General features: G+C 63.5%; 211 protein-coding genes, 2 tRNA genes and 2 pseudogenes (1 of these 215 only partly in view). 88 read left to right on the top strand and 127 right to left on the bottom strand.

Going from position 1 to position 218,443, the window contains the following annotated elements:
- Positions 1-96: 96 nt before the first annotated feature.
- A pseudogene (locus BUA54_RS20550) lies at positions 97-437 on the top strand (transposase); the annotation flags it as partial.
- A 460-nt stretch (positions 438-897) separates the two neighbouring features.
- Complete coding sequence (locus BUA54_RS09660) at positions 898-1,617, top strand: M48 family metallopeptidase (protein ID WP_072857022.1); 720 nt, start codon at positions 898-900, stop codon at positions 1,615-1,617.
- A gap of 96 nt (positions 1,618-1,713) precedes the next feature.
- Here BUA54_RS09660 and gyrB read toward each other — a convergent pair whose 3' ends face one another.
- The 9 genes from gyrB to mutM form a co-directional block, all read right to left on the bottom strand.
- Positions 1,714-4,131 (bottom strand): DNA topoisomerase (ATP-hydrolyzing) subunit B, encoded by a 2,418-nt coding sequence (gyrB, locus tag BUA54_RS09655; protein WP_072857021.1) that lies wholly within the window; start codon positions 4,129-4,131, stop codon positions 1,714-1,716.
- A gap of 99 nt (positions 4,132-4,230) precedes the next feature.
- Positions 4,231-5,004 (bottom strand): pentapeptide repeat-containing protein, encoded by a 774-nt coding sequence (locus tag BUA54_RS09650; RefSeq protein ID WP_072857020.1) that lies wholly within the window; start codon positions 5,002-5,004, stop codon positions 4,231-4,233.
- Between the two features lie 77 nt (positions 5,005-5,081).
- On the bottom strand, positions 5,082-5,702 hold the full coding sequence (locus tag BUA54_RS09645; RefSeq protein ID WP_072857019.1) for a LysE family translocator: 621 nt from the start codon (positions 5,700-5,702) through the stop codon (positions 5,082-5,084).
- An 82-nt stretch (positions 5,703-5,784) separates the two neighbouring features.
- The gene (gene recF, locus BUA54_RS09640; RefSeq protein WP_072857018.1) at positions 5,785-6,894 is read right to left on the bottom strand and encodes a DNA replication/repair protein RecF; all 1,110 of its coding nucleotides are present in this window, start codon (positions 6,892-6,894) and stop codon (positions 5,785-5,787) included.
- Between the two features lie 69 nt (positions 6,895-6,963).
- Positions 6,964-8,082, bottom strand: a complete 1,119-nt coding sequence (dnaN, locus tag BUA54_RS09635) for a DNA polymerase III subunit beta (RefSeq protein ID WP_072857017.1) — start codon at positions 8,080-8,082, stop codon at positions 6,964-6,966.
- 104 nt (positions 8,083-8,186) lie between these two features.
- Positions 8,187-9,551, bottom strand: a complete 1,365-nt coding sequence (dnaA, locus tag BUA54_RS09630) for a chromosomal replication initiator protein DnaA (RefSeq protein WP_072857016.1) — start codon at positions 9,549-9,551, stop codon at positions 8,187-8,189.
- Between the two features lie 600 nt (positions 9,552-10,151).
- Positions 10,152-10,415: a 30S ribosomal protein S20 gene (gene rpsT / locus BUA54_RS09625; RefSeq protein ID WP_072857015.1), complete on the bottom strand. Its 264-nt coding sequence runs from the start codon at positions 10,413-10,415 to the stop codon at positions 10,152-10,154.
- A 150-nt stretch (positions 10,416-10,565) separates the two neighbouring features.
- On the bottom strand, positions 10,566-11,342 hold the full coding sequence (locus tag BUA54_RS09620; protein WP_072857014.1) for an enoyl-CoA hydratase-related protein: 777 nt from the start codon (positions 11,340-11,342) through the stop codon (positions 10,566-10,568).
- Between the two features lie 61 nt (positions 11,343-11,403).
- Positions 11,404-12,255: a bifunctional DNA-formamidopyrimidine glycosylase/DNA-(apurinic or apyrimidinic site) lyase gene (gene mutM, locus BUA54_RS09615; RefSeq protein ID WP_072857013.1), complete on the bottom strand. Its 852-nt coding sequence runs from the start codon at positions 12,253-12,255 to the stop codon at positions 11,404-11,406.
- Positions 12,256-12,337: 82 nt separating this feature from the next.
- Between mutM and ubiE the strand changes: the two genes are divergently transcribed.
- Both ubiE and ubiB read left to right on the top strand, forming a co-directional pair.
- Positions 12,338-13,087, top strand: coding sequence for a bifunctional demethylmenaquinone methyltransferase/2-methoxy-6-polyprenyl-1,4-benzoquinol methylase UbiE (ubiE, locus tag BUA54_RS09610; protein WP_072857012.1), 750 nt, complete (start codon positions 12,338-12,340; stop codon positions 13,085-13,087).
- A complete protein-coding gene (gene ubiB / locus BUA54_RS09605; RefSeq protein ID WP_072857011.1) occupies positions 13,088-14,617 on the top strand; it encodes a 2-polyprenylphenol 6-hydroxylase in 1,530 nt (509 codons plus the stop codon).
- Here the strand turns inward: ubiB and BUA54_RS09600 are convergent.
- Both BUA54_RS09600 and BUA54_RS20545 read right to left on the bottom strand, forming a co-directional pair.
- Entirely contained in the window at positions 14,614-15,288 is a 675-nt protein-coding gene (locus tag BUA54_RS09600; protein ID WP_072857010.1) for a flagellar hook capping FlgD N-terminal domain-containing protein, read from the bottom strand. The genes ubiB and BUA54_RS09600 overlap by 4 nt on opposite strands.
- Before the next feature lie 12 nt (positions 15,289-15,300).
- Positions 15,301-16,689: a flagellar hook-length control protein FliK gene (locus BUA54_RS20545; protein WP_178352734.1), complete on the bottom strand. Its 1,389-nt coding sequence runs from the start codon at positions 16,687-16,689 to the stop codon at positions 15,301-15,303.
- Between the two features lie 210 nt (positions 16,690-16,899).
- On the opposite strand from BUA54_RS20545, the gene BUA54_RS09590 reads away from it, so the two are divergent.
- Together BUA54_RS09590 and BUA54_RS09585 are read left to right on the top strand one after the other, a co-directional pair.
- Positions 16,900-17,193, top strand: coding sequence for a rod-binding protein (locus tag BUA54_RS09590; protein WP_072857008.1), 294 nt, complete (start codon positions 16,900-16,902; stop codon positions 17,191-17,193).
- Positions 17,186-17,527, top strand: a complete 342-nt coding sequence (locus tag BUA54_RS09585) for a hypothetical protein (RefSeq protein ID WP_072857007.1) — start codon at positions 17,186-17,188, stop codon at positions 17,525-17,527. Before BUA54_RS09590 ends, BUA54_RS09585 begins: the two co-directional genes overlap by 8 nt.
- Positions 17,528-17,737: 210 nt before the next feature.
- Here the strand turns inward: BUA54_RS09585 and BUA54_RS20810 are convergent.
- From BUA54_RS20810 to BUA54_RS09550, 8 genes and pseudogenes are all read right to left on the bottom strand, one after another.
- Positions 17,738-17,827 (bottom strand): annotated as a pseudogene (locus tag BUA54_RS20810) (chemotaxis protein MotB); the annotation flags it as partial.
- A gap of 87 nt (positions 17,828-17,914) precedes the next feature.
- On the bottom strand, positions 17,915-18,688 hold the full coding sequence (locus tag BUA54_RS09580; protein ID WP_245810606.1) for an FkbM family methyltransferase: 774 nt from the start codon (positions 18,686-18,688) through the stop codon (positions 17,915-17,917).
- Positions 18,685-19,086, bottom strand: coding sequence for a DUF6165 family protein (locus BUA54_RS09575; RefSeq protein WP_218588275.1), 402 nt, complete (start codon positions 19,084-19,086; stop codon positions 18,685-18,687). Before BUA54_RS09575 ends, BUA54_RS09580 begins: the two co-directional genes overlap by 4 nt.
- Positions 19,083-20,438, bottom strand: coding sequence for a tetratricopeptide repeat protein (locus tag BUA54_RS09570; RefSeq protein ID WP_072857006.1), 1,356 nt, complete (start codon positions 20,436-20,438; stop codon positions 19,083-19,085). The genes BUA54_RS09575 and BUA54_RS09570 overlap by 4 nt, the downstream gene beginning before the upstream one ends.
- Before the next feature lie 5 nt (positions 20,439-20,443).
- Positions 20,444-21,229 (bottom strand): hypothetical protein, encoded by a 786-nt coding sequence (locus BUA54_RS09565; RefSeq protein ID WP_072857005.1) that lies wholly within the window; start codon positions 21,227-21,229, stop codon positions 20,444-20,446.
- 78 nt (positions 21,230-21,307) lie between these two features.
- The gene (locus BUA54_RS09560; protein ID WP_143155389.1) at positions 21,308-22,972 is read right to left on the bottom strand and encodes a glycosyltransferase family 4 protein; all 1,665 of its coding nucleotides are present in this window, start codon (positions 22,970-22,972) and stop codon (positions 21,308-21,310) included.
- 8 nt (positions 22,973-22,980) lie between these two features.
- Complete coding sequence (locus BUA54_RS09555; RefSeq protein WP_245810605.1) at positions 22,981-24,054, bottom strand: Gfo/Idh/MocA family protein; 1,074 nt, start codon at positions 24,052-24,054, stop codon at positions 22,981-22,983.
- Positions 24,051-24,836, bottom strand: a complete 786-nt coding sequence (locus BUA54_RS09550; RefSeq protein WP_072857003.1) for a ThuA domain-containing protein — start codon at positions 24,834-24,836, stop codon at positions 24,051-24,053. Before BUA54_RS09550 ends, BUA54_RS09555 begins: the two co-directional genes overlap by 4 nt.
- A gap of 143 nt (positions 24,837-24,979) precedes the next feature.
- On the opposite strand from BUA54_RS09550, the gene chlG reads away from it, so the two are divergent.
- From chlG to BUA54_RS09525, 5 genes are all read left to right on the top strand, one after another.
- Positions 24,980-25,882, top strand: coding sequence for a chlorophyll synthase ChlG (gene chlG, locus BUA54_RS09545; protein ID WP_072857002.1), 903 nt, complete (start codon positions 24,980-24,982; stop codon positions 25,880-25,882).
- A gap of 1 nt (position 25,883) precedes the next feature.
- Positions 25,884-27,167 (top strand): BCD family MFS transporter, encoded by a 1,284-nt coding sequence (locus BUA54_RS09540; protein ID WP_072857001.1) that lies wholly within the window; start codon positions 25,884-25,886, stop codon positions 27,165-27,167.
- Positions 27,168-27,169: 2 nt separating this feature from the next.
- A complete protein-coding gene (locus tag BUA54_RS09535) occupies positions 27,170-28,351 on the top strand; it encodes a geranylgeranyl diphosphate reductase (protein ID WP_072857000.1) in 1,182 nt (393 codons plus the stop codon).
- A complete protein-coding gene (idi, locus tag BUA54_RS09530) occupies positions 28,348-28,878 on the top strand; it encodes an isopentenyl-diphosphate Delta-isomerase (protein ID WP_072856999.1) in 531 nt (176 codons plus the stop codon). Before BUA54_RS09535 ends, idi begins: the two co-directional genes overlap by 4 nt.
- A 145-nt stretch (positions 28,879-29,023) precedes the next feature.
- Positions 29,024-30,025, top strand: coding sequence for a sensor histidine kinase (locus BUA54_RS09525; protein ID WP_072856998.1), 1,002 nt, complete (start codon positions 29,024-29,026; stop codon positions 30,023-30,025).
- 76 nt (positions 30,026-30,101) lie between these two features.
- On the opposite strand, the gene BUA54_RS09520 is transcribed toward BUA54_RS09525, so the two are convergent.
- From BUA54_RS09520 to BUA54_RS09510, 3 genes are read right to left on the bottom strand one after another with little or no spacing between them, the layout of a single operon-like run.
- A complete protein-coding gene (locus BUA54_RS09520) occupies positions 30,102-31,214 on the bottom strand; it encodes a CaiB/BaiF CoA transferase family protein (RefSeq protein ID WP_143155388.1) in 1,113 nt (370 codons plus the stop codon).
- On the bottom strand, positions 31,211-31,876 hold the full coding sequence (locus BUA54_RS09515; RefSeq protein ID WP_072856996.1) for a DsbA family protein: 666 nt from the start codon (positions 31,874-31,876) through the stop codon (positions 31,211-31,213). The genes BUA54_RS09520 and BUA54_RS09515 overlap by 4 nt, the downstream gene beginning before the upstream one ends.
- A 1-nt stretch (position 31,877) precedes the next feature.
- Positions 31,878-32,402 (bottom strand): DUF721 domain-containing protein, encoded by a 525-nt coding sequence (locus tag BUA54_RS09510; RefSeq protein ID WP_072856995.1) that lies wholly within the window; start codon positions 32,400-32,402, stop codon positions 31,878-31,880.
- A gap of 58 nt (positions 32,403-32,460) precedes the next feature.
- On the opposite strand from BUA54_RS09510, the gene mutY reads away from it, so the two are divergent.
- Together mutY and BUA54_RS09500 are read left to right on the top strand one after the other, a co-directional pair.
- Positions 32,461-33,513 carry an A/G-specific adenine glycosylase gene (gene mutY, locus BUA54_RS09505; protein WP_072856994.1) on the top strand — a complete coding sequence of 351 codons (1,053 nt, stop codon included), beginning with the start codon at positions 32,461-32,463 and terminating at the stop codon, positions 33,511-33,513.
- 45 nt (positions 33,514-33,558) lie between these two features.
- Positions 33,559-34,701: an alkane 1-monooxygenase gene (locus BUA54_RS09500; protein ID WP_072856993.1), complete on the top strand. Its 1,143-nt coding sequence runs from the start codon at positions 33,559-33,561 to the stop codon at positions 34,699-34,701.
- A 1-nt stretch (position 34,702) separates the two neighbouring features.
- Here the strand turns inward: BUA54_RS09500 and BUA54_RS09495 are convergent, their stop codons facing one another.
- The 4 genes from BUA54_RS09495 to BUA54_RS09480 all read right to left on the bottom strand — a co-directional run bounded on the left by BUA54_RS09495 (position 34,703) and on the right by BUA54_RS09480 (position 38,311).
- Positions 34,703-35,734, bottom strand: a complete 1,032-nt coding sequence (locus BUA54_RS09495) for an NADP-dependent oxidoreductase (protein ID WP_072856992.1) — start codon at positions 35,732-35,734, stop codon at positions 34,703-34,705.
- Between the two features lie 184 nt (positions 35,735-35,918).
- Positions 35,919-37,031: a site-specific DNA-methyltransferase gene (locus BUA54_RS09490; protein WP_143155387.1), complete on the bottom strand. Its 1,113-nt coding sequence runs from the start codon at positions 37,029-37,031 to the stop codon at positions 35,919-35,921.
- Between the two features lie 89 nt (positions 37,032-37,120).
- On the bottom strand, positions 37,121-37,759 hold the full coding sequence (locus BUA54_RS09485) for a ribonuclease HII (RefSeq protein ID WP_072857060.1): 639 nt from the start codon (positions 37,757-37,759) through the stop codon (positions 37,121-37,123).
- A gap of 108 nt (positions 37,760-37,867) precedes the next feature.
- Complete coding sequence (locus BUA54_RS09480) at positions 37,868-38,311, bottom strand: hypothetical protein (RefSeq protein ID WP_072856991.1); 444 nt, start codon at positions 38,309-38,311, stop codon at positions 37,868-37,870.
- Positions 38,312-38,475: 164 nt separating this feature from the next.
- Here BUA54_RS09480 and BUA54_RS09475 point away from each other — a divergent pair, with 164 nt between their 5' ends.
- Together BUA54_RS09475 and BUA54_RS09470 are read left to right on the top strand one after the other, a co-directional pair.
- Positions 38,476-38,760 (top strand): hypothetical protein, encoded by a 285-nt coding sequence (locus tag BUA54_RS09475; RefSeq protein ID WP_072856990.1) that lies wholly within the window; start codon positions 38,476-38,478, stop codon positions 38,758-38,760.
- The gene (locus BUA54_RS09470; protein ID WP_178352733.1) at positions 38,702-39,436 is read left to right on the top strand and encodes a winged helix-turn-helix domain-containing protein; all 735 of its coding nucleotides are present in this window, start codon (positions 38,702-38,704) and stop codon (positions 39,434-39,436) included. The genes BUA54_RS09475 and BUA54_RS09470 overlap by 59 nt, the downstream gene beginning before the upstream one ends.
- Positions 39,437-39,444: 8 nt before the next feature.
- Here the strand turns inward: BUA54_RS09470 and lpxK are convergent, their stop codons facing one another.
- The 6 genes from lpxK to BUA54_RS09440 form a co-directional block, all read right to left on the bottom strand.
- Entirely contained in the window at positions 39,445-40,422 is a 978-nt protein-coding gene (lpxK, locus tag BUA54_RS09465; protein ID WP_072856989.1) for a tetraacyldisaccharide 4'-kinase, read from the bottom strand.
- Positions 40,423-41,499, bottom strand: coding sequence for a 3-deoxy-D-manno-octulosonic acid transferase (locus BUA54_RS09460; RefSeq protein ID WP_072856988.1), 1,077 nt, complete (start codon positions 41,497-41,499; stop codon positions 40,423-40,425). It abuts the gene before it with no gap.
- 12 nt (positions 41,500-41,511) lie between these two features.
- On the bottom strand, positions 41,512-41,757 hold the full coding sequence (locus BUA54_RS09455; RefSeq protein WP_072856987.1) for a DUF4170 domain-containing protein: 246 nt from the start codon (positions 41,755-41,757) through the stop codon (positions 41,512-41,514).
- A gap of 101 nt (positions 41,758-41,858) precedes the next feature.
- Positions 41,859-42,632: an inositol monophosphatase family protein gene (locus BUA54_RS09450; protein ID WP_072856986.1), complete on the bottom strand. Its 774-nt coding sequence runs from the start codon at positions 42,630-42,632 to the stop codon at positions 41,859-41,861.
- The gene (locus BUA54_RS09445; protein WP_072856985.1) at positions 42,619-43,962 is read right to left on the bottom strand and encodes a TldD/PmbA family protein; all 1,344 of its coding nucleotides are present in this window, start codon (positions 43,960-43,962) and stop codon (positions 42,619-42,621) included. The genes BUA54_RS09450 and BUA54_RS09445 overlap by 14 nt, the downstream gene beginning before the upstream one ends.
- Positions 43,963-44,037: 75 nt before the next feature.
- Positions 44,038-45,528 (bottom strand): DUF2125 domain-containing protein, encoded by a 1,491-nt coding sequence (locus BUA54_RS09440; protein WP_072856984.1) that lies wholly within the window; start codon positions 45,526-45,528, stop codon positions 44,038-44,040.
- 118 nt (positions 45,529-45,646) lie between these two features.
- Between BUA54_RS09440 and BUA54_RS09435 the strand changes: the two genes are divergently transcribed.
- Positions 45,647-46,405: an SDR family oxidoreductase gene (locus BUA54_RS09435; protein WP_072856983.1), complete on the top strand. Its 759-nt coding sequence runs from the start codon at positions 45,647-45,649 to the stop codon at positions 46,403-46,405.
- Complete coding sequence (locus BUA54_RS09430) at positions 46,402-47,007, top strand: enoyl-CoA hydratase/isomerase family protein (protein WP_072856982.1); 606 nt, start codon at positions 46,402-46,404, stop codon at positions 47,005-47,007. Before BUA54_RS09435 ends, BUA54_RS09430 begins: the two co-directional genes overlap by 4 nt.
- On the opposite strand, the gene BUA54_RS09425 is transcribed toward BUA54_RS09430, so the two are convergent.
- Both BUA54_RS09425 and BUA54_RS09420 read right to left on the bottom strand, forming a co-directional pair.
- The gene (locus BUA54_RS09425; protein ID WP_072856981.1) at positions 46,998-47,312 is read right to left on the bottom strand and encodes a DnaJ family domain-containing protein; all 315 of its coding nucleotides are present in this window, start codon (positions 47,310-47,312) and stop codon (positions 46,998-47,000) included. The two genes, BUA54_RS09430 and BUA54_RS09425, sit on opposite strands and share 10 nt — an antisense overlap.
- A gap of 78 nt (positions 47,313-47,390) precedes the next feature.
- Entirely contained in the window at positions 47,391-47,696 is a 306-nt protein-coding gene (locus BUA54_RS09420) for an HNH endonuclease (RefSeq protein ID WP_072856980.1), read from the bottom strand.
- 61 nt (positions 47,697-47,757) lie between these two features.
- Here BUA54_RS09420 and BUA54_RS09415 point away from each other — a divergent pair, with 61 nt between their 5' ends.
- A complete protein-coding gene (locus tag BUA54_RS09415; protein WP_072856979.1) occupies positions 47,758-48,936 on the top strand; it encodes a TIGR03862 family flavoprotein in 1,179 nt (392 codons plus the stop codon).
- Positions 48,937-49,291: 355 nt separating this feature from the next.
- Positions 49,292-49,510 carry a hypothetical protein gene (locus BUA54_RS09410; RefSeq protein ID WP_245810604.1) on the top strand — a complete coding sequence of 73 codons (219 nt, stop codon included), beginning with the start codon at positions 49,292-49,294 and terminating at the stop codon, positions 49,508-49,510.
- A gap of 113 nt (positions 49,511-49,623) precedes the next feature.
- On the opposite strand, the gene holA is transcribed toward BUA54_RS09410, so the two are convergent.
- From holA to BUA54_RS09390, 4 genes are all read right to left on the bottom strand, one after another.
- Entirely contained in the window at positions 49,624-50,646 is a 1,023-nt protein-coding gene (gene holA, locus BUA54_RS09405) for a DNA polymerase III subunit delta (protein ID WP_072856977.1), read from the bottom strand.
- Between the two features lie 10 nt (positions 50,647-50,656).
- Positions 50,657-51,142, bottom strand: coding sequence for a hypothetical protein (locus BUA54_RS09400; RefSeq protein ID WP_072856976.1), 486 nt, complete (start codon positions 51,140-51,142; stop codon positions 50,657-50,659).
- The gene (leuS, locus tag BUA54_RS09395; protein ID WP_072856975.1) at positions 51,132-53,693 is read right to left on the bottom strand and encodes a leucine--tRNA ligase; all 2,562 of its coding nucleotides are present in this window, start codon (positions 53,691-53,693) and stop codon (positions 51,132-51,134) included. Before leuS ends, BUA54_RS09400 begins: the two co-directional genes overlap by 11 nt.
- Positions 53,694-53,766: 73 nt before the next feature.
- Positions 53,767-54,255: a DUF3576 domain-containing protein gene (locus BUA54_RS09390; protein WP_072857058.1), complete on the bottom strand. Its 489-nt coding sequence runs from the start codon at positions 54,253-54,255 to the stop codon at positions 53,767-53,769.
- A gap of 389 nt (positions 54,256-54,644) precedes the next feature.
- Between BUA54_RS09390 and BUA54_RS09385 the strand changes: the two genes are divergently transcribed.
- From BUA54_RS09385 to BUA54_RS09375, 3 genes are all read left to right on the top strand, one after another.
- Positions 54,645-55,658, top strand: a complete 1,014-nt coding sequence (locus BUA54_RS09385) for a porin (RefSeq protein ID WP_072856974.1) — start codon at positions 54,645-54,647, stop codon at positions 55,656-55,658.
- 101 nt (positions 55,659-55,759) lie between these two features.
- Positions 55,760-56,416, top strand: coding sequence for a YggS family pyridoxal phosphate-dependent enzyme (locus BUA54_RS09380; protein ID WP_072856973.1), 657 nt, complete (start codon positions 55,760-55,762; stop codon positions 56,414-56,416).
- Positions 56,413-57,069, top strand: a complete 657-nt coding sequence (locus BUA54_RS09375; RefSeq protein ID WP_072856972.1) for a pseudouridine synthase — start codon at positions 56,413-56,415, stop codon at positions 57,067-57,069. Before BUA54_RS09380 ends, BUA54_RS09375 begins: the two co-directional genes overlap by 4 nt.
- 84 nt (positions 57,070-57,153) lie before the next feature.
- Here BUA54_RS09375 and BUA54_RS09370 read toward each other — a convergent pair whose 3' ends face one another.
- Entirely contained in the window at positions 57,154-58,593 is a 1,440-nt protein-coding gene (locus BUA54_RS09370) for an aldehyde dehydrogenase family protein (protein ID WP_072856971.1), read from the bottom strand.
- A gap of 123 nt (positions 58,594-58,716) precedes the next feature.
- Between BUA54_RS09370 and BUA54_RS09365 the strand changes: the two genes are divergently transcribed.
- Together BUA54_RS09365 and BUA54_RS09360 are read left to right on the top strand one after the other, a co-directional pair.
- The gene (locus tag BUA54_RS09365) at positions 58,717-59,367 is read left to right on the top strand and encodes a peroxiredoxin (protein ID WP_072856970.1); all 651 of its coding nucleotides are present in this window, start codon (positions 58,717-58,719) and stop codon (positions 59,365-59,367) included.
- Positions 59,364-60,578, top strand: a complete 1,215-nt coding sequence (locus BUA54_RS09360; protein WP_072856969.1) for a capsular polysaccharide export protein, LipB/KpsS family — start codon at positions 59,364-59,366, stop codon at positions 60,576-60,578. The genes BUA54_RS09365 and BUA54_RS09360 overlap by 4 nt, the downstream gene beginning before the upstream one ends.
- Here the strand turns inward: BUA54_RS09360 and BUA54_RS09355 are convergent.
- From BUA54_RS09355 to pncA, 4 genes are all read right to left on the bottom strand, one after another.
- On the bottom strand, positions 60,575-61,153 hold the full coding sequence (locus BUA54_RS09355; RefSeq protein ID WP_072856968.1) for a L,D-transpeptidase: 579 nt from the start codon (positions 61,151-61,153) through the stop codon (positions 60,575-60,577). The two genes, BUA54_RS09360 and BUA54_RS09355, sit on opposite strands and share 4 nt — an antisense overlap.
- Before the next feature lie 146 nt (positions 61,154-61,299).
- Positions 61,300-62,133, bottom strand: coding sequence for an NAD-dependent epimerase/dehydratase family protein (locus tag BUA54_RS09350; RefSeq protein ID WP_072857057.1), 834 nt, complete (start codon positions 62,131-62,133; stop codon positions 61,300-61,302).
- A 15-nt stretch (positions 62,134-62,148) separates the two neighbouring features.
- Complete coding sequence (locus tag BUA54_RS09345) at positions 62,149-63,330, bottom strand: NAD(P)/FAD-dependent oxidoreductase (protein WP_072856967.1); 1,182 nt, start codon at positions 63,328-63,330, stop codon at positions 62,149-62,151.
- On the bottom strand, positions 63,327-63,923 hold the full coding sequence (gene pncA / locus BUA54_RS09340; RefSeq protein ID WP_072857056.1) for a bifunctional nicotinamidase/pyrazinamidase: 597 nt from the start codon (positions 63,921-63,923) through the stop codon (positions 63,327-63,329). The genes BUA54_RS09345 and pncA overlap by 4 nt, the downstream gene beginning before the upstream one ends.
- A 133-nt stretch (positions 63,924-64,056) precedes the next feature.
- Here pncA and BUA54_RS09335 point away from each other — a divergent pair, with 133 nt between their 5' ends.
- The 5 genes from BUA54_RS09335 to pncB all read left to right on the top strand — a co-directional run bounded on the left by BUA54_RS09335 (position 64,057) and on the right by pncB (position 69,198).
- Entirely contained in the window at positions 64,057-65,283 is a 1,227-nt protein-coding gene (locus BUA54_RS09335; protein ID WP_072856966.1) for an Hsp70 family protein, read from the top strand.
- Between the two features lie 32 nt (positions 65,284-65,315).
- Complete coding sequence (gene trhO, locus BUA54_RS09330) at positions 65,316-66,221, top strand: oxygen-dependent tRNA uridine(34) hydroxylase TrhO (protein WP_072857054.1); 906 nt, start codon at positions 65,316-65,318, stop codon at positions 66,219-66,221.
- Positions 66,218-67,264 (top strand): AbrB family transcriptional regulator, encoded by a 1,047-nt coding sequence (locus BUA54_RS09325; RefSeq protein ID WP_245810603.1) that lies wholly within the window; start codon positions 66,218-66,220, stop codon positions 67,262-67,264. Before trhO ends, BUA54_RS09325 begins: the two co-directional genes overlap by 4 nt.
- Positions 67,265-67,374: 110 nt before the next feature.
- A complete protein-coding gene (locus BUA54_RS09320) occupies positions 67,375-67,827 on the top strand; it encodes a tellurite resistance TerB family protein (RefSeq protein ID WP_072856965.1) in 453 nt (150 codons plus the stop codon).
- A gap of 78 nt (positions 67,828-67,905) precedes the next feature.
- Positions 67,906-69,198 (top strand): nicotinate phosphoribosyltransferase, encoded by a 1,293-nt coding sequence (gene pncB / locus BUA54_RS09315; protein ID WP_072856964.1) that lies wholly within the window; start codon positions 67,906-67,908, stop codon positions 69,196-69,198.
- Between the two features lie 194 nt (positions 69,199-69,392).
- On the opposite strand, the gene BUA54_RS20805 is transcribed toward pncB, so the two are convergent.
- The 6 genes from BUA54_RS20805 to BUA54_RS09290 all read right to left on the bottom strand — a co-directional run bounded on the left by BUA54_RS20805 (position 69,393) and on the right by BUA54_RS09290 (position 75,044).
- Positions 69,393-70,142, bottom strand: a complete 750-nt coding sequence (locus BUA54_RS20805) for a hypothetical protein (protein WP_143155386.1) — start codon at positions 70,140-70,142, stop codon at positions 69,393-69,395.
- A gap of 196 nt (positions 70,143-70,338) precedes the next feature.
- Positions 70,339-70,764, bottom strand: a complete 426-nt coding sequence (gene arfB / locus BUA54_RS09310) for an alternative ribosome rescue aminoacyl-tRNA hydrolase ArfB (RefSeq protein WP_072856963.1) — start codon at positions 70,762-70,764, stop codon at positions 70,339-70,341.
- Positions 70,765-71,149: 385 nt separating this feature from the next.
- A complete protein-coding gene (locus BUA54_RS09305) occupies positions 71,150-71,779 on the bottom strand; it encodes a queuosine precursor transporter (protein WP_072856962.1) in 630 nt (209 codons plus the stop codon).
- 102 nt (positions 71,780-71,881) lie between these two features.
- On the bottom strand, positions 71,882-72,697 hold the full coding sequence (locus tag BUA54_RS09300) for an esterase-like activity of phytase family protein (protein WP_245810602.1): 816 nt from the start codon (positions 72,695-72,697) through the stop codon (positions 71,882-71,884).
- Positions 72,698-72,747: 50 nt separating this feature from the next.
- Positions 72,748-73,680: a penicillin-insensitive murein endopeptidase gene (mepA, locus tag BUA54_RS09295; protein WP_072856961.1), complete on the bottom strand. Its 933-nt coding sequence runs from the start codon at positions 73,678-73,680 to the stop codon at positions 72,748-72,750.
- A complete protein-coding gene (locus tag BUA54_RS09290; protein WP_245810601.1) occupies positions 73,677-75,044 on the bottom strand; it encodes an MFS transporter in 1,368 nt (455 codons plus the stop codon). The genes mepA and BUA54_RS09290 overlap by 4 nt, the downstream gene beginning before the upstream one ends.
- Before the next feature lie 193 nt (positions 75,045-75,237).
- Here BUA54_RS09290 and BUA54_RS09285 point away from each other — a divergent pair, with 193 nt between their 5' ends.
- Positions 75,238-75,525: a YggT family protein gene (locus BUA54_RS09285; protein ID WP_072856960.1), complete on the top strand. Its 288-nt coding sequence runs from the start codon at positions 75,238-75,240 to the stop codon at positions 75,523-75,525.
- Between the two features lie 88 nt (positions 75,526-75,613).
- Here BUA54_RS09285 and BUA54_RS09280 read toward each other — a convergent pair whose 3' ends face one another.
- Positions 75,614-76,792, bottom strand: a complete 1,179-nt coding sequence (locus BUA54_RS09280) for an acetyl-CoA C-acyltransferase family protein (protein ID WP_072856959.1) — start codon at positions 76,790-76,792, stop codon at positions 75,614-75,616.
- A 145-nt stretch (positions 76,793-76,937) separates the two neighbouring features.
- Between BUA54_RS09280 and BUA54_RS09275 the strand changes: the two genes are divergently transcribed.
- The 5 genes from BUA54_RS09275 to selD are packed head-to-tail and all read left to right on the top strand — an operon-like array spanning position 76,938 to position 83,708.
- Complete coding sequence (locus tag BUA54_RS09275) at positions 76,938-77,594, top strand: ABC transporter ATP-binding protein (protein ID WP_072856958.1); 657 nt, start codon at positions 76,938-76,940, stop codon at positions 77,592-77,594.
- Positions 77,591-79,978, top strand: a complete 2,388-nt coding sequence (locus BUA54_RS09270) for an ABC transporter permease (protein WP_072856957.1) — start codon at positions 77,591-77,593, stop codon at positions 79,976-79,978. Before BUA54_RS09275 ends, BUA54_RS09270 begins: the two co-directional genes overlap by 4 nt.
- Positions 79,968-80,999: a lipocalin-like domain-containing protein gene (locus BUA54_RS09265; RefSeq protein WP_072856956.1), complete on the top strand. Its 1,032-nt coding sequence runs from the start codon at positions 79,968-79,970 to the stop codon at positions 80,997-80,999. Before BUA54_RS09270 ends, BUA54_RS09265 begins: the two co-directional genes overlap by 11 nt.
- The gene (locus tag BUA54_RS09260) at positions 80,992-81,549 is read left to right on the top strand and encodes a pyridoxamine 5'-phosphate oxidase family protein (RefSeq protein ID WP_072856955.1); all 558 of its coding nucleotides are present in this window, start codon (positions 80,992-80,994) and stop codon (positions 81,547-81,549) included. The genes BUA54_RS09265 and BUA54_RS09260 overlap by 8 nt, the downstream gene beginning before the upstream one ends.
- Positions 81,546-83,708, top strand: a complete 2,163-nt coding sequence (gene selD / locus BUA54_RS09255) for a selenide, water dikinase SelD (protein ID WP_072856954.1) — start codon at positions 81,546-81,548, stop codon at positions 83,706-83,708. Before BUA54_RS09260 ends, selD begins: the two co-directional genes overlap by 4 nt.
- Here selD and mnmH read toward each other — a convergent pair.
- The 4 genes from mnmH to BUA54_RS09235 form a co-directional block, all read right to left on the bottom strand.
- Positions 83,705-84,757, bottom strand: coding sequence for a tRNA 2-selenouridine(34) synthase MnmH (gene mnmH / locus BUA54_RS09250; protein WP_072856953.1), 1,053 nt, complete (start codon positions 84,755-84,757; stop codon positions 83,705-83,707). The genes selD and mnmH overlap by 4 nt on opposite strands.
- A gap of 3 nt (positions 84,758-84,760) precedes the next feature.
- Positions 84,761-85,552 carry a metallophosphoesterase gene (locus tag BUA54_RS09245; RefSeq protein ID WP_072856952.1) on the bottom strand — a complete coding sequence of 264 codons (792 nt, stop codon included), beginning with the start codon at positions 85,550-85,552 and terminating at the stop codon, positions 84,761-84,763.
- Positions 85,553-85,687: 135 nt separating this feature from the next.
- Positions 85,688-87,280, bottom strand: coding sequence for a phosphoglycerate dehydrogenase (serA, locus tag BUA54_RS09240; RefSeq protein WP_072856951.1), 1,593 nt, complete (start codon positions 87,278-87,280; stop codon positions 85,688-85,690).
- Between the two features lie 60 nt (positions 87,281-87,340).
- Complete coding sequence (locus tag BUA54_RS09235) at positions 87,341-88,480, bottom strand: phosphoserine transaminase (protein ID WP_072856950.1); 1,140 nt, start codon at positions 88,478-88,480, stop codon at positions 87,341-87,343.
- A 252-nt stretch (positions 88,481-88,732) separates the two neighbouring features.
- Between BUA54_RS09235 and BUA54_RS09230 the strand changes: the two genes are divergently transcribed.
- The 3 genes from BUA54_RS09230 (at position 88,733) to BUA54_RS09220 (ending at position 90,982) form a co-directional block, all read left to right on the top strand.
- Complete coding sequence (locus tag BUA54_RS09230; RefSeq protein WP_072856949.1) at positions 88,733-89,218, top strand: DUF1810 domain-containing protein; 486 nt, start codon at positions 88,733-88,735, stop codon at positions 89,216-89,218.
- Between the two features lie 12 nt (positions 89,219-89,230).
- Entirely contained in the window at positions 89,231-90,085 is an 855-nt protein-coding gene (locus tag BUA54_RS09225; protein WP_072856948.1) for an SDR family oxidoreductase, read from the top strand.
- Positions 90,086-90,178: 93 nt separating this feature from the next.
- Entirely contained in the window at positions 90,179-90,982 is an 804-nt protein-coding gene (locus BUA54_RS09220; protein WP_072856947.1) for an ion transporter, read from the top strand.
- Here the strand turns inward: BUA54_RS09220 and dxs are convergent.
- From dxs to BUA54_RS09190, 6 genes are all read right to left on the bottom strand, one after another.
- Positions 90,979-92,892, bottom strand: coding sequence for a 1-deoxy-D-xylulose-5-phosphate synthase (gene dxs / locus BUA54_RS09215; RefSeq protein WP_072856946.1), 1,914 nt, complete (start codon positions 92,890-92,892; stop codon positions 90,979-90,981). The genes BUA54_RS09220 and dxs overlap by 4 nt on opposite strands.
- Before the next feature lie 9 nt (positions 92,893-92,901).
- Positions 92,902-93,768, bottom strand: coding sequence for a polyprenyl synthetase family protein (locus tag BUA54_RS09210; protein WP_072856945.1), 867 nt, complete (start codon positions 93,766-93,768; stop codon positions 92,902-92,904).
- Positions 93,765-94,004, bottom strand: coding sequence for an exodeoxyribonuclease VII small subunit (locus BUA54_RS09205; protein ID WP_072856944.1), 240 nt, complete (start codon positions 94,002-94,004; stop codon positions 93,765-93,767). Before BUA54_RS09205 ends, BUA54_RS09210 begins: the two co-directional genes overlap by 4 nt.
- Positions 93,985-94,926, bottom strand: coding sequence for a histone deacetylase family protein (locus tag BUA54_RS09200; RefSeq protein ID WP_072857051.1), 942 nt, complete (start codon positions 94,924-94,926; stop codon positions 93,985-93,987). Before BUA54_RS09200 ends, BUA54_RS09205 begins: the two co-directional genes overlap by 20 nt.
- A 111-nt stretch (positions 94,927-95,037) precedes the next feature.
- Entirely contained in the window at positions 95,038-95,745 is a 708-nt protein-coding gene (locus BUA54_RS09195; protein WP_072856943.1) for a response regulator, read from the bottom strand.
- Positions 95,735-96,247 carry a MarR family winged helix-turn-helix transcriptional regulator gene (locus tag BUA54_RS09190; protein WP_143155385.1) on the bottom strand — a complete coding sequence of 171 codons (513 nt, stop codon included), beginning with the start codon at positions 96,245-96,247 and terminating at the stop codon, positions 95,735-95,737. Before BUA54_RS09190 ends, BUA54_RS09195 begins: the two co-directional genes overlap by 11 nt.
- Before the next feature lie 150 nt (positions 96,248-96,397).
- On the opposite strand from BUA54_RS09190, the gene BUA54_RS09185 reads away from it, so the two are divergent.
- Positions 96,398-97,267, top strand: coding sequence for a branched-chain amino acid aminotransferase (locus BUA54_RS09185; protein WP_072856942.1), 870 nt, complete (start codon positions 96,398-96,400; stop codon positions 97,265-97,267).
- Here the strand turns inward: BUA54_RS09185 and BUA54_RS09180 are convergent, their stop codons facing one another.
- Positions 97,268-97,459 (bottom strand): hypothetical protein, encoded by a 192-nt coding sequence (locus BUA54_RS09180; protein ID WP_143155384.1) that lies wholly within the window; start codon positions 97,457-97,459, stop codon positions 97,268-97,270.
- A gap of 142 nt (positions 97,460-97,601) precedes the next feature.
- Between BUA54_RS09180 and BUA54_RS09175 the strand changes: the two genes are divergently transcribed.
- Complete coding sequence (locus BUA54_RS09175) at positions 97,602-98,534, top strand: formate/nitrite transporter family protein (RefSeq protein WP_084114263.1); 933 nt, start codon at positions 97,602-97,604, stop codon at positions 98,532-98,534.
- Here the strand turns inward: BUA54_RS09175 and BUA54_RS09170 are convergent.
- From BUA54_RS09170 to BUA54_RS09120, 11 genes are all read right to left on the bottom strand, one after another.
- The gene (locus tag BUA54_RS09170) at positions 98,531-99,454 is read right to left on the bottom strand and encodes a DMT family transporter (RefSeq protein ID WP_072856940.1); all 924 of its coding nucleotides are present in this window, start codon (positions 99,452-99,454) and stop codon (positions 98,531-98,533) included. The two genes, BUA54_RS09175 and BUA54_RS09170, sit on opposite strands and share 4 nt — an antisense overlap.
- Positions 99,455-99,498: 44 nt before the next feature.
- Positions 99,499-100,467 carry a phosphatase domain-containing protein gene (locus tag BUA54_RS09165; RefSeq protein ID WP_178352732.1) on the bottom strand — a complete coding sequence of 323 codons (969 nt, stop codon included), beginning with the start codon at positions 100,465-100,467 and terminating at the stop codon, positions 99,499-99,501.
- A gap of 20 nt (positions 100,468-100,487) precedes the next feature.
- Positions 100,488-101,645, bottom strand: a complete 1,158-nt coding sequence (locus BUA54_RS09160; RefSeq protein WP_072856938.1) for a PQQ-dependent sugar dehydrogenase — start codon at positions 101,643-101,645, stop codon at positions 100,488-100,490.
- On the bottom strand, positions 101,618-102,682 hold the full coding sequence (gene queG, locus BUA54_RS09155; RefSeq protein ID WP_072856937.1) for a tRNA epoxyqueuosine(34) reductase QueG: 1,065 nt from the start codon (positions 102,680-102,682) through the stop codon (positions 101,618-101,620). The genes BUA54_RS09160 and queG overlap by 28 nt, the downstream gene beginning before the upstream one ends.
- A gap of 81 nt (positions 102,683-102,763) precedes the next feature.
- Positions 102,764-103,429: an FtsZ-binding protein FzlA gene (fzlA, locus tag BUA54_RS09150; RefSeq protein WP_072856936.1), complete on the bottom strand. Its 666-nt coding sequence runs from the start codon at positions 103,427-103,429 to the stop codon at positions 102,764-102,766.
- A 53-nt stretch (positions 103,430-103,482) separates the two neighbouring features.
- On the bottom strand, positions 103,483-104,202 hold the full coding sequence (gene mtgA, locus BUA54_RS09145; RefSeq protein ID WP_072856935.1) for a monofunctional biosynthetic peptidoglycan transglycosylase: 720 nt from the start codon (positions 104,200-104,202) through the stop codon (positions 103,483-103,485).
- Between the two features lie 103 nt (positions 104,203-104,305).
- Positions 104,306-108,838 carry a glutamate synthase large subunit gene (gene gltB, locus BUA54_RS09140; protein WP_072856934.1) on the bottom strand — a complete coding sequence of 1,511 codons (4,533 nt, stop codon included), beginning with the start codon at positions 108,836-108,838 and terminating at the stop codon, positions 104,306-104,308.
- Positions 108,825-109,538 (bottom strand): hypothetical protein, encoded by a 714-nt coding sequence (locus BUA54_RS09135; RefSeq protein WP_245810600.1) that lies wholly within the window; start codon positions 109,536-109,538, stop codon positions 108,825-108,827. Before BUA54_RS09135 ends, gltB begins: the two co-directional genes overlap by 14 nt.
- The gene (locus BUA54_RS09130; RefSeq protein ID WP_072857048.1) at positions 109,535-111,004 is read right to left on the bottom strand and encodes an NAD(P)-dependent oxidoreductase; all 1,470 of its coding nucleotides are present in this window, start codon (positions 111,002-111,004) and stop codon (positions 109,535-109,537) included. The genes BUA54_RS09135 and BUA54_RS09130 overlap by 4 nt, the downstream gene beginning before the upstream one ends.
- A gap of 152 nt (positions 111,005-111,156) precedes the next feature.
- Entirely contained in the window at positions 111,157-111,963 is an 807-nt protein-coding gene (locus BUA54_RS09125; protein WP_072856932.1) for an undecaprenyl-diphosphate phosphatase, read from the bottom strand.
- Between the two features lie 3 nt (positions 111,964-111,966).
- Entirely contained in the window at positions 111,967-112,950 is a 984-nt protein-coding gene (locus BUA54_RS09120; protein WP_072856931.1) for a complex I NDUFA9 subunit family protein, read from the bottom strand.
- 156 nt (positions 112,951-113,106) lie between these two features.
- On the opposite strand from BUA54_RS09120, the gene BUA54_RS09115 reads away from it, so the two are divergent.
- From BUA54_RS09115 to preA, 4 genes are all read left to right on the top strand, one after another.
- A tRNA-Leu gene (locus BUA54_RS09115) sits at positions 113,107-113,192 on the top strand.
- Positions 113,193-113,409: 217 nt separating this feature from the next.
- A complete protein-coding gene (locus BUA54_RS09110; RefSeq protein ID WP_072856930.1) occupies positions 113,410-114,729 on the top strand; it encodes an NAD(P)-dependent oxidoreductase in 1,320 nt (439 codons plus the stop codon).
- A 1-nt stretch (position 114,730) separates the two neighbouring features.
- Positions 114,731-115,510 carry an Fpg/Nei family DNA glycosylase gene (locus BUA54_RS09105; RefSeq protein ID WP_218588274.1) on the top strand — a complete coding sequence of 260 codons (780 nt, stop codon included), beginning with the start codon at positions 114,731-114,733 and terminating at the stop codon, positions 115,508-115,510.
- Between the two features lie 22 nt (positions 115,511-115,532).
- Positions 115,533-116,837 (top strand): NAD-dependent dihydropyrimidine dehydrogenase subunit PreA, encoded by a 1,305-nt coding sequence (gene preA / locus BUA54_RS09100; RefSeq protein ID WP_072856928.1) that lies wholly within the window; start codon positions 115,533-115,535, stop codon positions 116,835-116,837.
- A gap of 38 nt (positions 116,838-116,875) precedes the next feature.
- Here preA and BUA54_RS09095 read toward each other — a convergent pair whose 3' ends face one another.
- A complete protein-coding gene (locus tag BUA54_RS09095; RefSeq protein WP_072856927.1) occupies positions 116,876-117,166 on the bottom strand; it encodes a DUF1244 domain-containing protein in 291 nt (96 codons plus the stop codon).
- A gap of 12 nt (positions 117,167-117,178) precedes the next feature.
- Positions 117,179-117,916, bottom strand: coding sequence for an N-formylglutamate amidohydrolase (locus tag BUA54_RS09090; RefSeq protein ID WP_072856926.1), 738 nt, complete (start codon positions 117,914-117,916; stop codon positions 117,179-117,181).
- Between the two features lie 128 nt (positions 117,917-118,044).
- Between BUA54_RS09090 and pyk the strand changes: the two genes are divergently transcribed.
- From pyk to BUA54_RS09055, 7 genes are all read left to right on the top strand, one after another.
- Complete coding sequence (gene pyk / locus BUA54_RS09085; protein ID WP_072856925.1) at positions 118,045-119,490, top strand: pyruvate kinase; 1,446 nt, start codon at positions 118,045-118,047, stop codon at positions 119,488-119,490.
- Between the two features lie 32 nt (positions 119,491-119,522).
- A complete protein-coding gene (locus BUA54_RS09080) occupies positions 119,523-119,747 on the top strand; it encodes a hypothetical protein (RefSeq protein WP_072856924.1) in 225 nt (74 codons plus the stop codon).
- 108 nt (positions 119,748-119,855) lie between these two features.
- Positions 119,856-120,056, top strand: coding sequence for a 50S ribosomal protein L35 (gene rpmI / locus BUA54_RS09075; RefSeq protein WP_072856923.1), 201 nt, complete (start codon positions 119,856-119,858; stop codon positions 120,054-120,056).
- A 12-nt stretch (positions 120,057-120,068) separates the two neighbouring features.
- A complete protein-coding gene (gene rplT / locus BUA54_RS09070) occupies positions 120,069-120,431 on the top strand; it encodes a 50S ribosomal protein L20 (protein WP_072856922.1) in 363 nt (120 codons plus the stop codon).
- Between the two features lie 133 nt (positions 120,432-120,564).
- Positions 120,565-121,635 carry a phenylalanine--tRNA ligase subunit alpha gene (gene pheS / locus BUA54_RS09065; protein WP_072856921.1) on the top strand — a complete coding sequence of 357 codons (1,071 nt, stop codon included), beginning with the start codon at positions 120,565-120,567 and terminating at the stop codon, positions 121,633-121,635.
- Positions 121,635-121,916, top strand: a complete 282-nt coding sequence (locus BUA54_RS09060) for a YrhK family protein (protein WP_072856920.1) — start codon at positions 121,635-121,637, stop codon at positions 121,914-121,916. Before pheS ends, BUA54_RS09060 begins: the two co-directional genes overlap by 1 nt.
- 3 nt (positions 121,917-121,919) lie before the next feature.
- On the top strand, positions 121,920-122,366 hold the full coding sequence (locus tag BUA54_RS09055) for an ASCH domain-containing protein (protein WP_072856919.1): 447 nt from the start codon (positions 121,920-121,922) through the stop codon (positions 122,364-122,366).
- A gap of 7 nt (positions 122,367-122,373) precedes the next feature.
- Here the strand turns inward: BUA54_RS09055 and BUA54_RS09050 are convergent, their stop codons facing one another.
- From BUA54_RS09050 to BUA54_RS09015, 9 genes are all read right to left on the bottom strand, one after another.
- Positions 122,374-123,021, bottom strand: a complete 648-nt coding sequence (locus tag BUA54_RS09050) for a hypothetical protein (RefSeq protein WP_143155383.1) — start codon at positions 123,019-123,021, stop codon at positions 122,374-122,376.
- A 151-nt stretch (positions 123,022-123,172) separates the two neighbouring features.
- Positions 123,173-125,368, bottom strand: a complete 2,196-nt coding sequence (locus BUA54_RS09045) for a xanthine dehydrogenase family protein molybdopterin-binding subunit (protein ID WP_072856917.1) — start codon at positions 125,366-125,368, stop codon at positions 123,173-123,175.
- Entirely contained in the window at positions 125,365-126,348 is a 984-nt protein-coding gene (locus BUA54_RS09040) for an FAD binding domain-containing protein (RefSeq protein WP_072856916.1), read from the bottom strand. The genes BUA54_RS09045 and BUA54_RS09040 overlap by 4 nt, the downstream gene beginning before the upstream one ends.
- Positions 126,345-126,854, bottom strand: coding sequence for a 2Fe-2S iron-sulfur cluster-binding protein (locus BUA54_RS09035; RefSeq protein WP_072856915.1), 510 nt, complete (start codon positions 126,852-126,854; stop codon positions 126,345-126,347). The genes BUA54_RS09040 and BUA54_RS09035 overlap by 4 nt, the downstream gene beginning before the upstream one ends.
- 107 nt (positions 126,855-126,961) lie before the next feature.
- Positions 126,962-127,105 carry a hypothetical protein gene (locus BUA54_RS21215; RefSeq protein ID WP_178352731.1) on the bottom strand — a complete coding sequence of 48 codons (144 nt, stop codon included), beginning with the start codon at positions 127,103-127,105 and terminating at the stop codon, positions 126,962-126,964.
- Positions 127,102-128,340 (bottom strand): formate dehydrogenase subunit gamma, encoded by a 1,239-nt coding sequence (locus BUA54_RS09030; protein ID WP_072856914.1) that lies wholly within the window; start codon positions 128,338-128,340, stop codon positions 127,102-127,104. Before BUA54_RS09030 ends, BUA54_RS21215 begins: the two co-directional genes overlap by 4 nt.
- Positions 128,337-128,933, bottom strand: a complete 597-nt coding sequence (gene fdh3B / locus BUA54_RS09025) for a formate dehydrogenase FDH3 subunit beta (RefSeq protein WP_072856913.1) — start codon at positions 128,931-128,933, stop codon at positions 128,337-128,339. Before fdh3B ends, BUA54_RS09030 begins: the two co-directional genes overlap by 4 nt.
- Complete coding sequence (locus BUA54_RS09020) at positions 128,933-132,001, bottom strand: formate dehydrogenase subunit alpha (RefSeq protein WP_072856912.1); 3,069 nt, start codon at positions 131,999-132,001, stop codon at positions 128,933-128,935. The genes fdh3B and BUA54_RS09020 overlap by 1 nt, the downstream gene beginning before the upstream one ends.
- A 22-nt stretch (positions 132,002-132,023) precedes the next feature.
- Positions 132,024-132,212, bottom strand: coding sequence for a hypothetical protein (locus BUA54_RS09015; protein WP_072856911.1), 189 nt, complete (start codon positions 132,210-132,212; stop codon positions 132,024-132,026).
- A gap of 370 nt (positions 132,213-132,582) precedes the next feature.
- Between BUA54_RS09015 and BUA54_RS09010 the strand changes: the two genes are divergently transcribed.
- Genes BUA54_RS09010 through BUA54_RS09000 form a run of 3 tightly spaced genes read left to right on the top strand, consistent with a single transcriptional unit; the run spans position 132,583 to position 136,673 of the window.
- The gene (locus tag BUA54_RS09010) at positions 132,583-135,291 is read left to right on the top strand and encodes an ABC transporter transmembrane domain-containing protein (RefSeq protein ID WP_072856910.1); all 2,709 of its coding nucleotides are present in this window, start codon (positions 132,583-132,585) and stop codon (positions 135,289-135,291) included.
- A gap of 41 nt (positions 135,292-135,332) precedes the next feature.
- On the top strand, positions 135,333-135,809 hold the full coding sequence (locus BUA54_RS09005; protein WP_072856909.1) for a Crp/Fnr family transcriptional regulator: 477 nt from the start codon (positions 135,333-135,335) through the stop codon (positions 135,807-135,809).
- Between the two features lie 39 nt (positions 135,810-135,848).
- Positions 135,849-136,673, top strand: coding sequence for an MBL fold metallo-hydrolase (locus BUA54_RS09000; protein ID WP_072856908.1), 825 nt, complete (start codon positions 135,849-135,851; stop codon positions 136,671-136,673).
- Here BUA54_RS09000 and BUA54_RS08995 read toward each other — a convergent pair.
- The 9 genes from BUA54_RS08995 to BUA54_RS08955 all read right to left on the bottom strand — a co-directional run bounded on the left by BUA54_RS08995 (position 136,670) and on the right by BUA54_RS08955 (position 148,167).
- Positions 136,670-137,812 carry a glycosyltransferase family protein gene (locus tag BUA54_RS08995; protein WP_072856907.1) on the bottom strand — a complete coding sequence of 381 codons (1,143 nt, stop codon included), beginning with the start codon at positions 137,810-137,812 and terminating at the stop codon, positions 136,670-136,672. The genes BUA54_RS09000 and BUA54_RS08995 overlap by 4 nt on opposite strands.
- On the bottom strand, positions 137,809-139,050 hold the full coding sequence (locus tag BUA54_RS08990) for a glycosyltransferase family 4 protein (protein WP_072856906.1): 1,242 nt from the start codon (positions 139,048-139,050) through the stop codon (positions 137,809-137,811). The genes BUA54_RS08995 and BUA54_RS08990 overlap by 4 nt, the downstream gene beginning before the upstream one ends.
- Positions 139,047-140,222, bottom strand: coding sequence for a glycosyltransferase family protein (locus BUA54_RS08985; protein ID WP_072856905.1), 1,176 nt, complete (start codon positions 140,220-140,222; stop codon positions 139,047-139,049). The genes BUA54_RS08990 and BUA54_RS08985 overlap by 4 nt, the downstream gene beginning before the upstream one ends.
- Positions 140,223-140,256: 34 nt before the next feature.
- Positions 140,257-141,438 (bottom strand): ABC transporter permease, encoded by a 1,182-nt coding sequence (locus BUA54_RS08980; RefSeq protein WP_072856904.1) that lies wholly within the window; start codon positions 141,436-141,438, stop codon positions 140,257-140,259.
- Complete coding sequence (locus BUA54_RS08975) at positions 141,435-142,433, bottom strand: ABC transporter permease (protein WP_072856903.1); 999 nt, start codon at positions 142,431-142,433, stop codon at positions 141,435-141,437. The genes BUA54_RS08980 and BUA54_RS08975 overlap by 4 nt, the downstream gene beginning before the upstream one ends.
- A gap of 3 nt (positions 142,434-142,436) precedes the next feature.
- A complete protein-coding gene (locus tag BUA54_RS08970; RefSeq protein WP_072856902.1) occupies positions 142,437-144,320 on the bottom strand; it encodes an ABC transporter substrate-binding protein in 1,884 nt (627 codons plus the stop codon).
- Positions 144,317-146,212: a dipeptide ABC transporter ATP-binding protein gene (locus BUA54_RS08965; protein WP_072856901.1), complete on the bottom strand. Its 1,896-nt coding sequence runs from the start codon at positions 146,210-146,212 to the stop codon at positions 144,317-144,319. Before BUA54_RS08965 ends, BUA54_RS08970 begins: the two co-directional genes overlap by 4 nt.
- 120 nt (positions 146,213-146,332) lie before the next feature.
- A complete protein-coding gene (locus BUA54_RS08960; RefSeq protein WP_072856900.1) occupies positions 146,333-147,058 on the bottom strand; it encodes a polysaccharide deacetylase family protein in 726 nt (241 codons plus the stop codon).
- Positions 147,055-148,167 carry a glycosyltransferase family 4 protein gene (locus tag BUA54_RS08955; RefSeq protein WP_072856899.1) on the bottom strand — a complete coding sequence of 371 codons (1,113 nt, stop codon included), beginning with the start codon at positions 148,165-148,167 and terminating at the stop codon, positions 147,055-147,057. Before BUA54_RS08955 ends, BUA54_RS08960 begins: the two co-directional genes overlap by 4 nt.
- A 102-nt stretch (positions 148,168-148,269) precedes the next feature.
- Between BUA54_RS08955 and BUA54_RS08950 the strand changes: the two genes are divergently transcribed.
- Both BUA54_RS08950 and BUA54_RS08945 read left to right on the top strand, forming a co-directional pair.
- On the top strand, positions 148,270-149,619 hold the full coding sequence (locus BUA54_RS08950; RefSeq protein WP_281250638.1) for a nucleotide sugar dehydrogenase: 1,350 nt from the start codon (positions 148,270-148,272) through the stop codon (positions 149,617-149,619).
- A 1-nt stretch (position 149,620) separates the two neighbouring features.
- Complete coding sequence (locus BUA54_RS08945) at positions 149,621-151,183, top strand: metallophosphoesterase family protein (RefSeq protein ID WP_072856898.1); 1,563 nt, start codon at positions 149,621-149,623, stop codon at positions 151,181-151,183.
- Here BUA54_RS08945 and BUA54_RS08940 read toward each other — a convergent pair.
- From BUA54_RS08940 to BUA54_RS08925, 4 genes are all read right to left on the bottom strand, one after another.
- A complete protein-coding gene (locus BUA54_RS08940) occupies positions 151,180-152,850 on the bottom strand; it encodes an adenylate/guanylate cyclase domain-containing protein (protein ID WP_178352730.1) in 1,671 nt (556 codons plus the stop codon). The genes BUA54_RS08945 and BUA54_RS08940 overlap by 4 nt on opposite strands.
- 217 nt (positions 152,851-153,067) lie before the next feature.
- On the bottom strand, positions 153,068-154,006 hold the full coding sequence (locus BUA54_RS08935; RefSeq protein ID WP_072856896.1) for a 2-hydroxyacid dehydrogenase: 939 nt from the start codon (positions 154,004-154,006) through the stop codon (positions 153,068-153,070).
- Between the two features lie 30 nt (positions 154,007-154,036).
- On the bottom strand, positions 154,037-154,885 hold the full coding sequence (locus BUA54_RS08930) for a fumarylacetoacetate hydrolase family protein (protein ID WP_072856895.1): 849 nt from the start codon (positions 154,883-154,885) through the stop codon (positions 154,037-154,039).
- 88 nt (positions 154,886-154,973) lie between these two features.
- Positions 154,974-156,755, bottom strand: coding sequence for a feruloyl-CoA synthase (locus tag BUA54_RS08925; protein ID WP_072856894.1), 1,782 nt, complete (start codon positions 156,753-156,755; stop codon positions 154,974-154,976).
- On the opposite strand from BUA54_RS08925, the gene BUA54_RS08920 reads away from it, so the two are divergent.
- The 4 genes from BUA54_RS08920 to BUA54_RS08905 all read left to right on the top strand — a co-directional run bounded on the left by BUA54_RS08920 (position 156,666) and on the right by BUA54_RS08905 (position 160,242).
- The gene (locus BUA54_RS08920) at positions 156,666-157,670 is read left to right on the top strand and encodes a crotonase/enoyl-CoA hydratase family protein (protein ID WP_342742704.1); all 1,005 of its coding nucleotides are present in this window, start codon (positions 156,666-156,668) and stop codon (positions 157,668-157,670) included. The genes BUA54_RS08925 and BUA54_RS08920 overlap by 90 nt on opposite strands.
- Entirely contained in the window at positions 157,667-158,116 is a 450-nt protein-coding gene (locus BUA54_RS08915) for a MarR family winged helix-turn-helix transcriptional regulator (protein ID WP_072856893.1), read from the top strand. Before BUA54_RS08920 ends, BUA54_RS08915 begins: the two co-directional genes overlap by 4 nt.
- A 2-nt stretch (positions 158,117-158,118) precedes the next feature.
- Positions 158,119-158,997, top strand: coding sequence for an amidohydrolase family protein (locus BUA54_RS08910; protein WP_072856892.1), 879 nt, complete (start codon positions 158,119-158,121; stop codon positions 158,995-158,997).
- A 66-nt stretch (positions 158,998-159,063) separates the two neighbouring features.
- Complete coding sequence (locus BUA54_RS08905; protein WP_072856891.1) at positions 159,064-160,242, top strand: cytochrome P450; 1,179 nt, start codon at positions 159,064-159,066, stop codon at positions 160,240-160,242.
- Here BUA54_RS08905 and BUA54_RS08900 read toward each other — a convergent pair.
- The gene (locus BUA54_RS08900; protein ID WP_072856890.1) at positions 160,214-160,900 is read right to left on the bottom strand and encodes a GntR family transcriptional regulator; all 687 of its coding nucleotides are present in this window, start codon (positions 160,898-160,900) and stop codon (positions 160,214-160,216) included. The genes BUA54_RS08905 and BUA54_RS08900 overlap by 29 nt on opposite strands.
- A gap of 112 nt (positions 160,901-161,012) precedes the next feature.
- Here BUA54_RS08900 and BUA54_RS08895 point away from each other — a divergent pair, with 112 nt between their 5' ends.
- Entirely contained in the window at positions 161,013-162,368 is a 1,356-nt protein-coding gene (locus BUA54_RS08895) for a glutamine synthetase family protein (protein WP_072856889.1), read from the top strand.
- The gene (locus BUA54_RS08890) at positions 162,368-163,669 is read left to right on the top strand and encodes an NAD(P)/FAD-dependent oxidoreductase (protein WP_072856888.1); all 1,302 of its coding nucleotides are present in this window, start codon (positions 162,368-162,370) and stop codon (positions 163,667-163,669) included. The genes BUA54_RS08895 and BUA54_RS08890 overlap by 1 nt, the downstream gene beginning before the upstream one ends.
- 106 nt (positions 163,670-163,775) lie before the next feature.
- Here BUA54_RS08890 and BUA54_RS08885 read toward each other — a convergent pair whose 3' ends face one another.
- Complete coding sequence (locus BUA54_RS08885) at positions 163,776-164,693, bottom strand: LysR family transcriptional regulator (RefSeq protein WP_072856887.1); 918 nt, start codon at positions 164,691-164,693, stop codon at positions 163,776-163,778.
- Positions 164,694-164,916: 223 nt separating this feature from the next.
- On the opposite strand from BUA54_RS08885, the gene BUA54_RS08880 reads away from it, so the two are divergent.
- The 6 genes from BUA54_RS08880 to BUA54_RS08855 are packed head-to-tail and all read left to right on the top strand — an operon-like array spanning position 164,917 to position 171,113.
- On the top strand, positions 164,917-166,122 hold the full coding sequence (locus tag BUA54_RS08880) for an ABC transporter substrate-binding protein (RefSeq protein ID WP_072856886.1): 1,206 nt from the start codon (positions 164,917-164,919) through the stop codon (positions 166,120-166,122).
- A gap of 15 nt (positions 166,123-166,137) precedes the next feature.
- Positions 166,138-166,917, top strand: coding sequence for an ABC transporter ATP-binding protein (locus BUA54_RS08875; RefSeq protein ID WP_072856885.1), 780 nt, complete (start codon positions 166,138-166,140; stop codon positions 166,915-166,917).
- The gene (locus tag BUA54_RS08870; protein WP_072856884.1) at positions 166,918-167,619 is read left to right on the top strand and encodes an ABC transporter ATP-binding protein; all 702 of its coding nucleotides are present in this window, start codon (positions 166,918-166,920) and stop codon (positions 167,617-167,619) included.
- A 2-nt stretch (positions 167,620-167,621) separates the two neighbouring features.
- Positions 167,622-168,509, top strand: a complete 888-nt coding sequence (locus BUA54_RS08865) for a branched-chain amino acid ABC transporter permease (RefSeq protein WP_072856883.1) — start codon at positions 167,622-167,624, stop codon at positions 168,507-168,509.
- A 1-nt stretch (position 168,510) separates the two neighbouring features.
- Positions 168,511-169,497, top strand: a complete 987-nt coding sequence (locus tag BUA54_RS08860) for a branched-chain amino acid ABC transporter permease (protein WP_072856882.1) — start codon at positions 168,511-168,513, stop codon at positions 169,495-169,497.
- An 8-nt stretch (positions 169,498-169,505) separates the two neighbouring features.
- The gene (locus BUA54_RS08855; protein WP_072856881.1) at positions 169,506-171,113 is read left to right on the top strand and encodes a GMC family oxidoreductase; all 1,608 of its coding nucleotides are present in this window, start codon (positions 169,506-169,508) and stop codon (positions 171,111-171,113) included.
- A gap of 45 nt (positions 171,114-171,158) precedes the next feature.
- On the opposite strand, the gene BUA54_RS08850 is transcribed toward BUA54_RS08855, so the two are convergent.
- The gene (locus tag BUA54_RS08850; RefSeq protein ID WP_072856880.1) at positions 171,159-171,713 is read right to left on the bottom strand and encodes a nucleotide exchange factor GrpE; all 555 of its coding nucleotides are present in this window, start codon (positions 171,711-171,713) and stop codon (positions 171,159-171,161) included.
- Between the two features lie 12 nt (positions 171,714-171,725).
- A complete protein-coding gene (gene hrcA, locus BUA54_RS08845) occupies positions 171,726-172,790 on the bottom strand; it encodes a heat-inducible transcriptional repressor HrcA (RefSeq protein ID WP_072856879.1) in 1,065 nt (354 codons plus the stop codon).
- 118 nt (positions 172,791-172,908) lie between these two features.
- On the opposite strand from hrcA, the gene rph reads away from it, so the two are divergent.
- Genes rph through hemW form a run of 3 tightly spaced genes read left to right on the top strand, consistent with a single transcriptional unit; the run spans position 172,909 to position 175,398 of the window.
- On the top strand, positions 172,909-173,616 hold the full coding sequence (gene rph / locus BUA54_RS08840) for a ribonuclease PH (RefSeq protein ID WP_072856878.1): 708 nt from the start codon (positions 172,909-172,911) through the stop codon (positions 173,614-173,616).
- Positions 173,613-174,221: a non-canonical purine NTP pyrophosphatase gene (locus BUA54_RS08835; protein ID WP_072856877.1), complete on the top strand. Its 609-nt coding sequence runs from the start codon at positions 173,613-173,615 to the stop codon at positions 174,219-174,221. The genes rph and BUA54_RS08835 overlap by 4 nt, the downstream gene beginning before the upstream one ends.
- Positions 174,184-175,398: a radical SAM family heme chaperone HemW gene (gene hemW / locus BUA54_RS08830; protein ID WP_072856876.1), complete on the top strand. Its 1,215-nt coding sequence runs from the start codon at positions 174,184-174,186 to the stop codon at positions 175,396-175,398. Before BUA54_RS08835 ends, hemW begins: the two co-directional genes overlap by 38 nt.
- Here the strand turns inward: hemW and BUA54_RS08825 are convergent.
- The 7 genes from BUA54_RS08825 to hemJ form a co-directional block, all read right to left on the bottom strand.
- Positions 175,380-176,270 carry a ParB/RepB/Spo0J family partition protein gene (locus BUA54_RS08825; RefSeq protein ID WP_072856875.1) on the bottom strand — a complete coding sequence of 297 codons (891 nt, stop codon included), beginning with the start codon at positions 176,268-176,270 and terminating at the stop codon, positions 175,380-175,382. The genes hemW and BUA54_RS08825 overlap by 19 nt on opposite strands.
- The gene (locus BUA54_RS08820) at positions 176,270-177,052 is read right to left on the bottom strand and encodes a ParA family protein (protein WP_143155392.1); all 783 of its coding nucleotides are present in this window, start codon (positions 177,050-177,052) and stop codon (positions 176,270-176,272) included. Before BUA54_RS08820 ends, BUA54_RS08825 begins: the two co-directional genes overlap by 1 nt.
- 25 nt (positions 177,053-177,077) lie before the next feature.
- Positions 177,078-177,698: a 16S rRNA (guanine(527)-N(7))-methyltransferase RsmG gene (rsmG, locus tag BUA54_RS08815; RefSeq protein WP_072856873.1), complete on the bottom strand. Its 621-nt coding sequence runs from the start codon at positions 177,696-177,698 to the stop codon at positions 177,078-177,080.
- Positions 177,695-179,566, bottom strand: a complete 1,872-nt coding sequence (mnmG, locus tag BUA54_RS08810) for a tRNA uridine-5-carboxymethylaminomethyl(34) synthesis enzyme MnmG (RefSeq protein ID WP_072856872.1) — start codon at positions 179,564-179,566, stop codon at positions 177,695-177,697. The genes rsmG and mnmG overlap by 4 nt, the downstream gene beginning before the upstream one ends.
- Before the next feature lie 2 nt (positions 179,567-179,568).
- The gene (gene mnmE / locus BUA54_RS08805) at positions 179,569-180,834 is read right to left on the bottom strand and encodes a tRNA uridine-5-carboxymethylaminomethyl(34) synthesis GTPase MnmE (protein WP_072857045.1); all 1,266 of its coding nucleotides are present in this window, start codon (positions 180,832-180,834) and stop codon (positions 179,569-179,571) included.
- A gap of 19 nt (positions 180,835-180,853) precedes the next feature.
- Entirely contained in the window at positions 180,854-182,128 is a 1,275-nt protein-coding gene (rho, locus tag BUA54_RS08800) for a transcription termination factor Rho (protein ID WP_072856871.1), read from the bottom strand.
- A 121-nt stretch (positions 182,129-182,249) separates the two neighbouring features.
- Positions 182,250-182,699: a protoporphyrinogen oxidase HemJ gene (hemJ, locus tag BUA54_RS08795; RefSeq protein WP_072856870.1), complete on the bottom strand. Its 450-nt coding sequence runs from the start codon at positions 182,697-182,699 to the stop codon at positions 182,250-182,252.
- Between the two features lie 402 nt (positions 182,700-183,101).
- Here hemJ and BUA54_RS08790 point away from each other — a divergent pair, with 402 nt between their 5' ends.
- Genes BUA54_RS08790 through dnaQ form a run of 4 tightly spaced genes read left to right on the top strand, consistent with a single transcriptional unit; the run spans position 183,102 to position 185,806 of the window.
- Positions 183,102-183,701 (top strand): Maf family nucleotide pyrophosphatase, encoded by a 600-nt coding sequence (locus BUA54_RS08790; protein ID WP_072856869.1) that lies wholly within the window; start codon positions 183,102-183,104, stop codon positions 183,699-183,701.
- A complete protein-coding gene (locus tag BUA54_RS08785) occupies positions 183,698-184,531 on the top strand; it encodes a shikimate dehydrogenase (RefSeq protein WP_072856868.1) in 834 nt (277 codons plus the stop codon). The genes BUA54_RS08790 and BUA54_RS08785 overlap by 4 nt, the downstream gene beginning before the upstream one ends.
- Positions 184,528-185,118 carry a dephospho-CoA kinase gene (gene coaE / locus BUA54_RS08780; protein ID WP_072856867.1) on the top strand — a complete coding sequence of 197 codons (591 nt, stop codon included), beginning with the start codon at positions 184,528-184,530 and terminating at the stop codon, positions 185,116-185,118. The genes BUA54_RS08785 and coaE overlap by 4 nt, the downstream gene beginning before the upstream one ends.
- Positions 185,111-185,806, top strand: coding sequence for a DNA polymerase III subunit epsilon (gene dnaQ, locus BUA54_RS08775; RefSeq protein WP_072856866.1), 696 nt, complete (start codon positions 185,111-185,113; stop codon positions 185,804-185,806). The genes coaE and dnaQ overlap by 8 nt, the downstream gene beginning before the upstream one ends.
- Here the strand turns inward: dnaQ and secB are convergent.
- Positions 185,803-186,324: a protein-export chaperone SecB gene (gene secB / locus BUA54_RS08770; protein ID WP_072856865.1), complete on the bottom strand. Its 522-nt coding sequence runs from the start codon at positions 186,322-186,324 to the stop codon at positions 185,803-185,805. The genes dnaQ and secB overlap by 4 nt on opposite strands.
- Positions 186,325-186,379: 55 nt before the next feature.
- Complete coding sequence (locus BUA54_RS08765; RefSeq protein WP_072856864.1) at positions 186,380-186,871, bottom strand: FxsA family protein; 492 nt, start codon at positions 186,869-186,871, stop codon at positions 186,380-186,382.
- Positions 186,872-186,979: 108 nt separating this feature from the next.
- Here BUA54_RS08765 and BUA54_RS08760 point away from each other — a divergent pair, with 108 nt between their 5' ends.
- From BUA54_RS08760 to BUA54_RS08750, 3 genes are read left to right on the top strand one after another with little or no spacing between them, the layout of a single operon-like run.
- On the top strand, positions 186,980-187,645 hold the full coding sequence (locus BUA54_RS08760) for a Tim44/TimA family putative adaptor protein (protein WP_072856863.1): 666 nt from the start codon (positions 186,980-186,982) through the stop codon (positions 187,643-187,645).
- Positions 187,645-188,676, top strand: coding sequence for a murein transglycosylase A (gene mltA / locus BUA54_RS08755; RefSeq protein WP_072856862.1), 1,032 nt, complete (start codon positions 187,645-187,647; stop codon positions 188,674-188,676). The genes BUA54_RS08760 and mltA overlap by 1 nt, the downstream gene beginning before the upstream one ends.
- A complete protein-coding gene (locus BUA54_RS08750; protein WP_072856861.1) occupies positions 188,676-189,254 on the top strand; it encodes a Smr/MutS family protein in 579 nt (192 codons plus the stop codon). Before mltA ends, BUA54_RS08750 begins: the two co-directional genes overlap by 1 nt.
- Here the strand turns inward: BUA54_RS08750 and BUA54_RS08745 are convergent.
- From BUA54_RS08745 to hslV, 4 genes are all read right to left on the bottom strand, one after another.
- Positions 189,237-190,472 (bottom strand): MFS transporter, encoded by a 1,236-nt coding sequence (locus BUA54_RS08745; RefSeq protein WP_072856860.1) that lies wholly within the window; start codon positions 190,470-190,472, stop codon positions 189,237-189,239. The two genes, BUA54_RS08750 and BUA54_RS08745, sit on opposite strands and share 18 nt — an antisense overlap.
- A gap of 105 nt (positions 190,473-190,577) precedes the next feature.
- Positions 190,578-191,876, bottom strand: coding sequence for an ATP-dependent protease ATPase subunit HslU (hslU, locus tag BUA54_RS08740; protein ID WP_072856859.1), 1,299 nt, complete (start codon positions 191,874-191,876; stop codon positions 190,578-190,580).
- 2 nt (positions 191,877-191,878) lie between these two features.
- Positions 191,879-192,943 (bottom strand): hypothetical protein, encoded by a 1,065-nt coding sequence (locus tag BUA54_RS08735; protein WP_072856858.1) that lies wholly within the window; start codon positions 192,941-192,943, stop codon positions 191,879-191,881.
- The gene (gene hslV, locus BUA54_RS08730; protein ID WP_072856857.1) at positions 192,940-193,497 is read right to left on the bottom strand and encodes an ATP-dependent protease subunit HslV; all 558 of its coding nucleotides are present in this window, start codon (positions 193,495-193,497) and stop codon (positions 192,940-192,942) included. Before hslV ends, BUA54_RS08735 begins: the two co-directional genes overlap by 4 nt.
- Before the next feature lie 101 nt (positions 193,498-193,598).
- Between hslV and BUA54_RS08725 the strand changes: the two genes are divergently transcribed.
- The gene (locus BUA54_RS08725) at positions 193,599-194,519 is read left to right on the top strand and encodes a hypothetical protein (protein ID WP_072856856.1); all 921 of its coding nucleotides are present in this window, start codon (positions 193,599-193,601) and stop codon (positions 194,517-194,519) included.
- A gap of 56 nt (positions 194,520-194,575) precedes the next feature.
- Here the strand turns inward: BUA54_RS08725 and trxA are convergent, their stop codons facing one another.
- The 8 genes from trxA to regB all read right to left on the bottom strand — a co-directional run bounded on the left by trxA (position 194,576) and on the right by regB (position 206,443).
- Positions 194,576-194,896 (bottom strand): thioredoxin, encoded by a 321-nt coding sequence (gene trxA / locus BUA54_RS08720; protein ID WP_072856855.1) that lies wholly within the window; start codon positions 194,894-194,896, stop codon positions 194,576-194,578.
- A gap of 38 nt (positions 194,897-194,934) precedes the next feature.
- Positions 194,935-198,321, bottom strand: coding sequence for a double-strand break repair helicase AddA (addA, locus tag BUA54_RS08715; RefSeq protein ID WP_072856854.1), 3,387 nt, complete (start codon positions 198,319-198,321; stop codon positions 194,935-194,937).
- On the bottom strand, positions 198,318-201,251 hold the full coding sequence (gene addB, locus BUA54_RS08710; protein WP_072856853.1) for a double-strand break repair protein AddB: 2,934 nt from the start codon (positions 201,249-201,251) through the stop codon (positions 198,318-198,320). Before addB ends, addA begins: the two co-directional genes overlap by 4 nt.
- The gene (locus BUA54_RS08705) at positions 201,244-201,927 is read right to left on the bottom strand and encodes a nucleotidyltransferase family protein (RefSeq protein WP_072856852.1); all 684 of its coding nucleotides are present in this window, start codon (positions 201,925-201,927) and stop codon (positions 201,244-201,246) included. Before BUA54_RS08705 ends, addB begins: the two co-directional genes overlap by 8 nt.
- On the bottom strand, positions 201,924-202,874 hold the full coding sequence (locus BUA54_RS08700) for an aminoglycoside phosphotransferase family protein (protein ID WP_072856851.1): 951 nt from the start codon (positions 202,872-202,874) through the stop codon (positions 201,924-201,926). The genes BUA54_RS08705 and BUA54_RS08700 overlap by 4 nt, the downstream gene beginning before the upstream one ends.
- Entirely contained in the window at positions 202,867-203,331 is a 465-nt protein-coding gene (gene tsaE / locus BUA54_RS08695; RefSeq protein ID WP_072856850.1) for a tRNA (adenosine(37)-N6)-threonylcarbamoyltransferase complex ATPase subunit type 1 TsaE, read from the bottom strand. Before tsaE ends, BUA54_RS08700 begins: the two co-directional genes overlap by 8 nt.
- 40 nt (positions 203,332-203,371) lie before the next feature.
- Positions 203,372-204,979 (bottom strand): PAS-domain containing protein, encoded by a 1,608-nt coding sequence (locus BUA54_RS08690; protein ID WP_084114257.1) that lies wholly within the window; start codon positions 204,977-204,979, stop codon positions 203,372-203,374.
- A gap of 72 nt (positions 204,980-205,051) precedes the next feature.
- Positions 205,052-206,443: a sensor histidine kinase RegB gene (gene regB, locus BUA54_RS08685; RefSeq protein ID WP_072856848.1), complete on the bottom strand. Its 1,392-nt coding sequence runs from the start codon at positions 206,441-206,443 to the stop codon at positions 205,052-205,054.
- 96 nt (positions 206,444-206,539) lie between these two features.
- On the opposite strand from regB, the gene BUA54_RS08680 reads away from it, so the two are divergent.
- Together BUA54_RS08680 and BUA54_RS08675 are read left to right on the top strand one after the other, a co-directional pair.
- On the top strand, positions 206,540-207,145 hold the full coding sequence (locus tag BUA54_RS08680; protein ID WP_072856847.1) for an SCO family protein: 606 nt from the start codon (positions 206,540-206,542) through the stop codon (positions 207,143-207,145).
- Positions 207,146-207,195: 50 nt separating this feature from the next.
- A complete protein-coding gene (locus BUA54_RS08675; protein ID WP_072856846.1) occupies positions 207,196-207,747 on the top strand; it encodes an ActR/PrrA/RegA family redox response regulator transcription factor in 552 nt (183 codons plus the stop codon).
- On the opposite strand, the gene BUA54_RS08670 is transcribed toward BUA54_RS08675, so the two are convergent.
- Both BUA54_RS08670 and BUA54_RS08665 read right to left on the bottom strand, forming a co-directional pair.
- Complete coding sequence (locus tag BUA54_RS08670; protein ID WP_072856845.1) at positions 207,748-208,218, bottom strand: GNAT family N-acetyltransferase; 471 nt, start codon at positions 208,216-208,218, stop codon at positions 207,748-207,750. It abuts the gene before it with no gap.
- Positions 208,218-208,808: an HD domain-containing protein gene (locus tag BUA54_RS08665; protein WP_072856844.1), complete on the bottom strand. Its 591-nt coding sequence runs from the start codon at positions 208,806-208,808 to the stop codon at positions 208,218-208,220. The genes BUA54_RS08670 and BUA54_RS08665 overlap by 1 nt, the downstream gene beginning before the upstream one ends.
- 93 nt (positions 208,809-208,901) lie before the next feature.
- Between BUA54_RS08665 and ahcY the strand changes: the two genes are divergently transcribed.
- The 3 genes from ahcY (at position 208,902) to BUA54_RS08650 (ending at position 211,830) form a co-directional block, all read left to right on the top strand.
- Positions 208,902-210,290: an adenosylhomocysteinase gene (ahcY, locus tag BUA54_RS08660; RefSeq protein WP_072856843.1), complete on the top strand. Its 1,389-nt coding sequence runs from the start codon at positions 208,902-208,904 to the stop codon at positions 210,288-210,290.
- Between the two features lie 127 nt (positions 210,291-210,417).
- Positions 210,418-210,759: a DUF2853 family protein gene (locus BUA54_RS08655; protein ID WP_072857044.1), complete on the top strand. Its 342-nt coding sequence runs from the start codon at positions 210,418-210,420 to the stop codon at positions 210,757-210,759.
- 90 nt (positions 210,760-210,849) lie between these two features.
- On the top strand, positions 210,850-211,830 hold the full coding sequence (locus tag BUA54_RS08650) for an FUSC family protein (RefSeq protein ID WP_072856842.1): 981 nt from the start codon (positions 210,850-210,852) through the stop codon (positions 211,828-211,830).
- Here BUA54_RS08650 and BUA54_RS08645 read toward each other — a convergent pair.
- Genes BUA54_RS08645 through tsaD form a run of 3 tightly spaced genes read right to left on the bottom strand, consistent with a single transcriptional unit; the run spans position 211,821 to position 214,271 of the window.
- Positions 211,821-212,234: an EVE domain-containing protein gene (locus BUA54_RS08645; RefSeq protein WP_072856841.1), complete on the bottom strand. Its 414-nt coding sequence runs from the start codon at positions 212,232-212,234 to the stop codon at positions 211,821-211,823. The genes BUA54_RS08650 and BUA54_RS08645 overlap by 10 nt on opposite strands.
- 1 nt (position 212,235) lies before the next feature.
- Positions 212,236-213,174: an NAD(P)H-dependent glycerol-3-phosphate dehydrogenase gene (locus BUA54_RS08640; RefSeq protein ID WP_072857043.1), complete on the bottom strand. Its 939-nt coding sequence runs from the start codon at positions 213,172-213,174 to the stop codon at positions 212,236-212,238.
- Between the two features lie 8 nt (positions 213,175-213,182).
- The gene (gene tsaD, locus BUA54_RS08635) at positions 213,183-214,271 is read right to left on the bottom strand and encodes a tRNA (adenosine(37)-N6)-threonylcarbamoyltransferase complex transferase subunit TsaD (protein ID WP_072856840.1); all 1,089 of its coding nucleotides are present in this window, start codon (positions 214,269-214,271) and stop codon (positions 213,183-213,185) included.
- A gap of 69 nt (positions 214,272-214,340) precedes the next feature.
- On the opposite strand from tsaD, the gene BUA54_RS08630 reads away from it, so the two are divergent.
- The 4 genes from BUA54_RS08630 (at position 214,341) to BUA54_RS08615 (ending at position 217,987) form a co-directional block, all read left to right on the top strand.
- Positions 214,341-215,042: a uroporphyrinogen-III synthase gene (locus tag BUA54_RS08630; protein ID WP_072856839.1), complete on the top strand. Its 702-nt coding sequence runs from the start codon at positions 214,341-214,343 to the stop codon at positions 215,040-215,042.
- Positions 215,043-215,195: 153 nt separating this feature from the next.
- Complete coding sequence (locus tag BUA54_RS08625; protein ID WP_143155381.1) at positions 215,196-216,401, top strand: mitofilin family membrane protein; 1,206 nt, start codon at positions 215,196-215,198, stop codon at positions 216,399-216,401.
- An 11-nt stretch (positions 216,402-216,412) separates the two neighbouring features.
- Entirely contained in the window at positions 216,413-217,867 is a 1,455-nt protein-coding gene (locus BUA54_RS08620; RefSeq protein ID WP_072856838.1) for a heme biosynthesis protein HemY, read from the top strand.
- A gap of 44 nt (positions 217,868-217,911) precedes the next feature.
- Positions 217,912-217,987: transfer RNA gene (locus BUA54_RS08615), tRNA-Thr, on the top strand.
- 148 nt (positions 217,988-218,135) lie between these two features.
- Here the strand turns inward: BUA54_RS08615 and BUA54_RS08610 are convergent.
- Positions 218,136-218,443, bottom strand: partial view of an EAL domain-containing protein gene (locus BUA54_RS08610; protein ID WP_084114251.1) — the final stretch only. The gene runs 481 nt beyond the window's last position; the window shows 308 of its 789 coding nt (coding positions 482-789); the start codon falls outside the window, past its right edge; the stop codon is at positions 218,136-218,138.

The raw sequence follows: 218,443 nt of genomic DNA, 5'->3' as shown, positions 1-218,443 counted from the left end.
TCTATTCCAAGGAATGCGACTGTCATTTCCCTCTCCATTCTGCTGCGTCACACCCGCAACGTTGCTGATGGCGGGAGAGACATCCATCCCATTAAATGGCGGGCCAAGTTCGGCGGCATGACGGTGCCGGAGGCCAAGCGGCTGAAGACACTCGAGGACGAGAACGCCAGGCTAAAGAAGCTTTTGGCCGAACAGATGCTGGATCTGGCGGCGATGAAGGATCTGGTTTCAAAAAAGTGGCAGGGCCCGCCGGGAAGCGCGAAGCCGTTGCGTATCTTCGGGCCGAGCATGGCCTGTCGGAACGGCGGGCCTGCCACATCGTCGGCGCAGATCGCACGATGATCCGCTATCGCTCTCGGCGTCCCCCGGACACGGTCCTGCGCGGTCGGTTGCGCGATCTGGCCAACGCGCGTCGGCGGTTCGGTGACCAACGCCTGGAGGATGACCTTCCGGAAGCGTCAAAGCGCAAGCGCGAAAACATCGCGGAAGCGATCGAGAACAATGTGCGAAAGCTCATCATCAAGGAAACGCCGGTTAACCCTCGATTCTACGAGAAAATGTCCGATCTGCTTTCTGACCTCGTTCTACAAAGGCGAAACGACGCGATCGAATACGCCGAGTATCTTGAGCGCATCAAAGAGATGGTAACGCAGGCGAAAGCGGGCCATGGCAATGTGTATCCGGAGAGCATGACGACTGCGGGGAAGAAGGCCCTCTTTGATAACCTCGATGGTGATGAGGATTTGGCCATGAAGGTCGATCAGGCTGTCCGAGACACGGCACCCTTCGGGTGGCGCGGCAATGCCATGAAGGAACGAAAGATTCGCCGCAGTCTGGAGCCCTTCTTTGATGACCCCGTCAAAATGGAGCGGATCTTCGAGATCCTGAAGAACCAGAATGAATATTGAGGTTGCGGAGATCGGCGGTGTCGATGTCGAAATAGTTCGCAAAAACATTAAGAACCTTCACATAGGATGCTACCCTCCCGCAGGCAGAGTTCGGGTCGCCGCCCCGGAGAGGGTAAGTGGCGAGGCCATTCGTGTCGCCGTGCTCACAAGAATGTCGTGGATTAGAAGGAAGCAGGCCCAGTTCCTGAGCCAGCCTCGTCAGCCTGTTCGGAAGTATGTCTCAGGGGAGACGCACTTCTATTTCGGTCGTCCCCTCCGGCTCGAAGTTGAAGAGTGGGACAAGCAGGTCCATCGTATCGTGCGATCCGGAGCCGATCGCTTGATCCTCAAAGTTCCATCCGGGGCTGATACCGGTCAACGGGAGCGCTGGATGGCATCCTGGATGAAAAACCGGCTTCGTGACTGGGCGCTGCCAAGGTTCGATACTTGGACCACACGGCTTGGTGTGCATCCCGATTGGTGGGGCATCCGTCCCATGAAAACGAAATGGGGCAGCTGCAACACCGACAAACGGATCATCTGGTTGAACTCTTCGCTCGTAAAGAAGCCAGAGAGTATGATCGACTATGTGATCTTGCACGAACTCGCCCACCTGATCTCGCCTCGGCACGATCAGAGATTCACTGCCGTTCTCGACCGGGAAATGCCGCGGTGGCGGAGTGTGCGCAATGAACTGAACGCCCTACCGCTGGAAGCGTGGATCGACTGAAGTCAGAAACGCTCGGCGCTGATAACGCGCAAACCTTCGCGCAAATCGCGCAAACTTATGGGGATCGCGCACGATTATGCGCGATCCTACACTTGATCAGAAATCGAGATTTTCGACGTTGAGCGCGTTGTCTTGGATGAAAGCGCGGCGGGGTTCGACGACGTCACCCATCAGTTTGGTGAACAGGTCGTCCGCCTCGGCCACGTCGTCCACCTTGACTTGCAAAAGCGTCCGCGCGTCGGGGTCGAGGGTCGTTTCCCACAGTTGCTCTGGGTTCATCTCTCCCAAACCCTTGTAGCGTTGCAGCGACAAACCTCGCTCGCCTTCTTCCAGGATCGCGGCCAGCAAATCGAGCGGCCCGTGAATCAATTGGCTGCGATCCTTCCGCACCAGCGTCGCGGGCAGATCGTAGACATCCTGCAGCGCCTGCGTGAAAGTGCCGGTCTTGCGCGCCTCGCCGGACCGCAGCAAGCCGCCGTCGAGGGTGCGGACCTCCTCCACCCCGCGCAGGATCCGCGCAAGGCGGATGCCGTGGTCCTGCGTGATCCGGCCCTGCCACCCACGCTCCCATTCCAGCGCGATGAGGTTCAGACGCTGCGCCACCTTGTCTGCAACGCCCTGCAGGTTTTCGGCCACCGCGCCGGGCGCGAAGGCGCCGGCGATCGCCGCCTGCTCGAGGATGTGACGTGGATAATGCGTCGGGAAGGCGTCGAGCACGCGGCGCAGCTGGCGTGCATCCTCGACCACGCGTCGCAGATCGGCGCCCGTGATCTCCTCGCCGTTGCCCTGCCGCAGCATGGCCCCCTCGATCCCCTGCTCGATCAGGAACTCGTCCATTGCCGCCTGATCCTTGAGATAGACCTCGGACTTGCCCCGCGACACTTTGTAAAGCGGTGGCTGGGCGATGTAGAGGTAGCCGCCCTCGATCAGTTCCGGCATCTGGCGGAAGAAGAAGGTCAGAAGCAGGGTGCGGATATGCGCCCCGTCCACGTCGGCGTCGGTCATGATGATGACCTTGTGATAGCGCAGCTTGGCGATGTTGAACTCGTCACGCCCGATGCCGGTGCCGAGCGCCATGACGAGGTTGCCGATCTCCTGGCTGCCCAGCATCCGGTCGAAGCGGGCGCGCTCCACGTTCAGGATCTTGCCCTTCAGCGGCAGGATCGCCTGCGTGCCCCGGTCGCGCCCCGTCTGGGCCGATCCGCCAGCAGAGTCACCCTCAACCAGAAAGACTTCGGTTTTAGACGGGTCCTTTTCGGAGCAATCCTTCAGCTTGCCGGCAAGGAAGTTCACGTCCATCGCCGTCTTGCGCCGGGTCAGATCACGGGCCTTGCGGGCCGCCTCTCGGGCGAGCGCCGCCTCCACGATCTTGCCGACGACGATCTTTGCGATGGACGGATTTTCCTCGAACCATTCGGCCAGCTTCTCGCCCACCAGGTTCTCGACTGCCGGGCGCACCTCGGACGACACCAGCTTGTCCTTGGTCTGGCTGGAAAATTTCGGATCGGGCACCTTCACCGACAGCACGCAGGTGAGCCCCTCGCGCGCGTCGTCGCCGGTGAAGCTGACCTTCTCCTTCTTGGCGATGCCGCTGGTCTGGGCGTAGTTGTTGATCGTCCGGGTCAGGGCGGCGCGGAAACCGGCCATGTGGGTGCCGCCGTCGCGCTGCGGGATGTTGTTGGTAAACGGCAGCACCATCTCGTTGTAGCTGTCGTTCCACCACATCGCGACTTCGATGCCGATGTCGTCACGCTCGCCGCGGACATAGATTGGCTCCGGCAGGATCGAGGATTTCGACCGGTCGAGGTATTTGACGAATTCCTTCACGCCGCCTTCGTAGAACAGTTCCGTGCGCAGCGGCTCGGCCGGGCGCTCGTCCTCGAGGATGATGCGGACGCCGGAGTTCAGGAACGCCAGTTCGCGCAGACGCTTTTCCAGCGTATGAAAGTCGTAGTCGCGGTTGCTGAAGGTCGCCATGCTGGCGAGAAACCGCACCTCCGTCCCCTTGCGACCGTTCGCGTCGCCGACGACCCGTAGGGATTCGGTCGTATAGCCGCCCTCGAACCGGGCGTAGTGTTCCTTGCCATTGCGCCAGATCCGCAACTCCAGATAGTCGGACAGGGCGTTCACGACGGACACGCCGACACCGTGCAGACCGCCGGATACCTTGTAGGAGTTGCTGTCGAACTTCCCGCCTGCATGAAGTTGGGTCATGATGACCTCGGCGGCCGACACGCCCTCTTCCTTGTGCATATCGACGGGAATGCCGCGTCCGTTGTCGCCGACGGAAACGCTGCCATCGGCATGAATCTTCACGCTGACATGGTCCGCGTGACCGGCCAGCGCTTCGTCGATGCCATTGTCAACGACCTCGTAGACCATGTGGTGCAGACCGGACCCGTCGTCGGTGTCACCGATATACATGCCGGGCCGCTTGCGAACTGCCTCCAACCCCTTCAGAACCTTGATGGAATCGGCGCCGTAAGCGGCATTTTCGGCGGTGTCGTCGGACATGCGGGAATTTCCTGTCTATTACCCGCAAAATATATGCTTTTTGTCAGGCTATGTCACGCCTAACGCACCATATTTTGTGTTCCACCGCGCCACTGCCCGTCAATCATGAAAGGCCCGCTTCAGGTTCAGCGCCGGGCGCAGCACGGCAGGGTCCGTCTCGACCAGCGCTGACAGCCGGGCAGAGGTTACATCGGCCTCCGTCAGGTCGGCTCCGGTCAGCCGCGCGCCGGTCAGGTCGGCCCCCGCAAGATTGGCCGTCGACAGGTCGGCACCGCTGAAATCCGTATCCGTCAGCGTCGCGAAGCTCAGCACCGTCCGCACGAGGCGGGCACCGGTAAAGTCCGCGCCCCGCGCGTTCGCCCCGGTCAGGTCGCCCCGCATCAGCCCCATCGATTGGTTGCCCAATTCGGCCCCGAGGTCGGCACCCACGAAGATCGCGCCGGTCAGATCGGCCTTGTTGAAGTTCCCGGCGGCGCGGGCATCCGTGAAATCCGCGCTCTTCAGCGACGCGCCGATCAACTGCGCCTGAAACAGGCTGGCCCCGCGGAGGGATGCGCCATCCATCCGCGCCTTCAGCAGCCACGCCTGATCGAGATTGGCGCCATCCAGCAATGCACCAGTCAGATCAGCGCCGTTCAACCGGGCCAGACGCAGGTTAACACCCTTGAAATTGACCCCCGACAGGTCGAGCCCGTTCAACCGGGCGCCACTCAGATCGGCATGGGGGGCGGCAAGGGCGGCGATCACCTCGTCCCGCGTCATCGTGGCCTCTGTCATTGCGGGCGAGGTCAGATCGACGCCGGCCATGATGGACTGGGCCGAGATCGGTGCGCCAATCAGCGACAGCAGTATGGCGGCAGATGTCAGTCGCATGGATCGTTCCCTTGGCACATGGGAAAGCCTAGCAAGGGATCAATCGTCATAGCCAGTCATCAGAATGGCGGACCAACTTAGACGAAGGGGATAACGCATCCGACGGCGATCAGCAGCCCGCCCGCAATTCTGTTGGTCCGCCGCACGGCAGAGGGCGATGTCAAAAGCGCCCGCGCACGTCCGAAAAAGAAGGCGAGGATCAGGTTTCCCGTCAGGGGCACGATCAGTGACAGAAAGCAGATCGCAGCGATGTCCGGCGCGGTCAGCCGCGTCAGGTCAAAGAAGCCGGGCAACACGCCCATGTAGAACAGGATCGCCTTGGGATTGCCGAGGATGACCGCCACCCCCGCAAGGAAGCCGGCCCACATGCCGGGACGCGTCAGACGGCTGTCGGATCCTATGGACCGGCCTGCGTTGCGGATGATCAGCACCCCCATGACGACAAAGGTCACGCTGGCCACCCAGCGCAGCACGACCATGAAATCGGCGTAGACCGACACGATCCACGTCACGCCGAGGATCGCCAGCAACGGCCAAAGCACGTCACCCACGACAACCCCCAGCGCCAGCGGCCAGGCCGCGTTGAACCCGCCGGACAGGGTGCGCGCGATCAGCGCCACCCAGACCGGGCCGGGCGTAAGGAACAGCGCAAAGAGTGCCGCCGCATAAAGCGCCATGTCCCCCAGTGTGATCGTCATCTCAGCCCTAACCCCGCCATTCTGACGGGATATGCAAGCGCGGACGCGTGCGATTCAGCATGCGGTTTCGGATGGCTCCCTGTCATTGCACCTCGCCTTCCGACACGACGGACCCATCCGGACCTTCGATCACAGCCAGATACTGGGCCCGTCCGCCAAGGGCTTCGAACAGCTGGATCTCCGTCCCGGTCATCCACGCCTGCGCACCCAGCGCGCAGACCTCGTCATAAAGCGCTGCGCGCCGCGCGGTGTCCAGATGGGCCGCAACCTCGTCCAGCAGCAGGACGGGCGGCTGTCCCGTCCCGGCTTTCAGCGCACGGGCATTCGCCAGGATAAGGCTGATCAACAGCGCCTTTTGCTCTCCGGTGGAACAGTCGCGCGCCGGCACGTCCTTGTCCGCATAAACGGCATCCAGATCGCTGCGATGCGGCCCCGAAAGTGTGCGCCCCGCCGCCAGATCACGCGCGCGGCCAGCGGCGAAAGCCTCGCGCAACGCGTCCTCGCCCTGCGCATCTTCGCCACCTTCGATCAGGGTCAGGGTGGCGGCAGGGAAGGCGGTCAGCGCATCCTCTTGCGCTGCCATCAGGGCCGTGATGGCCGTCCGGCGGTTCGCCTGCACCGCCGCGCCCGCCTCGGCCATGCTCGCCTCCAGCGCGGCATACCAATGCGCATCGCGGACCATGTCCTTCAGCAGACGGTTACGCTCGCGCATGGCTTTCTCATAGCGCAATGTCGCTTCCGCATGGGACGGTACGAAACTCAGGGTCGCGCGATCGAGGAACCGCCGCCGTCCCTCTGCCCCCTCGATCCACAGCCGGTCCATCGCCGGGACGAGCCAGAGCACACGGAGGATGGCGGCCAGCGCCGTTTGTGTTGTGGCCTTGCCGTCGACCTGGACGCTGCGCGACTGGCCTGCCTCGGCCCCGGTGACGATCTCGAACGCCTGCCGGTCCGCGACCACATCGGCAAAGACCTTCCAGCCCAGCGCCTCTGGCCGGCGCACGAGGTCGTCCGCTCCCGCCCGTCGCAGCCCGCGCCCCGGCGACAACAGCGATACCGCCTCCAGCAGATTGGTCTTGCCAGCACCGTTGGGTCCATGGATCGCCACGGGGCGACCGTCGGTCACAACCTCCGCCCGCCTGTGCGAGCGGAAATGCGACATCTGCAATCGCGCGACCCGTACCCCCGTCATCGCGGGTCCGCCCTTCTTCTCGTCAAAAATACCTCCGCCGGAGGCTCGGTTCTGTCAAGAACCGAAATCCTAGACCCGCATCGGCATGACGACATAGACGGCAGACATGTCGTTGCCTTCGCGCATCAGGGTCGGGTCGGCGGAACCGTTGAACATGAAGACCGCATTCTCGCGGTCCACCTGACTCGCGATTTCCAGCAGGTATTTCGCGTTGAAGCCGATCTCCAGTCGTTCGTCCGTATAGGCCACGGCCAGCTCTTCCTCTGCAGCTCCCGAATCCGGCGCGTTTACAGACAGGATCAGGCGATCCTCGTCCAGCTGCAGCTTGACCGCCCGACTGCGTTCGCTGCTGACGGTGGCGACGCGGTCCACGGCGCGGGCGAATTCGGCGGCATCGACCTCCATCCGGCGGGTGTTGCCCTGCGGAATGACCCGCGTGTAGTCCGGAAATGTGCCATCGATGACCTTGGAGGTCAGCGTGATGTCTGGCGTGGCAAAGCGCACCTTGGTCTCGGACACGCTCACCGCCACCTGCAGATCGTCGTCGTCCAAGAGCTTGCGCAACTCGCCCACCGTCTTGCGCGGAACGATGATGCCGGCCATGCCGGCGGCGCCTTCAGGCAGGGACGCATCGATGCGGGCCAGACGGTGGCCGTCGGTCGCCACGCAACGCAGCACCTGCCCATCCTCGCCGTCGGCCACGTGCATGTAGACACCATTCAGGTAATACCGCGTCTCCTCGGTCGAGATCGCGAATTTCGCTTTGTCGAACAGCCGGCGCAATACTGGCGCCGGGGCGCTGAAATTGGTGGTATAGTCGGACGTGGCCATGACCGGGAAATCCTCGCGCGGCAACGTCGCGAGAGAGAAGTTCGACCGGCCCGCCTGAATTGTGAGCCGTCCGCTGGCGCCATCCTCGGTCAGGGTGACAAGGGAACCGTCAGGCAACTTGCGTACGATCTCGTTCAGGGTGACGGCGGCGACGGTGGTCGCCCCTGCGCGGTCCACCTTGGCGGGGGCGCGGTCCACGACCTCGATATCAAGATCGGTCGCCCGGAACTGAACCGTGTCGCCCTCCGCCTCGATCAGCACATTGGCGAGGATCGGGATGGTGTTGCGGCGTTCCACGACCGATTGCGCCTGTGCCACGGCCTTGAGCAGGCTCGCCCGTTCGATGGAAAATTTCATAGGTCTCGCTCCGCCGTTGCTCCCGAGGTCCGGGACCGCGACGCTACCGCTTTTTGCGTGATGCTCAAGATGTTTCGGGTGATTTTGCGACGACTGTGGCGTGCTTACTGTTCCAGTGCGCGCCGCAGGATGTCGAGGTCGTCCGCGATCTGGCTGTCGGTCTGGCGCAACTCTTCGATTCGCTTCACGCCGTGCATCACCGTGGTGTGGTCACGCTTGCCGAACCGGCGGCCGATGTCGGGCAGGGACCGGCTGGTCAACGTCTTTGACAGGAACATCGCGACCTGCCGGGGCCGGGCGAAATTGCGCACCCGCTTCGGCCCGACCATGTCGGACAGGCGGATGTTGTAGTATTCGCTGACCTTGCGCTGGATCTCCTCGACGCTGACCTTGCGGTCGTTGGCCCGCAGGATGTCGGACAGGCAGTCCTGCGCCTGTTCCAGGTCGATGTCGCGCCCCACGAGGCTTGCATGGGCGAACAGGCGGACCAGCGCACCTTCGAGCACGCGCACATTGCTGGTGATCTTGTGGGCAAGGTATTCCAGCACGCCGGGTGCGATCTTCAGTCCCGGATAGATCTCCTGCTGACGCGCCACCTTGGACTGAAGCACACCAAGTCGCAGTTCAAAGTCCGTCGGATGCAGGTCCACGACCAGCCCGCACTGCAGGCGGGACCGCATGCGATCCTCCATCTCCTTGATCTCGCCCGGTGCGCGGTCGCCGGAAATGATGACCTGCTTGCGTGCGTCGACGAGTGCGTTGAACGTGTGAAAGAACTCCTCCTGCGTGGAATCCTTGCCGCCCATGAACTGCACGTCATCGACCATCAGGATGTCGACGGACCGCAACGCATGCTTGAATTCCATCATCTTGCGTTCGCGCAACGCCGTGATGAAGCGGTACATGAACCGCTCGGCCGACATGTAAAGCACGCGCAGTTCCGGCTGGCGCCGGGCCAGTTCGTTGGCAATGGCGTGCATCAGGTGGGTCTTGCCGAGGCCGACGCCGGAATAGAGGAAAAGGGGATTGAACGTCACAGGCCCCCCTTCCGCCACACGGCGGGCGGCGGCGTGGGCCAGTTCGTTGGGCTTGCCCACGACGAAGGTGTCAAAGGTCTGCTGGGGATCGATCGGCAGGCCCAGTGGGTCCTGGTCATCGCCAAAGGCAGAGGTCGCGACCTTGGCCGCCGTCGCCGCGACGGGGCGCGGCATGGCCGGATCGCGCCGGGTCGCGGAGACTTCGAAGCGCAGACGTTCGACAGCCTTTCCCGCACGGTTGAAGCCATAGACGATCTGATCGCTGAAATGCTGATCGACATAGTTGCCGATGAAAGTGGTCGGAACCTCGAAACAGGCAGTCCGGTTCTCGATTCCCGAGAAGCTCAGGGATGCGATCCAGCTCTGGAACTTAGCCTTGCTCATCTCCTTTTCCAGATCCGCCAGTACATGCCCCCACACGTCGTCGCTCATCTTTTTCTTCTTCCAATACAAAAACCTGCCCACGGACCCGTTCAGCCCGTCACGTCCACATGCCGCCCCGCGTCCGCCCAAGTCGCGCCCGCCGCAGCAGCGGGACGGGACGGGGCGGACCACATGCAGTGCCGCCGCGCTGCAACATCGCTCCGACCGGCGGAACGTGCGCATCGCGGCCACACGCAGAAGGATCACGGACACGACGACAGGCCACGGCAAAAGCCGCGTCTTCGGTCGGTAGGCCGACCGATGAAACCATGATCGCGTCATGGCCTGACAGTCTGGCAGCATGGATCACGGCGGCTGAAACGGCAGTGACTGTCAGGTCAGTTCCACGACCCTGTCACGTTTGGCCTGCGCCGCGATCCCCCATGTCCCCCCCGGAACGATGTGAATCGCACGGTCAATCTAGCAAGGGGTGCGCGGCACCCACAACCGAACAACGCGCTTGACTCATATCCAGAGGATTAAGAATCTCGGACGTCTTTGAAACGTCACAAAACTTTTCGTACGGGCCCGCAGGACAAAAAAAACGCACCCCGAAGGGTGCGTCTGGAACACGTGCAAACCGGCCACAGCGGGCCGGCGGAGGCTGCGTCACGCCAATGCTTTGACGCGGCTGGACAGGCGCGACATCTTGCGCGCGGCGGTGTTCTTGTGAACGACACCCTTGCTGACGCCACGCATCAGTTCGGGCTGTGCAGCCTTCAGCGCTGCGGCTGCGGCATCCTGATCACCAGAGGCAATCGCCTCCTCGACAGAGCGGAGGAACGTGCGGATACGCGAGCGGCGCATCTTGTTGACGGCAAAGCGAGCTTCGTTCTGCTTCGCGCGCTTCTTGGACTGTGGAGTGTTTGCCATGGGTCTGGGCCTTTTCAGATGTGAGGTCGCTACAAAATTCTTCGCAAGCGCCGAGAGGCCCACCGGGTTCATTACCGGAATGATCTGCCAGAGCGGGCATCACGCGCATGTCGCGGGGCGGATAGACCGCCGCCGCGCAGAATGCAAGCGCTACTTGTCGCGAAACTGCGCTTCGCGCTTTTCCGCAAAGGCAGCCATGCCTTCCTTCTGGTCCTGAGTCGCAAAAAGACCGTAGAAGCAGCGACGCTCGTAATTCAGGCCCTCTGCCAGCGTCGTCTCGAAGGCGCGGTTGACGGTATCCTTGGCCGTCATGGCTGCCAGCAGGGACTTCGCCGCGATCTTCTGCGCGGCCCCGCGCGCTTCGTCCATCAGCTTCTTGGCTGGCACGACCCGACTGACAAGGCCGGATGTCAGCGCCTCTTCGGCGTCCATGAAACGACCGGTCAGGTTCATGTCCATTGCCTTCGACTTGCCGACATACCGCGCCAGACGTTGGGTGCCGCCCATCCCGGCGATGACGCCAAGGTTGATCTCGGGCTGGCCGAACTTCGCTGTATCCGACGCGATGATGAAGTCGCACATCATCGCAAGCTCGCAACCGCCGCCCAGCGCGTATCCCGACACGGCGGCGATGATCGGCTTGCGGATCGCCTCGATCCGGCGTGACGGTTCCTGAAAGATTGCCTGCGACGTCATCTCGACAAAGGTCTTGTCTGCCATCTCGGTGATATCGGCACCGGCGGCAAAGGCCTTTTCCGATCCCGTGACGATGATGCAGCGCACCTTGTCGGATCCGTCTGCCTCTTCCAGCGCCATGCAAAGCTCGCCCAGCAGCTTCTGGTTCAGGGCGTTCAGGGCGTCGGGCCGGTTCAGCCGGATCACGGCAATATCGTCGGAGGTGTCGACGATGATGGTCTCGTAGGCCATGCGGCACTCCGTTTGACAGGTCAGACCCCATGTGATGCGCAAAAGTGCGGTGGCGTTCAAGCTATCTTTGACATCGCGGGCAAAAGAAGGACGATCGTCCCGATTGCACGATACGCGCGACAGTGCCGCCGCATCCGGGCGTGACGCAGGGTTCGCCCATCCGTCCGTAGACGGCGAAACCATGCTGAAAATAGCCCAACTCGCCATCCGCCTGCCGGTAATCGCGCAGGGAAGACCCGCCTGCGGCAATCGCCTCCTCCAACACCTGACGGATTAGGGGGACAAGCCCGGCTACCCGCGCGGCGGCGATCCGCCCGGCCTTGCGCGCGGGGTGGATGCCTGCGCGGTACAGCACCTCGCAGACATAGATGTTGCCCAGCCCCGCGACGATTCCCTGATCCAGCAAGGCGGACTTGACCGGCGTGTTACGGCCCTTCAGCCGGCCGACAAGGTAGTCCTCGTTGAAATCGTTGGCAAAGGGCTCTGGGCCCAGACCGCGCATCAGCCAGTGATCCTCGGCCTGATGCGTGCCCATCAGGTCCATCGCCCCGAAGCGGCGGGCGTCGTTGAACGTGATCCGCGCCCCCTGCCCCATATGCAGCACGACATGGTCATGCTTGGCCGGCGCCGGGTGATCGTAGTGGAACACGCCCGGGATCGCGCCGGAAATCAGCATCCGCCCCGACATGCCAAGGTGGATCAGCAGCGTCTCTCCGGTATCGAGGTCGGCGAGGATGTATTTCGACCGCCGTCGCAGCCGATTGATCGCGGCCCCCGTCAGCCGGTCTGCCATCCGGTCGGGGAAGGGCCAGCGCAGGTCCGGACGGTTCACCTCGGCCCGCGCGATGTGCTGCCCTTCCATCACGGGGACCAGCCCGCGACGCACTGTCTCGACCTCCGGCAATTCGGGCATGGGGTGTTCCTTAGGCAGGGGCGACGTTGTAGGACCGTCGCGGCACCCTACATCTGGGGCGACACAGACAGGACCGCAAGCCATGACCGACAGCGACAAGACCACCCACTTCGGCTTCGAAACCGTGCGCGAAGAGGACAAGGCGGGGCGGGTCCGTGGTGTCTTTTCCTCTGTCGCGAGCAAGTACGACATCATGAACGACGTGATGTCCGGTGGGGTCCACCGGCTCTGGAAGGACGCCATGATGGACTGGCTGGCGCCTCGCCCGGGCCAACGGCTGCTGGACGTGGCGGGCGGTACCGGCGACATCGCCTTTCGCTTCCTGAAGCGTGCTGGATCGGGCCATGCCACCGTGCTCGACCTGACAGAACCGATGCTGATCGCCGGCCGCCAGCGGGCCGAGGCCGAAAGCATGCATGACCAGCTGGACTGGGTCGTCGGCGACGCCATGGCGCTGCCGTTCGAGGACAACAGCTTCGACGTCTATACCATCAGCTTCGGCATCCGGAACGTCACCCGCCCGCAGGAGGCGCTGAACGAGGCCTACCGCGTGCTGCGCCCCGGCGGCCGCCTCATGGTGCTGGAATTCAGCCAGTTGCCCAACCCCCTGATGCAAAAGGCTTACGACGCCTACTCCTTCAACGTGATCCCGCGCATGGGGCAATTAATCGCGAACGACCGCGACAGCTATCAGTACCTCGTCGAATCGATCCGGAAGTTCGCCGATCAGGACACCTTTCTTGGCATGGTGCGCGCCGCGGGCTTCGACAACGCTAAATACCGCAACCTGACGATGGGCGTGGCCGCGCTGCACTCCGGCTGGAAGCTCTAGGTGCGCGGACCTCACAACATCATCCGCCTGATCCGGACCGGCGCGACCCTCGAACGTACGGGCGCGATGGCCGTCATCATGGACGCCTACGAGGCAGGCCCCCTGCTGCGGGCCGTGGTGCGCGGGGTCGTCTGGCCGTTCCAGTGGCTGGGCTACGCCGGCGATCCCGCCGTCCCGCCCGCGCCCCGCGCGCTGACCGCCCTCGGCCCCGCCTACATCAAGTTTGGCCAGGTCCTTTCCACCCGTCCCGACGTGGTGGGCGACGAGTTGGCCGTCCAACTGCGCGTCCTGCAGGACAAGCTTCCCCCCTTCTCGATCGAGGAGGCCAAGGCGGAAGTACAGCGCGAGCTGGGCGTGCCGGTTGATCAGGTCTTCTCCAGCTTCTCCGAACCGGTCGCCGCCGCCTCTCTGGCACAGGTGCACAAGGCGCATCTGGCCGACACGGGAGAGGCGGTTGCCGTCAAGATCCTGCGCCCCGGCATCGAACGCGCCTTCCGCCGCGACATCGATGCATTCTATTTCGCGGCCAAGGTGATCGAGGTGCTCTCGCCCTCGTCCCGCCGCCTGCGCCCGATGGAGGTCATCACCCACTTCGAAGGTGTGGTGATGGGCGAACTCGATCTGCGGCTCGAAAGCTCGGCCGCCGCCGAATTCGCCGCAAACACTGAAAAGGACGAAGGATTTCACGTCCCCTCGATCCGCTGGCACCTCTCGGGCCGCCGCGTGATGACACTGGATTGGGTCGAGGGAATAAGCGCCGGCGACAACGCGGCCATTGATGCCGCGGGGCTCGACCGTCGGGTACTGGCAGCGCGGGTGCTGCAACTGTTCCTGTCCCATGCCCTGCGCGACGGCTATTTTCACGGCGACATGCACCAGGGCAACCTGAAGATCGGGGCGAACGGTGACATCATCGCCTATGACTTCGGCATCATGGGGCGGATCGACGAATATACCCGCCGTGTCTATGCCGAGATCCTTTTCGGCTTTATCCGCAAGGACTATCAGCGCGTTGCTGAGGTCCACTTCGAGGCCGGTTACGTCCCATCCCACAAAGACGTCGACGAATTTGCCCGTGCGCTTCGCGCTGTCGGAGAGCCGATCTTCGGCATGGATGCCAGCCGCATTTCCATGGCGCGTCTGCTGTCCTATCTCTTCGAGGTGACGGAACGGTTCGGCATGGAAACACGGACCGAACTGATCCTCCTTCAACGGACGATGGTCGTGGTAGAGGGCGTGGCTCGCTCGATGGATCCGCACATGAACATCTGGCAGGCCGCACAACCGATCGTGACGGATTACGTCAGCAAATCGATCGGCCCCCGCGCGCTGTTGAACGACTTGCGCAAGGCCGCATTGGTCTTGTCGCGGTTCGGCCCGCAATTGCCGCGCCTCGCAGAGGAAGCGCTGATTCGCCTGAACAATCCGCCTCCGCCCCCGAAACCGCAGCGTCGTCGCGCCAGACTGGCATGGATGGCTTTGGGCGGCGCGATCATCGGCACCGCCTGGTTCGTGCAGGCCTTGGTCTAGGAAGGCTCCCGCACGGCGGTAACCTGCGACGCCGGGACGCTTCGCCCCCCGGCCAGTACCAATGTATTGACCCCGCCCGCGACCTGAACCTCGGTCACGCGGGCATAGATTTCCGACGGCTCCTCGGCCACGACCTTGCCTGCAGCGATGCTGACGGTGGCAAAGCTGTAGGATCCACGCGGCAGCGGTCCACCGTCCGTCGTCACTCCTGCCCAGGTGACAGGCGTGTTGTCCGTCGGAATCGGCAGTCGCTGTATTTCGTTGCCATCGCCGTCCCGCACGACGAGCTGCGCTGCATCGGCCCCACGTTGCACGTTCGGTACTACCGTCACCGGTGCGCCGTCGAAGAATGCAGGCACCGCTGCCCGCGCATCCATACCGACCCACCCCGCCAGTTGCGCAAGGCCGCCTGTATTCATCTGACCGGTCAGCGCGCGCAGAAGATCGTTGGTCTGCACCTGCTGTTCGACGCCCGAGAATGTCGCAAGCTGCGTCGCATAATCGGACGAATCAACCGGGTTGAGCGGATCCTGATTCTGCATCTGAACGGTCAGCATTTTCAGAAACGTCTCGAAGTCGGCACTGATATTGCTACCGGCCCCAGCCATGGCTGTCGCATTCGCCGCCGTGACCATCGCGGGCGGCGTCTGTACCTGTGTGACTGTCGTCATGCGAAATCCTTCCTAAAGTCGTAAATCAAGACTGCCATCGACGGTCAGCCGGGGAGGCGGCCTCACAGGAACCGCGGAAACAGCCTCGTCGCTGCTTGTCCCTTCGAGCAGCCCGCCCTCCGGCACAGCACGCCCGCCAGACCCCGCGGCCGACCTGTCCTGCCCGCTCCCGAATGCGAGTGTGACAGAAGTATAGCCAAGGCCCTTGAACTCCTGCTGCAGCACATCGACGTGTCTCCGCATCAGATCGGCCGTCTCTGGACGGTCCGCCACCACCACCATCGTGACGGTTTGGTCAAGGACCGTCACTCTCATCCGGACGCGACCCAGCTCCACCGGATCAAGCGCAACCTCTGTCGTTCCCTCCCCTTGCCGATGCAAGGACACCGACATCTGCCGTGCGACATGCTGTGCCAGCAACGGAGTCTGCGGTCGATTTGGTCCGGTATCGGCCGGTGCCACGTTAAGTGACCTCTCAGCACCTCCAGAGGTCGGTAGCAATTCCATCGCCTCCACGTCCGACAAGTTGGCTGACAAGTCCGTCAGCACGACTGCTGCCCCCCGCAGGACCGGTGCCGCCCGTACGACGGGCCCCGAATGCGCGATGTCTTTGCCAGCCATCGAACCATCGCGCCATTCCAATGGGCGGGCTCCATCGCGTCCACCATCCCCGATCGACTCCGCTGATTGGTGTTGTCCTTTACGCGCACCGCCCCTCAGTCGCAGCTGATCCACGAATGCCTTTTGGTCCAATACTGCTGACTGATTTCCGAGAGGCTTCGATTCTGCTTCAGCCGGTACGCGTGACAGCCAGACATCGTCACCCGTAAGTCCAGTATGTATCGCTTCGCTTGCAAGCTGTGTCGGTTCAACGTCTGGACCCACCGGACCCGCAGCAGACAGCGGGCCGCCGGCGCGCGCTGCCTGGACGCTCGGAACGACAGCTGCAGCGGCCTTCGGATCGGCCGTTTGCACCGCCGCCCCCCCTGGGACCGGCTCGTCGCCAGATACAAAACGTATCGAGGCGCTTGCCTTGAGCGACGTTTGCGAGAGGTCAACTCCATTACCTCTCGACCATCCCGCAACGCTTTGCGAATCATTCGGCAGAATTTTCAAGTCAGCTTTCAGTTCAGGTCCGTTTATGACCGTACTCTTAGGCAAAAAAGCTACGCCGGATCGACGCGCCATCGGCAAGGCGATCAAAGTAGAGATGGCACCGTCGGTCGTCCTGCCATCGAGACCCAAACAACTCGCTCCATCAACAGGCCGTTCAAAAGGAGCCGGTTCGTCAGTGCAGCGTCCTTCCGCCTCATCAGACTCGTCTTTGGTGTCGGACTCCTCCGCCGCACGTTCGGCATTGCCGGGATCGAATTCGCAGGTCCTTGCCTGAAGCATCGCCATGACCCCTCCGAAATCATTCCCGAGATCCCCTGTCGGCAATGTCGCGTCCGTCACCTGTCCCCGAACCGGGCCAGGGGCGGTCGATAAGACCAAGGGAATCTGCATCGCGTGACTTTCCTGTCGTGAACGCATCCCTTTTGGCTCAATAAGGTTACGAAAATTTTTACTGCTCTCGGGCACAACGGAAAAAATGCGATATCAGAGGTTCCGATGACACCGATCCCCGTTATGCCCGCCGCCGTGCCGCCCAAGACGGCCGCGTCGCCCCTGACCGATGATGCCCGTCTCCTCGCCGCGGCCAAAAAGCTGGAAGCGACCTTTTTGTCTGAAATGTTGAAATCTGCCGGTTTAGATGCCACTCGCGGGGCATTCGGCGGTGGTGAGGGCGAAGAAGGGTTCGCGTCATTCTTGCGTGACGCGCAGGCCGAGAACATGGTCGCGGCCGGCGGCATCGGATTGGCCGAATCGCTGTTCAACGCGATGAAGGCGCATGCCCATGCGTAAGCCGACCGAAGACGCGCTGTTGGCCCTGCTGCAAGAGGAACGAGCAGCCCTGCGCACAGGTGATCTGACCGCGCTGCCTACATTTGCTGCGCAAAAACTTGTCTTGGTCGAGGATATTCGGGTCCACCCGCGGAACCCTCAGCTGATCGACCGAATCACCCGCGACCTCAATCGCAACGCGGGCCTACTGGCAGCCGCAATGGACGGCATCACGGCAGCCCAACAAAGGCTTGGCGCCCTGCGGGCGGTGCGGAACGGGCTAAGCGTTTATACCGCTGGCGGCGACCGTCAAACGGTCGCGCAACGTCCGGACACGCTCGAACGCAAGGCCTGAACGGTTTCGTTCAAATTGTGCCGAACTTTCGTAGCGCCATTAACGCGCTGTTGAGAGTGGAACGGGCAACAAGATCACATCCAAAACGGATGATCTCGCCGCCGAAGATGCGGAAACCAGCGTCAGAATGACGTGTCCCTGCCCCGACAACTGGGGTGATTTCCCCACATGGCGATCAGCAAAATGCTGTCGCGAAAGGATTTAAAACATGGCCACCTTCCAGGCCCCGCCGTGGTGACCACCGCCTTTCACGACCTTCTTGCGCTTGATGATGATCGGTTGATTGCCGTGGGCTGCCATGGGTCTGATCCTCGTGTTGACGCGGCACGAGGGATGCGTTCAGGCGCCTGAACGCGGTGTTAATCGCGCAATCCGATGCAACCCGGTTTACAGATCCTTGCGGACATAGATGTCGTCCACGCCGCAGAATTCCGCCAGATTGTAGCCTTTGTTGCGCATCAGCGCGGACAGGTCGGAACTGCCGGTGTTGTTCTCGATCGCCCAGACGTCGACCCGGTGCGCGACATGATCGAAGGCGGCCAGTGCGGCCATCTCGCCACCCTCGATATCGAGCGAGACGAAATCCACGGAAGACAGCCCGCATTCGCGGAAGATCGCGTTCAGCGTCCGCGTGGGCACGGTGATGCGGTCCTCCTCGTGTCGCGGATCGGCGCGCACGCGCGACAGCATCGTGTCGTCGTATTGCGCGGCAAGACCGCTCATCTGGGTATAGCCGCGGGTCACGGCGATGAAGCTGGCGGTGCCGTCCGCATCGGCCACCGCATAGGGCAGGCAAGGGCTGCTGCGCCACATTTCTGCCGTTTCGCGGTGCTGTTTCACCGGCTCGACCAGCACGCCGGTCCAACCCAGAACGCGCTCGAAATACAGCGAATTTGAACCAGTAATTCCGTCGTAGGCCCCGATATCGAGGAATGTGCCGCCCCGCTTGCCACCCAGAAGACGCTCGACCACCCGGTCCTGCCCCGCCTGTGACGCATAGGCATAGCCCGGGGTCAGCATCCCCTCGACCTCGTGCAGCATCCGCATCAGGGGACCGCGGCGCCGCGTCCGCTCGGTCTGCAGGGCCGCGTCAAGTTCGGCGCGCACCGCCTGCAGGTCGCGCCGCGCCGCGGCGATACGGTCCGGCAGCGCTGACGTCACCCCTCCGTCCCCGGCGTGGAATAGGACTTCTCCTCGACGATCTCCGACTCCAGCAGCAGGTTGATCCGCTTCTTGATCGCCGCACGCTCATCGTTGGTGATGTAGACCGCCCGCGCCAGCGCAACGAAGGCGGGTCCGAAATCCTGCCGCGCCTCGCAGGCGCGGATGTCGTCCTCGATCGCCCAAAGATCGCCATTGATCTCCAGCAGCGCATCCCACAGCTCGCCCAGTGCGGCGCTGCGCGGCAGGACATCGTCGGCGATCTCGGTCAGGACGCGCTGTTCGTGTCGCACATGCGTCAGCTTGCCCGCATCGGTCATCTTTTCGGCCTTCAGGGCAAGGATCGTCAGCTTGTCGATCAGCTCGCCCGGCGAGGTGGGGACCATGATGCCGGTCACGCCGCGGCCCCGCGTTCCTGCAACGCCTGACCCACGTCGGCCATGACCCCGCCCCAGTCCAGCGGCCAGTGCTGCCGGAACAGTCGCATCTGTGGATACCATGGTGTGCTGTCTCCTGTGTGGGTGTAGATCCAGAACGCGTCCCAGTGCAGGACGCACCAGACCGGCACGCCCAGCGATCCCGCGATATGGGCGGTGGCCGTGTCCGACGTGATCACCAGATCGCAGGCCCGCATCATCGCCGCCGTATCGGCAAAGTCGCGTTCCGTGCTGCCGGTGTCGATGATGAAGGCATCGCTGCCGTCCGCTTGATAGGCCGCCAGCTCGGGCCCCTTGTAAAGAGAGAAGAGCTGCACCCCCGGAATGTCAGTCAACGGCATCACGTCACGGTGGCTGAAGGACCGAAAGGCATTGCCCCGATAGGTCACCGACCCGGTCCAGACCACGCCGACCTTCAGCCGGCCGGCGTGCGGTGCGACCAGCGCCTGCGCCCGTTCCACGCTGTCATCCGGCACGTGCAGGGTCGCCGGCGGCGGTATCCGGCTGTCTTCGGCGAAATGCAGCGCCGCAAGGTCCATCATGTTGACCCAGTAATCGACCGGCATGTCGGGCGGCAGCGCCCCGACGATCAGGTGGACCCCGGCGACGTCCTGCAGCAGGCGCAGCAGCGGCGGCTTCACCGCCATCACCACCCGGCAGCCCCGCCCGGCCAGCACCGGCAGGAACCGCGCGAACAGCACCGCGTCGCCGAACCCCTGCTCCGGCAGCACGACCACGGTCCGCCCCTCCAGCGGCTCGCCGCGCCATTCGGGAAACGGCAGGCTGCGCGGCTGCAGCTCGCCCGCCTCCCAGCGCGCGGTATAGCTCTGCAGTCCCGCCGCATAGTCGCCGGCCCCCAGCTGGGCAAAGGCCAGTTGCATCCGTAACTCCGGATCGCCCGGCAGGCGTTTCAGCGCATCCTTGGCCCAGGCGATGGCCTCGGCATAGGCGCCCTTGCCGCGCAGGCAGCGGGTGACCATCGCCAGATGCACCCGGTCGTCGGGATCGCGCGCCAGAAGCCGGCGCCGCAGCGCGATGCTCTCGTCATACATGCCGATGTCCGACATCACGTTCGACGCGTTGTTCATCGTCCCCGTCCCCTCCGGGTCCAGCGCCAGCGCGCGGGTATGCGCCCGCAGCGCCGTCAGGTGGCGCCCCGCCCGGCGGTGCAACACGCCAAGGTTCGACCACATCCCCGCATCCCCCGGAGCCACCGCCAGATAGCGGGCATAGGCGGTCACCGCCTCGGCGATCCGGCCCTCCCGGTGCGCGTCGGATGCGGCCTTTCGCAATGTGGCAAGATCCTCCGCCATCGGCCTCAGTCGGTCCTGTTGCGCTTGATCGGCTGCACCAGCTTGGCCGGGCGTCGCGCCTCTGCCGCCTCGAACAGCGAGAACGTCTGGTTGACGTAGTTCACCGCGCCGGAAATCAGGTCCATGTAGTCCGTCAGCTCCTCCGTCACCTCGACCTCGGACACGACGACGGACCGGTCCTGCGGCACCACCTCGAAGGTGCAATAGAACAGCGGATCGCCCCGGTTCACCTTCAGCGGCTTCTCGATGTCGGCCCATTCGAAGGCCCACATCAGCGGTCGCGGCCAGACGTTGATCGGGAACCGCCCGCCGAATATCGTGCCCGGCAGCGGCGTCTTGCTGTAGTGCAGGAACGGTGCGACCTGACTCATGTAGACCGGCTCGTCCGCAATGAAGACATAGGGCAGTTCCAGCTGGATCGTCGGCACCCCCGGATAGCGCCATTCGTGTTCCGCAGTGATGTGCAGCTTCTCGCGCAGCTTGTTGCCGCGAATCCCCGACATGTCGCCGTTCAGGTTGCGCACCGCCGGCTTGCCGTCCTTGTCACGCGTGAAACCAAGGTTCAGATCGAACGGACAGCGCACCATGAAGTAGCGACTTTCCATGTTGATGACAGCCGGGCAGCGGCTGGCGCTTTTCGCATGGGTCCTGTTCATGTCGGCGGACCGCACCCGCTCGGGGGGAAAATACACGATCCCGGCCTTGCGCTGGTTCAGGAACCAGCCGACCTGTACCGGCCCGCGCCCCGGGTCCGTCCCTTGGGTATTTTCGAAATTGACCGATAGCCGCATTGCCGATGCCCCTTGCCGCCCACGTTGAAACCGTGTCGGCGCACTGTCCGGATTGAACCGTCCGTGGTCAATATGCGGTTAATTGGGGCTCGAATTTGTTCCGGGCGGCGCAATTGAAAGGTAATCGTACTTTGCCAGGAACAGCGCCGCACCGATCGCCAGATCGACCCGCAGGCCGATGTGCCCGGCCGCCTCTGTCACCGACAGCGGGCCGTGGTCCGCGATCGCTTGCGCCAGCGCCACGATCCGCGCCGCCGGCAGAAGCGACCGCCGGTAAAGCGCGCGCCCGTTCAGTGCATCCAGCGTGGCCAGCCCCGCCTCGTCCAGCGGTCGGCGGCTGGCAAGGATCCAGTCGCCGTCCGGCCGGTCCGTGGGATAGCGGCCGTAAAGGTCGAACGGGTCGATCTGCATCGGCGACAGCGGCGGCCGCAGCGTGACGCCCCGGCGCCGCGCTGCCAGTTCGGCCCCCAGCTCCAGATATCGCGGGATGACCGCCGACCAGTCCAGTGTCGCCGCGACATGGGCCTGCCCCGCCCGCCCCATCCGTGCCCGCAGCGCGGGGTCCACGAGGGCCTTGATCGCCGCGACATAGGCCGGGATGTCGATCTGCGTCTGCTGCTGCATCAGCGTAAGATGCTGCAGGTATCCATCCGTGCCATCCGCGAAGCGCGCCGCAATATCGCGCCCGATCCGGTGCCCGCCCCCGGTCATCCGCGTCGGGATCAGAAAACCGGTCTGACCGTGACGTACCGTATCGCGAAAGCCGTCCCAATCCGGCATCACCACCGGCAGCCCCGCCGCCATCGCCTCGACGGGCACCAGGCCGAAGGTCTCCTGTATGTTGTCCACCGGCAGCGTAAAGATATCGGCCCCAGCCCAGATGTGCCGCCGCACGTCCGCCTCGCGTCCGTCGATGACCTGGACCGCGACAGAGGGGCACAGCGCCGCCGCCCCGTCCCGGTGCAGCGCCTCCTCCTCGGGCCGCGTGGCATAGCCCACCATCCACAGATGCACCGGCCGCCCGACCTGCGCCGCCACTTGGCTCAACGCGATGAACAGCGGTGCCGGGTTCGCCTTCTCGACACTCGTCAGGCGCCCCATCGTCATCACGACCAGCGCGTCCTCGGGTGCATTGAACCGCGCACGCATCCTGTCCCGCGCGCCGGGCACCGGCGCGAAATCCGCCGCATGCACCCCCAGCGGGATCACCGGCAGCTGCGGTAGCGGCACGCGCGTCGCACCGAACCGGTCGCGGATGAAATCCGCCTCCGCCTCCAGCTGGCGCGCCACGACGCCCTGCACAGCGCGAGAGGTGCAGATGATCGCGTCCCAGTCCTCGACCGGGGTCAGCATCAGGTTGTGCAGCCCCTCGATCACCCGCCGGGTCGACACCGTATGGGTGATCCCCACCAGACTGCAGCGATCCGCCCCGAACCGCTGCCGCTGCCACGCCGCCGTCAGATAGCCGGGGCCGGGAAAGAACACCGTGCCGGCCCGCGTGAAATCCGCCTCGCCCCGCAGCGGCCAGGTCTGCACGGGCCGGCTCTCGCCCAGCGCCGCGACGGTCTCGGCAAAGGCGTCGCCGGCTGCCTTGGTCTCGACCACGGCATTCACCGTCGCCCCCGGAACATGGGTCAGGAACCCGCGCAGGAACGACTGACCGGCGGACCGGCGCCCCACCAGATCCCTGCCCTCGCCCTCGATCGCATCAGCGTGAAAGAAGATCGCGGGCGCGTCGTCCACCGGCGCTGTCACCCGACGGCCACGTCCCGGCAGGCGTCCATGTCCGACTCCACCGCCGCGTCAAGCGCCTGCTGCAACACCGCGCCACGCGCGAAATCCGGCCGCACGTCCTGCCCCGCCCGCACCGCCTTGATGAACCGGACGTAGTTCGTCTCGACCGGCGGCACCGGCATGTCCTGCCACGCTGCCGACGTCAGGTCCGCCCCAAGGCAGGCGCGCAGGATCGACTGATTGTTCTCCCACCTCACGTCAAGGCCGCCCTTGGTGCCGAAGATCCGCAACCGCAGGTCGTTCAGGTGCCCGCTCGCCATGCGGGACGCATGGATCACGCCGACGGCCCCACCCGCCAGCTGGACTTGCAACGTGGCAGAGTCGTTGGCATCGAGATCATATTCCCCGATCCGCCCGCCCGGCGCCTTGTCGAAGGTCCGCAACCGGCAGGACATCTGTGCCGTATCCGCCCCGGCCACGAATGTCGCGAAGTCGAGGATATGCACCCCCACGTCCCCCAGCACGCCAAGGCTGCCGTGCTTGCGGCTCAGCCGCCACAGCCATTGCGCCTCTTCGTTCCACCGGCCCCATGCGGGCTGGGTCAGCCAGCTTTGCAGGTAGGACGCCTCGAAATGGCGCACCGCGCCGATGGCGCCGCTTTCGACCAGCCGCGCGGCCTCCATCACGGCGGGCACGTTGCGATAGGTCAGGTTGATCATGTTGACGACGCCCGCCCGCCGCGCCGCATCCGCCATCTGCGCGGCCTCGGCATAGTTCACCGCCAACGGCTTTTCGCACAGGACATGCTTGCCCGCCGACAGCAGCGGCATCGTGGTCGGGAAATGCACCGCGTCGGGCGTGACGTTCGACACCGCGTCGAACGCGCCCCACTGCAGCGCGTCGATCACCGAATCGAAGGCATGGGTGATCCCGTGCCGCGCATTGAAGCTGTGCAGGTTCTCGGGGTTGCGGTCCACGCCGCCGACCAGCTCCACCCCCTCCATCGCGGCATAGGCCTCGGCATGGGCGTTTGCCATGCCGCCGGTGCCGACGATCAGGACCCGGACCGTTTCAGGGGGGGGCGGCGTCAACGAAAGCCCTCTTCACCCGCCGCGTGCAGCTTCTGGCCCCGCTGCTCCAGCGGCTCCAGCGCCGACTCGATCGGCACGTTCGGTGCCGCCGTCACGTCCTGCACCCGCGCCGCCGGGTTGTGTGCCCATTTTACCGCGTTGCGCAGCACCCGCGTCACGTTCGCATCGAAATAGGTGGGATAGGTCTCGTGCCCTGGACGGAAGTAGAACACGTTCCCCGCCCCCCGCCGGTAGGTCAGACCGGACCGGAAAACCTCTCCGCCCTGAAACCAGCTGATGAAGACGGTTTCCAGCGGCTCGGGCACGCCGAAGGGCTCGCCGTACATCTCCTCGTTCTCCAACTCGAAGAAATCGCCCAGCCCCGCGGCGATCGGATGATTGCGCGCCGTGACCCAGACCCGCTCGCGCTCGCCCGCCTCGCGCCATGTCAGGTTGCAGGGCGTTCCCATCAGCCGCTTGAAGATCTTCGAAAAATGCGCCGAGTGCAGCAGGATCAGGCCCATGCCGGACCAGACCGCCTCGGCCACCCGCTCGACCACTGCATCGTCCACGTCGCCGTGCGCCGCGTGACCCCACCACAGCAGCACGTCCGTCTCTGCCAGCCGCGCGGCGGTCAGGCCATGGTCCGGCTCCTGCAGGGTCGCGGTGGTCGCCGTGATTCCCCCGCCCGCGTTCAGCGCCGCAGCGATCGCCCCGTGAATGCCGTCGGGATACAGCTTCCCGACGACCGCGTTGTGGGTTTCGTGGACATTCTCGTTCCAGACAACCGCGCGTATCGTCATGTCAGACGCCTTTTTTCAAATCGTTACGCGGGCACACTGCAACGCACCCGAGGGGCATGCAATGCCGTCCTGATCTGTGTCAGGATGTGTCAGACAAAGTTTACACTTGATGAAAATTGGAATGTCTAATTAGACTGACAGTCATGAGCATCACGGTCATCACACCCGCTGCGTCGCGCCGCTTTCCGGCGCCCGGGGCGGTGCTGCGCCTGCTGAAGCCCTGGACGTGGTTTCCGCCGATGTGGGCCTATCTTTGCGGCGCGGTCTCGGTCGCGGCCCACGCCGACTGGTCGCTCGTCGGTCTGGGCGTGCTGCTCGCCGGTCCGATCACCTGCGGGATGAGCCAGGCCGCCAACGACTGGTGCGACCGCCATGTCGACGCCATCAACGAACCGCGCCGCCCGATCCCTTCGGGCCGCGTGCCCGGACGCTGGGGGCTGTGGATCGCACAGGGCATGACCGTCCTGTCCCTCGCCGTCGGCTGGCAGCTCGGCCCCTTCGTCTTCGGCGCCACGGTGCTCGCCTGCCTCGCCGCCTGGGCCTATTCGGTGGAACCCGTGCGCGCGAAACGCTCCGGCCTCTGGGGTCCGCTCCTCTGCGGCCTCGCGTACGAGACGCTGCCCTGGGTCACCGGCGCCGCCGTCCTCGCCGCGGGCACGCCAGCTCCGCAGGTCATCGCCGTCGCCGTGCTTTACGGCCTTGGCGCCTATGGCATCATGGTGCTGAACGACTTCAAGGCGATCCGCGGCGACCGCGAGACCGGCCTGCGGTCCCTGCCCGTCACGGTCGGCCCCGCCCGCGCCGCGCGCATCGCCTGCACCGCCATGGTTGCGCCGCAGGTCATCGTGACGGTGCTGCTGACCCTTTGGGACAAGCCCGTGCATGCGCTGGCCATCGCCGTCCTGACCGGGATCCAGATCGCCACCATGCGCACCCTGCTGCGCGACCCCGAAGGGCGGGCGCAGTGGTATCAGGGGATGGGCATCCTCTTCTACATCGGCGGCATGATGATCGCCGCCCTCGCCCTGCGCAGCATCGGAGGCTGACATGACTCTCTCATGGTTCCAGATCGTTCGCCTCGGCCTTGTGCAGATGTGTCTGGGGTCGATCGTGGTACTGACGACATCGACCCTGAACCGCCTGATGGTCGTAGAGCTTTCCCTGGCCGCCGTCGTGCCGGGGATGCTGGTCGCTCTGCACTACGGCATCCAGCTGTCGCGTCCGACGTGGGGCTTTGCATCCGACGCTGGCGGGCAGCGGACGCGGTGGATCGTCGGCGGCATGGTCGCGCTGGCCTTGGGCGCGCTGATCGCGACCGGTGCAATCCTGATCTTTCCGCACAGCTTCTCGCTCGGCCTTGCGGCATCGCTCGGCGCATATGCCCTGATCGGCCTCGGCGTCGGCGCCTCCGGCACCTCGCTGCTGGCGCTGATCGCCACCACCACCGCACCGCAGCGGCGCGCCGGGGCGGCGACCGTCACGTGGCTGATGATGATCTTCGGCATCGCCGTCACCGCCGGCACCGTCGGCACATTGCTGAACCCCTACACCCCCGCGCTGCTGCTGAAGGTCGTCTTTACCGTCACCTGCGCCGCGGTCCTGCTGACGATCCTTGCCGTCTGGGGGATCGAGGGGCGCCTGACCGCCCGTGCCGAGCCTGACGCGACACCGTTCCGTGAGGGCCTGCGAGAGGTCTGGTCAGAGCGTCGCGCCCGCAACTTCACCCTCTTCGTCTTCCTGTCGATGACTGCTTACTTCATGCAGGAACTGATTCTGGAGCCTTACGCCGGCCTCGTCTTCGACTTCACACCAGGGCAGAGCACGCAGCTTTCAGGCGCGCAGAACGGCGGCACCTTCCTCGGCATGCTCTGCGTCGGCATCCTCGCCACCGGGTTCAAGGTTGGCGGGCTGCGCGGCTGGGTCATTGCGGGCTGCATCGGGTCGGCACTGTCGCTCGCCGCCCTCGCGCTGATCGGCCCGATGGGACCAGGGGCGCCGCTGGTGCCTGTCACCGTGGCCCTTGGCTTCTTCAACGGCGTCTTCGCCGTCGCCGCCATCGGGTCGATGATGGCCCTCGCGGGGCAGGGCCGCGAGCGTCGCGAAGGCACGCGGATGGGTCTGTGGGGTGCCGCGCAGGCGGTGGCCGCGGGCTTCGGCGGGCTGACCGGGGCGGCGCTGGTCGACGTCCTGCGCCTGACGACGCAGGACACCGCCGCCTTCGGCAGCGTCTTCCTGTTCGAGGCCGCCCTCTTCCTTGCCGCCGCCGCCATGGCGGCCCGCATCATGGACCGCAAGCCGGTCGTTCCAGCCAACCTCGTTCCGGGAGAATAGCCATGCAGTATGATGTCGTCGTCGTGGGCGGTGGCCCCTCCGGTGCGACCGCCGCGGACGATCTGGTCCGCTCCGGCCACCGGGTCGCGCTGCTGGACCGGCTGGGCCGGATCAAGCCCTGCGGCGGCGCGATCCCGCCCCGGCTGATCGCAGATTTCTTCATCCCCGACGCCCAGTTGGTGGCCAAGATCACGACCGCCCGCATGGTCTCTCCCTCTGGCCGTCACGTCGACATCCCGATCGAGGACGGCTTCGTCGGCATGGTGGACCGGGAACACTTCGACGCCTTCCTGCGCGACCGCGCGGTGGCCGCCGGGGCCGACCTGATCGCCGGCACCTTCGTGCGAATCGACCGCGATGCGGACGGCACCCATGTCGTCTATCGCGACAAGGCGGACGGCACCGAACGGACCCTGTCCGCCAGGCTGGTCATCGGCGCCGACGGCGCCCGGTCCAAGGTCGCGGCCCAATGCGTCCCCGGCGGCGACAGGATCCCCTACGTCATCGCCTACCACGAGATCGTGGAGGCGCCGCAGGCCACGGCCACCTACGACCCGACCCGCTGCGACGTGATCTACGACGGCAGGATTTCCCCCGATTTCTACGGCTGGATCTTCCCCCATGGCGGTCAGGCCAGCATCGGCATGGGATCGCTGGTGAAATCCGTCGACGTGAAGCAGGCCACCGCCGACCTGCGCGCGGCCCACGGGCTGACCGACTGCAAGACGATCCGCCGCGAAGGCGCGCCGATCCCGCTCAAACCGCTGGACCGCTGGGACAATGGCCGCGACGTCGTGCTGGCAGGCGATGCGGCGGGTGTCGTGGCACCATCCTCGGGCGAGGGGATCTATTACGCCATGGTCGGCGGCCGGGTCGCCGCGACGGCGGCCGCTGCGAAACTGCGCACCGGGCGGATCAAGGACCTGCAACTGGCCCGCCGCCTTTTCATGAAGGAACACAAGCAGGTCTTTCGCGTGCTGGGCGCGATGCAGAATGCCTATTACCGGTCGGACGAGCGGCGCGAACGGTTCGTGTCGCTCTGTCACGACGTGGATGTTCAAAAGCTGACGTTCGAGGCCTATATGAACAAATCTCTGGTAAAGGCACGACCCATGGCGCACCTGAAGATCGGCATCAAGAACCTGGCCCACCTGTCCGGGCTGGTGGCCGTCACCCGCACATGACGGTGATGATTCCCGCATGGATCGACGGCACCCTGACGCCGGTCGAGAAGCTGGAGGCGCACGTCAAGGGCCTGCGGCACAAGGCGATCAGCGTCTTCGTCGTGCGGGGCGACCGCGTGCTGATCCAGCAGCGCGCCCTGTCGAAATACCATACGCCGGGGCTGTGGGCGAACACCTGTTGCACCCACCCCGCGTGGGCCGAGGACCCCGCCGCCTGCGCCGCACGGCGACTGGACGAGGAGCTGGGCATCACCGGCCTGACCCTGCGCCACCGCGACCGGATCGAATACCGCGCCGACGTGGGCGACGGCCTGATCGAACATGAGGTGGTCGAGGTCTATCTGGCCGAGGCCCCCGCCCGCCTGTCCATCGACCTGAACCCCGACGAAGTCATGGCGACCCGGTGGGTGTCCCTGTCCGACCTGCGGCGGGAGGTCGATGCGACACCGTCGGTCTTTACACCGTGGCTGCGCATATACCTTGCCGAACATGCCGCCGCGATTTTCGGAGCGTCCCTCGCGACTTGACGCCACGCCCCCGCGAGCGGCCTTGCGGTCTTGGCGTTTCGATGGGACACAGTGAAGCATGTTCAGGCACTTCGGCGCGCTGCCGGGGCAGACTGCCGGCGCCACTCCGACCGCCTGGTCGGGCAGCAGGAGAGACGAGACCGCGATGCCTGATACCTTGATGGAATGGGACGCGCTGTTCAGCCAGTTGCCAGCGCCCTGTCTGGTGCTGGACAGGCAGATGAACATCGTGACCGCGACCTCTCAGTATCTGGCGACGGTGAACATGCGGCTGGAGGACATCAAGGGGAAATACGCCTTCGATGCCTTTCCCGAGGATGACGCGCGCCTTACCATGTTCAAGGATTCCGTGCAGCGCGCCCTCGACGGCGAGGCGAACACACTTGTTGCGGTGCCTTATTCCATTCCCGTCATGTCGCCCGACGGCGAACCGACGGGCGAGACGCGAGAGATATTCTGGACCTGCCATCATAACCCGATCGTCTCTGCCGACGGAGAGATCCGGTTCATGGTGCAGAATGCACAGGACGTCACCCAGCAGGTGATGACGGAGCAGTTGAAGGATACCGTCGCCAACGAATTGCAGCATCGGGTGCGCAACATCTTTTCCCTGATCGGAGCCACGGTGAAGCGGACGGCAGCGCATTCCGAAGATCTCGCCGATTTCGAGGCCAAGTTCGAAGGCAGGCTGATGGCCCTGTCGCGGACCCATTCCTATCTGACCGGAAAGCACTGGGACGGCATCACCATCGACCAGATCGTCGCGCGCGAACTTGCGGAATATCATGATGTCAGCAGCGACCAGATCAGTGTCACGGGCGGGCCTCTCGTCATGAATGCGACCGAGGCGCAGATCTTCACCCTCGCGGTGCACGAACTGACGACGAACTCGGTGAAATACGGTGCGCTCAATTCGCCCACCGGGCGGCTGGACGTCGTCTGGACCGCCGACACCGCCGGCGGCTACGCCTTCGAGTGGCGGGAGCACGGCATCCGGATCGAGCGCCAACCGGACCGCAAGGGTTTCGGGTCGTTCATCCTTGACAGCGTGGTGCCGGCACAGTTGAAGGCCAAGGCGCGGCGGGACTTTCAGCCGGAAGCCTTTACCTATCAGCTGTCCGTGTCCGAACGGACGATGTCTCGCTAGACGGCGCCCGAAAAATACATTTCAAAAACCAAATGTTTCGCATGCGATACATATTATGTAAAACGAGGGTATTTTATTAACCATCTTTGCCCTGTCGCGGGGCGGGACCGCGGGGTGATGTATCGCCGTCGGACAAGCGGATCGGCGTCCGCATCCCGGGCACACCGTCCAGATCCACCTGCATGCCGCGATGGACGATCTGCGGATCGGCAAAGACCTGCGCCATGTCGTTGATCGGACCGGCGGGAATGCCATGCGCCTCGCAGGCCGCCAGCAGATCGTCGCGGGTCCGCAGGATGGTGGCGGCGGTCAGCAGTTCCGTGAGCCGGTCGCGGTTTGCGACGCGATCGGGGTTGCTGACGAAATCGGGATGATCCGCCAGGTCCGGCACCCCCAGCACTGTGCAAAGTCTGCGATACTGGGAATCGTTGCCGGTGGCGATGATGATGTGGCCGTCGGCGCAGTCGAAGACCTGATAGGGTGTCAGGTTCGGGTGCGTGTTGCCGGTCCGCGTCGGCGGCGTGCCGGTCGTCAGGTAGTTCATCGCCTGATTGGCCATGACCGCGACCGCGCAGTCGAACAGCGCCATGTCGATGTGTTGCCCCCGGCTCGTCGTCTGCCGCTGGTGCACGGCGGCAAGGATCGCGGTGCTGGCATACATGCCGGTGAACAGGTCCGCCACGGCGACGCCGGCGCGCTGCGGCTGGCCGCCCACCTCTCCGGTGATCGACATCAGGCCCGACATGCCCTGGATGATATAGTCGTAGCCCGCCCGATGGGCATAGGGGCCGTCCTGCCCGAAGCCGGTGATCGAGCAGTAGATCAGCCGCGGATTCACCTGTGACAGGCTGGCGTAGTCGAGGCCGTATTTCGCAAGGCCGCCGACCTTGAAGTTCTCGATCACGATATCGGCGTCGGCGACGAGGTCGCGGACGCGTTGCTGCCCCTCTTCCGTGCGGAAATCGGCAATGACGGAGGTCTTGCCGCGGTTCGTGCCGTGGAAATAGGCGGCCGTGCGTTCGCCGTCGTGATCGACCCAGGGCGGGCCCCAGCGGCGGGTATCGTCGCCTTCGGGGCTTTCGACCTTGATGACCTCTGCCCCGAGGTCGGCCAGCGTCTGTCCGGCCCAGGGGCCGGCCAGAATGCGCGCCAGTTCGACGACGCGCAGACCTTGCAGGGGACGCATCAGGCTGGCATCGCGTCGTCGATGATCTTCTTCATGTCGGCGTAGGACATGTTCGAATACTTCGTCCCGTCGATCAGGAACGACGGGGTGGAGTTGATGTCGTCCGCCTTGGCGTTCGCCTCGTACCAGGCGACGAGGTTCTGCGCCGTGGTCGCGTCGTTCAGGCAGGTGTCCAGCATCTCGTCCGTCAGGCCGGCAGTCTTGCCCAGCTTGCGCAGGTTCTGCGCGATGGCCGCGGGATCGCCACCGGCGGTCCAGTCGCGCTGCTTGTCATAGAGCATGTCGGCGATGCCGAAGAACCGCATCTGTCCGCCGCAACGGGCGATCATCGAGGCCCAGAGGCCGAAGCGGTCGAAATAGACCTCGCGGTAGGTGAACTGCACCTTGCCGGTGTCGATGTAGTCGGCCTTGAGCTGCGGCCAGACGGTGTCGTGGAATTCCGCGCAGTGCGGGCAGGTGAAGCTGGCGTATTCGGTGATCTTGACCGGCGCGTCGGCCGATCCCATCACCATGTCGGCGATGGCGGAGGGGTCGGCGGGCGTGTCGCTTTGCGCGTTGGCCATGCCGACCAGCAGGCCGTTCTGCGGGCTGTTCAGGTTCAGCGCGAAGGCGCCGCCAAGGACCAGCGTGGCGCCGCCGGCGGCGAGAAGGGTTCTGCGTTTCATGTCACGTACCTTTGGTTCGGTTCTTGTGTTTCGTCAGGACGTTGGCGGCCAGCGCCTCGAGTGCCGTCCTCAGATCGTCATTGGCGACGCCGCTTGCAACCGCGCGGGCGCGGTCCTGCGTGGCGGGGTCGGGTTGCGGGGGTGCTTTCGGGGCGGGCGCGAAGGCCACGCGCCCTTCGGCAAAGCCGGTGGGCGCGGTCTGGGTGATGCGGATCCGCGCGATCGCGCGGTAGCCATAGCAGGCGTTCACCTTTTCAAGGATCTGCAGCTTTTGCATTTCCAGCATGGGGGCGTTGGCGCCGGTCGTCAGCAGGGTCAGCGTCGCGCCGAGGGCGCCGCGGCCGTAGCTGACGTTGACCGGCGTCGCCACGCTGGACACCTGTTCGCCCACGAATTCCGCCCAGTGTGTCAGCAGCCGCGTCTCGGCAAAGCCGCGCCCTTCGCTGCCTGCGCGGATGCGCGACTGCATCAGCGTGACGGCGCGGGAAAAGCCGCGGGTCGTAGAAGTGCGGTGTGGCTGTTTCATGGTCACGGTCTAGTCTATGTCGTGCCGCACGCCAAGTCAGCGCGAGGGGGCATGAACTATGCGTGACCGATCATTGCAACTGCTGGACTGGTACGATGTCCATGCGCGGTCGATGCCATGGCGCGTGCCACCGGCAGAGCGCAAGGCGGGGGCCCTGCCCGACCCCTACGGCGTCTGGCTGTCGGAGGTCATGCTGCAGCAGACGACCGTCGCCGCCGTGCGGGATTACTGGCGCAAGTTCATGGGGATATGGCCCACGGTCGCCGACCTTGCGGCGGCGGAGGATGCGGATGTCATGGCCGCCTGGGCGGGCCTTGGCTACTATGCCCGGGCGCGCAACCTGCTGAAATGTGCGCGGGCGGTGGTGGCGGATCACGGTGGCGTCTTCCCGTCCGATCGCGCGACCCTGCTGACCCTCCCCGGGATCGGGCCCTATACCGCCTCTGCCGTGGCGGCGATCGCCTTCGATGCGCCGGAGACGGTGCTGGACGGCAATGTGGAGCGGGTGATGGCGCGGCTTTATGACGTTCATACGCCGTTGCCGGCAGCGAAGCCGGAGCTGATGGCGCTGGCGGAGGCGCTGACCCCGCGGGAGCGGCCGGGCGACTATGCGCAGGCGGTGATGGACCTCGGCGCCACGATCTGCACGCCGAAATCGCCGGCCTGCGGCATCTGTCCGTGGCGCGACGGTTGCGCGGGCCGGATCGCCGGGACGGCGACGGGCCTGCCGAGGAAGACGCCGAAGAAGGCGGTGCCTGTCCGGCGCGGCATCGCCTATGTCGCGCGGCGCGCCGACGGGGCCTGGCTGCTGGAAACGCGTGCGGACAAGGGGCTGCTGGGCGGGATGCTGGGGTTTCCGGGGTCGGACTGGTCCGACGATCCGCAGCCTGCGCCGCCGATGCTGGCCGACTGGCAGGTGCTGGACGCCACGGCGCGCCATACCTTTACCCATTTCCATCTGGAGCTGACGATTCTCTGGGCCGTGGTGGCCGAGGATGCGGTGCCGGAGCGGGGGCATTTCGTGGGCCATGACACCTATTCGCCGGCATCGTTACCCACCGTCATGCGCAAGGTGCATGATCTGGTCGCGGATTCTTTACCAATTCGCTGATAAAACGCCTTAATCTGCGGGCATGACGCTGGCAGAGAGGATGCCATGACCGCCACCGCCACCACACCCGCCATTGCCCGCCTGTCAGCCGCGCTGCCGTTCTGGCTGTCGCTGCTGCTGATTCCCATCGCCTGGATCAGCGCGGTCTGGGGCGGCTGGGCGGTGCTGCTGCTGCCGGTCTGCACGTGGTATCTGTTCGGCGTCATCGACATCTTCGCCGGGCTGAACGAGGCGAACGCGGACCCGGACACGCCCGACGACCAGTTGTGGTGGTATCGCATCATCACCATCGTCTGGGCGCCGGTGCAGGCGGCGTCGCTGTTCGGGATGATCTGGTACGCTACGCGGGCGGATCACCTGGGTGGCTGGGAACTGGCGGGGCTGTTCTTTGGCATGGGGGTCATCACCGGGACCATCGGCATCAATTACAGCCACGAACTGATGCACCAGCGCCCGAAGGTCGAACGCTGGATGGCAGATATCCTGCTGGCGATGGCGCTGTATTCGCATTTCCGGTCAGAGCATCTGCTGGTGCATCACCGCTATGTCGGCACGCCGCGCGATCCGGTGACGGCCCGCTACAACGAAGGATTCCATCGCTATTTCCCGCGGGTGCTGACGCAGTGCTACGGCTCTGCCTTCCGGGCAGAGGCGGCGATGCTGGCGCGCAGGGACCGGCCCTGGCACGAGCGGGGCAATCCGTTCTGGCGCTATTGGGCGTTGCAACTGGTATTTCTGGCGCTGGCGCTGGCGGTCGGCGGCTGGCTGGGGGTCGCGCTGTTCCTGTGGCAGGCCTTCATCGCGGTCTGGCATCTGGAGTTGGTCAATTACATCGAACATTACGGGCTGACGCGGGAACATCTGGGCGGCGGCAAGTACGAATACGTCAAGCCGCACCATTCCTGGAATTCCGCCCAGAAAGCGTCGAACTGGTTACTGATCAACCTGCAGCGCCATTCGGACCACCATTACAAGCCCGACCGGCGGTTTCCGCTGCTGCAGAACTACAGTGCCGAGGATGCGCCGCAGCTGCCCTACGGCTATTCGATCATGGGGATCGTGGCAATGGTGCCGCCGGTCTGGCGGCGGATGATGAACCCGCGGGTGCGCCAGTGGCGGCGAACCTATTATCCGCAGATCACGGATTGGTCGCCCTACAGGAACGCGACCAATCCGTGGCCCCGCTGACCTATTTCGGGTCTGCGCCGACGCGCACCATCTGCTTGCCGAAGTTGCCACCGCCCAGCATGTCGATGAAGGCCTGCGGCGCGTTCTCCAGCCCTTCGGCGATGTCTTCACGATACGTGATCCTGCCATCACCGACCATCGGGCCGACCTGCGCCATGAAGTCGGGGAACTTGTGGAAGTGTTCGAAGATGATGAAGCCTTCGACCAGCAGACGCTTTGTCAGGATGTTGCGCCAGACGGCGGGCAAGGGCTGCGCGTCCTTGACGCCCTGACCGGAATACCAGGCGATCATGCCGCAGACGGCGATGCGACCGTGGATGTTCATGTTGCCGAGAACCGCCTCCAGCGTTTTGCCGCCGACGCTTTCGAAGTAGACGTCGACGCCGTCAGGCGCGGCCTTGGCGATCGCCTTGCCCAGCGATTTCGCGTCATGGGCATGGTGGTCGAGGCAAAGGTCGTAGCCCAGCTCCTTAATCGCGTAGTCGCATTTCTCGGGTCCGCCGGCGACGCCGATGACGCGCATGTTCTTGGCCTTGGCGAGTTGCCCGACCATGCCGCCGACCGCACCGGTCGCGGCGGAGACGACGATGGTCTCGCCGTCCTTGGCGCGGCCGATGTCATTCAGGCCGACCCAGGCGGTGATGCCGGGCATGCCCAGCACACCCTGCGCGGTCGAGATCGGGGCCATGTCGGGATCAACGATCCGCACGCCGTCGCCATTGCTGATCGCATGGGTGGTCCAGCCGAAGGACCCGGCGACGATCTTGCCCACGGGGAAGTCGCTGTTCCTGCTTTCGATCACCTCGGCCACGGTGCCGCCTTCCATGACGTCGCCCAGCGCAACCGGTTTGGCATAGGACTTCGCGTCGTCCATGCGGCCGCGCATGTAGGGGTCGAGCGACAGCCAGATCACGCGAACGAGGAATTCGCCGTCCTCGATCGCGGGAAGGGTCACGGTTTCGGTGCGAAAGTTGTCGGTGGTCGGTTTGCCGTCGGGGCGGCTGGCGAGCACGATGCGGGTGGCGTCGGTCATGGCACTTCTCCTTGCGATATGTCAGGATTCTAGCGCGCAATGGCGTGACGGACAGGATGACCCCACGGGGGGCGGGTCGAAAAAAAACCCCGCATGTCCATAGGACAGCGGGGCAAAGTTAGTGCCTGCACGTCAGCCCATGTGGGGCTGACGCGTCGAGGGCACCGGCGGTAACTGTTGAAATCTATGCGTGTTTTGCCATTTCGGCGCGGACCTGCTGGCGCAGGAGGTCGATGGGCACACGCTGCCCCTCGCGCTTGAACTGCCAGTAGGTCCAGCCGTTGCAACTGGGCGCACCTTCCAGATGGGCGCCGACCTGATGGATCGACCCCTTGATGTCGTCGCTGGACAGGGTGCCGTCGGCACGGACCTTGACCGTGTGGCGGCCGTTGAGGGAGTAGAGTTCCTCTCCGGGCCGGAGCATGCCGCGTTCGACGAGGACGCCGAAGGCGACGCGCGGTTCGGCGCGTTTCGAGGTGCTGACCTGCAGCGCCTCGTTGTCGAACTTGCGGACCTTGGCGATGCGTTTGGTGGCGACCTTGCGGTAGGACTCCTCGCGCTCGATCCCGATGAAGTCACGGCCAAGCATCTTGGCTACGGCGCCGGTGGTGCCGGTGCCGAAGAAAGGGTCGAGGACCACGTCGCCGGGGTTCGTGGTGCCCAGCAGGACGCGGTGAAGCAGGCTTTCGGGCTTTTGCGTCGGATGCGCCTTGTCGCCGTTGTCATCCTTGATGCGCTCGTGTCCCGTGCAGATCGGCAGCATCCAGTCGCTGCGCATCTGGATGCCTTCGTTCAGCGCCTTCAGCGCCTCGTAGTTGAAGGTGTACTTGCTGGATTCGGACTTGCCGGCCCAGATCAGGGTCTCGTGGGCGTTGGTCAGGCGCTTGCCGCGGAAGTTCGGCATCGGGTTGGACTTGTGCCAGACCACGTCGTTGAGGATCCAGAAGCCCTGGTTCTGAAGTTCTGCCCCCATGCGGAAGACGTTGTGATAGCTGCCGATCACCCAGATCGCGCCGTTGGGCTTCAGCAGGCGGCGCGCCGCCTTCAGCCAGTCGCGGGTGAAGGCATCGTAGACGGCGAAGCTGTCGAACTGGTCCCAGTCGTTATCGACGGCGTCGACCTTGGAATTGTCCGGGCGGTGAAGATCGCCTCGCAGTTGGAGGTTGTAAGGCGGATCGGCGAAGATCAGATCGACCGACTCTGCCGGCAGACTGTTCATCACGTCGATGCAGTCGCCCCCCAAAATTTGGTTAAGCGGTAGCGCGAGGCCCTTTTGGGCCTTTGTTTTTATTGTCATGCTCTGCCTCTATCCCGGTGGATTTTTCCACTCGTTGATTGGTGACAGGATGACCGTTTGCGCCTTTGAGAGGCAATAATTAAAATGAATTATCGTGACTGGTTTTTATCTTGCCACAACATCTTGTGGATCGGCGCGAAAGTTCTGCGGTGATGTAGTGACACACCGTGACATTTCAGCCCCTCATGATGTTCGGGTGTGGGATAACCTGCGTTTCTCTCCCAGCCGTAGCCGGGATGCTGTTGCGCCAATCCCACCATCCAGTCGTCGCGCCACACTTTTGCCATAATTGAGGCAGCCGCGATGGACAGGGACCGGGTGTCGCCCTTCACGATGGTGCGGGCGGGGCATGGCAGATCGGGCGGCAGGCGATTGCCGTCGATCAAAGCGAAATCAGGCGCTTGCGGCAGATCGGCGATGGCACGGCGCATTGCGAGGTGGCTGGCGGCAAGGATGTTCATGGCTTCGATCTCTGCCACCGTGGCGAGGCCGAAGCCCACATGGGCCACATCCGGGATCAGGGTATAGAGCGCCCGGCGGCGCGATGCGGACAGCACCTTGCTGTCGGCGATGCCGGGCGGGATGCACCGGGGGTCGAGGATGACGGCGCAGGCCATGACCGGCCCGGCGAGCGGCCCGCGCCCGACCTCGTCCACGCCGGCGATTCGGGCGAAGCCTGCGCTGCGGGCGATGCGTTCGAAAGCAAGGTCTGGAGGTGGATTCGCCATGTGCGCACCTTGCCGTATCGCGCGGCGCTGGAAAAGGGCGGCCGGGTCGATCCCGGCCGCCCCCATGACGGGCATGGTGACGGGGGCGGTCTGCCCATGCCCGAACCGTCAGCGGTAGGACCGGAACCCGGCGCGGCGCAGGCAGGTCGCGTCGTAGGCGTCGCTGGTGCGACCCCAGCTCTGGACCCGCACGCGACAGGCCTGCGGCAGGCGGGCAGCGATCCGGGGGTAGTCGGACAGGCAGGCGGCGCCATAAATGTCCTGCGGCCCGTAGCGCGTGTCGACGCGGCCGAGGCAGCGGTCCGGCAGGGCCTGCAAACTGTCACCGGGCCATGGCACAGGCGCCTGTGGCGCGATGATGACCGGCGGTGCCGTCAACGGCCCGAGGCCGCCTTCGAACCGCCCATGGCCGCGGCCCTGCAGCAGGCCGCGCCAATCGAGATCGGCCTCACTTTGGCCGGAGGCGTAGGGATAACGCTGGTCAGCGGGCGTTGCCGTCGGCAGCAGCAGAATGGAAAGCGCCAGCAGGATGGCGGATAATCTGTGCGACATGGTGTATCACTCCGGCTGACGACCCGGTTCCGCGGGTGGCCTTGTGCGGCCCAGCATTGTCGTTCAGGCACCGTCAGGCAATAACAGCCACTGGCGCCTGCCGCCCTGAACCGATAGCATCTGGCGATATTGCATAACACGCAGGATTGCGGTCAGCCTTCATCATGATGAAAAAGCTCTTTTCCCTGATCCTGATCGGCCTTCTGGCCGGAACCGCCGCGCAGGCGGATTGCTATGCCGACTACAAGGCCAAGCGCGACGAGCCGCTGCGCCTGCATTACGGCGTGGCACAGGTGAATGGGGAATGCTCCAAGTCCAACGCCACCGCGGAGCTTGCGCCGCGGCTGCAGTCGGACGGGTGGGCTCTGCTGACGGTCGTGGGCGTGTTCGATGCAAACGGTCTGGACAGCAGAAAGGGCAGCGCAGGTGAGTATTTCCTCCGCTACTGAAGCGCGCGAAATCGGCAATCGCATCGTCGTGGGCGGCATCATCGGCATCGTCGTCATTCTGGCGGCGGCGGCTGTGCTGCTGTTCGTCAACCTGCCCGACGCCAACGCGTTCAACGCGCGGGTGGAACAGTTGTTCGTCGCGAACGACAACCTGACGACGGGGGCCGAGATCAAGCTGCTGGAAATCCTCGCCGGGTCCGGCACGGCGTTTTCCGACACGCTGTCGTCCTACCGATTCGTGATCTTCGTGCTGCTGGTCTTTGCGACCGCGCTGCTGGTCGCGGCCGTCGCCTTTCTGGTCATGTTGATCGCGCTGACGCGGCGGATGGGCCAGATCGAGCGGAAGGGGATCGAGGTGAACTCTCTGCTGATCAGCCGCGATCAGGGGTCGGTCTATCTGAACAACTTCGAATTCAAGCTGACGGCGGCGGCAATCGAGACGCTGAGCGTGCTGGCCGAGGCGCGGATGGACGACGAGGTGCTGTCGGGGGCCGAGATCGAAGGCGTGATATCAGGCCGCGATGCGTCCGACTGCGACGAGGCGGCGGGCGCCACGCGCATCAAGCGGCTGCGCGACACGCTGGGCAACCAGATGGTCAGCGAGTTGCTGGTCAAGAACATCGCGCGCAAGGGTTACATGCTGGCGATCGACAAGGACGTGATCCGGATGGTCTGACCGGACCGTCACAGGCCGAGACGGGACAATGCGGTGTCGAGCGGTGTCCGATCCCCGAATTGCAGCCGCACCGGCAGGGTCAGCACCTTTGCCCGGAACGCGTCCGGCAGGCGCACGGCATCCTTTTCCGTGGTGACGAGCTGGGCGACGCGCAGCTTCGCCTCCGCCTCCAGCCGCGCCATCAGGGTCTCTGTCAGGGGTTGGTGATCCTCCAGCGCCTCTGCCCGGATGACATCGGCGCCCATGGCGCGCAGGGTGGCAAAGAATTTCTCGGGGTGGCCGATCCCGGCGAAGGCCAGCAGGCGAAGGCTCTGCCAGGGCATGCCGGTGACGAGGGGGATCAGTTCCCCGGTCAGGTCAGGGGCGGGCCAGCGGGCGGCGAAGTCCGCCTGCGCCGCGGCGTCGCCGATGGCGAGCAGGAGGTCGGCGCGCGCGAGTCCGGCGGCGACGGGTTCACGCAGTGGACCCGCTGGCAGGACGCGGCCGTTGCCGAAACCGCGCCCCGCATCCACGACGACGATCGAGAGGTCCTTGAGCACGGCGGGGTTCTGGAAGCCGTCGTCCAGCAGGACGACGCTGGCGCCCGCCGCCTCTGCCGCCCGGACACCGGCGGCGCGGTCGCGGGCGACCCATGTGGGGGCGAAGGACGACAGCAGCAGCGGTTCGTCCCCGGTCTGTGCGGCGGTGTGGCGGCGCTCGTCGACGCGGACGGGACCGGTCAGGCTGCCGCCGTAGCCGCGGCTGACGATATGCGGGGCCTGCCCGCGATCCGTCAGCAGTTGCGCCAGCGCCATGGCGGTCGGAGTCTTGCCGGTGCCGCCGACGTTGATGTTGCCGATGCAGATGACGGGAACGCCGGCGCGATGACCGTCCTGCCGCAGTCGTCGCGCGGTGGCGGTGGCATAGACCGCGCCCAGCGGCGCCAGCAGCCGGGCGCGCCAGTCGGGAGCGTCTGGGGCTGTGAACCAGAAACCGGGGGCGCCCATCTACAGCCCGGCCTCGTCCAGACGGGCACGGATCAGGCCGACGATGCGATCCGTCGCCTCTGCCCCGCGCGAGGTGACATCCCAACCGGCCGTGGCCATGGCGGCGACCCGGTCGGCGGACAACAGCGCCTCGACCGCACGGCCGAGGGCGGCGGCACCGTCGATCTGCAGTGTCGCACCGGCACGCACGAGGCGGTCGTAGCGGGCGGTGAAGGGTGTGGTGCGCGGGCCGTGAATCAGCACGGCGCCCAGTGCCGCGACCTCGAACGGGTCCTGTGCGGCGGACTGGGTCAGCGTGCCGCCGGCGAAGGCGACGGTGGCAAGGCGCAGCCAGAGCCCGAGTTCGCCCGCGACGTCGACGACATGGACCTGCAGCCCCTCGTCCGGCGGCGTGCCGCTCGACCTCAGGCTCGCGGGCAGGCCGAGGGCCTGAAAGCGGTCGACAAGCTCTGGCCCCTCGCCCGCGTCGGCGGCGACGGCGACCAGCAGCAGGCGGTGGGACCGTCGGGCAGCGTGACGCTGGGCAGCGGCGAGGGATGGCACGTCGGCGGGTTCGGTCTGCGTCGCAAGCCAGACGGGACGGTTGCGCAGTGATTCCGCCAAGTCGCGGCGGTCGTCCTCGTCATGGGGCAGCACGGCGGGCGGGTCTTCGAGGACACCGACGGCAAAGGTGCGGTCCGGCGGCGCACCGGCATTGACGAAGGCGGTACGACCGGCCTGATCGCGGGTGAAGGCGGTGCGCAGATGACCGAGGGCGGCCTTGCGACGCGACCGGAACCAGCGCGACCCGAACTCTGCCACATCGGCAGCCTCGGCGTCGATGACGACGACGGGCACGCGCGCCTCCTCGGCGGCGCCGAGGGTTTGGGAATCCAGCGTGCCGCCGACCCAGAGGAGCAGCATCGGGTCGATCTGGGCGAGATGGGCGCGCACACCGCGGCGACCTTCGGGCTGCGGGTCGGTGGTGGCGACGAAATGCACGTCCTCGCCGCTGGCCTGCAGGCGGGCGTCGAGGGCCGCGACCACCGCCAGATGCGCGGGCGTCGCGCAACGCGCCCAGACGACGGCCTCGACCACCGGGGGACCGGGCTAGATGCCGAGTTCTTCGGTCGGGGAGGCGGCTGTCTCCTCGTCCCGGAGACGGTGGATATGCGCGATGAAGTAACGGGTGTGCGCGTCGTCGACGGTGCGCTGGGCATTCGACTTCCACGCGTTGTAGGCGTTGGCGTAGTCGGGGAACATGCCGACGATATGGATGTCCTTGACGTCCTTGAATGCGTTCTTCGTCGGGTCGATCAGTTCGCCGCCGAAGACGAGGTGCAGGCGCTGGGTCATGAAAGGAGACTCCTTGGGACAGGGTGACGATGGCCGGCAACTTACGCAGGTGGCCCGGGCGTGACAACCGGCGCCGTGCCGCAGGTGCAGCATGGTTCCCGTCAGGTCAGCGCGGCCAGCAGCGGCGCGTGGACCGCCCCGGCGGCAAGGACGCCGTTCACCTGCGGATGCGGATTGTTGAACACCAGCGGCCCGCCGGTGCGGTCGCTGGCGGTACCCGATGCCTCTGTCACGATGAGGCTGCCGGCGGCGATGTCCCATTCCCAAGAGGGGCGCAGGGTCAGCATCGCGTCGAACCGGCCTTCGGCGACAAGGCAGAGCCGGTAGGCCAGAGAGGAGCGGAAGCCCTTGGTGAAGGCGGGGGCGACGCCGCCCTGCCAGTGCTGCGGCGCGAGGTTGGGTTTCGTCGTCAAGACATGGGCCTGCGCCGCATCGGCATTATCCGTCACCCGCAGGGGCCTGCCGTTCAGGGTGGCCCCGTTTCCCAGCACGGCGGCATAGGTCAGGCCACGGGCGGGCAGCGAGACGACACCGGCGACGACACGGCCATTCTCGACCACGGCGATGGCATGGGCCCAGTCCTGCGAATGGTTGATGAAGGCGCGGGTGCCGTCGATCGGATCGACGATGAACTGGCGCGAGGTCGCGAGGCGGCCAGCGTCGTCCGGCGATTCCTCTGACAGCCAGCCATAGTCCGGGCGCGCGCCGCGCAGGCGATCGGTCAGCATGGCGTTGACGGCAAGATCCGCCTCTGTCACCGGGCCTTGATCGTCGTCCTTGTCCCAGACCTGCGGGTCGGCCTTGAAGAATTTCAGCGCAATCTCTCCCGCTGCGGCGGCGGCGTCGAGCAGCAGGGGAAGGTCAGTCGCCGGCAAGGGTCAGACCTTCGACCAGCAGGGAGGGGACGACGCGGGACAGGTGCGTGCGGGCGTCGTTGGCTGCGACCATGCCGCGCCAGATGTCGCGCAGGTTGCCGGCAATGGTGCATTCGTTGACGGGATGGCTGATCTCGCCGTTCTGCACCCAGAAGCCGGCGGCGCCGCGGCTGTAGTCGCCGGTATTGGGGTTGATAGTCGAGCCGATCATCGAGGTGACGAGAAGCCCGGTGCCCATCTGCGCGATCAGGTCCGCGCGGCTGGCGGTGCCCTGCGTCAGGGCGAGGTTCGTCACGCTGGGCTGCGGCGGCGAGGACGTGCCCCGCGCCGCGTTGGCGGTGGAGGGCAGGTCGAGCTTGCGGCCCGTGGCGAGGTCCAGCGTCCAGCCGGTCAGGATGCCGTCGTCGATCAGCGCGCGGCGTTGCGTCGGCAGCCCCTCGGCGTCGAAGATGCGAGAGCCGAAGGCACGGGGGCGGTGGGGGTCCTCGATCAGGCTCATGCCCTCGGGCAAGATCCGGTCGCCCAATGCGTCGCGCAGGAAGGATGCGCCCCTTGCAATGGCGCTGCCGTTGATCGCGCTGACGAGGTGGCCGATCAGGGAAGACGCCACGCGTTCGTCGAAGAGAACCGGGTAGGCACCGGTCTTGGGTCGGCGCGATCCGGCGCGTTCCACAGCGCGGGCGGCAGCAGTGCGGCCGATGTCGGCGGGGTCACGCAGGTCGGACTGAAAGATGCGGGTGTCGTAGTCGTAGTCCCGTTCCATCCCGGTGCCGCTGCCGCTGATCGCGACGCAGGAGAGGCCGATGTCGGACCGGGCGTAGCCGCCGGAGAAGCCGTTGGTGGCGGCGGTGTGGATCTGGCGGCGGGAATAGCCGGCGCTGGTTTCGGAGACCTGAGAGATGCCGGGGTTTTCCTGTGCCGCAGCCTCTGCCCGCAGGGCTGCATCCTGCAGGGCGGCGGGGTCGGGTTCGGGAGAGCCGTCGCAGAGTTCCAGATGCGCGCTGTCGGTGGAGCGTGCGAGCTGGTCGGGGTCGGCGAGCCCGACGGTGGGATCCTCCGGCGCCTCTTTCGCCATGGCGACGGCGCGTTCGGCCATCGACGCGAGGGCGGCGGGGCGGCTGTCGGAGGAGGAGACACAGGCCTGTCTTCGACCCAGCAGCACGCGCAGGCCGACGTCGACGCCTTCCGCACGCTCTGCCTTTTCAAGATGGCCCTGCCGCACGTCGATGGAAATCGAGGTCCCCTCGACCGCGATCGCATCGGCGTCGGTCGCCCCGGCGCGGCGGGCGGCATCGAGGATCTGATGAGTCAGCGCGGCGAGGTCGGTCATGGGAACGGCTTTCTGGGATGTCACTCCGCAGGTAGTCCGGTCGGGGCCGCGCCGCAAGGCCACGGCCCCGCGGGCCTAGCGGATGCGCTGGCCGTTGGCCAGCACCTGACCGTCCTTCACCTCGATGGTGGATTCCAGCGTATCGTTGCCGACATCCTTGGCAAACATGCCCAGCATCATGCGCCCCATCATCACCTGATCGGCGGGCACCAACCCCATGGCGACCAGCTTGTCGATCAGCCCGTTGGCACCCATGACGGTCAGGTCGATGCGGCCATCGGGACGGGGCATGCCGGGAAAGGTCGTGGTGTCCGTGTTGTCGAAGGTGAACTGGCCCGTGCCGTCGACCGAGGCGCCGACGGCCTTGATCGTCAGCTCGTTCAAAGTCAGGTCCTGCAGCTTGCCGGGAAAGCCCGGCCCCATGGTCGCCATCTGTGCGGGGTCGGTCAGCGCCACGTCAAGCTGCGCCGCGCCCGAAAGGTCCAGCCGCACCGTCGCGGGGTCGCGCGGCAGGGCGGCGGTGGGATCGACCATCGCCCAGATCTCGTCGTTGACGGCGACATCGGTCAGATCGAGCTTCAGGCTGAAGGGCGCCGGGGCGTCGGTGGGCGCCACGGGGGCGGAAAGGCCGAAACCGTAGGAGGCTGCGGTCATCTTGAAGGGGAACGGCATCTCGCTGCCGGTGACATCGGCGGCGAGGTCGGTGACCGCGACATCGTAGGCCACGCCCTCTTCTCCGACGGAGGTCATGACGTTCACGGGGCCGTTGGTGGCGGTGCCGTCGAGGGTCATGTCGCCCGCGACCGAGAAGATGTAGGCGGAGGAACCGGTGGTCAGGGTCGATTTGCCGGTGAAGTCACCGCCCAGCATCGCGACCGGATCGCCCAGGTCGAGGTCGGCGGGCGCGCTGCTGTCGCCGGCGAAGGCGAGACCGTCGATCTTGCCGGAGAGCATGAGCTTGCCGGCTTCCGGCGGGGTCACGTCGACGAGGAGGTCGAGTGACGTCGCCTTGACGTCGTAGCTGATCTCTCGCGTCTCGCCGGTTGCCTGACGGCTGGTGCCGGACAGGCCGTTCAGGGTCAGGCGCATGTCGCCGGCGATGTCACCCTTGGGCGACGTCAGCTTGTCGACGCTGACGACGTATTGATCCGCGGTGACATCGTAGGTCAGGTCGTCCGGCGTCCCGCTGGCGGTGATGCCCGATCCGGTCGTCGACACGGTCAGGGCGATTTCACGACCATCGGGATAGGTGATCCGGATCGGGACCTGCGGCGTGGGCGTGATCGCCACGGTGCCGTCGGCGGCCCCGGCAAAGACGATCTGCGGAATCGTGGCGGTCACGGTCGCCGTGTCGGACGTGCTGCGCAGGGCGAAGTCCGTGACGGTGACGGTCGCGCCTTCGGTCGTGACGTCGCCGGTGGTCACGTCAGCGCCAGAGGCGGTCGTGGCAATGCTGGATTGCCAGGCGTCCCAGACCTGCTGTGCGGTCACATCGGCCCAGGCGGCGGGGGCGATCGACAGGGCAGCAAGGCAGGCACCGGTGCGCAGGGCGAAGGTGGCTTTCATCGAAGGGATCCTTGTTCAGCGTCGGGTCAGCGGATCTGGCAGCCTTGCCGTTCCGGCCCAAGTGGGGAATTCTGGCGCCAACGCTAAAGCGTCCCGTGCGGGACGGAAAGGGAGTGCGATGAAAAACTTTGACCTGAACGGGCAGACAGTCCTGATCACCGGGGCCAGCCGCGGCATCGGGGCCGCTGCGGCGCGGGCCTTTGCCGCAGCGGGGGCGAACGTCGCGCTGGTCGCGCGGTCGCGGGAGCGGATCGCGGAACTTGCTGGTGAGATTGGCAAAAAGGCGCTGGCGATCCCCTGCGACGTGTCGCGCTATTGGGAGGTCGAGCAGGCGGTCACGGCCACGGTCGAGACCTTCGGTCGCATCGACGTGATCGTGAACAACGCGGGCGTGGTCGATCCGATCGGCGTCCTGTCGCAGACCGACCCGGAGGCCTGGGGCAAGACGATCGACATCAATCTCAAGGGCGTGATGCACGGCATGCGCGCGGCCATGGGGCCGATGATCGCGCAGGGGTCCGGCACGATCCTGACGGTGTCGTCCGGGGCGGCCCACAATCCGCTGGAGGGGTGGTCCGCCTATTGTGCCAGCAAGGCAGGCGCCTTCATGCTGACGCAGGTCGCCGACCGGGAAAACCGGGGCAAGGGGCTTCGGGTGATGGGCCTGTCGCCCGGCACCGTCGCCACCGACATGCAGCGCGAGATCAAGCAATCGGGCGTCGGTCCCGTGTCGCAGCTGGACTGGTCGGCACATATCCCGCCCGAATGGGCAGCGCAGGCGCTGGTCTGGATGTGCACGCCAGAGGCCGATCCGTGGCTGGGCAAGGACGTGTCCCTGCGCGAGGACGATATCCGCAGGCAGGTCGGCGTCGCGTGATCCGCACCGCGCGCGAGGGCGGGCTGGCGCTGGTGACGCTCGACCGCCCGGACAAGGCGAATGCGCTTACCTCTGCGATGCTGGCTGATCTGGTTGCCGCCGTGACGGATGCGCGGGATGCCCATGCGCTGATCCTGACCGGCGTGGGACGCGTGTTCAGCGCCGGGGCGGATCTGGAGGATGTGGCGCGGCTGAAGACCTCGTCCCTGTGGGAAGACCTGTCGGGGGCCATCGCCGCCCTGCCCGGCCTGACGGTCGCGGCCCTGAACGGCACGCTGGCGGGCGGCGCCTGCGGCATGGCGCTGGCCTGCGACCTGCGGGTCGCCGCGCCGGGGGCACGCGTGTTCTATCCGGTGATGAAGCTTGGTGTGCTGCCGCAGCCGTCGGACCCGGCGCGGCTGGTGGCGCTGGCGGGGCCCGGCGCGGCGCGGCTGATCCTTTTGGGCGGGGCCAGGATGACGGCGCAGGACGCACTGGCCTGCGGGCTGATCGACCGCATTGCGGACGATCCGGTGGCGGAGGCGCGCGTTCTCTGTGCCGATGCGCTGGCGGCGGACCTTGGTCACGTGGCAGCGATCAAGGCGCTGATCGGTCAGCGGTAGCGGCCCAGCTGCTCCATCTCTATGGCGAGGCGGGTCCGCAGGTCGGCCAGCACGCGCATTTCCGCCCGGCGGGCGGAATCGTCGGTCAGGTCGCGCAGCCGGGCGGCAGATTCGGCGATCTGGTCGTTGAGCGTGACCGCCTTCGGCTTGACCTTTGCCGCCTTGTGCATGCGGTCCATCATCGCCTCGAAGGGGTCGCGCGACAGATCGAGCGGCTTGCCGAAGCCCGGCAGACGGTCGAGGCCGCCGTCGCGGGCAAGGTCGGTCATCTTCTGGTCGACGAGGGAGCGGATGAAGCTGGACATGGGCGCGGGCCGAATTGGGGAATTGCGATCAATCTAGGGCGCGGCGCGCGCGGTGTTAAGCCCCCTGCACCCGTCCCGTCAGGATCGACCGCGCCGTCGCTTCGGCACCTTGGACATGAAGTCGGGCGGGCGTTTCGCGATCCAGGTTGCGAAGCCTGCCAGCCGGGGGTGGTCGCGCAGGGCCTGCGGCGTGTTGTACACGCGGGCGAGTTCCGCCTCTGACAGGGTGGCGTGGATTTCCTTGTGGCAGATGTGGTGCATCAGGACCGTCGGGCCGCCCTTGCCGCCCTTCAATCTGGGGATCAGGTGGTGGAGGCTTTGCGGCACGCCGGGCGGAATCGGACGCAGGCACAGCGGGCAGATCGGGTCGGGATCGGTCGTCATCGGGCTTGCACCACAGGCTTGGGTTGCCCATGACATAGGGCGCATCCCCGCCGGAGACACCATGACCGCAAAGACCCCGCAGACCGCACTGGTGATCGGCGCCGGCCCCGCAGGGTTGATGGCAGCCGAGGTGCTGTCCGCCGCCGGCGTGCGTGTCACGGTCGCGGACCGGATGCCGTCGGTCGGGCGAAAGTTCCTGATGGCGGGCAAGTCGGGTCTGAACCTGACCAAGGACGAGGATCCTGCCGCCTGCCTTGCGGCCTACGGCGACGCCGCACCGGCCTTGCGGGACGCGCTGGCGGACTTCGGACCGGCACAGGTCATGGCATGGGCGGAGGGGCTGGGGCAGCCGCTGTTCACCGGATCGACCGGCCGGGTGTTTCCGGTCGCGATGAAGGCGTCTCCGCTGTTGCGGGCGTGGCTGGCGCGGCTGGCATCGCGTGATGTCCGGATCGCGACCCGCTGGACCTGGACCGGGTGGGACGGGGCTGCCGCGACCTTCGACACGCCGGACGGCGCGCAGGCGGTCACGGCAGACGTCACGATCCTGGCCATGGGAGGCGCAAGCTGGCGCAGGCTGGGGTCCGACGGGGCCTGGGCCGCGCGATTGCAGGGCACGACCCCGTTTCGGCCCGCGAACTGCGGGTTCCGCGTTGCGTGGTCGGATCACATGGCACCCTTCTTTGGCCAGCCCGTCAAGGCGACGGCGCTGACGGCGGGCACGTCGACCTCTCGGGGGGAGTGGGTCGTGACCCGGGAGGGGATCGAGGGCGGGGGAATCTATGCCGTCTCGCGGGCCATGCGCGACGGGGCGACGCTTTGGATCGATCTGTTGCCTGACCTGGCGGCGGAGCGAATCGGTCAGCGGGCAGCCGCGAAAGGGGGAAAAGCGAGTCTTTCGCAGATTCTGAAATCCGGGCTGCGCCTACCGCCCGTGAAGATCGCGCTTTTTCACGAAATGACACGGCGGGCAGGCATCGCCAAGACGGCCCCGCTGGCCGAAACGCTGAAGGCGTTGCCCGTCATCCATGACGGTCCGGCGCCGCTGGACGCTGCCATCTCGACCGCGGGAGGCCTGCAATTCAAGGCACTTTCGGGACTGATGCTGCGTGAGAGGGCGGGGGTCTTTGCCTGCGGCGAGATGCTGGACTGGGACGCGCCGACCGGCGGATACCTGATCACGGCCAGTCTGGCGACGGGGCGGGCAGCGGCGCTGGAGGCGCTGTCGTGGCACCCCTGAACAGCGTGTTTCGGCGGGAACTTGCGGCAGGTTCCGGAAGCCGCTGAATGGGCGGAACTGTTGCAACTTCGCATCGTTGGCGCCGCGCGATTTGACGTCGAAAATGGCGGATCGTGTGGGCTGACGTGGAAAACGACTGCGACAGGGGCGAAAAAGTATTATACATTCAATGACTTGCGCTTGCCATCACAACCAACCGCGCAAGTGGGTAGGCTTTCGGGGCAGCCACGGTGGAAAAGTGACGTGCAAGTCGCTGTTCCGATGTGGCAACAGTGCTGTCCGTTTTGAACAAGCCGCTTGTTTTGCGGGATAAACGCCAGTAGACAACCTGTGATCGTCCACAACGTGCATCTAATTGGAGTACCCCACAATGCGCATCACCACCACTCTCGCAGCCGCTGCCGCAATCGCAGTGACCGGTGCCGCAGCTTCCGCTGGCGGCCTGGCCCCCGAAGTCATGGAAGCACCGGTCGTCGTCGTCGACACCCCGATGGCCCCCACCGGTTCCGTGAACTCCGGCTTCATCGTTCTGGGCCTGCTGGCCGCTCTGGTCGCCGCTTCCGGCTCCTACTAATCCTTCATCGGATTGGACAAGATTTGAAAGGGCTGGCCTTGCGTCAGCCCTTTTTGCTTGCGTGGTGACAGGGCGCGCGATGGCGGACCCCGTCGTATCGCGCGACCTGCGGCCTAGCTGCGGGACAGGATCGCGAGGCGGATGAGCGTGCGTTCCATCAGTGCCTGCTGCGGGGCGTGGCTGGCGGACCGCATGGTCAGGTCCGTGTCGGTCAGCGTGGCGATCGCACGTTCCAGCCGGTCGCGGCCCCACTGGGATGCTTGCCGCATGAGGCGGTCGCGGCGCGGTCCGAAGACGGGCGGCCGAAGCCGACCGATCCCCTGTCCGGGACCGCCCGGATCGGAGGCCACGACGTGCAGCTGCCGGAAGTGCCGCATCGCGTGGATACAGAGCGTCACGGGTAGCACGCCCTGCGCATAGAGATCGCGCAGCACCGGGCCAATCCGCTGTTCCTGCCCGCCGGCGACGACCTCGAGGATATCGTCGACGTCGACATCCGCCGCATGCGGCGCGATCAGGTCGACCTCTGCGACGGTCAGGTCCTGCGGATCGCCACGCTTGTAGAGACCCAGCTTCTCGATCGTCTGACGGAAGTCGCCGGGCGTGAGGCTGTGGGCCAGCGCATTGATCGTGTCCATGACCTCTCGGTTCGGCACGAGCAGCTGGGCGGAGTCCAGCAGGGTCTGGATGTCCTCGGCCGAAGGCGGATCGTCGTAGAGACCGATGGCTACGCTGGCACGATGGCCTTCGAAGACCTTGCGCAGCGCGGATTTCGCGGTCAGCTGGCCGGCGGTGACGACCAGTTGCGCGTCGCCGTCGCGCCAGTCGTTCAGCACATCGGTCATCAGCTTGGACAGGCCGTCGGTCGCATCCTCGACCAGCACGACACGGGGCCCGGGAAAGAATCCCTGCGCCTTGATGCCGTCGTTCACCTGCGCGGGATCCTTGCGCAGGTCCGATGCCGGAAGGCGGTTGAGACGCATCTCCGCCTCGCCCTCCGGTCCGACGAGGGCGGAGGTGACCTGCGCACGCGCGGTCGCGACGCGCATGGGATCGGCACCATAGATCAGGATGCCGGCACGGCCCGGATCAGGGGCGCGCAGGAACTTTGCGGCGTCCCGACCGGCGAGTTTCATCGGCCTGCCGTCACTGGGGGATGTCCAGCAGCATCAGGTCGGCCACGACCATGTCGCCGAGGATAACCATGAGCCGCCCGATCGCGTCGGTGGCCGCCGCCTGGGTGGCGACCGTCGACCCGGTGGCCGAATAGCTGGTGAAGCCTTCGACCTGCCCCTGCCCCACGGTCGTGCCGTCGGCGGTCTCTAGCCGCCAGCCGGCGGCGCCGACGACGTTGTAGCGCAGGGCATCGCCCGCCTGAGAGAATGCGGCGACGTCGAGCGCCTGATCGAGGTTGATCGTCAGGACGAAGGCCGGGGCAGTGGCGCGGCCCAGACGCTCTTGCAGCCGGGTGCGGATGGCGAAACCGGGGATCGTGTCGGGTGCCGCGATCGATACGCTGTCGCGCAGGGCGAAGGTCGCGGCCCCCGGTGCCAATGCCGGGGTGAAGCCACAGGCGCCGGTGGCCAGCAGCGCCAGAACGGCGCCGCGACGGGTGATCGCCCTAGACGACAATGTTCACGATCCGGCCGGGGACGACGATGATCTTTTTCGGCGTTGCGCCGTCGAGGTTACGCTGTACGGCATCCTGCGCGAGCACCGCCGCCTCGACCGTGGCGGCATCGGCATCGGCGGCGATGGTAATCTCGGACTTGCGCTTGCCGTTGATCTGGATCGGCAGTGTGATCTCCGCATCGACCAGCATCGCCTCGTCCGCCTGCGGCCAGGGGGCCTGCAGGATCAGGCCCTCGCCGCCCAGCATCGACCAGATCTCCTCGCTCAGGTGGGGGGTCATGGGGGCCATGAGCTGCGCCAGCGTCAGCGCCGCCCGACGACGGGCGGTGACGCTGGCGGCGCTGCGCGACAGGGTATTCGTGAAGGCATAGAGGCGTGCGATGGCGGCGTTGAAGCCGAAGGACTCGATTCCCATCGTCACGTCGCGGATCGCGCGGTGCATGTCCTTGAGCAGCGCCTCATCGGTTGCTGACGCGCCCTCTTCGGTGGCCTGCGCGATGTCGTTCGCGATGCGCCAGACTCGGCCGAGGTGCTTGTGGGTCGCCTCTGCGCCGGCGGCGGTCCACTCGACGTCGCGCTCTGGCGGGGAATCGGACAGGACGAACCAGCGGGCGGTGTCGGCGCCGTATTGTTTCACGATGTTAACCGGGTCGACGACGTTGTTCTTGGACTTCGACATCTTGGCTGAGGGGATGACCTCGACCCGGGTGCCGTCCGCGAGGTAGGCGCCGCCGTCGCGCAGCGTGACCTCTTCGGGGTAGTGATAGACCGGGCGGCCATCGAGCGGTCGCTTGGTCGTGTAGATCGCGTGGGTCACCATGCCCTGGGTGAAGAGCGCGTCAAAGGGTTCCGACGCGGTGCTGGGCAGGTGTCCGGTCATGTGCATCGCGCGGGCGAAGAAGCGCGAATAGAGCAGGTGCAGGATCGCGTGTTCGATCCCGCCGATATACTGGTCGACGTTCATCCAGTAGGCGGCGTCGTCGTGGACCGTCGGCGTGTCGGCGCGGGGTGCGGTGAAGCGGGCGTAGTACCACGACGAATCGACGAAGGTGTCCATCGTGTCGGTCTCTCGCCGCCCCTTGCCGCCGCATTTCGGGCAGGTGCAGTCGCGCCAGGTCGGGTGCCGGTCGAGCGGGTTGCCCGGCACGTCGAAGCTGACATCATAGGGCAGTTCGACCGGCAGGTTGGCCTTGTCCTCTGGCACCACGCCGCAGGTGTCGCAGTGGATGATCGGGATCGGGCAGCCCCAGTAGCGCTGGCGGCTGAGGCCCCAGTCGCGCAGGCGGAATTTCGTCACGCCGTGGCCGACGCCGTTCTTCTCGCAGAAAGCGATGGCGGCATCGACGGCATCGGCGCCCGTCTGCACGTCCTCGCCGGCAAAGCCGCGGACGTAAGCGACGGATTCGGTCTTTTGCGGCACGTAGGCTTCGGTCAGTGTCCCGTCGGCATCCGCCGCAGGCAGGAAGACCGGAGAGATCGGCAGGTCGTATTTCGTGGCGAATTCGAAATCGCGCTGGTCGTGGGCCGGGCAGCCGAAGATGGCGCCGGTGCCGTAGTCCATCAGGATGAAGTTCGCGATGTAGACCGGCAGTTCCCAGCTTGTGTCGAAGGGGTGGCGCACCCGCAGGCCCGTGTCGAAGCCGCGCTTCTCGGCTTTTTCCAGAGCTTCCTCGGTCGTGCCGCCCTTGCGGACGTCGGCGCAGAACGCGGCGACCTCGGGATCGTCACGCTCCAGCGCTTTGGCGAGCGGGTGGTCCGGCGAGATGCCGACGAAGGAGGCGCCCATCAGGGTGTCGGGGCGGGTGGTATAGACCTCGATCCGGTCGTGGCCTTCGGGGGCGTCGATGAGACCGAAGGCGAATTGCAGCCCGCGCGACTTGCCGATCCAGTTGGACTGCATCAGCTTGACCTTGGCCGGCCAGTCGTCGAGGCCGTCGAGACCTTCCAGCAGCTCCTCGGAATAGTCGGAGATCTTGAAGAACCACTGCGTCAGCTCGCGCCGCTCGACCTCCGCCCCCGACCGCCAGCCCTTGCCGTCTTCGACCTGTTCGTTGGCCAGAACGGTCATGTCGACCGGGTCCCAGTTCACCACGGCCTTCTTGCGGTAGATCAGGCCCTTTTCAAGGAAATCAAGAAAGAGCGCCTGCTGCTGGCCGTAGTATTCGGGATCGCAGGTCGCGAGTTCGCGGGACCAGTCGATCGAGAGGCCGAGCGGTTTCATCTGGTCGCGCATGTCGGCGATGTTCTGGTAAGTCCAGTCGCGCGGGTGGCCGCCGCTGGCCATGGCGGCGTTTTCCGCCGGCATTCCGAAGGCGTCCCAGCCCATCGGGTGCAGGACGTTGTGCCCGGTCGAGATCTTGTAGCGCGCGATCACGTCGCCCATCGTGTAGTTGCGCACGTGACCGATGTGGATGCGGCCCGAGGGATAGGGAAACATCTCGAGGACGTAGTACTTCGGCTTGTCGCCGCTGCGCACGGCCTTGAAGGCGTCAGCCTCGGCCCAGGCGGCCTGCCAGCGCGCCTCGATCATCGCGGGGGTATAGGTCGTCATCGTTCGGGGTCTTTCATCACGCACGACGCCGGGCGGGGGGCCCGGCGATCGCGACTGGCAAGGACAAGCGGTGTTACCGACCGCCGGCAATACGCAACTGACGGGCACGCGACAGGATCGCATCCTCGACCGCGCGCCGGGTATCGGCGCTGACCGGACCGGACCGGGTCTGCAGTGCGACATTCAGCGACCGCGCATCCAGGGCGGGGCTGCTGATGTAGACGGTGCCGCGGTAGGCGGTGCCGCCGCCGGGCGGCAGGCCGTAGCCATAGACGATGACGCCAGTGAAGGGATCGACGCTTTCGATCGGCAGGAAGTTCAGCACATCGAGGCTGGCGTTCCAGAGATAGCGGTTCACCTCCAGTCCCGCGTTCGCATCCTTGCCGATGCCGAACAGGTCCCAGATCGTGCCGGCAGGGACGCGGGTGCCTGACCCGCCCTTACTGACGGGGACGGACTGCTGCGCGGCGTTGGGCGTCGCCGGTGTCGCACCGGGGGCGCATCCGACCAACACCGCCGCCGCACCGACGATGGCGGCCTGTGCGAGGTATCTCAACTTCATCTTTTCCCCCGTTTTCATTTGGCAACACCTAGCTTTTAGCCCGGGGCATGCCAAGCCATTTCTGGACGGGCCGGCGACGTCTGGAATCGACTCGCGAGAGGTGGCAAGGGCGCGGATAAGATCGGCTTCGGAATGCCGGATCGGAATCCCGCGACGAGGGTGCGGCCGCGGCGGGAGCAATAACAAGAACCTCAACATACTGAAATCTAAATGAAATAATTGCGACCAGGTGCGATGACGCAACTGTGACAAACCTGCATCATCACATGGCTCTTTGCCGTCAGCCCGGTTCTTGTCGTTGCAATCGAGAGGGGTTGGGTGGAAACACACGACATGCCGAATTCGCTTTCCACGAGTTGGGCCCTGACACAGTATCAACGAGGGAAAACATGAAAAACATTCTGATGATGTCCGCAGCAGCGATCGTGACCGCTGGTGCCGCATCTGCCGACGTCAACCTGTCCGGCTACGGCCGCTTCGGTCTGACCTACAACGACGGCGTCCCCGCCGGCATTGCACAGACCCAGATCGACACGCGCTTCCGCCTGAACATCGACGCGTCGATGACCTCTGACGTTGGTGTCGAGTTCGGTGGCCGTGTTCGTCTGCAGTACGACGACAACAGCGCGACCTCGGTTCTGACGTCCACGCCGACCGCGACCGGCGGTGTTGTGAACACCACGACCACGACCGGCAGCGGCGCTCAACTGTCCCCGGCTGACCTCTATGCCAAGTTCGGCGGCCTGCGCGTCGACGTGGGCAACGTCGGCACTGCGTTCGACAACGCAGCCCTGATGTACAACTCTGAAGTCGGTTACATCGGCAACAGCAGCGGCGACCCGCTTGGTTCGTTCTACGCTTTCGCCAGCGGCCCCTACAATGCCAACCAGGTCAACCGCATGGGCGTGGCCGTGGCTTACTCCTTCGGCGCCGCAAACGTCCGCGCGTCGATCGTGAACCCGAACCAGCAGCTGGACGGCCTGCCGGGCGGTCAAGACATCGAGTACGGCATCTCCGGTGACTACGGCTTCGGCGCGTTCACCGTGTCCGCTGCCTACGTCGCCAACGGCGCCGGCATCACCGACAACGACAACTACTACATCGCTGCCGAGTATGCCATCAACGACGCCGGCACCGTCGGTCTGCAGTACTTCGACGATGGTGACACGTCCTTCAACGCCCCCGGCGACGAAGGCGAGCACTACACGCTGTACGGTTCCTACGTCTTCGGCCAGATCACCGCGAAGGCCTACGTGGCTCAGCGTCAGGGCGGCGCCGGCGATGACACCGCTTACGGTATCGGCGCTGACTACGACCTGGGCGGCGCTCTGCTGGCCGTGTCGGTCCGCGAAGACTACGACAGCAACACGCTGGCCGACTTCGGTGTGAAGTTCAACTTCTGATCCCCGGATCAGCTGTTACGGGAAGAGCGGGCCTTCGGGTCCGCTCTTTTCTTTTGGCGGGGCCGGACCTACACCACGCAGGAACCGAGGAGAGGCCCGTCATGCCCCTGAGCGACATCCAGACCCGCATCGCCGCCGCTGAAGCGCAGGCCGGGCGCGCGCCCGGCAGCGTGACGCTGATCGCCGTGTCCAAGGTGCAGCCGCTGGAGCGCGTGCGCGCCGTGCTGGACGAGGGGCAGCGTGTCTTCGGTGAGAACAAGGTGCAGGAAGCGCAGGGCAAGTGGCCCGACTTTCGCCGGGATTACCCGGGCATCGCGCTGCACCTGATCGGACCGCTGCAGTCCAACAAGGCCCGCCCCGCGATGGAGATCGCCGATGCGATCCACACGCTGGATCGGTCGAAGCTGGTAACGACCCTTGCGCGACTGGCGCAGGAGATGGGGCGGTGTCCCGATCTTTTCGTGCAGGTCAATACGGGAGAGGAACCGCAGAAGGCTGGCGTTCTGCCGGCAGAGGCGGATGCCCTGATTGCAATGGCGCGCAAGGCCGATCTGCCTGTCGTCGGCCTGATGTGCATCCCGCCGGCGGATGCGGACCCTGCCCCCCATTTCGCCATGCTGCGCGACATTGCCGCGCGCAATGGGCTTTCGGGCCTGTCGATGGGCATGAGCAGCGATTTCGAGGCGGCGATTGCCGCCGGTGCCACGCACGTCCGCGTGGGCTCCGCCATCTTCGGCGAACGGGTTGCCGCCCCATGACGGAACCGACCGACGCCTATGCCCCACCGCAGGACCCGCTGGTCGTACTGCACGACGACCATCAGGTCGTGCTGGTCGACAAGCCGGCGGGGCTCCTCTCGGTGCCGGGCAAGGGGGAGCATCTGGCGGACTGCCTGCTGAGCCGGGTGCAGGCGGTGTTTCCGACCGCGCTGCTGGTGCATCGGCTGGATCGGGACACCTCTGGCGTGATGGTCTTTGCCCTGACGCCGCATGCCCAGCGGCACCTGGGGCTTCAGTTCGAAAAACGACAGACGAAGAAGACCTACGTCGCCCGGGTCTGGGGCGAGGTGGCGGAGGCGACGGGAACCATCGATCTGCCGCTGATCGTGGATTGGCCGAACCGGCCGCGGCAGATGGTCGATCATGTCAACGGGCGGGCCGCGGTGACGGACTGGCGCCGGCTGAAGCGGTCCCCGGCCGAGACGCGGATGCGCCTGATGCCGCGCACGGGGCGGTCGCACCAGCTGCGCGTGCACATGCTGGCCATGGGGCATCCGATCCTGGGTGACCCGTTCTATGCGGAAGGAGCAGCCCGTGATTTCGACCGGCTGATGCTGCATTCGGAATCGCTGCAGTTCAGACATCCGGACGGCGGTGCGCCCACGAAGGTCACCGCGAAGGCGCCGTTCTAAGGCGCCTTCGGGCCGTTCTGGTGCCGATTTTTCGTCGACAAATCGGAGAGAAAACTTTCGTCGAAAGGTTTTCGGCTAGCCTGGTCAGTCGTTGGACCAGCCGCTGATCGCCTTGGCTTCGAGGAACTCTTCGATGCCCCAGACGCCACCCTCGCGGGCACGGCCGGACATCTTCATGCCGCCGAAGGGGGCGCCGGCGCCGCGGCTGGTGCCGTTCATCTCGACCATGCCGGATTTCAGCGCCAAGGCCATGCGGTTGCGCCGGGCGCCGTCCTGGCTTTGAACATAGTTGGTCAGGCCGTAAGGCGTGTCGTTGGCGATCCGCACGGCATCGGCCTCGTCCTCGAAGGGGATGATCGACAGCACGGGGCCGAAGATTTCCTGCTGAGCGATGGCCATGTCGTTGCTGACGTCCGCAAAGACCGTGGGCCGGACGTAGTAACCGCGGTTCACGCCCTCGGGCAGGCCGGGGCCGCCGGCGACGAGGCGCGCGCCCTCGTTGATGCCAGTCTCGATCATGCCCTGGATCTTGTCCCATTGGGACTTGTTCACGACGGGACCGATGTGGCGCCCTTCTTCCGTCGTCGGGCCGACGGTGATGGCACTGGCGACATCCGCCGCCTGGGCCACGGCCTGATCGTAGACCGACCGTTCCACCAGCATCCGGGTCGGCGCGTTGCAGGACTGGCCGGAGTTCTGCATGCAGTGCAGCACGCCGCGCTTCACCGCCTTGTCGTCGGCGTCGGCGAAGATCACGTTGGCCCCCTTGCCGCCCAGTTCCAGCGTCACGCGCTTGAGCGTGTCCGCAGCCGCCTTGCTGATCGCGATGCCGGCGCGGGTGGAGCCGGTGAAGGAGATCATGGACACGTCCGGATGGGCGGAGAGCTGGGTGCCCACGCCCTGCCCGTCGCCGTTCACGAGGTTGAAGACGCCCGCCGGCACGCCGGCATCGTGGACGAATTCTGCGAAGAGCAGCGAAGAGAGCGGCGCCTCTTCGCTGGGTTTCATCACGATGGTGCAGCCGGCGAGCAGGGCGGGGATCACCTTGAGCGTGACCTGGTTCATCGGCCAGTTCCACGGCGTGATCAGGCCCACCACGCCGATCGGTTCGAGCGCGATGCGATCGTTCGGGGCGTGGTCGCCAAGGGGCTTGATCCACTCGATCTGCTCGACCGCGTCGAGGAAGTTCTGCAGATGCCACGGCAGGCAGGTCGCCTGGCTTTCGCGGGCGAGCTTGATCGGGGCGCCCATCTCGGCGCGGATCGCCTCTGCCATCTCGTCCTCGCGCTTGCGATACTGGTCGAGGATCCCGGCGCAGTAGTCCGCCCGCTTCTGCGGGGTCAGGGCGGCCCAGGCGGGGAATGCGGCCTTGGCGGCGGCAACGGCACGGTCGGTGTCGGCCTGATCGCCCAGAGAGATGACGGCGCAGGGTTCCTCTGTCGCCGGGTCGATCACGTCGCAGTCGCGGGCGGCGGCGGGGGCGACCCAGGCGCCGTCGATGTAGAAGTCGCGTTTCTCGATCATGGGGGTCTCCTCGGGGAATGTTCGGCGCAGAGTGACAGTGCAGCCGCGGTTTCACAAGCATTGGCGCGGCGGGCGGGATTGCCTATGTAATTGACAACTGCAACCGACAAAGGAGCGACCGGCATGGCCCTGCGCATCAATGACGAAGTCCCGAACCTGACGATCGAGACCGACACCGGCGAGATCAAGCTGCACGACTGGATCGGCGACCAGTGGGCGATCATCTTTTCGCACCCCAAGGATTTCACGCCGGTCTGCACCACGGAATTCGGTGCCGTGGCACAGCTGGCCGACGAATGGGACAAACGCGGCACCAAGGTGCTGGGCGTGTCCGTCGACGGTGTGGAAGAGCACAAGAAGTGGAAGGTCGACATCGAGACCGCGGGCGGTGCCAAGCCCGGCTTTCCGATCGCGGCGGACCATGACCTGCAGATCTCGAAGGCCTTCGACATGCTGCCGGCCGAGGCCTATCTGCCCGACGGTCGCACGCCCAACGACACCGCGACGGTGCGCGCCGTGTTCATCATTGGGCCCGACAAGAAGCTGAAGCTGTCGATGGTCTATCCGATGAACGTCGGCCGCAACTTTGCCGAGGTGCTGCGCGCGCTGGACGGGCTGCAGACGGCGGCGGGGCGCGGCGTGGCGACGCCGGCGAACTGGAACGTGGGCGACGACGTGGTGATCCCGACCACCGTCTCGGACGCGGATGCCAAGGAGAAGTTCGGCGACTTCCGCACGGTCCTGCCCTATCTGCGCATGACCAAGCTGAAGTGAACGCAGGGCCGACCGAGGGTGCGGCAGGTCGGCGCTGGCTGAAGCTCGACACCCGCATCCTGCGGCATTTCGACGATGCTTTGGGCGAAGCGGGTGTGCGGGTGGACACCGGGACCGGCGCCGTTCTGCGCGATCTGGCGCGGCGGCGGGGGCGGTTTGCCGCGCTGTCTGCCGTCGCAAGGGCGCTGCGGCACCCGGCGCATGGCCTTGTCGTGGGGAACGTCACGCGCAAGCGGTTGCGCGTGCCGGCGGTTTTCGGCTGGCGCGCGTTGCGCGGCATCTACGGTTGGACGAAGGCGGTGCAGGCGCGCCTGCTGGAGCTACGGTTGATCGCACAGATGCGCGACGATCCCGATCTGGCGGCGCTGATCTACAACGGGTCGAACTTTCCCGAATCCGTGCTGGCGCAGGTCGCCGCAGATCTGGACCGCGCGCGGCTGACGGTAGAGGGCGGGTTCTTTCCCGACTCGATCCAGATCGATCCGCGCGGCGTCAACGCGGCGAACAGCGTCCCGCGCGATCCGGCCTTCTATATGGAGGCGGACGATGATTTCGCCGCAGATGGTTTGCCTGCATTGACCAAGACCCGCGTCGTGAAAGCGGGGGACGCGGCGGCGGCGACCGTGCCGAAAGACTATATCTTCGTCGCGTTTCAGGTGCCGTCGGACATGCAGGTCACGCGGCATAGTCCGTGGATCAAGGACATGGGAACCTTCTACGCAGAGGTTCAGGCCGCGGCCGACCGCAACCCGGCGCTGACCTTCGTCATCAAGGAACATCCCAGTTTTCCCTTGTCCGTGCAGGGCAGCCTGCCGCCGCACCCGCGGGTGATCTTTGCCAACGCGAACGTGACGCGCGACCTGATCGCGGGCGCGCAGGCCGTGGTGACATTGAACTCGACCGTCGGGCTGGAGGCGGTTTTCCTTGAGCGGCCCGCCATCATTCTCGGCGATGCCTGCTACGACATTCCGGGACTCGTCCGGCGCGCCCGTGACCGGGCGGAGCTTGACGCGGCACTCGTCGATCTGGCGACGGCCGGCCCGGACCCGGTGTTGCGGCGGCAGGTGCTGGGATGGCTGTGGAACCGCTATCTGGTGCGCGGCAGCTATGCCGCGCCGCCGCCAGACCTGCCCCGAGTGCTGGAACGGCAGTTGCGCCTGATGGAGACGGCGGGTCCGCGCAACGGCGGCCCGCAGGATATGTCAGACTAGAACAGGTAGACCTTGGTGCCGATCGGGACCATGTCGTAAAGCTCTGTCACATGGTCGTTCGTCAGGCGCACGCAGCCGGAGGAGAATCCGGTGCCGATGGTTTCGGGCTGCGGTGTGCCGTGGATGCGGTAATAGGTGTCGACGTTTCCGGAATAGAGGTACAGCGCCCGGGCGCCCAGCGCATTGCGGGGGTCGCCGCCGGGCAGGCCCTTGGCATAGGGGCCGTAGACCTCTGGTTCCAGCCGCACCATTTCCGGCGTGGGAATCCAGCTGGGCCATTCGCGCTTGCGCCGCACGGTCAGGACACCGGTATAATTCCGGTCCTCTGCCCCGAGGGCGATGCCGTAGCGGCGGGCGCGGCCGTTGCCGAGCGTCCAGTAGAGGTAGAAATCCTTCTTGATGACGTGGATCTCTCCCGCCGGGAGGTCGGGATTCACGTCGACCTCTTGCGGGAGGAAGCGTTCGGGCATGCCACCCTTCGGCTTGCCGAACAGGCGTGACAGCGGATTTGCTGCGACAGGGCCCGCAAATGCGGTCGCCATGGCACCGAATGCCAGAGCACGACGGGTCAACATGGAATTTGCCTCACTGCTATTGCCCGTGGATCGGGCTATTGCAGAGGGTCATATCATCCGAGTCGGGCGTGATTGAGGCAAATGTCGCAACAGTCCGGCTTTTGCGGCGGAGTGGGTCACTCGGGTGACAGATGTGGTGGACCGCGTCAGGAGCCCACGCTGCGCGCCTTGATCATTGCGACGCCGCTTTCACCCAGCGGAACGACGGCGAAGGGGCCGCCGTGGCACATATCCTCTGGATTCTGCGGATCCATCGGAGCGGCCTGTGCTAGGATGCGGGGCGCGTGGGTTTCCGCATTGTCCTGTGGGCGATAGCCGAGGAAGGACGCGCGGCTGTTGTCCACCGGCACCCGATCGTTGTCCGACACGCCCCAGACGACGGTGAAGCCGGTTGTCGGCGTCTCGATCGCAGCCGTCACCATGCGGATCAGGTCGCCGTGGCTTAGCCAGGTACCCAGCGCGCGGGCGTTGTTCGGCTTTTCCTCGCAGGAGTAGATCCGCATGCAGACGCTTTCGACCCCGCGCTTGTCCCAGTAGAGGCTCGCCAGATCCTCTGCAAAGCACTTGGCAAGGCCGTAGTAGGTATCCGGGCGGTGCCGGGCGGTGGTGTCGATGAAGTCGGTCTTGGGGTGCATGCCGACCGCGTGGATCGAGGAGGCGTAGACGACGCGGCGGACCTTGTGGCGATAGGCCGCCTCCCACACCGTGTAGGCGCCGACGATGTTGGATTGCAGGATGTCGTCCCAGGGCGCCTCGTCACCGATGGCGCCGAAGTGAACGACCATGTCGGCGCCGTCCATCACGCGCATGACCTGATCGAGGCTGGAGAGGTCGGCCTGCGCATAGGTCTCGTTCGGGGACAGGTCGGCCACGCTGTCGGCGATGTCGGTCGTGACCAGTTCGCGGCACATCTCGGCCAGTGGCTTGCGCAGGACGCCCCCCAGTTTGCCGGCGGCGCCGGTCAGCACGATCTTGTTCAGCATGGGGATGATCCTTCAGATGATGGCTTTTTCGACGATGGGGCGGTTCGCGGCGATGCGGGCATAGCCAAGGGGGGACAGGTCCAGCGTGCGATAGGCGCCGTGGGTGATCCATTCGGCCATGCCGCGCCCGAGGGCGGGCGATTGCTGCAGCCCGTGACCCGAAAAGCCGTTGACGAAGATGAAGTTGGCGACTTGCGGGTGCGGGCCGACGACGGCGTTCTGGTCAAGCGTGTTGTAGGCGTAGTGCCCAACCCATTGATTGATGACCTTCACCCGCTCGAACGCGGGGATGCGGGTGGCGATGGCGGGCCAGATCTTGTCTTCCCACAGACCGTTGTCGAAGGCGAAATCGTCAGGCTCGACCGCCGGATCATGGTCCGGATAGCCGCCGGCCATGTAGTAGGCTCCGTCAGTGCGAACGTGAACACCGGAGGGGTCGACGGTCAGCGGCAGGTCGCGGTCGAGCGGCTCCGCCGCCTGAAAGACGAACGTATAGCGTTTGCGCGGCTCGACCGGCAGTGTGATCCCGGCCATGGCAGCCGTGCGCGCGGCGCGGGGGCCGGAGGCGTTGACGACCCAGTCGCAGCTGACCTCTGCCCCTGATTTCAGCTGGATGGCGGTGACGCGATCGCCGTTGCGGGTCATGCTGGTGACCTCGTCCGTGACGAAGGTCACGCCCGCCCGCTTTGCGCCACGCTTCCACCAGTCGAACAGGCTGCCCCCGTCGAAGTATCCTTCGTTCACCGTGTTGTGGTTGCCGGCGAGGATGCCGTCGAGGTTGTAGAACGGATAGGCCGCCGCGATCTGGTCCGGCGTCATGTGCCGGGTTCCCGCCCCCAGTGCCGCCTGCACTTGCTGATTGGCCTTCAGTGCCGCGGCAAAGGCGGGCGTGTCGGCCAGATACATGTAGCCGAAGCTGTGCAGGCGCAGGGGGGGTGCATCCTCCATCCCGCTGCGGGCGCGGAAGTCCTGCACGTAGGCCGCGCCGTATTGCGAGATCTGCACGTTGAGGGCTTCGGAAAATTGCTGCCGGATGCAGGAATTCGTGTGAGAGGTGGAGGCGAAGGCGTATGTCGGGTCACGTTCGACCACCAGCACGCTGCCGTCAAAATCCGGATCCTTCGCCAGATGGAAGGCGACCGAGGCGCCATATATGGCGCCGCCGACGATCACCACGTCGTAGCGCGTCTTCATGCGGACAGCGCCACACCGGCGTCGCGCATACCCGCGATGGCCGCGTCCAGCGATCCGTCCGCGTCGATTGCCCGCGAAAGGTCGGTGCGAACGGTCACGTCGAAGCCAAGCAAGGCTGCATCCACGGCCGAGTAGTTGACGCAGAAATCCAGTGCGAGCCCGACCATCGTCAGCCGTTCGATCCCACGGGTGCGCAGATAGCCTTCGAGCCCGGTCGGCGTCCTGTGGTCGTTTTCGAAAAAGGCGGAATAGCTGTCGATTGCGGGGTTGTAACCCTTGCGGATGATCAGGTCGGCGTCAGTGCGCAGATGTCCATGGAAGTCCGACCCGAAGGTGCCCTGGATACAGTGGTCGGGCCAGAGGACCTGCGGGCCGTAGGGCATGTCGATGACCGTCATGGGATCGGCGCCGGGATGGCTGGAGGCGAAGGAGGCATGGCCGCGCGGGTGCCAGTCCTGTGTCAGGATCACGCTGCGAAAATCGTCCATCAGGGTATTGATGCCCATGACGATATCGTTGCCCCCGGTCACCGCCAGCGCACCGCCGGGGCAGAAATCGTTCTGCATGTCGATGACGATCAGGGCATGGGTCAGGGGCTGCATGACGGACCTTTCAACGCGGTTACGCCAAGGGGTAGAACCCCAGCCGGACCGGGTCAACGCCTGACAGGTTGAAGCCCCGGCACGGCTGGGCTAAAGGCGGCGGTTCGCACGCAAGGAACGCATCATGGCCACGCTTGGGATCGATTTCGGGACATCCAACACCGCCGCGGCGGTGATGGCAGGCGACGCCGTGTTCCGCATCCCGGTCGAGCCGGGCCGCGAGACATTGCCCACGTCCGTCTTCTTCGACATGGACCGCAAGCGGACCCTGATCGGCAGCGCGGCGAATGCCGCCCTTATCGACGGGCGAGAGGGGCGGTTCATGCGGGCGCTGAAGTCGGTTCTGGGCACGCCGCTGATGCGCGAACAGCGCCAGATCGCTTTCGAGAAGATGACCCTCCTGGAGGTCGTCGCGCGGTTCCTGTCCACCGTGCGCGAACGAGCCTATGATGCGACCCGGCTGGAGTTCGACAGTGCCCTGTCGGGCCGTCCCGTCCGGTTCCACCCCGACCCCGTGCGCCACGCGCAGGCGCTGGTCGATCTGGAAGAGGCCTATCGGATGGCTGGGTTCGAGCGCGTGAGCTTTCTGCCGGAGCCGGAGGCCGCCGCATTGACTGCAGGTCCGCTGGAGGTGGGGCAGTTGGGGCTGGTCGTCGATATTGGCGGCGGCACATCGGATTTCACGCTTTACCGGCAGGAGGCAGCGGCAATCCGCGTCCTGAACAGCCACGGCGTGCGGATCGGCGGGACCGATTTCGACCGCCTGCTGTCGCTGGCCCATGTCATGCCACTGCTGGGCCGCGGGGGCGAGGTGCGCAATGCCTTCGGCGAGGGCACGACGACGGCGCCCAATGCGATCTTCAACGACCTTGCGACATGGGAGAAGATTGCCTTTCTCTATACAGCCGAGACGCGCCGTCTGGTTGCCGATCTGGCGAAGATGGGTGTGGACCAGCAGGCCTTTGGCCGTCTGGACGCGTTGATAGAGATGGAACTGGGCCATGACATCGCCTTTGCGGTCGAAGCCGGCAAGATCGCCGCCAACGACACGCCGCGCGGATTGATCGATCTTGGCGTGCTGGACCGGGGGCTGACCGTGCCATTGCGTGCGCAGGCGCTGGGCGACACGCTGTCCGACCTGACCGCCGCCATCAGGGACGCCGCGTGGGAGACGCTGGGAGACACCGCGCCGCGCGACGTCGCCGCCGTCGTCTTCGTCGGAGGGTCGAGCCTGATGGGGACGGTGACGCAGGCGATGACGGACCTTTTCCCGCAGGCCCGACAGGTGCGGGCGCAGGCCTTTACCGCCGTCAGTGACGGTCTTGCGATGGCCGCCGCCCGCCTGACTTGAAGGCGGGCGCGGGCAGGCGTATGGCGGTGCCCATGTTCACCGTCGCCGCGCTTTATCACTTCACCCGGTTCCCGGATCCGGCGGCCCTGCGCCAACCCCTGCTGGACCTGTGTACCGCGCAGGGCATCAGCGGGACGCTGCTGCTTGCGGGCGAAGGGATCAACGGCACCATCGCGGGGTCGCGGGCGGGGATCGACGCCGTGCTGGCGCATCTGCGTGCCCTGCCCGGCTGCGCCGATCTGGTTCACAAGGAAAGTCAGGCGGCGGAGCAGCCGTTCAACCGGATGAAGGTCCGGCTGAAGCGCGAGATCGTCACCATGGGCCAGCCTGACGTCGACCCGCTGCAGGGCACCGGCACCTATGTCGCGCCGGCCGCGTGGAACGCGCTCATCACCTCTCCCGACGTGGCCGTGATCGACACCCGCAACGACTATGAGGTGGCGATCGGCACATTTGCGGGCGCCATCGATCCACAGACCCGCAGCTTTGGCGAGTTTCCGGCGTGGTGGGAGGCAAACAAGGACCGTTTCGCCGGCAAGCGCATCGCGATGTTCTGCACCGGTGGCATCCGCTGCGAGAAATCCACGAATTTCCTGCGCGGCCAGGGGGTGGAGGAGGTCTATCACCTGCAGGGCGGCATCCTAAAATACCTAGAGGACGTGCCGCGGGACGACAGCACGTGGGAAGGCGAATGTTTCGTCTTCGACGGACGCGTCAGCGTCGGGCACGGGCTGGTCGAGGGACCCCACATCCTGTGCCATGCCTGCCGCCGCCCGCTGCTGCCCGCCGATCAGGACCACCCCGCCTTCGAGGATGGCGTCGCCTGCCATCACTGCGTGGGCGAAACGACCGAGGTCGACAAGGCGCGGTTCCGCGAACGACAGAAGCAGATCGCGCTGGCCCGCGCCCGTGGCACGCGTCACATCGGATCCTTGTGAGGCCGATCCGGCGCCATCAGGACACCGGCCTTGCGCTGACGATCGGGGTGCTGTCGGGGCTGCTGGGATACTGGCTGCGCATGCCGCTGCCCTGGATGCTGGGTCCGATGATCGGCACCACCACCGCCGCCATACTGGGCTGGCCCGTGCGCGGCCCGGACAAGCTGCGCCCCATCGTCATTCCGGTGATCGGCGTGCTGCTGGGGTCCGGTATCACGGCAGAGCTGTTCGGCCAGCTTGGCAGCTGGGCGCTTACCCTGACGCTGCTGCCCCTCTTTCTTGCGGCGGCCGCCGCCTTTTCCTACGTCGTGTACCGACGGCTGGGTCGCTACGATCCGGTTACCGCCTTTTATGCCGCCATGCCGGGCGGGCTGAACGAGATGCTGATCCTCGGCGGTGCCGCCGGCGGGGACGAAAAGAAGATCGCGCTGGCCCACGCTGCCCGCGTGCTTCTGGTGATCTTTCTCGTCGTCCTTTATTTCGGCACCGTCCTTGGCGTGCGGTCCGGCGCGGGCGGGCGGGGATACGTGCCGCTGGATGCGCTGTCGCTGGCCGATTACCTGATCCTCGGTGCCTGTGCGGCGGGCGGCGTCACGCTGGCGCGGCGCCTGAAACTGCCTGCCGCCCCGGTTTTTGGCCCGATGATCCTGTCCGGCGCAGTGCATGTCGCGGGCTGGGTGGAGGTGGCGCCGCCGTCGGTCATCGTCGTCACGGCGCAGATCGTGATCGGCACGGTCATCGGCGCCCGCTTCGTCGGCGCCACCGTAAAAGAAATCGCAAGTGACCTTGCCATCGCCGCGGTGGCGACCTTCGGCATGCTGGCGATCGCCGTCCTCTTTGCAGAATCCGTCGCCCGCATCATGGGCATGCCATTGAGCCAGGCCTTCCTCGCCTACTCTCCCGGTGGACTGACAGAGATGTCGCTGCTGACGCTGACGCTGGGGCAGGATATCGCCTATGTCTCCGTGACGCATATCATCCGGATCACCGTCATCATCGCGGTCGCGCCGACCGTCTTTCGGCTGGCCCTGCGCCGGACCTGACGGTTCTGTTGCCACCTTGCACCGTGCGGTGCCGCGCTGCGGCATCGCTGTTCCCTCTGCCTGCGATAGGAGGTAGAACGAAAGGGAACCGCGACAGACTGGATCCCGCCATGCTCGAACGCCTGCTTTCCCTGTTCCAGACCGAACGCAAGGTCACCGAACTGCCAGAGGCCGATGCCCGCCACGCACTCGGCGCGCTGCTGGTGCGGGCCGCCAAGGTCGACCGCGCCTATCTGTTCGAGGAGGTCGAGGAGATCGACAATCTGCTGTCGCATATGTACGGCCTGAACAAGCTGGAGGCCGCGAAGATGCGCGCCCAGTGCGAAAAGCTGGAAGAGGCGATGCCCGATACCGAAACGCTGGCCCGCGTCCTGCACGACGCCATTCCGCTGGCAGAGCGCGAGGCCGCGGTCAGGTCGCTGTGGTCCGTGGTGCTGGCCGACGGCAGCGAGCAGCCGGAAGAGGGCGAATTCCTGCACCAGATCGAGCGGACGCTGGGTGTGTCCCCCAAGCGCGCGATGCACATCCATGCCGCCGCGGCGATGGAGGCGGGGCAGCTGTAGCCCCGGCAACGCTGACCGTAACCGCTTGCCAGCGCCCCCGCGCCTTGGTCTAACCGCGTGAAATGCCCGGAGGACCCCATGGTCGACATCGCCACACGCGTCTGGAACCACAAGTGGAAGATCGACCCCATCGTCCGGTCCCTGATCGACACGGACTTTTACAAGCTGCTGATGTGCCAGTCGGTCTTCCGCAACCGGCGTGACGTGCAGGTCACGTTCTCGCTCATCAACCGCACGAAATCCATCCGGCTGGCCGACCTTGTGGACGAGGGCGAGTTGCGCGAGCAGCTCGACTACGTCCGGTCCCTGTCCCTGACCCGGGGCGAAAGCACGTGGATGCGCGGCAACACCTTCTATGGCAAGCGGCAGATGTTCACGCCGGACTTCATGGACTGGTTCGAGAAGCTGCGCCTGCCGCCCTATCACCTTGAAAAGCGCGATGGGCAGTACGAGCTGACCTTCGAAGGCTCCTGGCCCGAGGTCATGCTGTGGGAGATCCCGGCGCTGGCGATCCTGATGGAACTCCGCTCGCGCGCCGTGTTGCGCGACATGGGGCGGTTCGAGCTGCAGGTGCTCTACGCCCGCGCCATGACCAAGGTGTGGGAGAAGGTGAAGCGTCTGAACACCCACCCGGGGTTGAAGATCGCCGACTTCGGCACGCGGCGCAGGCATTCCTTCCTCTGGCAGGACTGGTGCGTGCAGGCCCTGCAAGAGGGGTTGGGGGATGCCTTCACCGGCACCTCGAACTGCCTGATCGCAAAGAACCGCGACATGGAGGCGATCGGCACCAACGCCCACGAGCTGCCGATGGTCTACGCCGCACTTGCCGACGACGACACCGCCCTACGGCGGGCCCCCTACGACGTGCTGGCCGACTGGCAGGCAGAGCATGACGGCAACCTGCGCATCATCCTGCCCGACACCTACGGCACGCCGGGGTTCCTGTCGGGCGCGCCCGACTGGCTGGCGGGCTGGACCGGCATCCGGATCGATTCAGGCGACCCGGCCGAGGGGGCGGAGGCGGCGATCCGCTGGTGGCAGTCCCGCGGCGAGGACCCGACGACCAAGCTTGTAATCTTCTCGGACGGCCTCGACGTGGACAAGATCCTGGAGCTGCACGCGCGCTTCGCGGGGCGCGTGCGGGTGAGCTTCGGCTGGGGCACGATGCTGACCAACGACTTCATCGGACTGGTGGACGGCGACGCGCTGGCTCCGTTCTCGCTTGTGTGCAAGGCTGTGGCGGCCGACGGGCGGCCGACGGTGAAGCTGTCGGACAACCCGAACAAGGCGATGGGGCCGGCGGCGGAGATCGCCCGCTACAAGCGGGTGTTCGGGGTGGGGGCGCAGGAGCGGGTGGAGGTTGTGGTTTAGAAATAGGGCTTTTGCAACTCGACCAGCAGGATCACCCGAAATTTAAATTTGTCAGAAGGTCTTTTTTTTCCTCAACTTTAGGTGACTCAATAAGTCGCTGTGCTTGCGCCGAAGAAGTTGAAAGCTCGCGTATCGGGGGTACGCTTGCGTTCGCCTTTGGCATATAATCATAAAAAAGTGTCACTTGATCTCTATTAGGCATGGTCAGTCTCCAGGGGGTTCAGGTCACGTGAATAATAATGCTTACGCCGTATCCACTTAAAACCTTCGTGCTTCGTTACTGTGGCGACATCGAGGTCGCCTCCTACAGTATTTGAACCGATTGAAAAGCGAACAAACTGCTTTTGCGCTTCGGCCAAAAAGATAGCTAAATCAATAGCATCACGCGTAGGCATGGCAGGATTCGCTAACCCAGCTTGGGTGTGTGCGGCAACGTGTCGCAAACACTCGCCAAGTTTTTCTTGGGGAAGACCGGCTGAAAGTAGGGCGTCCGGCAGCCCTTGGCCATAACCCAGAAGAATACGATTAATTGCCTCAGTTTGCCCGCCCCAACTAATCATACTGGAGACATCTCGAGGAGCCTCACAGACTGGATTAGGACAGTCACCGTCTTGAATTTGAATTTTCCACATTTCACCTAGGTCCTGCCCAGACGAATACCCACCCACCCAGTATTGAAAAGTACCACTTGGTTTATCGGCAAGTTTGCCAAAGCGATCCTCGAAAAGGTACTTACGAACTTTATACGCGACCTCTTCGATGGTATAATCTTGTTTATTCACAGAATATTCAGTATCATCCAAACTCAGAAGACGCCTCAAGTCTTTCGAGATAGTCGATATCGAACACATCCCAAAATTTCCGATCCCTGCAGTCATTCCAGCAATTGGAAGATCTTTGCGCAGGTTGAATACCTTATTTGCGTGATCATAAATGTTGGCCACGTGATGATTTCCCGCGGCATCTATGCCGGTGAGGGATGTGGCACTATCTGCAGCAAAGACGATGCAGTCGTGGACCTTCAGAGCAACACATACCGTCATAAAATCCTCCACCACCTCTAATAGAATCAGAAAAAGTACGTAGAATCAATTTTTTAAATTGATTCGCAATCAACGGCTTGATCAGTACAGGCGACTCTCACTCCTCCACCGCCCCCCGCAACGCCTTCACCTCGCCCCTGACCTTCTTCGCCTTCAGCCTGCGCTTGACGGACCCGTAGGTCGGCTTCGTCGCCACGCGGCGCTTGGGCTTCTCGGTGGCGCTCAGCACCAGTTCGGCGAGGCGGTCGCGGGCGAGTTCGCGGTTGCGGGCCTGGGAGCGTGTGTCCTGCACGAAGAGCACCAGCGCGCCGTCCACAGTCCAGCGCCGTCCCGCCAGCCGCTTCAGCCGCGTCTTTACCGGGTCGGGCAGCGACGGCGAGCGTTCCGCTTCGAACCGAAGCTCTACCGCCGTCGAGACCTTGTTCACGTTCTGCCCGCCGGGACCGGAGGCGCGGGTGAACTGCTCCGTCATCTCCCACCCCTGAAGGGTGATGGTGGGGGTGATGTAAAGGTCGTCGGCCATGGGGTTGATCTAACGGGTCTGCGCAGGATTGCCAGTCAGGCCTGCAAGCGGCACCGGGTGGGGCCACATTTGGCTGCGCCAAACGTTTACCCCCACTCCTTTTTTCCTTTGAACGCTGCGCGTCCGCAGGAAAAAAGGGCTACCCCGGCGATGGGATAGCCCTTTCCTGAATATCGGAGGTGGGTCGGTTAGGTGCCCTGTGGGCCACCCACCTGAGGGTTTCATAACCCAGGGGCTGCCCTAGATCAGAACCCCCCAAGCTGTCCCGACACACGTCTCCAGAACTTCATGATGCACTGGATCACCTCCTTTCAAATGTTTCGCCTAATCCGGAGGGTGGCACACATATGGTGTATGTCAAATTAAAATATACCGCCCCTCGCGATTAAACGCGCGCCTGTGTGACCCGCCCAACAATGAGGCGAAATGGCACAAGGGCGACGAGGGCCACGGCGATCTTGACCGACCAGTCCGCCACGGCGAGCGAGATCCAGAGCGGCACGACCGGGCCGTGGCCGAGGAAGGGGACCGCCTCTTGCGCCCAGACGACCTGATCCGCCGCGACGGCGCTGATACCGTTGAAGGTGGCGGCGAAGGCGATGGAGAAGAAGATGACCGTGTCCACAACCGAGGACACCAGCGTCGAGCCGAGCGGCGCCACCCACCAGACACCCATGCGCAGGCGGTTGAAGACGGCGATGTCCAGCAGTTGAGCGACGCCGAAGGCAGTGGCCGAGGCGACGGCGACGCGGACCGGGACGGCGGGGCCGAATTCCAGCTGGATCTGGCTGCCGATCAGGGAACAGACGATGCCGACGATCAAGCCGACCAGCACGACGCGGCGGGCGGCCGAGACGCCGTAGATGCGGTTCATCAGATCGGTGACGAGGAAGGCCAGCGGATAGGTGAAGGCGCCCCAGGTCAGCAGGCCGTCGGCGATCAGGAACTGCACGAGGATGTTGGAGGCCACGACGATGGCGGCCATGGCGATCACGCCGGGAAGGATACGGGTCATGTTGTGGTTCCGTTTTGACAAGGGTGCGGCACTTGGCCCCCGCACCGTGCGGGGACGGCGCGGCTTAGCCCCCTGCCCCGCCCGCGTCAATCGGTGTCGGTGTCAGTCGGTCACGCGGTATTCCACGATCTGTGTCTGCTGGAAGAATTTGAAGTTGTCGTCGGACACCGTGGTGAGGCGGATCGCACCCGTGGCGTCGCGCCAGACCGCCAGACCTTCGAGGTTGTCGTAGGTATTCGTGGCGGTCTGAAACAGGGTCTGGGCCTGACCGCTGGTCATATCGAAGCGCCGCACGCGGGATCGGAAGCCGATGCCCGTGAAATCGCGTTCCAGCAGGTAGAAAAGGCCGTCGGGTCCGATGTCGGCGCCCACGGGGACGAAGGTATCGGTGCGTGCGATGCTGAAGGCGACGGACCAGCGACCGTCGCGGAAGCGGTAAACCGGAAAGGGGCGCCGCGCCTGCCCCGATCGTTCGGGCATGGTGTAAAGCGCGCCGTCGGGGCCGATGGCAAGAGCCTCGAGCGCGCCATTGCGTTCCATCGTGTTGAATTCGCGGGGGTGCGGCAGGGCGGTGGCCGCCCCGTCCGGCGTGTCGTAGGCGAGGACGCGGGCCGGCCCCTCGAACGAGATGTAGATCGTGCCATCGGGCGAGAGCGCCAGACCTTCGGAATCGCCGTCGAGCGGGCGGTTCCTGGCGTCATGCAGGCGCGCCTTGTGCGCGACCGTCATGCCGGAGACGACCTGACCCTTGCGCTCTACCGTGCCCTGCCAGAGGGTACCGCGATCGCTGACGGCGGTGAACGTGCGCCCGTCCGGCGACAGGTCGATGCCAGAAAGCCCGCCGAATTCCTTGTCCGGGTCGGTCCAGAGGAAACGGCCGACCTCGGTCACGCCGGGTGCCGCGGTTTCGCCGAACACCTGGCCACACCCTGCAAGCAGGGTCAGCAGGAACAGAATCTGTCGCACGATCAGTTGGCGGCGACCGCTGCGCATTGGCCCGGCAGGCTGGCCATGGTGAGTTCGCGTTTCGGCGCCGGTTTCGGGGCATTGGGGTCCGCCGGCGGCGCGGGGCGCGGGTTCAGGATGTTGTTCACCCAGTCCTGCGCGTCGGCGCAGCCGTCACCCGGCGGCGGCGGATCCTGCGGCGCGCAGGTGGTCGATCCCGCCGGGCAGTTCAGGCGGACGTGAAAGTGGTAGTTGTGCCCGTACCACGGCCGCACCTTGCGCAGCCAGCTGCGGTCGCCGGTCGCGTTCTTGCACATCTCGACCTTGGCGCCCGGAAAGATGAAGATGCGCGCGACGCGCGGGTCGGAGGCCGCAGCCTTGACGATCGCCTCTTGCTGAGGGGTCCAGCTGCTGTTGACGTAGGCGCCGCCGTTCCGGTCCATCCGGTCGGAGGAGATGTTCTCTCGCTCTGTCCGGGTGAGGTGCAGGTTGGTGGCGGGCTTCAGCCAGATGTCGGCGTCGAGGCCGATCTGGTGGCTTGCGTGACCGGTCAGCATGGGACCGCCGCGCGGCTGGCTCATGTCGCCGAAGTAGAGGCCGTTCCAGCCGGGCTGGGCGGCGGCGGCACGGGACAGATCCTGTAGAAAGGCGACGAGCTGCGGCTGGCCCCAGTTGCGATTCCGGGACAGGCGCATCGCCTGCCAGGTCGGCCCGGTTTCGGGCAATTGCGCCGCGCCGGCCTGACAGCCCTTGGAATAGAAGCCGACGGGCGCAGGCGCCTGTGCCGAAGGGCCGGGGATCGCACCGAAGACCTGCTTGGCGATGCGCTTGTCGTTGGTGTTCTGGCTGGAATAGACCGGTTGGGTCACAGTGGGGGCGGCAGTGGCAACCCGTGCATCCTGCTGGCAGGCGGCAAGGCCGGTCAGCAGGGCAAACAGTGCAGCGTAGCGGATCATTCGGCGCGGTCTCCGTCCTTGTTGACCCACCTTAGCAGGAACAACCCGAAGAGGAACAGGAAGATCACCGGCAGAAAGCCGAGTTGAACGTTCCCTGTCAGAAACGTGAAGAGCGAGATGCTGGCCGGTGCAAGGAAAGCCGTTGCCTTGCCCGTCAGGGCGAAGAGGCCGAAGGCCTCTGCCGGGCGGTCGGGGTGGGTGTGGCGGACCATCATCGACCGGCTGGCGGCATAGATCGATCCGCCGGCGCCGCCGATGACGATTCCGCAGGCGTAGAAGATCAGGTCGGGCACCTGCGATGTCTCTGCCAGCGGAAAGATAAAGAGGTGATCGCGCGACATGCCGACGATCAGACATCCGACGACGATCAGAAGCCAGACGCAGGCGCGGATGACGGGTTTCGGGCCGTACCGCGTATCGGCCAGCCCGCCGGCCCATGTGCAGATCGCGGCAGCGATCGCAGCAACGATGCCGAAGACGCCGATCTGGATCGTCGTCCACCCCAGCACGAGGGCGGCGTAGATGCCGCCGAAGGCGTAGAGCGCGTTTAGTGCGTCGCGGTAGAACATCGAGGAGAGCAGGAAATACATCAGGCTGGGGCGGTGCATGACGCCGCGCAGCGTTTCCGCCAGCTCTGCCCAGACTGCGCCGATCCGGGTCGAGCGGCCACCAAGGCGAGGATCATCGCGGACGTAGACGAAGAAGGGGATCATGAAGACCGCGTACCAGAGGGCGATGAATGGTCCGACGCTGCGCGTCCCCTCCATCCCCGCCGGATCGAGGCCGAGCGCTGGCGCATGACCGAGCAAGGTCAGGCCGGTGTCGGGGCTTTCGACGAAAAGCAGCAGCAGGATGAAGAGCGAGACCACACCGCCCCAATAGCCGAAGGCGGCGCCGGAGCCGGAAATGCGCCCGATCTCACGCTCTGTCCCGAGGCTGGGCAGGATCGCATTGACGAAGTTCAACGCGGATTCAGCAGCGAAGAAGCCGACGTAAAAGATGACGAGGATCGAGAACAGCGCCGTGCCGTCCGGCGCCAAGCCCCAGAGGGCGGCACTGGCCAGCACGTAGATTACCGAAAAGCCGGCGATCCATGGCATCTTGCGTCCGGAATTGTCGGCGAAGGCACCGAGGAACGGAGCTGTCAGCGCGATCAGCAGTCCGGCGATCGTCTGGCCCGCCGACCAGATCGACTGCGCCTGCGCATCGGCTGCGAGCTTGTCCATGCCGTCGGCCACGAAGGCATTGGTCGCGACGAGGGCGAAGTAGGGGCCGAAGACGAAGGTCAGACCGAGCGTGTAGTAGGGTTGCGACGCCCAGTCGAAGGCCATCCAGCCCCAGATCCGCCTCTTGGAAACCGCCACACCGACCCTCCGCCTTGTCTGGCCCGAATAGACACTGTGACCGCCGGCGGCGGCAAGGGGCGCGATCACCGGCGCCATGTCGCTGTGGCAAATCGGGCGTATGATCCGGGCGTGATCCGCGCGGGGCGGGTCGGGTCTTGTCTGACGCCACCGCAGCCCTTAGGTCGGCGCGAGTGTTGAAGGAGAAGCGCCGATGATGTCCCTGTTCCAGATCCTGATGCTGCTGCTGGGTATCGCGCGGTTCTTCATCTTCGCGCATTTCATCATGAGCTGGCTGATCAGCTTTGACGTGCTGAACGTGCGCCAGCCGCTGGTGGGCCAGATCTGGTACACGCTGCAGCGCATTTTGGAACCGATCTATCGGCCGATCCGGAACATCCTGCCCAGCATGGGCGGCATCGACCTGTCACCCATCGTGGCACTGGTCGCGATCGAGATCATCCGCATCCTGCTCGTGAACAACATCGCCCTGTTCTACTGACGCCGGATCCGGGGCGAAAACCTTTCGTCGAGAGGTTTTCGTCGCGGGGACGATTCTTCTCTGAAAAATCTCCGCCCCCTGAAGGCCATCACGCGATCCGTTCGATCGCCAGCGCGATCCCCTGACCGCCGCCTATGCACATGGTGATGAGCGCGCGACGACCCGAGATCCGGTCGAGTTCGTACATCGCCTTGACCGTGATGATCGCGCCGGTGGCGCCGACAGGGTGGCCCAGTGCGATGGCGCCGCCGTTGGGATTGACCTTTGCCGGGTCGAATCTGAGTTCCGCGCTGACCGCGAGGGCCTGCGCGGCGAAGGCCTCGTTGCTTTCGATCACGTCGAAGTCTTCGACCTTCAGGCCGGTGCGGTCCAGCAGACGACGCACGGCGGGCACAGGGCCGATGCCCATCACCTCTGGCCGGACGCCGGCGTGGGCGTAGCCCAGAATGCGGAACCGCGGCGTCAGGCCGGCGCGTTCCGCCGCATCCAGCCGTGCCAGCGTGATCGCGGCGGCGCCGTCGTTCAGGCCGGAAGCGTTGCCGGCCGTCACGGTGCCGTCCTTTCGAAAGGCGGGGCGCAGGGCGGCCAGCGCCTCGGCCGTTGTGGCCTTTGGGTGTTCGTCGGTCTTGAAGTCGAAGGTCTCTCTTCGGGTCTTGAGTTCCACCGGGACGATCTGGTCGTCGAAGCGGCCCTCGGCGATGGCCCTAGCCGCGCGCTGCTGGCTTTCCAGCGCGAAGGCGTCCTGTGCCGCCCGGCTGACGTCGTGTTCGGCGCTGACGTTTTCCGCCGTGATGCCCATGTGGCCGGTGCCGAAGGGGCAGTTCAGCGCGCCCAACATCATGTCGCGGGTCTTGATGTCGCCCATCTTGGCGCCCCAGCGCTGGTCGCTGACGATGAAGGGCGAGCGCGACATGCTTTCAGCCCCGCCGGCGAGGCCGAAATCGGCGTCACCCAGTTGCAGCGCCTGCACGACCGAGACGATGGCCTGCACGCCGGACCCGCAGAGGCGGTTGACGTTCATCGCGGGCGTGGTGTCGGGCACGCCTGCGTCCATCGCCGCGACCCGGCTCAGGTACATGTCGCGCGGTTCGGTGTTGATGACATGGCCAAAGGCGACGTGACCGATCTGCGCCGCGTCCAGCCCGCCGCGGGCGATGGCTGCGCGGGCGACCGTGGCGCCCAGCGCGATCGGCGGCGTCCCGGCCAAGGCGCCCCCGAAGGTGCCGATTGCGGTGCGCGCGCCGCCCAGAATGACGATGTCGGTCATGGAATGTCCCCCTCTGTTCCGGCGCAGGATGGCAAGCAGCGATGGCGGAGGCCAGAGAAACCTTTGGTCACCTGCGGCAAAGGGCCCGGTTCCGCTGTGCTGCACAGGGTGGCGGCTTATGTAGCAGTCGAACGAAGGAAATCCGATGCTGCTGACCGTCACCGACCTGCGCAAGACCTATGCCACCGCTGATGGCGATTTCGACGTTCTGCGGGGCGTCGATCTGTCTTTGGATGCGGGGCAGACCCTTGCCCTGACCGGCGAGAGCGGGTCGGGCAAGAGCACGCTGCTGCACCTGATCGGAGGACTGGATGTGCCGGACGGCGGGCGGATCGTGCTGGACGGCACCGACCTGACCGCGCTCGATGATGCGGGCCGTGCGCGCATGCGGCGAGAGACGGTGGGGGTCGTGTTCCAGCAGTTCAATCTGATCCCGTCCCTTCGCGTCGTGGACAATATCGCCTTTCAGGCGCGGCTGGCGGGCCGGCATGATGGGGCGTGGTGTGATACGCTGGCAGAACGCATGGGTCTGACGCCCCAGTTGCGCAAGTATCCCGAGCAGTTGTCCGGTGGCCAGCAGCAGCGGGTGGCGATTGCCCGGACGCTGGCGCCGCGCCCCCGCCTCGTGCTGGCGGACGAACCGACGGGCAACCTCGACGAGGCGGCGGCGGCGCAGGTGCTGGCGCTGATGCTGGAACTGGTAACGGACACTGGCGCGGGTCTGCTGATGGTCACGCACTCCGACCGGCTGGCGGGGCAGATGCAGCGGCGTCTGCACCTGTCGCGGGGCGTGATCGCGTGACGGGTACCGTCCTGCGTGCCCTGCTGTCGCACTGGCGGCGCAATCCGCTGCAGCTGTTCACACTGCTGGCAGGTCTGGCGCTGGCGACGGCGCTGTGGTCCGGCGTGCAGGCGATCAATGCAGAGGCGCGCGCGAGCTACGATTCCGCTGCCGCGACGCTGGGGGAAGGCACCTTTGACCAGTTGACGCGCAGCGATGGCCAGCCCCTGACGGTGGCGAGCTATGTCGCCCTTCGGCGCGCCGGCTGGCTGGTATCACCGGTGACCGAAGGACGGCTGGACGGCGTGCGGATCGTCGGACTCGACCCGCTGACGGCGCCCGGCGGGTTGGGGCCGGTGCAGATCGCGGACGGCGCCGACGTGGGGGCGTTCCTGTCTGGTCAGGGGCAGGTCTTTGGCCGGGCCGCGGCGCTGGCCGCCCTGCCCGCCGGGCCTGAAAAGGTCGAATCCCCGGATGTGGCACCGGATACGGTCATTACCGACATCGGCGTCGCGCAGCGGCTGCTGGGCCGTGATGGCCAGATCGATCGGTTGATCGTCGCCATGACGCAGCCCATCGGTCAAGCGCCCCTGTCCGAAATTGCGCCAGAGTTGATCCGGAAGGTGGCACAGGGTGGATCAGACCTTGGACGCTTGACTGACAGCTTTCATCTGAATCTGACGGCCTTCGGGCTGCTGTCCTTCGCGGTCGGCATCTTCATCGTCAACGGTGCCATCGGCCTTGCGTTCGAGCAGCGCAGGCCCGTCGTGCGGACCCTGCGGGCGCTGGGGGTGCCGCTGCGGCGGCTGATGGTGCTGATGGCGCTGGAACTGGCGCTGATGGCGCTGGTCGCAGGCGGAATCGGTGTCGCGCTGGGCTATGTCATCGCGTCGCTGCTGTTGCCCGATGTCGCCGCGACGTTGCAGGGCCTGTATGGCGCCACCGTCGCAGGAACGCTGCAATTGCGCCCGGTCTGGTGGGCGTCCGGCCTTGCAATCGCGTTCGGCGGGACGGCAATGGCCTCTGCCGCCGCATTCTGGCGGCTGGCGCGTCTGCCGCTGCTGGCCGGCGGCTCGCCCCGGGCACTGAGCATGGCGGCGGGGCGGTCGGCCCGCGTGCAGGGGGCACTGGCGCTGGTCCTGCTGGTAGCGGCCGGCGCGCTGGCGCTGACGGCACAGGGACTTGTCGCCGGTTTCGCCCTGCTGGGGTCGATGCTGATCGGGGCCGCACTCGCACTGCCGCTGATCCTTGACCGTGTGCTGGCGATGGCAGAGAGGCTGTCGCGAGGGGTTCGCGCGCAATGGTTCTGGGCCGATACGCGGCAGCAGTTGCCGGGCCTATCGCTGGCGCTGGCGGCGTTGCTGTTGGCGATGGCGGCGAACGTCGGCGTCTCGACCATGGTCAGCAGCTTTCGTCTGACGTTCACCGGGTTCCTTGACCAGCGGCTGGCGTCAGAGCTTTACGTCACCGCTGCCGACCCGGCAGATGCCAAACGGCTGGTGGATTACGTAACGCCGCGCGTCCGCGCCGTGCTGCCCATCCAGTCTGCCCCGGCGCAGATCGCTGGTTTCCCGGCTGAGGTCTTCGGCGCGCGCGACGATGCCACCTATCGCGACAACTGGGCCTTTCTGTCCGCTAACCCAGACACCTGGGACGCCGTTGCCGCAGGCGATGGTATCCTGATCAACGAACAGCTATCGCGGCGGTCGGGGTTGTCGCTGAACGATGCGGTGACACTTGGCGGACGGCAATTTGCCGTCGAGGGGGTATACGGTGATTATGGCAATCCGATCGGTCAGGCTATCCTGACGGAAGCCGCGTTCGAGGCGCTTTACCCTGACGTGACACCGCTGCGCTTTGGCCTGCGGTTGCCTGCGGCGGAGGTGCCGTCGCTGGTCGAGGCGCTGGAAAATGATGTCGGCATCCCGGCGGCGAATACCGTCAATCAAGCCGGGATCAAGCGGATCTCTCTCGATATCTTCGACCGGACCTTTACCGTCACCACGGCGCTGAACATCCTGACGCTGACCGTCGCCGGCTTTGCCATCCTAATGAGCCTGCTGACCCTTGCCGCGCTGCGCGTGCCGCAACTGGCGCCCGCTTGGGCCATGGGGCTGACACGGCGGGAGCTTGGGCTGCTGGAACTGGTGCGGGCGGTGCTGCTGGCGGTGCTGACCGCCCTCGTCGCGCTGCCGCTTGGGCTGGCGCTGGCCTGGGCACTGCTGGCGGTCGTCAACGTTGCGGCCTTCGGCTGGCGGCTGCCAATGTTCCTGTTCCCGCTCGATTATCTGCGGCTGGGGGGCTTCGCCCTGCTGGCCGCCGCACTGGCGGCGCTTTGGCCTGCATGGCGGCTGGCACGGACGCCGCCGAGCGATCTGTTGAAGGTGTTTTCCAATGAACGCTAAGGTTCTGATCCTTTGTATACTGCCTGCGATGACACAGGCGCAGGGGTTTTCCGGGCTGGGCAGCGATGCGGCCGGCTTTACCCTGCCGCAGCCGCACCCGCAGTTCGAATTTCCCGCCGATCATGGGGCGCATCCGGATTTCCGGATCGAATGGTGGTATGTCACGGCGAACCTGACCGGACCGGACGGCACCCCTTACGGCCTGCAATGGACACTGTTTCGGTCAGCCCTGGCGCCAGCGGTCCGGCCCGGTTGGGATGATCCGCAGCTTTGGATGGGTCACGCGGCGGTCACGACTCCTACGGATCATTTCGTCACCGAACGACTGGCCCGGGGCGGGATCGGGCAGGCGGGCGTCGAGGCGCAGCCCTTTGCGGCATGGATCGACGACTGGCACTTCGACGGGATCGACGAAGGCACGCTGCGCGCAACCGGACCCGACTTCGGCTATGACATGACGCTGACGGCAGAGGGCCCTTTGGTGCGGCAGGGCGAAGACGGCTACTCGGTCAAGTCGACCAGCGGGCAGGCGTCCTACTATTATTCGCAGCCGTTCTACCGGATCGGCGGCACGCTGCATCTGCCGGACGGCGACGTGCCGGTGACCGGCACAGGATGGCTGGACCGGGAATGGTCGAGCCAGCCGCTGGCCGAGAACCAGACCGGTTGGGACTGGTTCTCTGTCGCCTTCGATGCAGGCACGCGGATGATGGTCTATCGCCTGCGGCAGAGCGACGGCGCGGACTACTATTCCGCCACCTGGATCGCGGCGGACGGCACGTCGACGCCCTATACCGACGGGGAGGTCACGGCAACGCCGCTGGAGGAGACGACCGTCGACGGCCATACGGTACCGACCCGCTGGCAGGTGGAGCTGCCGGCGGAGGGTGTTGACGTCACGGTCGCGGCGGTCAACACGCAGGCGTGGATGACGACCAGCGTCCCCTATTGGGAGGGGCCGGTGACGGTCGACGGCAGCGCCAAGGGCGTCGGCTATCTGGAGATGACAGGCTATGACTGAGTGGTTCGAGACGCTGACGGGGTTGCAGGACCGGGTCTGGCAACTTCTGAAGTGCGGCGTCGCGGACAGGCACGCACCGGCGAGGCAGCCGACGCTTGCGACAGTCGGCCCCGACGGCCGGCCCGAAGCCCGCACCGTCGTGCTGCGCCGGGTAGAGCGGTCGACGGCGCTGCTGGAGGTCTATACCGACAGCCTGTCAGACAAGATGAAAAGCCTGAAGACTTCGCCTTGGGCCGCTTTGCATGTCTGGGAGCCGAAGCTTGATCTTCAGATCCGGCTGCAGGCGGATGTGACCCCGTCCGAAGGAGATGCGGTTGCAGACCGGTGGGATCCCCTGCCGGAGGCGGCGCGCCTGTCCTACGGCGTGGTGCCGCCACCGGGCACGCCCATCGATGCCGCGCTGGACTACGAGAAATCTGCCGATCAGGGCCGGTTCTGCGTGCTGACGCTGGCGCTGGTCCATATCGACGTGGTGCATCTGGGCGAGGCTCATCGCCGGGCCGCGTATCGTGCGGACGACGGCTGGGCCGGGCAGTGGCTGGTTCCGTGAACGACGGCCTGCCCCTCGTCAAGGATCTGGTGCTGGTCGGCGGCGGCCATACCCATGCGCTGGTGCTGCGCAAATGGGGCATGAAGGCGCTGGCCGGTGTCCGTGTCACGTTGATCAACCCCGGCCCGACGGCAGCCTATTCGGGGATGCTGCCCGGCTATGTCGCCGGACATTACGGGCGGGACGATCTGGATATCGACCTCGTGCGGCTGGCGCGCTTCGCCGGTGCGCGGTTGATCGACGGGGCGGTGACGGCGATCGACCCGGCGGCGCGGCTGATCACCGTGCCCGGTCGGCCGCCCGTGGCCTACGACGTGTTGAGCCTCGATGTCGGAATCACCTCCGAGATGCCCGCCCTGCCCGGCTTTGCCGATCACGGGGTGCCGGCAAAACCGCTCGGCAATTTCGCCGGTCGCTGGACGGCCTTCCGAGAAGCGGCGACAGCGCCGCATGTCGCCGTAATCGGCGGTGGTGTCGCGGGGGCGGAACTGGCGATGGCGATGGCTTGCAGCCTGAAGACGCGTGGCCTGGCGCCGGTGCTGCAGCTGATCGACCGGGGTCAAATCGTCGATTCGCTTGGTCCCAATGCGCAGCGGCGCATGCGAGAGGCGCTGCTGGCAAACGGCGTGACTTTGATCGAGGCGGCAGAGGTGACGGAGGTGACCGCGGACAGCGTCATCCTGGCCGACGGACGCCGAATCCGGTCCGATTTCACCACCGGGGCCGCCGGTGCGCGGCCGCATGATTGGCAGGCCGGTATCGGGGTCGCGTTGCACGACGGTTTCGTTGCAGTTGATCGGCATCTGCAGTCTTCCAACCCTGCGATCTTTGCGGTTGGCGACTGCGCCCACATGACCCACGCCCCCCGACCCAAGGCTGGCGTCTATGCGGTAAGACAAGCGCCCGTGCTGTTCGACAACCTGCGCGCCGTGCTCTCTGGGGGTCAGCTTCGCGCCTATGTGCCGCAGCGCGATTACCTGAAGCTGATCTCTCTGGGCGGGAAGGCGGCGCTGGCGGAACGGTTCGGCACCGCACTGGCCGGTCCGATGCTATGGCGCTGGAAGGACCGCATCGATCGCAAATTCATGCGGCAGTTCGATGATCTGACCTTCATGGGGCAGCCCGACCTTCCGTTGACAAGGGCGGAAGGGCTGGTCGAGGCGGTGGGCGACAAGCCGATGTGCGGCGGTTGCGGCGCCAAGGTCGGGCGCGGGGCGTTGCGGGCGGCATTGGCCGACCTGCCGCCGGCAGGGCGTGACGACGTCGTGATGGTGCCGGGTGATGATGCAGGGCTGCTGCAGATGGGTGCGGTGCGTCAGGTCGTCAGCACCGACCACCTGCGCGCGCTGACGGCGGACCCCGTAGTGATGACCCGGATCGCGGTCAATCATGCGCTTGGCGATATCTGGGCGATGGGTGCCGCGCCGCAGGCGGCGACGGTGAACCTGATCCTGCCGAAACTGTCGGCGGACCTGCAGACCCGCACCCTGCGCGAGATCATGGAAACGGCCGATGACTGCCTGCGGGCGGCGGGGGCGGCGATCGTCGGGGGACATACCTCTGTCGGGTCGGAACTGACGATCGGATTCACGGTGACGGGGCTGTGCGACCAAGCGCCGATCACCCTGCGCGGGGCGCGACCGGGTGACGCGCTGATTTTGACCAAACCGCTCGGCAGTGGTGTCATCATGGCGGCCGAGATGGCCGGTCAGGCGCGTGGGGATACGGTCTTCGGGGCGCTCGCCGCGATGTGCAGGTCACAGGCGCGGGCGAGCGAGATCCTGTGCGAGGCCCATGCGATGACCGACGTGACGGGATTTGGATTGGCCGGGCATCTGTCGGGGATCACAGACGCATCGGGAACCGGCGCGCGGCTGACGCTGGCGGAGATCCCGGTCATGTCGGGGGCCGTCGATCTGGCAGCGGCAGGCGTCCATTCGACACTGCTACGGGACAATATCGCCGGCAGCGGCCCCGTCACGGGACCGATGGGGCCCATGACCGACCTGCTTTACGATCCGCAGACGGCGGGCGGACTGCTGGCCGCAGTGGCGGAGGCGGATGCCGCGGGGCTGATACAGCAGCTTCAAGATGCTGGATACGCCGAGGCAGCGATCATCGGTTTGGTGACTGCCGAACCGGGCATCACGCTGATCTAAAGCCTGCGGATGAGGGCCGCCAGATCATCGGCCGCCCGCGCACGGCCCGTTGCATCAAGTGAGTCCGCCGTCACCTCGCCCAGCCATTCGCGGTCGTCCACCCGACGGGATCGGGCATAGGCCGCATCGTAGTGACGGTCCATCAGCGATGTTGCCAGCCCTTCGAAATCGCCGGCGTCCAGCATCGCTTCCCAGTCGTCGACGACGGCATGGCCGCGCAGGTTTCGCAACGGCTGCAGACGGGCACGCAGGGCATTGGGATCGGCGATGATGTCGGCATAGGCCTGCGTCAGATAGGCGGCACGGGCGGCAAGTGGTGCCTTTACGTTGATCCGGGGAGCGGCGGTCATGCGCGCCCAGATCTGCTTTGGCAGGACGATCTGGCCGATCTTGCTGCTTTCGGCCTCGACGATGGTCGGCCTGTCGGGATCCAGCGCGGACAGGGCCTGCGCCAGTTTGGACTCGAACCCCTTCTGTGCGGGCTGTCCACCGGCCACCCCGCCCAGCAGGGATCCGCGGTGGGCGGCCAGCCCCTCCAGATCGAGGATCTGCACGTCGCGTTCCGCCAGCAGGTGCAACAGAGCGGTCTTGGCGGTGCCGGTATAGCCGTCGAGCAGGATCAGGCGGTGCGGCACCGGATCGAGGTAGAGCGCGTCGTGGACCAGACGCCGATAGGTCTGGTAGCCGCCCTTGATCGTGTCCGCACGCCAGCCGATCTGCTGCAGGATCGACGAGAAGGACCCTGACCGCTGACCGCCGCGCCAGCAATAGACCAGCGGCTGCCACGCCCCGTCGTGATGTGCCAGCGGCCCGTCGACATGATCGGCAACGTTGCGTGCGACCATTGCTGCACCGATCTTGCGGGCGTCGAAGGCGCTGACCTGCTTGTACATCGTGCCGACTTCCGCCCGCTGGTCGTTCGACAGGGCGGGCAGGTTGATGGCGCCGGGGATATGGTCCTCGGCGTATTCAGCGGGGCTGCGCACGTCGATCACGGTGTCGAACCCGTGGGCCATCAGGTCGCGCAGACTTTGGAAGGTTTGCGGCATGGTTCACCCCGCTGGCCGCAACGGTCGGCGCCCGTCGTCGTGCAAGGTGAACCACTGGCCATCGTCCAGCACCGCAGGGACGAGCGGGCGCCCGTAGCCTGCGCCGCCGTCGAGATCGATACGGTTGCCGAAGTGTTCCGGCTCATCCAGCGCCGTGTGGCCATGAACGACCATCGATCCGTGATCGTCGTGATTGTCGAGCCAGCCGTCGCGGATCCAGATCAGGTCGTCCTCTACCTGGTCCGCTATCGCGACACCGGGACGGATCCCGGCGTGGACGAAAAGATGACCTTTTGCCTCGTGCATCAGCGGGTTGGTGGCGAGGAACTGGCGGTGCGCTTCCGGCACCCGGTCGCGGGCGAGTGCGACGAGTTCCTGAAGCGTCAGATCGCCTTCTGTCGTCGGGTAGTTCACCAGCGTTTCCAATCCGTCAGCATCGCGGATATAGCTTGCGGGCGCCGTCGGCACGATACCGTAGGATTCAAGGGTCCTGTCCCCGCCAAGGCGCGGGTTCAGCCATGAGAGGCCCGACTTGATTGCGGGATCGTGGGTCACGCCCTCTTCCACGAAGCGCAGGAACATGCGGTCATGGTTCCCCTTGATGAAGGTCCAGTCCAGCCCTGCATCGCGACCGTGGATCAACGTGTCGATGACGCCGCGGCTGTCGGGTCCGCGGTCGGTGTAGTCGCCCAGGAAGACCAGCGGCGCATCGGCCCCGCCGTCCGCCGCGATCAGGAGGAGCGCACGGTCGAGCATGGCCTTCTGACCGTGGATATCACCAATGGCGTAGATCATGGGGCGGTCCCTTTGCATTTCGGGACTGACTTAACAGAGGTCGCGGGGATTGACAGCCTCGGAGCCTTCGGCAGGCGTTTATCTTGTCGGATGAAGGAAGGGCCCCGCGTCGGTCAGACGCGAGGCCCCGGGGGATCACACCTGGAAGGTCAGCGGCTTGACCTGCTGGAACATGCCGGTGTCTTCGAGCGCCGTGATGGCAGCGGCGGGGACCGGTTCGTCGATGTAGAGCAATGCGATGGCTTCGCCCTTGGCGGCCGCGCGGCCCAGGGTGAAGTTCGCGATGTTCACGCCATGGTCGCCCAACGTGGTGCCGAGCTTGCCGATGATGCCGGGCACATCCTCGTTGGTGGTGTAAAGCATGTTGGCACCGATTTCTGCGTCGACGTTGATGCCCTTGATCTGGATGAAGCGCGGCTTGTGATCGCTGAAGACGGTACCGGCGACGGACCGCTCGCGCTTGTCCGTGACGACAGTGACCTTGATGTAACCTTCGAAGACGCCGGACTGGTCCTGTTTCGTCGTGCTGACCTGCACGCCGTTGTCCTTGGCGATGACCGGTGCGCTGACCATGTTCACGTCCGGATTCCTGCGGCGCATGATGCCGGCGATGGTGGCGGCGGTCAGGGCCTTGAGGTTCATCTCGGAGGCTTCGCCGTCGAACAGGATGTTGATCGCCTTGATCGGTTCGTCCGTCATCTGGCCGACGAAGTTGCCGAGGTGGCCCGAAAGTGTGATCCACGGCCCCATGATCTTCGATTCCTCGGCGGTGATCGAAGGCATGTTGATCGCGTTGGTGACGGCGCCTGTCAGCAAGTAGTCGGACATCTGCTCTGCCACCTGAAGGGCGACGTTTTCCTGCGCCTCGGTCGTGGCGGCCCCCAGGTGCGGGGTCACGACGACATTGGGCAGGTTGAAGAGCGGGCTTTCCATTGCGGGTTCGACGGCGAAAACGTCGAAGGCGGCCCCGGCGACGCGGCCGTCCTTCAGCGCCTCGGCCAGCGCGTCCTCGTCCACCAGACCGCCGCGGGCGCAGTTCACGATGCGTACGCCGGGCTTGAGCTTGGCGATCGCTTCGCGGCTGAGGATGTTGCGGGTCTGGTCGGTCAGGGGCACGTGGAAAGTGATGAAGTCCGCGCGGCCCAGCAAGGCGTCCAGTTCCACCTTTTCGACGCCCAGTTCGACGGCGCGATCTTCGGACAGGAAGGGATCGTAGGCGATGACCTTCATCTTCAGGCCCTTCGCCCGGTCGATCACGATGGACCCGATGTTGCCGGCACCGATGACGCCAAGCACCTTGTTGGTCAGCTCCACACCCATGAAACGGGACTTTTCCCATTTTCCGGCATGTGTGGAGGCGTTCGCCTCGGGGATTTGGCGGGCCACGGCCATCATCAGCGAAATGGCATGTTCGGCGGTGGTGATCGAATTGCCGAAGGGCGTGTTCATCACGATGATGCCCTTCTTCGACGCGGCCGGAATGTCGACATTGTCGACACCGATGCCCGCGCGGCCGATGACCTTGAGGTTGGTCGCGGCGCTGATCAGCTTTTCCGTCGCCTTGGTGGCGGAGCGGATGGCGAGGCCGTCATAGTTGCCGATGATGGCGGCCAGCGCCTCCTTGTCCTTGCCCAGCTTGGGCTGGAAGTCGACGTCGATGCCGCGGTCCTTGAAGATCTGGACGGCGGCGTCCGACAGCTCGTCGGAAATGAGAACCTTGGGGGCCATTTTTGGCACTCCTCTTGCAGAATGGGGGATGGGGCGGGCCGGCAGCGGCCCGCCGGGAAATCAGGCGTTGATCTCGGCGTCGAAGGCCCACTCGATCCAGGGCATCAGCGCCTTGAGATCGGAGGCTTCCACTGTGGCGCCGCACCAGATCCGCAGGCCGGCAGGGGCGTCGCGGTATGCCCCCACGTCAAGCGCCACGCCTTCGGATTCGAGCCGCTTGGCGACTGCTTTGGCAAAGGCGGCACCGTCGGTGATGCGATCGTCCGTGAACTTCAGGCAGACGCTGGTATTCGACCGCGTCGCCGGATCGACGGCGAGGTTCGCGATCCAGTCGTGCTTTTCGCAGAAATCGAAGATCACGCCGGCATTGGCGTCGGCCCGCGCCTTCAGCGCCGGCAGCCCGCCAATGGACTGGCCCCACTTCAACGCGACGAGGTAATCCTCCACGCAGAGCATGGAGGGCGTATTGATCGTCTCGCCCTTGAAGATGCCTTCGATCAGCTTGCCGCCCTTCGTCATGCGGAAGATCTTGGGCAGCGGCCATGCGGGGGTGTAGCTTTCAAGGCGTTCGACGGCGCGGGGCGACAGGATCAGCATGCCATGCGCCGCCTCTCCGCCCATGACCTTCTGCCAGGAGAAGGTGGTCACGTCGAGCTTGTCCCACGGCAGGTCCTGCGCGAAGGCGGCAGAGGTCGCGTCGCAGAGCGTCAGGCCCGCGCGGTCGGCCGGGATCATCTCGCCATGCGGCATCCGCACGCCGGAGGTCGTGCCGTTCCAGGTGAAGCAGACGTCGTTGTCGTAGTTCAGCGCGGCCATGTCGACGATCTCGCCGTAGGGCGCCTCGTGAACCGTGGCCTCGATCTTCAGCTGCTTGACCACGTCCGTGACCCAGCCCGCACCGAAGGATTCCCAGGCGACCATCTCGGCCGGGCGTTCACCCAGCATGGTCCACATCGCCATTTCGAACGCGCCGGTGTCGGACGCGGGCACGATGCCGATGCGATAGTCGGCGGGCACGCCCAGGACCTCGCGGGTCAGGTCAATGGCCTCGGCCAGTTTGGACTTGCCCACGGCGGCACGGTGCGAGCGGCCCAGAGGGGCGTCGCCGAGTGCGTCGAGTGACCATGTAGGGGGTTTGGCACAGGGGCCGGACGAAAAACGCGCGTTATCCGGCCGCGTTGCCGGTTTGGTCGTCACCATTGCTGGTATCCTCACAGATATGCGCCCTTCGTTGGGGAAGGGTGTCCCACCGCCGGATGTAGCTGCGCGCCAGTGAAATGGCAATTGAAATTCCGGCGACCTTCTGCGCAGCGCGACCTGATTGAGGACGACAACTTTTCCGGTGGTCTTATGGTGGACCTTCCTTCAAAATCACGGAAGGCTTGCCTTGGGTACGGGCCGGATGACCGGACCTGCAACGCGACCAGACCGAAATGAATTGGACGACGCCAGATGAGCAAAGACCATGATCTTGACGAAGATGTCTTTGACGAGGACGAGGACGAGTTCGACCATTTCGTCGCGGCGCAGGACACGGTCCACAATACGGTCGTGGCGGAGCTGACAGCGGGTCGCAAGAAGACCCATTGGATGTGGTTCGTCTTTCCAGTCCTGACGGGGATTGGGGAATCGCCGATGGCCATGTTCTATTCCCTGCGCGATGCGGACGAGGCTCGGGCCTATCTGGCGCATCCGCTTCTGGGACCACGCCTGACCGACTGCATGCACCTGTTGCTGGATCACCGCGGCACCGACCCGGTCACCATCATGGGCGAAACCGATGCCTACAAGCTGCGGGCCTGCGCGACGCTGTTCGAACATGCCGCCCCGACCAGCCCGGTCTTTGCGACCGTGCTGGACGAGATGTTCAGCGGGCAGCGTTGCAACAAGACGCTGCGCATCCTGCGCAGGCCGGCCTCTGACGACTTGTTCGTCTGATCGGGTCGGCTGATGACGCAGACGCTTCTGTCCTTCGGTCACGGGTATTCGGCGCGGGCGCTCGAACGCATCCTGCTGCCGCAGGACTGGCAGATCATCGGGACCACGCGATCGGAAGCCAAAGCCGCCGCTTTGATGGCCCGCGGGGTGGAACCCCGGATCTGGCCCGGTGCCGACATGACGCCTGCGCTGGACCGGGCAACGCACCTGCTGATCTCCACCAGTCCGGACGATGGCAGCGACCCCGTCCTTGACGCCTTGCAAGATGATATCGCTGCACGGGCCGGTCAGTTCGCATGGGTCGGCTATCTGTCCACGACCGGAGTGTACGGCGATCATGCGGGCGGATGGGTGGACGAGAGCACACCGCTGACGCCGGCAACGGCGCGCGGACGCGCCCGCGTCGCGGCAGAGGCGGCATGGCAGGCGATCCCCGGATTGCCGCTGCACATCTTCCGGCTGGCAGGCATCTATGGGCCGGGCCGCGGCCCCTTTGCAAAGGTCCGCAACGGCACCGCGCGCCGGATCGTGAAGGATGGACAAGTCTTCAGCCGCACACATGTCGCCGATATCGGGCGCGTGCTGGCCGCTTCCATTCGTCAACCGAATCCCGGCGCGATCTACAACGTCTGCGACGATGATCCCGCGCCGCCGCAGGATGTCATCGCCTATGCCGCCGAACTGCTTGGCCTGCCGGTGCCGGAGGCGGTGCAATTCGATGAGGCCGAGATGTCGCCGATGGCCCGCAGCTTCTATGCCGAAAGCAAGAAGGTGCGGAATGACCGTATCAAAACAGAGCTAGGCGTGGAGCTGCTGTTCCCGGACTACCACAGCGGTCTGCGCGCCCTGCTGGCGCAGGAGGAGTAAGGGGCGACAGTTCGCAGAACTTCGACACCGACCCTTGTGCCGAAACCCCGGCGACCCGATCTGCAAACACGTGATCATCCCGATAAGGCCGCCATGACCCTCCGCACGACACTCGCCCGCCTGCTGGACCGTCCCGCCGTCACCCGCGGCATCGTCGCGATCATCGTGTTAAACGCCATCCTGCTGGGGCTGGAGACATCCGATGCCATCATGGGCGCTGCAGGGCCGCTCATCATCGCCCTGGATACGGCCTGCCTTGCAATTTTTGTGGCCGAGCTTTCGGCCAAGCTTTATGTCCAGCGCGGGGCGTTCTTTCGCAACGGCTGGAACGTCTTCGACTTTCTGGTCGTGGGAATCGCGCTGATTCCTGCCGGCAAGGGGCTGTCGGTGCTGCGCGCCCTGCGGGTACTGCGCGCGTTACGCGTCATCTCGGCGGCCCCGGCGCTCCGCCGCGTGGTCGAGGGGTTCGTCAGCGCCCTGCCCGGCATGGCCTCTGTCTTTCTGCTGATGGGGATCATCTTTTACATTGCCTCGGTCATGGCGACGCAACTGTTCGGTGCGGCGTTTCCCGACTGGTTCGGCACGCTGGCGCATTCGGCCTATTCGCTTTTCCAGATCATGACATTGGAAAGCTGGTCGATGGGCATCGTGCGCCCGGTGATGGAGCAATTTCCATTCGCGTGGGCGTTCTTCATCCCGTTCATCCTGATCACGACCTTCGCAGTGGTAAACCTTCTGGTCGGTCTGATCGTCAACGCTATGCAGGACGCTCATGCCGAGGAAGGCATCGCCGCGACGGACGCCTATCGCGACGAAGTGATGGCGCGGCTGATCGCCATCGAGCGGCGGCTGGAAGATCGCGCGGCACCGGGCAGCATCCGCAGATCGGAGTCCTAGGCTCGCTTGCCGATGACGCCGACGCCCAGAACCTCCAGCACCTTGGTTTCGATATCGGAGGCGTTGAGCCCGGCCGTCGCATACATGTCCGTCGGGCTTGACTGGTCGATGAAGGTATCCGGCAGGACCATGGACCGGAACTTCAGGCCCGTATCGAAGACGCCTTCTTCGGCCAGCAACTGGGCAACGTGACTTCCGAAGCCGCCGATGGCGCCTTCCTCGATCGTGATCAGCGCCTCGTGGTCGGCAGCGAGTTTCAGGATCATGTCGCGGTCGAGGGGTTTGGCAAAGCGGGCGTCGGCGATCGTCGGCGTGATGCCCTTTGCACCCAAGGCTTCGCAGGCCCGTTCGACTTCTTGCAGACGGGTGCCGAAGGACAGGATCGCGACGCGCTTGCCGTCGCGAATCATGCGGCCGCGGCCGATTTCCAGCGGTTGCGCGTCGACGGGAATTTCGACACCGACGCCCTCGCCACGGGGGAAGCGAAAGGCGATGGGGCCCGTGTCATGCGCCGCGGCGGTGGCGACCATGCGCACGAGTTCCGCCTCGTCGGCCGCTGCCATGACGACGAACCCGGGCAGGTTGGCAAGGAAGGCGACGTCGAAGGATCCCGCGTGCGTCGCACCGTCAGCACCGACCAGACCCGCACGATCGATCGCGAAGCGAACCGGCAGGCGCTGTATCGCGACATCGTGCACGACCTGATCGTAGCCGCGCTGCAGAAAGGTCGAATAGAGGGCGCAGAACGGCTTCATGCCACCCGCCGCGAGGCCGGCGCAGAATGTTACCGCGTGCTGTTCGGCAATGCCCACGTCGAAACACCTGCTGGCGTAGCGCGCCATGAACTTGTCGAGACCCGTGCCGTCCGGCATGGCCGCCGTGACCGCAACAATCTTGTCATCCTTGGATGCCTGCGTGATCAGAGCTTCTGCAAAAACCGATGTGTAGGATGGTGCATTGCTTTTGGCTTTCTGCTGTTCGCCCGTCAGCACGTCGAATTTGCTGCGCGCATGACCGCGGTCGGCCGCACCTTCCGCGGGGCCGAAGCCCTTGCCCTTTTTCGTGATCGCATGGATCAGGATCGGGCCGGTCGCCCGGTCCTTGACGGTCCGCAGGACGGCCAGCAGTTGATCCATGTCGTGCCCGTCAATCGGGCCGACATAGGAAAAACCCAATTCCTCGAACAGGGTGCCCCCGACGGTCATGTGTTTCAGCATGTCCTTCGCCCGCTTTGCCCCTTCGCGGAACGGCGGTGGCAGGAAAGATACCGCCCCCTTGGCCGCGGCCTTCAGATCCTGAAACGGACCCTCGGCATAGAGGCGCGACAGATAGGACGACATGGCACCCACGGGTGGCGCGATCGACATCTCGTTGTCGTTCAGGATGACGATAAGACGCTTCTTCAGATGGCCGGCGTTGTTCATCGCCTCGTAGGCCATGCCTGCGGACAGGGCCCCGTCGCCGATGACGGCGATTGCATCGCCCGGATCGCCGCCCAGATCGCGGGCGGTGGCAAAGCCCAGCGCGGCGGAAATCGAGGTACTGGAATGGGCGGCTCCGAACGGGTCATAGGAGCTTTCGCTGCGCTTGGTGAAGCCCGACAGTCCGTCCTTCATCCGTAAGGTGCGAATCCGATCGCGGCGTCCGGTCAGGATCTTGTGGGGATAGCACTGGTGGCTGACGTCCCAGATGATCTTGTCGCGCGGCGCGTCGAAGACCGCATGCAGTGCAACCGTGATTTCCACCACGCCCAGACCGGCGCCAAGGTGCCCGCCGGTGCTGGCAACCGTGGCAATCGTTTCCGCCCGCAGCTCGTCCGCAAGACGTCGCAACTGGACGTCCGACAGGCCCTTCATGTCGGCGGGCAGGTGTACGCGATCCAGCAGCGGGGTCTTGGGGCGATCGGTCATGTCATGTCCTCACTTGTCGCGCGCAATGACGAAACGCGCAGCGTCCTTCAGGGTATCGGCGCGCTGTCCGTAACAACCTAGCGCATCACAGGCCGCGTCCACCAATTCACCTGCGCGTCGGCGCGCCCCATCGAGCCCCAGCAAAGACACGAAGGTCGCCTTGCCCGCAGCCGCATCCTTGCCGACCGCCTTGCCGACGGCCGTCGCGTCCCCTGTTTCGTCCAGGATGTCGTCAGCGATCTGGAATGCGAGGCCGAGGGCGTCACCGTAAGTTTTCAGCGGCGCAATGTCAGACTGACAAATGCGAGGGCCACAACAGCATGCCCACGTGATCAAAGCGCCGGTTTTGCCGGCCTGCAGTGTGGTAATTTGATCGAGCGTCAAGGGCGGCCCATTTTCAGCCGCGATGTCCAGCGCCTGTCCCAGCACCATCCCATGCGCCCCGGCGGCCTGTGCCAGCGTCAGCGCAAGGGTCGCTCGGGCCGCATCGCTCACGCCTGACCCCGGTGCACAAATCATTTCGAACGCCAGCGATTGCAGCGCGTCACCAACGAGGATCGCCGTCGCCTCGTCCCATTGACGATGAACGGTCGGGCGCCCGCGGCGCACGTCATCGTCATCCATTGCCGGCAGATCGTCGTGGACAAGGGAATAGGCATGCAGCGCCTCGATCGCCGCGGCGGCATGACCGGCGCGGTCGCCGACGTCGTGCAGACGGGCGCCTTCGAGCACCAGAAAGGCGCGCAGTCCTTTGCCGCCCTGCACCGCGTAAAGCATGGCATCCCGCAGCGGCACATCCGGCACCGGCGTCAGGGCAAGTTCGATCAGACGCTGCGCCGTGGTGGCGTCCAGCGCCAGCTGATTGGCAAAGGTCACGGGTCGAGCGGTGCCGTGCCCGCAGCCTGACCGTCCGGCCCGGTCGTGATTCGCGCGACCTTTTCCTCGGCCTCGCTCAGCTTGGTTTCGCAACGCTTCTTCAGCGCGGCGCCGCGTTCGTAAAGTGCGATGCTGTCGTCCAGCGCCACGTCGCCGCGTTCCAGCTTGCCCACGACCTGTTCCAGCTCGCGGATCGCGTCCTCGAATGTCATGCTTTCAACCGGCGTTTCTGCCATGGCTGCGCTCCCTCAACACGTTCACATGCGCGGCGGCGGAAGCCCCCAGCGCCGTCAGGTCATAGCCGCCCTCGAGGCATGACACCAGCCGCCCACCGCAGTGTTCGTCGGCCAGATCACAAAGCCGTTCGGTGATCCACGTGAAATCGTCCTCGACCAATGCAAGGCCGGCCAGCGGATCGGCCCGGTGGGCATCGAAGCCAGCCGAGACGAGGATCAGTTCCGGCCGGAAGGCATCGATACGGGGCAGCACCCGCTCCTCCATCGCGACACGGAACCCGCGCCCGTTGGTGCCTTCGTCCAACGGCACGTTCACGACATTGTCGGCGACGCCCGTCTCGTCCGCCGCACCGGTGCCGGGATAAAGCGGGCTTTGATGGGTTGAGCAAAAGAGGATGCGGGGGTCGTCCTCTACCAGATCCTGCGTGCCGTTGCCGTGATGGACATCGAAGTCGACGATCACCACACGGCTGAGGCCGTGGTGGTCCAGCGCATGTTTCGCCGCGATCGCCACATTGCCGAAAAAGCAGAACCCCATCGCCGTCGTGCGTTCCGCATGGTGCCCGGGCGGTCGCATGGCGACGAAGGCGTTGCCGACCTCGCCGCCCAGCACCAGATCAACGGCGCGTACCGCGCCACCCGCCGCGCGCCAGACCGCCGCCAGCGTACCGGGCGACATATGCGTGTCAGCGTCCAGTGAAACGATGCCGCCGTCGGGTGCCGCCCGCTTGATTGCATCGAGGTGGGATTTCGGATGTACGCGCAGGACGTCATCCTCGGCAGCCAGCGGTGCGTCCACCCGCAGTAGATCCAAGTCCCGGAGCGCCCCCAGCACGGCGTCCATCCGGGCGACCTGTTCCGGGTGGCCCGGCGGCGTGACGTGTTCAAGGCAATCGGGGTGGGAAATCAATGCAGTTGTCATGTTCCCACAAAACCGAAAGCCAGTCGAAAGGACAAGGACCTTCATTCGGCCCGACAGACTCCCGCCAAGGGCCGTAAGCGGAAAAGAGGAAGTGACACCCTTTGCCGCAACTCAGGCGTCGTCGGGCGCCAGCATGTAGCCCGAACCGCGGACGGTCTGCAGATAGCGCGGCTGCTTGGGGTCGGCCTCTATCTTGCGGCGCAGACGGGTGATCTGCACGTCGACCGCGCGTTCCTGCGTCTGGCCACCGGAACGGCTCAGTTCCTCGACCAGTTCCAGACGGCTGACAGGCTCGTGCGGCCGGGCGGAGAAGATGCGCATGAGTTGACTTTCCGTCGCGGTCAGCCGCACCAGCGCCTCGTCCTGCCGCATCTCGCCCTTCGTGATGTCATAGCGGACGGGACCCAGATGCAGGATGGTCTTGGGGATCGGCTTTGCCTCTGCCTGCGGCGCGCGACGCAGAATTGCATTGATACGGAGCAGGAGCTCCTTCGGCTCGAAGGGCTTGGGGAGATAATCGTCCGCCCCCGCTTCCAGCCCGGCGATACGGTCCTCGGTCTCTCCCCGGGCAGTCAGCAGCATGACGGGGGTGCCGGACTGGTGGCGCAGTGCGCGGCAGAAACTTATCCCGTCCTCGCCCGGCATCATCACGTCCAGCACGATCAGATCGAATTCGAGACCCGCGAGGATGCGGCGGGCGTGCGCCGCGTCGCGTGCCGTGGTGACAAGGAAGCCGGATCGGACCAGAAACTTGCGCAGCAGGCTGCGGATGCGTTCGTCGTCGTCGACAACCAGAAGATGTGCATCGTCAGCGGCCATCGGGCTTGTCCACCATGGCCCGGTAATGATGCCGCATCTCATCGTCCATCATCGCCTCCAGCACCTGCCTGAACCCGGCGACCGCAACCGGGCCCGCCGCGCGGTAGGCGGTGCGCATCCTCTCGCGCTGGGCATCTGAAAGGCTGCGTTCGAGCGCAGCGCCCTTTTCGGTCAGGTGCAGGTGACGTTCGCGCTTGTCGCGATGGCCCACCGTGCTCGACACCAGACCATCGGCGATCAGGGTGCGCAGGACACGGTTCAGTGACTGTTTCGTGACGCCGAGGATTCCCAACAGGTTGTTGACCGTCGTGCCTGGGCTGCGATGGATGAAGTGGATGGCGCGATGATGGGCGCGACCATAGGCCATATCCTCGAGGATACGGTCGGGATCGGCCGTGAAACCGCGGTAGGCAAAGAACATCGCCTCGATACCCTTGCGCAGCTGATCGTCGGTCAGGAACAGCAGCGCCTGCCCCGACTGGCCCTGTATCGGCTGGTTCATCGGCTTCGTCCCCCATGGTTCGGCAGCACAATACGTCAGTGATGTTGACATGACTAGAGTCAACTGATAGCGAATCGTCACAAATCGCGCAACTTTATGTCCGAAACGGACCTAGTCACGATACAAATGGAAATTTGAAGGGGTTTCGCCATGGAAGGCGCCTACGACGACCGCGACGGTAAAATCTGGATGGACGGCCAGCTGATCGATTGGCGCGATGCCAAAGTCCACGTGCTGACGCACGCCCTGCACTATGCCTCTTCGGTGTTCGAGGGAGAGCGCTGCTATTCCGGCAAGATCTTCAAGGACCGCGAACATGCGGAGCGACTGCATTTTTCTGCCGGTTGCCTGGACTTCGAAATCCCGTATTCCGTCGACGAGCTGATTGCCGCGAAGGCAGAAACGCTGAAGGCCAACGGACTGACGGACGCCTATGTCCGGGCCTTCGCGTGGCGCGGTGCCGGGCCGGACATGGGTGTCGCATCGGCGCGCAACCCGGTTCGCACGGCGATCGCCGTCTGGTCGTGGGGCAACTACTATGGCGAAGCAAAGACCAAGGGTGCCAAACTCGACATCGCGAAATGGAAGCGCCCCAGCCCCGAAACGATTCCGCATCAGGCCAAGGCTGCCGGGCTTTACATGATCTGCACCATGTCAAAGCACGAGGCCGAGGCGAAAGGCTGTTCCGACGCGATGATGTTCGACTATCGCGGCTATGTGGCCGAGGCGACGGGGGCCAACATCTTCTTCGTCAAGGATGGCGAGGTCCATACACCCAAGCCCGATTGCTTTCTGAACGGCCTGACCCGGCAGACCGTGATCGGCATGCTGCGTGAAAAAGGCGTCACCGTTCACGAACGCCACATCATGCCGGAGGAGCTTGAAGGCTTCGAGCAGTGCTGGCTGACGGGCACAGCCGCCGAAGTGACCCCTGTGGGCCAGATCGGCGACTACAACTTCGAGGTCGGCAGACTGACGCTGGATATCGCTTCGGATTACGAAAAGCTGGTCCGCGCCTGATCAGGCGATTTGGCCGCGTTGCGGCCGCAACAGCCCGGCAACGCGTCCGCTGTCTTCGTAGCGTGCGCGGGGCCGCCTAAGCAGCTGATCGATGGCGTGATGGCGCAGGTCGCGTCGCGCGATCTGCAAGAAGCGGTCAAGGCGCGCGCTGTCGGTCGTGTCGCGGGGCAAATCAAGGATGTGTCTTGTCATGATCGGGTCCTCCTGCAGCGCAATATACCACAATCCTGCCCGATCTCAAAACCACGGACCCGTGCGCGCCGTCATGACACTGCTGCAGCCTTGACGGATCGGGGGGTTACGCCACTTTTAAGCGATCATCACGAGGACCGCCATGGCAGAGAAGATCGAACCTGAAATCAGACGCGCCGTAGAAGAAAACGAATCCCGCAGGCAGCAGGCTGAATCAGACCGCAAGGAAAAGGAAAGCAACGAGCCCGATGAGGAGGAGGCCGTCCGCGAGGCGTCCCACCTGTCCGCCAAGCTGGTCTATCAGGTCGTTCGTCGTGAAGGCGACGAGGAACTGCGCCGTCCGCAGACCTCGCTTTTCTGGTCGGGGATCGCGGCCGGCGTCTGCATCAGTTTTTCGGTGATCGGCGAAGCGCTGTTCAAGACCTATCTGCCGGACGTGAAATGGCTGCCGTTGCTGGAAAGCCTGGGCTATACCTTTGGTTTCCTGATCGTCATCGTCGGGCGGATGCAGTTGTTCACGGAAAATACGCTGACGACGGTTCTGCCGCTCTTTGCACGCCCCAGCCTTTACAATCTGTGGTGTGTCGGGCGTCTGTGGGGAATCGTGCTGGGCGCCAACGTGATCGGCTGCTTCATCGCTGCCGGTTTCATCGCCTACATGCCGACGTTCGAGCCCGACATCCTTGCCAGCATCACGGAGATCAGCAAGCACGCGACAGAACACGGCGCCTGGATCGGCTTTGCCAAGGCCGTGCCTGCGGGTCTGCTGATTGCGGCCCTGGTCTGGATGCTGGCGGCCGGCGAGCAAGAGAACTTTTTCATCATCATCCTGATGACATGGCTGATCGCCGCCGGGGGCTTTACCCACATCATCGCCGGATCGGTCGAGATGGCCTTTCTGTTGTTGACCGGAGAACTGGGGCTGATGGCCGCGATCTTCGGCTTTTTCATCCCGGTCTTTCTTGGCAACGTGTTCGGCGGCACGGTCGTCTTCGGTCTGATCACATGGGGTCAGGTCCGGGAAGAAGTCCACGATTCCACCGACCAGCATGGTGCCACGACGCAGTCGGACTAGTTGTGACCGACGGTCCCGGTGACCTTGCGTTGCCGGGCCCGCTTCAGTCCCAGATGCCTCTCGCGCAGGATGATCATCACCCCAGCAGAAATGACGATCGCCGCACCGATCATCATGGTCAGGGTCGGCACCTCGTCGAAGATGGCGTAGCCGACGATCAGGGCCAGGATCATCGAGGTGTAGTCGAACGGCGCCACGAGCGACGCATCGGCGAACCGGTAGCTGGAGGTCAGGAAGATCTGTCCGATGCCGCCCAGAAGCCCTGCCATGATCAGCATCACCCATTGCGCCGGCGTCGGCCACGCCCAACCCCATGGCAAGGTCAACAGCGACAGAACCGTTGCCGTCACTGAAAACCAGAAGACGATGGCGGCGGTATCCTCGGTGAAGACCAGTTTGCGCACGAAGACCTGCGCCAGTGCCGCGCAGACCGCCCCCATCAGCACCAGCACCGCCCCCAGCGTCTGCGCATGATCGACCTGCGCCCCCAGCGACAGACGGGGACTTAGCACGATCAGAACGCCGGCCAGCCCCAGTGCCACGGCGGACAAGCGAAAGGCGCGCACCTCTTCGTTCAGGAACATCGCGGCGAAGATCACGACCAGCAGCGGGGCGGCATAGCCGATGGCCGTCACTTCGGGCAGGGGCAAAAGGCCAAGGCCCGCAAAGCCAAGGCCCATGGCGGACGTGCCGACTAACCCGCGCCAGACGTGCCCCATGGGGTGCGCCGTCTTCCAGCCGTTGCGCAGTTCGTGCCGCATCGCCAGCCAAGCGACGATCACGGGCAGCGCGAAGGCACTGCGAAAGAACACCGCCTGACCGGGCGGCACGTTTTCGGACACCGCCTTGACGAGGGACGACATGGCCACGAAGACCATGACCGAAACAATCTTGTAGGAAATACCGCGCAAAGGCTGCATGGACGGCCCCTTTCGGCGGCACCCTAGGCGCGCGAACCGGCAGGTTAAACCCTGTGCGGCGTCAATTCCCGCAAAACCGGACGAAAGTCCGGGCCAACGAAGACGGGGATCGCGAGCGACCGCAGGCGTTCCACCTGCAGCAGGTCATCCGTATCCGCACCCCGCCCCGGTGCGCGCAGGATCACCCGCGCAATTCGTCCGGGATGGCGTACGGCGGCATCAGCATAGATCTGCGCATCGTGCTGCCCGGTGTCGCCGATCAGCACCGCCGGCAGCGCCGGATGTGCGGCAAGGATGCGGTCGATCGCACTGCCCTTGTGATCGCCATGACGACCGGTGATGAACTGATCCGTGCCGAAGCCGTAGTCGCGCAAGAATTTCGGCGCGTTTGGCAGACCAGCGCGGGCGAAGACGGTGGTCAGGAAACCGTGGAAGTTCCAAGGCGACGAACTGACGAAATAGACAGGGTTGCGGTCCTGTTGCGACAGCGCCCGGATCAGCGTCACCGCATCGGCAAACACCTCTCGGCTTTCGACGTTGCCGGTGAAGGACGTCCAGAGGTTGCGGGGAGTGGACCATGCGCCCGTATGGATCATCGTGTCATCGATATCCGAGATGACGACGACATCGGCATCCGGCCGTGCGACCAGCACCGGGCAGATCGCGGCATGACCGGAAATCGACACGGCCACATTCACCCAGCCAACCTGATCGGTCCGCGGCAGGAAAAGTGTGAAATACCCCTCCGCATCCGTCACCGCAGAGCTTGCGCCACTCGTCACGGTCACGTCGGCAACTTCATGGGTCGCGAAAAGGCGCATCATCTGGCGCGCATTCGCCAGTTTGCTGCGCCCGTCGATCTTCTCGACCTCGCGCGCGGCCAGCACGCGACCCCGTGCAATCAGGTGATCGGGCGTGGCGTAACCGTCGTAGGGTTCGATGGTCAGCCTCTCCAGATCGCCCTGAAAGAAGACGCGTTCCGCCGCGACCTCGACGATTGCAGCCGCACGCAAGAGACTTTTCCCCAGGCCCATCACCCGCCGATGTTGACCCGCAACACCTGACCGGGGTCGGCGTCGATCAGGATCAGCAAATCACCGTCGTTCAGAACCTCGACATCACGGATGCGGCCCACGTCCTGCAGCAGACGCTCTTCTCCGGCAACACGATTACCGTCAAGCCGAAGGCGCGTCAGCGACCCGGGATTGAGGCCGGCAATGAGCAGATCCCCCTGCCAGTCGGCGTAATCGCCATCATAGAACGCCATGCCCCCCGGTGCGATCACAGGGTCCCAGTAGTAGACGGGCTGCTCCATCCCCTCCATCGCGGACTTGCCCGAACCGACCGGGCTGCCGTCGTAGTTGACCCCATAGGAGATCACCGGCCAGCCATAGTTCAGGCCGGCTTGCGGATGGTTCAACTCGTCCCCGCCGGCAGGCCCATGTTCCATCGTCCAGAGCGTTCCGTCCGGCCCCAACGTCGCACCCTGCACGTTGCGGTGGCCGTAGGACCAGATGCCGTCGACACCGTCGCGGCCCACGAAAGGATTGTCCTGCGGCACGCTGCCGTCGGCGTTCAGACGGATCGTCTTGCCGTAGGTCGTGTTGATGTCCTGCGCCAGTTGACGGTTGTTTTCGGTAAAATGCTCGCCGGTCGTGATGAAGACCTTTCCGTCCGGCGTCGGCACGACGCGACTTCCGTAGTGGGCATAGGTATCGGCCGGCGGATCCTGCACGAAGATGTCCTTCACATCCGTCAGCTTGTCGCCATCCAGCACTGCACGTGCAGCTGCCGTGACGGTGCCGCCCTCTACACCCTTGGCATAGGTCAGATATAATACGCTGCTGTCGACGAAATCGGGCGCGATGGCGACGTCGAGAAGCCCACCCTGTTGCTTTGCATCGACCTGCGGCACGCCGCCGATCGGATCGGACAGTGCGCCATCGGCCGATATCCGGCGCAGGGTGCCGGATCGTTCGGTCACAAGGAATGTCCCGTCCGGCAGGGCGGCGATTCCCCAAGGGTTCGCCAGCCCCTCGGCGAAGGTGCTTACGGCGACGGGCGTGTCCGGCAAGGCCGGCGCGCGGGTCTGGTTTTCGAAAGCGGGGTTGAAATCGGCGTTACGCGGACCCTGATCGACCTGCGCGCAAGACAATGTCGGGATCAGGGCGATGAAAGCTGCGGTGCGCATGGGTCATCCTTCTGCAGGTGTGCCAAGGCCCAGATTGCGGCGTCGGCCACGGCGGGGTCGGCGTCTGTCGTCAGGGGTCTCAACACTTCTGCCAGCGCGGGGTTCCCGCTGTTGCCGATGGCATAGCACACGTTGCGCACGAAGCGGTCGCGGCCGATCCGCTTGATCGGACTGCCCGAAAAGCGGGTCCGAAAGGCAGTATCGTCGAGACCGGCAAGCTCGGTCAGCGGTGGCGCACGCAGATCGCCCCGCGCCGCCAGCCGCGCGTCCCGTCCATCGACGGCAAACTTGTTCCACGGACAGACGGCGAGGCAATCGTCGCAGCCATAGATGCGATTTCCCATCAGGGGCCGAAGTTCAGCATCAACCGGACCACGGTGTTCGATCGTCAAGTAAGAGATGCAGCGCCGCGCATCCAATTGATAGGGCGCGGGGAAGGCCTGCGTTGGGCAGATGTCCAGGCAGGCGGTGCAGGACCCGCAATGGCCGACGCTTGCCGCGTCCGGTTCCATATCCACGGTGGTAAAGATCGCGCCCAGAAAGATCCAGTTGCCCAGATCGCGCCCCAGCAGGTTGGTGTGCTTGCCCTGCCAGCCCAGCCCCGCCGCCTGCGCCAGGGGCTTCTCCATCACTGGCGCCGTATCGACGAAGACCTTGATCTCGGCCCCCGGTACCCGGTCGATCAGCCAGCGCCCCACGGCCTTCAGTCGCTTCTTGACCACATCGTGATAATCCCGTCCCTGCGCATAGACTGAAATCGCCGCCCGATCCCGCAGCGACAGGACAGCCAAAGGATCGACGTCCGGGGTATAGCTCTCTGCCAGCATGATGACCGACCGGGCCTCGGGCCAGAGCGCCGTCGGATCCCCGCGCCATGCCATGCGCTCTGCCATCCACCCCATCTGCCCGTGCCGCCCTGCATCGACGAAGGCCGCCAGCCGCGCCGCCGCCTCGGGCACGGCGTCGGGCCGACAGATCCCGATCTTGGCGAACCCGGAGGTGACGGCAAAGGCGGACAGGTCCTCCTTCAGTCCCATCGGCCTGCCGACTTTGGATACGGCGGGGTCCGGGGCAGCGCCCCGAAATGGGGTGGGTGGGCGGGCCCGCCCACCCACCAATCAGAAATCAAGGTTGGCATAATGCGACGGCGGCAGGAATCCCGGCACCTGATCGGCCAACAGCGACCGGAACGCCGGGCGCGACTTGATCTTCGCATACCAGTCCTTCACGACCTCCGACCGGTTCCAGTCCACGTCGGAGATGTAGTCGAGGCAGGACAGTTGCGCCGCGGCGGCGAAATCGGCCAGCGTCATCTCGTTGCCCGCCAGCCAACGGCGATGCTCCAGCAGCTTCGTCATGTAGTCAAGGTGGAACCGCATGGCGCGGCTCCCTGCCTTCACGTTCGTGCTGTCCGGATAACCCGTGCCCTTCACCTTGCGAAATACGCGCTCGCCCAGAAGCTTCTCGGTGCACTCGCGATAGAACTTGTCGTCGAACCAGCCCACCAGGCGCCGCACCTCGTACCGTGCGTCGGCATCGCGGGGCATCAGCGGAGGATTGGGGTGGGTATCCTCGAGGTATTCGCAGATCGCGGCGCTCTCGCTCAGCATCCGGTTGCTCAGCCGGAGCACGGGTACCTTGCCGGCCGGATTGCGGTGCAGGAAATCGCTGTCCTGCTCCCAGTATCGTTCCTCGATCAGTTCCACCTCGATGCGCTTCTCCGCAAGGCTGAGCCTTACCTTGCGTGAAAACGGGGAAAGGGGGAAATGATAGAGGCGGTTCATGGGACACTCGCGGTTCGGGATTGCACCCTCAATGCCGCACCTTTGCCCTGCGTTCAACTCTCGAAACAGGACGCCCGTCCGTCGGCGGCAATCGTCGCGGCCCCGTCCAGGATGCTGGCCGCCCGGCGGCGCTGCGACGATGTCGGATCCGCGGCGTCGCGCGCCTTCGGGTCCGGCAGCACCATCGCCAACCGCGCCGCCTGCACGGCGCTGAGGCTCTCGGCATCGACACCGAAGTAGTGTTGCGCCGCCGCCTGCACGCCGAAGATGCCGCTCCCGAATTCGGCGACATTCAGGTAGACCTCGAGGATCCGCCGCTTGTTCCACAGCAGTTCTACGAGTGGGGTCCAGACCGCCTCCACCGCCTTGCGGACCCAGTTTCGCCCCTGCCAGAGGTAGACGTTCTTCACCACCTGCTGAGAAATCGTGGAAGCGCCACGATCGCCGCCTGCTGCCAGTGCCGCGCGGATCGCACCGATATCGAGACCCCAGTGCAGGCAGAAGTTCGCGTCCTCGGCGGCCACGACGGACCGTGCCATGACCGGCGCGATGCGCGCCATCGGCACCCAGTCTTGCGTCACACCACCACGCCTGTGGCCCTCTGCCAGCATGTAGGGTGTCGTCAGCGGGTTCACGACCCGGTAGAGGAGTGTCACCAGCACGACCGCACCAATCAGCCCCAGCACTCCACGCCGTAGAAGGCGCCGGATCGACCGGCCCGTCAAGCGCGGCAAGGGAGTGTCGGACTTTACGGATTTGCGGGTTTTCGCCATGGCCCCATAAGTCACGCGGGCCCGCCCGCGGTCAAGATTGCAGAGCCGAAAACACCCCGCGGCGTGTCCCGCCGCGAGGTGTCTTCTGACCGTCAAAAGATCTTCATTCAGCCGGGATGGCCTGCTCCTCAATGTTCAGCGGGGCCTTGAGGTGAATCAGCATTTCCTTCGGGCAGACCTGAATGAAATTCTGCCGCTCGGCATCCCAGTGCTGCAGGATGTCCTGCGCCTTGCGGCTGGAGGTCTCGGCCACGTGACGTTCAATCAGCCGCAGCAACTGATTTTCCCAATGCGGCACGGTGACCGGGCAGGTCACGAGCGTTTCCATGTTGATCAGTTCCGCCCCGGTGCCGTCCGGATCGTAAAGGTACGCCATCCCGCCGGTCATGCCGGCGCCGAAGTTTGCGCCGATGCTGCCAAGAATGACCGCAACGCCGCCGGTCATGTATTCGCAGCCGTTAGTGCCGCAGCCCTCGATCACGACATGTGCGCCGGAATTGCGGACGGCAAAGCGTTCGCCGGCACGGCCGGAGGCAAAGAGATACCCCTTCGTGGCACCGTATAGCACCGTGTTGCCAATGATCGTGTTTTCAGAGGCCACCAGCGGGCTTTGCATCTGCGGACGGACCACGATGGTGCCACCCGACAGACCCTTGCCGACATAGTCGTTGGCATCGCCGCTGACTTCCAGCTTCAGCCCGTGGACGAGGAACGCCCCCAGCGACTGGCCGGCCGATCCGCGCAGCTTTACCGTCAGGTGGTCGTCCTGCAGATCGTTGTTCATGCCGAACCGGCTGACGATATGGCTCGAGGTGCGGGTGCCGATGGTGCGCAGCGTGTTCTGCACCGCGTATTCCAGCTGCATCTTCTCGCCGTCCTTCAGGAAGCGTTCGGCGTCCTTCACGATCTCCACGTCGAGCGTATCCAGCACCGCGTTGCGCGGCTGGTTGCGGTCGTACTTGATCTTGCTGGCGCCATCGACGGTGATCAGCAGTGGGTTCAGGTCGAGGTCATCGAGATGCGCCGAGCCGCGGCTGACCTGCGTCAGCAGGTCCGCCCGGCCGATGACCTCCTGTATCGACCTTGCCCCGATGGAGGCGAGGATTTCCCGCACTTCCGTGGCGTAGAATGTGATCAGGTTCACAACCTTGTCGGCGTTGCCCACGAACTTCTCGCGCAAGGCAGGGTCCTGCGTGCAGACGCCAACCGGGCAGGTGTTGGACTGGCACTGGCGGACCATGATGCAACCCATGGCGATCAGTGCTGCGGTGCCGATACCGTATTCCTCGGCCCCCATCATCGCGGCCATGACGATGTCGCGGCCCGTGCGCAGGCCGCCGTCGGTCCGCAGCACGACCCGCTCGCGTAGTTTGTTCATGGCAAGCACCTGATGTGCCTCAGTCAGGCCCATCTCCCACGGCAGGCCGGCATACTTGATGCTGGTCGCGGGGGAGGCCCCGGTGCCGCCGTTATGGCCCGAGATCAGGATCACGTCGGCCTTGGCCTTGGCCACGCCCGCGGCGATCGTGCCGACGCCGGAGGAGGCCACCAGCTTTACTGTTACCTTGGCGCGCGGGTTGATCTGCTTAAGGTCGTAGATCAGCTGCGCCAGATCCTCGATCGAGTAAATGTCGTGGTGCGGCGGCGGAGAGATCAGCGTGACGCCCTCGGTCGAGTGACGCAGGCGCGCGATGAGCTTGGTAACCTTCATGCCGGGCAGTTGCCCTCCCTCGCCGGGCTTGGCGCCTTGCGCGACCTTGATCTCCAGTTCCTCGCAGGCGTTCAGGTATTCCGCCGTGACGCCGAAACGACCGGAGGCAACTTGCTTGATCTTGGCGGACGGATTGTCGCCGTTCGCCTCCGGCAGGAAGTGCGCCGGATCCTCGCCGCCCTCGCCGCTGTCGGATTTCGCGCCGATTCGGTTCATGGCGACGTTCAGAGTCTTGTGCGCCTCTGGCGACAGGGCGCCCAGCGACATGCCCGGCGTCACGAACCGCTTGCGGATCGATGTGATGCTCTCCACTTCCTCGATGGGAATAGCCTTGCCCAGCGGCTTGATTGCCAGCAGGTCGCGCAAGTGGATCGGCGGATTCGACTGCATCGCCTTCGAAAATTGCTGCCACATCGCGTAGGAGGATTTGGCACAGGCCGCCTGCAGCATGTGCATGGTCTGCGCTTCCCAGGCGTGCTTCTCGCCGGAACGCCGCGCCTTGTAGAAGCCACCGATGGGCAGGACCTGTTCGGTCTGGCGCCAGCCATGGGCGTGGACTTCTTCCAGCTTGGATTGAATGCCATTGATGCCGATGCCAGAGATGCGCGATTGCATGCCGGGGAAGTATTCGGCGACCATGGCGCGCGACAGGCCCACTGCCTCGAAGTTCAGGCCGCCCCGGTAGGACGACAGAACCGAAATCCCCATCTTGGACATGATCTTGAGCAGCCCCGCATCGATGGCGGCGCGGTAGCGGCCCACGGCCTCTGTCAGGGTGCCGTCGATCAGACCGCGGTTCAGGCGGTCTGCGATGCTGTCCTGCGCAAGGTAGGCGTTCACGGTGGTTGCACCGCAGCCGATCAGCACGGCGAAATAGTGCGGGTCCATGCATTCGGCCGAGCGCACGTTGACGGAGCAGAAGGTCCGCAGGCCATTCCGCGTCAGGCCGGAATGGACGGCGCTGGTTGCGAGGATCATCGGCATCGCGACACGCGTCTCTGACTGATGCTGATCGGTCAGCACGATGTGACCGGCACCGGACCGGACGGCATCTTCCGCCTCTGACCGAATGCGTTCGAGGGCATGCGCCAGTGCGTGATCGCCCGGTGCGAAGGTGCAGTCGATGTGGGCGACGCTTTCACCGAAATGATTCACCATCTCGTCGAATTCGGCATTGGCAACGAAGGGGCTTTCCAGCACGAGGATCTCGGTCTGGCTGCTGTCCTCGTCCAGCACGTTCTTGAGGTTGCCGAAGCGTGTCTTGAGGCTCATCACCCGGCTTTCGCGCAGGCTGTCGATTGGCGGGTTCGTGACCTGGCTGAAGTTCTGGCGGAAGAAATGCGACAGCGGGCGGAAGGTCGTGGACAGCACGGCAGAGGGCGTGTCGTCACCCATCGACGCGATCATTTCCTTGCCGTCCTCTGCCATTGGCGCCAGCACCTGCTCCAACTCCTCGATGCTGTAGCCGGCAGCGCGCTGCCGGCGGCGCAGGACCTCGCCTTCGAACAGCGCCTTTTCCGGCACGTTCTTCAGCAGGTCGGAGAGTTCGACGACCTTTTCGACCCAGTCGCCGAAAGGCTGCGCGACGGCGAGTTTGTTCTTCAATTCCGTGTCGTGGTAAAGCCGCCCTTCGGTCATGTCGACGGCGATCATCTGGCCGGGGCCAAGCGCGCCCTTTTCCACGACGGTCGCCTCGTCCACCGGGACCATCCCGGCTTCGGACCCGGCGACCAAGAGGCCGTCACCGGTCACGACATAGCGCAGCGGACGCAGACCGTTGCGGTCCAGACCGCCGCAGACCCAGCGGCCATCGGTCATTGCAAGTGCGGCGGGGCCGTCCCATGGTTCCATCACGGCGTTGCAGTAGCCGTACATGTCCTGCCAGCTTTGCGGCATCTCGGCCTGCTGCTTTGACCACGCCTCGGGTACCATCATGGTTTTGGCCATGGGCGCTGTGCGGCCCGCACGGACCAGCACCTCGAACACGGAATCGAGCGCCGCAGAGTCAGACGCCCCCGACGGGATGATCGGTTTGATGTCGCCCGCCGCTTCGCCGAATGCCGAAGAGGCCATGCGAATCTCGTGGCTGCGCATCCAGTTGACGTTGCCCTTCAGCGTGTTGATCTCGCCGTTGTGTGCAAGCATGCGGAATGGCTGCGCCAGAGACCACTGCGGGAAGGTGTTGGTTGAGTAACGCTGGTGATAGATCGCGAAGGCGGATTCGAAGCGCTGGTCCATCAGGTCGGGGTAGAAGACGGCGACCTGTTCGGCCAGCATCATGCCCTTGTAGATGATCGACCGCGTCGACATCGAACAGATGTAGAACCCCGCCACACCCGCGGCGGTCACGGCCTTTTCGATCCGGCGGCGGATGATGTAGAGTTCGCGCTCGAACTGCTCCTCGTCGATGTGACCCTCGCAGCGGATCAGGATCTGCTCGATCTCTGGCCGGGTGGCATTGGCCTTTTCGCCCAGCACGTCGATGTTCACCGGGACGTGGCGCCAGCCGTAGATCCAGTGGCCCATGCGCAGCACTTCGGATTCGACGATCGTGCGGCAACGCTCCTGCGCGGCGAAATCCGTGCGCGGCAAAAAGATCTGGCCCACGGCGATACGCTCGCCTTCGGCGTGTTCGTGCCCCGTGCGACGGATCTGGTCATGAAAGAACGCCTGCGGGATCTGGACGTGGATACCGGCGCCGTCGCCGGTCTTGCCGTCGGCATCGACAGCGCCCCGGTGCCAGATCGCCTTCAATGCGTTGATGCCCTTTTCGACGACGTCGCGGGACGCCTCGCCCTTGATCGACACGACAAGACCGACCCCGCATGACGCATGTTCGTCCTCGTCCCGATAAAGGCTGTTCTCGGCCATCCACTTGCGCTTGGCTTCCTCGGCGGCGACCCAGGTTTCATCATAGGTTGTCATGGGGATACTCCTTGGGTGTCACGGACGGTGCGGACGACAGGATCGCGCCGCAGTCGAATTTCGGATTGGCGGACAGGAAGCCGGGTTCGCCCGGATAGATGAACTGCACCGGGCGGTCATCCTTGTCGAAAGGTCTTTCGGGCACAGTGACGGTCCCGGTGCCGCCGATGAATATGCGCCATTTGGCATTGACGAATTCGTTGCCCTGCGACGACCAGAGCGTGCTGCCGTCATCGGCATAGGCCGTAATCTCGTATTCCGTCTGCTGCAGCGCGACGTCGTCGATGGTCACGACCTTGCCGGTCAGTCGGTCTTCGCCGACGTAGCGGGTCGAACCGATCTCGTCAGACAAGGTACGGAAATCATAACTGTCAGCCCCGGTTTTCAGCAATGTACTGAGGGACGCGGGGTCCTTGGGGCTATCTTCCAATTGCTCCCGATGGTTGGTGAAGGGATAGAAGCTGGACAGCCACTGGGCGTCCTCGTCGGTGCTGCCCAGATAGGTCAGGCCGTCCTCGGACAGGCTGACCCTGCGCTTCAAGCCTTCGGGGTCTGCGGCGCAGGTGAAATGGTGCTCTACAGCGCAGCTGCGGCTTTGGATCGTCAGAAAGGCCGTGCAGCCCTGCGGCAGCGCAAACACGTCGGCCGCCATTGCGGGCGAGCCGATCAGCGACAGGACGACCAGCGTCCGCCGCATCATTCCGCCGCCACCGCGTCGGATTGGGACAGATAATCGAGGATCGCCGTTGCGCAGTCACGGCCGTCCTTAATTGCCCAAACCACAAGGCTTGCACCCCGTACGATGTCACCGGCGGCAAAGACGCCGTCCAGCGTGGTCTTGCCGGTGGTGAAATCGGCCTTGACCGTCCCCCACCGCGTCACCTCCAACCCCTCGACACCCCAAAGCGTCGGCAGATCCTCTGGCTCGAACCCCAGCGCCTTGATGACGAGGTCCGCCTCTTCGACGTAATGGGCGCCGTCGATCAGTTCCGGGCTGCGGCGTCCGGTGGCGTCGGGCTGGCCGAGGCGCATCTTGTCGACGACCACACCGCGCAGCGGGCCGGTGATAGCCCGGGTGTCGTTCAAGTTGGCTGCATCGTCGACGAACATCTTGGGCGCGGACAGCCACACGAATTCGACGCCCTCTTCCTCGGCATTCTGCACCTCGCGCTGCGATCCGGGCATGTTCGCACGGTCGCGGCGATAGAGGCACTTCACGGATGTCGCGCCCTGACGGATCGCTGTGCGCACGCAGTCCATCGCGGTATCGCCGCCGCCGATCACGACAACCTTCTTTCCCGCGGCATTCAGTTCGCCAGAGTTGAACTCGACCACGTCGTCGCCGAAGCTGACACGGTTGCTGGCGGTCAGATAATCGATCGCGTTGACGATTCCGTCCGCATCGACCCCATGGTTATCCAGATTGCGCGTCTTGTAGACACCCGTCGCGATCAGCACGGCGTCATGCTTGCCCCGGATCGCGTCGAAGGACAGGTCGTCACCCACGTTGCAATTCATCACGAATTCGACGCCGCCGTCTTCCAGCTGTGCCATCCGCTTCATCACGACATCCTTTTCCAGCTTGAAGCCGGGGATGCCGTAAGTCAGCAGGCCGCCGCCACGGTCATAACGGTCGTAGACCGTCACCTGCACGCCCTGACGCCGCAACATGTCGGCGGCGGCAAGTCCACCGGGGCCGGCGCCGATGATGCCGACGCTTTCGGTCCGCTCCGCATGGGGGCGGATCGGTTTGACCCAGCCTTCATCGAAGGCGGTGTCGGTGATGTATTTCTCGACGGATCCGATTGTCACCGTTCCGTGGCCCGACTGTTCGATCACGCAGTTGCCTTCGCAGAGGCGATCCTGCGGGCAGATGCGACCGCAAATCTCGGGGAAGGTGTTCGTGGCCTGACTGATCTCGTAGGCCTCTTGCAACCGGCCTTCGGCGGTCAGACGCAGCCAGTCGGGAATGTTGTTCTGCAGCGGGCAATGGGACTGGCAATAGGGCACGCCGCATTGACTGCAACGGCTTGCCTGCTCCTCGGCCTTGGACCTCGCATACTCGGCGTAGATCTCGTGGAAATCCGTACGACGCAGATCGGGTGGCCGCTTTTCCGGCATATCCCGACTGACGGTCGTGAACTTCAGCATCTTCTGGCCGGCCATTGTCTTCTCCATCCTCACGCTGGCGCCGTTTTACGGCGGGTCATGCGGAAAGAAAAGGCAGCAATGCTGACCTAAACTGCAAAAGATCGATGCTCTGCTGAGAAATTATAGCGAAAAGTCGCCAAACAAGGTCAGCAAATATTACCTATATACTAAAAGTTCAGCGACAGCGCTACGAATGCGATCGATCCAATGATGATTCGCCACCAGCCAAAAGGCGCGTAACCATGCCGGCTGACGAAGCCCAGCAACCATCGCACCACCAGCACGGCACTGATGAACGCACAGATCAGACCCACTGCAATCTCGTTCACCGCCCCGACGTCGAGGACGTCACGGTTCTTGTAGATATCATAGGCAAAGGCACCGGCCATCGTCGGCAAGGACAAAAAGAAGCTGAATTCCGCGGCGGCTCGCTTGCTGGCGCCCAGCATCAGCGCGCCGACGATGGTCGCTCCGGACCGGGAGACGCCGGGGATCATGGCGAGGCATTGGATGAAGCCGATGATCAGCGACATGCGGAGCGGGAAGGCGGTGGCGTCGTCGTGCCGCGGTTGGGGCGCAATCCGCTCGACAAACAACAGCACGATACCACCCAGCACCAGCATGACCGCGATCAGGCGCGGCGTCTCGAACAGGACGGTCTTGATGAAGTCATGGGCCAGCACGCCGATCACGACCGCCGGCAGGAACGCAACCAGCACCGAGACGATGAACCGCCGCGCGGCGGGATCCCGGGGCGCATCGCGGAACACTTGCCACAGCTTGCCGAAATAGACGGTCAGCAGCGCCAGCACCGCACCAAGCTGAATGACGACCTCGAATGTCTTGCCGGCGCTTTCGAAGCCAAGAAAATGGCCGGCCAGCAGCAGATGGCCCGTGGATGATACGGGAATGAATTCCGTCAACCCCTCGATCAATCCGAGTAGTGCGGCGATGAGGGTTGTGTGGGCATCCATGGGTTACGACTGCTTCAGGTTCTTGGCGCTGTTCTTGATCGCCGTGTATTGCCCGGAGGGCCGGAACCGCCACAGGTAGTCCGGCAGGACGGACTCCATCGCGGTCGGCGCCACCCCAAGATCGCGCAGCCCGCGGGCACCATCCGATACGACGTTGTCTACCGCAAGGTTGCGCACCTGATCGGTCGTCAGCGGCGGCGTCACGAGACCGAGTGTCAGGGTCTTGAGCAGGCCGAAGCCACCAGCCATGAGTCGCGCGACCGGAAAGGGAATGTTCGCCACGATACGCTTGCGCTGGATGACCGACAGCATCCGCTGCATCAACTCGCGGAAGGTCGCCACGTCGGGGCCGCCGAGTTCGTAGACACCCTGGACCGTCGGGCTGTCGAGCGCCGCGACTGCTGCCGCAGCGACGTCGTCAACGTAAACCGGCTGAAAGCGCGTGCCGGCCCCGACGACGGGCAAAACCGGACCCAGGCGCGACATACCGGCGAAGCGGTTGAAGAATTCATCCTCCGGCCCGAAGATGACCGAAGGGCGCAAGATGACAGCGCCCGGCATGTGTTCGGTCACGGCTGCCTCGCCTTCGGCCTTGGTGCGCGCATAGGCGCTGGCTGCATCGCTGTCCGCCCCGATGGCCGAAATCTGGACCATGCGCGCGACACCTTCGGCGCGCGCGATGCGGGCGATACGCCCCGGCGCCTCGGCCTGCACGGCCTTGAAGGTATTCTTGCACGTTTCCGCCAGCACGCCCACGCAGTTGACCACGGCGTCGACACCCCGGGTGACGCCACGCACGCTGTCGTCGTTGCGGATGTTGCAGAACACGGGTTCGACCTGCCCTACCACACCGTAGGTCCGCACGAAGCCCGCCTCTTCGGGAGAGCGACAGGCCACGCGGATACGCCAGCCGTTCTGTGCCAGACGTCGCACGATGTATCGCCCGACGAAGCCGGAACCGCCGAAGATGGTGACAAGCTTGGACATGAGGGGCCTCCTTCGCTGCTGCACGGGGTTTAGACCGCACCCCCGTGCCAGACAAGCCGAAACGCCACAGACATCGGCGCGACGATTTATCTGAATCGCGTGAAATTCGCGTTGACACGCCCCCTGCCCCCCTCTAAATCGCCCCTCACGACACCGGCCCAGGTGGCGGAATGGTAGACGCGCTAGCTTCAGGTGCTAGTGTTCGCAAGGACGTGGAGGTTCGAGTCCTCTCCTGGGCACCAAAGTCTAATTATCAAAAAGCCCCTGAAAACCTCGGTTTTCGGGGGCTTTTTGATTTTGGCCCGATGCTCTCCTTAGCGGCGTGGCGACGAAAGCAAATTGCTTGGGCTTGAAGTGCGCCCAAGCGCTCACCACCTTTCGCATTCCGCCTAAAATTTACCGTTTGATAAAAAATGAAGCTGTGGCAGGCTGCGTGGGTATCAGACCCGGAGACAGCCCATGACATCCCCCACCGCGCCCGGAATTGCCGCCGGTCGTATTGCGGCCGAACAGATCGCGGCCGGCTTTGCCGACCTTCATGCGCCGCTCGCACCGCATGAAGTCAATGTCGCCGCCGACCGCTGCTATTTCTGCTACGATGCGCCCTGTGTGACCGCCTGCCCGACGTCGATCGACATCCCGCTGTTCATCCGCCAGATCGCCACCGGCACGCCGGAGGCCGCGGCGCGAACGATCTTCGAAAGTAACATCCTGGGCGGCATGTGCGCTCGTGTCTGCCCGACCGAGGACCTGTGCGAAGGGGCCTGCGTGCGCGAGGCCGCCGAGGGCAAGCCGGTCGAGATCGGACGCCTGCAGCGCCACGCCACCGATACGCTGATGGCGCAGCAGGGGCACCCTTTCACCCGCGCACCCGAGACCGGAAAGCGCGTCGCCGTCGTCGGGGCCGGCCCCGCGGGCCTGTCCTGCGCCCACAGGCTGGCGATGCTGGGCCATGCGGTGACGATGTACGATGCGAAAGCGAAGCCCGGCGGACTGAACGAGTATGGCATCGCCGCCTACAAATCGACGAACGGCTTTGCACAGCGCGAGGTCGACTGGCTGATGGGCATCGGTGGCATCACATTGGAAACCGGCAAGGCGCTGGGCGGGGACCTGAGCCTAGACGCGCTGGCCGAGGATTTCGACGCGGTGTTCCTCGGCGTCGGCCTTGGCGGCGTGAACGCGCTGGGCATTGCGGGCGACGACCGCGAAGGCGTGGCCAACGCGGTCGATTTCATCGGCGAGCTTCGGCAAAGCGCCGACCTTGGGTCGCTGCCGGTTGGTCGCAACGTCGTCGTGATCGGCGGCGGCATGACGGCAGTGGATGCCGCCGTGCAGTCGAAGCTTCTGGGTGCCGAAAACGTCACCATCGCCTACCGCCGGGGCCGCGAGGCCATGGGGGCCAGCCGCTACGAGCAGGACCTCGCCGCCAGCCACGGCGTGCGGCTGATGTTCAACGTCCAGCCGCACTTCGTCCACGACGGCGGCATCAACCTTGAATACACTACCGACGACGGTGACGGGCTGAAGGGCACGGGCGAGACCGTCACGCTGCCCGCCGACCAGGTCTTCCGCGCCATCGGCCAGACCCTGACCACCGACGGCGGCCTGACGGTCGAGGGGCGCAAGATCAAGGTCTCCGGTGCCGGCCGCACGACCCGCGACGGCGTCTGGGCCGGCGGCGACTGCGCGCTGGGCGGCGACGATCTGACCGTGACTGCCGTGGCGCAGGGTCGCGATGCGGCCATGGACATCCATGCTGCGCTGACCGGTGCCTGAATTGCCCGAATCCGACGCCGCCCGGCGGCGGATCGCGGACCACTGTCTGCACCGGACGATTGCGGGCTTCGACCTAGGCGAGGTTACCCACGTTCAACTGCCGTCAGAGGCAGAGCGCGAGCGTCTGGTCGGCACGCAATTCAGCCAGACGCGGCGACACGGCAAATATATCTTTGCCGGAACCTCCGACGGTCCTTGGCTGCACATTCACCTCGGGATGTCCGGGTCGCTTCGGGTCTACGACGAGGGCGAGACGCCACCCGACTACGCCCGCCTCATCGTAATCTTCGAAGGGACCCGCCGCCTCGCCTTTCGCGACCCGCGCAAGTTCGGTCGCGTGAAGCTGATCGAGGATGTGGACGCGTTCATCGCCGCGAAGGGTCTGGGCCCCGACGCGATGAAGATGGGTGACAATGCCTTTGCCCAGGCCATCGGCAGCACCAAGACCGCGGTGAAATCTGCCTTGCTCGACCAGTCGAAGATGGCGGGCGTCGGCAACCTGTGGTCGGACGAGGCGCTTTATCGCTGCGGTATCATGCCGGATACGCGTGGCACCGATCTGGACGGCAAGGCCGTCGCCCACCTGCACCGCGCCGTGCAGGACATCATGGGCCACGTCATGGCAAAGAACGCCGATTACAGCCAGCTGCCCGCCGACTGGCTGATCCACCACCGCAAGGACGGGGCCGACTGCCCCCGCTGCGGCGGCACCATTACCAAGAAAAAGGTCGGCGGTCGCACCGCCTACCACTGTCCCGATCACCAGACCCACGCGGGCTGAGCCCCAACCCGGAGAACCCACAATGGCCGACCTGACCACCGACTTTCTTGGCATCCAAAGCCCCAACCCATTCTGGCTCGCCTCCGCCCCGCCGACGGACAAGGAATACAACGTCCGGCGCGCGTTCGAGGCGGGGTGGGGCGGTGTCGTGTGGAAGACGCTTGGCGCCGAAGGTCCGCCCGTCGTCAATGTGAACGGCCCGCGTTACGGCGCGATCTATGGCGCCGACCGGCGATTGCTGGGTTTGAACAACATCGAGTTGATCACCGACCGCCCGCTCGAGGTGAACCTGGAGGAGATGGCCCGCGTCAAGGCGGACTACCCCGACCGCGCGCTGATCGCCTCGATCATGGTGCCCTGCGAGGAGCAGGCATGGAAGGACATCCTGCCGCGCGTGGAGGAGACGAACGCCGACGGGATCGAGCTGAACTTCGGCTGCCCGCACGGCATGGCCGAGCGCGGCATGGGCTCCGCCGTGGGCCAAGTGCCCGAATATATCGAAATGGTCGTGCGCTGGTGCAAGCAGTACTACCAGCGGCCGGTGATCGTGAAGCTGACGCCCAATATCACCGACATCCGCAAGCCAGCGCAGGCGGCGAAGAACGGCGGCGCGGATGCGGTCAGCCTGATCAACACGATCAACTCGATCACCTCCGTCAACCTCGACGCGATGTCGCCCGAGCCGATGATCGACGGCAAGGGCACCCACGGCGGCTATTGCGGGCCGGCCGTGAAGCCCATCGCGATGAACATGGTGGCCGAGATCGCCCGCGACCCGGCGACGCGCGGGATGCCGATCTCCGGCATCGGCGGCATCACCACCTGGCGCGACGCGGCGGAGTTCATGGCGCTCGGCTGCGGCAACGTGCAGGTCTGCACGGCGGCGATGACTTACGGCTTCAAGATCGTAGCCGAGATGAAGTCCGGCCTGTCGCAATGGATGGACGAGAAGGGCTATGCCTCGACCGCCGATTTCGTCGGCCGCGCCGTGCCCAACGTGACGGACTGGCAGTATCTGAACCTGAACTACATCGCCAAAGCAAAGATCGATCAGGACAAATGCATTTCCTGCGGGCGCTGCTATGCGGCTTGCGAGGATACTTCGCACCAAGCGATCGCCATGTCGGCAGACCGGACCTTTACGGTGATCGATGAGGAGTGCGTGGCCTGCAACCTTTGCGTCGACGTCTGCCCGGTGCAGGACTGCATTTCGATGGAGCAGCTGCCGTCGGGTCGGACGGACCCCCGGACCGGCAAGCTCGTCTTGGACGACTACGCAAACTGGACGACGCACCCGAACAATCCGGGCGCCGTCGCAGCCGAATGAGCCATCGCCGGCACCCCCGCCGGGGGTGCCGGGACGTTCTAATGGCTGTCCTTGAACGCAGCCTTCGCGTCCGGCGTCGCCTCGGTCTGGTGGTTGGCCTGCCATTCTGCATAGGGCATGCCATAGAATGCTTCGCGCCCCTCGTCCTTCGACATCGGGATGCCACGGGCATTCGCCGCTTCCTGATACCAACGGGACAGGCAGTTCCGGCAGAAGCCGGCCATATTCATCAGGTCGATGTTCTGCACGTCATGGCGGTCCTGCATCAGATGCTGTTGCAGGCGACGAAACGCAGCGGCTTCAAGCTCGATACGGGTCTGGTCGTCCATCGTCATACTCCTTCAAAGTTCGCTGTCCGCCAGCACCTGCTGCAGGATCGGCGCCAGACGGGTGGCCCAAGTCGCTTGTCCGGCTGCGGTGGCGATCAGATCGTGGCGCACCTCGATCAGCAAGTTCGGGCGGCCGTGCTGGAGGGCATGCCGGTCGATGCTGTCGCCCGGCAGGTGCCCGGTGTAGGGCTGATTGTCCCCCGTCGTCCAGCCCTGCGCGCGACAGGCGGCGATGAAAGGCCGCGCAAGCCGGTCGTCTGTCGCATAGAGTATGCCGATCTCCCACGGGCGTGGCGGGCGACCATTCAGCTGGGGTGTGAAACTGTGGACCGCGCAGATCACCGGATCCGACCGTTTCTCGGCGAGTGACGCGACAGCCCGGTGATAGGGGCGGTGCAAAAGTTGCAGGCGGCGCGTCAGGTCTGCATCGTCGGCACGGGCGTTGGCCGGTATCACGGTCCCGTCGTAAAGCTTCATCAGCAGGGTCGGGTCCTGCTCTCCCCTGTTGGGGTCGATGACGAGGCGGGAAAAGCGCGACGCGGCAACCGGAGAATCGAGCGCCTCTCCCAAGGCCAAGGCCACGCCGAGGGCGCCGACATCATAGGCAATATGGCGCTGCATCTCTGCCGAGGGCAGGCCGAGGTCGCCGCCGTTCACCCAGTCGGGCACGATGTTTGTCGCGTGATCGCAGGTGATCAACCAGCGTCCCGGGCGGCCGGCGCCAGTGATTTCGTAGGCAGTATCGGTCATGGAACCTGTCATTCTTTAAACACGCCATTTACGCTAGTTGTGACAGGATTGGAATTGCGCAATAAGGGCCGTGACGGCGACGTTACCGCTAACACCCGTCAACTTCGCTGCGAAAGGGACAAGAGCCGATGAAACGCAACCGCCACGTGAAGATCGTTGCCACCCTTGGACCGGCGTCGAACAGCTACGACATGATCCGCAAACTGCACGAGGCCGGTGCAGATGTATTTCGCCTGAACATGTCCCACGGCAGTCACGACGAAATCCGCGTGCGCCATGCGATGATCCGCAAGGTAGAGGCGGACATTGGCAGCCCGATCTGCATCCTCGCGGACCTGCAGGGGCCGAAACTGCGTGTCGGCGTCTTCAAAAATGGCGAAGAAAACCTCGCAGTCGGCGCGTCCTTCCGTCTGGACCTGAAGGATGACGAAGGCGACGCCACCCGTGTGAAATTACCGCACAAAGAGATCTTCGATGCCCTGGAGCCGGGTGCGCATCTGTTGGTGAACGACGGTAAGATCAAGCTGCGCGTGAAGGATTGCGGTGCCGATTTCGCGGATTGCGAGGTCATCGTCGGCGGCACGATCTCTAACCGCAAGGGTGTCAACGTCCCGGACGTGATCCTGCCACTTGCCGCCTTGTCCGCCAAGGACCGGAAGGATCTGGACTTCGTCTGCGACCTTGGCGTCGACTGGCTGGCGTTGTCGTTCGTCCAGCGGGCCGCCGACGTGACCGAGGCGCGCGAACTGGCCAAGGGCCGGGCCGCAATCCTGTCCAAGATCGAGAAGCCGAACGCCGTAAAGGTCTTTGACGAAATTTTGGCCGTCAGCGACGGCATCATGGTCGCCCGCGGCGACCTGGGCGTCGAACTGCCCGTGCAGAACGTTCCGCCGATCCAGAAGCAACTGGTGCGCAAGTGCCGCGCCGCCGCCAAACCGGTGATCGTGGCGACGCAGATGCTGGAATCCATGATCGAGTCGCCGATGCCGACCCGGGCAGAGGTGTCCGACGTCGCGACCGCGATCTACGAAGGCGCCGATGCGATCATGCTGTCCGCCGAATCCGCCGCCGGCTCCTTTCCGATAGAGGCCGTCCAGACGATGGACAACGTCGCGCAGGAGGTGGAAGCCGACCCGACCTATACGGAGATCATCGAAAGCAGCCGGCGCGCCGCGCGCACTTCTGTGGCTGATGGCATCGTCGCGGCCGCCCGCGAAATCGCGGAGACCGCCGATATCAAGGCGATCGTCTGCTTTTCCCAACGGGGCACGACGGCGCTTCTGGTTGCGCGTGAACGGCCGCGCGTGCCGATCCTTGCCCTGACCAACGAAATGGGAACGGCGCGGCGGCTGTGTCTGACCTGGGGGACGAACTGCGTGATGACCGGGTCAGTCGACCGGTTCAAGGACGCGGTGATTGCCGCAGTCCGCGCGGCCAAGGCCGAAGGCATGGCCACGGAAGACGACATGATCGTCGTCACTGCCGGCGTGCCCTTCAATACCCCGGGTTCGACGAACATCCTGCGCGTCGCCCCCTGTGCAGAACGGTTGATTTACGCCTCCGATTCCGAGTAACCTTGCGACATAGCAAGTTATGAGGCTTCGTTTTGGACACCGACCTGGTCTTCGTCGTCGGTGTCATCATTTGCGTGATGGCCATTCCCGCGACCCTGAGTGCGTTCATGGACGGGCGCGCGCCACGTGCGCCTGCACTAATCATCCTGATCGGTGCCGTGATGATCGGCTATGTCGTGAATGAACGTCCGATGACCTACACGCTGGCAAATACTCCGGATGCCTTTATGCGGGTCATCGCGTCCTTTACCCACTGACGGCTTGCCATTCCCGCGACCTCCGCCTATACGGCGCCTTCAACCCGCGCGTCCGGCCAAGTTGGCATGCCGAGTCGCGCGTTCACCGCTACCCCAGAGGAGACGGAAATGCCGAAGATGAAGACGAAATCGAGCTGCAAAAAGCGGTTCAGCATGACGGCCTCCGGCCGGATCAAGGCGGGTCAGGCCGGCAAGCGCCACGGCATGATCAAGCGCACCACCAAGTTCATTCGTGACGCACGCGGCACGACCATCCTGTCGAAGGCTGATGAGAAGATCATCAAGCCGATGATGCCCTACGCACGATAAGGAGAATTTGATATGCGCGTTAAAGGTGGAACCGTCACGCACCGTCGTCACAAGAAAGTTCTCGACGCTGCCAAGGGTTATTTCGACCGTCGCTCCAAGACCTTCAAGGTCGCCAAGCAGGCCGTCGACAAGGCGAACCAATATGCAACCCGCGACCGGCACGTCCGCAAGCGGAACTTCCGCAGCCTGTGGATCCAGCGGATCAACGCAGGTGTCCGGTCCGTGGACGAGGCGATGACCTATTCCCGCTTCATCAACGGCCTGTCGCTGGCCGGGATCGAAGTGGACCGCAAGGTCTTGGCCGATCTGGCCGTGCACGAGCCCGATGCTTTCGCTGCGATCGTGAACAAGGCCAAGGACGCCCTGGCCGCCTGAACCGATCCGAAGTGTTTCCGCGAAGGCCGCCCCGTCGGGGCGGCCTTTGTCGTTCCGCCGCCACGCCCTTGCGGCGCAAGGGTGGAACGCCTATTCACACCACAACTTTTGATGCGGGCGCGGAGCGGTTCTCATGGATGACCTCAAGCAGAAATACCTTGGCCTGATCGCGGATGCCTCGAACGAGGCCCGTATCGAGGATCTGCGCGTGCAGGCGCTTGGCAAGAAGGGCGAAATTTCCTTGCAAATGCGCGAGTTGGGCAAGATGAGCCCCGAGCAGCGCCAGACCGCGGGTCCCGCCCTGAATGCGCTGAAGGACGAGATCAACTCGGCATTGATCGCCAAGAAGACTGCGCTGGGCGATGCCGCCCTGGATGCGCGTCTGCGCAGTGAGTGGCTGGACGTCACCCTGCCAATACGCCACCGCCCGCAAGGAACGCTGCACCCGATTTCGCAGGTCACGGAGGAAGTGACCGCAATTTTCGCGGACATGGGTTTCGCCGTGGCCGAAGGCCCGCAAGTCGAAAGCGACTGGTATAATTTTGACGCGTTGAACATCCCCGGCCACCACCCGGCCCGGGCCGAGATGGATACCTTCTACATGAAGCGGGCAGCCGGCGACGATCGCGCACCCGCCGTACTCCGCACTCATACCAGCCCCGTGCAGATCCGCTCGCTGGAGGCGCAGGGCGCGCCGATGCGGATCATCTGCCCCGGCCGCGTCTACCGTGCCGATTACGACCAGACCCACACGCCGATGTTCAATCAGGTCGAGGGGTTGGCCATCGACAGGGACGTCAGCATGGCGAACCTGAAATGGGTGCTGGAAGAGTTCTTCTCTGCCTACTTCGATGCCGACGTGAAGACGCGGTTCCGGGCCTCTCATTTCCCGTTCACCGAGCCATCGGCAGAGGTCGACATCCAATGTACATGGGTCGACGGGCAGCTGAAGGTCGGGGAGGGTGATGGCTGGCTGGAAGTGCTTGGCAGCGGCATGGTGCACCCCAAGGTGCTGGAGGCGGCGAAGGTCGATCCAACGCAATGGCAGGGCTTTGCCTTTGGCATGGGCATCGACCGGATCGCTATGCTGAAGTACGGCATCCCCGACCTGCGGGCGTTCTTCGACAGCGACCTGCGCTGGCTCCGGCATTACGGGTTTTCTGCACTGGACGTGCCGACACTACGAGGCGGGTTGTCGCGGTGATGGCTATTCTGTTCCATCAGGACAACCGGTCGTCACGGCGACAAAAACGCATTTTCGCGCTCTACGAGATCGCCCGGACCAGCGTGGATTTCGGCGCGGCAAGCTGCTTTGTCGTCGGGTCCATCTTTTTCTTCTGGTCCACCACCGAAACCGTAGCCCTATGGTTGTTCCTGGTCGGATCGATTCTGTTTGCCGTCAAACCCACACTGAAGTTGTCGCGTGAAATCCATCTTGCCCGGATCGGCGATGCCGCTGATCTGGCCCACCGATACGAGGGCTAATCGATGACGAACAGCGACGATGATTACGACGCGATCGTGGACCTGAACGACCTTTATCCCGGGGCCGGCACCTTTCGCTTTGGCAACACGAAGGCCGAGTGCCAGCAGCAGATCGATCTTGTCCGCAAGGGTCAGAAGTCAGCGAATTGCGCGCCGTGGCGAGATCTGAAGGACGATCCGGACGCCATGCCCGTCGTCGGCCGCTGCGATATCGCCGCGAACTGGGGCGGGTCGCCTGCATTGGTCGTGCACACGACCCAAGTCGTGCAGGTCAGGTTCTGCGACGTGACCGAGGAGATGGCCGAGGCGGAAAGCAGCACCTATACGCTGCAGGGCTGGCGCACGTCGAAAGAGGCCTATTTCAAGCGCAATGGCGGCTGGTCCGACGACATGCCCCTGATTTTCGAATTCTCCGAATTGGTCGAGGATCTGGACGGACGCAGCCTTTAGTCGGCTGCTACTGACGAACCAGGTTCAGGTCGAACCCTCCTGCGCTGACAGTGATCTGCGCAAGGGCGCCAGAGCGATAGACTGCTGTCATCGAGAGGGATTTGAAGTTGAAGGGTGACAGATGCCCCTTCCCTGCCGTGACGCGGTAGGACATGTCACAGGTCACCATCTCTGCGCTCTTATTCATGGCCGTGGTGGCCATCTGCACGACACGACGGCCATCGTACATGGTCAGGGGGTTCGGGCAGGTCGTACCGTTCGCAAGAACGCCGAAGATTTCTGCAGTCGTCAATGTTCCGTCAGGCACACTGGCCACGTCAGACAGGTTCGTCATTTCGTCGGCCGGCGTTACCGTTACCGCGGTCACTTTCGTGCCTTCGCGGGTCAGGGCGATGTCGCGGGTCTTGCTGCCGCGATTGCTCCCCAGGTATTCGACGGTTTCGCCCTTGCTCCGGGTTACAGCTTCGAACGTGCCATCTGCGACACCGAGCGGCGTGTTGTCGAGCCGTGAAACCAGGTGAACGTCCGATCCACTGCCATTGAAAGCGAGGGTCCCAAGCTGGCGATTACCAAGCATCATGGCAAAATTCTGTTGCTCCGCGACTGCGGAGCCGGCGAGCAACGTGAGAGCAGCAATCAAGGGCAGGCGAAGCATCGGTGTCATCCATGAGACGGAAAGGTTGCGGCACCTTATGTCAGGCACGATGCGTATGCGATATCACTTCGGCGGCAGCAGCGGCGTTCCCCTGAAGCGCGACTTATCGTCGGTAGCGCACCGCCCGGGTCAGCGGGCGGTGCGCGGTCGATCAAAGGTCGGGCAGGCCGGGCAGGACCTTGTCCATCGTGGCCGGCAGGTCGCGAACCCTCACGCCCGTCGCGTCGTGGATTGCGTTCAGAATGCAGGCGGCAGCGCCGCAGATCCCCAATTCGCCGATGCCCTTGGATTGCATAGGGTTGGCGTAGGGATCACGCTCTTCCAGAAAATTAACCGTTAATTGCGGCACGTCAGCGTTTACCGGGATGTGGTATTCACCCAGATCGCGATTGACGATGTGTCCGTCACGGGCGTCGTGGATCAGCTCTTCGGTCAGGGCCATACCAATGCCAAAGGTCATGCCGCCCAGACACTGGGACCGCGCGGTTTTCGCGTTCAGAATGCGCCCGGCGGCAAAGCTGCCGTGCATCCGACGGAGCCGCGTTTCGCCGGTGACTCGGTTGACACCGACCTCGCAGAAGAACGCGCCAAAGGTGGCCTGACGCACTTCCTTCATCGTCTTGCCGGGTTCGATCACGCCGGTCGACTCCATCGGGCTGCCACCGACAAGGTCAGACAGCGGTGTCTGCTTGTTGGCCGCCGTGGCGGTGCCGTCCCTGAGTGTCAGGTCCGCCTCGTCACAGCCAAGCTTCTTTGCGATCTCCTGCCGCAGCTTTTCGCAAGCCAGAAACACGGACGATCCGGCAGAGGAAGCCCCCCAGGAGCCACCCGATCCTGCCGATTTCGGCAGGTTGCTGTCGCCGAGACGCGTTTCGATCCGGTCCTGCGAGACGCCCAGCATCTCTCCGGCAATTTGTGTCAAAATTGCATAGGTCCCCGTGCCGATGTCGGTCATGTCGGTTTCAATCAAAACCGTGCCGTCGGGATTCAGGGTTACGCGGGCGTGGCTTTCACCGATCATGTTGACGCGCACGGCAGAGGACATGCCGTAGCCGATGAGCCACTCGCCATCCGTCTGGCCGGACGTGCGATCTTTCCAGCCAAACGTTTCCGCACCGTCGTCGAGGGCCGCCGCAAGTGTATGGGATGAAAAATCGCGTCCGTCGCTGGGGTCCTTTTCGGGAATGTTGCGCTTGCGCAGTTCGACAGGATCGATGCCCGTCTTCACGGCCAATTCGTCCATCGCGATTTCGAGGGCCGTAATCCCCACCGCCTCGCCCGGCGCGCGGACGGATCCGGCGCAGGTGGAGTTGATGCGCACGATTTCCATTCCGATCTCTCGGTTTTCACCGCGATAGAGAAATGGGGTTGCCTGCGTCACCGGCTCTGAAAAGCTCTCGTCCGGCAGTTGCGAAACGCGCGCGCGATGGCCAATCCCCGTCAGTTTGCCGTCTTTGTCAGCGGCAAGGCGAAAATGCTGCACAGTTTCCGACCGGCGCATGGTCGACTCGAAGACCTGTTGCCGCGACATTGCGACAGAAACGGGGGCCCCCAATTCGCGGGCGGCCAATGCGGCGGCGACCGCATCGGGCGAGATGCCCAGCTTGGACCCGAACCCGCCGCCGACGTAGGGCGACATCAGATGGACGTCATCCGCCGAAATGCCTACGGAGTCGGCAACTTCGTTGACGTTGTATTTGACCATCTGGGAGGTCGACCGCAGGATCAGCTTGTCGTCTTCCCACCATGCAATCGCGGCATGCGGCTCCATCGGCGCAGAGGTGTGACCGGGCGTAGTGTAGGTTTCCTCGACCGTATATGCCGCATCTTTCATTGCTGCATCGAGGTCGCCCATGCTGCTTTGCTGGTCGTCCGGCGTCTCGACCTTGGCGTCATCCGAATCCGGGCTAGTAACTGCGCTCTTTGCCGTCACTTGCAGTTCGAGCGACTGTGCACCGTGGCGCGCCTGCTCGAATGTCTCTGCCACCACGAGGGCGACGGGCTGTCCAAGATAATAGATCTCGGAACTGCCCTGCACCGGGGCTTCGTTGGCCGTGCCTTGCGCCGGGTTGCGGAGGAATTTATCGCCGTGCATCACCTTGCGGATCCCGGGCAGCTTTTCGATCGCAGCAGCGTCGATGCTGTCGAGCGTGCCACGTGCGATCGTCGCGCGGACCAAGACACCATGCAGCATGCCGGGCTGATGATCCTCGTGTGCGTAGGTTGCCGTGCCGGTGACTTTCAGCGGGCCTTCCGGGCGATCCATGCCCGTATGGATCAGGCCCTGCGCCATGTTGTCCAACCGGTTCCGGTTGTCAGGCTTGTCCATTTTCAGATGGGCGTTCATGCGACGTCCTTTCCGCAAAGTTCGTTGAGTGTCGCGATCAGGGTCCGCCGCGCCAATGGCACCTTGAACGCGTTGTCCTTCTTCGGATCAGCGTTCTTCAGAAGGATATCCGCGACGGCGTTGAAGGTCTCTTTCGTGGCAGGCTTGCCGATCAACGCGTTTTCCGCGTCTGCATCCCGCCATGGTTGCGGCGCGATGCCGCCAAAGGCCAGTGCCGCGTCCTTTACCGTATCCCCGTCCATCTCGATCCGAGCGGCGACGGAAACCATGGCAAACGCGTAGGATGCGCGGTCGCGCACCTTGCGGTAGGTCTGCGCCCCCTTGGGAGCGGCAGGCAGGATCACCGCGGTAATCAGATCCCCCTTGCGCAGGACGTTTTCGATATGCGGCGTGTCGCCGGGCAGAAGGTAGAAGTCGGACAAGGGCACATGCCGGGTTTCACCATTGGCAGCTTCGATTTCCACCACCGCAGCAAGTGCCCGCATGGCGACCGCCATGTCGCTGGGATGGGTTGCGATGCACTGATCGCTGCCGCCGAGGATCGCATGCAGACGGGTCGCGCCTTCCATGGCCTGGCAGCCCGTCCCTGGCTCTCGCTTGTTGCAGGGCATGGCGGTGTCGTAAAAATAATAGCACCGCGTCCGCTGCAGCAGGTTGCCGGCGGTCGTCGCCTTGTTACGCAGCTGACCAGATGCGCCCGCCAACAAAGCCTCGCTCAGCACCGGGTAATCGGTACGAACGCGCATGTCGGCCGCAAGGTCGGAGTTCGTGACCAGCGCACCGATGCGCAGGCCACCATCCGCTTCTGTGATCTGCTTCAGATCAAGGCGGTTGATGTCGATGAGCGCGTCAGGCTGCAGGACCTCCAGCTTCATCAGGTCCAGCAGGTTGGTGCCGCCGGCGATGATCGTGGCCCCCTGTCCCGCGGCAGATGTCGCATGGCCGGTATCCTCGGCGCGAATGTAGTCGAAAGGCTTCATGACTGGACCTTTCCGGCTGCGTCGCGAATGGCGTCGACGATGTTGGGATAGGCCGCGCAGCGGCACAAGTTGCCGGACATCCGTTCCGAGATTTCGGCTTCGGTCAGGTCGTAGGTTCCCGTAAGGCTGTCAGATACGTGGCTGGGCCATCCGTCCTTGACTTCTTGCAGCATCGCAGTGGCCGAACAAATCTGCCCGGGGGTGCAGTAACCGCACTGGTAGCCGTCGTGCTTGACGAAAGCAGCCTGCAGATCCGACAGATTGCCGGGCTGGCCCAGCCCCTCGATCGTCGTGATCTCATCACCGTCGTGCATGCACGCCAGCGACAGGCAGGAATTGATGCGACGGCCATTCACGATGACCGTGCAGGCGCCGCATTGCCCGTGGTCGCAGCCCTTCTTCGTGCCGGTCAGGTCAAGATGGTTGCGCAGGGCATCCAGAAGCGTCGTGCGGCTGTCCGCGTCGAGGTCATGGACCTCGCCATTGATCTTGAGGCTCGTCTTCATCGGGCCGTCCTTCGTGCTGGGAATATCGGTCTGGCGAACACCCGTTCACCGTCTGATCATCCAACACGCCGAAGTCCCCGCAGGTTCCCGGCGACCGCCGGTCTGCGTCAATCTGGCAGCATGTAATCCGTCAGGTGCAGATTGGGTGAGTCGAACCGTGCCGTCATCGCGACGGTCCCGGCCTGCATGGCGAAGAATGTCAGCGTCGCCAGCACGATGGCAGTTCCGGCACCCATCAGAAACGCGGTCATTTGTATGTCCTTCCCGTGCGTCCTTCGATCTGATCAAGCCAGATTTCGTGGTGTTCCTTTGCCCAGTTGCGGTCGACCCGACCGCCCCACATGGCCCAGAACGCGCCCTGCATGCCCACGGTACCGATGTAGATATGTCCGATGAAGATCGCGATCAGCAACAGCCCGATGATTGCATGGATCAGCATTGCCCAGGACAGCGTGCCGAGTGTCGCCCAGTAATAGGGGAACATCAGCGTGACGCCACTGGCGACCATCAGCGCGCCGCCGAGGATAGCCGACCAGAAGATCAGCTTTTGTCCGGCGTTGAACTTTTTGGCGGGGACATGGCCACCGTCCGTCGCCATGCCGCCCAGATGCCGCAACCAGTGCAGGTCACGCTTTTCCGGGATGTTGCGACCCATCCACATGACGGCCATCAGGATGATCCCGATCGCGAAGGAGGGGAAGAACATCATGTGGCCCCAGGTCGAAATCCAGCCAACCGCGCCCAAGGCAGCTTCGCCGAACGGGGCCAAAAGGGTCTTGCCGAAAGCGATGACCAGCCCTGTCAACGCCAACCCGATGAAGCTGACGGAAGTCAGCCAGTGGGTCGCACGTTCGAACAGCGTAAAGCGACGGACCGTGTGGTTGCTGCGCCCGTGGGCAATCGGTACGCGACCGCGGACGGCCAGGATCAATGCCAGCAGAAAGCCCATCCCGAGGATCGCCATCGCACCCAGATGCGTTGCGATATCGGCGACCCCCAGTCGCCAGTCGCGACCGAAAGGTCTCTCGAACAGTGCCGCGTTTGGATAAGGCAGTGAAGAAATTCCGCTGGTCCGCTGCGCCGGTCGCAACATCGTGCCGGTATCGTCGCCATAGATCGCCCAGCTTTGGGTCAGCTTGTCGCCGTTGTCCATCGGGGCGGTCGTCATCATCGTGTCAGGCACGACGCTGTAATCCGGACGCGCCTTTTCCGGAGAGGGTCCGGTTTGATAGCGTTCCGCCTGAAAGGTCGTCCGGTCGGCGAGTGCCACGCCGCTTAGCAGCCCACTGGCCGCATCCTGCGCCCCCATTTCCTTGCCGTTGTACTCCGTCACACCCCAACGGACTTCGGGCACCGTGCGGGCATCGCCGTCGAAGATCTCGAAGATCTGCCACGCCAGCGCAATCGCGAGGATGAAGGCAACGATGGCGCCGCCGATCCGGTAGCGGGTGAAGTCCCGCCCGTGAACAATGACCTCGTCGCTCATGCGCCCTGCTCCGGATAATATGCGGTTTTCCAGCCCCAGGCACCGGACCCGAAGCCTCGTGCGACGACGCGCTCGCGGTAAATCTCTCCGATGACGTCGCCGTCGCCGGCGAGCAGCGCGCGGGTCGAACAGACTTCGGCGCAGATCGGCAGTTTGCCTTCCGCAATGCGGTTACGGCCGTACTTCTTGAACTCCGCCTCGGACCCGTTCTCCTCGGGTCCGCCTGCGCAATAGGTGCATTTGTCCATCGTGCCGCGCGTGCCGAACAGCGTCGCGCGCGGGAACTGCGGCGCACCGAAGGGGCAGGCATAGAAGCAGTAACCGCACCCGATGCAGGTGTCCTTGTCATGCAGGACGACGCCGATATCAGTCTGGTAAAGCGTGCTGACCGGGCAGACCGCGACGCAGGGCGCATCAGTGCAGTGCATGCAGGAGATCGCGACCGATTTCTCGCCGGGCTGACCGTCATCGATGGTCACGACCCGTCGCCGGACCATGCCCCAAGGCACTTCATGCTCGTTCTTGCACGAAGTCGCGCAGGCGTTGCATTCGATGCAGCGGTCCGTGTCGCAAAGAAATTTCAAACGTGCCATCAGACAGCCTCGATCCGGCAGAGCGTTGCCTTTGTTTCTTGCATTTGTGTCACGATATCATACCCGTAGGTCTGAATCGTATTCGTCGCCTCGCCAAAGACGTAGGGTTCGGTACCTTTTGGATACTTGGGCGTCAGATCTTCGCCCATCCAGAAGCCTGCAAAGTGGAACGGCAGGAATACCGTTCCCTCTCCGACACGCGGTGTTACCAGCGCCTTGACCTTGATCCGTCCGTTGGGGGACGCGACCCAGCAATCGTTGCCGTCGGCCACACCGGCACGACCGGCGTCGGCTGGGTTGATCTCGACGAACATCTGCTGCTGGAACTCGGCCAGCCACTTGTTCGACCGGGTCTCGTCGCCGCCGCCCTCGTATTCCACGAGGCGACCGGAGGTCAGCTGGATCGGATAGTCCTTGGCGTAATCAATGTTCTGGATGCTTTCATACAGCACCGGCACACGCCATTTGCGCTGGTCTTCGTAGGTCTTGTACTCCGGCAGCAGGTCGCGGCGCGCCGTCAAAAGCGGTTCGCGGTGCTTTGGAATCGCGTCCGGGAAAGTCCAGACGACAGACCTTGCCTTACCATTGCCGTAGGGCGCCAGCCCGTGGGCGATCATCACGCGCTGGATGCCGCCGGACAGGTCGGTTTTCCAGTTCACGCCGCGCACCTGGCCAGCCAGATCGTTGCCGCCACCGTCGGCGTTGGACCCGTCGGGTTTCTGCGTGACCAGATAGGCGGCGATCGCCGTCAGGGCATTTTTCGGATAGCCGGGGAAATCGGCGCTGACGTCGTTCATCTGCGCTTTCATGCTGCCTTCGAACGCGCCAGACAGGTCGTCGAGCGCAACCTGCGCCGCTGCATCGTCCATGGCCAGCATGTCATGGGTGAACCGGTCTGCACCAATCGCGGCGATGATAAGCCGTTCGCGAGGGGTGAACTCGTCAGCCCATCCCAACGCCTCGATCATGCCGAGCGTGCCTTCAGGATAACCGTCCTGAATTTCGGAACCCGGCGTCCAGCTGTCCTCGGCCAGAAGGTTCTCACCGTCATGCTCCACCCCCCAGCGGGCGCGGAACGGCAGGCCGCCTTCGGCTACCGGTTCTGATGCGTCATAGAGGATCGGAGTACCCGGGTGCCCGTCCTTGGGATTGCCCCACGCCGGCCAGGGCAAACAGTAGTATTCACCCAGCACGGGTTCCGCCATGCCTTTCAGCGTAACGCTGTCGAACTTGTCCTGATGCTGCATGTGCAGCTTCAGCCGCTCCGGGCTTTGTGCAGTGTAGCCGATGGTCCAAGTGCCCGCATTGATCTCGCGCAGCATGTCCTCTGCAATCGGCTCGTTGTTCTGGACGCCGATGTGTTTGAACATCTCGTCCGCAAAACCGAATGCCTTGGCCAAAAGATAGGTAATCTCGTAATCCGACTTCGCCTCGAACAGCGGATCAAACACCTTGTCTCGCCACTGCAGGGACCGGCTGGAGTTCGTGACGGAGCCGTGAATCTCTGCCGTCGAGGAGGCGGGCAGGAGATAGACGTTGTCCTGCTTGTTCGACATGATCGCGACTTGCGTCGGATGCGGGTCGACCACGCAAAGAACGTCGACCTTGTCCAGCGCCTCGCGCTGCTCTGGCCCGCGGGTGATGGAGTTGGCGGCATGGCCCCAGAAGATCATGCCCTTGACCGGGCTGGGTTGGTCAAGGTTATCTGCGGGTTCGAGAATGGCATCCATGTAGCGCGACAGAGGCATCCCCTCGGCCTGCATCAGGTCCTGGCTACCAAACCGGCCCTTCATCCACTCATAGTCCACGTCCCAGACGCGGCACCAGTGCTTCCACGCTCCGCCACTCAGGCCATAGTAGGCTGGCAGCGTATCGCAGGACACACCAAGATCGGTAGCACCCTGCACATTGTCATGGCCGCGGAAGATGTTCGCCCCGCCGCCCTTCTTGCCGATGTTGCCCAGAACGAGCTGCAAGATGGATGCCGCGCGGGTCTTGGAGCTGCCGACGGTGGACTGGGTCAGGCCCATGCACCAGATCAATGTACCGGGGCGGTTTTCGGCCAGCGTCCTGGCCACGCGGGCGGTCTGTTCTGCCGGGATGCCGGAGACGCGCTCGACCTCTTCCAGAGTCCAGCGCTCGACCTCTTCCCTGATCTGATCCATGCCCCAGACGCGGCTTTTGATGTATTCCTTGTCTTCCCACCCGTTGGCGAAAATTTCCCGCACCAGACCCAGCATGAAGCCGATGTCGGCACCCGGCCGAATGCGCACGTATTCATCGGCATGAGCGGCAGTGCGCGTGAAGCGGGGATCGACGACGATCATCTTGCCGCCGTTCTCGCGCCCGGCCAGCACATGCAGCATCGACACGGGGTGCGCCTCGGCGGGGTTGCCGCCGATGATGAGGATCGACTTCGAATTGCGGATGTCGTTGAACGTGTTCGTCATGGCGCCGTAGCCATAGATGTTGGCCACGCCGGCGACGGTAGTCGAATGACAGATCCGCGCCTGATGATCGACGTTGTTCGTCCCCCAGAACGCTGCCAGCTTGCGGAACAGGTAGCTCTGCTCGTTCGAGAATTTGGCAGAACCCAGCCAGTAGACGGAATCCGGTCCGAACTCGTCGCGAATCCCGTTCAGCTTTTCGCCAAGCTCGCTGATCGCCTGATCCCAGCTGATCCGGGTCCACTCGCCTGCGACTTTCTTCATCGGATACTTCAGACGGCGATCGCCCACGGCGATTTCGCGCATGGCAGCACCCTTGGCGCAATGCGTGCCTTGGTTGATCGGCGATTCAAAGGCCGGCTCCTGCCCGACCCAGACCCCGTTCTCGACCTCTGCCCAAAGGGAGCAGCCGACCGAGCAGAACTGGCAGATCGTCTTGTGATACGTGGTCGACATGGGCGGCGTAGCGGGAGCTGCCTGGGCCTGGACGACGCGGCCTGCGCTGCTGCCGATGGCGCCCAGCGCAAGGCCGGCCAGGCCCGAGTTGCGCAGGAATTCACGGCGGGTGCCGCCCGTGCGGGGCGTCGGGGCGGTCGGTGTCGTTGTACGGCGGCGCAACATCACAAGGTCTTCCTGTTGGGGATCAGCTGCGGGACAGCCGGTAGTAGGTGGCGACGTGGTCCGTTGTCACGAACTGCGGCTGACGGGGATCGACGGATAGCGGCGCAGGGACCGCCGCCTCTGCCGCGCCTGCCCCGAGAGCCAGGCTGACCGAGGCCAAGGGCACACCCGCGAGGAAGCGGCGACGGATCGGATCGGGGTTGTCGGACATGGGTCTCACCGTTTTGGGTAGGGTCAAGTCTATAGCAACGAGACAAAGCGGCAAGGTCAAACCCACGGCCATGCCACCCGAACTTGATCTGACGCAGGTCGAATAATCACGAAACGTCTTGGCAAGACGAGGAAATTGCCGTCGGTCGCCTGCGACCCGGGGCAATCCGTCACGCCCTGCTGGCAAGCTATAGCATCTCAGCCGCGCCAGTTCGAAGCCACCCACGCTCAGGTCCTGTGCGGCTGGGCATCACATGAGGGACTGTGCCTTACGGGTAACTTGGGCTAGAAATCCGCCATGCCGATACAGCGTTTACCTACCATTTCGCACAGCGTCCCCGGATCGCCCGAACGCACGGGGGTTCCGCACAGTGTTTAACGCCAGCCTGTCGCGCTACATCTGGGAGCACACCCGGCGGCAGCAGCTTTGGATCCTGGCGATCGTCGCGCTGTCGATGATCCCCTACTACATGGCTTTCAGCCTGCCGAAAACGATCGTCAACGGCCCCATACAGGGCGACGGGTTCGAGACAGCGGATGCCACGCAGACCTTTCTAAGGATCGCTTTGCCACTTCCGGGGGCCGATGTCCTTGTTCTCTTTCAAGGCATCACCCTCGACAGGGTCCACATGCTCTTTGCGCTCAGTGGCGTGTTCCTGCTGCTCGTCATCGTCAACGGACTCTTCAAGTTCTACATCAATGCCTACAAGGGCAAGCTGGGAGAACGCCTGCTGCGCCGGATCCGGTATGCCCTTGTCGATCACGTGCTGCGGTTCCCTCCGGCCACGTTCAAGTTTCTGAAAAGCCCCGAGATCGCCAGCATGATCAAGGACGAGGTGGAGCCGATGGGCGGCTTCACCGGCGATGCCTTCGTTTCGCCAGCGCTGCTGGGCGGTCAGGCCCTGACGGCTTTGGCCTTTATCTTTGCGCAAAACCTGATGCTGGGAGGCATTACCGCCGCCCTGATCGGCGCGCAGATCCTGATTATTCCGCGGATGCGCCGCCGCCTGCTGGTCTTGGGTCGTGAACGCCAACTGACCGCGCGACAGCTGTCGGGCCGGGTCGGAGAGATCGTGGAAAGCATCGGAACCATTCACGCCAACGACACCACCAATTTCGAAAGGGCCGACATCTCGGCCCGGCTGGGGCGGATCTTCACGATCCGTTATGATATCTATCAGTGGAAATTCCTGGTCAAATTCATCAACAACTTCCTCGCGTCCCTCGCGCCTTTCATCTTCTACAGCCTTGGCGGTTATCTGGCCCTGACCGGGCATCTGGACATCGGGCAGCTTGTCGCGGTGATCGGTGCCTATTCGAACCTTCCGGGACCGATGAAAGAGCTGATCGACTGGGACCAGAACCGGCAGGATGTCGAGATCAAGTACCAGCAGGTAATCGGCCAATTCGCCGTCGACAACATGATCGCTTCGGATTTGCATACGGCGCGCCGCACCGCCGAACCGCTGGACACGCCGCTGGCCGCAATCGGTGTCCGGGTGATGGACGACGGCGGTGTCGTCAGCCTCGATCACACGGATTTCACGCTCGAACCGGGAGAGGCGCTTGCTGCCATCGGACCCGCCGGGTCCGGCAGCGAGACCTTCGCAGAGCTTTTTGCCCGGCAGGTCTGGCCAAGCAGCGGACGGATCGTGGCCGGACAATCGAACATCCTCGCGCTGCCAGAGGCCGTCACCGGTCGATCGATCAGTTATGCTGGCGGCGACGCCGTGCTGTTGTCCGGCAGCCTGCTGGACAACCTGACCTATGGCCTGCGCAACAGTCCGCCCGATCCGGACGGCCGTGCACCGTCCCCGTCCCGCCGCTGGCAACTGCAGGAGGCGAGACGATCCGGCAACCCAGATTACGACCGCGATGCCGACTGGATCGATTACGACGCGCTCGACTTGACCGGGCCGGAGAGTCTGACCAGGCACCTGCTAGAGGTGCTGGATTGCGTCGACATGACCCGCGACATGCAGGACCTTGCCCTTAATTCGACCGTGTCGGAACGCGACTACCCGGACCTAGCCGGCCGTATCGTTGCCATTCGTGGCCAGTTGCGGACGGAACTGGAACAGGGCGGGCTTGCGGAACTGATCGTGCCGTTCGCCATCGAGGCCTACAATACTGAGGCGACCATTCTTGAAAACCTGCTGTTCGGTCGCCTGCGCCCGAACAGTGCCTTGTTGGATCCATCAGAGCGCACCGCGTTCTTTCGGCGCCTTCTGCAGCAGGCCGGTCTTTACGATCGCCTTTGCGATGCAGGAGTCGAGATCGCACGGAACGTGATCGGACTGTTCGCGGATCTTCCCCCCGATCATCCGTTCTTTCGCCAGATGACCTTCATGTCGCCGGACGACATACCGACCTATCAGGCATTACTGCTGAAATTCGACAAATCCGGTGGTGTGCCAACCGAACAGGACCGGACGATGATGGTCGGTCTCGCCTTCGAATACATCGAACCGCGTCACCGCTTCGGCTTGCTGGACACGGACCTGATGGCCGAAATCGTTGCTTTCCGGCGCTTCTTTCACAATGCAATCCCGGATCATCTGAGGCCGGTCATAGAGATCTACGACGCCGGGCGATTCACCGACTCCGCGACATTGATGGACAACATCCTCTTTGGCAGGGTCAGCCAGAAATATCGCGACGGCGCGGATCAGGTCAGGTCCGCGATCCTCGATCTACTGCAGCGGCAGGGCGTCTTCGCCGAGGTACTGACCATCGGCCTTGGTTTTGATGTCGGCACCGGCGGCCGCAGACTGAGCGCAGGACAGCGTCAAAAGGTCGCCTTGGCCCGCGCCCTCGTGCGACCATCGGATTATTACATCTTCAATCGCCCCCTGACGGCGCTGGACAACCGGTCGCAGGATCTGGTGCTGACGCGCGTCCTGAGCCGCCTGCGAAATGCCGACCGCGCCCCTGCCGTCCTTTGGACCCTATCCAACCCACAGATGGCGCGCCATTTCGACCGGATCGCCGTCTTCGAAGCCGGCAAACTGGTCGAGGTCGGCACGCCGACAGCACTCGAGGAAAGTAACGGTATCTTCAGCGATATGATCGCGTCATAATACCTGCAACAGTCCACCATGAAAGCGGGAGAAACCTGCGCGTGCTGCTGAACGATGAAGTCAAGATGCTTCGGCAGGTGCCGATCTTCGCCGGCATGGCGGCGGCCAAACTGCGGCTTCTAGCCTATACCTCTGACCGGGTTGCCTATCGAAGCGGCGAGGTATTGTTCCATCAGGGCGATGATGGCGATGCCGCCTATGTCATCCTGCAGGGTCAGGCGGATGTGATGGTGACGACCCCGCAAGGGGAACTGCGCGTGGCCCAGGTCGCAGAGAACGCAATGGTGGGCGAGATCGCGATTCTTTGCGACGTAGCCCGTACCGCGACTGTCCGGGCCGTCACCCCGGTCGAAGCCTTGCGCATCAGCAAGGAGAACTTCGTGAAGCTGCTGATGGACTTCCCCGAGATGACGCTGGAGATCGTGCGCGTCCTTGCCGCACGTCTGAGCGACACGACCGCGACGCTATCCGCGGAACTGGCCGCAGCGCGTCACAGCGCAAACCATTCGATCCATTGATACGGACTGCGCCAGAGGCCGGACGCAGCCATCGCCGACATGACTGACCCCTTTTACCTGAAGGTCTGGGGCGCACGGGGCAGCATGCCGATGGCGACGGCACAGACCGCCGTTTTTGGCGGCAACACCATGTGCATGGAACTGCGGTGCGGCGACCGGGTGCTGCTGTTCGATGCAGGCTCCGGTCTGCCCGTCGCGGGCCGCACGATGCTCGACGACGGGCATCGGGACATCGACCTCTTTTTCACTCACTGTCACTACGATCACATCGTGGGCCTTCCGTTCTTCCGACCGTTCTTCGACTCTGAACGAACGATCCGCATCTGGTCAGGGCTTGCCGATGGCACGCCGACACGGACAATGTTGACCGATTTCATGCGTCGCCCGTTCTTTCCGGTTGGACCGGAAGTGTTCACGGCGCAGATCGAGACGCACGATTTTCGCCCCGGCGACACACTGCCGCTTGCGCCGGGACTTTCGATCCAGACGGCCCTGCTCAGTCATCCAGGCGGCGCAACAGGATATCGGGTGACCTATGGCGCGCGGGTCATCGCGCTGGTCTTCGATACCGACCATACGCCCGGGACGCTGGACCCCGTGGCACTGGAGCTTATGGCTGGTGCCGATCTGTGTTTGTACGATGCCACCTTTACTGACGCGGAGTTTCCTAGCCATAGCGGTTTCGGCCATTCGACATGGCAACAGGGACTGCGACTGGCGCAGGCTGCCGGTGCGGCACGGATCGGCTTTGTCCATCACGCGACATTCCGCAGCGATGCCGATCTTCTTGTGATGGAGGCGGAGGCGCAGGCAGAGTTTCCCGGCGCCTTCTTCGCTCGCGATTTTCAGATCGTCGACGTCTAACGTGAGGCCAAAAGATCCTGCAGGATCGCTGCCGTCCGCGCGGCACCATCCGTTTTCGCGAACGTCGTCGCGGCGGAAGGGTCCTGCGCCAGCGCACGGTCCATCGCGATGGCCATTGAATGGCCATCCGTCTCTGCTTCGGACAGAATGACGGCGCGACCGGCGCGACTCAGCAGCGTCGCGCGCTGGGTCTGTTCCGTCTCGCCACCCGAAGCGAAGGGCACAAGCAAGGCGCGGCACCCTGCCTGCAGGATATCGGCGACGGTATTGTAGCCCGCTTGGGAAATCGACAGACGCGCTGAAGCCAGCACAGCCGCAAAATCCGTCCGAAATCGTGCAACCGTGACGTTGTCAGATGCCGACTGAATCAAGGCGTCGTAATCCGCCTGCGGCAGGTTCGGTCCAGTGATGACAAGGCAGGCACCCAGCGCAGGCCTCAGCCGGATGGCCGCAACGGCGGCCTGCACAAGTGTCGCACCGACCGCACCGCCGCCGGCAGAGACGACGACATCGAACCTCTCTGCCGATGGCCGCGGCGCCGGCTGGCAGACCAGCCCTGTATGCATCACGCGATCCGCGATCTGAGAAGTCAGCGGGAATGAATCCGAGAGGGCGGCGAAGGCGGGATCGCCATGCACCAGAACCCTGTCATAGTGATTGCGAATCAGGTCGACCGTTTCCTGATCCCGTTGTGGCTTCGCTCGGGCCTGAAGGATGTCGCGGACCGATGCCATCAACAACGGTCTTGGCCGTGCGGCGGAAATAGCGTCGAGCAACGGCAGCAATTCGAACCGCATCTGGCGGCGACCGAATGGAAATGCCTCCGTTATGACGACATCAGGCCGCGCCGATGCAAAGGCCTCAAGTAGCAGATCGCGACGATGCGCCAACTCATCCGCGTCAGCGGGCTGACCGCTGGCATTGACAAGCCCCGAGAAACCTCCTTCGCCGATCGCAAGCGCTGGCAGTGCAACGTGATGCACACCGGCACCCGGAAAACCCGGGACCGGCATGCCACCCGTCACCATCGTCACCTCCATGCCTGCCTCGACCATTGCCTGCGCAATACGGCTGGCCCGCGCCAAATGGCCGATGCCAAGCAGGTGTTGTACATAGAAGAAGGCGCGGATGGCCGTCATGGCCGCGCACCGCCGGATTCAAACAGACACGTTAACTGCGCAACACTGTTACGATAGTCGAAGTGCTGACGCACCTTTGCCGCGACGGCTGCACCCTTTGCTGCACGCAGGTCCGGTCGCGTGATCGCCTCTTGCAAGGTCAGGGCGAGCGCGGCGGGGTCTTCCGATGGCACGAGCCAGCCGAGGGAAGGATCGGAGATCAGTTCGGGAATGCCCGACAGATCGCTTGCAACGCAGGCGAGAGTCTGGCTTGCGGCCTCGACCAGCACGTTGGGCAGGCCGTCGCGGTCGCCGTCGGCGGTGATCCGGCTGGCAAGCACGAAGACATCTGCTGCGCGGTAGGCAGCCAGCACCTCGCTCTGATCGACGGCACCGCGCCACCGGCACCGGTCGGCAATGCCCAGATCTTTTGCAAGCGCCTGCAACATTTGCAGATCCCCGCCACCGCCCATGTGATCGAAGGTCCAGTACAGGTCGCCGGGCAGCTGCGCCAATCCTCGAAGCAGCACATCATAGCCTTTTTTCGGCACAGCGCGCCCGACGCTGACCAGTCGCACGGGGTCCGCACGATCTTGTCCGTCGCGCAGTTCACGTCGGGCCTCGAAGGGCGGGAAGCGATTAAGGTTAAGGCCATGATAACTCAGGTGCACGCGCGCCGGCTCGCGCGCCAGACCCTGCAGATGGGCAAACCCGCTGGCCGTGCAGGTGACCGCCCAGCGCGCCCTCGCTAACTTTCCGCGCAGGTCCCACGCGGCTTGGGTCCAGATGTCCTTGGCATGGGCAGAGACGGACCAATCCATTCCCATGATCCGCGCCGCGTAATCCGTGACAGACGCCGGCGTATGGATAAAATGCGCGTGAAGCAAAGCATTCTTGGACGGCCATTCGCGCACGAGGACAGCGGCCTGTCCAAGACGGCGCAACCGGTTCCGGCTGGGATCGCGCAAGAAATCTCGCACGACAGCTGGAAGCAACCGCCAGAACCTTGCCCGCCGGGCAGTCGCCACAAGGCCACGCAACACGCGCAGGGGTTCATGATGCAGGTATTCGGGCAGATAAAGCAGGTCTGCTTGCATCTCGTCATGGACGGCATGCCGTTTCCGGTCCGTCGGGTGGCGAAGCGACACGATGGTCAGCTTATATCCAGCAAGCTCCAGCCCGCGCAGTTCTTGTGCAATGAAGGTTTCCGACAGGCGCGGATAGCCTTTGACGACGACAACCAACCGCTGTTGCGTCACCGCCCGAGCTCCTTGCCGACGAGGTCCGAGATGTTGTGCAGCCCGTCCAGCGTCAAGCCGTCCCACCCCTCCGATGGCCGCTTGCGGTGCGGTAGGCGGCGCAGCGCTTCTGCCATGCGGGCCGGATCGGCCGCATCGCCGGGCAGCAGCATGTCGACCATCCCCAGTTCTGCAGCACGACTGGCACGAAGCAGTTGCTCCTCTCTCGGCGCGATCCGCGGCACGATGAGGGCGGGTTTGTCGAAGGAGAGAATTTCGCAGAAGGTATTGTAGCCCCCCATGGCGACGACGGACTGCGCGTTTGCGGTCAACTCCTCCATCCGGGGGTCGAAGTCGATGACATCCACATGTGGAAAGGCGGTCCCCCGCTGGGTGAACCCAGCCCGCAGGTCTGCTGTCATGTAGGGGCCCAGCACGATCAGCGTACGTGTGGTCAACGTGGGGTCGTGCTCGAAAGCGCGCAGCACGTTTTCGATCAGGTCGGCCCCGTCGCCGCCACCGCCGGTGGTAACAAGGATGTAGTCGCCATCCGGCTGATGTTGCGACGGCTGATCGCCGCGCGCGCTGCGCTGCAGGAACCCCACGAAATCCATCCGGTCGTGCACGCCAGGCGGGACATCGAGGCCGCTGAGCGGGTCATGGAAATCCGGCGGCCCGTAGACCCAGATATGATCGAAGTAGCGGTCAATCTTGGACAGCATGTCGCTGTGCTTCCATTCGGCCTCCAACAGGTGGGGTGCATCCATTACGTCGCGTAGGCCTAGCACCAACGTCGTGCCGCGCTCCTTCAGGAACGCCAGTGTCTCCTCGACCTCGCCGCGCAGACCCATCGGTTCCTTGTCGACAATGAAGATGTCGGGGCGGAAGGACTCCGCCGTGTGCCGGATGATCGACCGACGCATGTGGATCGTATCGGCCAGATCGATATGTTCCGACATCGTGGCGTATTCGCCGTTGCGCAGCTTGATCACGCTGGGAATTTTTACGAAATCGACACGCGCCCGGTAATCGAACGCGCCGGCGATCTGAGAGCCGGAGATGATCAGCACCATCATGCCGCGGTGATCCTGCACCAGCGCTTGCGCAATGGCGCGGCAGCGGCGCAGGTGGCCAAGGCCAAAGGTATCATGGCTGTACATCAGGACGCGATGGTTGCGGTTCCGGTCTGGCATCGCGGATATCCTGTCTGGGACGCTGAAAAGGCGGTTAGTGATAAGGATCAGCGGCGTCGCGTAACCCGTCACCCAGAAAATTGAAAGCCAGAACGACCAGTATCACGGGAAGGACCGGAAAGATCAGCCAGGGATAGATGGCAACGATGTTCACGCTGCGCGCCTCGGTCAGCATGGTACCCCAGCTGGTGATCGGCGGTCGCAGACCGATCCCGAGAAAACTCAGTGCGGTTTCCCCGAGGATCATGCCGGGGATGGTCAGCGTCGCCGAGGCAATCAGGTGAGACATGAACCCCGGCACCATGTGTCGCCCGATGATCCGGCCGGTGCCTGCCCCCATCAGCCGCGCGGCAAGCACATAATCTTCTTCGCGCAGGGACAGCAGCTTGGACCGCACGGCCCGTGCCAGACCGGTCCAGTCCAAAAGTCCAAGGATCAGCGTAATGCCGACATAGACCAGCAGCGGGCTCCATGTTACCGGAATGATCGCCGCCAGCGCCATCCAAAGCGGGATCGACGGGATGGACTGCAGCACCTCTGTCACGCGCTGCACGGCGGCATCGAACCAGCCGCCGTGATAGCCTGCGAGCCCACCTATCACGATGCCCAGCACAAGGCTCATGGTTACGCCCAGCAGCCCGATGGTCAGCGATATCCGGGCGCCATACATCATCCGCGATAGCACATCGCGCCCAAGGCGATCGGTGCCAAGGGCAAAGAAGGTGCCGCCTTCGGCCGGGCAGACAAGGTGCAGGCTGGCTGGAATCTGACCCCAGAACAGATAGGGATCGCCGCGGCAAAAGAAGCGCAGCCTGTCGACGCGGCTGCCCGTCTCGTCATAGACGCGGCGTAAATTATCCATGTCGAGCGTCATGTGACGCCCGTAGACGAACGGCCCGACGAAGGCGCCCTCGTGAAAAAGGTGCACCTGCTGTGGCGGTTCGTAGATGTCGTCCAGATGCCGGGTGTCCTGATGATAGGGCGCGAGGAACTCAACAAAGATTGTGCTGGTATAAAGGAGCAGGAGGAAAACCAGCGAAACGACCGCGATGCGGTGCCTGCGGAACTGCCACCACATCAGGCGTAGTTGCGACGCCTCTGCCACCGCGGCCGCGCCGGCGTCATCGAGGTTCGGATCGAAAGGTGCATCGGACACGTAATGCGCGAGCGGCGCTCCCGGGTCGGGCAGGCCATCGGCCCGTGGCGGTGCGGTCATTTCGCAGTCCCCCGGCCGAGGCGGATCCGCGGATCGAGCAGCGCCAGCGCAATGTCCGACACGAGCACGCCCAGCACCGTCAGCACCGCGAGAAACATCAGGAACGACCCTGCCAGATACATGTCTTGGCTTTGCAGCGCGCGGATCAGCATCGGTCCGGTGGTTTCAAGCGACAACACGATGGCAGTGACCTCGGCGCCGGAAATCATGGCGGGCAGGATCGAACCGATATCGGCGATGAAAAAGTTCAGGGCCATCCGCAGCGGGTATTTGCGGAGCACCCTCCCCGGTGACAGCCCCTTGGCCCGTGCAGTCGCGACATAGGGCTTGCGCAGTTCGTCCAGCAGGTTGGCCCGCAGTCGCCGGACCATACCCGCGGTGCCAGCCATGCCGATGATGACCACGGGAATCCAGATGTGCGACAGGATCGACCGGACCTTGTCCCAGTTCATCGGCGCATCGACATAGGCGCTGTCCATCAGGTTGCCGATCGACAGCCCGAACCAGACATTGGCGAAATACATCATGATCAGCGCCAGCATGAAGTTGGGCACCGCGACCCCCATCAGGCCAAGGAACGTCAGACCGTAGTCACCCCAGCTGTACTGATGCGTGGCGGAATAGATGCCGATGGGAAAGGCGACGGCCCATGTGAAGATGATCGTAACGAACGACAGGATGAAGGTCAGCCACAGGCGGTCACCCACAACATCACTGACCGGCAGGCGATAAGCGAAACTGTAACCGAAATCGCCGTGCAGCATGCCGCCGACCCAGCGGACATAACGCACGTACTGCGGCTGGTCGAAGCCGTAGCGATCCCGCAGCATCTCGATTTCGTCCAGATCCGCCTGCTCGCCCAGCGCCTGAAGCTCTGCAACGTAGCTTTCGAAATAATCCCCCGGCGGCAGTTCGATGATGATGAAGACCAGCATCGAAATCAGGATCAGCGTCGGGATCATCGTCACGACCCGCCGCAGGATGTAGCGCACCATTCTTTACGCCCCTTCATCCAGAAAGAACGTATCGGGCAGATAGGCGCCAAGGAAGCTGGTCGGCTCGAACCCGTAAAGCGCCTTGTCGGGCACGTTGACCAGTCGGGCGTTCCGCACGACAGGCTGAAGTGCGCCATTCACCGTACCGATAGAAAATACCTGATCTGCCTTCAGGGCAAGCATTTCGTGCCAGACGGTCGTGCGATCTTCCGGATCGACACTGTTCTGCCATTTGACCAGCAGATCCAGCATCTGCTGCGCTACCGGCAAGTCAGGCGCCTCTCCGGCAGCGCCACCAGCGGCATACCAGCTGCCCCACAACGGCCATTGCAACTGGTCGCCTGTCGTCGGCGCCAGCTCGCCCGGAAACGTGTCGGCATCCGGCACGCCATTGTCCAGTCCCGCCCAGACCGACACTTGCACCAACCCGGCCAGCGCGCGACTGCGAAACACGTCACGCTGCGACGACCGTATATAAAGCGCCAGCCCGACGGCGCGGAAGTGATCGCGCACCAGTGCCAGCACATCGGTTTCCAGCGTACTTTCGCCAGCAGTTTCCACAACGATGCCGGCCTGCCTCCCGTCCGGAAGCAGACGGATGTTGCCGCCCCCCCGATCCGTCAGACCCAGTTCGTCCAGCAAGGTATTCGCCAGATCGGGATCGTGCTGAGCCCATGCGGTCGCGTACTCGGGTCGAAACAACGGGCTTTCGGGAATGACCGTATCGGCGCTTTCGGTCCCAAGGCCGAAGAAAAGCGCCTTGTTGATCTCTTCCCGGTCGATGGCGACGGACAGCGCACGCCGCATCCGCACGTCGCGGAACAGATTGCGCCAGACGGTGTCGGCGCAGTTCAGGTTCGGATACAGGGCAACCGCAGATCCCTGAGACTTGCGCCATAGGGCGACATTCAGGTCGTGGGCCTTCTCGGCCCGGCGCAGCAGAGTGTAGTCGATGAAATCCAGCCCCGCCATTTGCAGATCGCTTTCACCGGTCGCTGTCTTGGCAAGGATGATCTCTGACGAAGCGACGTTCAGCGTGATCCGATCGACATAGGGTAATTGCGTGCCCGCTTGATCGACGCGGTGAAAATAAGGATTGCGATCGAAGACGAACTGTTCTGCCGGCGGGGCGGTGCGGGGCATCCACGCCTCCAGCGTCGGCAGATCGGGGTTTTCCGGCCTGATCGAGCGCGACATCTTCATGTGCAGTCGCTTCCAGTCATCGACCTTCTGCTCTTCTGCCAGACGCGTCAGGGCTGCCCCATCGGTATAGGAGGTATGGAATTGCTTCAGATACGCGCTGGGCATGAACAACACCGTCGGCAGCGGAGCGGCCAGCTTCGACAGAAAGGCCGGCACAGGACTGGCGAAGGTATAGCGCACCGTCAGATCGTCGATCACCGCGAAATCCACCGGCGTATCGCCTGCCATCAGTTCGGGAGGCAGACCGCTTTTGTAGAGATCGGTATTCGAGATCACGTCCTCGAACGTGTAGCGGAAGTCCTCTGCCGTGAAGGGGGAGCCATCGGACCAGCGGTGACCGGGGCGCAGGTGCAAGGTGAATTGCCGCTCGCCCTCCTGCTCCACCCCGGCGAGGATGTCCGGTTCCAGCTTGAGTTCCGGCCCGTAGGCCATCAGCCGCGCATAACTGTAGATCGGGATCAGGCGCACATCGCGCTGGCCGCTGATCAGCATGCGAAGTGTACCGCCCCGCCGCCCGGTGCGCCGCCCCATTGCCGGCAGGTCCAGCATCCGCGGGACATCTGGCAGGCCCGGCACAGCCGCCGACGCCACATTGCTAACGCTGGAAGGTATCTCTGCCCGCCCGATATGCGGCACCGCCACCGCCCCCAGAAGCCCGGCAAGGGTGTCTCGTCGGGTGATCATGCGCGCAGCTCTGCCGCGTCGGCGGCAGGATTGGCAAGCACATGATGCCCGGAACCCAGATCGAGTGGAGTGAGTCCCGTATCAGGCTGGAAGGCCTGAGGCCAAGCGGCACTCGCTTCGGCGGTCGATTGGCCGACGGTTCCGAAATCCAGCGGCCTTGCCAGATCCGGATAGGGCACTGCCGCTAGCAAGGCCCTTGTATAGGGATGAACCGGTGCGCGCATCAGCACCTCGCGCGGGGCAATCTCCACGATACGTCCGGCCCACATGACGGCCACACGGTCCGCCATGTAGTCCACCACCGCAAGGTTGTGAGAGATGAAGAGATAGGTCAGCCCCAGATCGCGCTGCAGATCCTTCAGCAGGTTCAGGATCTGCGCCTGCACGGAAACGTCAAGCGCGGACACCGGCTCGTCGCAGATGATCAGGCCGGGTGAGAGGGTCAGGGCGCGGGCAATGCCGATCCGCTGCCGCTGCCCGCCCGAAAAGCTGTGCGGGTAACGGTTGCGGACGCTGCGATCCATGCCGATCGCTTCCAACAATGCGGCGGTGGCGTCACGGCGACTCTCCGGCGTACCGATACTATGGATATCAAGGGGTTCACTCAGGATGTTGCCGACGGTCATCCGCGGTGAAAGAGATGAGACCGGGTCCTGAAATACCATCTGGATCCGCTTGCGCAATCGCTGCAGGACCTCACCTTTCGCACGGAGAACGTCGACTGGCCCGGTCCCGTCGTCATAGGTGACGGTCCCCGTGTCGGGCACCAGACCGCGCATCAGGATCTTGCCGACCGTCGTCTTGCCGCTGCCGCTTTCGCCGACCAGTCCCAAACATTCTCCCCGCAGGATATCGAAGCTGACATCGTCGACGGCCGGACGTGCCACGACAGCTTTGCCGCGCAGCGCCCACTGTTCCTGCTTGACCGCAAAGGTCTTGCGTAGCCCGCGCACAGACAGCAATACCGGGTTCGCATCCGCTGGTCGTGCTACGGGTGTGATGGCGCCGTGCAACCGCGCGCGGTCCAGCGGGATGTCGCGCAACGGGCGCAGGCGTTCGCCCGGCGTCATGTCGAAATGCGGAATCGCCGTCATCAGACCCTTCAGGTAGGCATGCTGCGGGTTGTCGAAGATCGCCTCGACCGGCCCCGCTTCCATGATCTTGCCGCGGTAGATCACGACGACCTCGTCCGCGACGTTGGCAACGACGCCCAGATCGTGGGTGATCAAAAGCATCCCCATGTCGCGCCGCAGCTGCAGGTCGCGCAACAGCGTCAGGATCTGCGCCTGAATAGTAACGTCCAGTGCCGTCGTCGGCTCGTCGGCGATCAGCAGCGACGGGCCGCAGATCAGCGCCATCGCGATCATCGCCCTTTGGCGCATGCCCCCCGACAGTTCGAACGGGTACATGCGGTAGATGCGCGCCGGATCGTCGAAACCGACAAGGCCCAGCATTTCCTCCGTCACGGCACGCCGTTCCGCCGAGGATTTGACAGTATGAACCTGCAGCGCCTCCGCAACCTGATCGCCGATGGTGTGTAGGGCCGAAAACGAGGTCATCGGCTCTTGAAAGATCATCCCGATGTGACGGCCGCGGATGGCACGGATCGCCCGCCCGTCTCGCGGCATGGCCAGCAGATCGCGAGGGGCTGCGTCGGGGGTGCTGAACAGGATGCGACCGGAAGATTTGGCAGAGACTGGCTGCAGCCCCATCACCATCTGCCCCAGAACCGACTTGCCAGACCCGGATTCACCCACCAACGCCGTGACTTTGCCCGGCAGGACGCGCAGACTGACACCACGCAATGCCTCGATCATACCGCCCTGCACGGAAAAGGAGACATTGAGTTCTTCGATCCGCAGCAGATCCCTGTCCGTTCTGCCAGTGCTCATGCCGCCCGTTTCCCTGCCGCAAGTTCGACGTTTCTGCCGCACTGACGTGGTTTGGCGTGGCAAAGCGTAGACCTGCGGAATTTCACTGTCCATCGCCGTTGTCGTCGGCGCCACGCGATTTCAGCTTTGCAGGAGGTCGGGCAGGCCGGTCCAGATGCAGCCCGGATGATTGCGCGTCATGTCAAACAGATGGTCGAGAAAGGACCATGCTGCGTCATCGTGCACGAGATGATGGGACAGGATTCCAATCGGTGAATCACCCTCCGCCGCCAGGGCCGCTGCCAGATCCGCCATCAGGACATCAATGGACCGACCGCCACGCGTGCCACGCCAGTCGATCAGGTCGACGTGCGTATTTATCTGCGGCAGAGGTCCTGACTTGGCAGGACCAAAAACCGACACGGCGCGGAACCCCGCCTCTGCGAGCTTTGGCAGCAACGTTGGGGTGATGCGGTTCCAGGGCGGTACCAGCACCGGTACCATGCGGGGACCGTGCAGCTCGGCAAGTTTTCGACAACCTTCTTCGAGTTCGCGAATGACGACAGCTTCTGCACGGTGCATGCCAAGTTCCTGCTTTTTCTCGGACGATGGAGCATGGTTCGCATGGGCCCAGCCGTGGACGGCGACATTGGAAAGCGGCGACGTGTCTAGGCGCCGCGCCAGAGGCATGCCAGTCGTCTGCGGAATTACCGCCAACGTAATGGGGACGGCGTGGCGCGCGGCGCACTCCAGCAGCAAGTCAAGCTCTGGCGTCGGTTCCGTTGCATCGTCGTCCCGCCACCACAGACGCGCAGGTCGGCCACGCGCCGCCCGATCTTCGAGCGCCTTCAATACGATATCGCTCATGCTGTGCTCGTACTCATGAAAAGCCCCTCGATCAGCGCGATCAGCCGTGCGGTCGCAGCGGATTCCGAATGATGTTGCAGCACGTGCTGCCGCGCAGTCTCGCCCTGCGCCGATGCCCGTGCCGGATCGCGCAGCAGCGATACCAGCGCATCGGCCATGGCGACAGGGTCGTCCGGTGGCACGAGCATTCCGCCGGCTTCGGTCGAGACCACCTCCGGCACGCCCGCCGTTCGGCAGGCGATGACTGGCAGCCCTGCCGCTTGCGCCTCAAGGTAGGCTAGACCGTAAGCCTCATTGCAGCCAGGCCAGAGGTAGACCGCGCCTTGCGACAGCGAGGAGGCGATCGAAGGCGTGTCGAGTGCACCAAGCCAGCGGACCCGGCCCGCGGGTAGAGATGCGAACATGGCCTGAATGTCGCTTCTCAAAGGACCGTCACCAATGACACTTAAATGCCAATCCAGATCCGATGGAAGGTGTTCGAGAGCGCGCGCCATGGCGATGTAGCTGTCTGCCTTGGCGCCTGCCCGCATCATGGCGACCGTGACGATGTGCCCGACCTGCGGATGCGGATCCGTCATGAAGGGTTCGGTTACGATGAAGGGTGCCATCCGATGCAGTCGCGGCACGCCAGCCTTGACCAGTCCCGCATGATCCCGCCCGGTCAGGCAGATGTTGAATGCAGCATGATGTAAGGTATCCAGCAGGTCGGCCTGCGTTTCCGTCCAGATGCCATGGTTGCGGCGCTGGGAATATGAGGCCTCGCAGCTGACATAAGGGATGCCGTAGTTACGGGCCAATGGGACGCAGACCATGTCCGGCGCTTTGACGTAGGGATGATAGCAAAAGATCAGGTCCGGCGGATCCGTCGCCCAAAGCGCCGTGAGGCGCGCCCTCTCCTGCGCCGCATCCTGCTTTAACTGGCACAGTGCGGCAACGTCATCGGGATCGCGAAGGTAAGCCCGCAGTTCAGATGCAAGCGTGACCCTGTAGCCCGCACGGTCCAACGCTGCCCACAGTTGACGCGCCATCAGACGATCGCCCGAAGGCACGGGATGATCCGGCGCCTTGAGCGGTGCATAGAACGCGATGTGCCGGGGCGGCACGGCCATGACAAGCCTCTGGCTGCTGGGGTCTGTGACGGGACCCTAGCGAATGGGCGGGGATACGACCAGCGGCGCGGTTTGCTTGACAGGTCCTTATCGGCGGCGCATGTGAAACTGAATCTTGCATCGGACATCGCCATGGCGCTCCTCGACCGTATCACCGACCGCAGTGCCACCGTGGGTGTCATCGGCTTAGGCTACGTCGGACTGCCTCTGGCAATAGCGACCGCCCGCGCGGGCTTCGCTGTCACTGGTTTCGACACCGATGCCGCCAAAATCACCGCCATCGAGGCGTGTCGCAGCTATATCGAGGCTGTGAGCGATGCCGCGTTGACGGCAGAGGTCGAGGCTGGCCGCTTTGACGCAACCTGCGATTTCGGCCGTCTCGGCGGTTGCGACGTCATCGTGATCTGCGTGCCGACCCCGCTGACTCGACACAGAGAGCCCGATCTGTCCTTCATCGAGCGGACTTGCGGCGACATCGCGGCGACCCTGCGGGCGGATCAATTGATCGTGCTGGAAAGCACGACCTATCCCGGCACGACGGACGGTATCGTGAAGATGATCCTAGAACGCGGCGGATTGCGTTCGGGGCAGGACTTCTACCTCGGCTTCTCGCCAGAGCGGGAGGATCCGGGCAACCGGTCATACGATACCTCGACCATCCCGAAGGTCGTCGCCGGGGACGGCGCAGATGCTCGCGCGCTTGTGCAGGCATTCTATGGCGCCGTCGTCGCCAAGGTCGTGCCGGTGTCGTCAACCGCGACCGCAGAAGCGGTCAAGATCACCGAAAACGTCTTTCGTGCAGTGAACATCGCCCTCGTGAACGAGCTGAAGGTGATCTACGAGGCTATGGGTGTCGACGTCTGGGAAGTCATCGACGCCGCCGCGACGAAGCCGTTCGGCTTCATGCCGTTCTACCCCGGTCCCGGTCTGGGCGGCCATTGCATCCCCATCGACCCCTACTACCTGACCTGGAAATCGCGTGAATATGATCTGACCACCAGGTTCATCGAACTGGCGGGAGAGATCAATTCGACCATGCCACATCATGTCGTCACCCGTCTGGCAGAAGCGCTGGATATACGGCTTGGCCGCGCGCTGAGCCGCAGCCGGGTGCTGGTGGTTGGCCTGGCCTACAAAAAGAACGTTCCCGACACGCGCGAAAGCCCGTCACTGAAGCTGATCGAGCTGATCGAGGCGCGCGGCGGTACGACCGCATATCATGATCCCTTCGTGCCTCAGATCCCGAATACCCGCGCCTATCCAACGCTGGCGGGGCGGCAGTCCGTGGCGCTTGATGCCGACACGATTTCTGGTTTCGACGCGGTGCTGATTGCGACTGACCATGACGATGTCGACTACGCGGCGATTGCCGATCATGCGCCGCTGATCATCGACACGCGCAACACCTTTGTCAGGCAATCGCTGCCGATGGACAAGGTCGTCAAGGCCTGACGTGACACGCCATCGTATCGCCCTGATCGCAGACCCCCATTTCCACGACAGCACGGGTGAGTTCGGCCAGACGGGAGTCACGATTGCCGGGCGTCGGCACGCGTTGCTAAACTGGGAACAGACCCGCTCTGCAGGGCGGGCCGTCAATGAAAGCGCCATGGCGCTGCGTGCTGCCCTGAACCGGATCGCGACGCGCGGCATCCGGACCGTTGTCATCGCCGGGGATTACTCCGACGAAGGGCAGATCGAAAATCTGCGTCGCCTGTCGGATCTGCTACACGATGCAGAAGTGCAATTTGGTTTGCGGATCTACGTGCTGCCCGGCAACCATGATGCCTATGCCGTCGGCGGTAAGCATCGTGCGATCCGCTATGCCACCGGGTCGGGAACCTCCGAACTGGTGACGAGCGATCCGGCGCTGGCCGCGGACGTGCTGTCGCCAGCCATGTTCTGCCCTGGACTAAAGGAAGCGTTGGCGCCCGTGGCCCACTTTGGCCTGCGTCGCCGCCCGGGCGATCTGCATTGGGAGTCCCCTTTCGGCACGTCGGACCAATTCGAGGATCGGACATTCGAAGCGGTCGCCCCGGACGGATCGACGGCCCACCGGTTGATCGACGCCTCATACCTTGTTGAACCGGAACCCGGCCTGTGGCTGCTGATACTGGACGCGACCGTCTTCGAGCCCCGGTCAGGCATCACCGACCCCCAGCGCAAGCGGGCGTTTCGCGATCCGACGGATGCCGGATGGGATGCCGTGCTGCGGATCAAGCCGTTCCTGGTGGACTGGATCGCTGATGTGACGCGCCGCGCGGCGGCAGGTGGCAAGCTGCTGATCCCCGTGTCGCACTACCCGATCCTGCCTCACTGGCCGAATCTGACGAAGGTGATGCCACGCAGCAGTCTTGCGCGGCGCATGCCCGGCCCAGCGGTCGCGACGCAACTGGCCAAGGCGGGGTTGCGACTGCACTTTGGCGGTCACCTCCATATGGATGCAATGACCAGCGCCGGCATAATCACAGACATTTCTCTTCCTGCGACCTGTGCCTTCCCCCCTGCGTTCGCAGTGCTGGAGGGTGGCACCAGCGCCCTGACGATGACCCGGGTTTCCTTAGGTGATCTGCAGCCTGACCCGATTGCGCGGGAAATCTATAACGCCGAAGGCGCGCCATCGCCCGCAAAGGATTTCGGCAGCGAACTTGTTCACCGTCACCGCGCGCGCGCGCAATCGCACCGTCTGACACGTGAAATGCCGGACGACCTTTGGCCATTGCTGTCGTCGCTTACAGTGGCCGACTTTCCGAGATTGATTGGTGCCTCTTCTGTCGATCTACCTGAGATGTCCTTGTCGGATCTGATCTGCGACATGTTGCTTATGATCGATGGCGGGGCATCTGCACTTGCATATCTCTCGCACGACCGGCTCGCTGATCTGAGACAGGTCGCATCAATTCAAGGACATGCGAGTGATCCGCCGGGACAATGGATAATCGACTGCATTGCATTTTTGAAGAAAGCGCTTGACCGTGCGATGCATGACCGGGGCGATCGGACCCTTTACCCCTAAGACGTCGCCGCCACGCTAACTGGCAGATCAGTTGCGCGCCGGACCGCATAGACCTTGATCGGATGGCTCAATCCGCGGACGTCGACCATTTGCGGAACGCAACCGGCGCAAGGTCCGAGGCCCGCCAGATCTGCCGTCTCGGTCGAGACGACAAGTTGCACGCCCAGTTCCTTCGATTTGCCTTCAAGCCGACTCGCAAGGTTTACCGTCTCGCCCAGTGCAGTCAGCGCCGACGTATCGCCGCCCGCCTGCCGCATCGTTCCGATCCGGCCCAGAATGGCCGGACCGCTGTGCATGCCGATGCCCATGGCAAGGGGGGCCGGCAAGGCTTCCCGCAGGCTTTGATTCAGACCGTCAAGGACGCCGTCCATCGCCCGCGCCGCCGCCATCGCCTGAAGTGCGGCAACTCGTGGTGACACCTCCATGCCGAAGATCGCCATGACGCTGTCGCCCATGAACTTGTCGACGAACCCGCCGGTATCCTCGATCGTTTCTGCCATACGGCCAAGGAACTGGTTCAGGACAAAGACGATGTCATAGGGCAACCGCCCTTCGGTCAGATGCGTGAACTCGCGCAGGTCACAGAACATGACTGTCACGTCCCGTTCGACTCCCCAGAGGTAGCGGTCGATACCCATATCGGTGTCCGGCATGATCTTTGCCGGCAAAAGGGTCGAGATCGTGATGTTGCCCTTAGGATAAACCTGACAGGCCAACCGCACGTTGGCGGGGGCACCAAGCCTGCGCAGCACGCGTTGTTCAAGGTCGGAGGGGGGCGGCAGGTTGTCCTGCCCTTTCATCACGCGGACCCGGCAGGTCGAACACCGGGCACGACCCCCGCAAACCGCGGCATGGGGGATCCGGTTCACGCGACTGATTGCAAGGATCGACAGTCCCCGCGGCGCGTGCGCGGCGGGGCCGTCGACATAGGTCACCGTGATCCGCGATCCCAGCCGATCGGCGACCAGAAACAGTCCCCAGACCGCGGCAGCGGCAGCGAGAAGGCAAAGGTAGATCCAGTTCGATGTCGTGACCAGATCAACGTATCGCGCGTACTGTGACAAGCTTAGCGGGTTCCGGAAGGTGCCGGTCGCCTGCTCCAGCCGGGCGGCGCTGACGAAACCGGCGTAGCCCAATACGGGAATGAGCAGCGCCAGGCCCTGCCACAGTCGCAACGTGCGGCGATACCACGCCCGACCGCCCAGCCAATGGTGAAGACCGATGCACGCATGGATCCAGACCAACCCGATTAGAAGTGCAAGGTTGATCGCCTGACCGGGCCACATCACCCACAGGGCGTAACGATAGTCGTCGTCCACGCCGAACATTGCGTTCACGCCGTGCGTCCCCAGAACGTGACGGATCAACATGATCGGAATCATCAGGCCAAAGCCCAGCTGAATCGCGTTCTGCCATCCCATGCGCCGGATATGCGACTGTGTGAAACGCGCAAGTCCCAAGGCGAGATGAACGACCGCAGAGAGGATCAGGATCACGGTGCCCGGCAGACTGCGCGTCACAATCATCCGCGCCTCCTGAACTGCAAGCATCGTGTCGATCGATACGAGCCCCAGAGCGTGGTTCAGCAAATGGGTCAGCGCGAAGGCAAAGAGCACCAGACCGGATGCAAGGCGCAGATCGACGACCGTCGGGCGACGGACCCGCAAAGCGGCCTGCCTCGGGCTTGCAGAACCTGCATCCGCCATTGCACCGTCCCCGTCATGTCAACCAGTCATCGCAGCCGTATGCAATCGATCTGCCAGCCCCTGCAACTGAAGTCACGGGGGTGCTGCGTCATAGACTTGCACCACTCCCAAGGCAAAGGTCTTTTGATTTGCTGCTACCATCCGAAGATGACCGCTCAAGGAGGCTCCGCTATGACGGCTACACGACAGGTGTCAAAAGGTCCTCACCCTTCAGGAACGCGGCGATGTTGTCGCGCTGCAGCTTTGCCATGGCCGCACGGGTCTGGACAGTGGCAGAGCCTTGGTGCGGCTGTAACACCACGTTCTGCAGGTTTAGGAAACGCGGGTCGACATCCGGTTCGCCGACGAAGACGTCGAGCCCCGCGCCCGCGATCGTCCCACTTTCCAGTGCGTCCAGCAGTGCCGCTTCGTCAATCACCGAACCGCGGGAGATATTGATGACGACGCCGTTCGTGCCCAGCGCCGCAATGACGTCCCGGGACACGAATTTCTCCGTCTCCGGTCCGCCGACGAGGGCCACGAAAAGGTAGTCGACCGCACGCGCCAAGGCGACCGGGTCGTCGTGATAGGTCCAGTCCGGCGTGTCCTTCTCGCTCCGGGCAAAATAGTGAATGTCCATCTTGAAGGCCGCAAGGCGGTGCGCGATGTCCCGCCCGATCCGGCCAAGCCCCATGATACCTGCCGTTCCGCCGGACAGTTTACGGTTCAGCGGTACCGGGCCTTTTGCCGCCCAATCGCCGCTGCGCACATGCGCTTCCGCCGCACGCATCTCTCTGCCCTGCATCAACCACATGGCGATCGCAAGGTCGGCCACGTCGTCGTTCAGGACATCGGGCGTGTTCGTCACGCGAATCCCACGCGCCGCGGCTGCATCCACATCAATGGCATCGTAGCCAACGCCATAGTTCGCAATGACGCCTAGGTTCGACAGCAACTCCATCTCTGCCGCGCCAAAGGGCTGCCCGCCGGCATAGGCCACGGCAGTGAATCCCTTGCGCAGGGTTTCGTCCAGCGCCCTGATCGCGTCTGGCCCGGGTATTACATGCGCGTCAAAAGCGTCGGACAGCGCAGCGCGGTCGCCCGGTTTGTAGTTGCCAATGGCCAGTGTCGATGTCATCGAATTATCCTTTGTAGAAGAAGTGTGAGGTCAGCCTTGCGCCGCGACCACTGTTTGGGTTTGTCGCCCAAGGCCCTCGACCTCGACTGTCATGATGTCACCGGGACGCAGGAATCGCTGCGGCCTCATCCCCATCCCGACGCCGGAGGGTGTACCGGTCGCAATGATGTCGCCGGGTCGCAGCTCCATGAACTGCGAAAGATGGCTGACAATCTGTCGCACGCTGAAGATCATGTCCGAGGTATGCGAATCCTGCACCATTTCCCCATTCAGGGTCAGGCTGACCCGTAGCGCCTGCGGGTCCGGCACTTCATCTGAGGTGACCAGCCAAGGCCCGACGGGTCCGAACGTCGGGGCGGACTTGCCCTTGATCCACTGACCGCCACGCTCGATCTGGAAACTGCGTTCCGACACGTCGTTGATCGTGCAATAACCCGCCACATGGTGCAGTGCATCCGCCTCTGACACGTAAAGGGCGGTCTTGCCGATCACCACACCCAGCTCCACCTCCCAATCGCCCTTCTCGGACGTACGGGGGAGGATGATGTCGTCGTCCGGCCCCGACAGCGCAGAGCTCGCCTTGCTGAAAACAATCGGCTCCTTCGGCGCGTCCATTCCGGATTCAGCGGCGTGCAGCGCGTAGTTCAGCCCTATACAGTAAAAGTTCGGCACCCATGCGAGCGCCGATCCGATGCGCCCGGGATCGGTCACGACGGGCAAGCTGGACACATCGATCGCGCGTATCGCATCGAGCGCGGACAAGGACACGTCGTCGCCTGCGAGATCCTTCACATGGCCCGACAGATCACGCACCTGACCCTCGTCATCGAGCAGTCCCGGCCGTTCCTGCCCCTTCGGTCCAAATCGCAGCAGTTTCATGGTCATCCTTCCCGTCGACGGCACAAAGTTTGCATTGACAACTTTCTAGACGCCGCGACACCCGAATGACCAGCCCGTCGGCTTGCGGTCATTCCGGCCGCAGCACATCCGGATGATCGTCATAGATGCTGTCGGCAAGCGCCGCGCGGTGCCGCAGGACGGCACGCTGATTGACGGACCCCTTGTCCGTCACCTCGCCCGCCGCCAGTGACAGGGGCGCTGTCAGCACCATGGCGCGGGTCACACGGCTGGCGGATCCGCCTGCGGCTTGCGCATGCAAGGTCAGGCGGGCGACGAGGGCACGTCTGACCTTCTCATCGGCATGAAGGGCGTCATCCGGCGTGTCCGGCGCGGCCAGACGGCGCATCTGCGTAAGGTCCGGAACCAGCAAGGCGGCCAAGGATGCGCGATCTTCCCCGACGATGACCGCATCGCGGATCAACCCGCCGAACTGGTCCAGCAGTTGCGCGCGAAGTGGTCCGACGGCGACCCATGTCCCTGTACTCAGCTTGAAATTCTCGGCGATGCGCCCGTCGAACCGAAATCCTGCAGCGGGGTCTGCCGGATCGACGAAGCGCAGGGCATCGCCAAGACGATAGAAACCGTCACCATCGAAGGCCTCTGCCGTCAGACTGGGGTTGCGCCAGTAACCGGGCGTGATGTTCGGACCCTTCAGGCGGGCCTCGAACCGGTCACCGTGGGGGACGAGCTTCAGTGTCAGGCCACGCGCCGGCACGCCGATGTTGCCGGGACCGTCCTGCGGCATCGTGCAGAACAGGGAAAACGGCCCGGTTTCCGTCGCCCCCAATCCCGTCGTCATCAGGACGCGGTGGCCGGTGGACATGACGGCCAACTCCTCCAGTTCCCGCCAGGTGTGTGTCGCCATGCCGGCACCTGCGTACATCATCAGCTTGAGGTCGGCAAAGAAGGTGTCACGGAGTGCGGTGTCGTTCCACATGGCGGCGACCAGCGCCTCATATCCCAGCGGCACGTTAAAATACCACGTGGGCGAAACCTCGGACAGGTTGCGGATCGTAGCCTTGATGCCTGTCGGGCTAGGTTTCCCCTCGTCGATATAAAAGGTGCCGCCGAACCACAGCGCCATGTTGAAGGTCTTGTTTCCAGAGGCGGTATGGTTCCAAGGCGCCCAGTCCACAAAGACCGGCGGCTCCTCGGTCATATATCTAAAGCAGTCCGCCACCTGCACCATGTTCGCGCAGAGCATCCGATTGGTCTGTATGACGGCCTTCGGATTGCCGGTGGTGCCGGACGTGAAAAGAAACTTTGCCACGGTATCGGGGGCAATCGCGTTGTGCGCCTTCTCCACGGCATCTGTCGGGGACGTCGCGCGGACCTCGTCCCATGGGACGATCCGATGGCTGTTCGCCATGCCACGCAACGCAATGACGGGGACATCTGTCGGAACGCCTCCGCGCAATGCCGGGTCGTAAACCGTGGCGTCATCAACCAGCACGGCGCCGGGCGTGATCTGCGCCATGACAGAGGACAGCTTGCCATAATCTTCGGCAATCAGTGCATAGGCCGGCGCGATAGCTGCCGACGGGATTCCGACATACTGCGCCGACAGCGCCAGAATGGCGTGTTCGAGACTGTTTTCGGACAGGATCGCCAGAGGACGTTCCGCTGACAACCCGCAGTCCAGCAACCACTGACCAAGGGCTTTCACATGTTCGGCAAGATCGCCGTAAGTCACCCGACGCCAGGCACCTGCATCATCCCGCTGTGCCATCCAGACACGGCCCGGCGCCATCTCTCCCCAATGATCTATGCGGTCCGTCAATCGGTCCGGTATGATGCCGAGAGCGTCTTCGCGATCAATCAGAATGCAGCCGTCCGACTGCCGATGCATTCGCAATTCAGGCTGCCAAAGCGCGACATCGTCGTTTCGTCTGGTCACGGCGGCCTCCTCCCCGAGGGCTCCACGATAATGTTTACACGGAAACAGTTTCTGGATAGCCTGTCAATTGCACAGCAATCGGGGGCGACGATGGACCGGACACTTGTGACTTACGAGATTGCGCAGGACGTCGCCATTTTGACCCTGAATCGGCCTGAAAAGCGCAACGCATTGTCGGATCACGTCATCGACGATCTGGAATCCGGCATCGCGCAAGCTCAGGGAGAGGCGCGGGCAATCGTGATCTGCGGCAACGGAGATCACTTCAGTGCCGGGCTCGATCTGGCGGAACATGCGGCGCGTACACCGATCGAAGGCGTGCATCATTCGCGGCACTGGCACGGCGTCTTCGACAAGCTGGAGCAAAGCGCCGTTCCCGCTTTCGCGGCCCTTCACGGCGCCGTCGTCGGTGGAGGGCTGGAATTGGCAGCGGCTTGTCACGTTCGCGTGGCGGACGAGACGACGTTCTTTGCTCTTCCTGAAGGCACGCGCGGCATCTTCGTGGGGGGCGGCGGATCCGTGCGCGCCGGACGGCTGATGGGGGTTGCCCGAATGACGGATATGATGCTGACCGGGCGTTCCGTCGATGCGCGGCAGGGTGAGGCATGGAACCTGTGCCAGTATGTCGTACCAGCGGGCGAGGCGCGGGCGAAGGCGTTGGAACTGGCATCAAAGGCTGCCCAGAATGCACCGATGTCGAACTACGCGATCATCAACGCGTTGCCGCGCATCAATGACATGGGGCGCGGCGATGGCTTCTTCGTCGAAAGTTTCGTGAGTGCAATGACGGCCACCTCGCCCGAAGCCGAAGCGCGGCTGCGGGCCTTTCTGGAAAAGCGGGCGGCGAAGGTGGCGCGACCGGAATGAATGTCTCCGCAAAGATCGATCTGGGCCAGCTCAGCCAGTCACTTGGCTTCGCACTGCGGATGTCGCAACTGAGCGTATTCGAGGAATTCTACGCCGCACTCGGCCAATTCGGGATGAAGCCGGGCGAATTCTCGATTCTCTATCTGCTCAGTCGCAACCCCGACGCACGACAAGGCGAGATCGCTGAACGCCTGCGGATCAAGCGCGCGCATATGACCAAGCTGGTAAGCAGCTTCGACGCCCGGGGGCTGATCCTGCGCCGGGTGCCGGACGATGACCGTCGGGCGGTCCTGCTGCGACTGACGCCGGAGGGTGAAGCCTTCGTCGCGGATCATGCGGCGGCATTCTTTGGCTATCACGCTGCGGCGGATGCAGGGCGACTGTCGGCGGCGGAACGGACACAACTGCTGAGGCTGTTACGAAAATTCGGGGGGCTGGAGGACTGACCATGAATATCGACGATCTGATCGCCATCGACATCCACACGCATGCAGAGGAACCCTGTTGCACCCCCCGCGACGACGGCTACGACCAGTTTCAGGCGGGGATGGCGAAGTATTTCAAGAACCCTGCCGGTAAGGACGGAATGCTGCCAAGCGTGCAGCAGACAGCCGAATATTTTCGCGAACGGAAGGTTGGCGCGGTGATCTTTCCGGTGGACGCAGAGCGGGAAACGGGCTTTCGCCGCTATTCCAACGAAGAGGTCGCGCAGCTGTGCGCCGAGAACGACGATATTCTGATTCCCTTCGCCTCTGTCGATCCGCACAAGGGCCGCGCGGGTGCGCGAGAGGTGCGCAGGTTGGTCCGCGACTTCGGCGTGAAGGGCTTCAAGTTCCACCCGACCATGCAGGGGTTTTTCCCCAACGACCGCGAAGCCTGCTACTCTGTCCTCGAAGCCTGCGCGGAAGAGGGCGTCATCACTCTTTTCCACACCGGGCAGACCGGTGTCGGGGCCGGTATGCGCGGCGGCATGGGGATGCGGCTGAAGTATTCCAACCCGATGCACCTTGACGATGTGGCGGCGGATTTCCCGGACATGCCGATCATCGCTGCACATCCCAGCTTTCCCTGGCAGGAAGAGGCGCTGGCCGTCGCGACACATAAACCCAATGTCTACATCGATCTGTCAGGCTGGTCACCGAAGTATTTTCCCGACATCCTCGTCAAGTATTGCAACACAATGCTGAAACACAAGGTTCTGTTCGGATCTGACTGGCCCGCCATCACGCCCGACCGCTGGTTGAGGGATTTCGAAGACCTGCCGATCCGCGAAGAGGTGCGCCCGCTGATCCTGAAGGAAAATGCGCGCAAGTTGCTGAAGATGTGACGCATGGTGCAGAACGGCACTTGAGGATCTAGATTGCGGCGACAGGGCCTTGGGAGGGGACATGCCATGAGTTTGCCACCGGTGGACGATGTGACGACGATCGACAGGCTCGATGTCGATCCCTACCCGGTCTATACAAAGATGCGTGCAGAGACCCCCGTGGTGCGTGTGGCATCGGTCAAACGCATCTTTCTGACGAAGGCGGCGGAGTGTCGTGCGGTCAAGGACGATCCCGAGACATTTTCCAGCGACGATCCCAATACGCCGATGAGGCCTGCCTTCGAAGCACATACTCTTATGCGCAAGGACGGGGCGGAACACAAACGCGAACGGGACGCGATGATGCCGGCCTTCGGCCCGAAGCCGATCATGCAGGTCTGGCAGCCGCTTTATCGGCAAATCGCTGCGGAGTATATCGACCGGCTGCCCAAGGACGGCATCGTCGACCTGCACCGTGACCTGTCGGAGCCGGTGGCCAGCCGCATCCTTGCCCATATCCTCGGCATCCCCGAGGCGACGGACGAGGAAATGGCGCGCTGGTCCCAGACACTAATCGACGGCGCGGGTAATTTTGGGTGGCGCGATGCGCCCTTTGCCGCGACAAAGATCGTCAATCAGGAAATGAATGCCCTTTTCGGGCGCGAAGCGGAGCGGCGGCGCGCCGATCCGGACGTCTCTGCCCTGTCAGTCATGGTAAATGCCGACGACCCGATAGAATGGTCGCAGATCGTTGCCAACATCAAGATCGCCATCGGTGGCGGGATCAACGAGCCTCGGGATGCGCTTTCCACGATCGTCTACGGCCTGCTGACGAATCCGGACCAACTTGAGGCCTTGAAGGAAAGCGGTGACTGGGGTGCCGCATTCGAGGAAGGCATCCGCTGGGTGGCCCCCATCCAGGCATCATCGCGCCTCGTCATGCATGACACGGAACTGGGCGGTCATACGATCCCGAAGGGAGAGACGGTTATGACGATTCAGGCCAGCGCGAACTGGGACGAGGACATATATGACCGACCTGAAAGGTTTGACGTGTTCAGAAGTACGACCCTTCATCAATCCTTCGGTTTCGGGCCCCATCACTGTGCGGGGGCACATATCTCTCGCCGGACGGTGGGGGCAGTGATGCTGCCGATGCTCTTCGAACGCTTTCCTCGCATGACCCTGCCCAATCCGTCCGTAGTGCAATGGCGCGGTTTCGGTTTCCGTGGGCCGATCAATTTACCCGTGCGGCTGAACGGGTAAGGAAACGGCGACCCGAAATCGCAATGCCGTCAGTGATGTCGGCGAGGATGGCATCGCCCAGCGCTGCACCGTCACGACGATGCAGCGCATCGAGGATCTGCCGATGTCGATCCTGCACGTAGTATTTCAGACCCTGATCCACGACCTGACGCTGGAATGGCCCGAGTTGCAGCCAGATGCTCTCGATCACGGGCATGGCGGTCTGGTGCGGGTTCACGGTATAAAGGCGGCGGTGGAAGGCCTGGTTGTTCACCGTCAGCCCGGTCTGGTCACCTGCCGCGATGGCCGCATCGCAGGCGCGGTCGAGGTCCGCCATGTCGGCGATGGCTACCTCGGACACGTAAGGTAGGGCGCGGCGGGCGGCATAGACCTCGACCGTGATGCGCAACGACAGGATCTCTTCGAACCGCTGTGGCGTCATGGCTGGGATGCGCATGCGTCGGTTTTCCAGCATCTCGATCGCGTGTTCCGATGACAGGCGTCTGATTGCCTCGCGCACGGGGGTCTGACTGCACCCAAGGACCTCTGCAAGTCCACGCAGGGTCAAGGTACTGTCCGGTGCAAAGGCTCCGATCATGATCGCTGCGCGCAGGCGCTGATAGACGCCTTCGTGATCTGAAATGCCCGGGGGCAGAGCAATGTCGGGGATTTCGGTCATGACACACGATTTTCCATCTGGTTACGGCAGTTTAGCAACCGTGCGAATTGACTCAAGAATAATATGATCATATTGCTGATGAGATTATCAAACTGATCGAGAGTTACTGAAAATGGACAAGCCCGCCGACCTTCAGTGGCTGAACGACCAGACCGACATCGAAAACATCTTTGCCTGCATCTGCGACCTCAACGGCACATTGCGGGGCAAACGGGTCGATGTCGGGCAGGCCGAGAAGATTTTGAACGGATCTGTGCGGATGCCGCTGTCGCTCGCGGGTCTCGACATCTGGGGCGAGGATATCGAAGTTTCTGCGTTGGTGTTCGAGACAGGCGACGCCGACGGCGTGTGCCAATACACCGGACGAGGCATCCTGCCGATCAACTGGACGTCGCGCCCCACCGCGCTGATACCCCTCACTCTCTACAACGAGGACGGTCGCCCCTTCATGGGCGATCCGCGTCATGCACTGGATGCCGTCGTTCGGCGCTATGCTGAAAAGGGGCTGACACCCGTGGTCGCGACGGAACTCGAATTCTATCTGGTCGATCCGACCGAGACGATTCCGCTGCCGCCCCTGTCACCGGTCACTGGCAAGCGGCTGGACAGCGACGGTGCGCTCTCATTAGACGAACTGGAGCATTTCGACGAATTTCTGAACGACGTCTACGAAGCCTGTCATGCGCAGGGAATACCGGCTGATTCGGCAATTTCCGAAAACGGCGCCGGCCAGTTCGAGATCAACATGCGCCACATCGGCGACGCGCTGCGCGCCGCCGACGACGCGGTGCTGTTCAAACGGCTGGTGCGGGGCATCGCCCGCAAACATGGCTTCGCCGCAACCTTCATGGCCAAGCCCTACGGCGATCGGGCGGGCAGCGGCTTTCACGTTCACTTTTCGTTGGAGGACGAGGCGGGCAACAACGTCTTTGACAACGGTGGCGAGGAGGGGACGCCGATCATGATGCACGCGGTTGCGGGTTTGCTGCACACGATGCAGGAAAATGCATTGGTCTTCGCACCGCACGAGAATTCCTTCCGACGGCTGCTACCGGGCACACATGCGCCGTCGTCGGTCGCATGGGGGTATGAGAACCGCACGGTGGCCGTGCGCATCCCCGGCGGCCACCACAAGGCGCGCCGGATCGAACATCGCGTAGCGGGGGCGGATGCGAACCCGTATCTCGTGCTCGCTTCCATCCTTGGGGGTGCGCTGCTGGGGATCGAGGGCGCGTGGGAGCCGACGAAGGCGCTGGTCGGCGACGCCTATGCGCAGGAGAAGGAACTGGCACACCTGCCGCTGGACTGGGCGACGGCGATCCAGGCCTTCAAGAACGGCGCGCATATCCAGTCGATCTATGCGCCGCGCCTGCAGCGGATGCTGGTCGACTGCAAGCGGCAGGAACAGCACCGGTTCAACCGGCATGTGACCGAATTCGAATACGATACCTACCTGGAGACGGTGTGATGACCCATCCCTATGCTGGCAGCGGCGCGCACACGGGCAGCTACTATGCCGCCTCGGCCAATCCATCGCCCGACCGGCCCGCGCTGAAGGGAAATATCGAGGCCGATATCTGCGTCGTCGGCGCGGGCTATTCCGGCCTGTCCACTGCACTGCATCTGGCTGAAAAGGGCTACTCCGTCATCATAGTCGAGGGCGCTCGTGTCGGCTGGGGTGCCTCTGGTCGCAATGGCGGGCAGATCGTGAACGGGCTAAATGCCTCCTTGCAGACGATCGAGCGGCGGTATGGGCGCGATACTGCGACGTTCGTCGCCGGGGTCGTGCAGGAAGGCGGAGAGATCATTCGCCAACGCGTGGCTAAATATGGCATTCAGTGCGACCTGAAGCCCAACAACGTCTTCGTCGGACTCACCGATGCCCACATGAAAGAGCTCGAGGCAAGGCAGGCGCTATGGCGCAGTTTCGGTATCGACAATCAGGTCATGCTGGACCGTAACAAGCTGCGCGACCACGTGAAGAGCGATCTTTATGCCGGGGGCCTGATGGATCGGACGGGTGGCCATATGCACCCCCTGAACCTTGCGCTGGGCGAGGCCGCCGCGTTCGAATCCTTGGGCGGCAAAATCTACGAAATGTCGCCGATCCTGTCGGCTGACACCCACGCCAAGCAGCCTGTGGTAAAGATCGCTGATGGTCAGGTCACTTGCAAGACACTGGTGCTGTGCGGAAATGCCTATCTTGGCAACGCCGTGCCGGACCTGTCTTCGCGCGTTATGCCGGTCAGCACGCAGGTCATGGCGACAGAACCGCTGGATCCAGCCGTGGCGGAGGAGCTGATGCCCGGCGACGACTGCATCGAGGATATCCGCTACATCCTCGACTACTACCGGCTGAGCGCGGACAAGCGGATGCTGTTCGGCGGCGGCACGGTCTACGGCGGCAGTGATCCCAAGGACATAAAGTCCAAGCTGAAGAAGAACATGGACAAGGTCTTTCCGCAGCTGCGTAGCGCGAGAATCGACTACGCCTGGTCGGGCAACTTCGCGCTGTCCTTCAGTCGGGTGCCGCAAATGGGCCGCCTTGGCGACAATACCTACTACGCGCACGGCTATTCCGGTCATGGCGTCACCGGGTCGCACCTTTTCGGACGCATCTTGTCGGAGGCGATCGACGGCGATCTTAGCCGGTTCGATGTCTTTGCGGGCCTGAAATGGTATCCATTCCCCGGTGGACGCGCCTTGCGCGTGCCCTATTCGGTCATGGGATCCTGGTATTACGGGATCCGGGACAAGTTGGGCCTCTGATCAAGCCCTACCAACCGGTGAGCCTCAACATCTTGGTGCGATCCGCATCCTGTTTGATGACAGCGCCATCCAGTCGTCGACGGTCATCATAGTTACCGACTCGGAGTCACTCAGTTAAGGGCAAAGTCGGGCGGTGGAGCACTGGAGCATGATGGGCAATTTGGGCAAACAGAAAGCGGCGCACCGCCTGTTCGCGCGGTGCTGCATGTACGTCGCGGTGACAGTTGAGCCAGTAGCTGCGCCGCAGTCGTACGACGTCGCCCAGAACGGGCTGTAATCGCGGATCGCGGCTGCCGATGAAATGCGGCAGAACGCATAGCACCAATCCCTCTTGCGCAGCGGCCTGCTGATTAAAGATACTGGAACTTTTGAAGCTCGGCCGCAGCCTAGGGTGGACATCACCAAGGTAGTCGAGGCCCGGCGCATAGATCATGTCCTCGATATAGCCCCCAAAGGGATGATCCAGCAGGTCGGCCCGGGTCCGTATCGGCGCGGCCTGCGCCAGGTAGGACGGGGCACCGAAAACGCCAAGCGTGTAATCAGTCAGCTTTTCGCTGATGAACGTGCTTGCTTTGACGGGGTCGAGCGTGATCGACATCTCCGTCTCGCGCCGGGACAGAGAGATGATCTGCGGCAGTGCAATCAATTCAAGAGCAATGCCAGGAAACTGCGCAACGAAGGCGGGCAGCATGCACTGGCTGAAGTAGCTGCCGAAGCCTTCGGGCGTCGCGATCCGCATCAGACCTTGTTGTAGTGGTTCCTCGCCTGCGAGATCGGCGTGCAACTGGTCAGCCTGCGCTGCCATCCCCTGTGCCGAAACGATCAGGCTACGGCCATGCGACGTCAATTCATATCCCTTGGGGTTGCGCTCGAAAAGGCGCAGGCCCAATGCACGTTCCAACCGGTCGATGCGACGCGATACAGTGACATGGCTGGTGCGCAACCGGCGGGCTGCGGTCGTCAGTTGCCCAGTTTCAGCCACGGAGAGGAAGAACCGCAGATCGTCCCACGCGAAATCAGGCATGTTTGCGGTAACACCTTCTTATGTTCGGAAACGTACAAAAGCTTTACGGATTAGTTGGTTTCTGAACACTTGTGTCAATACGATTTTGCTGTAACCCTTTCGTCAACAGATCCGCTGAGGAGAGGGTCTGGCAGATCAAGCACAACCAGATCTGTCCCGGCGGCACTCACACGCGCGCGGGGCATCTATCGGACTTGGTATCGTGCACAACAGGGAGAGAGACATGAATAGACTCATCATGACGACCGCACTGGTCGCGGCCGGCGCCATGCCGGCCTTTGCGCAGGAAGTATCGGACAACGTCGTCAAGATCGGCATCCTGAACGATCAGTCGGGCGTCTACGCCGACTTTGGCGGCAAGGCGTCCTACGAAGCCGCATTGATGGCGGTCGAGGATTTCGGAGGCACCGTGCTGGGCCAGCCGATCGAGGTCGTGACCGCCGACCACCAGAACAAGGCCGACATCGCGTCGAACATCGCGCGCCAGTGGTACGACACCGAACAGGTCGACGCGATCATGGAGCTGACGACTTCCTCCGTGGCGCTTGCCGTTCAGGCGCTGTCCAAGGACGCCGACAAGATCACCATCACCACCGGCGCCGCGACGACGGAGCTGACCGGTGCGCAGTGCGCGCCCAACAGCTTTCACTGGGCCTATGACACCCACGCGCTTGCCGTGGGCACTGGCGGCGCGCTGGTCGATCAGGGCGGCGACACCTGGTTCTTCCTGACCGCGGACTACGCCTTCGGCTACTCGCTGGAAGAGCAGACGACGGAATTCGTGGAATCCAAGGGCGGCACGGTCGTAGGCTCGGTCCGTCACCCGCTGACCAACCCTGACTTTTCAAGCTTCCTGTTGCAGGCACAGGCCTCTGGCGCCAAGGTCATCGGCCTCGCCAACGCCGGCCTTGATACACAGAACGCCATCAAGCAGGCGGCCGAGTTCGGCATCGTGCAGGGCGGCCAGCGTCTGGCAGCCCTGCTGTTCACGCTGGCAGAGGTCAACGGTCTGGGTCTAGAGGCCGCACAGGGCCTGAGCCTGACGGAATCTTTCTACTGGAACCGTGATGAAGCCTCTGCCGAATTTGGCAACCGCTTCATGGAGCGTACGGGCGTCATGCCGAACATGGTGCAGGCCGGCACCTATTCAGCAGTGCTGCAGTACCTGAAGGCGGTCGACGCCGCTGGCACCGATGCGACCGAAGCCGTCTCCGCCAAGTTGCACGAGATGCCTGTGGACGACGTCTTTGCCCAAGGCGGCACGGTCGGCGCGAACGGACGCCTCTACAAGGACGTCTACCTGATGGAAGTGAAGAAGCCCGGCGACAGCGATATTCCGTGGGACTACTACAACGTCCTGCAGACGATCCCCGGCGACCAGGCCTACATCTCGCCCGAAGACAGCGGCTGTCCGCTGGTCAACGGCTGATCGGGGCCAAGGTCCATGCAAGCCATGCCTGTGACATCACAGGACCAGCCGCGGGTGGTATTGTCCGCCCGCGGCCTCGGCAAGGATTTCGCCGGATTCACGGCCGTCAACGGCGTGGATCTTGACGTCGAGCACGCGCGCATCCACGCGCTGATCGGCCCGAACGGAGCAGGCAAGACCACGGTCTTCAATCTGCTGACGAAGTTCCTGCAACCGACCCGCGGCAGGATCATGCTGCTGGATCAGGATATTACCAAAGTCAAACCCGACAAGATCGCCCGTATGGGCCTCGTGCGATCCTTCCAGATCTCTGCGGTCTTTCCGCATCTGACCGTGCTGGAAAACGTTCGTATCGCATTGCAACGACCCAACAAGCTGGCGACGCAGTTCTGGTTGCCGCTGTCGTCCCTAGACAAGCTGAATCCTCGCGCCGAAGAGCTCATCGCAGACCTTGGCCTGAGCCAATACCGCGACACCCGTGCCACGGACCTGTCTTATGGCCGCAAGCGCGTTCTGGAAATCGCAACGACGCTGGCGTTGGATCCCAAGGTGCTGCTGCTGGACGAACCCATGGCGGGAATGGGCGGCGAGGATGTCGCCACTGTCGCGTCGATCATTGCCGACGTTGCAAAAACCCGCGCCGTGCTGATGGTCGAACACAACCTGTCCGTTGTGGCCGACATTGCCCATCACGTCACGGTCCTGCAGCGGGGTGAAATCCTCGCCTCTGGCGACTACGAGACCGTGTCGCAGAACCCGCAGGTCCGCACCGCCTACATGGGAACGGAGGATTAGATGGCCCCCCTTCTGAACGTCGCCGGGCTGCAAGCCTGGTACGGCGAAAGCCATATCCTTCACGGGGTCGATCTGCATGTGAACGCGGGCGAGACGATCTGCATCCTCGGCCGCAACGGCATGGGCAAGACGACCACGCTGCGGTCGATCATGGGGATCCTGTCGAAGCGCACCGGCAAGATAGAATTCGACGGCGCCGACCTGATGAATGTCACCCTGCACAGGACAGCCCGCGCTGGCATCGGCTTCGTGCCCGAGGAACGCGGCATCTTCGCGACCCTGTCGGTGCAGGAAAACCTGATGCTGCCGCCGAAGGTTGCCGATGGCGGTATGTCGGTGGACGAGATCTATAACCTGTTTCCGAACCTGAAGGAACGTCGCAATTCGCCGGGCACGAAGCTGTCCGGCGGCGAGCAACAAATGCTGGCGATGGCCCGCATCCTGCGGACCGGGGCCAAGTGCCTGTTGCTGGACGAACCGACCGAGGGGCTCGCCCCGGTCATCATCCAGGCGATCGGCGACGTGCTGCGCGAATTGAAGAAGCGCGGCATGACCGTGGTGCTGGTGGAACAGAACTTCCGCTTTGCCTCGAAGGTGGCTGACCGCTTCTACGTCATGGACCACGGCAAGATGATCGCCGAATTCCCGGTGGCCGACCTGCCGAACCAGATGACGATGCTGAACGAAACACTGGGGGTCTGACGATGACGACGATTTTCGGCTACCCGCTGGTGGTCTGGATGGGTCAGCTGCTGCTGGGCCTGATCAACGGATCTTTCTATGCGATGCTGTCGCTGGGCCTTGCGGTGATTTTCGGCTTGCTGCGGGTCATTAACTTCGCCCATGGCGCGCTCTACATGCTGGGCGCCTTCGTCGCTTTGCTGATGGCGACGCATCTGGGTATCAATTACTGGTTCGCTCTGGTTCTCGCCCCGCTGGTCGTGGCCGCAGGCGGTGCCGTTGTCGAACGCACGATGCTGTCGCGGCTCTACAAGCTCGACCCGCTTTACGGTCTGCTCTTCACCTTCGGCCTCGCCCTGCTGATCGAAGGCACCTTCCGCTACTTCTTCGGCGCCTCCGGCCAGCCCTACGCTGTCCCCGGCGCGCTGGCCGGAGGCATGAACCTCGGCTTCATGTTCCTGCCGATCTATCGTGGCTGGGTCATCGTCGCCTCGCTTGTCGTCTGCCTCGCCGTGTGGCTACTGATCGAAAAGACGAAGCTCGGGTCCTATCTTCGTGCCTCCACCGAAGATCCGGTGCTGGTGCAAAGCTTTGGCGTGAACGTGCCGCTGCTGCTGACGCTGACCTATGCCCTCGGCGCAGGTCTGGCGGGGCTTGCCGGTGTCTTGGCAGCACCAATCTATCAGGTGTCGCCGCTGATGGGCACAAACATCATCATCATCGTCTTTGCCGTGGTCGTGGTCGGCGGCATGGGATCGATCTTGGGCGCGATCGTCACCGGCTACCTTCTGGGTATCGCCGAAGGCCTGACCAAGGTGATTTACCCCGAGGCGTCGAATATCGTGATCTTTGTCATCATGGCCATCGTGCTGATCTTGCGACCGGCCGGCCTGTTCGGAAAGGACGCCTGACATGACAGACGCGACACATACCACATCCTCGACCTTCACAGGTGCCCGTCATCTGCGGACCGTCATGCTGATCGCGATCCTGATCTTCCTAATTGCAGCACCCTTCCTGTTCTACCCGATCTTCGTGATGAAGATTCTGTGCTTCGCCCTCTTCGCCGCGGCGTTCAATCTGCTACTGGGCTACACCGGCTTCTTGTCCTTCGGGCATGCGGCCTTCTTCGGCGGGGCCGCCTATTTCACGGCACATGCGATGAAGGAATGGGGCACCACCCCGGAGGTCGGCATCCTGATCGGCGTCGCGGGCGCAGCGGCGCTTGGCCTTGTCATCGGGCTGATCGCGATCCGGCGGCAAGGCATCTACTTCGCCATGATCACCCTCGCGCTTAGCCAAATGTTCTTCTTCTACTGTGTGCAATCCGCTTGGACGCATGGCGAGGACGGCATCCAATCCGTTCCTCGCGGCCACCTGTTCGGCCTGATCGATTTGAACGTCACGACCAACATGTATTTCTTCGTCCTCGCGGTCTTCCTCATCGGCATCGGCATCATCTGGCGTTTCGTCAATTCGCCCTTCGGCATGATCCTGAAGTCGATCCGCGAGAACGAGCAGCGTACCGTGTCCCTTGGATACGCCGTAGACCGTTACAAGCTAGGCGCCTTCGTGATGTCGGCGGCCCTTGCCGGGTTGGCTGGCGGGCTGAAAGCCATAGTCTTCGAATTCGCCACCCTGACCGACGTGGCCTGGCAGATGTCGGGAGAGGTCATCCTGATGACCCTGCTTGGAGGTATCGGCACCATGATCGGTCCTGTGGTCGGCGCGAGCCTGGTTGTGACCTTGCAGAACGAGCTGGCGACGTCCGACTTCCCCGTCACCATCGTCACCGGACTCGTCTTCATGGCCTGCGTCCTGCTGTTCCGCCGTGGTCTTGTCGGCGAGTTCTATGCATCCCGTCTGGGACGCAGGCTCGGTTTCCGGCCGGAACAGTAGGGCACACCATGGAAAGTTATGACTACATCATCATCGGCGCGGGCAGCGCCGGATGCGTGCTGGCTAACCGTCTGACGGAGAACACCGGAAACAAGGTCCTGCTGCTGGAAGCCGGTGGCAACGACAACTACCATTGGGTTCACATCCCCGTCGGCTACCTTTACTGCATCGGCAACCCGCGCACCGACTGGCTGTACAACACCGAGGCCGAGGCGGGTCTGGGTGGCCGGTCGCTGATGTATCCCCGCGGCAAGGTACTTGGCGGCTGTTCATCGATCAACGGCATGATCTACATGCGGGGACAGGCACGAGACTATGACCAGTGGCGCCAGATGGGCTGCACCGGCTGGGGATGGGACGATGTGCTGCCGCTGTTCAGAGCGCAGGAAAATCACCACCGCGGCAGCAGCGAAGTTCACGGCGCCGGCGGGGAATTGGACGTGGCCCCTGCCCGCGTCCGTTGGGACGTGCTTGATGCCTTTCTAGAGGCCGCGCAACAACACGGCATCCCGCGCACCCACGATTTCAACGGCGGCGACAACGAGGGCGGCGGCTATTTCGAGGTTACGCAACGCAACGGTCTGCGGTGGAGCGCGACGAAAGCCTTCCTGCGCCCGGCAATGAAGCGGCCCAACCTGCGCGTGATCACCAGCGCGCAGGTCGCACATCTGACGATCGCGGAAGGGCGCGTCACCGGCGTTGCCTTCGATCATGAGGGTCAGCGCAAGACGGCCCGTGCCCGCCGTGAAACGATCCTCAGCGCGGGGGCCATAGGGTCGCCGCAAATTCTGGAATTGTCCGGCATCGGTCAGGCAGATCGTCTGTCAGAAGCAGGCATCACGCCGATCCTCGACCGGCGTCAGGTGGGCGAAAACCTGCAGGACCATTTGCAGTTGCGCATGATCTTCAAGGTCAGTGGCGTGAAGACATTGAACGAGGCGGCGAGCACCATGTTGGGCAAGGCCGGTATCGCGTTGGAATATCTGCTCAAACGCTCCGGTCCCATGTCGATGGCCCCTAGTCAACTGGGCATTTTCACCCGCTCCGGTCCGGAAAAGGAGACGGCTGATCTGGAATACCACGTACAGCCTGTGTCTCTCGACAAGTTTGGCGATGCGGTCCACCCATTTCCCGCGATGACCGCCAGCGTCTGCAACCTGAGCCCCGAGAGCCGTGGTTCCGTTCACGTAAGCGGGCCGGACGCGGGATCGCCCCCTGCGATCCGCCCGAACTACCTTTCAACCGAGGGCGATCGCCGTGTAGCGGCCAAGGCGATTCGCCTGACGCGAGAGATCGCCGCCCAACCCGCCTTCGCAAAATACCAGCCAGAGGAGTTCCGGCCAGGACCGACCTACCAGACCGAGGCGGAGCTGCAGCGCGCCGCGGGAGAGATCGGCACGACGATCTTTCATCCGGTAGGCACCTGCCGCATGGGCGACGATCCCGAAAGCGTCGTGGATTCACGTTTGCGGCTGCGTGGCTTGCAAGGGCTGCGGGTCGTAGATGCCTCCATCATGCCGACGATCACCTCCGGCAATACCAATGCGCCGACGATGATGATCGCACAAAAGGCTGCCGCCATGATTCTCGAGGACGCTTCGGTCCGTAGCACTTGAACCCGTGCGACGTGCACCCCGCCGGGGAACACGCCGCGGAGGGCATCAGCTGGCAGGCATCGACGATACGCCGACCTGCGCCGGGCGCAGCAGGCGGTCGTGCAGCATGAAACCTTCGGTGGAAACCTGGATGATGTGACCGGACGTGGTGCCCGGCACCGGTGCCTCGAACATGGCCTGATGCACGTTGGGATCGAACTTGTCGCCCACCTCCGGCACGATCGGATCGATGCCGTGCTTTTTGAAGACGGACAGCAGCTCTCGCATTGTCAGTTCGACGCCTTCCAGCAAGGCCGCATTCACCGCCTTTTCAGCTTCTTCCGCAGACTGCAGGGCGCGGCGCAGGTTATCGTAGACCGGCAGCAAATCGCGGGCCATGCGGGCGCTGCCATAGTTCTCGGCCTCCTTCCGGTCACGGTCGGCTCGCTTACGCGTATTTTCGGCATCTGCCAGCGCACGCATGAACTTGTCGCGCATGTCGTCGCGCTCGGCTTCGATGGTGGCAATGCGGGCCAGAACCTCGTCGCCATTCTCGTCCATGGCATCGCCTTCGGCTGCCATTTCATCAAGGCTCATCGGTTCGGATTTGTCTTCGGACATGGTCACTTCCTGTCAGGTGCGGTCGGCGATCATCTGGCCGACCCGCTGTGCGGTATAATTCACGATGGGCACGATTCGCCCATAATTCAGTCGAGTCGGACCAATGACGCCCACGGCGCCAATGATCTTACGGTCGGCGTTCATATAAGGAGAAACCACCAGAGAGGAACCCGAAAGTGAGAAAAGTTTGTTCTCTGACCCGATAAAGATGCGCACGCCGTCGCCCTCCTCTGCCAGTTCGAGGAACTGCGCAATATCTCGTTTTCGTTCGAGGTCGTCGAACAGGCTACGGATGCGATCGATGTCACCCGCCTGATCGGCATCGGATAAAAGATGGCTGCTGCCGCGCACGATCAGTCGTTCGTTCTGCTCGCCTTCGTTTTCCCACAGGACGGCACCGGACTGCACCAGATCGGCAGCGAGAGTGTCGATTTCCTGACGTCGCGCCATGATCTCTCTCGCGATGACGGCGCCGAGAGTGGACAGCGTCTGACCCTCTGCGATCGCATTGAGGAAATTCGCTGCCTCACGCATCGAGGACGGGGTCTGACCGAGGGGTGGCGTAAATATGCGGTTTTCCACGTGACCGTCTGCAAAGACAAGGACGACAAGCGCGCGATTTGCAGACAGCGAAACGAATTCGATATGCCGGATCGGCGCTTCGTGCTTCGGCGTAAGAACGAGGCTGGCAACCTGCGTCACGCCCGACAGGGCCGAACCCACGCGGTCGAGCATGGACGCAACATCGCCATCACCGTCGCCCAGTGTTTGATCGATGCGACTGCGATCCTCGCCTGACATGTCCTCGACCTCCAACAGGCCATCGACGAACATGCGTAGTCCGATCTGGGTCGGGATGCGGCCCGCGCTGACGTGAGGGCTGCCCAGCAGGCCAAGATACTCCAAGTCGTTCATTACGTTGCGGATCGTGGCCGCGCTGACCTGTTCGGACATGGTCCGGGTCAGGGTGCGGCTGCCGACGGGACTTCCTGTTTCGAGATAGCCTTCGACAATGCGACGAAAGACCTCGCGCGCACGCGCGTTCATGTCGTCGATCCTGGGGGTGCGGTCTGGCATCGGTGTCCGGTACAAGGGATCGCATTCTTAGCGCGCTTGATGGCGCGACGTCAATCGGGCTTGGATTTCGAGGTTGGGCGGCGTATCCGACGAACGCAACCTTGAAAGGATCATTCCCATGCGCCCATCAGGCCGCAAGACCGACCAAATGCGTGACTGCAGCATCGAAACCGGCGTGACCCGTCATGCCGAGGGGTCTTGTCTGATCCGGATGGGTGATACCCATGTCCTGTGCACCGCCAGCATAGACGAACGGGTGCCGCCGTTCCTAAAGAATTCCGGCTTGGGCTGGGTCACGGCAGAATACGGGATGCTGCCGCGTGCTACGCACAGCCGGATGCGGCGCGAGGCGAAGAACGGCCAGAGCGGCCGGACGCAGGAGATCCAGCGTCTGATCGGGCGCAGCCTGCGTGCCGGGGTCGACCGTGTCGCGCTTGGCGAGCGTCAGATCACCGTCGACTGCGATGTCATCCAGGCGGACGGTGGTACGCGCTGTGCAGCGATCACCGGCGGTTGGGTCGCCCTGAAGCTGGCGGTGAACAAATTGATGAAGGCGGGGGTCGTCACCAGCGATCCGCTGGTCGATCCGGTGGCAGCGATTTCCTGCGGCATTTACGCCGGACAAGAGGTTCTGGACCTCGACTATCCCGAAGACAGCGAGGCTGGCGTCGACGGCAATTTCATCATGACCGGTGGAAAACTGGTCGAAGTCCAGATGTCGGCCGAGGGCGCCACCTTTACACGTGGACAGATGGACACGCTGCTGGATCTGGCCGGTGGCGGAATAGCGGATCTGAACCGCATCCAAACGCAGGCAGTGACATGAGACGGTTTTCCGGCAAAGACCTCGTGGTCGCGACGCATAACGCCGGCAAGATGGAGGAAATTGCCGATCTACTGCGTCCATATGATGTGACGCTGACTTCGAATGCTGACCACAACCTGCCAGAGCCGGAGGAAACCGAGGACAGTTTTGTCGGCAATGCGCGCATCAAGGCGCATGCGGCCGCCAAGGCAACCGGCCTGCCCGCGCTGGCGGATGACAGCGGGATCGAGATCGACGGCTTGAGCGGTGCGCCGGGCGTCCGCACGGCGGACTGGGCTGAAACGTCGACAGGTCGCGATTTCGACATGGCCATGGCGCGGGCGTGGTCGGAACTGGAGGCGGCGAACGCGCCCTTCCCCCGCAGTGCGCGGTTCTGCTGTACGCTGGTTCTGGCCTGGCCGGACGGCCACGACGAGGTCTTTGCCGGTGTGATGCCGGGGCAAATCGTCTGGCCGGGACGAGGAAACCGGGGTCACGGTTACGATCCGATCTTTCAGCCCGAGGGCTATGACCAGACATTCGGCGAGATGGACCGCTGGCAAAAGAACCGCATCAGTCACAGGGCCGATGCCTTCGCCAAGCTTGTGGCCGGCTGCTTTGCCTGATCCCGCATTGGAAGATTGGCGCCATGGCGGGTTCGGGCTCTATTTGCATTGGCCGTTCTGCCAGTCAAAGTGTCCCTACTGCGATTTCAATTCTCATGTGGTGAGTCATATCGACGAGGCGCGCTGGAAGGCGGCCTATCTGAGCGAGATCGATCGTCTGGGAGCTGAAACGAAAGGCCGTGTTCTCCAGTCGGTGTTCTTTGGCGGTGGCACGCCCAGCATGATGTCACCGGACCTGATCGACGCCATCCTGCGTCGCATCAGGGCAACTTGGCCGATGGCAAACGATGCAGAAATCACGCTGGAGGCCAATCCGACATCCGTCGAAGCAGGACGGTTCGCAGGCTATAGCGATGCGGGGGTCAACCGGGTGTCTCTTGGCGTGCAGGCCCTGAACGACGACGATCTGCGGCGGTTGGGACGAATGCATTCGACCGCAGAGGCGATGGCAGCCTTCGACATCGCCCGCAATATCTTTGATCGGGTCAGTTTTGATTTGATCTACGCGCGGCAAGGCCAGACTTTGGCAGAATGGACCTCGGAACTGTCACGCGCCCTTTCTATGGCAGTGGATCACCTATCACTTTACCAACTCACCGTGGAAGATGGCACCGTCTTTGGCGCGCGCGCCACTCTGGGGCAACTTCATGATCTACCGGACGAAGATCTGGGGGCAGATCTGTATCTGGCGACACAGGAAATTTGCGCCGATGCGGGTTATGTCGGTTACGAGATTTCGAACCATGCACGTCCGGGGGCCGAAAGCCGACACAATTGCATCTACTGGCAGTCCGGCGATTACATCGGGATCGGACCTGGGGCGCAGGGTCGCCTGACGCTGGACGGCAGCCGGTGGGGTACCAGCACATCTCTGGCACCCCTACCCTGGCTGGCACAAGTCGAACGCACCGGTCGTGGCGAGATCGAGCGTGAGGCAATCACGCGAACCGACCAATTGACTGAAATGCTGCTCATGGGACTACGGTTGCGGGACGGCCTGTCGACCTCACGCCTTGCAACCGCTGGATTCGATCCGGCTGCGGCGCAATTGGCAGATTTGATCGAACTCGGTCTGATCGCAGAAGACCCGGACCGGCTACGGGTAACTGATGCCGGACGACCGGTGCTGAACGGCATCTTGCGTCGGCTTCTGGCCAATCAATCCCCGGTCAACTGACGCATCAGATCATCAAGTTGGGCAAGCGATTTGTAGGTGATCGTCAATTTACCGCCCTCCTGCCCCGCCACATGATCGATTCTGACGCCCATCCGAAGGGCCGCGGTCAATTCGCGCTCGAGCATGATCGTGTCGGGATCTTTGGCGCGACTGCGGGCTGGCGACTGGCTGCGCCCCGCGGTCGGCCCTTTCTTCAGTAGACGCTCTGCCTCTCGCACGGACATCTGCTTGCCGATGATCTCTTGCGCGAGCGCTTTGGCCTCGGGGTGGCCCACCAAGGTGCGCGCATGACCTGACGTCAGTTTTCCCTCTGAAAGCCAGCCGAGCACATCGTCTGGCAATTGCAGAAGACGCATCTGATTGGCGATATGGCTGCGGCTTTTACCGAGGGCCGTGGCAAGCTGTTCCTGGGTATGTCCGAAACGATCCATCAGCTGGCGATAACCGGCCGCCTCGTCCACGGGGTTCAGGTCAGCGCGTTGGATATTCTCGATGATAGCGATTTCGAGAACTTCTGTATCGTTAAAATCGCGAACCAAGACGGGCAGTTCATGCAGTTGCGCCATTTGCGCCGCACGCCAGCGGCGTTCGCCTGCAACGATCTCGTAGATCTCCGAATCCTCCGGCGCAATTCGTACGATCAACGGCTGGATTACGCCCTTTTCGCGGATCGAATCCGAAAGGTCAGACAGCGCGTCGGCATCGAAGGTCCGACGTGGCTGATCCGGGTTTGGACGAATTCGATCTACCGGCACCATGAGATCCGGCCTCCGCGGCACGGATTTGGTGGTATCCGGCTGATCAACCGCAACATCTGCCATCAGTGCGGACAATCCACGCCCGAGACCACGGCTTTTGGGTGTCGTCGCCATCAGCTAACCTTTCGCATCGAAATCTTGTCTTTTGCCATCAGTTCAAGGGCAAGTTTACGATAGGCCTGACTGCCGGCAGACTGACTGTCGTAGGTCAGCGCGGGCATGGCATAGGATGGCGCCTCACTCAATCTCACGTTCCGCGGGATGACGGTCGTAAAGACGAGCCCGCCCAGGTTCTCGCGGGCATCGGCCTCGACCTGTTGGGACAAATTGTTGCGCCGATCATACATGGTCAAAACGACCCCCGCTATCCGTAGAGATTTGTTCGCGGTCTGACGTACCTCGCGAATTGTCAGCATGAGTTGAGACAGTCCTTCCAAGGCAAAGAATTCACTTTGCAACGGTACGATCATGGCATGGGCTGCCACCATTGCGTTGACTGTCAAAATATTCAGCGACGGCGGACAATCGATAAGGATATAATCAAAGCCGTATGCATCCATTGGCAGTTGCCTCAAGGCGTCGTGCAGCAAAAATGACCGTTTTTCATTCGAGATCAGCTCGATATCTGCCGAGCTGAGGTCAGTCGTGGCCGGTATTATCGATAGATTCGGGACATCGGTTCGCTGCACAGCCTCGGCAGGACTCGCATCGCCAATCAGAAAATCGTAGGTCGTTACATCACGTCTATCGAGCGCAATACCCAATCCAGTCGAGGCATTGCCTTGCGGGTCCAAGTCGATCAAAAGTACCTTTTGGCCCTGCTCTGCCAATGCTGCGCCGAGGTTTATGGTCGTCGTTGTCTTTCCGACGCCGCCCTTCTGATTGGCAACGGCCATTATCTTTGTTGACGGTGAACGATCATCATTGGCCACGTTTAATATCCCTGATTTCCAAGATACGCGAATCTGGATCAGTACCACTGTGGTGCAGCTTGTACTGGAAATTCCAAGTTTGCTGAGCCAGAGCGAGTTCGTTCTGATACGTGCGTCCTTTCAAGAAAAGGGCGGTTCCCTCGGAATGGAGCAAACTATTGCCGAACAACAAAAGAGTTTGCAGCGGTGCCAACGCACGGGCAGTCAAGACATCCGCCCTTTGCAGATCTACGGCCTCAATTCGAGCGGGCAATACTGTAATCGATAACTTCAGTTTGCGACTTACTGTCCTCAGAAACGCGGCTTTCCGCTGGTCACTTTCAATCAACGTAAATTGGAGCTTTTGGTCGCGGAATTTATCAATAATTGCAAGAACGATACCCGGCAAACCTGCCCCGCTCCCAATGTCGGTTACGCTCTGAGAGCCATTAGGAATCAGTTTGTATAACTGCGCTGAGTCAGCAATATGACGTGTCCAAACGTCATCAGCCGTCGAGGGAGCAATCAAATTGATGGTTTTGGTCCACGCCAGCAGCAGTTCTTGATACCGTTCCAAATCATGAATTGTTTCACGTGAAACATTACTGAAAATTTCTGACTCAGGCGTCATACGGCCCGACTAACCTGACTGCGACGTACCGCAGATAGCACAAGCAAGCTTGCAGCAGGTGTCATCCCTTCAATTTTTGAGAGTTGTGCCATGGAAGCGGGTTTAACGGCCTTCAATTTCAACTTCAGCTCATTCGAAAGCCCAGACAACGAACCATAGTCGAAATTCGGCGAAATAGTCATCGCTTCGTCGCGACGTAATGCATCTATGTCCCGCTGCTGACGTTTGATATAAGGCGAATAAAGCGCGTCATTGCGAATCTGAGCGCTGATAGATGGTTCGACATCGTCTAAACCCGGCACAAGTTCGACGAGTTTTTCAAATTCCATATCTGCCAGAGACAGCGCGTCCAATGCTGAACGGCTTGCACCATCGCGACCAATATTAACACCAACGTCGGCTATTTCCGCACTCGAGAGATTGATCTTTTCAAGATGCGCGCGCACTGCAGATATTTTATCAATCTTCTTCGAAAAGGCAGCCCAGCGATCGTCGGGCACGAGACCGTACTCTCGGCCAAGAGGTGTCAGTCGCTGATCCGCATTATCAGCCCGAAGGGCAAGGCGAAACTCTGCGCGAGATGTAAACATACGATATGGCTCTGTCACACCTCGCGACGTCAGGTCGTCCAACATGACACCAATGTATGAATTGGAACGGCTGAAATGCACAGCTTCCAAGCCACGCGCACGACGCGACGCATTCAATCCGGCAACGATTCCCTGCGCTGCCGCCTCCTCGTACCCGGTTGTGCCATTGATTTGCCCCGCCAAATAAAGACCCGGGCAAACCTTTAGTTCAAGGGATGGGTGTAGATTGCGGGGATCGACATAATCGTACTCGATCGCATATCCGGGTTGCTTAATTACGGCGTCTTGGAGACCATTGATCGAGTGCACGTAGGCTTCCTGGACGTCAGCCGGCAGAGAGGTTGATATACCGTTCGGGTAAATTGTGTCGCTCGTCAGACCTTCTGGCTCCAGATAAATCTGATGTGAATCCTTATCCGCAAAACGGGTAATTTTATCTTCGATGGATGGACAATAACGCGGTCCAACGCCGTCGATATGGCCGCCATACATTGCGGACTTTTCGAGGTTGGCGCGGACGATATCATGAGTTTTCGAGTTTGTTTCGGTAATACCGCACGCGACTTGGGGCGCGGTTACACCTATCGACAAAAAGGAAAAGAGCGACGGCACGTCATCTCCGACCTGCCTATCCAGCTTATCCCACTGAATGGTCCGACCATCAAGCCGAGGAGGTGTGCCAGTTTTCAAGCGCCCTAGCTTCAGACCAAAATGGTCCAGGCGCTCAGCCATCCTTACGGACGCTTTGTCCCCCATCCGACCACCGTCGTGCCGCTGATCACCAATATGAATAACGCCGCGCAGGAATGTCCCCGTTGTTAAAATCAGGGCATGCGTTGTCAATATAGAACCATCAGCCAACTGAACTGACTCAATGACATTGTCTTGAGTACCGAAATCAACGACTTCGCCTTGTATAACAGTAAGTAGTTCTTGATTTTCGATAACTTTTTGCATTGCCTGACGATATCGCAGCCGATCAGATTGCGTTCGCGGACCTTGGACGGCTGGACCTTTGGTTCGGTTCAGCAGGCGGAATTGAATGCCAGATACATCTGCCACCAAACCCATCGCACCGCCAAGAGCATCGATCTCTCGAACCAAATGCCCTTTTCCCAATCCGCCGATAGCAGGGTTGCAGGACATGACGCCAATGCTCTCGGTATTTAACGTTATAAGCGCAGTTTCGGCCCCGGACCGCGCAGAGGCAAGTGCGGCTTCGCAGCCGGCGTGTCCACCGCCAATGACCACGACATCGAATTGTTTCACGTGAAACATTGCTATTTCCCGATGCAAAAACTGCGAAAGATCTCGTCTAGAAGGTCCTCTACATCTACCCGCCCGACGAGCATGTCAACCGCGCGCGTGGCACTTCGGATGTCCTCAGCGACCAAGTCAGCCGACGCAGCACCATCAATCATTACCCTTGCACGATCAATTTCGACAATTGCCCGCTGCATCGCGTCTCGGTGTCGATCGCGAATGACAACACTGGCACCCATTGCCCGAAGCTCTAGGATGCGGGTGATGTCCTTGAGCATTTCATCTACCCCCTGCCCCGTCAGTCCGGATACGCCGTCACCGTATACATCCGCCTTCGCACGCAGCATCAAATCGTCGGCATGAGGAGTCATTGGCAAATCCTCCGAATCTTCCATAAGAAAGATTCTTAGATCTGCCATTTCTGCCCGCTGAAGAGCCAGCGATACTCCAAGCTTTTCAACCTTATCAGTCGTGTCACGTATCCCGGCTGTATCAAGCAAGGTGACCGGTAGACCCGCAAGATCCATCCGCACCTCAATGACATCGCGGGTGGTGCCAGCGATATCGGACGTGATAGCAGCAGACCGACCTGCCAATCGGTTCAATAACGTTGATTTGCCTACATTCGGGCGACCGACGATAGCAACTTCGAATCCATCACGTATCCGCTCAGCGGCGTGCGCGCCTTCAGTCTGCGATATCAATTCTGTCGCCGTATCGTTTAAAAGAGATAGAACTTCTGGATAGACGTCGACGGGTACGTCTTCGTCGACGAAATCTATCGTCGCCTCGACCAAAGCAGCCGCACGAACGAGACGCGTGCGCCAGCGCTCCGCCATATCACTGAGAGCACCTGTAAAAATACTGACCGCCTGTCTCCGCTGCGCTTCGGTTTCAGCATCGATCAGATCAGCTAAGCCCTCAACTTGCGCTAGATCCAGACGGCCATTTTCCAAAGCCCTCCGTGTAAATTCTCCCGCTTCGGCTTGCCGTGCACCGCCTTGCTTCAGACTAGCCGAAACGGCAGCCACAATTGCCACACTGCCATGCAAATGAAACTCGACAACGGTTTCGCCAGTGAAACTGCGGCCTTTCTCGAAATGCAGAATAAGCGCATCATCCAGCATGGCGCCATCGCTATCTCTGAGCCGCCGCAACCCGCGTCGTGGTGGCACGTCGCGCATCAGCTTCGCTGCTATTTCAACCGCATCCGGACCGGACAGCCGCAGTACAGACACACCGGCACGGCCAGGCGCGGACGCCAAGGCAAAGATCGTATCTATGGCAACTACCAAAATTCGATCAAGTGTTCATCGAATCGAAGAAATCCGCGTTGGTCTTGGTCTGCTTCAACTTGCCGATCAGGAATTCGATCGCATCGGTCGTCCCCATCGGGTTCAAGATCCGCCGAAGGACATAGGTCTTGGCCAAGTCACTTTTCTCGACGAGCAATTCTTCCTTCCGCGTGCCGGATTTCAGAATATCCATCGCCGGGAATACGCGCTTGTCGGCAACCTTACGGTCCAGCACAATTTCAGAGTTACCGGTGCCTTTGAATTCTTCAAAGATCACCTCATCCATCCGAGACCCGGTATCGATCAACGCGGTCGCGATGATCGTCAGCGAACCACCTTCCTCAATATTCCTCGCGGCACCGAAGAACCGCTTCGGGCGCTGCAGCGCATTCGCGTCCACACCACCCGTCAACACCTTGCCTGACGAGGGTACCGTAGTGTTAAAGGCTCGGCCCAGGCGCGTGATAGAATCCAGCAGGATGACGACATCACGCTTTTGCTCCACCAATCGTTTGGCTTTCTCGATCACCATTTCGGAAACTGCAACGTGTCGAGAAGCGGGTTCGTCGAACGTCGATGATACGACTTCCCCTTTCACGCTTCGCTGCATGTCCGTGACTTCCTCCGGGCGTTCGTCAATCAGCAGGACGATGAGATAAATCTCTGGATGATTTTTCTCGATCGAATGCGCGATGTTCTGCAGTAGGACAGTTTTACCGGTCCGCGGCGGCGCGACGATCAGCGAACGCTGACCCTTCCCGATTGGCGAAACGAGATCGATGATCCGGGCGGACCGGTCCTTTTTGTCGTGCTCGCTGTCAACTTCCATTTTCAGCCGCTCGTCAGGGTAGAGCGGTGTCAGGTTTTCGAACGCGACTTTGTGTTTTGTCTTCTCGGGATCTTCAAAGTTGATCTTCTCAACGGTCTTCAGCGCGAAATACCGTTCATTATCATTGGGTTCCTTCATAGTCCCTTCAACCGTATCACCGGTCGACAAGGAATATTGCCGGATCATCTCGGGCGAGACATAGATGTCATCCGGGCCGGGAAGATAATTCGCTTCGGGCGACCGCAGAAAGCCGAACCCGTCCTGCAAGACTTCCAGAACGCCGTCGCCTCCGATCAGCCACTCCTCATCCGCTCGTTCACGCAGGATGGCGAACATCATGTCGCCCTTCCGCATCGTCGAGGCATTCTCGATCTCGAGTTCTTCAGCCATGGACAGCAAGTCCTTAGGACTCTGTGCCTTCAGGTCGGCCAGGTTCAGACGGTGTTCGGACATGAGGTATGGTTCCAGACGCCGCGGCGGGCGTATCAAAAGTTCGGATCGGGGAAACGCAGGATTGCCCGGACGGGCAGCGTCATTCAGCGATAATTGTCGCTGTATGAAAAGTCAACGCGTCTTAGAAGGGTTTCACGACGACCGCAACGACAGCCACGATCATCAGGACCGTCGGCACTTCGTTTGCCAGCCGATAGGTGCGACCGGATCGGGTATTACGACCCACGGCAAAATCCTTGCTTCGCGCTGCCATCCAGACATGTGCCGCCGTCATGGCAATCACGGCACCTAATTTTGCCCACCCCCAGACCGCGCTAAAATCGAGGCCTCCCATGGCGACCATCAATCCGCCGCAGATCCATGCCGTGATCATCGCCGGCCGCATGATCAAACGTAGCAGCTTGTCTTCCATGATCCGAAAGGTCCGATCCAACTCGGATCCAACGGTAGCGCGTTCGGCGTGATAGACGAAGAGACGCGGCAAATAGAACAGCCCGGCCATCCATGCGATCACGGCCATGACATGCACTGCCTTGATCCAGTCATAGTATCCGTTGAGCCAACCCACGATCTTGTCCCCGTCAAACGTTTACGTCTCCTTAAAGAATAAAGAGAAAAAAGAAAGATGATGATGTTTTAGGTAGGACCAGAATCTGTGGATTAATATTTCATACCCAGAATTATCCACATCAACAGCCAAGAGGGAGACGGAAGTTACGGCACGCAAGGATATAAAAGTATCATAAATTTATACGGTTAATCTTGACCTCTCCGGCATATTTCAGTCCTCATCAGTCTTGACTCTGTCATCAAATGAGATTTGTGCACATGGGTCAGTTCTCCCATCCCCATGTTAAGCACCTGTTCATCTTCAGGTGTCTTATCCCCTCCTCCGCAGCTCACTTGTCTTCGGACGATCGTTGTCGCACATCTGAAGATATCGCGGGCACCGCTTTTCCGATGGGTTATCCACATGACTGACGACCTGATCCTGGCCAGCGGATCGAAGATCCGTGCCACTCTCCTCCGCAATGCCGGTGTGACATTTCGTACGCAGATCGCTCGGATTGACGAGGACGCCGTTCGCTTGGCGCTACAGGCAGAGGGCGCATCGCCCCGTGATGTCGCCGATGCGCTGGCAGAATTGAAAGCGCGAAAGGTTTCAGTCAGGCAGCCGGAAGCAGTGGTGGTTGGCTGCGACCAGGTTCTGGCTCTTGGACAGGATATTTTGTCAAAGCCAGAAGATCCTGCAGCTGCCCAAGCGCAACTGCAAGCGCTTCGGGGTCGGATGCACAGTCTTCTTTCTGCCGCTGTCGTCTATGTGGACGGACAGCCGCAGTGGCGGCATGTAGGCGTCGTGCGTCTTCATATGCGCGATGCCAGTGACACCTTCATCGCCGATTACGTCGCCCGGAACTGGGAGGAGATCCGTCACTGCGTCGGCGCCTACCAGATCGAAGCGGAGGGCGTCCGGTTGTTCCATCGGATCGAAGGCGATTATTTCAATATCCTCGGTTTGCCGTTGTTGGAACTCTTGTCATATCTGACGCTGCGCGGGACATTGGCGGCATGACACGTCCAGACATTCCCCTCGCCGGTGTGATCGGCAACCCGATAAGCCAGTCCCGCTCTCCCGTGATGCATCGCCACTGGCTGCGGCGCTATGATCTGCGCGGCGATTACGTGCCCCTGCATGTCGCCTCGCAGGATCTGAAGGATGTCGTTCGTACCCTGCCCCGCATGGGATTTGTCGGCGCAAACGTCACGATCCCGCACAAGACCGAAGTGCTGAAGTTCGTCGATCATGTCTCTGACCGTGCGACCCTTATCGGAGCGGCCAATACGCTCATCTTCCGAGAAGATGGAAAGATTCACGCGGATAATACGGACGGTTACGGCTTCATGGCCAACCTTCGACACGGCGCGCCGGGCTGGGATCCGAAGGATGGACCCGCCGTGATCCTTGGGGCCGGTGGGGCAGCACGTGCCATAATTGTGGCTCTTGCGGATGCCGGGGTTCCGCAGATCCTGCTGGCCAATCGTACGCGTGCCAAGTCGGAGGCGTTGAAGGCAGAATTCGGTCAGCGGATCGTCGTTGTCGACTGGGTGCAGGCTGGAACGGTGCTTGGCGACGCAGCACTTCTTATCAACACGACATCCCTTGGCATGACAGGTCAGCCCGAATTGCGCGTGTCGCTGGACCATCTGCGCCCCTCCACCATCGTTACCGATATCGTCTACAACCCACTGCAGACCGATCTGCTGCAACGCGCAGCCGACCGAGGGTGCGAGACCGTCGACGGTCTCGGCATGCTGCTTTATCAAGGCGTGCCGGGTTTCGAACGCTGGTTCGGTCGACGACCGGAGGTCGACGAAGCGCTTCGAGCCGCCGTGCTGGCATGACACATCTTCTTGGGCTTACGGGCTCGATCGGAATGGGCAAGAGCACGACCGCTGCCATGTTCCGCGATATGGGCATCCCGGTCTGGGACGCAGACGCAACGGTCCACGGCCTCTATGCCCCCGGTGGCGCCGCGGTTGAACCCGTGAAACGTATCTTTCCGGAAGCCGTCCAGAGTGACGCGGTGTCCCGCCCTGCCCTCAATGAAATCCTGCGCACAGACCCCGAGGCGCTGAAGCGACTGGAGGAGATCGTCCATCCTCTGGTCAAGGCCGACCGCGATGCCTTCATCGCCGCCCACCCGCACGAACTTGTCGTTCTTGATATTCCGCTTTTGTTCGAAACAAGTGCGGCCGAATGGCTGGACACGGTTCTTGTGGTCAGCGCCCCGGCCGAGGTGCAGGCCGCCCGCGTTCTTGCCCGCCCCGGCATGACGCAAGAGACCTTCGACCTTATCCTGACACGCCAGATCCCGGATGCGGAAAAGCGTCGTCGCGCCGACGTGGTGATCGAAACACTGACACTGGACGACACCCGGACTGCCGTGCAAAACCTGATTTACGATCTGACAGGAAAAAAGCATGCGTGAAATCGTTCTCGACACGGAAACCACTGGGTTCGAGCCTGAAGACGGAGACCGCATTGTCGAAATCGGTGCTGTTGAACTAATCAATCACATGCCGACCGGTCGGACCTATCATCAGTATATCAACCCGCAGCGGACCATGCCGCAAGGCGCGTTCGAGGTGCACGGTCTGGGCGACGATTTCCTGCGCGACAAGCCTGTCTTCGCTGCGATTGCCCAGGATTTCCTCGACTTCATCGGCAACGATGCGAAGCTTGTCATTCACAATGCTGCCTTCGACATGAAATTCCTGAATGCGGAACTTGGCTGGGCAAAGAAACCAGCGATCGCAATGGATCGGGCGCTCGACACGCTTGCCATAGCGCGTCGGCGGTTTCCGGGGTCTCCCGCCTCTCTGGATGCCCTGTGCCGCCGGTTCGGTATCAACAACGATGCCCGTACCCTTCACGGCGCCCTGCTGGACAGCGAAATCCTTGCGGAGGTCTATCTTGAACTGATCGGCGGGCGTCAGCCGGATTTCGCCTTGTCGACACGGGCGGCGACGGGACCGGCAATCAAGACGGAAACGGCTTGGCGCCCGGCGCCCCGCGAAAAACCGCTGCCTTCACGTCTTACTTCAGAAGAAGCCGCCGCCCATGACGCTTTCGTGGCGAACATGGGTGACGGCGCCTTATGGAAAAGGCTGGCCTAATTGACCGGCTGATTTTCCTGCGCCTTCTTCTGCGCTTCCATCTGAGCAGCCAGCTTTGCCCGATAAAGCGCCACATAGTCGAACTGTTCAAGATTCAAAGATTGGAAGCCGCCTTCGCGCGTCAGGTCAGCAACCAACTTGCGGATATACGGGAAAACAAGACGCGGGCACTCGATCATCAGATACGGCCCCATCTGCTCGTCCGGAACGCCGCTTACCTGAAAGACCCCGGCATAGTCGACTTCCAGCACGAACAGGGTTTCGCCCTTTTCCTTCGTCTTGCTGGTGATGTTCAGTTTGGTGATAACCTCGAACTGGTCATCGCCGCCGCGCTTGCGGGCCTCGACATCGACGCGGGCCTGAATGTCGGGGGTCGCATCGCCGCTGATCCCCTTTTGCGCCAGAATGTTCTCGAACGACATGTCCCGGACATACTGTGCGACGATACGGTTCGTGATCTGCGGCGGCTGCACGGGTTTCTGGGGCGTGTCGTTTTCCGGGGTCTCGTTGTCGGCCATCTGGTCACTCCTCACTCTGGGTTGCCATTGGACATATCAGGCAGAGGCTTCGTGCTCAATGCCGGGTCCAGCCGGACGGACCATGCGTCGGACGCTTGTCCGGATCGATGGTTTCGAACTCGCCGTCGATCACACGGTCATCGGGCCCGACCGGTCCGGTCGGACGCGTTCCGGACTGCGGCCCCATCTCAAACTGTGCGAACCGGACGCGCGACTTGATGGCCAGAAAGGCGCGGCGGCGCACGGCGGGGATCAAGAGAGCAAAGCCGCAGGCATCGGTGAAGAACCCCGGCGTAAGCAACAATGCCCCGGCGAACAGGATCATTGCGCCGTTTGCAAGGGGTTCTGCCGGATCCTGCAAGGTCGAGAATGACTGCCGCAGCCGCCCAAGCTCTGCTGCACCCTGCGTGCGGACCAGCCAAGACCCCAGTACCGCCGTCACGAGCACAATGAGCAGCGTCGGCCACAACCCGATCAGCCCGCCAACCTGAATGAAAAGGGCGATCTCGATCAGGGGCACGGCGATGAACGCCAGAAGCAGTCGCATATCGGGTCCTTTGGTCACGGTGGCGGGGGCGCAGGTGGACTTGACCCCGGGTGGCCCCTACATAGGATGGACCATTGACGGTTTCCAGCCGCCCGGAAAGAGGAACACATGAACGGACCCATCATCCAGCTGCTCGTCCTTGCGGGAATCGCAATATTTCTGATCCTGCGGCTGCGGGGCGTTCTCGGCACCCGTGAAGGCTTTGAAAAGCCGCAAATTCCAGCGGATCAGGTGGTAAAGACCGATTCACGCCGGCGCGACTTCGAGGTGATCGAGGGTGGGCCCGACCGCGACATCACAGATCACGCGACGGAAGGAAGCGATACAGCGCAGGCGCTGACTGCCATGAAGCGGGTCGATCCGTCGTTCAACGTGACGCAGTTCCTGACCGGGGCGCGGTCTGCCTACGAGATGATCCTGATCGCCTTTGAGCATGGCAGTCTTGACGAGGTTCGTAATTTCATCTCGCCCGACGTCTATGACGCATTCGAGCAGGTGGTTCACCAGCGTGCAGACCAGGGACTGCAGGTCACTGCCGTTTTCGTCGGCATCAGCGACCTTGGCCTGAAGGACGCGACATTCGATCCGCAGACGAAAGAGGCCGAGATGACCGTCCGCTTCACCGGTGAGATGAACTATGTCGTCCGCGATCACGGCGGCGACATCGTCGAGGGTGATCCCAACGCGATCAAGCGTCAAAAGGACGTCTGGACTTTTGCTCGCGTCATGGACAGCGCTGATCCCAACTGGCGGCTGGTGGCCACTGGCGAATAATGCTTCGGGGTCTGGCACGGACGTCTCTTCTGATCTTTGCGATGACTGGGACGGCCATGGCTGAACCGACTTACACTTTCCTGACCTACGAAGACCTCGACGGCTGGGCCGCCGATGATCATGCAGCAGCTCTTAATGTATTTATCCAGACCTGCGGCGACATCCCCCGCCCCGATTGGGCGCGCCTTTGCGCCTTTGCCAAGGATGGCCCGGCAGCGCGCGACTTCTTTGAAACATTTTTTCAGCCTGTCTTGATCGAGGACGGCCAGCCCATGCTTTTCACCGGCTATTACGAGCCGGAGTTGCGCGGCAGCCTGACCCCCGACGAGGTTTACCCTTACCCGATCTATCGTCTGCCGGACGACGGTACCGAAGGCGTCTATAGTCGGCGCGAGATCGAGGAAAACCAGCCCTTCGCGGATCGCGGGATGGAGATTGCCTGGCTCTCCGATCCGGTCGATCTATTCTTTCTTCAAGTGCAGGGATCAGGGCGCATCCGCCTGCCCAATGGCCGTGTGATCCGGGTGGGCTATGCGGGAAAGAACGGGCGCGATTATACATCGATCGGACGCGCGCTGGTTGACCGCGGCGAATTCACGCTGGACGAAGTATCGTCTCCGGTCATCCGCCAGTGGGTGCTGGACCATCCGGAAGAAGGCCCCGGCCTTTTGTGGCTGAATGAATCCTACGTGTTTTTTCGCACAATTGATGAAGTTCCTGCCGAACGGGGCCCCCTCGGCGCAATGAACCGGTCGATCACGCCCGGTCGCAGCATTGCCGTCGATCCCGCGATCACCCTGCTCGGTGCGCCGGTCTGGATCGAGAAGGATGGCACGGACCCCATGCGGCGCTTGATGGTCGCGCAGGATACCGGGTCCGCGATCAAGGGCGCACAGCGGGCGGACATCTACTTCGGCACCGGCGACGCCGCCGGTGCGGCGGCCGGTGCGGTGAAGGACGGCGGGCGCATGGTCGTGCTGATGCCCGTCGAATACGCGCTGGCGAAGGTCAGCGATCCGCTGGACTACTGATGCGAAGGCCCCGGCACCTTTCCCCAGACGACAAAGCGGTCTGGGACCACGTCAGGGCGCAGGTCAAACCGCTTCACGCTCAGAAGCGGCCAAAGCCTGTGCCCGATCCCGTGCTGCCGTCGCGCAAGGTCGCACCAAAATCACCCGTTGCGCCTTTCGACGTCGGCGCGAAGGCGGACGTCACCCGCCCCCACGATATCCTGCCCCCGCTGCGCGAGCGTCTGCGTAGTGCCCCCGTCGCGATGGACGCCAAGAACTTCCTGCGGATGAAGGCGGGCAAGCTGAAGCCGGAAGGGCGGCTCGACCTGCACGGCATGTATCAGGACGAGGCCTATCCCGAGCTGATCGCTTTCATTCTGAACGCGCAGGCCGCCGGAAAGCGGCTGGTGCTGGTCATCACCGGCAAGGGCCGCGTCAGCGACGGCTGGGCACCGGAGGGACGCGGCGTGCTGCGCCGTTACGTCCCGCAATGGCTGAAACTGCCCCCCTTGGCCCCCGCGGTGCTGGAGGTGCGTCCGGCGCACCTCAAGCACGGCGGCGACGGGGCCTATTACGTCTATCTACGCAAACGCCGTTAGGCTACGCCTCGCGTTGCGGACGGGAACGATCAGCACGAGGGCGGCGAAGGCAAAGACGGCCGCATAGCCGAGCTGCTGCACCTCGAAGCCCACGCCCGCATCGATCAGCCAGCCCGACAGCCCCGGCCCGATTGCCGATCCCAGCACCATGAGCGCCGTGGCCGCCGCCTTGATCGATCCGAGATGGCGCGTGCCGTAAAGCTCGGCCCAGCAGGCATTCAGCAAGGTCGCCTGACCGCCCCCTGCACTGCCCATCAGGATCACCGCGATGGCGGTCATCCAGACTTCGGTCGCATACCAGTGCAGCACGAAGGCCGCGACCAGCGGTAGCAGATAGACCGGCAGCAACCGCAGGGCGCCGAAGCGGTCGAGGGCCCAGCCATAGACGATCGTCGACAGCACGAGCGCCGCGGTCCCCAGCGGAAAGACCGACACCAGTTCAAGCTGGGTCCAGCCTTTGATCTCGGCGAAATGGGCCTGGTGGAACCAGAAGGCGGTGGCGAAGCCGGAGAAGGACATGACTGCCGGGACCATCGCCCAGAACATCGGGTGGCGCAGCGCTTCGGCGCGGGTCCAGTGCCGTCCGTCCATGCCTGTCGCGCTCGTTTCCTGTGCGACGGAGGCCGGGGATCGCTCCAGTCGTAGCAGCCGGAACAGCACCAGCGACGCCAACACGGCGAAGACCGCGAACCCGATCCAGAGGATGTGCCAATCGACGAACCGCTTTAGCCAGACCATCGTCAGGGGCAGCAAAGCCTCTCCCGCCATGACGCCGAAGGCGGCAAAGGCCAGGGCACGTCCCCGCGTCGCCACGAACCAGCGCGACATGGCGACGGCCGCGACATGGCTGGTCATCCCCTGCCCGGTAAAGCGCAGCGCGAAGATGACGACGGGCAGCAGGATCACGAAGGGATTGAGCGCCATGAACACGCAGGCCGCCGCGAGGCACAGGACCGTGCCGATCCCGAGGACCCGCACGCGGAACCTGTCCGCGAGACCGCCAGCAAAGACCATGATGGCCGCGGAGGCGCCGGTGCCGATCATGTAGATCAGCCCCCATTCGCCGTTCGTCAGCCCATAGGCATCGCGGATCTCTCCGCCAAACGCCGCGATCAGGAACGTCTGTCCGAAGCTGGACAGGAACATCAGGAGCGCGCCGGTCACGAGGAACGGCGCATTGTCTTTCACGAAGCGGAGGTAGGTCGGCGCGGCGGTCATTGCGCCCTTGTGATCCCACACCTGCTGGAGGGAAAGGGCGAAATGAGGATCAGCGCGCAGATTTGTCGGGGGCCGGCATCGCGGCCTGCCCCGCCATGGCGCGGATCAGAGCACGTAGCGCGACAGGTCGGTGGACCGCGACATCTCGCCCAAGTGCTTCTCGACGAAGGCGGCGTCGATCACGATCTCCTCTCCGCCCCGGTCGGGCGCGGTAAAGGACAGGTCCTCGAACACCCGCTCGATCACGGTATAGAGCCGGCGGGCGCCGATGTTCTCCACGCTCTCGTTGACCTGCGCTGCGATCTTGGCCAGTTCCGCTATGCCGTCCTCGGAGAACGTTACAATTACATTTTCGGTCTTCATCAGCGCCGAGTATTGCAACGTCAGCGCGTTGTCCGTCTCAGTCAGGATGCGGACGAAGTCCTCCTCCGTCAACGCGCGGAGCTCCACCCGGATCGGCAAACGCCCCTGCAGTTCCGGCAGCAGGTCCGACGGCTTGGCGACGTGGAAGGCCCCCGAGGCGATGAAGAGAATGTGGTCGGTCTTGATCGGCCCGTGCTTCGTGCTGACGGTCGTGCCCTCGATCAGCGGCAGAAGGTCGCGCTGCACGCCTTCACGACTGACGTCGGCGCTGCGCGCGTCGGACTTGGCGCAAACCTTGTCGATCTCGTCCAGAAAGACGATGCCGGATTGCTCCACCGCCTCCAGAGCAGCCTTGGTGACGGTCTCATCGTCCAGAAGCTTGTCCGCCTCGTCCGCGATCAGGGCGTCGTAGCTTTCCGCAACAGTCATCCGTTTTTTAACCGTGCGCCCGCCGGACATCTTGCCGAACATGTCGGCCAAATTCATCATCCCCGGCTGCTGGCCCGGTATTTCGAACCCACCCAGCGGATTGGAGGTGTCCTTCAACTCCAGCTCGATCACCGTGTCGTCCAGTAGACCGTCCTTCAGCTTCTTGCGGAACATCTCACGGGTACCCTCACGGGCGTCCTTGCCAGCGACGGCAGTGACGACACGCTCCATCGCGGCTTCGATCGCTTTGGTCTTCACATCCTCGCGCATCCAAGTGCGCGTCTCGACGATCGCGCTTTCGACAAGGTCACGGATAATCTGTTCCACGTCGCGACCCACATAGCCGACTTCAGTGAACTTCGTCGCCTCGACCTTGATGAAAGGTGCACGGGCGAGTTTCGCCAGACGGCGGCTGATTTCGGTCTTGCCGACGCCGGTGGGTCCGATCATCAGGATATTCTTCGGGTACACCTCGTCGCGGAGGTCGTCGCCCAGTTGCTGACGGCGCCAGCGGTTGCGCATGGCGACGGCCACGGCACGCTTTGCGTCGTTCTGGCCGATGATGTAGCGGTCCAGCTCGGACACGATTTCGCGGGGGGTCAGATCGGTCATGATCAGTCCTTTGTCAGGGAAACGGGCGGCAGACGGTCAAGGGGCAGCACCCCCGCCAAGGGCCGCAGGAGGGTGGCGCGAATAGGGGCCCAGAACGCGCCGAGGAGGAGAAGAACGATCCCGAGCATCAGGATCGGCAGGGCGGCACTTTCGCCGCGAAAGACGGTCAACGACAGCGTGACGATGTATCCGATGGCGGCGATCAGGAACGACCGGCGGTCGATGACAATGGCGACGAGGGCAAACAGCCCGAGAATCGCCAGCAGGAAGAGATTTGCCGCCCCGCCCCGGTCCAGCAACGACAGCGCGACGGTGTTGACCAGCGCGGGGGCCGCGACGACATGCAGCCAGAACCCGTTCGCCGATCGCCGGGTGACGCGGTGCGGATCGGACATGTCGAACCGCATCGCGACACCAAAGACGGCAAGACCCAGCACAAGCGTGATCCAGGCAAAGGGCCCATCGGCCGAAAGCTTGAACATCTCGACCCAGGTGGCCGGGGTGCCGCGGGCGATGGCGGCGATCAAGATGCCGATGGAGAAGAGCCCTACGGCGACGATGGCCAGCGCGAAGGGCACACGGAACCGGGCCCAATAGACCAGCACCGCCAGCGTCGCGCAGACGGCGGGCCAGGGCAGGCTGCTGAAATCGTTTTGCGCCACCATGAAGGGCTGCGCGAACCAGATGCCGAAAGACAGCAAAGCCGTCAGCGCAAACATGATCGAGAGCGCTATGGCCGGCGCCACCATCCGCCGGCGGATCACGAAGTATTCCGACAGCACCCAAGTCAGGGCCGCTGTCAGAAGGCCGATCAGCGCACCGTTGCCACGGTCGCTGACCCCCACGAAGAGTGTGACGACGCCGACCCAGCCCGACGACAGGATCAGCAGTCCGACGACGATAAAGATCTCATTAAATCCGCGGAACAGCTCGAACGGTTCGTCACCCGCCGCTAGTCCTTCTCGCGCGCCTCGCCGGCTGTCGGCCAGGCTGGCAAGGGATGCGGCCTGCGCCTCGGATATGACACCCGCGGCGGTGGCTGCGCGCAGGTCGTCACGGTCAATCATCGAGCGATGGTCTCGACGGTCAGGTTGCCGTTGGTATAGACGCAGATGTCCGACGCGATCGCCATCGCCCGGCGCGCGATCTGTTCGGCATCCATGTCGGTGTCCATCAGCGCCCGCGCCGCGGCAAGCGCGTAGTTGCCCCCCGACCCGATGGCGGTGACGTCATGTTCGGGTTCCAGCACATCGCCCGCGCCGGTAATGACGTAAAGATCGCTGCCGTCGCTGACGATCAGCATCGCCTCCAGCTTCTGCAGATACTTGTCGGTGCGCCAGTCCTTCGCCAGCTCCACGCAGGCACGCTGCAACTGGCCGGGCGTCGCCTCCAACTTCTTTTCCAACCGTTCGAGCAGCGCGAAGGCATCGGCGGTCGACCCTGCGAAACCGCAGACGACATCCGTACCCTTCACCGCCAGACGCCGCACCTTGCGGGCAGTGCCCTTGATGACCGTCTGGCCCAGACTGACCTGTCCGTCGCCCGCAATGACGACTTGGCCGCCCTTGCGAACACCGATGATTGTCGTCCCGTGCCAGCCGGGAAAATCTTCACGGCTCATGAGAGCCTCCTTGTATTTTGCTACCCGGTATATGGACGCCACCGCCGCGGGCGACAAGGTCGGGCCTTGAACGCATCCAGCCGTAACCCTACCGTCCGGCCATGGGCCGATCCGGTGACGTCACATTTTATCTGGACACTGGACTGCTGGACAGCGCCCGGGAAGGACGTCACAATTTTATTGCGCTGGTCGCCAAGACGGTCTGTGATGCAGGACTTCGGGTTTTCTATACTGAGAATACCGATGCAGCGCGCCGTGCTTCCGCGGATCGGCCGGGTTTTGCGCTCTATCATATGGACGCCCCCAGCCATCCGCGCGCCCTCACCATGCGTCGGTCCTACTTCTATCCCTTCTGGCAAATCGAAGCCTCGGCGCGACGTTGGGAATGGGACGTCGCTTTGGCACCATTTGATCCAGACACGGTCGACCGCGACGCTGCCAGACACTTTGTTGCATCCTGGCGCAAGAGATTGTTTCCGCAGGCCCGGCACGAGGCTGTGGCTGATGGTCCAATCTACATTCCGCTTCAGGGCCTGATCCGTAAGCACCGGTCCTTCCAGTCGTGTAGTCCGGTCGAGATGATATCACGCACCGCAACCTTGTTTCCGCATAACGACGTGATCGCGACGCTGCATCCGAAAGAGCGCTACGACGACCGCGACCGTGCCGCGCTCGCCGAAATCGAGACCCGTCATGGCAACGTCAGCATCGGCACGCAGGACATGGTGACGTGCCTGAACGCCTGCCAACTTGTGGTGACGCAAAACTCTTCGGTCGCGCTTGCGGGCTATTTCTTCCGCAAGCCGGCCGTCCTTTTTGCCCAGATCGATTTTCACCACATTGCCGGCAACGTCCCGCGCGACGGTGTCGAAGCAGCCTTCGCCAACTGGCGTGAGACATCGGAATTCGAAACCTACCTTTGGTGGTTCCTGCAGCGCATGTCGATCAACGCAGGACGCCCGGCACAGGAGGTCACGACAAGGATCGCGTATGCCCTGCGCCGACATGGCTGGCCGGTCTGATACGACGAAGGGCGCCCCGTCGGGACGCCCTTTGCTAGTCGATCAGCCAGTTAGGCTTAGATCGCGCCTTCGATCCATCCCTTCAGCGATGCCTTCGGCGCAGCGCCTGCCTTGTTCGACACGACTTCGCCATTCTTGAAGACGAAGAGCGCCGGGATGCCGCGCACGCCCATCTGGGCAGGAGAATTGGGATTGTCGTCGACGTTGACCTTGACGATTTTCACCTTGCCTTTCAGCTCTTCGCTGATCTCCTCCAGCGCCGGGCCGATCTGCTTGCACGGACCGCACCATTCGGCCCAGAAATCGACGACAACGGGAATGTCGGACTGGCGCACTTCTGTGTCGAAGGTGGCGTCGGTGACGGCGGTGGTAGCCATGGGGCTTCTCCAATCGGATTGTGTGTCAGGGCTGGAACCTATGAACGCGCCCCTCGAACGTCAAGGACGCTGCGCGCCAGCGCCGCGGCCGTCAGGGCAGGGGGCAGATTCATCAGGATCGCTGGCCGGGTCCAGAGGATCGCAGTCTCGATCCGGCGGCCGGGATAGATTTGCCCCAGCGCCGCAGCGTAGGCCCCCATCTGCCGCAACAAACCGTCCGGCACGTCCTCGACCCTGTCAGGCGTATTGCGATTGGTTTTGAAATCCACCGCCGTCACGGTGTCAGGCGTCACGATCAGCCGATCGATGGTCCCGTGCATTCGGCCCAGTTCCGGCAGGTCGGCAGTGATACCGACTTCTGCCAGCGTGTCAGGGGCATAGAGAGTTGCCAGATGCGGCGCGTCGATCAACGACAATACCGCGTCGATCAGGTCGTCGGTGGGCACGGTTTCGGCATCCGGCGTGGCCTCGACAAGGCGCGCGCCGACACGTCGCCGATCTGCCGGGGGCAGGGCGGGGAGATGTTCCAACAACAAATGGATCAGACTGCCGCGAATGAGCGATGCAGCGTCACCATCTTCGCCCTCGCCCGCAATGGTCTTGTCGCCGCCAAGGTTTGACGGTTGGACAGTGACCGTGCGCACCGCTTCCGGCAGCGGTGCCAGTGTCTCGGCCGGTCCGGCGGCGACCGTCCGCAGCGGCGGTGGCTGCAACGCGCCGCCGTGCCAGTTCCCATGCTCAACCCGTTGCACCACCAGATAGCCGGCCAGCGCCTCTGTGCCGGCCGACTGACTGACGCCTTCGGCCACTAGATCGTGCCACGCGGTCCCGGACTTGCCCGTCTCGCCAGCTGCGCCGACGATCAGCCAGCTTTCCGCGCGCGTCATCGCGACGTAAAGCAGCCGCAGCCTTTCGCGCGCCTGAGCGGCGGCGATAGAATCATGGTGGACCGCCATGGCTGGCGGCATGTCAGCCTTCAAGGTCTTCCAAAGCGGTGCATTCCCCGTCAAAATCTGCGACTTCACCTCGTTCTTGCGCTCGGCGGTGTCGGGCAGGATGACGATGGGCGCTTCCAGCCCCTTGGCGCCATGAACCGTCATCACGCGGATCTGGTCGCCCTGCGCGTCGATCTGCCGTTTCACCGTCAGATCGTCCGTATCCATCCAGGTCAAAAAGCCGGTCAGGCTGGGTGTATTGTCGGCCTCGTAGGCGAGTGCCTGCGCCAGCAGGGCATCGATCCCGTCCTCCGCCTCTGCCCCAAGCCGTGCCACCAGCGCTTGCCGACCACCATGACGCACCAGCAGTCGCGCGATCAGATCATAGGGGCGCAGGAAATCCGCCTGTTCCAGCATATCGTACAGAATGTCGGTCGTCCTATCAGCATCCGCTTGCCGGCGCAGAGCTTCCCACAAGTAGCTTTTCTCGGGTCGCCTGTGCGCCAACGTGAAAAGCTGCTGTTCCGACCACCCGAAAAGTGGAGAGCGCAACGCCGCCGCAAGCGAAAGGTCATCCTCCGGAAGTGCCAAGAATCGCAGGAGCGCCGCGATATCCTTCACCGCCAATTCTCCACCCACCCGCAGCACATCCGCACCGGCGATGGGCAGACCCGCTTGCTTGCAGGCGCGGATCAGCTCCGGGAACAGCAGGTTCTGCCGACTTTGCACAAGGATCAGCACGTCACCCGCGTGCACCGGCCGGCGGCCATATCTATCGCCGACCTTCACGGGCAGTGTTTCCTCCCGGATCATCCGCTTGATCTGGCGCGCCACACGGTCCGCCATCTGCACGAGGTGATGGTCCGCACTGACCTCGTCCACCGGTTTCAGCCAGTCGTCGTCAGGATCGTCGGTGGCCTTTTCGGGGCTTATGACGGGCCACAGATCGACCCGCCCGGGCATGTCGGCGTTGAAGGCGATGTGCTGAGACACGTCTCCAAGACCCTCCGCGCGCTCCCGGACAAAGGTATTGTCCACGACCCGCAGCACTGCCAGCGAAGAGCGGAAGGAATGTGCCAGCGTCCGTGTCTGCAGTGGATCCTCGATCTGGCGCAGAGCATTGTCGAAATAGTCGCGCATCCGGTCGAACTCCGCCGGGTCGGCGCCTTGGAAGGAATAGATCGACTGCTTCTTGTCACCGACAACGAAGACCGTCCTTCGGGTATCGCGCGCACCCTCGCCGCTGACGAACTCGCGTGTCAGGTGCTGTACGACCGCCCATTGCGCGGGAGAGGTATCCTGCGCCTCGTCCACCAACAGGTGGTCGATTCCGCCGTCGAGGCGGAACAGCACCCAAGCTGCAACTGACTTGTCCGTCAGCAGCTGCCGCGCCTTGCCGATCAAGTCGTCGAAGTCGAGCACGCCCAGCGCCGTCTTTTTTGCTTCGTAATCGCGTACGAAGACATGGGCGAACCGGTGCAACGCCACGCTGCGGTCAAAAGCCATCAGCGCCAACCGCTCGCCGCGCAGGGCCGCGACTGTTTCCATCAAGCCTGCCAGTGCATCGGTCAGGTCAGGGTGGGCGGTGCGGACGGCCTTTGTCGGAAAACTGTCGTATTTCGGGCTGAATGGCTCGTTCACCTTAGAGCTTTCCCCGAAGAGTAAGACGTTTTCAAGGATCGCCAGATCGCCGGCGCCGGGGGCCGTCAGGTTCACCCCGATCAGCTTGTCCGCCGCCTTGTTGTCGTTAGAGCCGCCGGTCCGGCAGGCGCGGATCAGGTCACGGATGATCTCGGTCGTATCGGCATCAAAAACCTCTGACAATAGGGCGTCCATCGTGCGCCCTGATGGAATGTCGAGCATCTCACGCAGCGCCGCCGTATCGGCGGGCCGGGCAAAGTCATTGCTGCGCCCGGCCACTTCGCGCACCAGCTTGTCCAACTCTCCTCCGCCGAAGTAACGCAACACGTCGGCCAGCAGCCCAGCTTGCGATCCCGCTGCGATCCGGTCGAGCACCTCGGCGCGCATCAGGGCAGCCGTCCGGTCCTCTATTTCTCTGAAATTCGGGCTTACCCCCGCCTCGAGCGGGAAACGCCGCAGGATGCCGGCGCAGAACGAGTGGATCGTCTGGATCTTCAGCCCGCCCGGCGTCTCGATCGCGCGGGCGAACAGGCGGCGGGCGGCAGACAGCTTTTCAGGCGCGATGACCCCCTCCACCCCCAGCTCGGCCAGTTCCTGACGCAGCGATCCGTCGTCCTGCATCGCCCAGGCGCCCAGCCGCTTAAACAGCCGGTTCTGCATCTCGGCCGCGGCCGCCTTGGTGTAGGTCAGGCATAGCACGTTCTGCGGTGACACGCCTTCCAGCAGAAGCCGCGCCACGCGATCGGTCAACACCCGCGTCTTGCCTGATCCCGCATTGGCGGACAGCCACGTCGACAACGTCGGATCGGCCGCGGCGACCTGATTGCGGGTGGCGTCGTCGCGGATCATTCCAGTATCTCACGCCGCGCGGGGTCGGCGTCCGTCCATTCGCCGTAGCGCGACAGGTGGTCATAAAAGCTGTCATAGGTCGTCGTTGCCGGTGCCCGGCGCGCGACATAGCCCCAGTCCGGCTGGCTCGTCATCGTCAGGAATGTCGTCAGCTCTGACCAGACGCGGGCGGGGGGATGGTCATCCAGCGGGGCTGGAACGGTCTTCATCCCGGCGTTGAAACCAATAAACGCCGCCCCCGCGACTGGCCGTGCACCGACCGCGGCAAAGCCGCCGCGCTCAACCATCGCGGCCTCCAGCAGCAGCTGCTTGTCGAATTTTGCCTGCTGTTTGGTCGTGGGAATGGCGCCGGTCTTGTAATCGTAGATCAAAGTCCGGCCGTCCGAAGTCTCGTCCATCCGGTCCGCCTTGCAGGTCAGTCGCATGTCAGGGCCGGGCACGGCGATGTCGCCCCAAGCTTCGAGCGCCAGCATTCGCCCGGCCTGCTGCCGCAATGCCTCGTCCGCCAGAAATCCGGGGGCGAGGCTTTCAAGCTGCGTCATCCACTGCAGGCGCACCGTGGGCCAGGGACAATGCTCGGCCAAGACTGTGTCCGCGACAACCAGGAACTGAGTCATGGCAGCCGGGTCGGCGGCATCCGGGCGCAGGGCAATGAACTTTTCCAGAATCTTGTGAAATACGGTCCCCTTCATCGGGGCATCTGCATCCGCCGTCACCGGATCAAGGGCCCGCAGCCGCAACACCTTTTGCGCGTAGATCGCATAGGGGTCGCGGTAGAGCGTCTTGATCTGCGTCACGGAAATGTCGCGCGGTCGGGCCGCCGCGGGCGGGCAGGGGGCAGGTCGCGGTGCCCGCGACACTGCTGCCACGGGCGCAGAGATCGCGGCGGCGCGCGCGACCCATTCCGCCCCCCGCGCGCGCATCGCAGCCAGCGCCTGAGGTCCGTTCTGATCCGGCAGGCCCTGCATCAGATTGATCAATCGGTTCACCCAGCGCGACGGGACCGTTTCCGCGTCGGCACTGCGGCGGGATCGCGTTATCATCACGGCGGGCGCGCAGGCGGCCTGCTGGTAGTCATGCGCCGACAATCCGATCTGCCGTTCCGGCAACAGCAGCCCGGCCTGCTGGCGCAGCGTACGGTTCAGCCACGGATCGGGCTTTGGCGTGCCGGGCCAGACGCCGTCGTTCAACCCGCCAAGGATCACGAGGTCCGCACCGCCCACCCGCGCCTCCAGCGTGCCCCAGATCAGGATGCGCGGATCGGTCGCCTCGGCGTTGCGGACCTGCTCTTGCGCCAAAAGCGCCGTGAACAGGGACGCATAATCACGCAAGTCCATGTCACCGCCTGCATCCGCGTCTCGGGCCAATGCATCACAGACACCTTTCGCCGCACGACCAGGTGCCTGCAGGAACAACTCGCCACTCGTGGCGCCAGTCGGTCCGGCGGCAAGGGCCGCGGTCGCTGCCATGTGTCTGTCCAGATGTGTGGCGATCGGCAAGGTGCCGTCGTGACACAGCAGCGCAACGACACGTCCCACCCAAGTGGCCCAACCGGTCAGCTCGGCGGTGGGCGCTTCGCGTTCGGCGACCCATGCGGCGACGGTGCCCGTGCCGATGAACGGAGGCCCCCGGCGGCGCAGGTTCAGTTCCAACTCTCGCGTCCACAGCAGGTGCTGGTTGCGCCGGTCGCTGCCCGTATGGGTAAGTGGGTGTTTGAGAAGCACAAGAAGCGTCTCTGCCGTCACCGGCTGGCCCAGGGCGCGCACCACATGTGTCAGCAGGCGCCCCGGAGCTGACAGGGCCAGCGGCAGGCCTGCACTGTCGTCCGGCCTGATCTGCCAGCGGTCCAATGCAGCGGCGACCTGCCGCGTCAGCATCCGGTCGGGACTGATCAACGCGGCCGTCTGTCCCGCAACGGCTGCCTGCCGCAGCCGAAGGGCGATCGTTTCCGCCTCGGCCCGCGGGCTATCGGTCTCGACCAGATCGACCAGATCGGTGGCCGCGCAAAGATCACCCAAAGTCGCACCCTCGCTGCGCCATTGATCGGTGACGGGGGCAGGCCGCAGGGATAAAGAGATCAAGCGGTTTCGCGCCGGGGCCGCGGCTTTTCTCGTGGTCCATGGCAAGACCTTGGAGGCTTGCAGATCTAGTGCACGCATCAAGTGCGCGAAGCGGTATTGCGGATGATCCTCCTGCGGCGGGTCGGCCTCCATGCTGTCCCAGACTGCCTGTGGCATGTCATGGTCGAAACCCGGGAGCACCAAAGCCCCTTGCGGCAATCGCGCGACGGCCTGCATCAGCAGACCGGTGGCTCCCCGCGACCCCGTCGACCCTGCGACGACCACCGGGCCCGCCGGTGGTTGCGTCTGCCAGCGCTCGATCAGAGCGGTCACGACCATGCGTTGCCGCGCAGCGACGTCTGGCGCGTCGCGTCCTGCCTCGAAATAGGGCTGCAGGATGGTCAGGAACCGCAACGAACGTTGCCAATGTCCCGATTGGTCGCTGACGTCCAGTTCGGCCAGCCGCGTCGGATCGACGCCCTCGCCGTGCATTTCGTCCATCAGCGCCGCGAGGCTGTCTGACAGGTCGTAAAGTGCGCTGCGCGGCGCAAGTTCGGGCGCCGCTTCCAGCAGACGATGCACCGCCCGCGACAGTTCAAGCCGCCGCCGCAAGGGCGACACCGGTGCGGCCAGCCCCGCCAATGTTCCTTCGAACGCAAGGTCCGTGACCGGCTGGATGCGGGGCAGCAAACGGGCCGGGCCCCTGTCGAATGCGGCTTGGATCTGCCGCATCATACGCGGCGCGTTGACGAAAACCCGGACAGCCGTCAGATCATCGCTACGAGCTGTCAGGCCATCGACGAACGCCGCTGCAAAGTCGGCGCCCGGCGGCAGACCATAAACGCGGGGTGTCGATGACGGTTTAAACATCGGCTGCGTGCAGCATGGCTTCGGCCACCGGGATGCTGTCGGGCCGTCCGACATCGCACCATTGACCGGAATAGGTCACGCCGCGCAGGCCGCCGGTCTCGGCCATGATGTTCCACAGCGCGTTGAGCGAGAACACCTTGTCGCCGATTTCCTTAAGCCGTTCGGTCCGGATGATCTGCGCGCCTGTATAAATCAGGTCCGGTGCCCGGTTCAGTCGACCATCGTCACCAAGGCTGAAATCGCCGCGCCCCGTATGACACTTGACCTGCGCGGGCGGAACCAGCAGCAAAAGCCCTTCCATCTCCGGCTGCCAGGCCTGCGCCAGAACCGCCAGCGGATTGGGACCTTTCCAGACCGCATCCGTATTCATCGTCATGACCGGACCGTCGCCCAGCAAGGGCAGCGCATGCCGTAGGCCCCCGCCGGTTTCCAGTACGGGGTCTTCGGCAGAGATCGCGACGTCGCGTCCCTTCAGATGAAGTCTCACCATGTCGCCCAGATAATTCACGTTCACGACCCTCCGGCTGATGCAGGGCAGGTTCGTCTGATCCAACGCGTGGTCCAGCAGGGTGCGGTCATCCACCACAATCAGCGGTTTAGGTCGGTCGTCACTCAGCGGCGCCATCCGGGTACCGCGGCCGGCGGCGAACAGCATGACGGGAAACCGCTCTGTCATGGGCGGTCCTCGGGTGCTGGCAAAGTGGTCAGCACGACCTCGCGCATATCCGCCAGTGCGGGATGCGCCAGATCGCGCCGCAGGGTGTCCCATACCGCTGGAAGATAGCGTGCGTAGGACGTCTTGCCGCGCTCCGCCAGACGGGCGAAGACGCCGAGGATTCGCAGGTTGCGCTGGGCGCCCAAGGCAGCCAGTTGCGCCGACAGCACGACCGGATCGGCCCCGGTTGCCGCGGCAAACCGGGCAGTCTGCCGGCTCACCTGCCTGTCGGGCACCGCTCGGCGGATGTCACTGAGCAACGAAGCGAGGTCGTAGCCCCGCGGCGCGATGAAGGCATCCTGGAAGTCCAGCAAGCCTACCCGGTCGAGGCCACATCGGTCCGGCCGCCAGATCAGGTTCTCGGCGTGGTAGTCGCGCAGCGCGACCCTGTCCGCGATTGGCGCAAGGGTGGTCAGCGTCTCTCTGGTTATCGCGACCAATGGGGCCGGATCGCAGCGGCAATAGGCCTCGGCTACCACGGCCACCATTTCACCGCCGACCTGCGGGGTCATCTTCTTGAGGTTTTCAGGCGGTGTCATGCTGTCCAATGCCACAAGCACATCGACGGCAGCGTCATAAAGGTCGTCCTCTGCCATCTTGCCGGTGGCGACGGCAAGGGTTTCCGGACCCAGATCCTCGAGCAGCAGAAAGCCATCGACCTCGGCATGATGAAGGATCCGCGGTGCCGAAAGGCCCTGTGACAACAACCAGGCAGCAATTTGGACGAAAGGCGTTACCGTTTCACCGGTCGCAGGGTCGGCGTCCATCAAGATGGCCTGTTTGCCCTCTGCACCCGTCAGTCGCAGATAGCGGCGGGCCGATGCATCGCCAGCCAGTGCTGCCGCCGACCAGTCCTGCCAGCGGGTGCCGTAAAGGAAAGCGCGGATCTGCATATTCCTGTCAGTCATGCATGGCCTCCAGTCTTGCCTGCCATGTATCGGACCCGCAGAGGGTCAAATCGTGATGCCCTGTTCCCGCTTCAAAGCAGCAAATCAGCGCATCGGCAGGCAGGTCCGGTCCCAGCCGGTCGGGCCATTCGATCAGGCAGATCGCGGTGGCAAAGGCGTCTTCCAGACCAAGCTCGAAAATTTGCTGACTATCCGTCAGCCGGTAGAGATCGCAATGCCAGATCTCCACCCCATCGGCCTCGTAGGTCTGCACGAGCGTGAAAGTCGGTGAGGGAACGTCTTCCTGTGGTCTTCCCAGCCGGGCACGGATCAAGGCGCGGGCAAAGGTGGTCTTGCCCGCACCGATCGGCCCTTCCAGCAGGAGCGTGTCGCCGGGTCCAAGCCTTGCCGCGATCTGACCCGCAATAGCGGCCGTGGCGGCCTCGTCTTCGAGGCGTATGCAGGCGAACTGTGACATGTCGGCAGACTAGAAGAAGGGGGCTGCGCTGCAAGGCAAATCAACCCGTGGCGAGGCGCTCGCCCGAAGTCTTCAAGCGCGCACTCAGCGGCGCTGTCAAACGTTCCGTGCTGACGGTGAAGCGGATCATCGTCATGCCGCCACTGATCGCCATGATTTCGCAATTCATCCGGCGCCCGGTATGCAATACAAGCTGATCCCGCACCATTGCACGGTCATGCCGCAGGCGACCGAAATCCTCGATCTCTCGCCATAGCGTGGTTGAGGCTGCCCGGGATTTCCACATCCGCAATGCCCCGCGCAGGTCGTGGACCGTCATTTGCGGCTCGTCGTCGGACTGCCATAGCTGGTCGTAGGCCACATTGGTCATGGTCAGCGTATTGCTGGACGAAAACACCGCGATAGCGTCGGGAAGGGCGTCCAGAACGGCCTGACCGGACTCGATTTCCGTCCTGAAGCGACGGGTCAGAGATATCTCTGCACTGATGTCCTCGAACAGGAACGCGATGGCCCCGTCCGGATGCGGTCGTCCCGAGACGCGATAGGTCTGGCCATCGGGCATGTCCCAGTTTTCGGAATATGTGCCACTCTGCGCGGCAGCCTCCAGCGCGGCAAATTGTTCCCGCCATGTGGCGTAGTTCTTGGGTTCTGGCAATCTGCGCATTTCGCGCAGACGGTCCAGCACTCTTTCAATGCTGGGCCGCGTCGACATGAATGCAAAGGGCAGGCCCGTCATGTCCAGCAATGCCGGATTGAACATCGTCAGCTGCCGCTTCTTGTTGAAGATAGCCAGTCCCGTCGACAGTTGCGCAAAGGTCTTGCCGAGCGTCTGTTGAAAATCAAATTGCGCGCGTTCGGCCCGGATAGTCGCGTTTGCGTCGATCGCGTAATAAATCACCGAACCATCCTGCGGCACGGCGGTAATCTCGAACCAGTGCTCCGCCTTTTCACCGGGAAGCTGCAGGGCCTGACGCCCTTCGAAGGTGCGCGGATCGGTTGGCAGCGGCGGCTGGATTTCGGGAAAGAGTCTCTCTCCCGGCCAGACCTGCCCGCGTCGTTCGCCATCGGGCATCAGTCGGTCGGCATAGGACAGATAGGCCGCATTGGCCCAGGTCAGTTGGCCCTGACCATCCTCTCGCCAGATCAGCTGAGGCGTGTCGCGCATGATCAGCCGCAGCAGATTGAGTTCGTCCAACATGGATGCGCGTTCGATGTCGCTGCAGGTCCGTGACACGGACTGGACGCCACCGTCCTCCTCCAGCGTGATGCGGACAAGACCGTCCATCATTGCAAGAATCAACGACAGACCGGAATCGACAGCCGATTGGATCCTTATCCTGTCGCCGGGTCTAAGGTCTTGTAGTCGATCGCGCAGGTCCGGAAACTGCGGTTCGAGTACATGGAGAAGGGCGGCACGCTCGTTCCTGTCGTCGGCCGCGACGGCGATCAGTGCCGCTCCACTTGGAGACGCATCAATCAGCATATCGCCCTGAAACAAAAAGGCCGGTGCCGACACCTCGGGAAGTCGCTGCGCATTGCCGTTGGGCCTCGCTATCAGGAGCGATCGGACGGACTGAAATGCACAAAACAGTCCCACGGCCACAAGTCCCCCAGCGGCAGCAAGGCGTAAAACGTCCAGACTCAACATCACCGCGATTCTCCCGGTTGTCCTTGCCCGACAATCTGGGGTTGAGGTTAACGTCTGCTTAACAATCCTGAACTATTCTAGAATTGGTTGGTTTTTTCCCAACGGTGGATAGGCCCCGCTTTGTCCCCGGACAAGAACGCGCATCGGCCATGTCACCGTCACGATTGCACCCGCGACGATACCTTCTGCCCGTCGCCGTCGCCGCGGCCCGTTCGCAAAGGACAATTGCGCGCCAGACCTTTCCAGCAACGTCTTTGCAATGAACAGCCCAAGGCCCATGCCCTCGTAACCGGGACGGCGCAAACCGTCCAGCGATCCGCGCCGCCGTCGTACGAACGGGTCTCCGATGCGGCCGATAACTGATTGGGGAAACCCGTGACCGTCGTCCGCGATCCGCACGAATACCTGTGTATCCGACCAGTTCACGTCGATTTCGACCCTCGTTTCCGAGAAATCGACCGCATTCTGGATCAGGTTGCGCAAGCCGTGAATGATCTCTGGCCGCCGAGAGATTACGGGCTGAGCGCTGTCGCAGCTGGATTCAGGTGCGATATCAAAGGTCACGTCGCGACCGCGCTGCAGGTGCGGCTCTGCGGATTCACGCACGACGGTTTCCAGCAGAGCGGTGCGCAGGTGCAGGTCATCCTTGCCGGCGCGTCCCATGGAATGAAGGATGTCGCGGCATCGGTCCGCCTGCGTCCGGATCAGCAGGGCATCCTCGCGCAATTCCGGTTGGTCGGCCAGATCCTCCAGCAACTCGTTGCTGACCAGTTTGATCGTCGCCAAGGGTGTGCCAAGTTCGTGCGCCGCGGCGGCGACGACACCGCCAAGATCAGTCAACTTCTGTTCGCGGGCCAAAGCCATCTGCGTTGCGAGCAGGGCATCACCCATGGCGTTCATCTCTGTCGTGACCTGACGGGCATAGATGCCCAGGAAGATCACGCCGATTACCAAGGACACCCAGAAGCCGAAATGGAATAGCGGTGGCAGCAACAGCAAGGTGCCGTCCGCCATCTGCAGCGGCACGGCCACCGTTCCAATGATGGAAATCATGACAATTGCCAGAAGCCCGAGCGCGACGAAGCTCATCAGGTGCAAGACCGTGGCGGCAATGGTCACTGGTGCAAGGATCAGCAGGGCGAAAGGATTGTTCAATCCGCCGGTCAGATACAGAAGCAGCGTCAGCTGCACGATGTCGAAAGCCATCATCGCGCTTGCCTCGCGTTCCGACAGCCGCTTACTTTCCGGATAGACGAAGCTGCTGACCAGATTGGCAAGGATCGCGGCGCCGATGGTGATTGCCGGAGGCCCGGCATCCATCCGCAAGTCGTAGACCCGCGTGGCGACGAGGATTGCCACGATCTGCCCGCCAATGGCGAACCAGCGCAAAATCAGCAGGGTCCGTAGCCGAACCCAGTTGCTGCGTTCCCGGTCCTGCAGGGCGTCCAGATCGTGGAGGGTCATCGTCCAGTCCGAGAATCAAGGGAATGTGCACGGGTAGCCCATTGTTACGGAGGGCGCGATGCGCGATCAATGCGGCGCTTTGCAAAGGATTTGCCGATGACCCGTCTGATCGCCCTGCTTGCCAGCCTTGCGACCATTGCCGTCGTTGGTGTGACGTACCTCGTGACGCTCGGTCGTGGCGACATGGGACAGTGCTTTACCTCTGCCGTGGCCGGCGGGGCGATCGGGGGACCTTTCACACTCGTCGATACCACTGGCAAGACGGTGTCAGACAAGGATGTCATCACGGAACCATCACTGATCTATTTCGGCTACAGTTTCTGTCCCGACGTCTGCCCGATCGATAATGCCCGCAACGCCGCAGCCGTCGATCTTCTGGCGGAGAAGGGCTACAGCGCCAAGCCCGTCTTTATCACCATCGACCCTGAACGGGATACGCCAGAGGTGATGGGTGACTACGTGCAGAACTTTTCCGACAAAATGGTCGGCCTGACCGGCAGTGCCGAGCAGATCAGGCAGGCGGCCGAGGCCTACCGCGTCGTCTACGGACGCGGCGATGATGACCCGGACTATTATCTGATGAACCACTCGGTCTTTACTTACCTGATGATGCCGGACACCGGCTTTGCCACCTTCTTCCGCCGCGAGGATACGCCCCAGCAGGTGGCCGATCAGGTATCCTGCGCCATCGACGCGAGTTGACGCCGCCTGTTGCGACCCTAATTCAGGTCAAAGACGTGAAGGACAATTTCATGGATCAAGAGTCCCTCGACCTCGGCCCCGACAGGACGCTGCTTCTGGTCGATGACGACGAGGCTTTCGTCAAGCGGCTGGCCAAGGCCATGGAAAAACGCGGATTCGAGGTCGAGACCGCTGAATCCGTGGCGGCAGGGCGCGCGGTCGCCACGGCCCGACCGCCGGCCTACGCCGTGGTCGACCTGCGGCTCGAGGATGGCAACGGGTTGGACGTCGTCGAACTGCTGCGTGAACGGCGGCCGGATGCGCGGATCGTCGTGCTGACTGGGTACGGCGCAATCGCCACGGCCGTCGCGGCGGTCAAGATCGGCGCTACGGATTATCTGGCAAAGCCCGCAGATGCGACAGATGTCACCAATGCGCTTCTGGCGCGCAAGGACGAACTACCGCCACCCCCCGACAACCCGATGAGCGCGGACCGCGTGCGCTGGGAACACATTCAGCGCGTCTACGAATTGTGCGAACGGAATGTCAGTGAAACCGCGCGGCGCCTGAATATGCACCGGCGAACGCTGCAGCGGATCCTCGCCAAGCGCAGCCCGAAGTAATCACAGATCGTAGCGTTTCACGATCCGGTCGACGACGGTGCCGTTCCTGCGCACGACATCGCCGGGAATGACGTCGATATCACGTAATCCCATCCGGCTATAGAACGCGAGGCCCCCCGCGTTGTCGGATGTGATACGTGCAAGGATTGCGTCACCACCCCGCGCCCGACACGCTGCCAGCGTCGCGGCAAAGAGCGTGCGGCCGGTAGCGGACACCGGATCGCGACGATCGGCGAACGTGCCGATGGAATAAAGCCCAGCGCCGTAGTCGAACACCGCCTGAAATCCCACAATCCGATCGCCGTCGAGGGCCGTCATGCGAACAGGGGCCTCATCCATGTAGTGGGCAGCGAAATCGACCTCGGTATACGGTTCTTCGTAGGCCGTACTGCCGCCGCGAGCGATGATGTCGTTCAGGATCGCGACGCAGGCGGGCACGTCTTCGGCGGTCATCGGTCGGACGGTCAGCATCACATCTCCTTCAACAGCGCCGCATGGCGGTCGGTATAGTCCTGCCGCACGGCGACGGGGGGACGCAAGGCGATGGTCAGGGTTCCGACCAGTTCCGTGTCCTGCTTGCCAAAGAACTTGTCAGCCTCAACCTGCGAAAATCCTGCGATCTGAACCGCTTCCAACCAGGCCGATACCCGGTCGGCGGCCTTGATCTGACGCTTCACCTTGACCGGCAGTTGCGCCGGCAGGCCGAACCGCAAGTGGATCGCTGCGGTCAGCCGCGCGTCGAGCTCTCCATAGGCGGGGCCCACAGCCGACTTCACCGGAGAGATCATGTCGCCAATGACATATTCCGGCGCGTCGTGCAGAAGCGCTGCCAGCCGCCACTTCGCCGGGGCGGCGGGCTGCTGTCGTGCAAAGATCTGCTCGACCAGCAGCGAATGTTCGGCGACTGAATAGGCATAGTCACCCAAAGTCTGCCCGTTCCAGCGCGCGACAAAGGCCAGACCGTGGGCGATGTCAGCCACCTCGATATCCACGGGCGTGGGATCCAGCAGGTCAAGGCGGCGTCCCGACAGCATCCTCTGCCATGCGCGTGGTGTCTTCATGCCGCCCCCGGTCCTGCGTCAGGACGTTCGTTGTTTCGCCACACCCACTATGCTATCGGACAGCCCAAAGATGAAGTGCAAGGAGCACGTGACATGACCACCGATTACGTCGTGAAGGATATCGGGCTTGCCGCCTACGGTCGCAAGGAACTGGATATCGCGGAAACCGAAATGCCCGGCCTCATGGCCTGCCGCGAGGAATACGGCGAAGCGAAGCCCTTAAAGGGTGCCCGCATCGTGGGATCGCTGCACATGACGATCCAGACCGCCGTGTTGATCGAAACATTGACAGCGCTGGGCGCCGACGTGCGCTGGGCCTCGTGCAACATCTTCTCAACGCAGGATCACGCCGCCGCGGCGATTGCCGAAGGCGGCACGCCGGTCTTCGCGGTCAAGGGACAGAGCCTTGCGGAACATTGGGACTACCTCGACCGGTCCTTCCAGTTTCCCGAGGGGGCGAACATGATCCTCGACGACGGCGGCGATGCGACGCTCTACGTCCTGCTGGGCGCCCGCGCCGAGGCAGGCGAAGAAATCATTCCCGTGCCGCAGTCCGAGGAAGAGGAAGCCATCAAGGCGCAGATCAAAAAGCGGATGGAGCAGTCGCCCGGCTGGTTCACCAAGACCCGCGACGCGATCAAGGGCGTATCCGAGGAAACGACGACCGGCGTGCACAGACTCTATGACCTGCACAAGAAGGGCCAGTTGCCGTTTCCGGCGATCAATGTGAACGATTCAGTGACCAAGTCGAAGTTCGACAACAAGTATGGCTGCAAGGAATCGCTGGTCGACGGCATCCGCCGCGCCACCGACACGATGATGGCCGGCAAGGTCGCCGTCGTTTGCGGCTACGGCGACGTGGGCAAGGGCTCCGCCGCGTCCCTGCGCGGTGCCGGCGCCCGGGTGAAGGTGACCGAGGTCGACCCGATCTGCGCGCTTCAGGCCGCAATGGACGGGTTCGAGGTCGTGCTGCTGGAGGATGTGGTGGATTCCGCCGACATCTTCATCACCACCACCGGCAACCGCGACATCATCCGCATCGAGCACATGCGTGAGATGAAGGACATGGCCATCGTCGGCAACATCGGTCACTTCGACAACGAGATCCAGGTCGCCGCCCTGCGCAACCACAAATGGACGAACATCAAGGAACAGGTCGACATGATAGAGATGCCGTCCGGCTCTCGCATCATCCTGCTTTCGGAAGGACGTCTGCTGAACCTCGGCAATGCCACGGGCCATCCGTCCTTCGTTATGTCTGCGTCCTTCACCAACCAGGTGTTGGCGCAGATCGAGCTTTGGACCAAATGCGAAGAATACCAGCCGGGCGTCTACATCCTGCCCAAGAAACTCGATGAAAAAGTCGCGCGTCTCCACCTTGCCCGCATCGGTGTGAAGCTGACCGAGCTCAAGAAGGATCAGGCGGATTACATCGGCGTAACCGTTGATGGCCCGTTCAAGCCGGAACATTACCGCTACTGACCGCGCACACCGGCATTTCACCGAACCGGCCTTGCGGGGCCGGTTTTTTCTTGTTCACGCAGCGGTGATGCCCCTACGCTTCCGATCGGGCCGAATGACGGCCCGATTGCAAATCGTGGGGGACGCCATGGGAAAACGTGATGACCTGATTGCGAAATACGCAACCGATATCAGGGACAAATGCGGGATGACGCCGGACATGGACCTTTTGACCAAGGTCACCATCGGCTGCGGACCGTCGATCTACAGCGAAGATGCCAGTACCGTCGCCGGCAGCGACACAGAAGAGCTGAAGCGTATCAAGGATGGCTACCTGAAGAAAAAACTGGGTCTGTCGGACGGTCCCGAACTGATGGGCGGCATCCAGAAGGCGATCGAGACCTACGGCCGGTCCAACCGCAACAAGTATCGCGCGGTCATCTACTATCTCTTGACCAAGCACTTCGGCAAGGAAGGCATCTACGGCTGACACCTGCAGAGGATCGTATCGCCGGTCGTTATGGCGACGATTGCCTGCCGGTCGCCGCGGTCTAGGTCCCGGCGGGAAAGAGGCCTCTCCATGTTCCAGACCCTGCGCGACCGTTTCACCGACGACGGCGACCCGATGCCTTGGCGGTCGGTCGCCGTCACATGTCTTGCGGTGATGGGACCGCCTGTCGTCGCGGTGCTGATCTTTGGCCGGATTGGCGCCGTCGCCTTCATCGCGACTCTGGCAGCGCATCTAGCGGCCAAGGACAGCGGCATTCTGATCGGCGGGCTTGTAACGGTGGTCATGGGTTTCGCGGGACTGCTGACGGTTGGCGCGCCCGACATGGCATTGATGGTTGCCACCGCTTTGGGAATCATGGCCGGAGTGGCGGGCTACTACGGCTTTGCATTGCCCGTCATGCGCGCGTTGATTACTTGGACCGTCTTTACCGGTCCGATCTTTCCAGCCGATGACAAACCGTTGCTTTTTGCCATCTTCCTCGGCGCCATGATCTGGGCCCTTGGAGTGTCGAAACTCTTTGGCGAATCCGGCAATAATGAACCGGCAGAGGCAGATTCCGAAGCCTATGCGCTCGTCTTTGGCGCCATGCTGGCGGCGGGATTGGGGATTTCGGTCTGGATCGGGGGGCACTGGTTCGGACAGCACGGGTTCTGGTTCCCGCTGACCTTCGTCGTGCTTTGCGTACCGCCGCACGGTCACCTGTTCGGGCGCACGGTCAAGCGAACGGTCGGCACGCTCCTTGGTACGGCCGTCGCGCTGGGGTTTGCTTGGCTGTCGGACGCGACGTGGCTGATGATCGCGCTGGGCGCGATCTGCCTGCCGCTTGGGTTCCGCGTGCTACCCGCGAACTATACCCTTTTTACGGCTCTCCTGACCGTCGCGGTGCTCGAAGTGCTGGCACTCGTCTCTGACGTCGACAGGCTGGCGTGGGAACGGGTGGCGACGATGGGGGCCGCTGCCGTCATGACGGCAGCCTTGGCTGGTTTGGGTCTCGTGGGTCTTTGGCTGATCCGCCCCGCGGCAATCAAGGCCCTGTGGGCTCAGGACTGAAGCCCGCCAAGGGTCAGGATATGTCGCCACTCTGCAGCCGTGACCGGCTGCACCGACAGCCGGGAGTTCTTGACCAGCACCATGTCAGCCAACGCCGGATCCGCCTTGATCCGGTCGAGCGCCACGGGGCGCGGCAGTGGCTGACCTGCGCGCACATCGACGCAGACCCACTTCGGATCGTCGGCCGTGCTGTCAGGATGCGCAGGCGCCACGACCTCCATGATTCCGACAATCTCCAGCCCGGTCCGCGAGTGATAGAAAAAGACTTCGTCCTCCACCTTCATATCGCGCATGAAGTTGCGTGCCTGATAGTTGCGCACGCCATCCCATTCCGATGTCCCTTTTGCCACCAGGTCGTCCCAGCCGAAGACATCGGGTTCGGACTTCATCAACCAATAGGCCACGTCATTCCTCCTTCAACGGTCGCGACAACAGGGTCTGTAATGCAGTTTCGACACTGATGTCACGGTCCGTCAATGCGGCAACGACGGCGCAGATTGGCAGATCGATTCCGCGTTCGTGACCCAGACGCGTCACGGCCCGCGAGGTTGCCGCCCCCTCGACCGTCAGCGTCGTATCGATGCTGGCTCCGGCGCCCAACGCCAGACCGAAGCGATAGTTGCGTGACAGCTCGGACGTACAGGTCAGCGCCAGATCGCCCAGCCCTGACAGTCCCGCCAGTGTCTGCGGATCCGCACCCAGCGCAGCAGCCAGCCGTTGCATCTCGGCAAAGCCGCGGGTCATCAGCGCGGCGCGTGCACTGTCGCCAAGCCCCGCCCCGATCGCGACACCGCAGGCGATGGCAATCACATTCTTCAAGGCACCACCAAGTTCCGCCCCGATGGTATCGGTCGTGCGATAGACCCGTAGTGTGCCAGTCGATAGCGTCTCTTGCAGGGCAAGACCGGTTCGCGCACTGCCGCACGCCAGCGTCAGCGCCGTTGGCAGGCCACGTGCGATATCAGCAGCAAAGGATGGCCCTGTCAGGATCGCACCGGTGGCTTGCGGCAGGGTTCGTGCAATGGTTGCGGCCGGCCCGGTCAGGGTGGTCAGGTCAATCCCCTTGCAGCAGGCAACCAGCGTCCGGGATCGCAGCACATCCTCGTAAGCTATCAACACATCGCGCAGGGTCTGTGCAGGCACAGCCAGCAGTACCGTATCGGCCTCACCGGCGTCGGGCAGATGACTGGTGATCGTCACGCCCTCTGGGATCAGAACGTCCGGCAAACGGTGCGACCTGCGGGTGGTCGCCATATCCGCCAGATCACGCGCCCAAAGCGTCACGTCCCGCCCGTCGCGTGCCAAGGCGACGGCGAGGGCCGTGCCGAAGGCGCCGGCCCCCATGACGGTGATCACGCCTTCGCCCCTTTCTTGCCCGATCCCAGCATTGCCGGGGCCGTGGCGTCCAGCGGCCAGCGCGGGCGGGCTGACAGGGTCAGGTCGTCGCTGTCGCCCCGCGCCAGCCGGTGCAGGCCGGCAAAGGCGATCATTGCGGCGTTGTCGGTGCAAAGGGATAGTGGCGGTGCCACGAAGCGCACGTCGCGTTCCGCGCAAAGGTCCGTCAGCGCCGCCCGGATCGCTCCGTTTGCGGCAACGCCGCCCGCAACGGCCAACACCGGCTCTGTTGGAGACAGCGCCACGTAAAGATCGAGCGCCCGTGCCGTCTTTGCTCGCAGCACGTCCGTCATTGCAGCCTGAAATCCGGCTGCCAAGTCGGCCTGATCGCTGGCGGTCAGGCTCAAGTCCGCCGTCATCACGCCATCTCGGGCACGCAGCAGCGCTGTCTTGAGGCCGGAAAAGCTCATGTCGCAATCGGTGCGGTCCAGCAGCGGTCGGGGCAGGGCAAAGCGGTTCGGGTCGCCCTGCGCGGCCGCCCTCTCCACCGCCGGCCCTCCAGGCTGTGGCAGACCGAGCAGGCGCGCGGTCTTGTCAAAGGCTTCCCCCGGCGCATCGTCGATGGTGCCGCCGATCCGTTTGAACCGGTCGGCGTCATGCACAATCAGGAATTGGCAATGCCCACCGGACACCAGCAGCATAAGGTAGGGAAAATTGACGTCATCAGTCAGCCGCGGTGTAAGTGCATGTCCTGCCAAGTGGTTCACGCCGATCAGTGGCAGCCCGGTCGCTGCAGCAAGACCCTTGGCGCACATGACGCCCGACAGGACGCCACCGATCAGCCCCGGCCCCGCCGTTACCGCGATCGCGTCGCAGTCGCGCAGTGCGACGCCGGCCTGAGCCAACGCCTGCTCGACGCAATGATCGATCTTTTCCGCATGGGCCCTGGCCGCGATCTCTGGCACCACGCCGCCGAAGGCTGCGTGCAGGACGCCTTGGTCGAAAACAATCGAGGACAGGATTGCCGTCTTACCGTCCAATTGCCGCACCACCGCTGCGGCGGTATCATCGCAGCTGCTCTCGATGCCGAGGATAGTCCGTGTCATGGGGCGACCTGTTGCGCTGGGATTGCCTGCAGGTAACACTGCCATGGCAACCAGACAACATGGGCCGCGATGGAACCGATCCTGATCATCACCCGGCCCGCCCCCAGCGGAGAGGCCTTCGCCAGATCTGTGATCGCAGCGCTGGGACGCGCCGTCCCGGTCATCGACGCTCCGGCCCTGCAGATCGTGCCGATTGCCTACCAATTCCCGGACGACGCATCGCAAATCATTTTCACCTCTCCGCGGGCCGTCGTTCTTGCCCCCGACGGGAACGGGCGCACAGCTTGGTGCGTCGGCAATGCGACAGCTGCGGCGGCTGCGGCCCGCCATTACGCGGTGCACAGCGCCGCCGGCGACGCAGATGCGCTGGTCGGGCTGATCCTTGCACAGCGCCCGCGCGGGCGTCTCGTCCACCTCGCCGGCCGGCATCGCCGTGGCGCCATCGCCGCGCGCCTGACTGCCGCTGGCCTGCGCTGCGACACGATCGAGATCTACGATCAGGTGCCCCTCGACGTGCCGGATACCCTGCACCAAGCGACACAGGGCGATGCTCCGCTCGTCGCGCCCATATTCTCGCCCCGGTCCGCGCAGGGCCTGCGCAATCTATCGTATCGTGCGCCTCTGCATATCGTTGCGATCAGCCCCGCCGTCGCCGCCGCATTTCGCGGCCTCGATGCTGCAACACTCTTGACCACAGGCCATCCCGACGCAGATCACATGAGGGACATGACGGTTGCAGTGCTTCGCAGCCTGACCGCTCCGGACGACTAGCACTTGAGGGTGGGGTCCGTGCGGGCTAACGTTCCATGATGAATGCCGGGCCTCGAGTCCGGTCAGGACAGGATGGTGAACTTGGTGGCGACTCAACCGGCAAAGCGACGCAGTCCGAAGGCAAAACCGAATACCGAGCAGGTCACGGAAGCTGTGGCACGTCCGGAACCGGGCGCCGCGGTCACGGCCATGCCGCCGCCGACGCTGACACCTCATGTGCAGCCCGCACCGCCGACCGCCGCCGCGTCCTCCGTCGAAACCGATCCGAAGTCACCGTCAGAGCCTATGACCGATACGGCCCAGCCGGCGAAACCTGATGTAGACACAACGCATCCGGCAGAGACTGAAACGATACGAAACCCGGACAGCTCCGCACCGCAGCATTCTGCGCCAGTTTCGGAGCGGCGGCAGAGCGGTGGCTTCTTCCCGTTGTTGTTGGGCGGAATCGTCGCCGGCGGTATCGGCTACGGGATCGCCTATACTCAGTTCGGCCAACCGCAGGAGGTCGATCTGAGCGGTCTGCAAAGCCAGATCGATGCCTTGCAGGCGCAGGTGAATGACCTTCCCCCTCCCGCCGAGCTTTCGGGCGTGACCCAGCAGATCGATGATCTGTCCGCTCGCGTCGACAGCCGCTTTGCAGCCCTGAACGAACAGGTTGCACAGGCCGCCCAGCAACCCCCCGCCATTGGGGAAGAGGCCCAGCAACAGGCCGTCGACCAGATCAGCGCAGAGATCAAGACGCAGCAGGACGCACTTGCGCAACAACAGGCTGCCGTCGAACAGCAGCGTGCCGATCTGCAGGCGCAGATCGATGCGACGCGCGCCGAGGCCGAAAAGATCCAGCAGGATGCAGTCGATGCCGCTCGCACCGAGACCGCCCGCGCCGCGTTGGCGCGCGTCCAGGGTTCCATCGAAAGCGGTGCACCGATGCAGGCCGCCCTTTCCGACCTCGGGTCGTCCCTGACGGATCCCGTGCCGGACGCTCTGACGGCCGTATCCGAAGGCACGCCGACGCTCGCAACCCTGCGGGAAACCTTTCCCGAAGCGTCCCGCGCCGCGCTCGCCGCCGCCAGATCTGCCGGAGAGGCAGGTGACAGCGCAGGGGCTCTCGGATCCTTCCTGCGTAATCAGCTCAACGTCCGCTCCGTCGCCCCGCGCGAGGGGAACAGTGTCGATGCGATCCTGTCCCGGGCAGAGGATGCGCTACGGAGCGGCCGCCTGAACGATGCCCTTGCCGAAATCGCCACATTGCCCGAATCCGCGCGCACGGCGATGTCCGACTGGACAGCCGAGGCCGAGGCCCGCGCCGCTGCCGTCGATGCCGCCGACAAGCTCGACGCTTCCCTGACCGCTAACTGAAGGCCGCCCAGATGTTCACGACTTTCATCAAGATACTCGCCTTCGTGCTCGTCGTCACCGGTCTGACCTGGGGCGCCGTGCAACTTCTGGACATGCGCGGCGGGGCCAATATCTCTGTCGCCGGTTACGAGATCACTTTGAATGCGCTGCAGCTTGTCTTCGCCTTCGCGGCCCTCGTCGTGGCGGTGTGGCTTGGACTGAAACTGTTGAAGCTTCTGATCGCCGTCTTCCGCTTCCTGAACGGTGACGAAACCGCGATTTCGCGCCACTTCGATCGCAACCGCGAACGCAAGGGTTACGAGGCGCTGTCCGAAGGTATGTTCGCGCTGGCCAGCGGCGAGGGCCAGCTTGCCATGACCAAGGCGCGGAAGGCGGACAAGTATCTGGATCGCCCCGAGCTTACGACCCTGATGATCGCGCAGGCGGCAGAGTTGACTGGTGACACCCGCACTGCCGAGGCCAGCTATCGCAAGCTTCTGGAAAAGGACGAGACGCGCTTTGTCGGCGTGCGAGGTCTGATGCACCAGAAACTTGCCGAAGGCGATACAGACACCGCGCTGGGCCTCGCCCGCAAGGCGTTCGAGATCAAGCCGCGGCACGAGGGTGTCCAGAACACCCTGCTTAAACTGCAGGCGGAAAAGGCCGATTGGACCGGCGCGCGCGAAACGTTGGGGGCCAAGCTGAAATCCGGTAGCCTGCCGCGTGATGTCCATAAACGTCGTGACGCCGTGTTGGCCTTGTCAGAGGCGAAAGACATTCTCGACGAGGGCAAATCGATGGAGGCGCGCGAGGCCGCCATTCAAGCGAACAAGCTTTCGCCCGACCTGATCCCCGCGACCGTCATGGCGGCCCGCGCCATGATCGCCAATAATAACGAACGCAACGCGGCCCGCATCCTCGCCAAGACGTGGGGTGTGAACCCGCATCCCGATATAGCCGCCACTTTCGCCGAGATCGTGCCGGAAGAGCAGCCCGAAGCGCGGCTGAAGCGGTTCCGCGCCTTGACCAAGCAGAATCCTGATCATCCGGAAACCCGGATGCTGCTGGCCGAACTCAATATCGCGGCAGAACATTTTCCCGATGCCAAGCGCGCACTGGGGCGCCTCGTGACCGAGGATCCCACCTCGCGCAGCCTGACCCTGATGGCCGCGATCGAACGGGGCGAGGGCGCGGACGATGCCGTTGTACGCGGGTGGCTGACACGCGCTTTGACTGCACCCCGTGGTCCGCAGTGGATCTGCGACAACTGCCAGCATATCCACGCCGCATGGACCCCTGTCTGCAACAACTGCGCCGCCTTCGACACGCTCGAATGGAAGCGTCCCCCGAGCGGAGAGGTCGCAATGCCTGCCGGCACCGAAATGCTGCCCCTGATCGTGGGCCACACACCGGCCACCGTGACCACGCCAGAGATGGAAGTGCTGGACGCTACCTTGGCGGACGAACAGCCCGAACACGCAAAATAGGTCTTTTCCAGCCGCCTTGGGGGTGGTAATGCCACCCCCAAGGCGCCGCACTAGCTCAGTCGGTAGAGCACATCATTCGTAATGATGGGGTCGGGGGTTCGAATCCCTCGTGCGGCACCAGAATCACCTTCTAATTGCATATGGATCGACCGTTTCCGAAGCCGTGGCGAGTCTATTGATAAGAAAAAGCGGCCCGGCGGACCGCTGCCGAAGGGTCGTCTCGATAACGCTTTACGAAAAACAACATTTTCACCGGTGGGCGGCGTCCTTAACCCGTTTTCGACATGGCAGGCCGAAGGGGACTGTTCGGGTGGGTCTGCAGGCTTTCGAACTGGGGCGTGGCAAGATAGTAGCCTTGGATGAGGTTCACGCCCAGATCCCCGAGTGCAGAGAGCTCTTCCGGCGTCTCAATCCCTTCGGCTATGACTTCGACACCCAAGTCTTCGCACATTGCCACGATGTGCCTCACAAGGATCTGCCGGACCTTATTCTTGTCGATATCTGTGATCAGATGACGATCGATCTTTAGTATGTCCGGAACGATATCGGCCAGCAGGTTCAGCCCGGCGTAACCTG

The sequence above is a fragment of the Loktanella atrilutea genome (assembly GCF_900128995.1).
In the GTDB taxonomy this organism is placed as follows: Bacteria; Pseudomonadota; Alphaproteobacteria; order Rhodobacterales; family Rhodobacteraceae; genus Loktanella; species Loktanella atrilutea.
The sequence above is the reverse complement of the archived record's forward strand: the minus strand, read 5'-3'. Positions and strand labels throughout refer to the sequence as shown.

Excerpts from the sequence above, each read along its gene's own strand:
- BUA54_RS09660 (WP_072857022.1), top strand. The coding sequence starts at position 898 with ATGAATATTGAGGTTGCGGAGATCGGCGGTGTCGATGTCGAAATAGTT.
- gyrB (WP_072857021.1), bottom strand. The coding sequence starts at position 4,131 with ATGTCCGACGACACCGCCGAAAATGCCGCTTACGGCGCCGATTCCATC.
- BUA54_RS09650 (WP_072857020.1), bottom strand. The coding sequence starts at position 5,004 with ATGCGACTGACATCTGCCGCCATACTGCTGTCGCTGATTGGCGCACCG.
- BUA54_RS09645 (WP_072857019.1), bottom strand. The coding sequence starts at position 5,702 with ATGACGATCACACTGGGGGACATGGCGCTTTATGCGGCGGCACTCTTT.
- recF (WP_072857018.1), bottom strand. The coding sequence starts at position 6,894 with ATGACGGGGGTACGGGTCGCGCGATTGCAGATGTCGCATTTCCGCTCG.
- dnaN (WP_072857017.1), bottom strand. The coding sequence starts at position 8,082 with ATGAAATTTTCCATCGAACGGGCGAGCCTGCTCAAGGCCGTGGCACAG.
- dnaA (WP_072857016.1), bottom strand. The coding sequence starts at position 9,551 with ATGAGCGACGACGTGTGGGGGCATGTACTGGCGGATCTGGAAAAGGAG.
- rpsT (WP_072857015.1), bottom strand. The coding sequence starts at position 10,415 with ATGGCAAACACTCCACAGTCCAAGAAGCGCGCGAAGCAGAACGAAGCT.
- BUA54_RS09620 (WP_072857014.1), bottom strand. The coding sequence starts at position 11,342 with ATGGCCTACGAGACCATCATCGTCGACACCTCCGACGATATTGCCGTG.
- mutM (WP_072857013.1), bottom strand. The coding sequence starts at position 12,255 with ATGCCCGAATTGCCGGAGGTCGAGACAGTGCGTCGCGGGCTGGTCCCC.
- ubiE (WP_072857012.1), top strand. The coding sequence starts at position 12,338 with ATGACCGACAGCGACAAGACCACCCACTTCGGCTTCGAAACCGTGCGC.
- BUA54_RS09600 (WP_072857010.1), bottom strand. The coding sequence starts at position 15,288 with ATGACGACAGTCACACAGGTACAGACGCCGCCCGCGATGGTCACGGCG.
- BUA54_RS20545 (WP_178352734.1), bottom strand. The coding sequence starts at position 16,689 with ATGGCGATGCTTCAGGCAAGGACCTGCGAATTCGATCCCGGCAATGCC.
- BUA54_RS09590 (WP_072857008.1), top strand. The coding sequence starts at position 16,900 with ATGACACCGATCCCCGTTATGCCCGCCGCCGTGCCGCCCAAGACGGCC.
- BUA54_RS09585 (WP_072857007.1), top strand. The coding sequence starts at position 17,186 with ATGCGTAAGCCGACCGAAGACGCGCTGTTGGCCCTGCTGCAAGAGGAA.
- BUA54_RS09570 (WP_072857006.1), bottom strand. The coding sequence starts at position 20,438 with ATGGCGGAGGATCTTGCCACATTGCGAAAGGCCGCATCCGACGCGCAC.
- BUA54_RS09565 (WP_072857005.1), bottom strand. The coding sequence starts at position 21,229 with ATGCGGCTATCGGTCAATTTCGAAAATACCCAAGGGACGGACCCGGGG.
- BUA54_RS09550 (WP_072857003.1), bottom strand. The coding sequence starts at position 24,836 with ATGACGATACGCGCGGTTGTCTGGAACGAGAATGTCCACGAAACCCAC.
- chlG (WP_072857002.1), top strand. The coding sequence starts at position 24,980 with ATGAGCATCACGGTCATCACACCCGCTGCGTCGCGCCGCTTTCCGGCG.
- BUA54_RS09540 (WP_072857001.1), top strand. The coding sequence starts at position 25,884 with ATGACTCTCTCATGGTTCCAGATCGTTCGCCTCGGCCTTGTGCAGATG.
- BUA54_RS09535 (WP_072857000.1), top strand. The coding sequence starts at position 27,170 with ATGCAGTATGATGTCGTCGTCGTGGGCGGTGGCCCCTCCGGTGCGACC.
- idi (WP_072856999.1), top strand. The coding sequence starts at position 28,348 with ATGACGGTGATGATTCCCGCATGGATCGACGGCACCCTGACGCCGGTC.
- BUA54_RS09525 (WP_072856998.1), top strand. The coding sequence starts at position 29,024 with ATGCCTGATACCTTGATGGAATGGGACGCGCTGTTCAGCCAGTTGCCA.
- BUA54_RS09515 (WP_072856996.1), bottom strand. The coding sequence starts at position 31,876 with ATGAAACGCAGAACCCTTCTCGCCGCCGGCGGCGCCACGCTGGTCCTT.
- BUA54_RS09510 (WP_072856995.1), bottom strand. The coding sequence starts at position 32,402 with ATGAAACAGCCACACCGCACTTCTACGACCCGCGGCTTTTCCCGCGCC.
- mutY (WP_072856994.1), top strand. The coding sequence starts at position 32,461 with ATGCGTGACCGATCATTGCAACTGCTGGACTGGTACGATGTCCATGCG.
- BUA54_RS09500 (WP_072856993.1), top strand. The coding sequence starts at position 33,559 with ATGACCGCCACCGCCACCACACCCGCCATTGCCCGCCTGTCAGCCGCG.
- BUA54_RS09495 (WP_072856992.1), bottom strand. The coding sequence starts at position 35,734 with ATGACCGACGCCACCCGCATCGTGCTCGCCAGCCGCCCCGACGGCAAA.
- BUA54_RS09490 (WP_143155387.1), bottom strand. The coding sequence starts at position 37,031 with ATGACAATAAAAACAAAGGCCCAAAAGGGCCTCGCGCTACCGCTTAAC.
- BUA54_RS09485 (WP_072857060.1), bottom strand. The coding sequence starts at position 37,759 with ATGGCGAATCCACCTCCAGACCTTGCTTTCGAACGCATCGCCCGCAGC.
- BUA54_RS09480 (WP_072856991.1), bottom strand. The coding sequence starts at position 38,311 with ATGTCGCACAGATTATCCGCCATCCTGCTGGCGCTTTCCATTCTGCTG.
- BUA54_RS09475 (WP_072856990.1), top strand. The coding sequence starts at position 38,476 with ATGATGAAAAAGCTCTTTTCCCTGATCCTGATCGGCCTTCTGGCCGGA.
- BUA54_RS09470 (WP_178352733.1), top strand. The coding sequence starts at position 38,702 with ATGCAAACGGTCTGGACAGCAGAAAGGGCAGCGCAGGTGAGTATTTCC.
- lpxK (WP_072856989.1), bottom strand. The coding sequence starts at position 40,422 with ATGGGCGCCCCCGGTTTCTGGTTCACAGCCCCAGACGCTCCCGACTGG.
- BUA54_RS09455 (WP_072856987.1), bottom strand. The coding sequence starts at position 41,757 with ATGACCCAGCGCCTGCACCTCGTCTTCGGCGGCGAACTGATCGACCCG.
- BUA54_RS09445 (WP_072856985.1), bottom strand. The coding sequence starts at position 43,962 with ATGACCGACCTCGCCGCGCTGACTCATCAGATCCTCGATGCCGCCCGC.
- BUA54_RS09440 (WP_072856984.1), bottom strand. The coding sequence starts at position 45,528 with ATGAAAGCCACCTTCGCCCTGCGCACCGGTGCCTGCCTTGCTGCCCTG.
- BUA54_RS09435 (WP_072856983.1), top strand. The coding sequence starts at position 45,647 with ATGAAAAACTTTGACCTGAACGGGCAGACAGTCCTGATCACCGGGGCC.
- BUA54_RS09425 (WP_072856981.1), bottom strand. The coding sequence starts at position 47,312 with ATGTCCAGCTTCATCCGCTCCCTCGTCGACCAGAAGATGACCGACCTT.
- BUA54_RS09420 (WP_072856980.1), bottom strand. The coding sequence starts at position 47,696 with ATGACGACCGATCCCGACCCGATCTGCCCGCTGTGCCTGCGTCCGATT.
- BUA54_RS09415 (WP_072856979.1), top strand. The coding sequence starts at position 47,758 with ATGACCGCAAAGACCCCGCAGACCGCACTGGTGATCGGCGCCGGCCCC.
- holA (WP_072856977.1), bottom strand. The coding sequence starts at position 50,646 with ATGAAACTCGCCGGTCGGGACGCCGCAAAGTTCCTGCGCGCCCCTGAT.
- leuS (WP_072856975.1), bottom strand. The coding sequence starts at position 53,693 with ATGACGACCTATACCCCCGCGATGATCGAGGCGCGCTGGCAGGCCGCC.
- BUA54_RS09390 (WP_072857058.1), bottom strand. The coding sequence starts at position 54,255 with ATGAAGTTGAGATACCTCGCACAGGCCGCCATCGTCGGTGCGGCGGCG.
- BUA54_RS09385 (WP_072856974.1), top strand. The coding sequence starts at position 54,645 with ATGAAAAACATTCTGATGATGTCCGCAGCAGCGATCGTGACCGCTGGT.
- BUA54_RS09380 (WP_072856973.1), top strand. The coding sequence starts at position 55,760 with ATGCCCCTGAGCGACATCCAGACCCGCATCGCCGCCGCTGAAGCGCAG.
- BUA54_RS09375 (WP_072856972.1), top strand. The coding sequence starts at position 56,413 with ATGACGGAACCGACCGACGCCTATGCCCCACCGCAGGACCCGCTGGTC.
- BUA54_RS09370 (WP_072856971.1), bottom strand. The coding sequence starts at position 58,593 with ATGATCGAGAAACGCGACTTCTACATCGACGGCGCCTGGGTCGCCCCC.
- BUA54_RS09365 (WP_072856970.1), top strand. The coding sequence starts at position 58,717 with ATGGCCCTGCGCATCAATGACGAAGTCCCGAACCTGACGATCGAGACC.
- BUA54_RS09355 (WP_072856968.1), bottom strand. The coding sequence starts at position 61,153 with ATGTTGACCCGTCGTGCTCTGGCATTCGGTGCCATGGCGACCGCATTT.
- BUA54_RS09345 (WP_072856967.1), bottom strand. The coding sequence starts at position 63,330 with ATGAAGACGCGCTACGACGTGGTGATCGTCGGCGGCGCCATATATGGC.
- BUA54_RS09335 (WP_072856966.1), top strand. The coding sequence starts at position 64,057 with ATGGCCACGCTTGGGATCGATTTCGGGACATCCAACACCGCCGCGGCG.
- trhO (WP_072857054.1), top strand. The coding sequence starts at position 65,316 with ATGTTCACCGTCGCCGCGCTTTATCACTTCACCCGGTTCCCGGATCCG.
- BUA54_RS09320 (WP_072856965.1), top strand. The coding sequence starts at position 67,375 with ATGCTCGAACGCCTGCTTTCCCTGTTCCAGACCGAACGCAAGGTCACC.
- pncB (WP_072856964.1), top strand. The coding sequence starts at position 67,906 with ATGGTCGACATCGCCACACGCGTCTGGAACCACAAGTGGAAGATCGAC.
- arfB (WP_072856963.1), bottom strand. The coding sequence starts at position 70,764 with ATGGCCGACGACCTTTACATCACCCCCACCATCACCCTTCAGGGGTGG.
- BUA54_RS09305 (WP_072856962.1), bottom strand. The coding sequence starts at position 71,779 with ATGACCCGTATCCTTCCCGGCGTGATCGCCATGGCCGCCATCGTCGTG.
- mepA (WP_072856961.1), bottom strand. The coding sequence starts at position 73,680 with ATGATCCGCTACGCTGCACTGTTTGCCCTGCTGACCGGCCTTGCCGCC.
- BUA54_RS09285 (WP_072856960.1), top strand. The coding sequence starts at position 75,238 with ATGATGTCCCTGTTCCAGATCCTGATGCTGCTGCTGGGTATCGCGCGG.
- BUA54_RS09280 (WP_072856959.1), bottom strand. The coding sequence starts at position 76,792 with ATGACCGACATCGTCATTCTGGGCGGCGCGCGCACCGCAATCGGCACC.
- BUA54_RS09275 (WP_072856958.1), top strand. The coding sequence starts at position 76,938 with ATGCTGCTGACCGTCACCGACCTGCGCAAGACCTATGCCACCGCTGAT.
- BUA54_RS09265 (WP_072856956.1), top strand. The coding sequence starts at position 79,968 with ATGAACGCTAAGGTTCTGATCCTTTGTATACTGCCTGCGATGACACAG.
- BUA54_RS09260 (WP_072856955.1), top strand. The coding sequence starts at position 80,992 with ATGACTGAGTGGTTCGAGACGCTGACGGGGTTGCAGGACCGGGTCTGG.
- mnmH (WP_072856953.1), bottom strand. The coding sequence starts at position 84,757 with ATGCCGCAAACCTTCCAAAGTCTGCGCGACCTGATGGCCCACGGGTTC.
- BUA54_RS09245 (WP_072856952.1), bottom strand. The coding sequence starts at position 85,552 with ATGATCTACGCCATTGGTGATATCCACGGTCAGAAGGCCATGCTCGAC.
- serA (WP_072856951.1), bottom strand. The coding sequence starts at position 87,280 with ATGGCCCCCAAGGTTCTCATTTCCGACGAGCTGTCGGACGCCGCCGTC.
- BUA54_RS09235 (WP_072856950.1), bottom strand. The coding sequence starts at position 88,480 with ATGGTGACGACCAAACCGGCAACGCGGCCGGATAACGCGCGTTTTTCG.
- BUA54_RS09230 (WP_072856949.1), top strand. The coding sequence starts at position 88,733 with ATGAGCAAAGACCATGATCTTGACGAAGATGTCTTTGACGAGGACGAG.
- BUA54_RS09225 (WP_072856948.1), top strand. The coding sequence starts at position 89,231 with ATGACGCAGACGCTTCTGTCCTTCGGTCACGGGTATTCGGCGCGGGCG.
- BUA54_RS09220 (WP_072856947.1), top strand. The coding sequence starts at position 90,179 with ATGACCCTCCGCACGACACTCGCCCGCCTGCTGGACCGTCCCGCCGTC.
- dxs (WP_072856946.1), bottom strand. The coding sequence starts at position 92,892 with ATGACCGATCGCCCCAAGACCCCGCTGCTGGATCGCGTACACCTGCCC.
- BUA54_RS09205 (WP_072856944.1), bottom strand. The coding sequence starts at position 94,004 with ATGGCAGAAACGCCGGTTGAAAGCATGACATTCGAGGACGCGATCCGC.
- BUA54_RS09200 (WP_072857051.1), bottom strand. The coding sequence starts at position 94,926 with ATGACAACTGCATTGATTTCCCACCCCGATTGCCTTGAACACGTCACG.
- BUA54_RS09195 (WP_072856943.1), bottom strand. The coding sequence starts at position 95,745 with ATGGCCGCTGACGATGCACATCTTCTGGTTGTCGACGACGACGAACGC.
- BUA54_RS09190 (WP_143155385.1), bottom strand. The coding sequence starts at position 96,247 with ATGAACCAGCCGATACAGGGCCAGTCGGGGCAGGCGCTGCTGTTCCTG.
- BUA54_RS09185 (WP_072856942.1), top strand. The coding sequence starts at position 96,398 with ATGGAAGGCGCCTACGACGACCGCGACGGTAAAATCTGGATGGACGGC.
- BUA54_RS09180 (WP_143155384.1), bottom strand. The coding sequence starts at position 97,459 with ATGACAAGACACATCCTTGATTTGCCCCGCGACACGACCGACAGCGCG.
- BUA54_RS09175 (WP_084114263.1), top strand. The coding sequence starts at position 97,602 with ATGGCAGAGAAGATCGAACCTGAAATCAGACGCGCCGTAGAAGAAAAC.
- BUA54_RS09170 (WP_072856940.1), bottom strand. The coding sequence starts at position 99,454 with ATGCAGCCTTTGCGCGGTATTTCCTACAAGATTGTTTCGGTCATGGTC.
- BUA54_RS09160 (WP_072856938.1), bottom strand. The coding sequence starts at position 101,645 with ATGCGCACCGCAGCTTTCATCGCCCTGATCCCGACATTGTCTTGCGCG.
- queG (WP_072856937.1), bottom strand. The coding sequence starts at position 102,682 with ATGGGACTGAAGGAGGACCTGTCCGCCTTTGCCGTCACCTCCGGGTTC.
- fzlA (WP_072856936.1), bottom strand. The coding sequence starts at position 103,429 with ATGAACCGCCTCTATCATTTCCCCCTTTCCCCGTTTTCACGCAAGGTA.
- mtgA (WP_072856935.1), bottom strand. The coding sequence starts at position 104,202 with ATGGCGAAAACCCGCAAATCCGTAAAGTCCGACACTCCCTTGCCGCGC.
- gltB (WP_072856934.1), bottom strand. The coding sequence starts at position 108,838 with ATGACAACCTATGATGAAACCTGGGTCGCCGCCGAGGAAGCCAAGCGC.
- BUA54_RS09135 (WP_245810600.1), bottom strand. The coding sequence starts at position 109,538 with ATGATGCGGCGGACGCTGGTCGTCCTGTCGCTGATCGGCTCGCCCGCA.
- BUA54_RS09130 (WP_072857048.1), bottom strand. The coding sequence starts at position 111,004 with ATGGCCGGCCAGAAGATGCTGAAGTTCACGACCGTCAGTCGGGATATG.
- BUA54_RS09125 (WP_072856932.1), bottom strand. The coding sequence starts at position 111,963 with ATGGATGCCCACACAACCCTCATCGCCGCACTACTCGGATTGATCGAG.
- BUA54_RS09120 (WP_072856931.1), bottom strand. The coding sequence starts at position 112,950 with ATGTCCAAGCTTGTCACCATCTTCGGCGGTTCCGGCTTCGTCGGGCGA.
- BUA54_RS09110 (WP_072856930.1), top strand. The coding sequence starts at position 113,410 with ATGACATCCCCCACCGCGCCCGGAATTGCCGCCGGTCGTATTGCGGCC.
- preA (WP_072856928.1), top strand. The coding sequence starts at position 115,533 with ATGGCCGACCTGACCACCGACTTTCTTGGCATCCAAAGCCCCAACCCA.
- BUA54_RS09095 (WP_072856927.1), bottom strand. The coding sequence starts at position 117,166 with ATGGACGACCAGACCCGTATCGAGCTTGAAGCCGCTGCGTTTCGTCGC.
- BUA54_RS09090 (WP_072856926.1), bottom strand. The coding sequence starts at position 117,916 with ATGACCGATACTGCCTACGAAATCACTGGCGCCGGCCGCCCGGGACGC.
- pyk (WP_072856925.1), top strand. The coding sequence starts at position 118,045 with ATGAAACGCAACCGCCACGTGAAGATCGTTGCCACCCTTGGACCGGCG.
- rpmI (WP_072856923.1), top strand. The coding sequence starts at position 119,856 with ATGCCGAAGATGAAGACGAAATCGAGCTGCAAAAAGCGGTTCAGCATG.
- rplT (WP_072856922.1), top strand. The coding sequence starts at position 120,069 with ATGCGCGTTAAAGGTGGAACCGTCACGCACCGTCGTCACAAGAAAGTT.
- pheS (WP_072856921.1), top strand. The coding sequence starts at position 120,565 with ATGGATGACCTCAAGCAGAAATACCTTGGCCTGATCGCGGATGCCTCG.
- BUA54_RS09060 (WP_072856920.1), top strand. The coding sequence starts at position 121,635 with ATGGCTATTCTGTTCCATCAGGACAACCGGTCGTCACGGCGACAAAAA.
- BUA54_RS09055 (WP_072856919.1), top strand. The coding sequence starts at position 121,920 with ATGACGAACAGCGACGATGATTACGACGCGATCGTGGACCTGAACGAC.
- BUA54_RS09050 (WP_143155383.1), bottom strand. The coding sequence starts at position 123,021 with ATGCTTCGCCTGCCCTTGATTGCTGCTCTCACGTTGCTCGCCGGCTCC.
- BUA54_RS09045 (WP_072856917.1), bottom strand. The coding sequence starts at position 125,368 with ATGAACGCCCATCTGAAAATGGACAAGCCTGACAACCGGAACCGGTTG.
- BUA54_RS09040 (WP_072856916.1), bottom strand. The coding sequence starts at position 126,348 with ATGAAGCCTTTCGACTACATTCGCGCCGAGGATACCGGCCATGCGACA.
- BUA54_RS09035 (WP_072856915.1), bottom strand. The coding sequence starts at position 126,854 with ATGAAGACGAGCCTCAAGATCAATGGCGAGGTCCATGACCTCGACGCG.
- BUA54_RS21215 (WP_178352731.1), bottom strand. The coding sequence starts at position 127,105 with ATGACCGCGTTTCTGATGGGTGCCGGAACTGCCATCGTGCTGGCGACG.
- BUA54_RS09030 (WP_072856914.1), bottom strand. The coding sequence starts at position 128,340 with ATGAGCGACGAGGTCATTGTTCACGGGCGGGACTTCACCCGCTACCGG.
- fdh3B (WP_072856913.1), bottom strand. The coding sequence starts at position 128,933 with ATGGCACGTTTGAAATTTCTTTGCGACACGGACCGCTGCATCGAATGC.
- BUA54_RS09020 (WP_072856912.1), bottom strand. The coding sequence starts at position 132,001 with ATGTTGCGCCGCCGTACAACGACACCGACCGCCCCGACGCCCCGCACG.
- BUA54_RS09015 (WP_072856911.1), bottom strand. The coding sequence starts at position 132,212 with ATGTCCGACAACCCCGATCCGATCCGTCGCCGCTTCCTCGCGGGTGTG.
- BUA54_RS09000 (WP_072856908.1), top strand. The coding sequence starts at position 135,849 with ATGACTGACCCCTTTTACCTGAAGGTCTGGGGCGCACGGGGCAGCATG.
- BUA54_RS08995 (WP_072856907.1), bottom strand. The coding sequence starts at position 137,812 with ATGACGGCCATCCGCGCCTTCTTCTATGTACAACACCTGCTTGGCATC.
- BUA54_RS08985 (WP_072856905.1), bottom strand. The coding sequence starts at position 140,222 with ATGCCAGACCGGAACCGCAACCATCGCGTCCTGATGTACAGCCATGAT.
- BUA54_RS08980 (WP_072856904.1), bottom strand. The coding sequence starts at position 141,438 with ATGACCGCACCGCCACGGGCCGATGGCCTGCCCGACCCGGGAGCGCCG.
- BUA54_RS08975 (WP_072856903.1), bottom strand. The coding sequence starts at position 142,433 with ATGGTGCGCTACATCCTGCGGCGGGTCGTGACGATGATCCCGACGCTG.
- BUA54_RS08970 (WP_072856902.1), bottom strand. The coding sequence starts at position 144,320 with ATGATCACCCGACGAGACACCCTTGCCGGGCTTCTGGGGGCGGTGGCG.
- BUA54_RS08965 (WP_072856901.1), bottom strand. The coding sequence starts at position 146,212 with ATGAGCACTGGCAGAACGGACAGGGATCTGCTGCGGATCGAAGAACTC.
- BUA54_RS08960 (WP_072856900.1), bottom strand. The coding sequence starts at position 147,058 with ATGAGCGATATCGTATTGAAGGCGCTCGAAGATCGGGCGGCGCGTGGC.
- BUA54_RS08955 (WP_072856899.1), bottom strand. The coding sequence starts at position 148,167 with ATGGCCGTGCCGCCCCGGCACATCGCGTTCTATGCACCGCTCAAGGCG.
- BUA54_RS08935 (WP_072856896.1), bottom strand. The coding sequence starts at position 154,006 with ATGACATCGACACTGGCCATTGGCAACTACAAACCGGGCGACCGCGCT.
- BUA54_RS08930 (WP_072856895.1), bottom strand. The coding sequence starts at position 154,885 with ATGAAACTGCTGCGATTTGGACCGAAGGGGCAGGAACGGCCGGGACTG.
- BUA54_RS08920 (WP_342742704.1), top strand. The coding sequence starts at position 156,666 with ATGATCTATGCGGTCCGTCAATCGGTCCGGTATGATGCCGAGAGCGTC.
- BUA54_RS08925 (WP_072856894.1), bottom strand. The coding sequence starts at position 156,755 with ATGCATCGGCAGTCGGACGGCTGCATTCTGATTGATCGCGAAGACGCT.
- BUA54_RS08915 (WP_072856893.1), top strand. The coding sequence starts at position 157,667 with ATGAATGTCTCCGCAAAGATCGATCTGGGCCAGCTCAGCCAGTCACTT.
- BUA54_RS08910 (WP_072856892.1), top strand. The coding sequence starts at position 158,119 with ATGAATATCGACGATCTGATCGCCATCGACATCCACACGCATGCAGAG.
- BUA54_RS08905 (WP_072856891.1), top strand. The coding sequence starts at position 159,064 with ATGAGTTTGCCACCGGTGGACGATGTGACGACGATCGACAGGCTCGAT.
- BUA54_RS08900 (WP_072856890.1), bottom strand. The coding sequence starts at position 160,900 with ATGACCGAAATCCCCGACATTGCTCTGCCCCCGGGCATTTCAGATCAC.
- BUA54_RS08895 (WP_072856889.1), top strand. The coding sequence starts at position 161,013 with ATGGACAAGCCCGCCGACCTTCAGTGGCTGAACGACCAGACCGACATC.
- BUA54_RS08890 (WP_072856888.1), top strand. The coding sequence starts at position 162,368 with ATGACCCATCCCTATGCTGGCAGCGGCGCGCACACGGGCAGCTACTAT.
- BUA54_RS08885 (WP_072856887.1), bottom strand. The coding sequence starts at position 164,693 with ATGCCTGATTTCGCGTGGGACGATCTGCGGTTCTTCCTCTCCGTGGCT.
- BUA54_RS08880 (WP_072856886.1), top strand. The coding sequence starts at position 164,917 with ATGAATAGACTCATCATGACGACCGCACTGGTCGCGGCCGGCGCCATG.
- BUA54_RS08875 (WP_072856885.1), top strand. The coding sequence starts at position 166,138 with ATGCAAGCCATGCCTGTGACATCACAGGACCAGCCGCGGGTGGTATTG.
- BUA54_RS08870 (WP_072856884.1), top strand. The coding sequence starts at position 166,918 with ATGGCCCCCCTTCTGAACGTCGCCGGGCTGCAAGCCTGGTACGGCGAA.
- BUA54_RS08865 (WP_072856883.1), top strand. The coding sequence starts at position 167,622 with ATGACGACGATTTTCGGCTACCCGCTGGTGGTCTGGATGGGTCAGCTG.
- BUA54_RS08860 (WP_072856882.1), top strand. The coding sequence starts at position 168,511 with ATGACAGACGCGACACATACCACATCCTCGACCTTCACAGGTGCCCGT.
- BUA54_RS08855 (WP_072856881.1), top strand. The coding sequence starts at position 169,506 with ATGGAAAGTTATGACTACATCATCATCGGCGCGGGCAGCGCCGGATGC.
- BUA54_RS08850 (WP_072856880.1), bottom strand. The coding sequence starts at position 171,713 with ATGTCCGAAGACAAATCCGAACCGATGAGCCTTGATGAAATGGCAGCC.
- hrcA (WP_072856879.1), bottom strand. The coding sequence starts at position 172,790 with ATGCCAGACCGCACCCCCAGGATCGACGACATGAACGCGCGTGCGCGC.
- rph (WP_072856878.1), top strand. The coding sequence starts at position 172,909 with ATGCGCCCATCAGGCCGCAAGACCGACCAAATGCGTGACTGCAGCATC.
- BUA54_RS08835 (WP_072856877.1), top strand. The coding sequence starts at position 173,613 with ATGAGACGGTTTTCCGGCAAAGACCTCGTGGTCGCGACGCATAACGCC.
- hemW (WP_072856876.1), top strand. The coding sequence starts at position 174,184 with ATGCCTTCGCCAAGCTTGTGGCCGGCTGCTTTGCCTGATCCCGCATTG.
- BUA54_RS08825 (WP_072856875.1), bottom strand. The coding sequence starts at position 176,270 with ATGGCGACGACACCCAAAAGCCGTGGTCTCGGGCGTGGATTGTCCGCA.
- BUA54_RS08820 (WP_143155392.1), bottom strand. The coding sequence starts at position 177,052 with ATGGCCGTTGCCAATCAGAAGGGCGGCGTCGGAAAGACAACGACGACC.
- rsmG (WP_072856873.1), bottom strand. The coding sequence starts at position 177,698 with ATGACGCCTGAGTCAGAAATTTTCAGTAATGTTTCACGTGAAACAATT.
- mnmG (WP_072856872.1), bottom strand. The coding sequence starts at position 179,566 with ATGTTTCACGTGAAACAATTCGATGTCGTGGTCATTGGCGGTGGACAC.
- rho (WP_072856871.1), bottom strand. The coding sequence starts at position 182,128 with ATGTCCGAACACCGTCTGAACCTGGCCGACCTGAAGGCACAGAGTCCT.
- BUA54_RS08790 (WP_072856869.1), top strand. The coding sequence starts at position 183,102 with ATGACTGACGACCTGATCCTGGCCAGCGGATCGAAGATCCGTGCCACT.
- BUA54_RS08785 (WP_072856868.1), top strand. The coding sequence starts at position 183,698 with ATGACACGTCCAGACATTCCCCTCGCCGGTGTGATCGGCAACCCGATA.
- coaE (WP_072856867.1), top strand. The coding sequence starts at position 184,528 with ATGACACATCTTCTTGGGCTTACGGGCTCGATCGGAATGGGCAAGAGC.
- dnaQ (WP_072856866.1), top strand. The coding sequence starts at position 185,111 with ATGCGTGAAATCGTTCTCGACACGGAAACCACTGGGTTCGAGCCTGAA.
- secB (WP_072856865.1), bottom strand. The coding sequence starts at position 186,324 with ATGGCCGACAACGAGACCCCGGAAAACGACACGCCCCAGAAACCCGTG.
- BUA54_RS08765 (WP_072856864.1), bottom strand. The coding sequence starts at position 186,871 with ATGCGACTGCTTCTGGCGTTCATCGCCGTGCCCCTGATCGAGATCGCC.
- BUA54_RS08760 (WP_072856863.1), top strand. The coding sequence starts at position 186,980 with ATGAACGGACCCATCATCCAGCTGCTCGTCCTTGCGGGAATCGCAATA.
- mltA (WP_072856862.1), top strand. The coding sequence starts at position 187,645 with ATGCTTCGGGGTCTGGCACGGACGTCTCTTCTGATCTTTGCGATGACT.
- BUA54_RS08750 (WP_072856861.1), top strand. The coding sequence starts at position 188,676 with ATGCGAAGGCCCCGGCACCTTTCCCCAGACGACAAAGCGGTCTGGGAC.
- BUA54_RS08745 (WP_072856860.1), bottom strand. The coding sequence starts at position 190,472 with ATGACCGCCGCGCCGACCTACCTCCGCTTCGTGAAAGACAATGCGCCG.
- hslU (WP_072856859.1), bottom strand. The coding sequence starts at position 191,876 with ATGACCGATCTGACCCCCCGCGAAATCGTGTCCGAGCTGGACCGCTAC.
- BUA54_RS08735 (WP_072856858.1), bottom strand. The coding sequence starts at position 192,943 with ATGATTGACCGTGACGACCTGCGCGCAGCCACCGCCGCGGGTGTCATA.
- hslV (WP_072856857.1), bottom strand. The coding sequence starts at position 193,497 with ATGAGCCGTGAAGATTTTCCCGGCTGGCACGGGACGACAATCATCGGT.
- BUA54_RS08725 (WP_072856856.1), top strand. The coding sequence starts at position 193,599 with ATGGGCCGATCCGGTGACGTCACATTTTATCTGGACACTGGACTGCTG.
- trxA (WP_072856855.1), bottom strand. The coding sequence starts at position 194,896 with ATGGCTACCACCGCCGTCACCGACGCCACCTTCGACACAGAAGTGCGC.
- addA (WP_072856854.1), bottom strand. The coding sequence starts at position 198,321 with ATGATCCGCGACGACGCCACCCGCAATCAGGTCGCCGCGGCCGATCCG.
- addB (WP_072856853.1), bottom strand. The coding sequence starts at position 201,251 with ATGTTTAAACCGTCATCGACACCCCGCGTTTATGGTCTGCCGCCGGGC.
- BUA54_RS08705 (WP_072856852.1), bottom strand. The coding sequence starts at position 201,927 with ATGACAGAGCGGTTTCCCGTCATGCTGTTCGCCGCCGGCCGCGGTACC.
- BUA54_RS08700 (WP_072856851.1), bottom strand. The coding sequence starts at position 202,874 with ATGACTGACAGGAATATGCAGATCCGCGCTTTCCTTTACGGCACCCGC.
- tsaE (WP_072856850.1), bottom strand. The coding sequence starts at position 203,331 with ATGTCACAGTTCGCCTGCATACGCCTCGAAGACGAGGCCGCCACGGCC.
- BUA54_RS08690 (WP_084114257.1), bottom strand. The coding sequence starts at position 204,979 with ATGTTGAGTCTGGACGTTTTACGCCTTGCTGCCGCTGGGGGACTTGTG.
- regB (WP_072856848.1), bottom strand. The coding sequence starts at position 206,443 with ATGACCCTCCACGATCTGGACGCCCTGCAGGACCGGGAACGCAGCAAC.
- BUA54_RS08680 (WP_072856847.1), top strand. The coding sequence starts at position 206,540 with ATGACCCGTCTGATCGCCCTGCTTGCCAGCCTTGCGACCATTGCCGTC.
- BUA54_RS08675 (WP_072856846.1), top strand. The coding sequence starts at position 207,196 with ATGGATCAAGAGTCCCTCGACCTCGGCCCCGACAGGACGCTGCTTCTG.
- BUA54_RS08670 (WP_072856845.1), bottom strand. The coding sequence starts at position 208,218 with ATGCTGACCGTCCGACCGATGACCGCCGAAGACGTGCCCGCCTGCGTC.
- BUA54_RS08665 (WP_072856844.1), bottom strand. The coding sequence starts at position 208,808 with ATGAAGACACCACGCGCATGGCAGAGGATGCTGTCGGGACGCCGCCTT.
- ahcY (WP_072856843.1), top strand. The coding sequence starts at position 208,902 with ATGACCACCGATTACGTCGTGAAGGATATCGGGCTTGCCGCCTACGGT.
- BUA54_RS08655 (WP_072857044.1), top strand. The coding sequence starts at position 210,418 with ATGGGAAAACGTGATGACCTGATTGCGAAATACGCAACCGATATCAGG.
- BUA54_RS08650 (WP_072856842.1), top strand. The coding sequence starts at position 210,850 with ATGTTCCAGACCCTGCGCGACCGTTTCACCGACGACGGCGACCCGATG.
- BUA54_RS08640 (WP_072857043.1), bottom strand. The coding sequence starts at position 213,174 with ATGGGGGCCGGCGCCTTCGGCACGGCCCTCGCCGTCGCCTTGGCACGC.
- tsaD (WP_072856840.1), bottom strand. The coding sequence starts at position 214,271 with ATGACACGGACTATCCTCGGCATCGAGAGCAGCTGCGATGATACCGCC.
- BUA54_RS08630 (WP_072856839.1), top strand. The coding sequence starts at position 214,341 with ATGGAACCGATCCTGATCATCACCCGGCCCGCCCCCAGCGGAGAGGCC.
- BUA54_RS08620 (WP_072856838.1), top strand. The coding sequence starts at position 216,413 with ATGTTCACGACTTTCATCAAGATACTCGCCTTCGTGCTCGTCGTCACC.